Genomic DNA, 230686 nt, shown 5'->3' with positions numbered 1-230686 from the left:
GGGTCCCCGGACGGCAAGACCACCGTCGCCGGCCTGTCCGTCTACGGGGACACCGCCGGGATGACCGCCAAGGTGGCGCCCGGCCGGGCCGTCGTCCAGGGCAACGTCAACGCGGGCACCTATCCGGTCGCCCTCTCCGAGCCCGCGACCGTCACCCTCGGCGACGGAGACCCGGCCAATCCGCGCATCGACCTCGTCGTACTGCGCGTCTACGACGCCGAGATGGACACCTCGAACCGGACCGACGCCGTGGTGGAGGTCGTCCCGGGCACCCCGGCGGCCGCCCCGGCGGCACCGCCCGTCCCGACGGCTGCCGTCCCGTTGGCCCAGATACGCGTCCGCGCCGGTGCTTCGGCGGGCAACGGCGGCATCGACTGGAAGACGGACGTGACCGACCGCCGTCCCGTCACCGTGGCGGTCGGCGGCATCCTGCCAGCGGATGTCACCGCTCCCGCCGCCGGCGCCTACCCCGGACAGTACCGCGACAACGGTGGGTCCCTGGAGCGCTGGAACGGCACGGCCTGGACGGCGTACCCGCCCGCGCCGCCCGTCTGGCAGTCGTTCACCCCGCTGTGGGGGGCCGAGAACGGCGACCAGCCCAAGCTCAACAACGGTGTGGCGCAGGGTCGCTACATCAAGGACGGCCTCATCGTGCACTTCCGCGCGAAGCTCACCGTCGGCTCCACCTCGACCTGGGCCGCGGGCAACGGCAACTGGTACCTGACCCTGCCCGTCCGCCCGGCCGAACCCACGCCCGCGCACTTCTGGGCCCGCCTGGGCGCCAAGCCGGTCCACTTCTTCGGCGGGTGCGAGGTGTCGACCATCGCACGCGACAACCAGCCCGTGCCCGCCGCCCACGGCTGGTCCACCACGGACGTCAACGGCATCCCCGCCAGCGACTGGGCCGACGCGAGCTTCCCCGTCGCCCCGGTGGCCGGCAACTGGTACGTCTTCTGGGGCACCTACGAGGCCGCCGCATGACCCCCGCACTGCCCGACGGCGACACCACCTACCGCGCTCTCTTCTGTGAACTGCGCACCGACCAGGTCGTCGACGTCCTCCCCCTCACGGGGACCGAGTTCGACGACTACATCGGCAAACCCGGCCAGCTCCGGGCCACCGTGCCGCTCCCCGACGAGGAGCTCGCCCGGCGCGCCCGGGCGGCCCTGCGCCCCGGCCGCACCGCCGTCTGGCTGGAGCGCGGCCCCGACATCTGGTGGGGCGGCATCCTGTGGACCTGTACGCCCAGCGGGGACGAACGCGGGCGGCTCCAGGTCGAGTTCCAGGCGGGCACCTTCGACTCGTACCTCGACCACCGGTTCCTCTCCTCCAGCCAGCAGTTCAAGGCCGAGGACCAACTGGAGATCGCCCGCAAGCTGGTGCAGCACGTCCAGGCGCAGCCGGGCGGCGGCATCGGCATCACCTACGGCACCGAGTCGTCCGCCGTCCGCTGGGACCGGACGTACGCGTACACCGACCTGGCCCGCGTCCGCGAGCTGATCGACCAGTTGGCGGGGCTCCAGAACGGGTTCGAGTGGCGGATCCAGTGCTACCGCGACCCGGTGACCGGGCGGCGCACCAAGCGGCTCCAGCTCGGCCACCCGGTCATCCGCGGCGGCGCGGCCGACATCGTCCTGGACCGCCCGGGGCAGATCCTCACGTACAGCCTGCCGGCCGACTCGGCGGTGCAGGCGAACGTGTGGGTCGCCCGCGGTGACACCACGGGCGGCGACCAGGCGGCCGGATCGCTGCCGCAGATGTCCGACGTCGCCGTCTCGCAGCCGGACCTGGACGACGGCTGGCCGCGCCTGGAGGGATCGTCGGACCACAGCGGCGTCACCGACAAGCGGATCCTGAACAGCGCGGCGGCCGGGGAGCTCGCCCGGGCGCGCAGCCCCCAGGTGATCCCCGAACTGACCGTCCGGGTGGCCGGCGCGGTCACGCCCGCGCTGATCGGCTCCACCGTCCGCGTCCGCATCCGGGACGGCTGGCACAACGGCGAGCCGGACCGCCGCTACCGCGTCGTCGGCCTCTCCGTGACACCCCCGGACCGGGGCAAGAGCGAGACGGCCAAACTGTTCCTGGAAGAGGTGCGCTGACATGGCCGCCATCCCGCTCGACCTCCTCGACCGGATCCGCACCCTGGAGAAGCAGGTCCGGGCCGTCATGGGCAGCGCCAACACCCGCCCGGCGGCCACCCCGGCCACGGCCGCCCCCGGCTTCCGGCCGGCCCCGGGCACGGGGTCCGTCCCCTGGCCCCTGCCCCTGCCGCAACCCGCCGACGGCTGGCGACCGGCCGAAGGCCCCGAATGGACCGTCCTGTTCACCGGCCGGGCCCTGGTGCACCATCCGCGCGTCCGCTGCCTGGTGGACGTGATCACCGAGGCGGAGGCGGACGGCACGCCGCCGCGGGCGGAGATCCGCCTCCTCGTGGACGGCGTACCCGCGGTGTCCGCCCCGGCCGTCACCGGCACCGTGGACCTCGACGCGCCCGTGGGAGTCCCGCCCGGCGCGCCGGCCGCCTTCGCCCTCCAGGGCCGCCTGACCGGCGGCTCCGGCCGCCTGCTGTGCGTACCGCGGGCCTTTTACGGCACCACCGGCCCATGACAACTCCCCGCTTCCCTCCCCGCCCGTCGCCCCGCACCGGCCGCCCGGCGCGGGGCTTCGCCGGTACGTCCTGGAGCACCGCATGGCATACCCGCTTACCGCGGACGAGTTGCTCACCGCCCTCCGCGCCGAGGGCGTCACCGCCGTCGAGGTAGGCGACTGGCGCACCCACAACCGCAATCACAAAGGCGCCTGGGGCCCGGTCAACGGCATCGTCATCCACCACACCGCCACGACCGGCACCCGCGACTCCGTCGACCTCTGCCGCGACGGCGACGACGAGCTGCCCGGCCCGCTCTGCCACGGCGTGATCGACAAGGAGGGCACCGTCCACCTCGTCGGCAACGGCCGCACCAACCACGCCGGCCTCGGCGACGGGGACGTGCTGAACGCCGTCGTCCGCGAGTCCGCGCTCCCCCGCCCGACGGCGATGGACACCGACGGCAACGCCCGCTTCTACGGCTTCGAATGCGTCAACGAGGGCGACGGCAAGGACCCCTGGCCGGCCGCCCAACTGGACGCCATCGAGCGCGTGTCGGCCGCCATCTGCCGGGCGCACGGCTGGACCACGGCCTCGGTCATCGGCCACAAGGAGTGGACGAACCAGAAGATCGACCCGCTCGGCTTCGCCATGGACGACCTGCGCGCCCGGATCGCGCGGCGGCTCGCCGGCGCGCCCACCGCGACGAGCCGGTTCGCCCCCTTCCCCGGCGCGGACTTCTTCCGTGCCACGCCCGACTCGCCCCTGGTCACGGCCATGGGCCGCCGCCTCGTCGAGGAGGGCTGCGCGGCGTACGCGGAGGGCCCCGGCCCGCGCTGGACCGACGCGGACCGCGCGTCGTACGCCCGCTGGCAGCGCAAGCTCGGCTACACCGGCGACGACGCCGACGGCTGGCCAGGCCGGACCAGTTGGGACGCCCTCAAGGTACCGCGCACCTCCTGAAAGGCCGAAAGACCGAAAGGCACCCTCATGAGCAACATCAAAGGCATCGACATCTCGTCCTACCAGTCCTCCGCCTACTCCACCTCCGGCCTCGACTTCGTCCTGATCAAGGCCACCGAGGGCCGCTCCTACGTCAACCCGCGCATGCGCGACCAGGCCGCCCGCGCCCGCCGGGCCGGGCTCGTCGTCGGCTTCTACCACTTCCTCCGCCCGGGGAACCTGGACGAGCAGGCCGCGTACTTCGTCGAGCGCTGCGACTCCGTCGAGGGCGACATCCTCGCCGTCGACTGGGAGACGACCGACGGCGGCGTCGCGACCTGCGCCGAGAAGGACGCCTTCCTCCGCAAGGTGAAGGAACTGCGCCCCGGCCACCGGGTGATCCTCTACTGCAACCGCGACTTCTGGCTCAACCGCGATACCAGCGGGTACGCCGCGGACGGACTGTGGATCGCCGCCTATGGGACGGCGGCCGGTACGCCCGGGATACGGGCGGACTGGCTGATCCACCAGTTCACCGACGATCCGGTGGACACGAACGTGGCGCGCTTCGCGTCCCGGGACGAGATGCGCGCCTGGGCGCGGGGCGGCAGCGCACCGGCGCCCACCCGGCAGCCGGCCTACGCACCGTTCCCCGGCGCGGACTTCTTCCGCGCCGGCCCGAACTCACCCCTGATCACCGCCATGGGCCGCCGCCTCGTCGACGAGGACTGCTCGGCGTACGCGGACGGCCCCGGCCCCCGCTGGACGGAGGCCGACCGCCGCTCGTACGCCCGCTGGCAGCGCAAGCTCGGGTACTCCGGTGAGGACGCCGATGGCTGGCCGGGGAAGGCGAGTTGGGACGCGCTGGAGGTGCCGCGCGCATGACCGACTCCACGAAGCGCACCCTGCGCACCGTCCTCCAGACCACCGTGGCCTTCGCCGTCGCCCTCCCCGCGATCGTCGACGCGTCCGGGGTCCCGTCCACCCTCCCCTGGGTCGCCGGCGCGCTCGCCGTGGCCGGCGGCCTGGCCCGGGTCATGGCCCTCCCCGCCGTCCAGGGCCTCCTCCCCCGCTGGCTCCGCACGGACGACCGGGGCGGCTCGTGAACCCACCCACTCCACACACGGACGTCGCCCTGGAGCTCGAACGCCTCCGCGGCACGATGGAAGCCGGCTTCGCCCGGCTCGACGGGGCGCTCGCGCTCGTCGTCCAGCGGAACGACCAGACGGATCGGCTGCTCGCCGATCACGAGGCGCGGCTTGATGCGCTGGAACGTGGACGGTGGCCGCTGGCGAGTGTGACGGTGCTGGTGGCACTGGCGGGTGTGGCGGTGGCGGTGGTGGAGGCGCTGGCGCGGTGAGATGCCCCAGCCCCACCCCTTCGCCGATTCCTGGGGGCAAGCCCCCAGGCCCCCTTGTCCTCAAACTCCCCCAGAGGGGGTACCCCCTCTGGGGGAGTTTGAGGACAGCGCCCGCAGGGCGCTTCGGGGGTGCGGGGGCGCAGCCCCGCAAGAAACGGTGAAATGGGGGTGCCCCCTCTGGGGGAGGGACCGGGGCACCCCCAAACGCCGCGAGGCGGCCACCCAAAGGGTGACCGCCTCGCGAACCACAGACCACTTACTGGTTGTACGGCCCGTAGTCGTAGTCCTCCAGCGGAACCGCCTGACCCGACCCCGTCCCGAAGGGCGAGTAGTCGATGTCGTCGTACCCGACGGCCGAGTACATGGCGGCCTTCGCCTCCTCGGTCGGCTCGACCCGGATGTTCCGGTAGCGGGACAGACCCGTACCGGCCGGGATGAGCTTACCGATGATCACGTTCTCCTTGAGGCCGATGAGCGAGTCGGACTTGGCGTTGATCGCCGCGTCCGTCAGCACTCGGGTCGTCTCCTGGAAGGAGGCGGCCGACAGCCAGGACTCCGTGGCCAGCGAGGCCTTGGTGATACCCATCAGCTGCGGACGGCCGGAGGCCGGGTGGCCGCCTTCCTGGACCACGCGACGGTTCTCCGCCTCGAAGCGCGAGCGCTCCACGAGCTCGCCCGGCAGCAGCTCCGCGTCGCCGGACTCGATGATCGTCACGCGGCGCAGCATCTGCCGGATGATGATCTCGATGTGCTTGTCGTGGATCGACACACCCTGCGAGTTGTAGACCTTCTGGACCTCGCCGACCAGGTGGACCTGGACGGCACGCTGGCCCAGAATGCGCAGCACGTCGTGCGGGTTGGTGGCACCCACGGTGAGCTTCTGGCCCACCTCGACGTGGTCGCCCTCGCCGACCAGCAGACGGGCACGCTTCGAGATCGCGTAGGCGGTCTCGTCGGAGCCGTCATCCGGGGTGACGACGATCTTCTTGGTCTTCTCGGTCTCCTCGATCCGGACGCGGCCGGCGGCCTCGGAGATCGGGGCGACACCCTTCGGCGTACGGGCTTCGAAGAGCTCGACGACACGGGGCAGACCCTGGGTGATGTCGTCACCGGCCACACCACCGGTGTGGAAGGTACGCATCGTCAGCTGGGTACCGGGCTCACCGATCGACTGGGCGGCGATGATGCCCGCCGCCTCGCCGATGTCCACCAGCTTGCCGGTCGCCAGCGAGCGGCCGTAGCAGTAGGCACAGGTGCCGACCGCGGACTCACAGGTGAGGACCGAGCGGGTCTTGACCGTCTCGACGCCGTGGGCGACGAGCTGGTCGATGAGCACGTCACCGAGGTCGACGTTGGCCGGCGCGATGACCTTGCCGTCGACGACGACGTCCTCGGCCAGCATGCGGGCGTACACCGAGGTCTCGACGTCGTCGGCCTTGCGCAGCACGCCGTTGGCGTCCTTGGTCGCGATCGTCAGCTTGAGGCCGCGGTCGGTGCCGCAGTCCTCCTCGCGGATGATCACGTCCTGGGAGACGTCCACGAGACGACGGGTCAGGTAACCCGAGTCGGCGGTACGGAGGGCGGTGTCCGCGAGACCCTTACGGGCACCGTGGGTGGAGATGAAGTACTCCAGCACGGAAAGACCCTCACGGAACGACGCCTTAATGGGTCGCGGAATGGTCTCGTTCTTCGCGTTCGACACCAGACCACGCATACCGGCGATCTGCCGCATCTGCATCATGTTTCCTCGGGCACCCGAGTCAACCATCATGAAGATGGGGTTCGTCTTGGGGAAGTTCGCGTTCATCGCCTCGGCGACCTCGTTGGTCGCCTTGGTCCAGATCGCGATGAGCTCCTGCGTGCGCTCGTCCTTGGTGATCAGACCGCGCTCGTACTGCTTCTGGACCTTCTCGTCCTGGGCCTCGTAGCCCGCGACGATCTCCTTCTTCGCCTCAGGCACGACGACGTCGGAGATGGCCACGGTGACGCCGGAACGGGTCGCCCAGTGGAAGCCGGCCGCCTTCAGGTTGTCGAGCGTCGCCGCCACGATGACCTTGGGGTAGCGCTCGGCCAGGTCGTTGACGATCTCGGAGAGCTGCTTCTTGCCCACCGAGTAGTCGACGAACGGGTAGTCCTCGGGCAGCAGCTCGTTGAAGAGCGCGCGGCCCAGGGTGGTGCGCAGGCGGAACGAGTCGCCCGTCTGCCACTCCGGCTCGCCCTCTTCCGCCACCGGCGGGGTCCAGCCACGCGGCGGGACCGTGCCGATCGGGAAGCGGATGTCGACCTTCGCCTGGAGCGAGAGCTCCCGGGCGTCGAACGCCATGATCGCCTCGGCGACGGACGCGAACGAGCGGCCCTCGCCGATGACCTCGCGCTCCTCCTCGTCGGTGGTGAGGAAGAACAGACCGAGCACCATGTCCTGCGTCGGCATGGTGACCGGACGGCCGTCGGCCGGCTTGAGGATGTTGTTCGAGGACAGCATCAGGATGCGGGCCTCGGCCTGCGCCTCCGCGGAGAGCGGCAGGTGGACGGCCATCTGGTCACCGTCGAAGTCCGCGTTGAACGCGGTGCAGACGAGCGGGTGGATCTGGATGGCCTTGCCCTCGACCAGCTGCGGCTCGAAGGCCTGGATGCCGAGGCGGTGCAGGGTGGGCGCACGGTTCAGCAGAACCGGGTGCTCGGCGATGACCTCTTCGAGGACGTCGTACACGACCGTGCGGCCGCGCTCGACCATGCGCTTCGCGCTCTTGATGTTCTGCGCGTGGTTCAGGTCGACCAGGCGCTTCATCACGAACGGCTTGAAGAGCTCCAGCGCCATGGCCTTGGGCAGACCACACTGGTGCAGCTTCAGCTGCGGGCCGACAACGATCACGGAACGCGCCGAGTAGTCGACTCGCTTGCCGAGCAGGTTCTGACGGAAGCGGCCCTGCTTGCCCTTGAGCATGTCGGACAGCGACTTCAGCGGACGGTTGCCGGGGCCCGTGACCGGGCGACCACGACGGCCGTTGTCGAAGAGCGCGTCGACGGCCTCCTGAAGCATGCGCTTCTCGTTGTTCACGATGATCTCGGGGGCACCGAGGTCAAGGAGACGCTTGAGGCGGTTGTTGCGGTTGATGACGCGGCGGTACAGGTCGTTCAGGTCGGAGGTCGCGAAGCGGCCACCGTCCAGCTGCACCATCGGACGCAGGTCCGGCGGGATCACCGGGATGCAGTCCAGCACCATGCCGCTGGGGCTGTTGCGGGTCTGCAGGAAGGCGGAGACGACCTTGAGGCGCTTGAGCGCACGGGTCTTCTTCTGGCCCTTGCCGGTACGGATGATCTCGCGGAGGCGCTCGGCCTCCTCGTCGAGGTCGAAGGACTCCAGGCGCTTCTGCAGCGCGGCGGCGCCCATCGCACCCGAGAAGTAGGTGCCGAAGCGGTCGCGCAGCTCGCGGTAGAGCAGCTCGTCGCCCTCAAGGTCCTGGACCTTGAGGTTCTTGAAGCGGTTCCAGACCTCGTCGAGACGGTCGATCTCACGCTGCGCACGGTCGCGCAGCTGCTTCATCTCACGCTCGGCACCCTCGCGCACCTTGCGGCGCACGTCGGCCTTGGCACCCTCGGCCTCGAGCTCGGCCAGGTCGGACTCGAGCTTCTTGGCACGGGCCTCCAGGTCGGCGTCGCGGCGCTGCTCGATCTGCTGGCGCTCGACGGAGACGTGGGCCTCCAGCGAGGGCAGGTCGCGCGTCCGGCGCTCCTCGTCCACCCACGTGATCATGTAGGCGGCGAAGTAGATGACCTTCTCGAGGTCCTTCGGGGCGAGGTCGAGCAGGTAGCCCAGCCGCGACGGAACGCCCTTGAAGTACCAGATGTGGGTGACGGGGGCGGCGAGCTCGATGTGGCCCATCCGCTCACGGCGCACCTTGGCGCGGGTGACCTCGACGCCACAGCGCTCACAGATGATGCCCTTGAAGCGGACACGCTTGTACTTGCCGCAGTAGCACTCCCAGTCCCGGGTGGGGCCGAAGATCTTCTCGCAGAAGAGCCCGTCCTTTTCCGGCTTCAGGGTGCGGTAGTTGATGGTCTCCGGCTTCTTGACCTCGCCGTGGGACCAGGTTCGGATGTCGTCCGCGGTCGCCAGGCCGATCCGCAGCTCGTCGAAGAAGTTGACGTCGAGCACTTTGTCGTCAATCCCTCTTTCAGGGTTCGTGCCCTCTCGCGCTAGCGAGGTGTGGGCTCTACATCAGTGGTCTGGGGGTCCGGGGACGACCGGGGCCTCACAGGGAGGCCCCGGTCAGACCCGTCAGACCTCTTCGACGCTGCTCGGCTCGCGCCGGGACAGGTCGATACCGAGCTCCTCCGCCGCGCGGAAGACGTCCTCGTCGGTGTCCCGCATCTCGATGGACATACCGTCCGAGGACAGCACCTCCACGTTGAGGCAGAGGGACTGCATCTCCTTGATGAGCACCTTGAAGGACTCGGGGATGCCGGGCTCGGGGATGTTCTCGCCCTTGACGATCGCCTCGTAGACCTTCACTCGGCCGGTGACGTCGTCGGACTTGATGGTCAGCAGCTCCTGGAGGGCGTACGCGGCGCCGTAAGCCTCCAGCGCCCACACCTCCATCTCACCGAAGCGCTGGCCACCGAACTGAGCCTTACCACCCAGCGGCTGCTGGGTGATCATGGAGTACGGACCGGTCGAACGGGCGTGCAGCTTGTCGTCGACCAGGTGGTGGAGCTTGAGGATGTACATGTACCCGACCGAGATCGGGTCCGGGAACGGCTCGCCGGAGCGGCCGTCGAACAGCCGGGCCTTGCCGGACGGGAGCACCATGCGCTCGCCGTCGCGGTTGGGCACGGTGTGCTCGAACAGGCCGGCCAGCTCGTCCTCGCGGGCACCGTCGAAGACCGGGGTCGCGACGTTGGTGCCCGGGGCGACCTCGGCGGCGCCGATGGCCTTGAGGCGCTCCATCCACTCCTCGCTGCCCTCGACGTTCCAGCCCTGGCTGGCGAGCCAGCCGAGGTGGATCTCGAGGACCTGTCCCGGGTTCATTCGGGACGGGACACCCAGCGGGTTGAGGATGATGTCGACCGGGGTGCCGTCCTCCAGGAACGGCATGTCCTCGACCGGCAGGATCTTGGAGATGACGCCCTTGTTGCCGTGACGGCCGGCGAGCTTGTCACCGTCGGTGATCTTGCGCTTCTGGGCGACGTAGACGCGGACCAGCTGGTTCACGCCAGGCGGAAGCTCGTCGCCCTCCTCGCGGTCGAAGACGCGGACGCCGATGACCTTGCCGATCTCGCCGTGCGGGACCTTCAGCGAGGTGTCACGGACCTCGCGCGCCTTCTCACCGAAGATCGCGCGGAGCAGCCGCTCCTCGGGGGTCAGCTCGGTCTCACCCTTCGGGGTGACCTTGCCGACGAGGATGTCGCCGCCGATGACCTCGGCACCGATCCGGATGATGCCGCGCTCGTCGAGGTCGGAGAGGACCTCCTCGGAGACGTTCGGGATGTCCCGGGTGATCTCCTCCGGACCGAGCTTGGTGTCACGGGCGTCGACCTCGTGCTCCTCGATGTGGATCGAGGAGAGGACGTCGTCCTGCACGAGGCGCTGCGACAGGATGATCGCGTCCTCGTAGTTGTGACCCTCCCACGGCATGAACGCCACGAGCAGGTTCTTGCCGAGCGCCATCTCACCGTTCTCGGTGGACGGGCCGTCGGCGAGCACCTGGCCGGCGACGACGCGGGCGCCCTCGTCGACGACGACCTTCTGGTTGAAGGACGTGCCCTGGTTCGAGCGGGAGAACTTCGCGACGCGGTACGTGTTGTACGTGCCGTCGTCGTTGGCGACCGTGACGTAGTCCGCGGAGATCTCCTGGACCACGCCGTCCTTCTCGGCCTTGATGACGTCACCGGCGTCGACCGCACAGCGGTACTCCATGCCGGTGCCGACCAGCGGGGCCTCCGCCTTGATCAGCGGAACGGCCTGGCGCATCATGTTCGATCCCATGAGCGCGCGGTTGGCGTCGTCGTGCTCGAGGAACGGGATCATCGCGGTCGCGACCGACACCATCTGGCGCGGGGAGACGTCCATGTAGTCGACGTCGTCGCCGGCGATGTAGTCGATCTCGCCACCACGGCGGCGGACCAGCACGCGGGCCTCGGCGTAGCGCATGTCCTCGGTGAGGGGCGCGTTCGCCTGGGCGATGACGAAGCGGTCTTCCTCGTCGGCCGTCAGGTAGTCGACCTCGTCGGTGACGACGCCGTTGACGACCTTGCGGTACGGGGTCTCGACGAAACCGAACGCGTTGACGCGGCCGTAGGACGCGAGCGAGCCGATCAGACCGATGTTCGGGCCTTCGGGGGTCTCGATCGGGCACATGCGGCCGTAGTGCGACGGGTGGACGTCTCGGACCTCGAAGCCGGCCCGCTCACGGGAGAGACCGCCCGGACCCAGCGCCGACAGACGACGCTTGTGGGTCAGACCCGACAGCGGGTTGGTCTGGTCCATGAACTGGGACAGCTGGCTGGTGCCGAAGAACTCCTTGATGGAGGCGACGACCGGCCGGATGTTGATCAGGGTCTGCGGCGTGATCGCCTCGACGTCCTGGGTGGTCATCCGCTCGCGGACGACACGCTCCATACGAGCCAGACCCGTGCGGACCTGGTTCTGAATGAGCTCACCGACGTTGCGCAGACGACGGTTGCCGAAGTGGTCGATGTCGTCGGTCTCGACGACGATCGAGGTGCCGTTCTCGCCGATCGTCTCCTGCTCGCCGGCGTGCAGCTTCACCAGGTACTTGATCGTCGCGATGACGTCGTCGACGGTGAGCACACCCGCGTCGAGCGGGGCGTCGGCGCCCAGCTTCTTGTTGACCTTGTAGCGGCCGACCTTCGCCAGGTCGTAGCGCTTCGGGTTGAAGTAGAGGTTCTCGAGCAGCGTCTGCGCGGCCTCACGCGTGGGCGGCTCGCCCGGACGCAGCTTGCGGTAGATGTCGAGCAGCGCGTCGTCCTGGCCCTGGGTGTGGTCCTTCTCCAGGGTGGCGCGCATGGACTCGTACTCGCCGAACTCCTCGAGGATCTGCTCGGTCGTCCAGCCGAGAGCCTTGAGCAGCACGGTGACGGACTGCTTGCGCTTGCGGTCGATGCGGACGCCGACCATGTCGCGCTTGTCGACCTCCATCTCCAGCCAGGCACCCCGGGACGGGATGATCTTGGCCGTGAAGATGTCCTTGTCGGACGTCTTGTCGATGGCGGAGTCGAAGTAGACACCGGGAGAACGGACGAGCTGCGAGACGACGACACGCTCGGTGCCGTTGATGCAGAAGGTGCCCTTGGGCGTCATGAGCGGGAAGTCGCCCATGAAGACCGTCTGGGACTTGATCTCACCGGTCTCGTTGTTGGTGAACTCGGCGGTGACGAAGAGCGGGGCCGCGTACGTGAAGTCGCGCTCCTTGCACTCGTCGATCGAGTTCTTCGGGGGCTCGAAGCGGTGGTCACGGAACGTCAGCGACATCGACCCGGAGAAGTCCTCGATCGGGGAGATCTCCTCGAAGATCTCCTCCAGACCGGACTTGGTGGGGACGTCCTGACCAGACTCCAGCGCAGCCTCGACGCGAGCCTTCCAGGCGGCGTTGCCGAGCAGCCAGTCGAAGCTCTCGGTCTGCAGCGCAAGGAGGTTCGGAACCTCGAGAGGCTCCTTGATCTTCGCAAATGAGATGCGCAGCGGGGCAGTGCTGGCGCCGTTGTTCGTATTGGCGGTCGAGGCGTTGCGCGAGGCGGCCAAGAGGGGGTCCTTCCGAGGGCTCGGACTCACTACGCGCGTACCGGTCCCACCCCGTGCTTCGACAGAGAATCCCAGGTCAGAGGGGATTCATCGAGGATGCTCGGCAGTGGGCATGCCCCTGGTGACGGGCAGGGAGCAGCTAACAGGCAGCGCAAAGGGTCAGTGTAGCCACTTGGCCCACTGATGTCCAGAGCGGATGTCGCGAGACCGGTGCGATACCAATCTCTCCCTCCGGGATCCTGTTGTCCTTGCCCGTCTGCGCTGCGCTTGCCAGGGCCCGCCTGAGCCCTGCCCGGCGCACCCGGTGCGCCGGGGGCTCCGCCCGCCGGCCGCGCCCGGAAGCGCAGGACGATACTTCCCTCTCCGCCGGCGTTCCATGCCTCGGACGGTGCCTCGAATGGAACTTCGGTCCGAACCGGCCCCAAGCGGCCGCCGGACCGGCGGAGTTCCGAAAGTCACCGCGTCCCGAGAATTGCGCGCGGCGTCCCGTTCGTCAAGGCCCTCCGGCTGCCGAGCGGCCCCTGACCGGGCCCGGACCGGCCCGGAACGACCATGGCCGGACCACTGCCGCGGGGCAACAAAGATCACCATACTCGTCTCCGGGACGCGGCGCTGCAGCCCTCCCGGGTACGCCGAAGGGCGACCACCCGCATGGGTGATCGCCCTTGGCGTCGAGAGGTACGTCAGACGTACATCAGAAGGGAGTCCAGAGGACCCCGTGAGGTCACTTGACCTCGACGGAGGCGCCGGCGCCCTTGAGGGCCTCGGCGGCCTTCTCGGCGGCGTCCTTGGCGACCTTCTCGAGGACGGGCTTCGGGGTGCCGTCGACGAGGTCCTTGGCCTCCTTCAGGCCGAGGGAGGTCAGCTCACGCACGACCTTGATGACCTGGATCTTCTTGTCACCGGCGCCGGTGAGGATGACGTCGAACTCGTCCTTCTCCTCGACGGCCTCGGCGGCGGCGCCACCAGCGGCACCGGCGACCATGACCGGCGCGGCGGCGGCGGCGGTGACGTCGAACTTCTCCTCGAACGCGGCAACGAAGCCGGCGAGCTCGATGAGGGTCATCTCCTCGAACTGCGCGAGCAGCTCGTCCTGGGACAGCTTCGCCATGATGGCGGTCCTTCCACTAAATCGGCAGGTGCCGGGATGTACATGTCGGCGGGCGTACGGCCCGCTGCGACCGGTGCCGGGTGGCGCCGGTCAATGCGCGAGCCGAATTACTCGGCACCGCCCTGCTCGGCGAGCTTGGCGCGCAGCGCGTCCGCGGTGCGGACGAACTTCGTCGGCAGCGCCTGGAAGAGCGAGGCAGCCTGCGACTGCTTGCCCTTCATGGCACCGGCCAGCTTGCTGAGCAGAACCTCGCGGGACTCGAGGTCCGCAAGCTTCTTGATCTCATCGGCGGACAGCGCCTTGCCGTCAAGGACACCGCCCTTGATGATGAGATTCGGGTTGTCCTTGGCGAAGTCACGCAGACCCTTCGCCGACGCCACCGGGTCACCGGTGATGAAGGCGACGGCCGTCGGGCCAGCGAAGAGCTGGTCCTCCAGCGTGATCCCGGCCTCACCAGCCGCGATCTTGGTCAGCGTGTTCTTCACCACGGCGTACTGCGCGTTCTCACCGAGCGAACGGCGCAGCGTCTTGAGCTGCGCCACGGTGAGACCGCGGTACTCGGTCAGCACGGCGGCGTTGGAGCTGCGGAACTTGTCCGTCAGCTCGGCAACCGCGGCGGACTTGTCGGGCCTCGCCATGAGCCTCGGCCTCCTTCCGGGTGAATAGGACCGCATAGACGCGAGAAGGGACCTGGGCAAAACGAAACGCCCCGGCGCGGGCGCTCGGGGCGTGACTCGACCGAATGAACGAGACGTCCACACGGGAGTTCAACCACAGTCACCTGCGCAGGTCGCCCGCAGCTAGCGGATCCTTCGGCCACCACACCTCCGGATGGAGGCGCAGCAACGACCAGCGGTCTTTGGCTTCTGGTTGAGACTACGTGACCGGGCCGCCGTCAAGCAAATCGCTCCCGCGGCGGCCCCGGACCGACCGGTCCTAGGAGTCCTTCCCGGCCTCCGCCATCGGGTCCATGACGTCACCGGCCGGGGGCGCCTTGATCTCGACCGGCTTGTTGTAGTCGAGGAACTTGATGGTCAGGTCCAGCGGGCCCTTCTGCGTGGCGGACCGCATGCGGAACCGCTTCGTGTGGTCCTGGCCGTCGATCCACATGTCCATCGCGAACTTGTCGACGCCGAGCTTCTCGAAGCCCTTGAGCTTGGCCTCCTGGCGCTCCCGGGTGGCGGGGTCCTTCTTCGCCAGCTTCTCGCGCATCTGGGCCATGGTGACGGTGCCCTTGTAGTGGGTCGTCTTCACGCCGTCCACGGTCTCCTCGCCGACCTTCTCCAGGTCCTTCGAGGCGCTCATGGAGGCGGAGTCGTCCATGGGGTTCTGCTCGGCCTGGGTGCGCGTGCCGAACGGGTTGTCCGCGCCGCCGGGACCCTTTCCGGCGCCCACGTTGGGCATCTTGATCCAGGACTTGCCGCCCTCGGTCTTCTGCCCCTTGGCGCTGAGATACACGGCGCCGTCGACGAGACGGACCTCCATTTCCCCGCTCTCATCCGCGGAGGAGCCCTTGACCTTCATCTTCATCTGCATGGCCAGGGGCTTCACGTTCATCGACGCCGCGGTCTCGACGTGCCCGTTCTCGGGCATTTCACCGCTCATCGAGTACCGCAGCGACGTGATCGTCTCGTTCTTCTTCGCGGCCCGTTCCACGGCCGCCGCGAAGGTGGCGTCCACCGGCTTCTGGGTGGACTTCCCGGCCGCCTTGGAGTCGTTCTTCTTCTCGGCGTCCGAGGAATCCGAGGAGCAGGCGGCCGTACCGCACAGCAGGGCGCCCGCGAGCAGGGCCCCGGCGGCCTTGCGGTGCATGTTCTTCATGATCTCTTCCCAGTGGGCATGACGATTTCTTTCGCAAAACTTTGCGAACTCCGGTGACAATACCCTCCGGTAGCCCAAGGGCGGTACACAATTAACGACCCCCGCTCCCCGGACAGGGAACAGGGGCCGTCAAATACGCCCTTGGTGAGAATCACCCGGATTTACGCACCGGCGCCCGAACCGGCGGCGGAGCCGTCCTTCAGGCCCTTCATCATCTCCATGAGGTCGAGGGTCTCACCGGCGGGCGGCGCCTGGACGTCGGCCTTGGCGCCGTAGTCCTTGTAGTCCGCGGCGATCTTGATCTTCCCCTGCGCGCTGTCCATGCCGACGGTCATCTTGACCGGCAGGTCCTCGTTGTTGAGCCAGAACTCCATGTCGTAGCTCTTGATGCCGGCCTTCTTGACGTTCTCCAGCAGCTGCTCACGGTCCTTGGGGTCCATGAGCTTGGTGGACTCGTTGCCCTTGATCATCTCTTCGACGGTCAGGGTGCCCTTGTAGTGCTGGGCGTCGACGCCGTTCACCTTTTCCGCACCGAGGTGCTTCAGGTTCGGCGAGTCGAGCAGGACGGCCATCTGCTTGGCCGGGTCCTGGTTCATGTCGTTCATGTTCCCCGTCAGCTGCTTCTGCAGGGCGGGGTTGCCCGACTCCTTGGCGGCCGCGGCGACATCGATCTTCATCCACTTCTTGCCGCGCATTTCGGCGGGCGCGGATTCCATGGCCTTGGCCGGCATCTGCATGTACATCACGTTGTTCAGCATGATCATGCGAGTGGCGCCGGGGCCGTCCTTGCCGGCCAGGGCCGCGCCGCTGACCGCCATGTCCACGACGGTGGGGTTCCAGCCCTGAACGCCGTCCATCACCATCGGTCCGGAAGGCGCGCCCGGCGTCGCGCCGGCCGGCATTTCCATGGTCATGTGAACCTTGGCCGACTTCGCCGCGCTGGTCTTCTTGAACGCCGCCTGCAGGGCCTGGACGGGGCTCCGGCCGTCGTTCTTCGGCTCGCTCTTCGACTGGCTCTGCGGCGCGCTCTTGTCGTCCTTCTTGTCGTCGGAGTCACACGCGACGGCACCGACGAGAATCGCGGCGGCGGAAAGCGAGATACCGACGCGACGGATCGTGGACTTGGACATATCCCCCACCTTTTTGGAGACCTCTTGCACGTTCGTTCGCTCGACGATAACGCAGCGGTCGGACAGCAGGACGAGGGGGAACGGAAAGAGGCCGGCCCCCGCATCCGGGAGGGATGCGGGGGCCGGCCCCTGAACACACGCGGTCACACGCGGTGCGAGAACGTCTCTCAGACGGTCTCGTCCTCGACGAGGAGGTTGCGGGTGCGGTTCGGGTCCAGCGGGATGCCGGGGCCCATGGTGGTCGACAGGGTCGCCTTCTTGACGTAGCGGCCCTTGGCGGCGGACGGCTTGAGGCGGAGGATCTCCTCGAGCGCGGCGCTGTAGTTCTCGATCAGCGACTTCTCGTCGAACGACGTCTTGCCGATGATGAAGTGCAGGTTCGCGTGCTTGTCGACACGGAACTCGATCTTGCCGCCCTTGATCTCGGTCACGGCCTTGGCCGTGTCCGGGGTGACCGTGCCGGTCTTCGGGTTCGGCATCAGACCACGGGGACCGAGCACGCGGCCGAGGCGGCCGACCTTGCCCATGAGGTCCGGGGTGGCGACGACGGCGTCGAAGTCCAGACGGCCCTTGGCGACCTCGTCGATGAGCTCGTCGGCGCCGACGATGTCGGCGCCCGCGGCACGCGCGGCCTCGGCACGGTCGCCGGTCGCGAAGACCAGGACCCGGGCGGTCTTACCGGTGCCGTGCGGAAGGTTCACGGTGCCACGGACCATCTGGTCCGCCTTGCGCGGGTCGACGCCCAGACGCAGGGCGACCTCGACGGTGCCGTCGAACTTGGTGCCGGAGGTGTCCTTCGCCAGACGGACGGCCTCGAGCGGGGCGTACAGGCGCTCCCGGTCGATCTTCGCGTCCGCGTTGCGAAGAGTCTTGCTGCGCTTCACTGAAACTCCTCAGTGGTGAATGGAGTCGTGGTGCGGGCCAGCGCTGGCCCTTCCACGGGGTGCCTAAGGGGCGGGAACGATCAGCCCTCGACCGTGATGCCCATGGAACGGGCGGTGCCGGCGATGATCTTCTCGGCGGCGTCCAGGTCGTTGGCGTTCAGGTCGGGCATCTTGGTGGTGGCGATGTCACGGACCTGGTCACGCGTGATCTTGGCGACCTTGGTCTTGTGCGGCTCGCCGGAGCCCTTGTCCACGCCCGCGGCCTTGAGGATCAGCTTCGCGGCCGGCGGAGTCTTGGTGACGAAGGTGAAGGAACGGTCCTCGTAGACCGTGATCTCCACCGGCACGACCATGCCACGCTGCGACTCGGTCGCGGCGTTGTAGGCCTTGCAGAACTCCATGATGTTGACGCCGTGCTGACCCAGCGCCGGGCCGACCGGCGGAGCCGGGTTGGCGGCACCGGCCTGGATCTGGAGCTTGATAAGCCCCGTGACCTTCTTCTTCTTGGGAGGCATTGCTCTCTCCGGGTCCTAGTGAGAGTTTTCTGCCCACGACACACTGCGCGCAGGCATACCGCACCACGATAACGGGTAACGTGGCCGGCCCAAAAACCGAGAGGTCAGGCCGCCCCTCGCGGGGCGACCCGACCTGTTCGGAAGCGTACGGCCAGAAGATCAGTTCTTCTGGATCTGGTCGAAGCTCAGCTCGACCGGGGTCTCGCGGCCGAAGATCTCGACGAGGCCCTTGACCTTCTTCGAGTCGGCGTTGATCTCGTTGATCGTCGCCTGGAGCGTCGCGAACGGGCCGTCGGTGACGGTGACCGAGTCGCCGACCTCGAAGTCCAGCACCTGGACCTCGACCTTGCGGCTGGGGGCCGGACGGCCCTCGGCCTCGGCGGCCTCCTTGGCGGCCTTCTCCTCGGCCTCCGGGGCGAGCATCTTGACGATCTCGTCCAGGGTCAGCGGGTACGGGTCGTAGGCGTTGCCCACGAAGCCGGTGACGCCCGGGGTGTTCCGGACGACGCCCCACGACTCGTTCGTCAGGTCCATGCGCACCAGCACGTAGCCGGGGAGCTTGTTCTGGCGCACGGTGCGGCGGTCGCCGTTCTTGATCTGGACGACCTCTTCCTGCGGCACCTCGGCCTGGAAGATGTAGTCCTCGACGTTCAGCGAGACGGCGCGCTGCTCGAGGTTGGTCTTCACGCGGTTCTCGTAACCGGCGTAGGTGTGGATGACGTACCACTCGCCGGGCAGCCCGCGCAGCTCCTCGCGGAGCGCGGCGACGGGGTCCACCGGGGCGGCCTCCTCGGCGGGCTCGGCCTCCTCGGCCTCGTCCGCGTCGGCCTCCGGCTCCTCGGCCACGGCGGTCTCATCGGCCTCGTCGGCCTCTTCGACACCCTCGGCGTCGGCGGCGGGCTCGCGCCCGGTGTCGTCAGCGGTCGCAGCGTCGCCCTCGACCTCGGCCGAGACAGCCGCGTCCACGTCGGCCTCTGCCGCCTCGACGGGCTCGACGGCGTCGTTCAGGTTCGGGTCAGACACGTGGCTGCTTCTTCCTGGCTTCAAGGGGTGGAACGTGCGAAAAGGCGGCTCTCCGGAACCCTCCCGGAGGCGACCGCCTTGGCGCGCGGGCGGGCTCAGCCGAAGACGTACTTGACGGCGTTGCTGAACCCATAGTCAATCACGGTCACGAGACCAATGACGATGACGACGAAGACGATCACCACGGAGGTGTACGTCGAGAGCTGGCCACGCGTGGGCCAGACGACCTTGCGGAGCTCCGCGACGACCTGGCGGTAGAACAGCGCCATCCGCCCGAGCGGGCCCTTCTTGCCGCGCTTGCCGCCGCGGCGCTTCTTGACGGCGACCTCGTCCTCGGGACGACCGCTCTCAGGCGTCGCGGTGGAGCCAAGGGCTTCCGTCACTACGTCCTCACCTGAATCCGGGTCGTGGCCGTGCCGCGCCCGGTGGAGCCGCACGGCGGTGCATCAGTGCGTACGCACGCACCTCGGTGACGATGCGTGTAGCAGGGCCGAAGGGACTTGAACCCCCAACCGCTGGTTTTGGAGACCAGTGCTCTACCAATTGAGCTACGACCCTTTGTGGTTCCCCCAACGTACCGCATCCGCTCGACCGCACGATGTGTCCGGTACGGATTCGCCTGTGAGGGGCCAACGACGCATGAGTGTACGTGGTTCGGGGGCCGCCGTCGAACAGATACCGCCGCCGTCGTGGGAAAAGCTCCGGAATCCGGGATTCCATCCGACTTCCGGGCAGGTGCTCGGCCGCCCCGTGGACCGCCCGTTCCGTTCCCTGGAACCGCCACCCCCGGTCCCCGCCGGTTCTGCGACGATGCCTGTATGACCGATGCCACCGCTCCCTTCCCCGCCGCTCAGGCACCCACCGACCGCCGGGTCTCCACCCGCATCGGGTCGATCTCCGAGTCCGCGACGCTCGCCGTGGACGCCAAGGCCAAGGCCCTCAAGGCGGCCGGGCGCCCGGTGATCGGCTTCGGCGCGGGCGAGCCGGACTTCCCCACCCCGGACTACATCGTCGAGGCCGCCGTCGAGGCGTGCCGCGACCCGAAGAACCACCGCTACACCCCGGCCGGCGGCCTCCCCGAGCTGAAGGCCGCCATCGCCGCCAAGACGCTGCGCGACTCGGGCTACGAGGTCGAGGCGTCCCAGGTGCTCGTCACCAACGGCGGCAAGCAGGCCATCTACGAGGCGTTCGCGGCGATCCTCGACCCGGGTGACGAGGTGATCGTCCCGGCGCCGTACTGGACCACGTACCCCGAGTCCATCCGCCTCGCCGGCGGTGTCCCGGTGGACGTCGTGGCCGACGAGACGACCGGCTACCGGGTCTCCGTCGAGCAGCTGGAGGCGGCCCGCACCGAGCGCACCAAGGTGCTGCTGTTCGTCTCCCCCTCCAACCCGACCGGCGCGGTCTACTCGCGCGCCCAGGTCGAGGAGATCGGCCGCTGGGCGGCGGAGCACGGCCTGTGGGTGCTGACGGACGAGATCTACGAGCACCTCGTCTACGGCGACGCCGAGTTCTGCTCCCTGCCGGTGGTGGTGCCGGAGCTGCGCGACAAGTGCATCGTCGTCAACGGCGTCGCCAAGACGTACGCCATGACGGGCTGGCGCGTGGGGTGGATCGTCGGCCCGCAGGACGTGGTGAAGGCCGCGACCAACCTCCAGTCGCACGCCACCTCCAACGTGAGCAACGTCGCGCAGCGCGCCGCGCTGGCCGCCATCGCCGGCGACCTGACGGCCGTCGAGGAGATGAAGGTCGCCTTCGACCGCCGCCGCCGCACGATCGTGCGCATGCTCAATGAGATCGACGGCGTCGTCTGCCCGGAGCCGGAGGGCGCGTTCTACGCGTACCCGTCGGTCAAGGCGCTGCTCGGCAAGGAGATCCGCGGCAAGCGGCCGGCCACCTCGGTGGAGCTGGCGGCGCTGATCCTGGAGGAGGCCGAGGTCGCGGTCGTCCCGGGCGAGGCGTTCGGCACGCCGGGCTACCTGCGGCTCTCGTACGCGCTGGGCGACGAGGACCTGGCGGAGGGCGTCTCGCGGATCCAGAAGCTGCTGGCCGAGGCGCGCGACTGACGCGACGGACGGACGCGACGGCCCGGTCGATCTCGCTTTCGGGCGCTTCCCCCTTCAGGGAAACGCCCTTCCGGTCGACCGGGTCGATGCGGCAGGATCCCTGAATGGAGAACGTTCGCGACGTCCGTCTGCTGCCGAAGGCCCACCTGCACCTGCACTTCACCGGCTCGATGCGTCCCTCGACGCTGCTGGAGCTGGCCGACAAGTACGGCGTGCACCTGCCGGAGGCGCTGAGCGGCGGCGAGCCCCCGAGACTGCGGGCGACGGACGAGCGCGGCTGGTTCCGGTTCCAGCGGCTGTACGACATCGCGCGCTCCTGCCTGCGCTCCCCCGACGACATCCGGCGGCTGGTGCGCGAGGCCGCCGAGGAGGACGTCCGGGACGGCTCCGGGTGGCTGGAGATCCAGGTCGACCCCACCTCGTACGCGCCCCGGCTGGGCGGGCTGATCCCCGCGCTGGAGATCATCCTGGACGCCGTGGAGACCGCGTCCCGTGACACCGGCCTCGGGATACGGGTCCTGGTGGCCGCGAACCGGATGAAGCACCCCCTGGACGCCCGCACCCTGGCCCGGCTCGCGGTGCGCTACGCCGACAAGGGCGTGGTCGGCTTCGGCCTCTCCAACGACGAGCGGCGCGGCTTCGCCCGGGACTTCGACCGCGCCTTCGAGATCGCCCGCGAAGGCGGCCTGCTGGCCGCGCCGCACGGCGGCGAGCTGTCGGGCCCGGCGAGCGTCCGCGACTGCCTGGACGACCTGCGCGCGGGCCGGGTGGGCCACGGGGTACGGGCGGCCGAGGACCCGCGGCTGCTGCGCAAGCTGGCGGAACGCGGCGTGACGTGCGAGGTCTGCCCGTCGTCGAACGTGGCCCTCGGCGTCTACGAGAAGCCCGCGGACGTCCCGCTGCGCACCCTCTTCGAGGCCGGCGTCCCCATGGCCCTCGGCGCCGACGACCCCCTCCTCTTCGGATCGCGCATCGCCGCCCAGTACCAGCTCGCCCGCGAACACCACGGCTTCACGGACGAGGAACTGGCGGAACTGGCCCGCCAGTCGATCCGGGGGTCGGTGGCGCCGGCGGATGTGAAGGGGCGGCTGCTGGCGGGCGTGGAGGCGTGGCTGGCAGGCCCGACGGCCTGAATCCAGCCCGTCCGGCGTTTGAGGACAGCACGCGAAGCGTGCTTCGGGGGTGTGGGGGCGCAGCCCCCGCGAGAAACGGGAAGGGGCGGGACCGGGGCAACCCCTCCCGCCCCAAGCCCCTACGGGGTTAAAGGCTGACGCCCACCGTCACCGGCTCGTTCACCAGGGTCACCCCAAAAGCCTCCCGGACCCCGTCCCGCACCTCCCGGGCGAGCGCCAGCAGATCCTCCGTCGTGGCCGATCCCCGGTTCGTCAGGGCCAGCGTGTGCTTGGTCGAGATCCGCGCGGGCCCGGACCCGTACCCCTTCCCGAACCCCGCCTTGTCGATCAGCCAGGCGGCAGACGTCTTCACCAGCCCGTCTCCCGCCGGGTAGGCCGGCGGGACGACGTCCGCCCCGAGCCGCTCCGCCGCCCGGGCCAGGAAGGCCGCGTGCTGCTCGGCCGTGAGCACGGGGTTGGTGAAGAACGACCCGGCGGACCAGGTGTCGTGGTCCTCGGGGTCGAGCACCATGCCCTTGCCGGCGCGCAGCCGCAGCACGGTCTCGCGGGCGGTGGCGGCGGGGACGCGGTCCCCGGCCTCGACGCCGAGGGTGCGGGCGGTCTCGGGGTACTTGATGGGCGCGGAGAGGCCGCCCGCGTCCTCCAGGGCGAAGCGGACGCGCAGGACGACGTAGCGGGAGGGGTCCTCCTTGAAGCGGCTGTGCCGGTAGGAGAAGCCGCACTCGGCGTTCGGCAGGACGACGGTCTCGCCGGTCCGGCGGTCGTAGGCGACGACCTCGGTGATGACGGAGGAGACCTCCTGGCCGTAGGCGCCCACGTTCTGGATCGGGGTGGCGCCGGCCGAGCCGGGGATGCCGGCCATGCACTCGATGCCGGCGAGCCCGGCCTCGACGGTGCGGGCGACGGCGTCGGACCAGTTCTCGCCGGCGGCGAGCTCCAGGCCGGTGCCCCGGAGCGAGAATCCGGCGGTGGCGATGCGCAGGGCGACGCCGTCGAAGCCCTTGTCTGAGATCACGAGGTTGCTGCCGCCGCCGATGATCAGCAGCGGCGTCCCGGAGGCTTCGGCCTCGCGCACGGTCGCGATCACTTCCTCGTCGGTGACGGCCGTGACCAGACGGGTCGCGGGGCCACCGAGACGGAAGGTGGTCAGGGGGGCGAGGGGGGTGTCGTGGAGTTCCTGCACGGCGACAAGGGTACGGGGACGTGGCGTGGCGGCCCGGTCCGGCCTCGCTCGGCCCGGGCCGGCCCGGCGTCGGCGCCCTCCCGTGGGGGCCGGCCCTGAGCGCGCCCCGAGGGGCCGGGAGGCCGGCGTCCGCGCGGTGGGCGGCCCGGCCGACGGGTGACACCGGTCGGGGGCGCCCCCGGCGGCGTCAGGAAGACGCCGGTGCCCGCCGGCGAGGGCGCGGCGTCGGTTCCCGCGCCGTGGGCATCCCGGGCACACGGGCGGGACGGCCGTCGGCGGTGTCCGCCGCGACGCGCGGCGCCCGGGCCGCCCGGAACGGCGGCCCGGGCGGCTCGCGGCCCGAGGAGGCGCTACCGGCCGGCCGGCGCCGCCTCGCGCCCGTCCACCGTTTCCGTCGCCCGCGCCGTGCCCGCCCCCACGGCCGCGGGCCGTCCGCGCCGCGGGATGAGGGCCGCGGCCAGCGCCGCGAGGGCGACGCCCGCGGCGCCGATCCACAGCGCCGGCGTGGTGCCGTCCACGACCGCCTGGGGCGATCCGAACCCGCCGTTCGCGGAGAAGACCGAGCCGAGGACGGCGACCCCGAACGCCCCGCCGACCTCGCGCAGCGCACTGTTCGTCCCGGAGACGATGCCCTGCTCGGCGGGGCCCACCGAGGACATGGCGAGCGCGGAGGAGGGGGCGAAGAAGAGGGCCATGCCGACGCCGTTGAGGATCAGGGCGGGCAGCTGGGCCGGGTAGGAGAGGTCGGTGGCGAGGACCAGGGCGTAGTAGGCGAGTCCGGTCGCCTGGCAGATGAGGCCCCAGACGACCACGATGCGCCCGCCGACCCGGTCGGCGAGCCGGCCCGCGAGCGGGGCGACGATCAGTGAGGCCCCGGTCCAGGGCAGCATGCGCAGGCCCGCCTCGGTGGGCGAGTAGCCGCCGACGCCCTGCAGGAACTGGCTGAGCAGGAAGATCGAGCCGAACATGCCGAAGAACATCAGCAGCCCGGCCGCGTTGACGCCACTGAAGGCCCGGTTGCGGAAGAGGCGCATGGGCAGCATGGGCTTGTGGTGGGTGATGCCGTGCCGGACGAAGGCGGCGAGCAGCAGGGCTCCCACGACGAGTCCGGTGAGCACCCGGCCGCTCGTCCAGCCGTACGTGTTGACGTTGACGACGGCGAAGACGACGCCGAAGAGGCCGCCGCTGACGAGGACCGTGCCGAGGATGTCGAGCCGGGCGTCCGGCGTGCGGGACTCGGCGACGCGGAACCGGACGATCGGGAGGAGGAGCAGCCCGATCGGGACGTTGAGCCAGAAGATCCAGTGCCAGGAGATGTGCTCGGTGAGTCCGCCGCCGATGAGCGGGCCGGTGGCGACGGCGAGGCCGTTGATGGCGCCCCAGATGCCGAAGGCCGTGCCGCGCCGTTCGGGCGGGGTGGCGGCGGTCAGCAGGGTGAGGCTCAGCGGCGTCATGATCGCGGCGCCGACGCCCTGGACGGCCCGGAAGGCGATGAGCGTGTCGATGCCGGACGACAGCGCGGCGGCCGCGGAGGCGGCGGTGAACAGCGCGATGCCGATGCCGAAGAACCTGCGGCGGCCGAACCGGTCGCCGAGCGCGGCGCCGAACATCAGCAGGACCGCGTAGGTGAGCGTGTAGGCGCTGACCGTCCATTCGAGGTCTTCGAGCGAACCGCCGAGGTCCCGGCGGAGGGTCGGCAGCGCGGTGGTGACGACGAGGTTGTCGAGCGCGGCCATGAAGCCGGCCGCGCCCGAGGCGACGAGGGCCCAGACGGCGCGTCGTGAGGCTTGTTGTTCCACTTCTCCCCCTGCTTATTTATCGGTCACTAACTTTCGGCGGCGGAAGAAAACCGGCCTGGAGGGCCGGTGAATCCGGTGGCGTGCCGGGTCAGCCGCGCCGGGAGGGCGGCAGCCCGTCCCACACCCGGTGCTCGGGCGGGAAGCCCAGCGAGACCAGCGAGTTGATGAGCATCCCGTGGGCCATAAACCGGGCCGTCTGCTCCGGGTCGCCCCCCAGCGCCAGGCGGACCTGATCGGTGAGCCGCTCCCAGCCCGCCCGGATCGGGCGGCCGAACTCCATGTCGCCCGCCGCCTCGGCGGAGGCGACGGCGACGCACATCTGCATGAGCATCAGCAGCGTCTCCTTGTCGCGGGCGATGAGGGCTTCGTAGGCCAGGCCCATCGCCTTCACGACCCCCTCCGGCGGCACGCCGTCGGCGGCCTCCTCGAAGGTGCGGATGATCTTCTCCTGGCACGCGTCGACCGCGGCGAGGAAGATCGCCTGCTTGCCCGGGAAGAGGCGGAAGAGGTACGGCTGCGACACGCCCACCCGGCGGGCGATCGTCTCCGTCGAGGTGCCGTGGTAGCCGCCGCGGGCGAACTCGGCGACCGCCGCCCGGACGACGCTCTCGCGCCGCTCCTCCGCACTCATCCTGACCATGAGGGGAAGATTAGTGGTCGATAACTAACTTCGCAACCCCAAGACCGGGGCGGCCCCAGGACGGCGGACGCCGCCCCCTGGGCCGCCCCGAGGACCTCAGGCCAGCCGCACGACGGCCCGCGGCATGCCGAGCACCCGCTGCCCCGCGCTGCGCACCAGCAGGTCCACGCGCACGGTCCGCGCCTCGTCGTCCAGCTTGGCCGCGACCTTGCCGCTGACCTCGATGACCGCGCCCTCGTCGTCGTCCGGGACGACGACCGGCTTGGTGAAGCGCACCCCGTACTCGGCCACCGCGCCCGGGTCGCCGGCCCAGTCGGTGATCACGCGGACCGCCTCGGCCATGGTGAACATGCCGTGCGCGATCACGTCCGGGAGCCCGACCTCCTTGGCGAACCGCTCGTTCCAGTGGATCGGGTTGAAGTCGCCGGAGGCGCCCGCGTAGCGCACCAGCGTGGCGCGGTTCACAGGGAACTCGCGCACCGGCAGCTCCGTGCCGACCTCGACGTCGTCGTAGGAGACCTTGGCGGTCATCACGCCTCCCCTTCCCCGGCGGCCTCGGGGCCACGGGCCACCAGCATCGTGTGGGCGGTCACCACGTGCTCGCCGTGCTCGTCGTGGACGTCGCCCCGGATGGTCAGCAGATCGTTGCCCGCCATCGACTTGATCGCCTCGATGGTGGAGGTGACCGTCAGCCGGTCACCCGCGCGGACCGGGCGGGTGTAGGTGAACTTCTGATCGCCGTGGACGACGCGGCTGTAGTCCAGCCCCAGCTGCGGGTCCTCGATCACCTGGCCGGCGGCCCGGTAAGTGATGGCGAACACAAAGGTCGGCGGGGCGATCACATCCGGGTGGCCGAGCGCCTTGGCGGCCTCGGCGTCGGTGTACGCCGGGTTCTCGTCGCCGATGGCCTCGGCGAATTCACGGATCTTCTCGCGGCCGACCTCATAAGGGGCGGTGGCCGGATAGGTCCGTCCGACGAAGGACTGGTCGAGCGCCATCGGCTCGGCACCTCCTGGGTGGGGATACGCCATGAGGCCGCCCCCAGAAATCGGGGACGGCCTCATGAACGACTGTGCGCTATCGCGTTTCGCGGTGCGCGGTGTGCGCGTTGCAACGCGGGCAGTGCTTCTTCATCTCAAGACGGTCCGGGTCGTTGCGCCGGTTCTTCTTGGTGATGTAGTTCCGCTCCTTGCACTCCACGCAGGCCAGCGTGATCTTCGGGCGGACGTCGGTGGCAGCCACGTGAGTGCTCCTTGACGGATGGACGGATTAACGCAGACAAGAGTAGCCGATCGGAGGACCGACCCCGCAATCGGCTACTGTGGGTAGCGGCGACCGGACTTGAACCGGTGACACAGCGATTATGAGCCGCTTGCTCTACCGACTGAGCTACGCCGCTTTGATGCGGGGGGTGTCCCCCCGTCCGAAGACGGGGAGACCCCTCACACCAGAGCCCCAAAACGGAATCGAACCGTTGACCTTCTCCTTACCATGGAGACGCTCTGCCGACTGAGCTATTGGGGCGAGCGAGGAAGACATTACACGCTCTGCGGCCGAAGGTGAAATCCGTACCGGAGCACCCCCGGGCGGAGGCCCGGGACGGCGTCCGGAGCCCGGCCCGGAGCCGCGCCACAGCCGCCCACCAGCACCGCACCGGCCGCACCCCGCCCCCGTAGGACCACACCGGGGCGCCTCCGCCGGTACGACTATTCGCAGCGCGCCGCCGCCTGCTCGAACCCGCTCCCCCCGCGGCCTAGGCTCGGGATCACGCTGCGCGAATGCCCCGGACCGTAGGGAGCGCGATGCCCGACAACCAGCAGCCGCAGCCCGCGAGGAACCCCGACGGCGACGCGAGCTCCCCGCCCGGCTCCCCGGGCGGCGGCGGTCCCGGCGAGAAGCCCCTGGTCCTCTGCGGCGCCCACCTCGCCGACGGCCGCGTGGTGGACGTCCGGCTGAGCGGCGGGCGCGTCGAGGCCGTCGGCACGGCGGGCAGCCTCGCCCCCGGCGTCCGCTGCGACCTCCACGGCTACCTGCTGCTGCCGGCCCCGGCCGAACCGCACGCGCACGGCGACACCGCGCTCACCGCCGACCTCGCGGGCCCGGTCCCGGACGGCGTCGAGGACGTCCAGCGGCGCGCCACCGAGGCGGCGCTGCTCCAGCTCGGCCACGGCGCCACCGCCGTCCGCTCGCACGTCCGCGTCGGCGACGTGCACGGCCTGCGGGCGCTGGAGGGCGTCCTGGCCGCCCGCCGCGTCCTGCGCGACCTCACCGACCTCACGGCCGTCGCCGTCCCCGGGCTGCTCACCGGCCTCGCCGGGGCCGACGGTCTCGCCATGCTCCGGGACGCGGTCAAGATGGGCGCCACCGCCGTCGGCGGCTGCCCCGACCTGGACCCGGACCCGACCGGCTACGTGGAGGCCGTCCTGCGGATCGCCGCCGAGCACGGCTGCGCGGTGGACCTGCACACCGACGCCGACGACCCGCCCCGGCTGGCCCGGATCGCCGCGATGGCCGGCGGCCTGCGCCCGGCCGTCACCCTCGGCCCGTGCGGCGGCCTGGCCCGGCTCCCCCGGGAGACCGCCGTCCGGGCCGCCGAGCAGCTGGCCGCCGCCGGTGTGACGGTGGTGTGCCTGCCGCAGGGCGACTGCGGGGCCACCGCCCGCAGCCGCTACCGCGTCTCGCACGCCGCGCCCGTACGGCTGCTGCGCGCCGCCGGTGTGCGGGTCGCGGCCGGCAGCGGGGCGGTCCGGGACGCCGCCAACCCGGTCGGCCGCGGCGACCCGCTGGAGGCCGCGTTCCTGCTCGCCTCGCGCGGCGAACTGCCCCCCGACCAGGCGTACGAGGCGGTGAGCGGGCGGGCACGGGAGGCGATGGGGCTGCCGGAGGTCCGGGTGGAGGCCGGGTTCCCGGCCGAACTGCTGGCGATCCGCGGGGGCGGAGTGGCCGGGGTGCTCTCGCTGGGCTACAGCCGGCTGGTGGTGCACCGGGGACGGGTGGTGTCACGGACGAGCGCCGTCCGCGAGTACCGGCACTCGGCGGGGGCACCCGCCCTGGAGCTGCCCCGGCAGGCGCCGCGCGGGGGCGAACCCTCCTCCTGAGGCCCGTGACCACCGGGGCGTACGGTCGGATCATGCGCATTGTCATCGCTGGTGGACATGGACAGATCGCGCTGCGGCTGGAGCGGCTGCTCGCCCGGCGCGGAGACGAGGTGGCCGGCGTGATCCGCCGGCCGGAACAGGCGGGCGACCTGCTCGCCGCCGGGGCCGAACCGGTCGTCTGCGACCTGGAGTCGGCGTCCGTCGCGGACATCGCCCGGCACCTGGAGGGCGCCGACGCCGCCGTCTTCGCGGCCGGCGCGGGCCCCGGCAGCGGCATCGAGCGCAAGGACAGCGTGGACCGCGGCGCGGCCACCCTCTTCGCCGACGCGGCGGAGGCGGCCGGGGTACGGCGCTTCGTCGTCGTCTCCAGCATGGGCGCCGACGGGCAGCCCCCCGAGGGCACCGACCCGGTCTTCGCGGCCTACCTGCGCGCCAAGGGCGCCGCGGACGCGGACGTCCGCTCCCGCGCGGGCCTGGACTGGACGATCCTCCGCCCCGGCCGGCTCACGGACGACCCGGGCACCGGCCTGGTCACGCTGGACGAGTCGACGGGCCGCGGCGAGGTCACCCGGGACGACGTGGCGGCCGTCCTGCTGGGACTGCTGGACGCCCCGGGGACCGCGGGCCGGACGCTGGAGCTGATCGGCGGGCGGACGCCGGTGGAGGAGGCGGTACGGGCCGTGGCGGGATGAGCGGGGTGGCGGGGCGGGCAGGGGGGCGCGGAGGCGGTCCGGTCCGAGGGGCCGGCGCCCCGGCTTCCTGCCCCGGGCGCCCAGAAAAACCCGCCCGAACGCGGTTGAACGCACCCGGTCCCACCTGAACGCGGGCGGGCGCACCTGCCCGGCGGCGAGCGGACCGGAGCGCCCCACCGAGCACGCTGAGCACTGCGAGCACACCAAAGAGGCCCCTGCTCTCGGAAGAGCAGGGGCCTCACTCGGTGGCGGCGCCAGGATTCGAACCTGGGTAGGCTAAGCCGACGGATTTACAGTCCGCTCCCATTGGCCACTCGGGCACACCGCCATGGGTGCCGCCTCGGACTCCCTTTCGAGATCTCCTCGGCAACGACGTAAACCATACCCGATGACCGGGGGTGCTCCGCCACTCGATTCGGAGCCAGCCGAACGCCGCCCGGATGACTAGGCTTGCGGGGCGGCCGTCCTCCGGGCCCGTCCGGCCCCCGCCGGGCGCCCGCCACCGAGGACGCCCCCACGCCGCGCCCCTGACGGAATCTACGCACGAGGAGCCAACTCAATATGGCCGACTCCAGTTTCGACATCGTCTCGAAGGTCGAGCGGCAGGAGGTCGACAACGCCCTCAACCAGACTGCCAAGGAGATCTCGCAGCGCTACGACTTCAAGAACGTCGGCGCCTCGATCGCCTGGTCCGGCGAGAAGATCGAGATGCGGGCCAACTCCGAGGAGCGGGTGAAGGCGATTCTCGACGTCTTCCAGTCGAAGCTCATCAAGCGCGGCATCTCCCTGAAGGCCCTGGACGCGGGCGAGCCGCAGCTTTCGGGCAAGGAGTACCGGATCTCCGCGTCGCTCGAAGAGGGCATCTCCCAGGAGAACGCCAAGAAGGTCGCCAAGATCATCCGCGATGAGGGTCCCAAGGGCGTCAAGGCCCAGGTCCAGGGCGACGAACTGCGGGTCTCCTCCAAGAGCCGCGACGACCTCCAGGCCGTGATCGCCCTGCTGAAGGGCAAGGAGCTGGACTTCGCCCTCCAGTTCGTCAACTACCGGTGACCCGACGGGCGTACCGGTGAGGTGACCGACGCCCGGGACGACCGGCGTCCGAGGCGACCGGCGTCCGAGGCGACCGGCGTCCGGACGAGGGCGCGCCGGGGAAGGTCCACGATCTTCCGCGGCGCGCCCTCGTCCCGTTCCACGAGCGGTCAGAAGTCCACGCTCGCGGCCTCGTCCGCGCGCATCACCGACTCCTGATGGAACTGCTTCTTGTACGCGGCGCGGATCTCCTGGATGCCCGCGTCCTTCGCGCGGGCCTCGGACTTCGGGTAGTAGAGGGTCAGTTCGTAGGAGCGCTCGCGGATGACGACGCCCTTGGCGTCGCGCCACTGTCCGCGCGCGTCCTCGATGGTCAGGCCGGCGGGGAACTTCGGCGTGACGCGGCGGGTCACGAAGTCCCTGAACTGACGGTCCGTCACATCCGGGTGCCCGTCGGCGCGGGCGGTGCCGAAGTAGAGGTGCGTGCCGACGTACGGGGTGCCGCGCACGGCCGTCGAACGGTCGGCGGCCGCCGGTTCGCTGCCGGCGTCCAGGGCGGCGTACGCCGTGGGGGCGCCCACGGCCAGGACGGTCGCGGCGGCCAGGGCGGCGGTGCGCAGGCGGGAGGTGCGCTGGGGCACGGGTGGGGTCCTTTCGGCCGGGGCCGGCCCGGCGGGCGGGCCGGTGCGCTGCTGCGCCCGGGGCGCCGCCGCGCGTCGGAGCGCTGCTGCGCGTCGAGGCGCCGTCGCACATCGGGGCGCGGCAGCGCGTCGGAGCGCGCGACCACTCTCCCGGCCCCGCCGGCGGCGCGCGGCCGATCGACGCGTCCTGACCGAAAAGTGGTGCCAGGCGGGCGGGATGCGTTCTCCCGTGTCGTCGGGGTGTCAGCGGAAGTACGACTCGAGGCTGCCGCGGCGCCTGACGTCGAGCGTGGCGCAGTGGAACGAGCCGCCGAACGGCGCGTAGTGCAGGAAGTCGCAGGGGATCGGCTCGAACCCCCACCTCTTGAGCGCGTTCACCATCCCGGTGTGGTGCCGCTCCACGATCACCCGCTTCTCGTCGATCATCAGCACGTTCATGCTCAGCCACTTGCCGCACAGCGACGTCAGCCTGAGCAGGCGGTCGTCCATCGGGTCGGGCTCGGGGGCCACGAGGATGTCCCACGACCGCAGGATGTCGGGCAGGCCGTCGACGTCGACGTACTCCGGGTTGATCAGCACCTTGCCGGGGGCGAGCGGCATGAACGTCGTGTCGATGTGCATGGGCGTCCGGCAGCGGCTCGCGATCTCGTGGACCCGGTAGCCGGGGCCGAGGTGGCGGCGGAGCCAGTCGACGCCCATGCGGTTGGTGACGTTGCCGCGCGTGACGAAGAGGTCCCGGCCCACGCGGACGAAGTCCGCCGCGTCGAAGACCGGCTCGAACTCGGTGACGATGTGGCGCACCGGCTCGTCGGCCCGGGGCCTCCGGTGGCCCGGCACGAACAGCTCGTCGGTGAGCTGCGGCCGCGGCGCGGCCGTCCAGCGGGCGCCGCGCCGGAAGTAGTCCTTGAGGAGCGTGCGGTAGGAGTGCGTCTCGAAATACCGGCTCGGCCACGCCATCGGGGTCTCGATGATCTCGTCGCCGACCACCAGCAGGCAGTCCCGCGGGCAGGCGTTGCAGAAGCCGCGCGACGACCAGTTCGGGGTGCGGAAGCGCCGTCCGTGGTCGACCGGGTCGGGGCGGGTGACCGTGACGCCGAGGGAGCACAGGAGGTCCACGAACCCGTCGAGTTCGCGCTGCGCCCGCTCCACCAGGAACTTCGGATACCGGCGGCCGGCGGTGAGCCCCTGCAGCCGGGCCGCCCACGGCGGGAGGTTGCAGGACACGACCGGGTGGCGGGAGGGGACGACGGCGCCGTCGAGGCGGCCGACGACGACCTCCTCCAACAGGTCCCATTCGTTGTGCGAGTTGACCGGCGGGGCGGGCTGCCGGGCGGGGGCGCCGGGGCCGGCCGAGGGCTCCGTCACCACGCACCGGCCCCGGCCGCCGATGTGTCGGTTCCTTGTCGCAGCGCTGCGTTCATGCGCGGCAAACGGCGTGGGCGGCCCGGAGGTTGCGGTACGCGGGGCGTCCTCGCCCGGGCGGCGGTCACCTCGTCGTGGGGCCCGTGTCCGGTCGTCGTGGGGCCCGTGCCCGGTCGGCGTGGGGCCCGTGCCCGGAAGCGGTCCGGGCCCCTCGTCCCGTGTCGGGCTCGCGCGCGCCTACCGGGTGGCGAACGGACGGTCCGTCGGGACGATCTCACGGCCGAGCGGCATCAGGGAGACCGGGATCAGCTTGAAGTTCGCGATGCCCAGCGGGATGCCGATGATCGTGCAGCACAGCGCGATGCCGGTGAAGATGTGGCCCAGCGCGAGCCACCAGCCGGCGAAGACGATCCAGATGATGTTGCCGAGCAGCGAGCCGGCGCCCGCGTCCCGGCGTTCGACGGTCGTCCGGCCGAAAGGCCAGAGGGCGTAGGAGGCGATGCGGAAGGAGGCGATGCCGAACGGGATCGTCACGATGAGCACGCAACAGATGATGCCCGCGACCACATAGCCGAGCGCCATCCAGAGCCCGCAGAGGACCAGCCAGACGATATTCAGGATGAACCTCATGTGCATAGCCTTTCACGCGACTGGTTCCCTGGCCACTCACTGTGACGCCGGGAAGCGGCGGCGCGGTTGCCCCCGCGCGGGCGGGAAGGGTGTGCGACCGGGCCGTCACGCGGGGTCGGTGGCGGTTTCCGTCGCGTAGCGGCTCATCGTGTCGCGGTGTGCGCGGGGGCTCGGGGTGCGGCCGTCGGCCGTCATGTCCCGCAGGTCGCGGAAGTACTGCACGTACAGGTCCGGCGTGAAGACGCTCAGCATGACGGCCGGCCGGCCGGTCGTGTTGGCGAAGGTGTGCGGGGTTCCGGGCGGGACGAGCACGAAGGTGCCCGCGGTCGCGTCGTACTCCCGGTCCCCGACCGTGAACCGCACGGTGCCGGAGAGGACGTAGAAGCCCTCGTCGTGCCGGGCGTGGCGGTGCTGCGGCGGTCCGGGGGTGTGCGGCGCGAGGACGGACTCGGTGACCCCGAGGCGGTGGCCGGTGTTGGCTCCGTCTTCGAGGACGCGCATGCGCGTGGGGCCCAGGAGGATCGTCTCCCCCTCGCCCGGGGCGACCACCGAGGCGGTGGGGGTGGTGGGGGCGGTAGGGGCGGTAGGGGCGGTGGACGGTCGGTCGGTGTCGGTCTGTGATTCGTCGGTCTGCGGTTCGTCGGTCATGGCCCCATCTGACGGCCGGGGCCCGGCAGTTGTCCAAGACCTGTCCGGGGCGGCCGATACCGTACGGGTATCGTCCCCGCATGGAGCTGCGCACTCTGCGGTACTTCGTGGCGGTCGCCGAGGAACTCCACTTCGGCCGGGCCGCCGCCCGGCTGCACATGAGCCAGCCGCCGCTGAGCCGGGCGATCAGGCGGCTGGAGGCCGACGTCGGCGCGGCGCTGTTCGACCGGTCGCCCGCCGGTGTCGCGCTCACCCCGGCGGGAGCCGTCCTGCTCGACGAGGCGCGCGCCCTGCTCGACCGGGCCGACCGGGCCCGCGACCGCGTCGCCGCGGCGGCCGGGGGCGCCGGGAGCGTCACCCTCACCGTCGGCATCCTGGGGGAGGGCGGCGGTCCCGACGCGGCGCGGCTGGCCCGCGCCTTCCGCCGGCGGCACCCGCACGCCGAGGTCCGCGTCCGTGACACGGACCTGACCGACCCGACCTGCGGGCTGCACGCCGGAACGGTCGACGTCGCCCTGACCCGCGGGCCGTTCGACGGCACCGAGCTGACCGTGCGCGAGCTGCGGGCCGACCCGGTGGGCGCCCTGCTGCGCGCCGACGATCCGCTGGCCCGGCGCGACCGGCTGCGGCCGGCCGATCTGGCGGACCGCCGCTGGTTCCGCTTCCCGGCGGGCACCGACCCGCTCTGGCAGGCGTACTGGCACGCCGGGCGGCCCCGCGAGGGCCCGGTGGTCCGCGCGGTCCGGGAGTGCCGGCAGGCCGTGCTCTGGAACGGCACGGTCGGCGTGACGGTCCTGGGGCACGAGCCGGGCGAGGGGCTCGCCGTGGTGCCGCTGGACGGCGTGGCGCCGAGCCCGGTCGTGGTGGCGTGGCGGGCGGGTGAGGCGAACCCGCTGGTCGGGACGTTCGTGCGGATCGCGGTCGGGGTCTACGGCCGTTGAGCTCCTCCTCGGGGCGGGATGCGAGACGGTGGGACATTTTTCGGAGACGGAAGGCCATTCAGACGCTCGTTCCGGGTTCGTACGGTGAAGGAGTCGAAACGGACGAACGAGCAGGGAGTGACCCCATGCGTGCTGTGGTGCAGAAGACCTTCGGCGGCCCCGAGGTGCTGGAGCTGGTGGAGACCGAGCGGCCGGTGCCGCTCGGGGGCGAGGTGCTGATACGGGTGCGGGCGAGCGCGGTGAACCCGGTGGACGTCGCCGTCCGGTCGGGGGCGCTCCCGCTGCTGGGCGAGCCGCCGTTCGGGGTCGGCTGGGACGTCTCCGGGGTCGTCGAGGAGGCCGGCGCCGGCGCCCGCTTCAAGGTCGGCGACGAGGTGTACGGGATGCCCTTCTTCCCGCGCGCCGCCAACGCCTACGCCGAGTACGTGGCCGTGCCCTCCCGCCAGGTCGCCCGGAAGCCCGCCTCCCTCGACCACGTGCACGCCGCCGCGCTGCCGCTCGCGGCGCTCACCGCCTGGCAGGGGCTGGTGGACGCGGCCGGCGTGGCGGAGGGCGACCGGGTGCTGATCCACCGGGCGGCTGGCGGGGTCGGGCACCTGGCGGTGCAGATCGCCAAGGTCCGGGGCGCCGAGGTGATCGCGCTGGCGAGCGCGGGCAAGCACGAGTTCGTCCGCGGGCTGGGCGCCGACGAGGTGATCGACTACCAGGCGGTCGACTTCACGGAGGCCGTGAAGGACGTCGACGTGGTCTTCGACTCCACGGCCCAGGGCGCCCGTTCGACGAAGGTCCTCCGGCCCGGCGGCACGCTCGTCAGCATCCTGGAGCACGGCGACCGGGAGCTCGCGGCCGCGGTGGAGGCCGACGGCTTCCGCTTCGCCGGAGTCATGGTGGAGCCGGACTACGCGGCCCTGGAAGCGATCGCCGAGCTGGTGGACGCGGGCCGGATCCGGCCGCACGTCGGGGCCACCTTCCCGCTCGCCGAGGCGGGCACGGCGCATGAACTGGTGGGGGCGGGGCGGGCGCTGGGGAAGGTCGTATTGACGGTGGGCTGACGGTGGGCTGAGGCGGCGGGTACCGGGTGTCCGGCGTGCGCCCGGACGGACAGGCCGGCGTGCGGGCGGAGCGGCCGGACAGGCGGGTGGAACCACGAGCGGATGGGCGGAGCGGCGAGCGGGCGGTCAGAGCGACGGTGGCGGCGGCGGGCCGGGCGGTGACCACGGGCGGGATGACGGCCGGCTTCGCGGACGCGGCTTCGCGGACGCGGCTTCGCGGACGCGGCTTCGCGGACGCGGCTTCGCGGACGCGGCTTCGCCGCGGATCCGGAGGGCGCGGCGGAGGTGGAACTCGCCGCGGGTGCGGCCTGGATGGCGGGCAGGCGGCCCGGGGCCAGACCTCGGGATCCGGTGCGCCGGAACGCGGGGACGGGCGCCGGACCCCGGGGGGACGGACGCGTCCGCTGAGGCAAGCGAGACTGGTGGAGCAGACCAATCGGGCGGAGGAGATCGCGTGGACATCCTGACCGAGGCGCTGGCCTCGATGCGGACCGGGAGTCCGGCCTCCGTGCGCACCGACGGGCGGGCGCCCTGGGGGCTGCGGCTGCCGCCCGTCGCGGGGGCCGGGTTCCATGTGGTGCTGCACGGCGCGTGCTGGGCGCTGCCGCTGGAGGACGGGTCCGTGGACACGTACCAGGAGCCGATCCGGCTGGAGGAAGGTGACGTGATCTTCCTGCGGGACGGGCGCGGGCACATCCTCGCCGACCACCCGGACACCCCGGCGCAGCCCGAGGACACGGCTGATTTCTGTGCGGGCACCCCGATCGGAACGGTCTCGGTGGGCGGTGACGGCGCCCGTACCAGTCTGCTGTGCGGCAATTACCACCTGGACCAGGGCCGGCCGCACCCGCTCGTCGGCCGGCTGCCCGCCGTGATCCACCTGCCGGCGCGGGACGGCCGGCACCCCGAACTGAGCGCCGCCGTGCGGTTGCTGGGCGCCGAGGTGGAGAACCCCCGGCCCGGCTCGGCCGGCATCGTGCCCTCGCTGATCGACTCTTTGCTGCTGTACATCCTGCGGGCCTGGCTGGCGGAGCGGCCCGCCGGGGACGGCGACGGCGCGGGGTGGGCCGCCGCGCTGGCCGACCCCGTGGTCGCGCCCGCGCTCGCGGCGATCCACGAGGAGCCCTCGGCGCAGTGGACGGTCGAGTCGCTGGCCGGGCGTTCCGGGCTGTCCCGGGCGGCGTTCGCCCGGCGCTTCACGACGCTCGTTGGGGAGCCGCCCGTCGCGTACCTGACGCGGTGGCGGATGACGACGGCGGCCCGGCTGCTGCGGGAGTCCGACGTGCCGCTGGCGGCGGTGGCGGCGCGGGCCGGGTACGGGTCGGAGTTCGCGTTCGCGAAGGCATTCAAGCGGGAGTTCGGGCAGGCACCCGGTGGGTATCGGCGGGCGGCTCGGGTGGAGCGGGCCGTGGCGTGAGCGGTGCTTCCCGGCGCGGGCGGGGCGGGGTGCCCCGGTCCCTCCCCCAGAGGGGGCACCCCCATTCACCGTTTCTTGTGGGGGTGGCGAGCCCCACACCCCCCGAAACCGCGCTCGGCGAGCCCGGATGTCCCTCCAACGGCCCAACGCAGCGCGCCGCCGGACGTTTCCCGTGGCCATGGTGGGCGTGCCGCCATTCGGCGGACGAACCGTCCGGGAGGAACCATGCGCAGAGCGATCCTGGCGGCGGCCCTGGCCGCCGTGAGCGTCATCGGCGTCACCAGCGCCCAGGCCGAGCCCGTGGCCCCGGCCGACATCGACGTCTTCACCTGTCTCGACGGCGGTGGCGTCCCGGACTACGGCGACTCCAACCCGGGCGACCTGACGGTCGAGATCACGGCCGTCTGCAAGGGTGGTACGCACGACGGCGAGACGGTCTCCTGAGGCACCTCAGCCGCGGCCGCCGCCCGCCATCCGCTCCAGGCGGCTGATCCGTTCGGCCATCGGGGGGTGGGTGGAGAAGAGCTTGGACATCCCCTCGCCCTGCCGGAACGGGTTGGCGATCATCATGTGGCTCGCCGTCTCCAGGCGCGGCTCCGGCGGGAGCGGGAGCCGCGCGGTGCCCGTCTCCAGTTTGCGGAGGGCCGAGGCCAGGGCCAGCGGGTCGCCGGTGAGGCGGGCGCCGGACGCGTCGGCCTCGTACTCCCGGGAGCGGCTGACGGCAAGCTGGATCAGGGACGCCGCGATGGGCCCCAGCAGCATGATCATGATCATGCCGACGATCCCTGGGCCCTCGTCGTCGTCGGACCTGCCGATCGGGATCAGCCAGGCGAAGTTCACCAGGAACATCACCACCGAGGCGAGCGCCCCCGCGACCGACGAGATGAGGATGTCGCGGTTGTAGACGTGGCTGAGCTCGTGGCCGATCACGCCGCGCAGCTCGCGCTCGTCGAGGAGGCGCAGGATGCCGTCGGTGCAGCAGACCGCGGCGTTGCGCGGGTTGCGGCCGGTGGCGAAGGCGTTGGGGGCCTCGGTGGGCGAGATGTACAGCCGGGGCATGGGCTGGCGGGCGGCGGTGGAGAGCTCGCGCACCATGCGGTAGAGGTGCGGCGCCTCGAACTCGCTGACCGGGCGGGCGCGCATCGCCCGCAGGGCGAGCTTGTCGCTGTTCCAGTACGCGTAGGCGTTGGTGCCCAGCGCCACCAGGACGGCGACGATCAGACCCGTCCTGCCGAAGGCGCTGCCGATGACGATGATGAGCGCGGACAGCCCGCCGAGGAGTACGGCGGTCCTGAGCCCGTTGTGCCGGCGGTGCACGGTACGCCCTCCAGGTGGTGCGGCAGGGGAACCCTTGAACCAGTGGAACCTTTCGTACTGGTCAACGCGAGGCGGAGGCCGCTAGTTCCCTTGTGCACGGGGTGGGGTGTACGCCGGCCGGGTGAGGCGCGCGCCGGGGCGTCCCTCTACAGCAGCGCCCCCGACGCGTACCGCAGCACCAGCTGCGGCGCGCCCGACAGCACGATGCCTGCGGCCGCCGCCAGCCCGATCGCCGCTCCCAGGGAGCGGGGCACGCGCGCCTTCGCGACGTCCGCGGCCCCGGCCGTCGTCTCCGCCTCGCCCGCCGGCCGGAAGAGGAAGGCCGTCCACTGGAGGTAGTAGTACAGCGCGATGACGACGTTGACGGCCATGACCGCCGCCAGCCAGCCCAGCCCCGCGTCGACCGCCGCCGAGAAGACCGTGACCTTGGCGAACAGCCCGATGACGCCCGGCGGCAGACCGGCCAGGCAGAGCAGGAAGAACGCGAGGGCGAGCGCCGCGAGGGGGTTCCGGGCGTACAGCCCGCGGTAGTCGTCGACCCGGTGGCGGGGCGCGGCGCGGCCGACGAGGACGGCGACGGCGAACGCGCCGAGGTTCACCGCCGCGTACATCAGGGCGTACGCGACGGTGGAGCCGATGGCGCGCCCCGGTTCGTCCGCGTACCCGGCGGCGGCCAGCGGCACCAGCAGGTAGCCCGCCTGGCCGACCGAGGACCAGGCGAGCAGCCGGACGGCGCTGAGCTTCCGGTCCGGGCGCTGGCGCAGCGCGGCGACGTTGCCGACGGTCATGGTGAGGGCGGCGAGGACGGCCAGGGCCGGCCCCCAGACGTCGGAGTACGACGGGAACGCGACGACCGTCACGAGGGCGATGCCCGTGAAGCCGACGGCCTTGCCGACGACGGAGAGGTAGCCGGCGACGGGCAGCGGCGCGCCGGCGTACGCGTCCGGCACCCAGAAGTGGAAGGGCACGGCGGCCGTCTTGAAGGCGAAGCCGACGAGGGTCAGGACGACGCCGGTGCGGGCGAGGACGGCGAGCCGCGGGTCGACGGCGGCGAGGCTGTGGGCGACGTCGGTGAGGTGCAGGGTGCCGGTGGCCGCGTAGACGAAGCTGACGCCGAGCAGGGTGACCGCCGTGGCGGTGACCGAGGAGAGGAAGAACTTCAGCGCCGCCTCGGAGGAGCGCCGGTCGCCGCGGCGCAGGCCGACGAGGGCGAACGCGGGCAGCGAGGCGACCTCCAGGGCGACGACGAGGGTGGCGAGGTCGCGGGAGGCGGGCAGCAGGGCGGCGCCGGCGGCGGAGGAGAGCAGCAGGAACCAGTACTCGCCGGCGGGGAGTTCCTGTTCGCGCACGGTGGTGGCGGAGAGCAGGGCGGTCAGCAGCGCGCCGCCGAGGACCAGGAACTGGAGGATCAGCGTGAAGTGGTCGGCCTCGTAACTGCAGGTGTGACTGCCGCCGGTGAGGCAGAAGGTGCTGCGGGTGCCGGCCCGCAGCGGGATCAGTGCCAGCCCGGCCAGCAGCAGGCCGCCGACGGTGATGCCGCCGAGGACGTGCTTCCGTTCGGCGGGCAGGAAGAGGTCGGCGACGAGGACGGCGAGCGCGGCCACGGCGGCGATCAGGGGCGGTGCGACGGCGAGCCAGTCGACGGACTGGACCAGGGAGACGGCCGCGGAGTCGGCGAGGAGAACCATCAGTTGCCTCCTCCGAGGAGCTGCTGGACGGCCGGGTCGGTGAGGCCCAGGAGGGCCGCGGGCCAGAGGCCGGCGAGGACGGTGAGGACGACGAGCGGCGTCCAGGCGGCGAACTCGTACGGGCGGACGTCCGCGAGCGCCGGGCCGGTCTCCGTCGCCGGCGGATGCTGTTCGCCGTTGCCGCCCATGCAGACGCGGCGGACGACGACCAGCAGGTAGGCGGCGGTCAGCAGGGTGCCGAGGCCGGCCAGCGCCATGAAGGTGAGGTAGGCGGGGCGGCTGAGGCCGTCGGCGGGCCGGAAGGAGGCGAACATCGCGAGCATCTCGCCCCAGAATCCGGCCAGTCCGGGCAGCCCGAGGGAGGCGACGGCGCCGAAGGCGAGGAGGCCGCCGAGGCGTGGCGCCCGGCCGTAGAGCGCGGCGCCGGTGGGGCCGGAGAGCCGGTCGAGGTCGGTGGTGCCGTAGCGGTCCTTGATGCCGCCGACCAGGAAGAAGAGGAGGCCGGTGATGAGGCCGTGGGCGATGTTGGCGAAGAGGGCCGCGTTGACGCCGGTGGGCGTGAGGGTGGAGATGCCCAGGAGGACGAAGCCCATGTGGCCGACGGAGCTGTAGGCGATCAGCCGCTTGAGGTCGCCGCCGGAGCCGCGGCGGGCCAGCGCCAGGCAGACCAGCGAGCCGTAGACGATGCCGACGGCGGCGAACGCGGCGAGGTACGGCGCGAACGTGTGGGCGCCGTCGGGGGCCATGGGAAGGACGATGCGGACGATGCCGTAGGTGCCCATCTTCAGCAGCACGCCCGCGAGGAGCACCGAGCCGACGGTCGGCGCGGCGGTGTGCGCGTCGGGCAGCCAGCTGTGCAGCGGGAACATCGGGGCCTTCACCGCGAGCCCCGCGCCGATCGCCAACACCGCGATGACCTGCGTGGAATGGCTCAGACCCGAGCCGTTGTCAGTGGCGAGTGCCACCATGTCGAAGGTGCCGCCCTTGATGCCGACGAGGAGGAGGCCGAGCAGCATGACCACGGACCCGAGCAGGGTGTAGAGGACGAAGCGCCAGGCGCCGCGCTCGCGTCCCTCGCCACCCCAGCGGGCGATGAGGAAGTACATCGGGACGAGCACCGTCTCGAACGCGAGGAAGAACAGCACGAGGTCGAGGACGGCGAACGAGGCGAGGGTGCCGGCCTCCAGGAGCAGCAGCAACGCCACGAAAGCCTTCGGTGACGGGCCGTCGGGCACGCGGAAGTAGCTGTACAGCGCGCAGAGGAAGGTGAGGAGCGAGGTCAGGACGAGGAGGGGGAGCGAGACGCCGTCCACGCCGAGGTGGAACCGGATGCCGAGGGCCGGGATCCAGCTCACGTCGGTGGTGGCCTGCATCCGGGCCGGCCGGTCGTGGTCGAAGCCGGCGGCCAGGACGACGGTGAGCGCGAGCACGGCGCCTGTGACGGTGACGCCGTGCCGCATGACGGCCTGGTCGGGGCTCCGGCCCTTGAGTCCGGGCGGTGCCGGGAGGAGGGCGGCGACGGCTCCGGCGAGGGGCAGGCCGACGATCGCGAGGAGGAGGATCTGCAGAACGGTATGGCTCACGGTCAGGCTCCGGAGGCGACGAGGACGGCGGCGACGGCCAGGACGACGGAGCCCGCGAACAGGACGCTCAGGTAGGTCTGGGTGTTGCCGGTCTGGGCCCGGCGGACGGCCGCGCCCAGCAGGCCGGGGGCGGACGCCGCGCCGCGCACGTAGGTCTCGACGACCTCGCGGTCGAGGAAGCGGGCGAGGCGGGCGGCACCGCGCGCCGGGCGGACGGCGACGGCGTGGACGACGGCGTCCAGGTGGAAGCCGGCGGCGGCGTGCCGGTGCAGCGGACCGAGGAGGAGCCGGCCCGGGTCGGCGGGGTCCTGGGCGCCGGCGACGCTGCCGTACACGGCCTCGTGGGTGGCGATGGCCTCCTCCTCGGAGACGGCCGGGGCCTCCGCCGGGTCCGCGGCCACCGCGCCGAGGGGGGTACGGGCGGCGAGGGCCGCGGTGCGCCGCCACGCGGCGACGACGACGAGCACGCCGGCGAGGGCGCAGCCGGTGGACAGGAGGGAGGTGGTGAGCGTGGGGGCCAGGGAGCCGCCGTCGAACCAGTCGGGGAGCTTCCAGGCGGCGAGGCCGAGGGCGACGGTGGGGACGAGCAGCACCCACAGGACGCTCGTCATGGCGGCGGGCTGCCGGCCGTGGTCGGCGGCCTCGGGACCGCTGCCGCGGAAGGCGAGCAGCCACAGGCGGGTGGCGTAGGCGGCGGTGAGGACGGCGGTGAGCAGGCCGGCGACCAGCACCGTCCAGCCGACCGCGCCCGGGATGCCGTCCGCCTCGCCCTGGGCCGCGTGCTCGGCGGCGCCCAGCACGGCCTCCTTGGAGAAGAAGCCGCTGAAGGGCGGGATCGCGGCGAGCGCGAGGAGGGCGACGGTCATCGTCCAGAACGCGTCCGGGACGCGCTTGGCGAGGCCGCCCATGCGGGCCGTGGCGGCCAGCGAGTTGGTGCCGGCGGCGTGGATGACCACGCCCGCCCCGAGGAAGAGGAGGGCCTTGAACGCACCGTGCGAGACGAGGTGGAAGACGGCGGCCCCGCGGTCGCCGACGGCCAGGGCACCGGTCATGTAGCCGAGCTGGCCGACGGTCGAGTAGGCGAGGACACGCTTGATGTCGTCCTGCGCGAGCGCGGCGACGGCCGAGCCGACCATGGTGACCGCCGCCATCACGGCGAGCACCGCCAGGGCCGCGGTGGAGGCGGCGAAGACGGGGAGGAGCCGGGCGACGAGGTAGACGCCGGCCGCGACCATCGTCGCGGCGTGGATCAGCGCGGACACCGGCGTGGGGCCGGCCATCGCGTCGGGCAGCCATGTGTGCAGCGGGAACTGGGCCGACTTGCCCGCCACGCCGGCGAGCAGCAGCAGCGCCGTGAGCGTGGGGTGGGCGAGGTCGCCGGAGGCGGCCGCGCGCACGATGCCGTCGATGCGGAACGTCCCGGCGTCGTCGGCGAGCGCGAACACCCCGATCAGGAAGGGGACGTCGCCGAGCTTGGTGACCAGGAACGCCTTGAGGGAGGCGGCGCGGGCGGCCTCGGTCTCCCAGTAGTGGCCGACGAGGAAGTACGAGCAGATGCCCATGACCTCCCAGCCGACCAGCAGCACCATCAGGTCGCCCGAGTAGACGACGAGGAGCATCGCGGAGGTGAACAGGGAGACCAGCGCGGCGTAGGACGGGTAGCGCGGGTCGTCGCGCAGGTAGGCCGTCGAGTACAGCTGGACGCAGGTGGCCACGACCCCGACGAGCACGGCGACGAGGACGGCGAAGCCGTCCAGGTGCAGGGCGAGGTCGATCGGGACGGAGCCGGTCGGGGTGAGCCGGGTCGACGCGTCGAGCGGCCGGCCGCCGCCCTGCCGGCAGGCCACGACGATGGCGAGCACGGCGGCGACGGCGGTCGGCAGGAGGGCCAGCGGCCGGACGAGTCCGGGCGCGCGGCGGCCGGCCAGGATGCCGCCGACGGCACCCAGGAAGGGCAGCAGCGGGACGAGGACGGCGGTGGTCGTGGTCGTCACGAGGCGGCCTCGGCCTTCTGCTCGCGGTCGGGGTCGTCCGCTGTTCGGGGATCGGTGGCGTCCGCGGCCTGGGGATCGGCGGCGTCCTCGTGGAGGTCGCGGAGCCGGTCGAGGTCGGCGGTGCCGCGGTTGCGGTGGACGAGCAGGACGATGGCCAGGCCGATGCCGATCTCGGCCGCGGCGATGGCGATGGTGAACAGGGTGAGCGCCTGCCCGGCGTGCAGCTCGTCGCGCAGCCAGACGTCGAAGGCGACGAGATTGAGGTTGACGGCGTTGAGCATCAGCTCGACCGACATCAGCACCAGGATCGCGTTGCGCCGGGCGAGGACGCCGTAGAGGCCGGTGCAGAAGAGGAGGGCGGCGAGGATCGCGGGGTAGACGAGGTGCATCAGCGGGCCTCTTCCTTCCGCGGCTTCTCCGCGGGGCCGCTCTCCTTGCCGCGCCGGGACAGCACGATCGCGCCGACGAGCGCGGCGAGCAGGAGGACGGAGAGCGCTTCGAAGGGCAGCACCCAGTAGCGGAAGAGCATCTCGCCGGACACCTTGGTCGAGCCCTGGACCGGCCCGCGGAGGTCGATCCACGTCCTCCGGAAGGCGTCCACGACGACCCAGACCAGCGCGACGGCGGCGGCGCCGGCGACCGCGATCGCCACGGGCCGGTTGCCGGAGTCGGCGTCCGGCGAGCGGCCGATGGGCGCCTTGGTCAGCATCAGCCCGAACAGCAGGAGGACGACCACCGAGCCGACGTAGATCAGCACCTGCACCCAGGCCACGAACTCGGCCGTCAGCAGCAGGTACTCCACGGCCAGCCCGCCGAGCGCCACGACCAGCCACAGGGCGGCGTGCACCAGCTGCCGGGTGGTGACGGTCAGCACGGCGGCCCCGAGGGTGACCAGGCCGACGAGGAGGAAGGCGACCTCGACGCCGGTGGGCGACAGGAAGCCGTGCGCGCCCGAGGCGAGTGCGACGCCGTGGGGGCTCATGCTCCGTCCTCCTTCGCTTGCTTCTCCTGTGTGGCCTGCGCGGCCGCCATCTTCTCGGCCGTCTTGCGGGCCGCCGCGATCTCCTTCGGCTCCTCCGCCGCCGGGTCGAGCGCGGGCGGCTCGGGCACGGTCCACATCCACTCGCGGAGCCGGTCGCGTTCGTGGGTGAGGTCGAGGATGTCCGTCTCGGCGTACTCGAACTCCGGCGACCAGAAGAGGGCGTCGAACGGACACACCTCGATACAGATGCCGCAGTACATGCACAGCGCGAAGTCGATCGCGAACCGGTCGAGGACGTTGCGGCTGCGCTCGCGCCCGCCCGGCGCGGCCGGGGGGACGGTCTCCTTGTGCGAGTCGATGTAGATGCACCAGTCGGGGCACTCGCGGGCGCACAGCATGCAGACCGTGCAGTTCTCCTCGAACAGGCCGATCACCCCGCGGGTGCGGGGCGCCAGTTCTGGCTGCGCGTCGGGGTACTGGACCGTCTGCGTCCGCCGGGTGAGCGTCCGCAGGGTGACGGCCAGGCCCTTGGCCAGGCCGCTGCCGGGGATGTTCATGAGATCGCCACCTTGACGACGCCGGTCAGCGCGATCTGCGCGAGGGCGAGCGGGATGAGCACGGTCCAGGCGAGCTTCTGCAGCTGGTCCTCGCGCAGCCGCGGGTAGCTCACCCGCAGCCAGATCACGACGAACGCGAGCACCGCCGTCTTGAGCAGCGTCCACACCCAGCCGAGCCCGTCGGCCCCGAACGGGCCGTGCCAGCCGCCGAGGAACAGCACGGTCGTCAGCCCGCAGAGGACGACGATGCCCGCGTACTCGGACAGCAGGAACATCGCGAACCGCAGGCCCGTGTACTCGGTGTACGCGCCGAAGATGATCTCGGAGTCGGCCACCGGCATGTCGAACGGCGGCCGTTGCAGCTCGGCCAGGCCGGCGGTGAAGAACACCAGCCCGCCGACGATCTGCCAGGGCACCCACCACCAGTGGAACGCGTCCACGATCCCGGGCAGCGAGACCGTCCCCGCCGCCATCGCCACGGAGGCGGCGGCGAGCAGCATCGGCAGCTCGTACGCCATCAGCTGCGCGGCCGTCCGCAGACCGCCGAGCAGGGAGAACTTGTTCGCCGACGCCCAGCCGGCCATCAGCGAGCCCAGCACGCCCACGCCCATCACGGCGAGGACGAAGAACACGCCCGCGTCGATGTACCAGCCGACCGCCGCGCCCGGGCCGATCGGGATCGCGACGAGGACGAGCAGGTAGGGCAGCAGCGCGACGGCCGGCGCGAGCTGGAAGACCCGCCGGTCGGCGTCGGCCGGGACGATGTCCTCCTTCTGCGCGAACTTCACCCCGTCCGCGACAAGCTGCGCCCACCCGTGGAACCCGCCCGCGTACATCGGCCCGAGCCGGCCCTGCATATGGGCCATCACCTTGTGCTCCATCTGCCCCACGAGCAGCGGGAAGACGAGGAAGACGCCGAACAGGGCCAGGAGGCGCAGCACCACGTCGAGGGCGTCGCTGCTGCTCATGCTCGGTCGCCTCCGGCGGGGTCAGGATCGTTCTCGGGGGCGCCGCCGTCGGGGGCGGCGGGTCGCTTCCCGCCGGGGGCGGGGGGCGCTCCGGCGGGGGCGGCGGGGTGGTCGGCGGGCTCGTCGCCGGATCGGTCGGCGGGGGCAGCGCCGGGTTCCTCGTCGGGCGCTCCGGCGGGCTTGTCACCGGGCTCGTCGCCACGTGCGGCGGGCGTGGCGCCGGGCCGGTCGGCGGGCGCGGCACCGGGTTCCTCGGCGGACGCCCCGGCAGGCTTGTCACCGGGCCGGTCGGCGGGCTGCTCGCCGGACGCGGCGGGCCTCGCGGCCGGCGCGCCCTGCGGGGCGGAGGTGCCCGTCCCGGGCTCCGCCGCTTCGCGCGCGCCGGGCTTCGCAGCCTCCGCCGCCTCGGCCGTCTTCGCCGCTTCAGCCGTCTCCGGCACTGCGGGCTCCGCAGCGGGCGGGGCTGTGGGGTCGGTGGGGCGATCCGACGCGTTCGGCTTCTCGGCCTGCGGCTCGTCGAAGGCGGGGCGGGCGTGGTGCCACGGGGCGTCGGACGAGCGCGGGGCCGGGCGGCGGGTGGCCGGGGTGGCTTCCGGGACGCCCGTCGGCGTGGTCGCGGGGGCCGGGCCCGTACCCGCGTCCGTACCGGACTGGCTCACCGAGCCGTCGCTCGCGCTGCGCGCACGGCGGGGCGTCGCGCCGGCGGTCCCCTGCCGGCTCGTCGGGCCCTCGGAGGCGCTGCCCGTCGGTCGGGGAGCGGCAGCGCCGGGCTGGGTCTGATCCTGGCTCGCCGAGCCGTCCGACGCGCTCCGGTTCCGCCGGGGAGCGGCGGCGCCGGCCTCGCTCTGGCCGGCGGGGTCCTCGGACGCGCCGCTCGTCCGGCGCGGCGCCGGAGCGGAGTCCTCCGGGGCCGTCGGCACCGACTGGCTCGCCGAGCCGTCCGACGCGCTGCGCGTACGCCGGGGAGCGGCGGCGCCCGCCTCGCCCTGGCTCGCCGACCCCTCCGACGCACTGCGCGTACGCCGCGGAACGGCCGCACCCGCCTCACCCTGGCTCGCCGACCCCTCCGACGCGCTCCTCGCGCGGCGCACCGGGGCCGTCGTTTCCTGGCTCGCCGAGCCGTCGCCCGCGGTGCGGGTGCGGCGGGCCGGGCGGTCGCCTGCCGCGGCCGGGCCCGTCGCGCGGGCGGCGCGGGCCGGGCGGGCCGGGGCGGGGGGGAGCTGGCCCTTGAGGGGGCCCCACTCGTTGGGGTCGGGGACGCCGGGCGGGAGCATCTGCCGCCGCTTGGGGCCGCCGTGGTCGGACTCTCCCGGCTCCTTCGCGCCCGGCCACGCCTTGACGACCCGCGCCGCCAGGACGAAGTCCTTGCGCAGCGGGTGGCCTTCGAAGCCGTCGGGGAGGAGCAGCGGTGCCAGGTTCGGGTGGCCGGTGAAGTCGACGCCGAACATCTCGTGCGTCTCGCGCTCGTGCCAGCCCGCGCCGGCGTACACCCCGACCGCGGTCGGGAGGGCGGGCGCGTCGTGCGGCACGGTGGTGCGGACGACGAGGCGGCGGACGGACGCGTCGGCGGCGGTCGGCAGGGCGACGAGGTGGGCGCAGACGAGGAAGCCGGTGCCGGGTTCGTCGACGGCGCTCAGCCAGTCGAAGAAAGTGCAGCCGAGCACGTCGCGGGCGGCGGTGAGGGCGGTGGTCCAGGACGCGGCGGGGACGTCGACGGTGAGCAGGCCGTACGCCTCCTCGGCGGTGGCGTCCGCGCCGAAGAGGTCGGTGACGGGTGCGGGCAGCCAGCCGGTCATCGGCCGTCCTCCCCGGGGCCGTTGGCCGAACCCTGCGCCGGGCCGTTCCCGGAGCCGTCGGCCGGGCCGTTCCCGGCGTCGGCCTCGGGGGCGCCCCCCGAGTCCTTCCCGGACCCGGCCGTCGTCGCCCCGGCCGTCGTCGTAGCCCCCGCCCCCGGCGCCGTCACCGGCGCGCTGCGCAGCTCCGCGACCGACGCGGTCGGCACGCCGGCGGACGGCGCCGTACCCACCGGCGCCGTACCCACCGGCGCCGAGGCGCCGTACCGCTCCGCCGTCGACTCCGCCGCGATCTTCTCCTGCAGCTTGAGGATGCCCTGGAGCAGCGCCTCCGGCCGGGGCGGGCAGCCGGGGACGTAGACGTCCACCGGGATGATCTGGTCGACGCCCTTGGTGACGGAGTACGAGTCCCAGTAGGGGCCGCCGCAGTTGGAGCAGGCGCCGAACGAGATGACGTACTTCGGCTCGGGCATCTGCTCGTACAGCCGCTTCACGGCGGGCGCCATCTTGTCCGTCACCGTGCCGGAAACGATCATCAGGTCGGCCTGCCGGGGGCCGGGCGCGAACGGGATCACGCCGAGGCGGATGAAGTCGTGCCGGGCCATGGACGCGGCGATGAACTCGATGGCACAGCAGGCGAGGCCGAAGTTGAACACCCAGAGGCTGTAGCGGCGGCCCCAGTTGAGGACCACCTTCATGGGCTCGGGGGCCAGCCGGGCCAGCGCGCCCAGGCGGCGGGGCTCGGGCAGGCCGACCGGCTCGGCGCGTGTCACGTCCACTCCAGGACGCCCTTCTTCCATGCGTACAACAGGCCAACGGCGAGGAAGCCGAGGAAGACGAACATCTCGACCAGGGTGGCGGCACCGTAACCGGGCGCGGCGAAGACCGTCGCCCAGGGGAACAGGAACACCGAGTCCACCGCGAAGATCACGTACAGGAAGGCGTAGACGTAGTAGCGCACCTGGGTGTGGGCCCAGCCCTCGCCGACGGGGTCGACGCCGCACTCGTACGTCAGCAGCTTCTCCGGCGTCGGCACGACGGGCCGCAGCAGCCGTCCGGCGCCAAACGCCACGGCGACGAAGAGCGCGCCGAGGACGCCGAGCAGGGCGACCAGGCCGTAGCCGTGGAAGTAGGCGGCGGATTCCGCCGCGAGCCGGGTGTCGGCCGTCGCGATGCGCGCGGTTGCCTCCGGCACGTCCGGCCCCTCACTCCCTGTGTGCGGCTGTTCGTCCGCATTCGACGATCTGTACGCACAGGAGTCTAGGCGCTACGGGCCGGGGACCGGGCAGCGCTGCCCGGCCGGGGGTGGGGTTCTCCCCACCGGGGTGCTCCCGGGGCCCCCATGGCGGGGAGGCCGGAGCGCCGGGCAGGCTGGGAGCGTGACCGCCCGTACCCCCGCCCCGACACCCACCCGACCCCGTCCCCGGGTCCCCGGCCCCCATGAGGCCGGGCCGGAGGACGAGCGGCTGCCGCCCGCCCGGTTCGCCTTCGACGCGTGGACCTGGAAAGAGGTCCTTTATCTGCTGAGCAACCTGCTGACGGCGCTCCTCGGGTTCGTGTACGTGTCGCTGTGGCTGTTCGCGGGCGTGCTGCTGTCGTTCACCGTCATCGGTCTGCCGCTGCTGGCGGCGGGCCTGATGGGCGTGCGGTTCGTGGGGCGGATGGAGCGGGGCCGGGCGCGGGCGCTGCTGGGGGTCCGGGTCGACGAACCGAGCCCGCTGCCGCGCGGCGGATCCCGCGGGGGGGCCGTCGGCTGGGTCTGGAGGACCCTCAAGGACACGGTGGCCTGGCGCACCACGCTGTACACGCTGGTCCGGCTGCCGTGGGGGGTGCTCACCTTCGGCGTGACGATCTGCGCCCTCTTCGTCGCCTGGCCGGTGCTCGGGCACCTCGCCCGGGCCATGGCCTCGGTCGACCGGGCGATGGCGCGCGGGCTGCTGAGCCCGTCCGACGAGCTGGAACGGCGCGTGGCGGAGCTGGAGCAGGACCGGGGCGTCGTGGTGGACACGGCCGCCGCCGACCTGCGGCGCATCGAACGCGACCTGCACGACGGCGCCCAGGCCCGGCTCGTCGCCCTCGCCATGGGGCTGGGGCTGGCGAAGGAGAAGGTCCTGGAGGACCCGGAGGCCGCGGCGCGGATGGTGGACGAGGCACACGGCGAGGTGAAGCTCGCGCTCCAGGAGCTGCGGGACCTCGCCCGCGGCATCCATCCGGCGGTGCTGACGGACCGCGGCCTGGACGCCGCCCTGTCCTCGGTGGCCGGCCGCTGCACCGTCCCCGTAGCCGTCCACGTGGATCTCGACAGCCGTCCGGCGCCCGCGATCGAGGGCATCGCGTACTTCACCGTCTCGGAGCTGCTCCAGAACGTCAGCAAGCACAGCCGGGCCCGGACCGCCGAGGTCGAGGTGTGGCGGAGGGGCGACCGGCTGCTGCTCCAGGTGCGGGACGACGGGCAGGGCGGCGCGTCCACCACCGGCGGCAGCGGGCTGGCCGGGCTGGCGGAGCGGCTGGGCTCGGTGGACGGCCTGTTCGAGGTGGACTCGCCGGCCGGCGGCCCGACGGTGATCACGGCCGAGCTGCCGTGGCGGTCCCGGAACTGACGGTGCGGGGACGTTCCGCTTCCCCGCCGCCCTAAGGGCAGGGCTCCTGAAAACCCTTGAGGCCCCTCGGGGCCTCCCGGGGCCTCCCGGGGTAGGGAGAACCCCACCCCGAGAACACCCACCCACCGCATGGTCCGGCCCTCTCCCCCCGGGAGAACCTGGAGTCATCCCGCACTTCCGGCGGACGCGACGGACGCAGACGGACGCAGAGGACAGAGGAACCCTGGAGATGGCCATCGACTACGGAGACCACGGATACCCGGCCGCCCCGGCGGAGCGGCAGCACCGGCTGCCGCTCGCGCTGCGGGCCCCCCTGTCGGGACGCACCTGGCGCGCGTTCCTCTACCTCCAGCTGAGTCTGCCGATCTCGATCGCCGGCTTCACCTGGGCCGTCACCACGGTCTCGCTGGGGCTCGGCCTCCTGGTCACCTTCATCGGCCTGCCGGTGCTGGCCCTCGGCCTCGCCGGGGCGCGGGTGCTGGGCGCGGTGGAGCGGACCCGGGCCCGGCTGCTGCTGGGCGCGGACGTCGAGGGGCCGCTCCCCGTCCAGGCGGAGAACCGGAACGGCGGGTTCATGGGCTGGGTGTGGGCGCTGCTGAAGAGCGGCGCGTCCTGGCGGCACATGGTCTACGCGGTGGTGCAGATGCCGTGGGCCATCTGCACGTTCACGGCGTCGCTGATCCTCCAGATCCTGGGCTGGTCCCTGCTCCTCTACCCGGCCTACCAGTGGATGTACCCGGCGTGGTGGGGGCAGCCGGGCCTGCAGGTCTTCAGCGACCGGACCCACGAGGTCTACCTCGACAACCCCTTCGAGGTCGCCGCCGCCTCCGCCGTGGGCCTGGTGATCGTCCTGGCCACCCCGTGGCTGATCCACGGCATGGCCACCATGGACCGGATGCTGGTGAAGTCCCTGCTCGGCCCGTCGAAGCTGGCCGTCCGGGTCGCCCGGCTGGAGCAGGACCGGGGCGTCGTGGTGGACACGGCCGCCGCCGACCTGCGGCGCATCGAACGCGACCTGCACGACGGCGCCCAGGCCAGGCTCGTCGCCCTCGCCATGGACCTCGGCCTGGCGAAGGAGAAGCTGCTGGAGGACCCGGAGGCCGCCGCGAAGATGGTCGACGAGGCGCACGGCGAAGTGAAGATCGCCCTCCAGGAGCTGCGCGACCTCGCCCGCGGCATCCATCCGGCGGTGCTGACGGACCGCGGCCTGGACGCGGCCCTGTCCTCGGTGGCCGGCCGCTGCACCGTCCCCGTCGAGGTGCACGTGGACCTCGACAGCCGCCCGGCGCCCGCGATCGAGGGCATCGCGTACTTCACCGTCTCGGAACTCCTCCAGAACATCAGCAAGCACAGCAGGGCCCGGAGCGCGCGGGTGGAGGTATGGCGCTCGGGCAACCGCGTGATGCTCCAGGTGTGGGACGACGGGCGGGGCGGCGCGTCCACCGCCGACGGCAGCGGCCTGGCCGGGCTCGCCGAGCGGCTCGGCTCGGTCGACGGCCTGCTGGTGGTCGACTCCCCCGCCGGCGGCCCCACCACCGTCACGGCGGAGCTGCCCTGGCGCGACCGCTGACCGCCGACGCGCCCGATCGCCCGTCCGCCTGATCGCACCACGGCCCCGGACCGTCCGTCCGTCCCGGGGCCGTTTTGCTGCGATGCTGTGGGACGTCGCAGTCGTAGCGCGGGCCGGAGCGTCCGCCGGGAAGCCAGGGGGCCGGACGCGTGGTCGAGAACGCCGCGGACAGGGTGCGGGTGGTCATCGCCGAGGACTCGGTGCTGCTCAGGGAGGGCCTGACCCGGCTGCTCACCGACCGCGGCCACGAGGTCGTGGCCGGGGTGGGGGACGCCGAGGCACTGCTGAAGGCGGTGCGGGTGCTGGCCGACGAGGGGGCGCTGCCGGACGTGGTGGTGGCGGACGTCCGCATGCCCCCGACCCACACGGACGAGGGCGTCCGCGCCTCCGTCCGCCTCCGCCGGGACCATCCGGACCTGGGCGTCCTGGTCCTTTCGCAGTATGTCGAGGAGCAGTACGCGACCGAGCTGCTCGCCGGCAGCAGCCGCGGGGTCGGCTACCTGCTCAAGGACCGGGTGGCCGAGGTGCGGGAGTTCGTGGACGCCGTGGTCCGGGTGGCCCGGGGCGGCACCGCGCTGGACCCCGAGGTCGTCGCCCAGCTGCTGGGCCGCAGCCGCAAGCAGGACGTGCTGGCCGGGCTCACCCCGCGCGAGCGGGAGGTCCTGGGGCTGATGGCCGAGGGCAGGACGAACGGTGCCATCGCCCGGCAGCTGGTGGTGAGCGACGGGGCCGTGGAGAAGCACGTCAGCAACATCTTCATGAAACTCGGGTTGTCGCCGAGTGACGGCGATCACCGGCGGGTGCTGGCGGTCCTCACCTATCTGCGGTCGTGAGGCCCCGTCCGCGGCCGTGAGGCGCGCCCCGGTCTTCGTTTCCCCGCCGGTTCCGGGGGCCGGGCCCCCGGACCTCCGTGGAACGCGCCGTCCCTAGGCGCCGGACGGGCCGGAGCGTGCGCCGGGACGCGCTTGAACACCTTCCCGGCGGTTCCGCTTCCGCCCGCCTGACGCCCCGTCAGCCCGACGGGTGCCGGGACCGGACGCCCGGCCTCCTCCTCCGGTCCTGGTCCCCGGGGCGGAGGGCGTGCGCCGGAGCACCGGCGGGATCGAGGATGGCTGGAAGCGGGCATGCCAGGATGGGGGTGCTGCGGGGCCTCCCCATCCCGTGATCCGTCCCGGATGGCCGTGCCCCGCCCACGTACGATGGCGATGGGAACGCCGGTCGGCACCTCGTGTGCGGGACCGCCGTCACGAGGGAGGTCCGAAGCAGTGACCAGCCAGGTCAGCAGCCCGGCCGAACAGGCCGAACCAGCCGAACAGCAGCCCGGCTTCTCCCCGCCCGGGGCCGGGGACGAGCCGTCGCGCCTCACCGGGCAGCGCGCCTCCGCCGCGGAAGCGGGCGCGGGCGGCAAGGAGGTCCGCCGCCTGGACCGGGTGATCATCCGGTTCGCGGGTGACTCGGGCGACGGCATGCAGCTCACGGGTGACCGTTTCACCTCCGAGACGGCCTCGTTCGGCAACGACCTGTCGACCCTGCCGAACTTCCCCGCCGAGATCCGGGCGCCCGCCGGGACGCTGCCGGGTGTCTCCTCGTTCCAGCTGCACTTCGCCGACCATGACATCCTCACCCCCGGTGACGCCCCGAACGTCCTGGTCGCCATGAACCCGGCCGCCCTCAAGGCCAACATCGCGGACGTCCCGCGCGGCGCGGAGATCATCGTCAACACCGACGAGTTCACCAAGCGCCCGATGGCCAAGGTCGGCTACGCGACGAACCCGCTGGAGGACGGCTCGCTGGACGCCTACAACGTCCACCCCGTCCCCCTGACCACGCTGACGATCGAGGCGCTCAAGGAGTTCGGGCTCTCCCGCAAGGAGGCCGAGCGCAGCAAGAACATGTTCGCGCTGGGGCTGTTGTCGTGGATGTACCACCGGCCGACGGAGAACACCGAACGGTTCCTGCGGAAGAAGTTCGCGAAGAAGCCGCAGATCGCCGAGGCGAACGTGGCGGCGTTCCGGGCGGGCTGGAACTTCGGTGAGACGACGGAGGACTTCGCGGTCTCCTACGAGGTCGCCCCGGCGGCCTCCGCTTTCCCGGCCGGTACGTACCGCAACATCTCCGGGAACCTGGCCCTGTCGTATGGGCTGATCGCCGCTTCCCGGCAGGCGGATCTGCCGCTGTACCTGGGCTCGTACCCGATCACTCCGGCCTCCGACATCCTCCACGAGCTGTCGAAGCACAAGAACTTCGGCGTGCGCACCTTCCAGGCGGAGGACGAGATCGCCGGTATCGGCGCGGCGCTCGGGGCGGCGTTCGGCGGTTCGCTCGCGGTGACGACGACGTCGGGGCCGGGCGTGGCGTTGAAGTCGGAGACGATCGGGCTCGCGGTCTCCCTCGAACTGCCGCTGCTGATCGTGGACATCCAGCGCGGTGGCCCCTCGACCGGTCTGCCGACCAAGACCGAGCAGGCCGACCTGTTGCAGGCGATGTACGGGCGCAACGGTGAGGCGCCGGTGCCGGTGGTGGCGCCGAAGACGCCGGCCGACTGCTTCGACGCCGCTCTCGACGCGGCGCGGATCGCGCTGACGTACCGGACGCCGGTGTTCCTGCTGTCGGACGGGTATCTGGCCAACGGCTCGGAGCCGTGGCGGATCCCGGAGCCCGACGAACTGCCCGATCTGCGGGTGCAGTTCGCGGCCACGCCCAACCACGAGCTGGCCGACGGCACCGAGGTGTTCTGGCCCTACAAGCGCGACTCCGAGACGCTGGCCCGCCCCTGGGCGGTGCCGGGGACGCCGGGGCTGGAGCACCGGATCGGCGGGATCGAGAAGCAGGACGGCACGGGCAACATCTCCTACGACCCGGCCAACCACGACTTCATGGTCCGCACCCGCCAGGCGAAGATCGACGGGATCACCGTCCCCGACATCGAGGTGGACGACCCCGCGGGCCAGGCCCGCACGCTGGTGCTGGGCTGGGGTTCGACCTACGGCCCGGTCACCGCGGCCGTGCGTCGCGTCCGCGCCGCCGGCGCCCACGTCGCCCAGGCACACCTGCGTCACCTCAACCCCTTCCCGCGCAACCTGGGCGAGGTCCTGGGGCGCTACGAGAAGGTCGTGGTGCCGGAGATGAACCTCGGCCAGCTCGCGATGTTGCTGCGCGCCCGCTACTTGGTGGACGTGCGCTCCCACACCCAGGTCAGCGGCATGCCGTTCAAGGCCGAGCAGCTCGCCACCGTGCTCAAGGAGGCCATCGATGTCTGAGGCGCTGAAGCTGGTGCCCAAGGCGGAAGCCAAGCAGTCCATGAAGGACTTCAAGTCCGACCAGGAAGTGCGCTGGTGCCCGGGCTGCGGCGACTACGCCATCCTCGCCGCCGTGCAGGGGTTCATGCCCGAACTGGGCGTCGCCCGGGAGAACATCGTCTTCGTCTCCGGCATCGGCTGCTCCTCCCGCTTCCCGTACTACCTCAACACCTACGGGATGCACTCCATCCACGGCCGCGCCCCCGCCATCGCCACCGGCCTCGCCACCTCCCGCCGCGACCTGTCGGTGTGGGTGGTCACCGGTGACGGCGACGCGCTCTCCATCGGCGGCAACCACCTCATCCACGCCCTGCGCCGCAACGTCAACCTCAAGATCCTGCTGTTCAACAACCGGATCTACGGGCTGACCAAGGGCCAGTACAGCCCCACCTCCGAGGTCGGCAAGATCACCAAGTCCACGCCGATGGGATCGCTGGACGCGCCCTTCAACCCGGTGTCGCTGGCGATCGGCGCGGAGGCGTCGTTCGTCGCCCGGACCATCGACTCCGACCGCAAGCACCTGACCGAGGTGCTGCGGCAGGCCGCCGACCACCCGGGCACGGCGCTGGTGGAGATCTACCAGAACTGCAACATCTTCAACGACAACGCCTTCGAGGCGCTCAAGGACAAGGAGCAGGCGCAGGAGGCGGTGATCCGGCTGGAGCACGGGCAGCCGATCCGCTTCGGCGCGGACCTGTCCAAGGGCGTCGTCCGCAACCCGGCCACCGGAGACCTGGAAGTCGTCGAGGTCACGCCCGAAAACGAGGCCCGGGTACTCGTGCACGACGCGCACTCCCCGTCCCCGACCACGGCGTTCGCCCTGTCGCGGCTCGCCGACCCCGACACACTGCACCACACACCCATCGGCGTGCTGCGCAGTGTCCAGCGACCGGTCTACGACACGCTGATGGCCGACCAGTTGGAGACGGCCGTGGAACAGCGCGGCAAGGGAGACCTCGCCGGGCTGCTCGCGGGGGGCGACACCTGGACGGTGGTCGGGTAGGGGTCCCCAACCCCGCCCCTTCACCGTTTCTTCCAGGGCTGCGCCCCGGACCCCGGCATCGCGGCTTCGCCGCGAGGTCCTCAAACGCCGGACGGGCTGATTCCAGCCCGTCCGGCCGTTTGAGGACAACCGCGCGGAGCGCGGTTTCGGACGGGGCACCACCAAACGAGTGCCCCCGCCGCGTCGCCCCGCCCATCCCCATGAGCCACCCGCTCTCATAGGGGACATGGCCGACGCCGACGTCCCCCTCCCAGCCGACCGCCTCCGCTACCGCGTGAAACGCGCCCTCCTCGGCCCACCCCTGGTGACGGAGCGCCTCGCGCGGGAGAAGCTGTCGAACCCGATGGCCCTCGGCGTCCTCGCCTCCGACTGCATCTCGTCCACCGCGTACGGCTCGGAGGAGATGCTCCGCATCCTCGTCCCGGTGGCCGGAGTCGCCGCGTTCACCCTGCTCCTCCCGGTGACCGGGGCGATCCTCCTCGTCCTGCTGCTGGTGACGCTGGCCTACCGCGACGTCGTGTCCGTCTACACGCGGGCCGGCGGCTCGTACGTCGTCGCCCGGGAGAACCTGGGGCCGCGTGTCGCGCAGATCGCGGCCGTGGCGCTGCTGGTGGACTACACGGTCACGGTCGCCGTGCAGACCGCCGCCGGCACGGACGCGCTGATCTCGCTCGCCCATCTGGTCGGCCACGGCTACCACGGCATCGACCATCTCAAACTGCCGCTCACGGTCGCCGTCGTGGTGCTGCTGATGTACGGGAATCTGCGGGGGCTCCGTGAGGCGGGCCGGGCGTTCGCGCTGCCGGCGTACCTGTTCATGCTGGCGGTGGCGCTGCTGCTGACCGTCGGGCTGGTCCGGGGGCTGGTCGGCGGCGGGCTGCCGCACGCCGACACGGCGGCGCGCGGTGCCGTGCCGCTGGGCACGCCCGGGCACGGCTGGCTGTACGGCGCGTCGCTGTTCATCGTGTTGCGCGCGTTCGCGAACGGCGGTTCGTCGCTCACCGGCCTGGAGGCAATCTCCAACGGCGTGTCCGCGTTCCGGCCCCCGCAGGGCCGCAACGCGCGCCGCACGCTCACCGTGATGAGCGTGATCCTCGGGATCATGGTGTTCGGCGTCTCGGCGCTGGCCCACTTCACGCACGCGATCCCGTACGAGGCCGGCAACCCGACCGTCCTCGCCCAGGAGGCGCACCTGGTCTTCGGCGACGGCCGGGCGGGGACGGCGGGCCTGGTGTTCGTGCAGCTCGCCACCGCGCTGATCCTCTACACCGGTGCCAACACACCGTTCACCGGCTTTCCCTTCCTCGCCAGCTTCGTCGCCGAGGACCGCTTCCTGCCCCGCCAGCTCACCCGGCGCGGCCACCGCCTCGCCTTCTCCAACGGCATCATCTGCCTCACCGTCGTCTCGCTCGCGCTGCTGCTCCTCACCGGCGGCAACGTCGACAAACTGGTCGCGCTGTACGCGATCGGCGTCTTCACCGGCTTCACCATGGCCGCCGCCGGGATGACCGCGCACCACCTGCGCTCGTCCGTTCCCGGGCCGGGCCGGCGGGCGAAAGTGGCCGTGAACCTGGCCGCCGCCGTGGTCTCCGCGCTGGTCGTGGTGATCTTCGCGATCACCAAGTTCACGGAGGGCGCGTGGCTGGTGGTCGTGATCTTCCCGCTCGGGGTCTGGGCGCTGATCCGCATCAACCGCCACTACCGGACGGAGGCGGCGGTGCTGGAGAACGTCCCCGCCTTCACCACCAGCGGACCGCACTGGCGGCGGCACCTGGTGTACGTCCTGGTGGACAGCCTCGACCTGGCCGCCGTCAAGGCGCTGCGGTACGCGCACGAGCTGCGGCCGGACGAGGTCCGCGCCCTGCACTTCGTCATCGACGAGGCGCGGGCGCGGCGGCTGGCCGCCCGCTGGGAGGCGACGCCCGGCACGAACGTCCCGCTGGAACTGGTCGACTGCCCGGACCGGCGGCTCCGGCACGCCGTCATCGGACTCGCGGCCCGGACGACGGCCGACGGGTCGACCGCGCTGACCCTGCTCGTCCCCCGGCGGATGTACTCGACGCCGCTCGGCCGGCTGCTGCACCGCAACACGGGCGAGCAGATGGCGCGGGCGCTGGAGCAGTTGCCGGACGTGGCCGTCACGATCCTGCCGTTCGACGTCTCGCGGGCGGTGGAACGGCTGCGGGGGGCGCTACGGGCGGAGTGATCCGGTCCGTAGCCGTCCGGTCCGTAGCCGTCCGCCGTCATGGCCGTCATGGCCGTCATGCCGTCATGACCGTCATTCGGTACGGACATGACAGGCACCCCCGGACGGCGTTACCTTCGCGAGGTCGTCGTCGAAACCGCCGGGAGGGATCCGTGAAGCCGGACACGCAGCAGAACGAGACGCGCACGGGGTTCCTGTGCGGTCTCGCCGCCTACGCGATCTGGGGGCTGTTCCCCCTGTACTGGCCGCTCCTGGAGCCGGCCGGGGCGTTCGAGATCTTGGCGCACCGGATGGTGTGGTCCCTGGTGACGGTGGTGGCCGCGCTCGCCCTCACCCGGCGCTGGGCCTGGATACGCCCGCTGCTGCGGCAGCCGAAGCGGCTCGGGATGATCGCGCTGAGCGCGGCGACGATCTCGGTGAACTGGGGCATCTACATCTGGGCCGTCAACGCGGGCCATGTGGTCGAGACGTCGCTCGGCTACTTCATCAACCCCCTCGTCGTCATCGCCCTCGGCGTCGTCGTCCTGCGCGAACGGCTGCGGCCGGCGCAGTGGGCCGCCGTCGGCGTCGGCGCGGCGGCGGTGATCGTGCTGGCGGTGGGCTACGGCAAACTGCCGTGGATCGCGCTGGGCATCTCGGCGTCGTTCGGCACCTACAGCCTCTTCAAGAAGCAGGTGGGGCTGGGCGGGCTGGAGTCGATGGCCGCCGAGACGGCCGTCCAGTTCCTGCCCGCGCTGGGCTTCCTGATCTTCCTCGGCGCGGACGGCAAGAGCACGTTCGCGAGCGAGGGCGCGGGGCACTTGCTGCTGCTCCTCGCCTCCGGCGCGATCACCGCCCTGCCCCTGGTCTCCTTCGGCATGGCGGCGGTCCGCCTCCCCCTGTCCGTCCTGGGCATGCTCCAGTACCTGGCCCCGATCTTCCAGTTCGCCCTCGGCCTCGCCGTCTTCCACGAGTCGATGCCGCCGGAGCGGTGGGCGGGCTTCGCGCTGGTGTGGCTGGCGCTGGCCATGCTGACCTGGGAGGCGATGCGCTCGGCGCGGACGACGCGGGTGGAACTGGCGGCGGCCCGCGAGCGGGTGGCGGCGGAGACGCCGGGGTCCGACGGGCCGGGTGTGGCGGCGGGCGCCACGGCCCCGGCGGAGGCGGCGCGGCCGGAGGCCGCCGTGGAGGCGGCGGCGGGTGTCGTGAGCGAGCCGGACTCGGCGGCGGGGCGTGGCGGGGCGTGAACGGGTGGGCGCGGGTCGGCGCTTGGCTTTACGATCTGGGGCCTGAGAACGCTGCCCGTGCGCTCAACGCAAAGCCCTGGAGGCCGGTTTGCTATGAAACAGTCCGAATGCCGGAGTCTGCGAAAGTGAGTAAAAACCGGCCTGCCGCTAGTTAAACGCGCAGGTCACGCCCTGTGGTCCCCGCGCACGCGGGGGTGGTCCCAGGCCCCGGTTGGCCGCCGTGTCCCTTGCGTCGTGGTCCCCGCGCACGCGGGGGTGGTCCCGCTGTTGGTCGTTGCCGGGACCTTGCCAGAATGTGGTCCCCGCGCACGCGGGGGTGGTCCCTACACCTACACGCGCGAGATGACCATCGAGGTGTGGTCCCCGCGCACGCGGGGGTGGTCCCCGCGCTGGCAAGAACAAGGGCGAGAGCTGGGAGTGGTCCCCGCGCACGCGGGGGTGGTCCCAAGCGCCTACGGAACGCGGCCTCCAACGCCTTGTGGTCCCCGCGCACGCGGGGGTGGTCCCGACGACCTCCTCGACGCCCTGTACGACGAGCGGTGGTCCCCGCGCACGCGGGGGTGGTCCCTCCGGACCGTCCACGTCGCCAATTTCGGCACAGTGGTCCCCGCGCACGCGGGGGTGGGTAGTCGATCGGTCGGGCCCGATGGTCCCCGCGCACGCGGGGGTGGTCCCGGCGCCCCCAGCCCGGTCCTGCTCAGCTCCAGGTGGTCCCCGCGCACGCGGGGGTGGTCCCGTCTTGGGGGAGACGCCGCTGAGCGCGCGGATGTGGTCCCCGCGCGCGCGGGGGTGGTCCCATCCAATGTCGGGTAACAGACCCAGCCCACCAGCGACCCCGCGCACGTGGGGGGCCCGAGTACAGGGCGGCGTCCTCGATCGCGACGCCGCGGTCCCCGCACGCGGGGGCACCCCCGCCCGATATCCGGATAGCGAACCCCCCTGTCCGAATTCCGCCCTTGACGGATCTCCGAAAACCCCTTGAACATCATGGGCACGTCAAAAGGACGGGAGCCCCCCATGCTTGATGTCCAAGGTCCCACCCTGCCCACCAGCCCCCGAAGACGCCGCCGTTCCGCCACCCTCCTGGCGTGCACCGCGGCCGCGGCCGCGACGCTCATCGGCGCGTCTCCGGCCCTCGCGGGGCCGGGCACGGCAACAGTGGCCACAGCGACAAGAACAACCACAACCGCCGACGCACCCGAGATACCCGCCGCCAACGTCAAGGCGCACCTCACCCAGCTCCAGTCGATAGCCAACGCCAACGGCGGCAACCGGGCCCACGGCCGGACTGGCTACAAAGCGTCGCTCGACTACGTCAAGTCGAAGCTGGACGCGGCCGGTTACAAGACGACCGTGCAGCAGTTCACCACCAGCGGCGCGACCGGTTACAACCTGGTCGCCGACTGGCCCGGCGGGGACGCGAACCACGTCGTGTTCGCCGGGGCGCACCTCGACTCGGTCAGTGCGGGGCCGGGGATCAACGACAACGGGTCCGGGTCCGCCGGGATCCTCGAAGTGGCGCTCACCGTGGCCAAGTCCGGCTACAAGCCGGACAAGCACCTGCGGTTCGGCTGGTGGGGTGCGGAGGAGCTGGGGATGCGCGGCTCCTCGTACTACGTCAACCAACTGCCGTCCACCGAGCGGTCGAAGATCGACGCGTATCTCAACTTCGACATGATCGGCTCGCCCAACCCCGGCTACTTCGTCTACGGCTACGACGCCTCGCTGAAGAGCCTCTTCGAGGACTGGTTCGCCGCGCGGAAGATCGCCACCGAGGTCGACACCGAGGGCGACGGGCGTTCGGACCACGCGCCGTTCCAGCAGGCGGGCATCCGCGTGGGCGGTCTGTTCAGCGGTGCGGACTACATCAAGACCGCCGAGGAGGCCCGTAACTGGGGCGGGACGGCCGGCAAGGCGTTCGACAGCTGCTACCACCGCTCCTGCGACACGATCGCGAACATCGACGACAAGGCGCTCGGCACCAACAGCACCGCCATCGCGGGCGCCGTCTGGAAGCTCAGCGGCGGCGGGTCCACCAACCCGCCCACCGGCACCACTTTCGAGAGCAAGACGCCGGTCGCCATTCCCGACAACGGCCCGGCCGTCGAGTCCCCGATCGCCGTCAGCGGCCTCACCGGCAACGCCCCGGCCGCGCTCAAGGTGTCCGTGGACATCACGCACACCTACCGCGGCGACCTCACCGTGGACCTCGTCGGACCGAGCGGGCGGACGTACCGGCTGAAGTCCTCCAGCGCCAACGACTCGGCGTCCGACGTCGTCGCCACCTACACGGTCGACGCCTCGTCCGAGACGGCCAACGGCACCTGGAAGCTCCGCGTCCAGGACGTCGCCGCCCAGGACAGCGGCACCGTCAACGGCTGGAAGCTCACCTTCTGAGCCCGAGCGGTGCGGGGCGGGTCACCAACGGGCCCGCCCCGCACCGTCACGCCGTCACGTCCTTCGCCGTGAAGCGGGCCCACGCCGCCGACCCGAACACCGCCGCGTACAGCGCCTGGAGGCCCAGGTTCCGTCCGATCTGGTCCCAATACACCGGGTCCCGGAGCAGGTCGGAGAAGCTCAGCCAGTAGTGCGGGAAGAGGTACGGCTGGATCGCGTGCAGCTGTGGGAACTGGTCCAGGATCTGCACCGTGATCAGCAGCCCCACCGTCGTCGCCATCGCCGCGATGCCGCTGCCGGTGAGGGTCGAGACGAACAGGCCCAGCGCCGCGACGCCGATCAGCGACGCGGCCACCACTCCGGCGATGGCCACGCCGCGCAGCAGTCCGTCGCCGAAGGACACCGTCGTCCCGCTGATCAGCGTGACGTCGCCCAGCGGGAAGAGGAGCGCGCCCACCAGCAGCGCCGAACAGGCGACGACGAGGGTGGCGGCGAGGCAGAAGACGACCGTGGTCGTGAACTTCGCGAGCAGCAGCCGGGTGCGGCCGGCCGGCGCGACCAGCAGGTAGCGCAGGGTGCCGCTGCCCGCCTCGCCGGCGATCGAGTCGCCGGCGATCACGCCGATCGCCATCGGCAGGAAGAAGGGGAGCGTCGCGGCGAGCGAGGCGAAGACGAGGAAGAGGCCGTTGTTGGTGACCTGGCTGACGAAGGCGGGCCCTTCGCCGCCGCTGCCACCGCCGAACGAGCCGTCCCCGTCGCTCGTCTCGATCTTGACCGCGATGCCGACCAGCACCGGCACGGCCGCGAGCACCCCGAGCAGCGCCAGCGTGCGCCAGCGCCGGAAGACGGTGGTGATCTCGTTGCGGAACAGCGACAGCCGCCACACCGCGCGCGGCGGACGGACGGTGACGGGCGCGGGGGCCGCCCCGGGCTCAGCCCGCGACATCGAAGCCCTCCCCGGTGAGCGCGACGAACGCGTCCTCCAGCGAGACCCGTTCGGTGCCGAAGGAGCGCACCCGGACGTCCGCCCGGACCAGGGCGGCGTTGAGGTCCGCGAGGTCGGGCGGCGGGGTGCCGGTGGGCAGTTCGCCGGTGACGCGGTCGTCGGCGACCGCCAGATCGTTCACGCCGTGCTCCTTGAGGACGCGGACCGCGTCCGCCGTGTCGGGGGTGGTGACGGCCAGCCGGCCGCGGGTGGACGAGGCCAGGTCGGCGACCGTGCCCTGGGTGAGCAGCCGGCCGCGCGCCATCACCGCGGCGTGCGAGCAGACCTGCTCGATCTCGTCGAGGAGGTGGGAGGAGAGGAAGACGGTGGTGCCCTCGGCGGCCAGCCCCCGCACCAGGGACCGGATCTCCCGCATGCCCTGCGGGTCGAGGCCGTTGGTCGGCTCGTCCAGGACCAGCAGCTCGCGCGGCTGGAGCAGGGCGGCGGCCAGGCCGAGCCGCTGCTTCATGCCGAGCGAGTAGGCCCGGGCCTTCTTCCCGGCCGCCCCCGCCAGCCCCACCCGGTCCAGGGCGTCCGCCACCCGGGCGGCGCGGGTGCGGGGGTCGGCGGTGGGGTCGGCGGCGTCGTACCGGACGAGGTTGTCACGGCCGGAGAGGAACCCGTACAGGGCCGGGCCCTCGATGAGGGCCCCCACCCGCGGCAGCACCCGGCCGCCGGCCCGGGGCATCGGCTCGCCGAGCACCCGGGCCTGCCCCGACGTGGGCTCGATCAGCCCCATGAGCATCCGGATCGTCGTCGTCTTGCCCGATCCGTTGGGGCCGAGGAAGCCGAAGACGCTGCCGCGCGGCACGACGAGGTCGAGGCCGTCCACCGCGAGCTGCCCGCCGCGGTAGCGCTTGGTCAGCCCCCGCGTCTCGATGACCGGCTCGGGGCCGGGGGCAGGCTCGGGGCCGGGGGCAGGCTCGGGGCTGGGGGCAGGCTCAGGGCTGGGGGCAGGCGTCGGCGCAGGCTTCGGCCCCGGGCCGGGCTCCGGCTCGGGGCCGGGCTCCGGCTCGGGGCCGGGCTCGCGCTCCGGCCCGGGCTCCCGCTCCGAGTTCGGCTCCCGCGCAGGCTTCGGCCCCGCTCCCGACCCCGTCTCCGGTTCCGTCACAGGCCCCTCTCCCCTCCCCCGTACCGCCCGCGCGCCCTACCGCGGCCACTGCGGCCACCGGTTCCTACCGGTTGGCGTCCGCGGCCTTGAGCAGCGCTTCCTTGGTCACCGCGCCCGCGTACACCTTGCCGTCGTCCGTCAGCAGCACGTTCACCAGGCGGGTGCTGACGATCCTGCCGGAACCGAACGAGCCCGTCACCTTGCCGCCGAAGCTGTCGAGCAGCTTCTCCGCGTCCTTGGCGTGAGCGCCGCCCGCGTGGGCACCGCCCTTCGGGCCGACGCCCTTGCCGGACCCCATGGCACCCGCACCCGCGCCCACACCCGCGCCCTTGCCGGTGCCGAACTCGGCGACGGTCGCCCAGCCGGTGCCCGTCGTCTTCGGGGCGGACGCGGCGTCCGTGCCGGGGGCGGCCGGGAGCCGGCCCTTGCCGTGATCGTCCGTACCGTGGCCGGCACCCTTGCCCCGCGTCCCCTCGGTCACCTTCGCCCCCTTGGGCGGGGTGAACGAGAAGGTGGACGCGCTCGGCCGGTCGAAGGAGACCTTGGTGAAGGCCACGTCGACGGCCGCCTTGCCGCCGCCCTTCGGGGTGACCGTGAACTTGAGCGGGACGCCGTTCTTCGCGTCCACGGCTATCCGCACCGATCCGATCGTCGACTCGCTCTGCTTGGGCGTGAGGGTCAGCCGGTAGGCGTCCCGGCCGGCCACCTTGGCCGTGCCGTCAACGGCCACGTCCGTGGTCCCCTGCGCCGCGGCGAGGGCCTTCTTCGCCAGCTCCTGCGGGGAGGCGTCGGCGAGCCCGTCGGGGAGCTTGCGCTCCTTGGCCGCGCCGGCCGCCTCCTTGGGCGCCGTCGCGTGGTACGCCGTGTTGCTGCCGCTGTCGTACGCCCAGACCTGCTGCCCATTGCGGACGACGCTGTACTCCGCGGCGCGTTCGACGATCGACACCCGCTGCTTGTCCGGGCCGTCCGCCGCGACGCGCAGCGTGTGCGAGCCGGAGGCCAGTTCCGTCAGCTTGCCCGCGGGGTCGGCGTCGCCCTTGCCCCCGCCGCTCCCCTTGCCCATCGCCCCGCCGAGCGAGACGCCCGAGGGGAGGGAGGGCAGGCCGAGGTCGGTGGTGACGCGGACGGAGCCGGAGAGCTGCTGCACGTCCGAGGCGGCGACCTTGGCCAGCAGGTCCTGCGTGCTGATCTTCGGCAGGTCGGGGTCGCCCGAGGTGGCGAGGGCCGAGCCGATGCCGATGGTGGCGGCGGCGACCCCGGCCACCGCGACGGGGACCGCGTAACGGACGGCCTTGCGGCGGCCGGCCCCCGAGGGCCCGGTGGCCCCGGCCGGCTCGTGGCCGTCGGCGCCGGGTGTCGGTTGGTTCCGTGCCATGTGCTCTACCTCCGTCGTCTGCGGCGGTCTCTCGCGTCGTGCACTCGCCCATCCCCTGGCTCATGTGGCCCGACCGCTCGGTGGGGGCGCCGGAGTCGGGAGGACTGCCCTCCCGCACGACTCCGTCCATTCCACCAACGCGCGGTGCTCCGGTCATCAGCCGCCGGACTCAACTCACGGTACCTCTCGGGTATGACAAGCCCTAGGGGACGAACCACCGGGAGGATGAGCGGGGTTCTCCCCGGCGACCGGCCGCGGACCGGCCTGGAACCGACGGCGAACCGGCCACGAACCGGCCGTGAACGGACCGGAGGGCCGCCCGGTCCGCAACACCGTGCTCAGCACTGTCATTTGAGCACGCCCGTCTCGACTCGAACGAGGCGTGGTACGTACGGACCGGTGATCACCGGTCCCACCCGTCACCCGGGGTGGCCGGTTCGCGTCGTCCGTCTCGTGCGGCCGGTTCCCATCGGTCCCGGAGACCGCTCAGGGCAACCGCTCAGGACAACCCCTGCGTACGACCACGACCGCCCCGGCCCGTCAGCCCGCGCGGTGCACGACCGCGTCGCAGAGCTCCTCCAGCGCGGCCCTGGCCGGGCACTCGGGCAGCGGCGCGAGCGTGGCGCGCGCCTCCTCGGCGTACCGGACGGTGTCGCGGCGGGCCTGCTCCAGGGCCGGGTGGACGCGCAGCCGGCGGAGCACCTCGGCGAGCCGGGCGTCGTCGGCGAGGTCGCCGTCGAGCAGGGCGCAGAGCTCCAGGTCGTCCGGGTCGCCGGTGGCCTCGGCGCGGGCGCGCAGGTGCAGGACGGGGAGGGTGGGGATGCCCTCGCGCAGGTCGGTGCCGGGGGTCTTGCCGGACTCGTGGGAGTCGCTGGCGATGTCGAGGACGTCGTCGGCGAGCTGGAAGGCGGCGCCGAGCCGCTCGCCGTAGTGGGTCAGGATCTCCACGACGCGCTCGTCCGCGCCGGACATCATGGCGCCGTAGCGGCCGGAGACGGCGATCAGGGAGCCGGTCTTGCCGCCGATGACGTCGAGGTAGTGCTCGATCGGGTCGCGCCCGTCGAGCGGGCCCGCGGTCTCCAGGATCTGGCCCGTCACCAGGCGTTCGAACGCCTCGGCCTGGATCCGGACGGCCTCGGGGCCGAGGTCGGCGAGGATCCAGGACGCGCGGGAGAAGAGGAAGTCGCCGGTGAGGACGGCCAGGGAGTTGCCCCAGCGGGCGTTGGCGCTGGGCGCCCCGCGGCGCATGTCCGCCTCGTCCATGACGTCGTCGTGGTAGAGGGTGGCGAGGTGGGTGAGCTCGACGACGACGGCCGAGGGCACGACGCCGGGCGCGTACGGGTCGCCGAACTGGGCGGCGAGCATCACCAGCAGCGGCCGGAAGCGCTTGCCGCCCGCCCGGACGAGGTGCTGCGCGGCTTCGGTGATGAAGGGCACACCGCTCTTGGTGGCCTCCAGGAGGCCCTCCTCGACAGCGGCCAACCCGGCCTGGACATCGGCTTCAAGAGCCTGGTCCCGCACGCTCAGCCCGAAGGGCCCGACGACGGTCACGAGGGGTACTCCTGTCTGCCTGCGATCACGGGGATTGTCGATGTGTCGCTGTCTTCACCAAAAGTCAGCGTATCCGGTCGGTTGTGGATCACCGTGGGCGGCTGCCCGAACAGTGGCCCGCCACCGACCCTCCCCGGGGCGATTTGTCCCCTTCTTCGCGGCTTCCCCTCGGCTGCTTCCCGGCCGTTTTCGCGGCCCCTCCCCCGGCCCTCCGGGCCGCCCTCGGCCCATACCGGCGGCCCCCGCCCGTCGAAAAGGGGCCGGACGGGCCGGAATCAGCCCGTCCGGCGGGTGGACGGAGGGGGGCGGGGGCCAGCCGGGAGCGGGCGGGCGCACACCGGCGGCGACCAGAAACGGAATTGTCGACTCCGACTCCGATACCGACGCCGTTTCCGGTTCCGGTGTCGGCGCCGGCGTCGCTTCCCGCGCCGGACCCCACCTCCGTGGAATCGGTGCGACGAGAAGTGCCCCCTGTGGGGGACACGACCCGGCGGTCACGGTCCGTCAGAGCGCCGCCACCGCTCGTGCCAGCCGCGGCGACGCGTATGCCGTCCCGCAGACGAACCGCATCACCGGGCCGTAGCTCGCCGCCGCCGGCAGGCCGGTGAAGAAGAGACCGGGAACGGACGAGTGGTAGCCCGCGCCGAGGCGGGGGCCGCCGGCGCTCGCCGCCAGCCGGGCCCGGACGCTGTCCCCCAGGAAGTCCAGGGCGCCCAGGTCGACCCGGTAGCCCGTGGCAGCGATCACATGGTCGGCGGTGAGCTCGCTCTCCGGCCCGTCGGCGGACTCCGCGAGCGTCAGCACCGGCCGGCCCTCCGCCAGCCGGGCCCGGACGACCCGCTTCCCCTCGGTCACCTGGACCCGGCCCACGAAGCGCTCGCGCAGCCACCAGGCGCCGAGCGGTCCCAGCACCCGGCGGACCAGGTACGCGCGGGTCCGCGGGGGCAGCCGGCGGAAGCCGTCCGCGTGGTACGAGAACGCGTACAGCGACCAGGCCCGTCCGAACGGCGTGTCCGGTTTCAGCGGCGACTGCCCGTCCGGCGCCGCCCCGAACCGGACCGCCCCGCGCCGCCTGGCCACGACCCGTACCGAGGCGGCGCCCGCCTCCGCCAGCAGCACGGCGGTCTCCAGGGCCGACTGCCCGGCGCCGATCACGGCGACGTGCCGGCCCGCGAAGCCGGACAGGTCGCGGTGGTGCGAGCTGTGCGAGAACGGGACGCCCTCGGCCGGCCCGCCGGGCACCGCCGCGGCCAGCTCGCCGGGGACCCGGGCCAGCCCGCTCAGCCCGGTGGCCACCACGACCGCGCGGGCGGCGAACTGCTCGCCGGAGTCCAGCGTGAGCTCGAACCCGGGGCCGCCCTGGCGCCGCTCCACGGACTTCACCCGCACCTGCTCCAGCCCCGGCACCAGCCGCCGCTGGAACCACTGCCCGTACGCGGCGAAGGTCTCGACGGGGATGACGTCCCAGTCCGACTCGTAGCGCCGCTCCCCCACGTCCAGGCAGTAGTCGAGCAGGGTGTGGCCGGGCTGCGGGGCGTCGATGTCCGAGGCCGCGGGGGTGGATTTCAGCAGCATCCCGGCGGGCATCTGCTCCCGCCAGCTCACCATCGGCGAGCCGAAGACGCGCGTCGGAACGCCGCGCGCCTTCAGGTGGGCTGCGGTCGAGAGGCCGTACGGGCCGGCCCCGATGACTGCTACCGGAAGTGTCACGTGTGCCCTCCCAGGGCGTCTCCCGGCCCGCGAGGCGCTCGCGGGGCCGGTCTGCTGCGTCACTTCCGCGCACGCGGTGCGTACGCGGGCGTTGCGGGGCGGGTGTGACCGCTGGGGGTGCGGGAGCCCGGCGGGGCGGGTACGGGCGCCGGGGGCGCGTACGGGCCCCCGTGCGCCCTGGGCTCCTCGGCGCTCCTTCCCCGGGCACCCGAAGGCGCCCGACACCCCGTCGCTTCCCGTCGCCTCCCGTCGACCTCCGCCGTCACTCCGTCCGCTCGGCCACCGCGGCCGGGGCGGCGGGCACCGCCCGGGCGGCGGCCGCGTGGGCCCGGCGCCGGGAGCGCCACAGCTGCCACAGGTGTCTCGTCCCGGGCCGGACGAGCCGGGCGAGCATGGTCAGGAACGGTTTCATGTCGTCCCGCGCCGCCCAGGCGAGCTCCGTCCCGTTGGCGCGGGCGGGAGCGTGCGGGGTGGTGTAGCCGCTGCGCCGGTAGGCGGCGAGGGCGGGCAGGTCGATGTTCTCGACGACGAACCGCCGGCCGGTGAGCTGCTCGCCCTCGGGGACCGGCCGCCCGGTGAGGTCGAGGTGCTGGGCACGGACGACATCTATGCCCGCCTCGCTCTCGAAGAGGCGGAACTGGGCGCCCATCCGGGGGTTGAAGTCCAGCAGCTTGTACCGGCCGTCGCGGCGGTCGAACCGCCAGTCGAGGTCGACGATGCCGCAGAAGCCGATCTGCTTGATGAACTGGGCGGTCATGGCCGCCAGTTCGGGGTTGTCGACGACGTAGGCGTTGGCGGTCATGCCCGCGTGCGGCGGCCAGGAACGCACCTTGACGCCGGTGAACAGGGCACGCGGCACGCTGTCGGCGTCGAAGTAGGCGTGGACGATCCAGTCCTCGGCCTCCTCGCGCGGCAGGTACTCCTGGAGGATCACCCCCGGCTGGGGCCCCCAGTCGCGGGCCAGCTCCAGCAGCCGGCGGGCGTCGGCGATCCGCGTCGTCCCGGCCACGGCCGGCCTGCGGCGGCGTTCGAACGCCTCGCGGTTCTTGGCCACCAGCGGGAAGACGGCGGTGGCGGCGTACTTCTCGATCTCCTCGTAGGTGGCGGGGAACAGTGTCGTCGGGGCCGGCACCCCGTGTTCCACGCACAGCTCGTACAGCCCCTGCTTGCTGGCCAGCCGCCGCGGCAACTCCCGTTCCACCGGCGGGAAGAGGAACGGACCGGCCAGCACGTCCGCGTGCTCGGCGATGAGCACGGCCGCCTCCTCGTCGGTGGGCAGCAGCACGGTGGGACGGCCGATCCGCTCGGCTATCCGGAGCAGGCCCGCCACCAGCTCCCCGGCCCCTTCGGTGCCGGTCGTCGGCCAGACGAATCCGGCGCTCAGATAACGCGAGACGGCCGCCGGGGTCCACCGGTCCTCGGTGATGGCGTACATCGGCACGCCGAGTCTTCCGAGACTGCGGATCGCACCGACGCCGCCGTGGTGCAGGGGATAGTCACCGAACTTCACGATCAACCCGGGCACTGACCCGTCCGCCGATACGGACGCGCTCCTGCTCGCCACCAGCTCCCCCCTCGGCCACCCCGCCCTCAGCGGCCCCCCACTGTGTGTGACCCGACTTAGGACGCTACTTCGGAATCATCGCCTCCAGCAAGGAGTTACCGGACATTGCCCTACCTTTTCCCCGGATTGGAACACCGTTTCCCGAAGCGGGAACACCCCTCGAACAGCTCTTGCCCGTCGGCCGTCAACCCGTAATGTGAGGCTCCCGTGCATCCGACGTGCACTCCGAGTGGAGAAGGCGAGGCCGCGAGACCCATGCCCCAGCACAGCCCCCACGAACTGCCCGAAGGCGACCCCTTCGGCGCGGACGCACTCCCCTATGGCGTCTTCACCACCCCGGGCGCTCCCGAGCACCCGCGGATCGGCGTGCGCTACGGCGCGTACGTCCTCGACGCGGCGACCGCCGCCGCCGAACGCGGGTCGGCGTACGCCGATCTGCTCGACCAGCCCGTGCTCAACCCGCTGATGGCCGCCGGACGCCCGGTCTGGCAGGCGGTACGCGCCGAGATCCGCGGCATGCTCGACGACGGCACCCTGCCCGGCGGGTACGCCCACCCGCTGGACGAGGTCACCCTGCACCTGCCGTTCGAGGTCGCGGACTACGTCGACTTCTACGCGAGCGAGCACCACGCGACCAACGCGGGCCGCATCTTCCGCCCCAACGGCCAGGCGCTGCCCCCGAACTGGAAGCACCTGCCCATCGGTTACCACGGCCGCGCGGGCACGGTCGTCGTCTCCGGCACGGACGTCGTCCGCCCTCAGGGGCAGCGCAAGGCGCCCGACGAGGAACTCCCCTCGTTCGGCCCGTCCCGCCGGCTCGACATCGAGGCCGAGGTCGGCTTCGTCGTCGGCACCCCGGCACCCGCACGGACGCCCGTGCCGCTGGACGCCTTCCGCGACCACGTCTTCGGCGTCTGCCTCGTCAACGACTGGTCCGCGCGCGACATCCAGTCCTGGGAGTACGTGCCCCTCGGCCCCTTCCTCGGCAAGTCCTTCGCCACGTCGGTCTCCGCCTGGATCACCCCCCTGGAAGCCTTCGACGCCGCCCGTGTCGCACCACCGGCCCGCGACTTCCCGCTCCTCCCGTACCTCGACGACTCCTCGGCGGCCGAGCCCGGCGGCATCGACATCCGCCTGGAGGTCCGCATCAACGGCGAGGTCGTCTCCCGGCCGCCCTTCTCCGCCATGTACTGGACGGCGGCCCAGCAGCTCGCCCACATGACCGTGAACGGGGCGTCGCTGCGGACCGGCGACTTCTACGCGTCCGGGACGGTGAGCGGGCCGGAGTCGGATCAGCTCGGCTGCCTCCTCGAAATCACGGCGGGGAAGGGGCCGTTCCTCGCGGACGGGGACGAGGTCGTGATCACGGCTTGGGCGCCGGGGCGCGACGGGGCGCGCATCGGACTGGGGGAGGTCGCGGGGCGCGTACTTCCGGCCGAGGGCCGGTAGAGGGTCCCCAGCCCCGCCCTTTCTCCCCCAGCTACCGCTGGGAGGTGCCCCCAGTTTCTTGCGGGGGCTGCGCCCCCGCACCCCCGAAACCGCGCTCCGCGCGGTTGTCCTCAAACTCCCCCAGAGGGGGTGCCCCCAGACGGGCTGAATCATGCGCCCGGGCGCGATATCCAGCCCGTTGGGGGTCCCCCCCTCTGGGGGAGTTTGAGCACGAGCGGCGGAGCCGCGAAAAGCGGGGTCTGGGGGCGCAGCCCCCAGGAAACGGCGAAGTGGGGGTCCCCCCTCTAAGGAAGGGTCCGGGGCACCCTCACCGAACGAACACCCCCGCATCCCCCGCCAGTTCCAGGAAATACTGCGGCGCCACCCCCAACACCAAGGTCACCACGACCCCCACCCCGATCGCCACCGTCGTCAAAGCGCTCGGCACGGCGACCGTAGGCCCGTCCGCCCGAGGCTCGTTGAAGAACATCAGCACGATCACGCGGATGTAGAAGAACGCGGCGATCGCCGACGACACCACACCCACGATCACCAGCGGAGCGCCCCCGCTCTCGGCCGCCGCCTTGAAGACCGCGAACTTCCCGGCGAAGCCGCTGGTGAGCGGGATGCCGGCGAAGGCGAGCAGGAAGACCGCGAAGACGGCGGCGACGAGCGGCGAACGGCGCCCGAGGCCCGCCCACTTGGACAGTTGCGTCGCCTCACCGCCGGCGTCCCGTACCAGCGTCACGACGGCGAACGCGCCCAGCGTGACGAAGGAGTAGGCGGCCAGGTAGAAGAGGACGGAGGAGACGCCGTCGGGGCTGATGGCGATGACGCCGGCGAGGATGAAGCCGGCGTGGGCGATGGAGGAGTAGGCGAGGAGCCGCTTGACGTCGGTCTGGGTGACGGCGACGATCGCGCCGACCAGCATCGTCAGGATGGCGACGCCCCACATGACCGGTCGCCAGTCCCAGCGCAGGCCGGGCAGGACGACGTAGAGCAGCCGCAGCAGGGCACCGAAGGCGGCGACCTTGGTGGCCGCGGCCATGAAGCCGGTGACGGGCGTGGGGGCGCCCTGGTAGACGTCGGGGGTCCACATGTGGAAGGGCGCGGCGCCGACCTTGAAGAGGAGGCCCATGAGGACCATCGCGCCGCCGATGAGCAGCAGCGCGTCGTTGCCGGTGGAGGAGGCGAGAGCCGGGGAGACGGTGCGGACGGTGCCGTTGACGACGTCGGCGATGCCGGAGTAGGTGACGGTGCCGGCGTAGCCGTAGAGCAGGGCGACGCCGAACAGCAGGATCGCCGAGGAGAAGGCGCCGAGGAGGAAGTACTTGACCGCCGCCTCCTGCGAGAGCAGCCGCTTGCGGCGGGCCAGCGCGCACAGGACGTACAGCGGGAGGGAGAAGACCTCCAGCGCGACGAAGAGGGTCAGCAGGTCGTCGGCGGCGGGGAACACCAGCATGCCGGCGACCGCGAACAGCAGCAGCGGGAAGACCTCGCTGGTCGTCCAGCCGGCCCTGACCGCCTCCTGTTCGGCGTCGCCGCCGGGGACGGCGGCGGCCTGGGCGGCGAAGGAGTCGACGGGGCGGCCGTGCGCGGCGGGGGTCGAGCCGGCGTTCGGCGAAGCCGAGGGCGGCGACCAGGGCGACGAGGAGGATCGTGCCCTGGAGGAAGAGGGCCGGGCCGTCGACGGCGACCGCGCCCATCGCCGCCACGTGCGCCTTGTTGGTGGCGTAGCCCTTGGCGGCGAGCGCGACGACGGCGGCGAACGCGGCGGCGAGCCCGACGACGGTGACGGCCACCTGGGCGAGGTGGCGGGACCGGCGGGGCAGGAACGCCTCCGCGAGGACGGCCACCACGGCGGCGCCGAGGACGATCAGCACCGGGGAGAGCTGGGCGTACTCGATGTGCGGTGCGGGGATCTTCCTGGGGGCGTCGGCGAGGACCGCCGACGCGGACGAGTCCGTCCACAGGCTGTGGACGGCGGCTGCTCGGCTCACTTCGCGCCCTCCGCGGTGCTCACCCGGACATCGGGCCGGGGGTCGGTCTTGTGGACCTGGGACATGGTGTGTTCGACGGCGGGATCGAGGATCCGCGTCACCGGCTTCGGGTAGACGCCCAGGAAAAGGAGCAGGGCGATCAGCGGGGTGACGACCACGAGTTCACGGACCCGGAGGTCGGGCATGCCGCGCACCGGCTCCTTCACCGGCCCGGTCATGGTGCGCTGGTACAGCACCAGGACGTAGAGGGCGGCGAGGACGATGCCGACGGTCGCGACGGCGCCCGCCACCGGGTAGCGGCTGAACGTGCCGACCAGGACGAGGAATTCGGAGACGAACGGCGCGAGCCCCGGTAGCGACAGCGTGGCCAGGCCGCCGATGAGGAAGGTGCCCGCGAGGACCGGCGCGACCTTCTGCACCCCGCCGTAGTCGGCGATGAGCCGGGAGCCGCGGCGGCTGATCAGGAAGCCGGCGACCAGCATCAGCGCGGCCGTGGAGATCCCGTGGTTGACCATGTAGAGCGTGGCGCCGCCCTGGCCCTGGGTGGTCATCGCGAAGACGCCCAGGATGATGAAGCCGAAGTGGGAGAGCGAGGCATACGCGATCAGACGCTTGATGTCCCGCTGGGCGACGGCGAGCAGGGCGCCGTAGAGGATGCTGATCAGCGCCAGCACGATGATCACCGGGGTGGCCCACTTGGACGCCCCGGGGAAGAGCTGGAGGCAGAACCGCAGCATCGCGAAGGTACCGACTTTGTCGACCACGGCGGTGATCAGGACGGCGACGGGCGCGGTGGCCTCGCCCATGGCGCCGGGCAGCCAGGTGTGCAGCGGCCAGAGCGGCGCCTTGACGGCGAAGGCGAAGAAGAAGCCCAGGAACAGGGCGCGTTCGGTGACGGTGGCGAACTCCAGTCTGCCGGCGGCCCGGGCCTGGACGATCTCCTGGAGCGAGAACGTGCCGGTGCCGAGCTGGTCGGCGGTGACCGCGTACAGCCCGACCACCGCGGCCAGCATGACGAGCCCGCCGGCGAGGTTGTACAGCAGGAACTTCACGGCCGCGCGGGAGCGGCGGGCCGCCGCCTCGCCCGCGTCGGCCGGCTCCCCGGTCCGGTCCCCGAAGCCGCCGATGAGGAAGTACATCGGGATGAGCATGGCTTCGAAGAAGACGTAGAAGAGGAAGACGTCGGTGGCCTCGAAGGAGATCACCACCATCGCCTCGACCATGAGGATCAGGGCGAACAGGCCCTGGGTGGGCCGCCAGCGGCGGTCGGCCGCCGCGGCCTCCAGCGGCTCCGCGTCGTGCCAGCCGGCCAGCAGGACGAACGGGACGAGCAGCGCCGTCAGGGCGACGAGGACCACACCGATCCCGTCGACGCCCAGGTCGTAGCGGACACCGAAGTCCGCGATCCAGGCGTGGGATTCGGTGAGCTGGAACGCGTCCCCGTCCGGGTCGAAGCGGACGAGCTGGATCGCGGCCAGGACCAGAGTCCCCAAGGCGAAGAGGAGCGCGAGCCATTTGGCCGCCTCGCGGCGCGCGGCCGGGACCGCGGCGGTGAGGACCGCGCCCACGGCGGGGACCGCGGCCGTCGCGGTAAGCAGGGGAAATGACATGATCAAACCGCCCTCATCAGCAGGGTCGCGGCGATCAGTACCGCCGCGCCGCCGAACATCGAGACCGCGTACGACCGCGCGTAGCCGTTCTGCAGCCTGCGCATCCGGCCGGAGAGCCCGCCGACGGTGACGGCGGTCCCGTTGACGGCGCCGTCCACCACCGTGCGGTCGATCGCCACCAGGCCGCGGGTGAGCTGCTCCCCGCCGCGTACGAGGACGATGTGGTTGAAGTCGTCCTGGAGGAGGTCGCGGCGGGCCGCCCGGGTGAGCAGCGAGCCGCGCGGCGGGGTGACGGGGACGGGCTTGCGGCCGTACTGGAACCAGGCGAGCGCGACGCCGACGACGAGGACGGCCATGGTCGCCCCGGTGACGGTGAGCGCGCTGACCGGGGAGTCGCCCTCCTCGTGCCCGGTGACGGGCTCCAGCCACTTCAGGAAGGTGTCGTTGAGGGTGAACAGGCCGCCCGCGAAGACCGATCCGACGGCGAGCAGGATCATCGGGATCGTCATCGACTTCGGCGACTCGTGCGGGTGCGGGAGCTCCCCGGCGCCGTGCGTCCCGTCGCCGTGCGTCCCGTCGCCGTGCTTCTCGGCGGCGGGCTCCGCGCTGGGCGCGTCCGGCGAGGGGGCCGGGGCCCACCGCTTCTCACCGAAGAACGTCATGATCATCACGCGGGTCATGTAGTACGCGGTGATGGCCGCGCCGAGCAGGGCCGTGCCGCCGAGGATCCAGCCCTCGGTGCCGCCCTTGGCGAAGGCCGCCTCGATGATCTTGTCCTTGGAGAAGAACCCGGAGAGCCCGGGGAACCCGATGATGGCGAGGTAGCCGAGCCCGAAGGTGACGAAGGTGACCGGCATATAGCGCCACAGGCCGCCGTAACGGCGCATGTCCACCTCGTCGTTCATGCCGTGCATGACCGACCCGGCGCCGAGGAAGAGCCCCGCCTTGAAGAAGCCGTGGGTCACCAGGTGCATGATCGCGAAGACGTAGCCGATCGGGCCGAGGCCGGCGGCCAGCACCATGTAGCCGATCTGCGACATCGTCGAACCGGCCAGCGCCTTCTTGATGTCGTCCTTCGCGCAACCGACGATCGCACCGAAGAGGAGGGTGACCGCCCCGACCGTGACCACGGCCAGCTGGGCGTCCGGCGCCCCCTCGAAGATCGCGCCGGAGCGGGTGACCAGGTAGACGCCGGCGGTCACCATGGTGGCCGCGTGGATCAGGGCGGAGACCGGGGTCGGGCCCTCCATGGCGTCCCCGAGCCAGCTCTGCAGCGGCACCTGGGCCGACTTGCCGCAGGCGGCGAGCAGCAGCATCAGGCCGATGGCGGTGAGCTTGCCCTCGCCCGCCCGGTCCGCGTCACCGAGCACCGGGTCGAAGGCGAAGGTGCCGAACGTGGTGAACATCAGCATGATCGCGATGGACAGTCCGACGTCGCCGACGCGGTTGACGAGGAACGCCTTCTTGGCGGCGGTCGCGGCGCTCGGCTTGTGCTGCCAGAAGCCGATCAGCAGGTAGGACGCCAGGCCGACGCCCTCCCATCCGACGTACAGCAGCAGGTAGTTGTCGGCCACGACGAGCAGCAGCATCGCGGCGAGGAAGAGGTTCAGGTAGCCGAAGAAGCGGCGGCGCCGCTCGTCGTGCTCCATGTACCCCACGGAGTAGAGGTGGATCAGCGTGCCCACGCCCGTGATCAGCAGGACGAAGGTCATGGACAGCTGGTCGAGGTGGAAGCCGACGTCGGCGCGGAAGCCGCCGACCGGCACCCACTGGAAGACGGTGACGTCCAGCGCGCGGTCCTCGGCGTCGCGGCCCAGCATGTCGGCGAAGAGCACCGCGCCGAGGGCGAAGGAGACGGCCGCGAGCAGGGTGCCCAGCCAGTGCCCGGCGCGGTCCAGGGCCCTTCCGCCGCAGAGCAGGATCCCCGCCCCCAGCAGGGGCGCGAGGACGAGCAGTCCGATGAGGTTCTCCATTGGCGGCGTCCCCTTACAGCTTCAGCAGACTGGCGTCGTCGACCGAGGCCGAGTGGCGGGCGCGGTAGACCGAGACGATGATCGCGAGCCCGATGACGACCTCGGCCGCGGCGACGACCATCGTGAAGAAGGCGATGATCTGGCCGTCGAGGTTGCCGTGCATCCGGGAGAAGGTGACGAACGCCAGGTTGCAGGCGTTCAGCATCAGCTCGACGCACATGAAGACGACGATCGCGTTCCGCCGGACGAGCACCCCGACGCCCCCGATGGTGAACAGCAGGGCGGACAGGTAGAGATAGCTGACCGGGTTCACTTGACGGCTCCCTTCCGGTCCTCGTCGCCGTCGCGCTCCAGCCACTCGCGCGACCGCTGCTCCAGCGCCGCGAGGTCCGCGAGCGCCTCGCCGGAGACGTCCCGCACCTGGCCGCGGGCGCGCAGCGTGGGGCTGACGCTGAGCTCGGACGGGGTGCCGTCCGGCAGCAGGGCGGGGATGTCGTTGGCGTTGTGCCGGGCGTAGGTGCCGGGGGCGGGCAGCGGCGCGAGGTGGCCGCCCTCGCGCACCCGCTGCCGGGACAGCTCCTTCTGGGTGGCGGCCCGGCGGATGCGCTCGCGGTGGGTGAGCACCATGGCGCCGACCGCGGCGGTGATCAGCAGGGCGCCGGTGATCTCGAAGGCGAAGACGTACTTGGTGAAGACCAGGGCGGCGAGCCCCTCGACGTTCCCGCCGGAGTTGGCCTGGCCGAGCCCGTCGAAGTGGTGCAGCGAGGCGTTGGCGATGCCGGCGATCAGCAGGACGCCGAAGCCCAGTCCGCACAGGGCGGCCAGCCATCGCTGGCCCCGGATGGTCTCGCGGAGCGAGTCGGCGGCGGTGACGCCGACGAGCATGACGACGAAGAGGAACAGCATCATGATCGCGCCGGTGTAGACGACGATCTGCACGATGCCGAGGAAGTAGGCGCCGTTGGCGAGGTAGAACACCGCCAGCACGATCATCGTCCCGGCGAGGGAGAGGGCGCTGTGCACCGCCTTCCTCATCAGCACCGTGGCCAGCGCGCCGCCCGTGGCGACGACCGCGAGGATCCAGAACTGGACGGCCTCGCCGGTGGAGGTCATGGAGTCCGCGGCGAGGTTCACGCCTCCACCCCCTCGGACGCGGGCTTCTCGCCCTTGGTGACGGCCACTTGGCGCTCGGTGCCGGGCGCCGCCTCGGTCACCAGCCCCCGGTAGTAGTCCTGTTCGGTCATACCGGGGAAGATCGCGTGCGGGGAGTCGACCATGCCGTCCTCCAGGCCGGCGAGCAGCTCCTCCTTGGTGTAGATGAGCGATTCCCGGCTCTTGTCGGCGAGTTCGTACTCGTTCGTCATGGTGAGCGCCCGGGTCGGGCACGCCTCGACGCACAGCCCGCACAGGATGCAGCGCAGGTAGTTGATCTGGTAGACGCGCCCGTACCGCTCGCCCGGCGAGTAGCGCTCCTCGTCCGTGTTGTCCGCGCCCTCGACGTAGATGGCGTCGGCCGGGCAGGCCCAGGCGCACAGCTCGCAGCCGATGCACTTCTCCAGGCCGTCCGGATGGCGGTTGAGCTGGTGCCGGCCGTGGAAGCGCGGCGCGGTGGGTTTCTTGTACTCCGGATACTGCTCGGTCAGCCGCTTCTTGAAGACGTCCTTGAACGTCACCCCGAAACCGGCCACGGGGTTCTTGCGGGGACGCGGGGCGTCCTCGCGGGCAGACTCAGGCACCGCCGGCCTCCTTTCCGTCACGAGATCCGGCACGCGACCCCTCACGGGATTCGTCACTCAGAGTATGCACCCCACCACTGACAGCGGCCTCGCTCAGCTCCCGCTCCCGCCGTGACCTGCGGCGCGGCACCGGCGGCAGCGTCTGCCCGGGCAGCGGCGGTACGGGGTAGCCGCCCGCCAGGGGATCGAACTCGCCGTCGCCGTCGGCCGCTTCGCCCTCTTCGCGGGACCGTCCCCGGAAGAGGTCGGCGACGAAGGAGACCAGCAGGATCGCGACGACCGCGCCCGCGACGTAGAGGACGATCGACTGGAAGTCGTAGTCCTCGTTCCGCAGCGCCCGTACCGTCGCCACGAGCATCAGCCAGACCATCGAGACCGGGATGAGGATCTTCCAGCCCAGCTTCATGAACTGGTCGTAGCGCAGCCGTGGCAGGGTCGCGCGCAGCCAGATGAAGAAGAAGAGGAGCAGCTGGAGCTTGATGACGAACCAGAGCATCGGCCACCAGCCGTGGTTCGCGCCCTCCCAGAACGCCGAGACCGGGTACGGCGCCCGCCAGCCGCCGAGGAACAGCGTCACCGCGACCGACGAGACCGTCACCATGTTGACGTACTCGGCGAGCATGAACATCGCGAACTTGATGGACGAGTACTCGGTGTTGAAGCCGCCGACCAGGTCGCCCTCGGACTCCGGCAGGTCGAACGGCGCCCGGTTCGTCTCCCCGACCATCGCGACGATGTAGACGATGAAGGAGACCGGCAGCAGCAGCACGTACCAGCGGTTGTGCTGCGCGTCCACGATCGCCGAGGTGGACATCGAGCCGGAGTAGAGGAAGACCGCGGCGAACGACAGGCCCATGGCGATCTCGTAGGAGATCATCTGGGCGCAGGAGCGGAGGCCGCCGAGCAGCGGGTAGGTGGAGCCGGAGGACCACCCGCCGAGCACGATCCCGTAGATGCCGACGGAGGCCGTGGCCAGGATGTAGAGGACGCCGATGGGCAGGTCGGTGAGCTGCATCGTGGTCCGGGTGCCGAAGATCGACACCTCGTCGCCGGCCGGTCCGAACGGGATCACCGCGATCGCCATGAAGGCCGGCACGGCCGCGACGATCGGCGCCAGGATGTACACCGCCTTGTCGGCGCGCTTGACGACAATGTCTTCCTTCAGCATCAGCTTCACACCGTCGGCCAGGGATTGCAGCATCCCCCAGGGGCCGTGCCGGTTGGGGCCGATGCGGAGCTGCATCCACCCGATCAGCTTGCGTTCCATGACGATCGAGATCAGCACCGTCACCATCACGAACGCGAAGCAGAAGACGGCCTTGACGACCACGAGCCACCAGGGGTCGTGGCCGAACACCGACAGGTTCTCGACGGCCAGTCCGCCCAGGGAGCCGGGCTCCCCCGGCCGGACCGCGTCCACGGCGGGGATCACGACAGCACCTCCGGTCCCTCGACGTCCCCGCCGGGTGCGATGCGCACGGCCTCCCCGGGGCGCGCCCCGATGTCGGAGGCGACGCCGCCGCCGGCGGAGTTCAGCGGGAGCCAGACCACCCGGTCCGGCATGGGCGTGATCAGCAGCGGCAGCCGGACGGTGCCGGACGGTCCGGTGACGGCCAGCGGCTCGCCGTCCGCGACGCCCGTCTCGGCCGCGGTGGCCGGGGAGAGCCGGGCGACGGCCGGGTGCCGGGTGGCGGCCAGGGCGTCGTCGCCGTCCTGGAGCCGGCCCTGGTCGAGCAGCAGCCGGTGGCCGGCGAGGACTGCCTCGCCCGGTCCTGCGGCGGGCGCCGGACGGGCGGGCTCGGCGGGGTCGGCGGCGCGGGCGCCGGTCCAGCGGCCCAGCCGGGCCATTTCGGCGCGCGCCGCCCGGACGTCGGGCAGCCGCAGCGGTACGGGCCCGTGTGGACCGGCGGCCTCCGCGGCCATCGCGTCGGCGAGCATGTGCAGGACGCGCAGGTCCGGCACGACGTGCCGGCGGACCATCTGGTCGGGCTTGAGCGCGGCCTCGAACGGCCGGGCCCGCCCCTCCCAGTCGACGAAGGTGCCGGACCGCTCGACGACGGCCGAGACGGGGAAGACCACGTCCGCCCGGTCCGTCACCTCGCTCGGCCGCTGCTCCAGCGAGACCAGGAAGCCGACCGCGTCCAGCGCCTCCCGCGCCCGCGCCGGGTCCGGCAGGTCGGCGGGCTCCACCCCGGCGACGAGCAGAGCGCCCAACTCGCCGGTGGCGGCGGCCTCGACGATCTGCCCGGTGTCCCGGCCCGTCGCGCGCGGCAGCTCGGGAAGGCCCCAGACGGCGGCCGTCTCCTCCCGGGCGCGCGGGTCGGTGGCGAGCCGGCCGCCGGGCAGCAGCCCGGGCAGGGCGCCCGCCTCGACCGCGCCGCGCTCCCCGGCCCGGCGCGGGATCCACACCAGTGCCGCGCCGGTCGCGGCGGCCGTCGCCACGGCGGCGGTGAGCAGGCCCGGCACCCCGGCCGCCCGCTCCCCGACGACGATCACGGCGCCCTCCGCGCGCAGCGCCTCGGCCGCCGCACGGGCATCCTGGGCGGTGCCGTCGGCCAGCGCGCGCAGCCACTCCGGCTCCGTGCCGGGGGCGGCGGGCAGCAGCGTGCCGCCCGCCTTCTCCAGCCCGCGCGTGGCGAACGGCGCGACGGAGAAGACGCGTTGGCCGTGTTTGCGCCACGCCTTGCGCAGCCGCAGGAAGACGCTCGGCGCCTCCTCCTCTGCCTCGAAACCGACGAGCAGCACGGCCGGCGCGCGCTCCAGCGAGCGGTACGTGACCCCCTCGCCGTCGAGGTCCCGGCCGCGTCCGGCGACCCGGGCGGCCAGGAAGTCGGCCTCCTCGCCGCTGTGCACGCGGGCGCGGAAGTCGACGTCGTGCGTGCCGAGGGCGACGCGCGCGAACTTGGCGTACGCGTAGGCGTCCTCCAGCGTCAGCCGGCCGCCGGTCAGCACCCCGGCCCGGCCGTGCGCGGCGGTCAGTCCGCGGGCCGCCGCCTCCAGCGCCTCGGGCCAGCTCGCCGGCTCCAGGACGCCCTCGGCGTTGCGGACGAGTGGCGTCTCCAGCCGCTCGGGCCGCTGCGCGTAGCGGAACGCGAACCGCCCCTTGTCGCACAGCCACTCCTCGTTGACCTCGGGGTCCTCCTGCGCGAGCCGGCGCATCACCTTGCCGCGCCGGTGGTCGGTACGGGTCGCGCAGCCGCCCGCGCAGTGCTCGCAGACCGTCGGCGACGAGACGAGGTCGAACGGCCGGGCGCGGAACCGGTACGCCACCGAGGTCAGCGCGCCCACCGGGCAGATCTGGATGGTGTTGCCCGAGTGGTAGGAGAGGAAGGGGTCGCCCTCGCCGGTGCCGACCTGCTCCAGCGCGCCGCGCTCCAGCAGCTCGATCATCGGGTCGCCGGCGATCTCGTTGGAGAACCGGGTGCAGCGGGCGCAGAGCACGCACCGCTCGCGGTCCAGCAGGATCTGCGGCGAGACGGGCACCGGCTTCTCGTAGGTGCGCTTGCGGCCCTCGAACCGGGTGTCGGCCTGCCCGGCGGTCATCGCCTGGTTCTGCAGCGGGCACTCGCCGCCCTTGTCGCAGACCGGGCAGTCCAGCGGGTGGTTGATGAGCAGCAGCTCCATCACCCCGCGCTGCGCCTTCCCGGCGACCGGGGAGGTGAGCTGGGTCCTCACCACCATCCCGTCGGTGCAGGTGATGGTGCAGGACGCCATGGGCTTGCGCTGGCCCTCGACCTCCACGATGCACTGCCGGCAGGCGCCCACCGGGTCGAGCAGCGGGTGGTCGCAGAACCGGGGGATCTCGATGCCCACCAGCTCGGCGGCCCGGATGACGAGGGTGCCCTTGGGGACGGAGACCGGGACGCCGTCGATGGTGACGGACACCAGGTCGTCGGGGGGTACGGCCGCGTTCCCCCCGCCGGAGGGCGCGGACGTGGTGACGGTCATACGTGCACCTCCGGGTGCGACTGGTCGGCCCACACCGTGGACTTCGCCGGGTCGAAGGGGCAGCCACGGCCCTTGACGTGCTGTTCGTACTCGGCCCGGAAGTACTTCAGCGAGGAGAAGATCGGGCTCGCCGCGCCGTCGCCGAGGGCGCAGAACGACTTGCCGTTGATGTTGTCGGCGATGTCCTCGATCTTGTCGAGGTCGGTGAGCCGGCCGCGGCCCGCCTCGATGTCGCGCAGCAACTGGACGAGCCAGTACGTCCCTTCGCGGCAGGGCGTGCACTTGCCGCAGGACTCGTGCGCGTAGAACTCGGTCCACCGGGTGACCGCCCGGACGACGCAGGTCGTCTCGTCGAAGCACTGGAGGGCCTTGGTGCCCAGCATCGAGCCGGCGGCGCCCACCGCCTCGTAGTCCAGCGGCACGTCCAGGTGCTCGTCGGTGAGCAGCGGAGTCGAAGAACCGCCGGGCGTCCAGAACTTGAGCCGGTGACCCGGGCGCATCCCGCCGCTCATGTCGAGCAGCTGGCGCAGCGTGATGCCGAGCGGCGCCTCGTACTGGCCGGGACGGACGACGTGGCCGCTCAGCGAGTACAGCGTGAAGCCCGGGGACTTCTCGCTGCCCATCGAACGGAACCATTCCTTGCCCCGGTTGAGGATCGAGGGAACCGACGCGATGGATTCGACGTTGTTCACCACAGTGGGGCAGGCGTAGAGGCCCGCCACCGCGGGGAAGGGGGGTCGGAGCCGGGGCTGGCCGCGGCGGCCTTCGAGCGAGTCGAGGAGGGCCGTCTCCTCGCCGCAGATGTAGGCGCCCGCGCCCGCGTGCACGGTGATGTCCAGGTCGGTGCCGCTGCCGAGGATGTTCCGGCCGAGGTAGCCGGCGGCGTACGCCTCGCGGACGGCCTCGTGCAGCCGGCGGAGGACGGGGACGGTCTCGCCGCGGAGGTAGATGAACGCCCGGGTGGAGCGGATCGCGTAGCAGGCGATGATCATTCCCTCGACGAGGGAGTGCGGGTTGGCGAAGAGGAGGGGGATGTCCTTGCAGGTGCCCGGCTCGGACTCGTCCGCGTTGACGACGAGGTAGTGCGGCTTGCCGTCGTTCTGCGGGATGAACTGCCACTTCATCCCGGTGGGGAAGCCCGCGCCGCCGCGGCCGCGGAGGCCGGAGTCCTTCACATAGGCGATCACGTCGTCCGGTGACATCGCCAGGGCCTTGCGCAGCCCCTGGTAGCCGTCGTGCCGGAGGTAGGTCTCCAGCGTCCAGGAGCGGGGGTCGTCCCAGAAGGCGCTGAGCACGGGTGCGAGCAGCTTCTCGGGTCCGTCTCCTCCGCCGGCCTCCGGCCGCGGGGTCCCGCCGTAGTCGGTGGACACGGTCATTCCTCCCCCTCCTCGGTGGTCCCGGAGACCGGTCCTGTCCCGGTGGCCGGCCCGCTCCCGGTGGCCGGCCCGCTGCCCGTGACCGGTCCGCTGGGATGGGCGGGGTCCGAGGCGGACGTGGGCCGGGGCGCGTCGTGGGAGCTCGGGTGCTCCGGGGGGCGCTCGCCCAACGGCGGTGCGCCGCGCGGTGGTCCGACGCGCGCCGGGCCGGTCTCGCCCCTGGCCAGCCGCAGCCCGGCCAGCGAGGCGTGCCCGGCACCGCCGCCCGCCTCCACCGCGCCCGGCCGCTCGTCCGGGAAGCCGGCCAGGATGCGGGAGGTCTCGCGGTACGTGCAGAGGGGCGCCCCGCGCGTGGGCTCGACCGTGCGCCCGGCGCGCAGGTCGTCCACCAGGCGCTTGGCGCTCTCGACGGTCTGGTTGTCGAAGAACTCCCAGTTGACCATCAGCACGGGCGCGAAGTCGCAGGCCGCGTTGCACTCGATGTGCTCCAGGGTGACCTTGCCGTCGCCGGTGGTCTCCCCGTTCTCCACGCCCAGGTGCGTCTTGAGCGCGTCGAAGATGGCGTCGCCACCGAGCACCGCGCAGAGCGTGTTGGTGCACACCCCCACCTGGTAGTCGCCGCTCGGCTTGCGGCGGTACATGGTGTAGAACGTCGCGACCGCCGTCACCTCGGCCGTCGTCAGGCCGAGTTGCTCGGCGCAGAAGCGGACGCCGGTGCGGGTGACGTACCCCTCCTCGGCCTGCACCAGGTGCAGCAGCGGCAGCAGCGCGCTGCGGCTGTCGGGATACCGGCCGATCACCTCCCGCGCGTCGGCCTCCAGCCGGGCGCGCACCTCGGCGGGGTAGTCGGGGGCGGGGAGCTGGGGCATCCCCAGGTCTGTTCCTGTGCTCACCGGTCGACGCCTCCCATCACAGGATCGATGGACGCCACCGCGACGATGACGTCGGCGACCTGGCCGCCCTCGCACATCGCCGCCATGGACTGGAGGTTGTGGAAGGAGGGGTCGCGGAAGTGGACCCGGTACGGGCGGGTGCCGCCGTCGCTGACGACATGGGCGCCCAGCTCGCCGCGCGGCGACTCCAGGGCCGCGTACGCCTGTCCCGGTGGCACCCGGAACCCCTCCGTCACCAGCTTGAAGTGGTGGATCAGGGCCTCCATCGAGGTGCCCATGATCTTCTTGATGTGGTCGAGGGAGTTGCCGAGCCCGTCCGGCCCCAGGGCCAGCTGCGCGGGCCAGGCGATCTTCTTGTCCGCGACCATGACCGGTCCCGGCTCCAGCCGGTCCAGGCACTGCTCGATGATCCGCAGCGACTCCCGCATCTCCTCCAGCCGGAGGAGGAGGCGCCCGTACGCGTCGCAGGTGTCCACCGTCGGCACCTCGAAGTCGTACGTCTCGTAGCCGCAGTACGGGTCGGACTTGCGCAGGTCGTGCGGGAGGCCGGCGGCGCGCAGCACCGGGCCGGTGACGCCGAGGGCCATGCAGCCGGTGAGGTCGAGGTAACCGACGTTCTGCAGGCGGGCCTTGTAGGCGGGGCTGCCGACCACGAGCTTGTCGTACTCGGTCAGGTTCTTGCGCATCTTCTTCACGAACTCGCGCACCTGGTCCACCGCGCCGGGCGGCAGGTCCTGGGCGAGGCCGCCGGGGCGGACGTACGCGTGGTTCATCCGCAGGCCGGTGATCAGCTCGAAGATGTCGAGGATCATCTCGCGGTCCCGGAAGCCGAAGATGGCGACCGTGGTGGCGCCGAGCTCCATGCCGCCGGTGGCGATGAACACCAGGTGCGAGGAGATGCGGTTGAGCTCCATGAGCAGCACGCGCAGCGTCGTGGCCCGCTCGGGGATCTGGTCCTCGATGCCGAGCAGCCGCTCCACGCCCAGGCAGTACACCGTCTCGTTGAAGAGCGGCATGAGGTAGTCCATGCGCGTGACGAAGGTGGTGGCCTGCGTCCAGTTGCGGAATTCGAGGTTCTTCTCGATGCCGGTGTGCAGATAGCCGATGCCCGCGCGGGCCTCGGTGACGGTCTCGCCGTCGATCTCCAGGATCAGGCGGAGCACACCGTGGGTGGAGGGATGCTGAGGGCCCATGTTGACGACGATGTGCTCGTCGTCGGTCTTCCGGGCCGCGGTGACGACCTCGTCCCAGTCCCCGCCGGTGACGGTGTAGACGGGTCCCTCGGTGGTCTCGCGCGGGCCCGGGGTGCTCCGGGGGGCCGCCTGGCCGTTCGCGGAACCGTGCGGGCTCGTGGGGGATTCGCTGGTGGACATCAGCTGTACGACCTCCGCTGGTCCGGAGACGGGATCTGAGCGCCCTTGTACTCGACGGGGATGCCGCCGAGCGGGTAGTCCTTGCGCTGCGGGAAGCCCTGCCAGTCGTCCGGCATCATGATCCGGGTGAGCGCCGGGTGGCCGTCGAAGACCAGGCCGAAGAAGTCGTAGACCTCGCGCTCGTGCCAGTTGTTGGCCGGGTAGACGTCGACGACGGACGGCACGTGCGGATCGGCGTCGGGGGCGGTGACCTCCAGCCGGATCAGCCGCGCGTGCGTCACCGAGCGCAGGTGGTAGACGGCGTGCAGCTCGCGGCCCTTGTCCCCCGGGTAGTGGACGCCGCTGACGCCGACGCAGAGTTCGAAGCGGAGCGCCGGATCGTCCCGGAGCGTCCGGGCGACGCGCGGCAGGTGCTCGCGCGCGATGTGGAAGGTGATCTGGCCGCGGTCGACGACGGTCTTCTCGATGGCGTTCGACGGGACGACACCCTGCTCCTCCAGCGCGCCCTCCAGCTCGTCGGCCACCTCGTCGAACCAGCCCCCGTAGGGCCGGGCGGTCTCACCGGGCAGCCGGACGGTCCGGACCAGACGGCCGTAGCCGGTGGTGTCGCCGCCGTTGTTCGCGCCGAACATGCCCCGGCGGACGCCGATGACCTCGCCGGTCTCACCGCGCTGGACGGGGACCCGGTCGTCCGGACGGTCCCGCTCGTCCTGCTCGCTCACGGCAGCAGCCCCTTCATCTCGATGAGGGGCAGGGACTTCAGCGCCGCCCGCTCGGCCTCGCGGTCGGCCTCGGCCCGGTGCGGGCCGAGCTTCTCGCCCTGGATCTTCTTGTGGAGCTTGAGGATCGAGTCCATGAGCATCTCGGGGCGCGGCGGACAGCCGGGCAGGTAGATGTCGACGGGGACGATGTGGTCGACGCCCTGGACGATCGCGTAGTTGTTGAACATGCCGCCGCTGGAGGCGCAGACGCCCATGGCGATGACCCACTTGGGGTTGGGCATCTGGTCGTAGACCTGGCGCAGCACCGGCGCCATCTTCTGGCTGACCCGGCCGGCGACGATCATCAGATCGGCCTGGCGGGGGGAGCCGCGGAAGACCTCCATGCCGAAGCGGGCCAGGTCGTAGCGGCCGGCGCCGGTGGTCATCATCTCGATGGCGCAGCAGGCGAGGCCGAAGGTGGCGGGGAAGACCGACGCCTTGCGGACCCAGCCGGCGGCCTGTTCGACGGTGGTCAGCAGAAAGCCGCTGGGCAGCTTCTCCTCAAGACCCATGTGCGGTGGCCCCCTAGTCCCATTCCAGGCCGCCGCGCCGCCAGACGTAGGCGTAGGCGACGAAGACGGTGAGTACGAAGAGCAGCATTTCGACGAGGCCGAACAGCCCGAGGGAGTCGAAGGCGACGGCCCAGGGGTAGAGGAAGACGATCTCGATGTCGAAGACGATGAAGAGCATCGCCGTCAGGTAGTACTTGATCGGGAAGCGGCCGCCGCCGGAGGGCTGCGGCGTCGGCTCGATGCCGCATTCGTAGGCTTCGAGCTTGGCGCGGTTGTACCTCTTCGGCCCGATGAGCGATGCCATGACCACGGAGAAGATCGCGAAGCCGGCACCGAGGGCTCCCAGTACGAGGATGGGCGCGTAGGCGTTCACCGCTCCTCGCTCCTTCCAGTCGACGCTGACTGCTGGCTGACCGGACCTCCGCGGACCGCTCACCGGCGAACACCGCGAAGGGTTCTGCGAAGATCGCGAATATGTGAGGCAGTTCACAAGCCCGGGTCGAGGGCATCTTATGCCCGGCGGTCTGTGATCTGCGACACGGCGAACAGCACGGCGTTTGTGATCTCCACCACCTGACGAACGATCATCAAGTCGGATGATCGGTGATCTTCTCACCCGAAGCATCCGAGTGATCGCCAGTGGTCACATTCCGGCGGTTTTCCGCTGGTCGAGGCGGCCTCCGAGAGCTGAGGCGTTATCAAGCCACCCGGGCTGCTGGCAAATTGGCACCTGCCACCGTCAACTGATATAGGAGCACCGCCCGCTGAAGGGCCGTGACCGACCGTCGACTCGTGCGCGGATTCACCATCCGCCGGGCGGCGGTCAGGTGCTCGTCAGGCGGCCGCGCGACGACCGCGGCCCGGCCGTCGGCAAGAGCGCGCGCACGTGAAGTCCGCCACGTAGCCGTTCGATCGGTGTCCGATTTGCCCGGCGATCTTCGACGGCCGAGACCGGAACGTGATATGCCGCGCCGCCGATCGTCCTCCGCGCCCAAATGCCATGCTTAACCGCATGATCACGATTGGGGGAACGGGCAGCGGAAAGCCCGCTTCCGGTGCGCCTGCCCCGAATTCCTGGCACTCGAACGCCGATTGTGGTCCACGTCACTTATATTGAACTCCACCTACGGCGCCTGGTAAGCCCTTGTCCCATGTCCCCCAACGCGCACATAACCAGCCACCGGAAGCCCCGTCGCCCCGCGACGCAGTCGTGGGCCATCCGCTCGGGTGTTGCCGGTGGCGTCCTCAGCACCCTGGCCGTCACGGGCGCCGCGCAGGCGACCGCCGCCGAGAAGCCGGCCGAGGCCACGATCGAGATGCCGGCCATCAACGCCGCGCTCTCCGCCTCGGTCGCCGAAAGCGCCGCGGCCACGCAGCAGACCGCGAACGACTACCAGGTCCGTGCGCAGGTGGACAAGGCGGTCGACCACGCCCGCGTCGCCGCCAAGAAGGCCAAGCAGGAGGCCGACCGCAAGGCCGAGGCCGAGCGCAAGGCCGCCGAGGCCAAGGAGAAGCGCGAGGCCGAGCAGGCCCGCGCCTCCCGCGACGCCCAGCGCACCGCCCTCGGCACCAAGGCCACCGCCTCCGCCGACAGCGACGACGAGGGCACCGGCAGCGGCGCCCAGGGCTCCGGCTCCGGCACGAGCACCTCGACGACGTCCACGAAGAGCACGGGCGCGACGGGCAACGCCGCCACCCTCATCTCCTTCCTCCGGGCGCAGGTCGGCAAGGCCTACGTGATGGGCTCCACCGGCCCGTCCTCCTACGACTGCTCCGGCCTGGTCATGGCCGCCTACCAGCAGATCGGCATCAGCCTCCCCCGCGTCTCCCAGGACCAGTCGACCGCCGGCACCCAGGTCTCCCTCTCCAACCTGCAGCCGGGCGACATCGTCTACTGGGGCGCCGCGGGCAGCGCCTACCACGTCGGCGTCTACATCGGCGGCGGCAAGTTCATCGGCGCCCAGAACCCCAGCACGGGCATCGTCGAGCGCGACATGAGCTACTCCCCGCCCACCGGCGCGGTCCGCGTCATGTGACGCACCCACGGCAACGGCGAAGGGCCGCCACCCCACACGGGAGGCGGCCCTTCGCCGTACCCGGGCCGCCAACGTCCGCGAACGCCTGCGCCACCGACACGCCGTCACTACGATCGGCTCATGCCCGAGTCGGAGACGACCTTCCGGTCCCTGGACGGCACCACCCTCGCCGGAACGCTGACCGCACCGGACGGACCGGATCGCGGTCTGGTGGTCCTGGTCCACGGAGCCGGGGTGACCCGCGAGGAGGGCGGCTTCTTCACCCGCCTCGCCTCCGGCCTGGCCGCCGCCGGCTTCCGTTGTCTCCGCTTCGACCTCCGCGGCCACGGAGCGAGCGCCGGCCGGGCGGAGGACGTGACCATCGCCGGTGTCGCCAACGACATCCGCGCGGCCTGCGATCATCTACGAGCGGGGCACGGGCCGGGCCGCGCGGTGGACGTCGTCGCCGCGTCGTTCTCGGGTGGCGCGGCGGCGCTCCACTCCGCCCACCGGCCCCGGGACGTCCACCGCCTGGTCCTGCTCAACCCGCGCCTGGACTACCACGACCGGTACGCGACCAGCCGGCCGTACGTCACCGACGACTACCTCACGCCGGAAGCGGCCGAGGCCCTCGACGGCCGGGGCTTCACCGAACACAGCCCGTTCGCCCTCGGCCGGGCCCTCCTGAACGAGGTCCACCACCTCGACCCCGCGAGCTTCCTCCGGGACGTCCAGGCCCCCGCCCTTCTGGTCCACGGGACGAACGACACCTTCGTCCCCGTCGAGTCCTCCCGCCACCATCTGGGATTTTTCGGCGGCCCGGCGGAGCTGCTGGAACTCGACGGAGCACAACACGGCTTCGCCGTGCACGACGATCCCGCGTATCTGCACCCGCGGTCACAGGCGTGGCAGGCCGAAGTCATCGAACGCGTCACCGCCTTCCTCACCCGCTAGACCGGCAGACCGGCGAGGGCGAGGCGCAGGTCGCGCACGGCGGGCCGCCGGCCGTACGGGCGCAGCAGGCCGACGGAACGCCGCGGTTCACGGAGCGCCTGGCCGAAACGCGGTGCGGCGGCGAGGCGCAACACGGACATCCCGGTCGCCGCCGCCTCGTCGGGATGGCCCGCCGGCTGGCGGCGGACAGGGACCGGCCGGGGTTTCAGCCGTTCCTGACCTTCAAAGCGCCGCTGGACGTCGTCAGGTTCAGGTGGTGGGGGGCCGAGGGGGACTGGGGGACGGATATGTTCTTGGAGCCGCTGTCGGTGTCGGCGGTGACGCGGTAGGGGCCGGCGGGGGCGGTGATGGTGAGGGAGCCGCTGGAAGTCTCGGCATCGACGTCCTGAGGGGACGCGAGGGTGAGGTCGAGGGCGCCGCTGGTGGCCTTCGCCTTGATGGGACCGGACTTGAGGTCGTGCGCCTTCACCGCGCCGCTGGTGGACTCGACGTCGACCGGGCCCGCGACGTCGGTCAGTTCGATGGCGCCCGACGACGACTTCACGTGCGTCGCGCCCACGCCCTCCAGGTCGAGGGAGCCGCTGGACGTCCCGCCGCTGACGGGGATCCCGGCGGGGACGGTCACCTCGTAGTCGACCGAGCAGTCCTCGCCGCAGCCGCCGAGGACGAGGACGCCGTTCTCGACGCGGTGGGTGGGGCCGTCCGGGAGGTCGTCGCGGTAGTGGACGGTCCGGTGGAGCTCGGCGCCCGTGGTGCCGGGCTTGCCGTGGAGGGTGATGGCGCCTGAGTCGCCGTCGACGCGGATCGCGCTGATCTTCCGGGACACCGTGGCGTCGTCCTCGGACTTCTTCATCGGGCCCAGGTCGCACGCGCTCAGCGCGCCGACGGCGGCCGCGGCTGTCAGAAGGGCGGCGGCGATCGGACGGAGGCGGGAACGCATGGGACTTCACCGTTTCTCAGGGATCGGGGATGGCGGCGTGGCCTGGCTTGTGTGACGAGGTTATGGCCGTCCCACGACCGGTCGGTATGGGGGAAACCCCCGGTTCTTCCCTGACTCCTTCGCCACCCCGTCTCAGGGTCGGCCGACCGGCCGGGCCCGTGCCCCGGGTGGCTCCGGGCCCGGCTCCGCGTTCCAGGCAGCCGTTCCAGGGGAACGGCGTTTCCGCAGGTCACATGGCATGCGACCAGTTCAATGTCCCCTCTTTCATACGACTCGTTGCGGGTTCGGCCCAGGCCCCGCGAAGCTTCTTCCCGTCGACGGCGGCGCCCTTCTCCGCGCTGTTCCCGACCTATCCGGTAAGACCAGTGAGACCACTACGGGGGACCACCCATGCGCAAGAACCTCATCCGCTCGGCCACCCTGGCCGCCACGGCGCTGGCCGGCGTGCTGTCGCTGAGCGCCTGCGACAAGGGTGATTCCGGGAACGAGGCTTCCGCTCCGGCCGCCCCGTCCTCGTCCACCGGCGCGGCACACCCCGCCGGGCAGGCGTCGCCGAGCCAGGCCGCCCCGGCGCCCGCCCCCGGCGGTGGCAAGGGCTCGGGGTCGCACGGCACGTCGGCGGAGAAGGGAGCCGGGAGGCCGGCCCACAGTGGCAAGGCGCCCGCCCCCGGCGGCAAGGACGGCGCGGACGGGAGCGGTGACAAGAAGGGCTACGGGCAGGTCTGCGGCACCAACGACCTGGCCTGGGCCGCCGCCTCCAAGTCCCAGGCCGGCGGCTATATCGAGATATCCGTGCGGGCCAAGCCGGGCATCACCTGTTGGCTCCCCGGCGTGTACCCGGTGGTGGCGATCGGCTCCGACGGCACCGAGGCGCAGCCGGCCGAGCAGGCCGTCGGCAAGCAGATCAAGCTGAGCGGCGGCACCACCGCGTACGCCGGGCTGAACCCCAAGAGCACCAACGACCACTCCGGCAAGGAACTGGCCGACATCACCGTCACGGTGAGCCGGGACTCCGCCGGTGACCCGGTCGGCCTCAAGGTCGGCAGCACGCTGTTCGACCGGCCGGAGGTCACCAACTGGCACTCGTCGCCGCAGGCGGCCGTCCCCGGCATCGGCGGCCAGTAGCCCGGTCCCTTAGGGGATCCGGCCCAGCGCCCGGTCCACCAGCTCCCCCGCGCTCCCCGTGTACCGCGCCGGATCGCACAGTTCGGCGCACTCCTCCGCCGTGAGGACGCCGGCGAGCCGGGGGTCGGCGGCGAGCACCTCGGCCAGGGGGCGGCCCGTACGGGCCGCCTCCCCGGTGAGTTCGGTCAGCAGCCGCTTCGCCGCCGCCTTCCCCAGCCGGGGGGCGAGGACGGCGGAGACCCGCTCCGAGACCATCTGGCCGCCCGTCAACGCCAGGTTGGCGGCCATCCGCTCCGGGCGGACCTCCAGACCCTCCGCGAGCTCGACCGCCGTGTGCGCCGCGCCGCCCGCCAGCCGCAGGCACTCGCGCAACGGCAGCCACTCCGCATGCCAGGTGCCTCCCGAGCGCTCGTCCTCCGCGAGGAGCTGCTGGGTGAGGACGGTCGCGAGCGCGGGCACCTGGAGGGCGGCCGTGCGGATCATCGTGGCCAGGACCGGGTTGCGCTTGTGCGGCATCGCCGACGACGCGCCGCGCCCGGCCACCGTCGGCTCGGCGACCTCGCCGACCTCCGTGCGGGTCAGGTTCTGCACATCCACGGCGAACTTGCCCAGTGCCCCCGCGGTCAGCGCGAGGACCGCCCCGAGGTCGGCCATCGGCGTGCGCAGCGCGTGCCACGGCAGCGCGGGGCGGCCCAGCCCAGTCTCCTCGGCGAACAGCGCGCCGAGCCGGCCGGCGTACGAGTCGAGGTCGGGCTCCCCCGCCAGGCGCGCGTATTCGAGGTAGCCCGCCAGCGTCCCCGCCGCGCCGCCCAGCGCGACGGGCAGCCCGCCGTCCAGCAGCCGTTCGATCCGCCCGGCGGCTTCCAGCACCAACTGCCGCCAGCCGGCCGCGCGCAGGCCGAAGGTGGTGGGGACGGCCTGGAGGGCGAGGGTACGGGCGGCGGCCGGTGTGTCGCGGTGCGCGGCGGCCAGCCGGCCGAGCGCGCCGGCGGTCCGCAGCAGGTCCGCGTGGATCAGCCGCAGCGCCCGCGCGGCGACCAGCAGGGCGCCCGTGTCGAAGACGTCCTGGCTGGTCGAGCCCCGGTGCACGTACTCGGCCGCCGCCGGGTCCCGTTCCGCGACCACCGCGGTGAACGCGGTGACCAGCCCCACCACCGGGTTGGCCGTCTCGCGCGCCGCGAGCGCCAGCGCGCGGACGTCCAGGCGCGCCGCGCCGGCCGCCTCGCTGATGGTCAGGGCGGCTTCCGGCGGCACGGTGCCGAGCCGGGACTGTGCCCGGGCCAGCGCCGCCTCCGCGTCGAGCATGGCCCGCACCCAGGCGGCGTCGCCGGTGGCCTCCTCCACAGGGGTGCCGGCCCGTACGGAGGAGAGCAGGCCGGTGTCGTGGAGGGCGTCCCGGTCGTGGGCGGTCATCGAGTCTCCTCGCGGGTGGGTGGTGGTGCGCGACGCATCAGGCAGTGCGCGACGCATCAGGCGGTGCGCGACGCATCAGGCGGTGCGCGACGCATCAGGCGGTGCGCGACGCATCAGGTGGTGCGCGACGCATCAGGCGGTGGGCGACGCATCAGGCGGATCAGGCGGTGGTGCGTGCCACATCAGATGAAATCGCTGACGGATCAGGGATGTTCCCGATCCGGACAGCCCAGCGGCGGAGGTCACCGGCCCCCGTCGGAGCCGGGCCGGTGACCTCCGCCGCGCAACCCACCCGTCAGACGGGTACCCCCGCGAACGCCGCCGACGCCTCCGGCGCCGCGAGCGCCGGTGTGAGCCCGAGCACGGTGCGGGCGATGGCGTCCGCGTCGGCGAGCGTCACCGAGTCGACGCCGGGCCGGGTGCCGGCGGCCGTGACCCAGTGGACGGCCTCCGTCGGGACCCCGTAGGCGAAGCGGCGCGGGTGCGCGGTGCCGTCGGCGGCGACGACGCGGTACGGGCGTTCGGTGACGGCGAGGCCGCCCGTCTCGTACGCCGGCCCGTCCGCCGTCGGGATCCGGTACGGCGCACACTGCCCGGTGTCGAGCAGGTGCCGGAGCAGCGGGTCCTCGGTGCGCCGCAGGTCGGGTTCGGGGAGCCGGGCCTCGATCAGCACCCGGGCCCGTACGGGCTCCCCGGGCACCAGCGGCGACGAGGCGGTGAACGTGCCGGCCGCCGGGTCGAGGCGTACGTCGGTGCCGGGCCCGGTCACCTCCAGCAGGCCGGCCTCGACGAGCGCGGCCATCTCCTCGATGCGGGAGGCGGGCGGGCCGATGGAGAGGAAGGCGTTGAGCGGCGTGTACCAGCGTTCCAGCTCGTCGCGGTGGGAGGCGCCGTCGAGCCCGGCGTGGTCGACGGCGAGCCGGATCTCGTTGCGGAGGTCGCGCAGCACGTCCAGGGCCGCCTTGAGCGGGCCGTCCACGTTCCCCTCGCGGGCCGCGCGCGCGTCGGCCCGCAGCCGGTCGAGCAGCCAGCGGCGGAACTCCGCGCGGTCGGCGAAGTCCCGGCCCTTGTGCGGGGCGGCGAGCCGCTCCCAGTCCCAGCGGTGGCGCGGGGCGATGCCGTGGGCGTCGAGGAGTTCCTGGCGCTCCCCGGCCGCTTGGGCCCCGGCCCCGGCCCCCTGAGTCCCGGCGGCCAGGTACCGCTCGGTGAACTCCGCGCGTTCCGCGTCCCGCCCCAGGGCCGTCAGCAGGGTGCCGTAGTAGACGCTCTCCACCTCGGCTGCGATCAGCGGCCAGAGGTCGGCGGTGAAACGGACCGGCTCACCGCTCCGCGCGCGGGCGCGCAGCGCGTCGATGCGCTCCGGGGTGAGCAACCGGGGCAAGTACCGCCCGGAGACGCCCTTCTGGTTCTCGCCGCGCGCGTGGTAGGGCACGCCGCGCCGCGAGAACGCGTACAGCCGCGGTTCACGCCCGGACGGCCGGTACACCACAGCCCCGCCCTCCGCCCGGACGTACGCGCCCCCGCGCCCGGCCGTGAACAGGGCCATGTAGTCGAAGAAGTTGAGCCCCAGGCCGCGCAGCAGGACGGGTTCGCCTGGCTCGACGCCGTCCAGGTCGGCGTCGGCCGGGTTGACCGGCGGCAGGTAGGTGAGCCCGTGCAGCCGGGCGAGGTGGGCGGCGCGCGCCTCGGGGACGGTGGGCCGGGCGGGGACGTGCCCCTGGGCGAGGACGACGGCGTCGAGCCCGTCGAGCCGCGTGCCGTCGGCGAGCAGCAGGCTCTGCGGCCCGCCCGCCGCGCCGAGCGCGTCCGCCAGCGCGACGGCGCGCGAGCGGTGCGTCCGCACGGTGAGGTGCGCGGGGGCGCCCGACAGCACGCGCCGGTAGCAGTCGTGCAGGTAGCGGCCGTAGAACGCGCGGGTGGGGTACGCGTCGGGGCCGAGCGCCCGCGCCTCGCGCAGCACCCAGTCGTCCTCGCCGGCGCACTCCGCCAGGGACACCACGTCCCGGGCCCACTCGTGGAGCGTCGGCCCGGGCTCCACGGGCCCGTCGATCCGCGAACTGCCGTCCGTGAACAGGGTGATCTGCGAGGCGACGGTGTTCATCAGCAGGTGCCGCGACTGGTCCGGGCGCCAGACGGCGCCCGCTCCGGGCAGCGCCGGGTCGACGAGGTGGACGGTCACCGCGCCGTGCGAGGGTGCGGCCCGCTCGTTGGCGCAGAGCCGCTCCAGTACGGAAAGGCCGCGTGGTCCCGCGCCCACCACGCATATCTCGAAGGTGTCGGTCTGCGCACCAGGCGCTCGGGCTGCCACGGAACGCGCTCCATTCGGTACGCCCGCGCGGGCCGGTCGGACCCGCGGGGCAGGGGGGTGAGGGGTAGGAGGGCCGGGGGTGCCCGGCCCCGGATCAGACGGCCGACGTGTCCCCCGCGGCAGTGGCGGGCGCGGCGGACTCACCGTCCTTGGAACCGGCCGGCGCACCGGCCTCCGTACCGGCGTCGGCCGCCGCCGCGCCGCGCAGCCACACCAGCGCGACGACGGCGGAGAGCAGGCCGATCCCGGCGGTCAGCCACATGGTGGTCTGCAGGGCGTCGAGGAACGCGTCCGCCGCCCGGTCGAGGATGGTCCGGGCCGACCGGACGGCGGGCAGCAGCTCCTTGAGCTCCGCCTGTGACGCGGCGTCCCGGGCGCCCTGGAGCTCTCTCGCCCGCTCGGTCACCTCGTGCAGCGCGCCCGCCGTGCTGCCGAGGGAGTCCCCGGCCTGGTCGCGGACGGAGGCGGGCAGCGGGTCGGTGGTGTCGCCGAGCTTGTGGCGGTACACCGCGCCGAGGACCGCGCCGAGCACGGCGATGCCCAGGGCGCTGCCGACGTGCCGCGCGGTGTTGGCGAGGGCGCTGCCGGCGCCCGCCTTCTCCTCCGGGACCATGGCGACGGTCGCCGCCATCGCCGCGGAGAACGCCAGGCCGAAGCCGAGGCCGCCGACGAACTGGGCCGCGCCGAACCGCCAGATGGGCGTGGACGCGCCGAGCAGGCCGATCAGCCCCAGCCCGGCGGACATCAGCACCGCGCCCACCGCGATGGCGGAGGCCGCGCCGAACCGCTTCACCAGTCCGTCGCTCACCCCGGCGCTGATCATCGAGCCGACGGCGAGCGGCAGCATCAGCAGCCCGGAGTCCAACGGGCTGTAGCCGCGCAGGATCTGGAGGTAGAAGACGACGACGAAGCTGGCGCCCATCGCGGTGAAGAAGATGATCGCGAGGGCTCCGGAGCCCGCCGCGAACCGCGGCCTGCGCAGCAGCCCGAGGTCGACGGCCGGGTTGGCGGCCCGCCGCTCCACCTTCGCCAGGACGGCGTAGAGGAGGACGCTCGCGACCAGCGGCACCCAGACGATCGCATCGGCGAGGGTGGAGCGTTCGCCGCCCTCGATGATGCCGAACACCAGGGCGCCGGTGGCCGCGGTGGAGAGCAGGACGCCGGGGAGGTCGATCCGGGCGGTGCTGTTGCCGCCGCGGTTCTCCGGCACGCAGAAGACGATCAGGCCGATCGCCACCAGCACGAACGGCACGTTCACCAGCAGGGCGGAGCCCCACCAGAAGTGCTCCAGCAGGGCGCCGCCGATGATCGGGCCGGCGGCGATGCCGACGCCGGCCGCGGCGGACCAGAGGCCGATGGCCTTGGCCCGCTCGTGCCGCGGCACGGCGGTGGTGATCACGGCCATGGTGCAGCCGGGCACCACCGCCGCGCCGACGCCCATCGCGGCGCGCCAGCCGATGAGTTGGCCCGCGCTCCCGGACCACGCGCCGGCGGCGGAGACCAGGGCGAAGAACACCAGCCCGGCCACCAGCACCCTGCGCCGCCCGTAGCGGTCGCCGAGCAGTCCGGCGGTGAGCAGCAGGGCCGCGAAGGTGAGCGTGTAGGCGTCCATCGACCACTGGAGCGAGGCGTTGGAGGCGTCCAGGTCCTTCTGGATGGAGGCCAGGGCCACGGTCAGGACGGTGTTGTCCATGACGGCGATGAACATGCACAGCGACATCGCGCCGACGATCAGCCACCTGCGGGGGTGGCCGGCCTCCAGCGCCCCTGGTGCCGTACCGCCGCTCTCGGTCTGGGTTGTCATGTTTCCTCTCAGCGGGTCGGCCGGCCGGACGGCACGGCGCGCGGGCGTGCCCGCGAGCGGGGTCCGCGCGCCGCGCCCTCGCGGCCGGTTGACGTGACCGCTACGTCCAGGTGCCGTATCCGATGCCGTCGGCGTCCTCGAGCAGCTGCTCGCGGAGCATGACGCGGCGCACCTTCCACGTGGCGGTTCGGGGGAACTCCTCCCACCGGATGTGGATGGGCTCGGCCATCTCCGGCAGATCGGCGGTGGCCGCGCGCCACTGCGCCTCGGTCACGGGCTGGTCGAACTGGGAGCTGTAGACGGGCTGCGGCTTCCCGCCCGCGACGGCGAGGACGATGACCTCGGTGGTCCGCGGCAGCCGGTCCAGCAGCACGTCCTCGATCTCCAGGGCGCTGGCGCCGGGGATCCGGTCGACCTCGCGGTCGATGAGCCGGACGGCGCCGAGGCGGTTGATGACCGCCATGTCGCCGAGGTTCCACCAGTGGCCCTCGCGCTTGAGGTCGTGCCGCTCCTTCTCGCCGACGTAGGTGAGGCAGCGGCCCGGCGCGGAGAACTGGATCAGGCCGACCTCGCCCCGGCGCACCGGCACGCCCGTGTCCGGGTCGACGGCGCGGAGCCTGCCGAAGCCCGGGACGGGCCAGCCGAGGACCTGGGTGGGCGGCGGCCGGTGGCCGCGCCGCTTGACCGAGCCGCGCGTGTACGGGCGGATGGCCACCGCGCCGGCCTCGGTCTGGCTCCAGGACTGCACCCAGACCGGCAGCTTCCGCTCGGTCGCGGCGAGGAAGGTGCGCACGGTGCGGGTGTGGATGGCGTCGAAGGAGTTGACGAAGACGCGGACGTTCGCGAACGGCTTCGCCGGGTCCTGCGCCAGCTCCTCCCAGGCGAGGAAGGCGTTGGGCAGCGTCTCGACGAACGTCGGCTTGTGCTCGACGAGCAGCTCGCGGACGACCGGCGCGAGCGGGTCCGACATCATGACGAGCTTGGGCGCGACGGTCGCCAGCGGCAGCAGCCCGGTGATGATGCGCTGGTGCGAGTACGGCTCGCAGAACGCGACGGTGTCGTCGTCCCGCAGCCGGAAGAACGGCCACCGCTCGGCCTCGACCAGGCCCAGCGAGTACAGCGACTCGGCCGAGTGCAGTACGAGCTTGGGGACGCCGGTGGTGCCCGAGGTGTGGGTGATGACCATCGGCTCCTCCCAGGCGCGAAGCCGGGGTTCGACGACCGGTCCGCCGCGCAGCCCGTCGAAGGAGACGACGTCGGGCCGGTCCTCCGGGACGTCGTCGACGCAGGCCGTCTTCTCGGTGAGCTCGGCGACGGCCTCCTTGTCGAGACCCATGCGCTCCAGCGCCTGCCGGTCCGTGATCAGGAACGGCTTCTCCAGCCGGCCGAGCATCACCGCGAGGGTGCGCGCGTCGTGGTGGTCGGTGATCAGCGCGGGCACGGCGCCGATCCGCGCGGCGGCGGAGGCGAGCAGGGCGACGTCGAGGTGGTTCCGCTTCACGACGGCGACCCGGTCCCACTCCTGCACGCCCAGCGCGTGCAGCCGGGACGCGAGGTCGTCGACGAGCGCGGCCCACTGCAGGTAGCTGCGCTCCAGCGGGCCCTCGCGGTCGACGTCGGGGGCGCGGTCGACGATGACGGGGTTGCGGGGGTGGCGCTGGGCGGCGAGGTGCCAGACCTCGCCGATGCGGCCGGTGATGGGGACTCGGGAGAGGGGGGTGAGGCGTTTGCGGTAGCGGGTGGGGGTGTAGTCGGTGAGGAACGCTGGGCGCTTGGCCTTTGTTGTTTCTGCGGTCACTGGGTCCACCTGTGGTCGTGAGTGAACGTTGCTGTGGGCGAGGTGGTTGTAGGTGCCCCTGTCCCGCCCTTTCACCGTTTCTTGCGGGAGGGCCCGCGCCCCGGCATCGCGGCTTCGCCGCGAGGTCCTCAAACGCCGGACGGGCTGGAGTGTGCGCCCAGGCGCGATATTCAGCCCGTTGGGGGTCCCCCCTCTGGGGGAGTTTGAGGACGAGCGGCGAAGCCGCGACAAGGGGGTCTGGGGCGCAGCCCCAGGAAACGGCGAAGGTGGGGGTACCCCCTCTGGGGGGAGGGACTGGGGCGAACCCCCCGGCTATCCGGCGCGCACCGCCGCCCCCTCCGCGATGTACCGGGCCATCCCCTCCAGCGACCCGATCACCGCTTCCTCCACATCGTCGTCCCAGATCAGATCGAACTCGTCCTCGACCGCGACCAGGAACTCCATCAGCCGCACCGACGTCAGTCCCAGCGCCCGCAGCGAGTCCGGGCCCGTCTCGGTGACCGGCCGGCCGTCCAGCTCGACGGCGGCGACCCGCTCCAGCAGGGCGACCAGCCGCTTCAGGATGTCGTCCGTCATACCAGTGCTCCAACCGCCCGCGGCACGAACGTCTCCGGGAACCCGCCGCCCTCGGCGGACGCCACGAACCGGGCGATCGCGTCCTGGAACTCGTCCGGACGCTCGAAGTACGGCAGGTGTCCGCACTCCTCGATGATCTCGACGGCGGCACTCTTCAGCAGCCCCGCGACGTTCCGCAGCGTGGACTCCGTCGTCGAGAAGTCGTCGTCGCCGCTGAGCAGCAGCGTCGGCGCGGGGATCCGCTCCAGCAGCTCGGCCTTGTCGTCCGCCTCCAGCGCCTCGCGCAGGTTGGCGGCGAGCTGGGCGGTGGAGTTCATGGCGAGGAAGCGCTCGCGGAGGGCGAGGTAGGCGCCGGAGCCGCCCTCGGCGATGGCCTTCTCGCCGAAGACCAGCGGGTAGATGAGGTCGAACAGGGCTCGCGGCCCGCCCGTCTCCAGGGCGTTCAGCCAGGACTTGGCGATGCGGCGGCGGCGCGACGAGCCCTTCGGGCTGAGCGGCGGGCCGACGAGCACCAGGCCGGCCACCCGGTCGGGGTGGGCGACGGCGAAGTCGCGGCAGATCAGGGTGGAGATGGAGGTGCCGACCAGGTACGTCTTCTCGATCCCCAGTCCGTCGAGCAGCGACCGCAGGTCGTCGGCGTGCCGGGCGAAATCCGCCGGCTTGCTCTCCGACGCGCCCTGGTTGCGCAGGTCGTAGGTGAGCAGCCGGTGGCCGTCCACCAGGGAGCCGGTGAAGTTCCGCCAGGCGGTGCTGACCACGTAGATGGTGGAGACGAAGGTGACCACCGGGCCGCTCTCGCCGCGCATCTCGTAGTACAGCTTGCAGCCGTCCTCCGTCTCGTGGAGGTCCTGCTTGCCGTCGTAGGCGAGATCCCAGGACTCGATGCCTTCGCGCTTCACGCGTTCTTTCCCTTCCGTGCGCGGTGGTGCTCCAGGTACCAGCCGATGAACTCGGCGAGCCGCTCGCGCGGCAGGGCGTGGCTGAGGACGTCGTCGCCGAGCAGCTTCTGCACGTTGGCGACGTCGAAGTCCTTGGTGCCGTTGACGTACGATCGGTAGAACTCAACGCGCTCGTCGACCCGTTCGTCAATAAGCGTGAACTCGTCGGTGCTGTCGACGTAGTGCGGGTGCTTGATCGCGAGCTGGTCGCACAGCTCCGCGAGGGTGTCGCCGACGGTCGGCTGCTCGGTGTTGGCCAGGTGGTAGACGTCGGTGGGGCCGTCCGCCAGGGCCACGCCGACGGCCGCCGAGACGACGTGGTCGACGGGGATGAAGTTGACCAGCGCGTCCTCGGTGGCGCGGAGCCGCAGCGGGCGGAAGACGAGCATGTCGCCGAGGGTGGCGCGGACCTCCGAGCGGGCCTTCTGGAGGCCCTTCACAAAGCCGTAGAGGCCGGTGAAGCTGGTCGCCGCGAAGGTGCGGCTGTGGCCGATGACGATGCTGGGGCGGAAGATGCGGGTGCGCTCGAACCCGGCCGCGTAGACGGCCCGTTCGGCCTGGATCTTGCTGTGCTCGTAGGCGTTGTTGCTGACCACGCCCTCGCCGACCCGCTCGGCCGGGATGAAGCCGGTGCGGTCGCCGGCCACGTAGGCCGTCGAAACGTAGTTGAACGTGGGCGACTTCAGCGCCCGGGCCAGCTCCAGGACGTGCCGCGTGCCGCCGAGGTTGTCGCGGAGGATCTCCTCCCGGCGGTGCTCCTCGTAGGCGAGCGAGGCGGCGACGTGCCAGACCTGCTCGACCTCGGGCAGCGCGGCCGCGTCGACGCCGCACGCCTCGGCGGTGAGGTCGCCCTCGACGGGGTGGCAGCGGGTGGCGATGGCCTCGTCGAGGTCCGTGATGCCGTACGAGGCGGCGGCCGTGGTCAGCGCGGAGCGCAGCCGCTCCTCGGCGGAGAGGTCCTTGCGCGGCCGGACGACGCAGTGGATCTCGGCGTCGGTGCGGGCGAGGAGTTCGAGGACGAGGGCGCCGCCGACGAAACCGGTGGCGCCGGTGACCAGGTGGTGGGGGACGTGCGTCATGCCGGGCTCCCGGGGGTGGGCAGGGCCGCGGCGAGCGCGGGCCAGTCGTTCAGGTCGTCGCCGTGGGCGTTGATCAGGGCGAGTGCGATGCGCTCCAGGCCGAAGGCGGCGCAGGCGCTGTGCGCGGTGCCGCCGCCGGGCAGCCGGACGGCGAACCGGGCGCCCAGGTGGTCCTTGTGGCAGTTGGCGGAGGCGATGGCCGTGCCGGGGTCCTCGGGGGACACCTTGGCCACGAACTCGTACTTCAGGTCCTGCTCCAGCTGGCTGGCGCGCATCAGGCGCCCGCCGGGGCCGAAGAACGGGTCGGTGGCCGACTTCACCTCGACGGCCACGCCGAGCTCGGCGAAGAGCTTCTCGCCGCGCTCGATCCAGGCGTTCCGCCAGGCGGTCACCGGCTCCTCGGCGCCGACGGTGACGAACTCGCGCATCCGGAACGTCCGGAACCGGCCGAGCTCGCTGGTGGCCTCGTGGCGGTAGCAGTAGCCGGCCACGTCGAAGTGGGCCTGCTCCCCGACCGTGCCGTCCGCGAGCCCGGGGTAGACCGGGTAGCAGGCGGCGGGGGCGAGCACCACGCCGTCCGCGTCCTCGTCCATGGCGTTCACCGAGCCCAGCAGGTGCGGGAACGACTCCGCGTACTCGGCGCGGTCGATCAGGGACCGGGAGAGCACCGGCGGGTGCCAGACCGGCCCCTCGGTGCCGCCCAGGGCGGTCAGCCGGGCCTGGAGGCCGGCGATCACCGCCTCGAACTTGGGAGTGAAGCGGTGGGTCCCCACCGCGCCGGCGGGCAGCGCCCAGCCCCCGGCCGTCAGGTCGTCGGCGGCGCGGGCCGCCCGGGTGTCGATGCCGGTCATTCCTGTATCAGGTCCCCCGTGAGAAGCAGCAGTTCGGAATTGGCCAGCTCAAGGCGGCCGTTGGCGATCATCAGGCGGGCCGAGTAGAGGTCCCGCAGGTGGCGGGCGACGGAGTACGGGCCGGACTCGCTGTAGCCGGCCATCCCGCAGATCTCCAGCGCCTGCTCCACCACCCGTACCGCGTCCACCGACACGCCGGTCTTCAGCGCGTTGGCCCGGACGGTCATGGCGGTGGTGTCCGCGTCCTGGGCGGCGTCCCACACGGCGTAGTCGTCGGCGAACCGCGCCACCGTGTCCTGGAGCACCCTCAGGTCGGCGTAGGCCCGGCCGAGGCGCGGGTCGTCCTGCGTGCGCCCGGCCTTGAGCTGGGCGCGCATCCGGATCTTCGAGTACGCCACCGCGCGGCGCACCGCGTCCGCGGCGACGCCCGTCCAGACGCCCGACCACAGCAGGTGCGAGAGCGGCACCATGCAGCGGGTGGCGGTCTCCCCGAACGGCTCGGGCACCACCATGCCTGCGGGCACGGTCGCGCTCATCGTGAACGGCGGGCTGCACGTGCCGCGCATGCCCAGCGGGTTCCAGTCGCCGGTCCGCTCCAGCTCCGCGTGCTCGGCCATGACGAGCACCGCGACCTGGTCGGTCGGGGCCGCGTCGGGGCCCGAGCGGGCGGTGACGAGGAAGCCGTCGGCGTGCTCGCCGTACGAGACGGTGGTGGCCTTCTTCGTCAGCCGGACCATGCTGTCGCCGGCCGGCTCCACGGCGGCGACGCTGCGCCGCATGTCGCCGCCGACGCCCACCTCGGAGGTGATGGAGGCGATCAGCAGCTGCCGCTCGGCGATGTCCGCCAGGGCCGCCGCGATCTCCGGCGAGGCCGCGGCGCCGCGGGCCAGGCAGGCCACCTGGAGCTGGTGCATCGCCCAGATCATGGCGGTGGCGGCGCAGCCGCCGGCCAGCCGGGCGCCGATCCGGGTCAGGGTGCGCGGGTCGAGACCGTGGCCGCCGTACTCCTTGGGGACGGCGGCGGACAGCAGGCCGTGCTCGCGGAGGGCGGCGACGCCGACGGCCGGGAAGGCCGCGTCCCGGTCGGTGGCGGCGGCGTGCTCGGCCGCCGCCTTCGCCACCGCGGCGGCCGCGTCGCGCGCCTGACGCTCCGTCAAGACGAAGCGTTCGGCGGCGGGTGCGGTCATCGGCCGGCCCCCACGGCCTCGTCACGGTCACCGGTCAACTCGTCGAGGACCCCGGTGAGATGGGCGATCGAGCCGAAGAGGGCGCGGCCGATGCGCTCCTCGGGGATCTCGACCGAGAGCCGCTCCTCCAGGGCGAGCATCACCCGCACGGAGGCCAGCGAGGTGAGCCCGGCGGCGTAGAGGTCGCCGTCGGCGGGCAGCTCGTGCGCGGCGGCACCGAGGTCCGAGTGCTGGGCGAGCGCCTCACGGACGGCGTGCTCGCAGGGTGTTGCGCTTTCGGGCACGGGAAGTACTCCTAGCCTTACAGAGAGTGCTGATGCGCGAGTGCGCGAAGCAAAGGGTGGGAGAGTGGAAACGTTTTCCCCCGGCGGGCAGCCCTAGGGAACCGCCCTTACGGGGTGGGCGACTTCGGGACTACGCGCCCAGGGCGGCGACGGCTTCGTCGACGTGGGCCGCCAGCCGTTCCTCGCGCCCCTGGAGGTCGCGCAGCATGCGGACCAGGCGCCGCCGCCCCTCCGGCGATCCGCCGGACTCGCGGGACAGCGTGTGCACCAGGTACCAGCGCCGGGTGAGGGACGCGGCCTCGACGGCCACGGGCTCCAACTGCGGCAGCTCGTCCGCGAGATGGCGGAGGAGTCTGCCGAGGAAGTGCCGCTCGGCGGCGGCGCCGCTCACGTCGAGGGTGCCGGCCTCGGCCGCGTCGCACGCCTCGATGTACGCCGCGAGGGCCGCGGTGTCCCGCTCGTGGTGCGTGCGCCGGTCCTCGCTCACGGCCCGCGCCAGGTCATGGGCGGACGGCTTGCGGGTGGGCCCGCCGGACAGCAGGAAGGTGCGGAAGCCGTCGGCCGCGTCCGCCGAGCGCAGGGTCCGCCAGCGCTCCTCGGGGTACCGGACGGGCTCCGGGCGGTTCATGGGGTCGACGATGGTGACCCCGTCCGCGTCCCGGCCGGTGAGCAGGACGCAGTGGGCGAGGTGTTCGACGCCCTCGTACTCCGAGGGCAGCCAGTAGGCGTCGACGGCCGCGGCTAGCGGGCGCCCGGCGGCCAGTTCGGCCTTCTCCAGGGCGCGGAGCTCCTCGTAGGAGCCGAACCGCCTTTCCCGGAGCGGGAGTCCGTAGAGGCGGGCGGCCGCCGTCACCCAGCGGTCGCCGTCCCGCAGGACACTTCCGCCGTCCCAGCCGAAGCCCCAGGTGGTGACGAGGACGTCCTCGGCGTCGGGCAGTCCGTACCACGCGGCGAGGTTCGCCACACACTGCTGGTAGCAGGTGCCGAACGGCGTGGTGCCGGTATGGGCGGGTATGAGGTCGATGTCCAAGCGGTGGGTGTGATCGGTATGCGGCACTGTGCTGTCTCCCCCGTTCCGCCCGGTCCGTCCCGGGCGGCGGCGCACCGGCGGCGGTCCGCCGGCTCTGGTCGATGTGGAGCACGTTCCGTTGGTCGGTGGGCCGTGGCGCGACGCGGCGCGGCGGGCCCGGCGGTCAGTCCGGTACCGCGAGGAGCTGGACCCAGCTCTGGGTGTAATGCAACCTGCCGTCGAGAGTGACGGGGCGCATTCCGGACACCGGGCCGCCGGCCAATTCCTCGGCCAATTCGCTTTCGATGCGCGCCGCGGTCTCCGCCGGCGTGCGCGCCTGTTCCAGCCATGGCGTCAACGGCCGCTGGACGTCGATGACTTCGGTATCGCGGACGTCACCGCCGGCGGCGGTGAACAGCTCGGTGATCCGGTCGACGGTGAGCATCGTGCCGTGCGAGGGATCGCGCAGCCGCTCGATGCGGTCGGGGTCGCCGCCCAGCTCGGGGCGGCGGACCATGTCGGCGACGACGATGCGCCCGCCGGGCCGGCAGACCCGCACCAGCTCCCGGACGACGGCCTCCGGGGAGGCCACGTGATGAAGCGAGAAACGGGTGACGACCAGGGAGAACGAGGCGTCCAGGAACGGCAGCCGGGCGGCGTCGCCCTGCTGGTAGACGACCTGGGACAACCCCTCGGCGTCGGCCTCCCGCTTGCCCGTGGCGAGCATCTCGGGGGTGGCGTCCAGCGCCGTCACATGCCGGACGTGACCGGCGAGCGCCCGGGACACGAGCCCCGTGCCGCAGGCGACCTCCAGACAGACGTCCTCGGGCCGGGGGGCGGCGAACTCGACCAGTTCCCGCAACCGCATGGTGAACGCGGTGTTCAGCCGCGCGTCCTCGAACGTACTCGCCTGACGCGCGAACTCCTGCTGGTTACGCGCTAACTGGTCCTCGCCACCACTCCGGAGCGACATGAAGTCGAGCCTTTCCCTGTACGGAGAGTCACAACTGTTTCACCAAGCACGCATGACCCTACTCGTCCGTAGCGAGTAATTGTCAATACCTGTTGTGAAATAGCTGTATCGAACGGGTTAATACCAACGGAGCGCGACGTTCCGGACCCTGACATGTAAAGAATCAGGGCCGGAACACCGCGCTCCGGAAGGGTGGTTGGGGCTCGCCGCGTCGCCCCCGGCCGGTCAGGCCTTGGGGGCGATCCTGCTCAGGCCGTTGATGACACGGTCCATGGCATCACCATGCGTCGGATCCGTGAGATTCGCCAGCAGCTTCAGTGTGAACTTCATCAACATCGGGTGGGTCAGGCCGCGTTCGGTGGCCAGCTTCATGATCTTCGGGTTGCCGATGAGCTTCACGAAGGCGCGCCCGAGCGTGTAGTAGCCGCCGTAGGTGTCCTTGAGCACCTTCGGGTAGCGGCGCAGGGCAAGTTCACGCTGCTCGGGGGTGGCCCGGCCGAGGGCCTGGACGATGACCTCGGCGGCGATCTGGCCGGATTCCATCGCATAGGCGATGCCCTCGCCGTTGAACGGGTTCACCAGCCCGCCCGCGTCCCCCACCAGCAACAGGCCGCGCGTGTAGTGCGGCTGGCGGTTGAACGCCATCGGCAGCGCGGCGCCGCGGATCGGGCCGGTCATGTTCTCCGGCGTGTAGCCCCACTCCTCCGGCATGGAGGCGCACCACGCCTTCAGCACCTCGCGCCAGTCCAGCTCCTTGAAGGACGCGGAGGTGTTGAGGACGCCGAGACCGACGTTGCTGGTGCCGTCGCCCATGCCGAAGACCCAGCCGTAGCCGGGCAGCAGCCGGTCCTCGGCGCCGCGCCGGTCCCACAGCTCCAGCCACGACTCCAGGTAGTCGTCGTCGTGGCGCGGGGAGGTGAAGTACGTACGGACGGCCACGCCCATCGGACGGTCGTCACGGCGGTGCAGGCCGAGGGCGACGGAGAGCCGCGTCGAGTTGCCGTCGGCGGCGACGACGAGCGGGGCGTGGAAGGTGACCGGCGCCTTCTCCTCGCCCAGCTTCGCCTCCACGCCGGTGACCCGGCCGGTGCGCTCGTCGAGGACCGGCGCGCCGACGTTGCACCGCTCGTACAGCCGGGCGCCCGCCTTGACGGCCTGCCGGGCGAGCTGCTCGTCGAAGTCGTCGCGCTTGCGGACCAGCCCGTAGTCGGGGAACGAGGCGAGATCCGGCCAGTCGAGCTGGAGCCGGTTGCCGCCCGCGATGATGCGCAGGCCCTTGTTGCGCAGCCAGCCGGCCTCTTCCGAGATGTCGATGCCCATGGCGATGAGCTGCTTGGTGGCGCGCGGGGTGAGGCCGTCGCCGCAGACCTTCTCGCGCGGGAACGCCGTCTTCTCCAGAAGGAGCACGTCAAGGCCGGTCCTGGCCAGGTGGTACGCGGTGGCGGAGCCGGCGGGGCCGGCCCCGACCACGATCACATCGGCGGTGTGTTCGGCAGGGACGTCGGTCACGTCGGCTCTCCCGTTCGGGTGCGTGGAGGGGACTGCTCGGTCTCCGACGAGTCTAGGAGCCGGACGCGGCGGGGTGGCCGGTGGGCCGACGCTCGGGTGGGCGGTGCCGCGGTATGGACTCGGCGGACGCGGCGGGACCGGACGCGCGCCGGGGCGTGGGGACGTCCGCCGTCCACACGCCCCGGGATGTCCCTTACGGGTCCGGCCGGTCCTCGGCTCAGTCCTTCCCGGCCGTCCAGTGGTCGAGCGCGGTGTCGAACGTCCGGTGCCAGCCGTCCGCGCTGCCCATGTCCTCGCGGCCCTGGTAGAGGATGGCGTACTCGGTCCCGGAGGCGTCCACGTACGCCTGGTTGACGGCGTGCATGGTGCGGCCGTGGTCGTTCCAGGTCCACTCCCACAGGGCGCCGGGACGGTCCTTGAAGGTGTTGCGGGTCAACTGGAGCCGACGGTAGCCGTCCTCCTTGGCGACGGTCCGCTCCAGCTCGCCGAAGTGCTCGTAGGCCGACTGGTCGGCCTTCTTCACGATGCCGACGCGCAGGTGCTCCGGACCGGTGGGGCCGTGCCAGTCGATCTGGCCGCTGCCCTTGTCCTCACGGCGCCAGCCCTCGGGGACGGCGAGCGCGAAACCCTCCGGGGCGGCGGTCAGCTCGTAGTACTTCGGCGCGTCCCGCGTCGGGTCCGTCACGTGCTCGTGCGCGTCGGGGGCGGCGGTCCTGGTACCGGCGGGGACGTCCGGGGTGCTCGACGGCGTCCCGGTGCCGGCCGGGCCGCCCGGGGCGGACTCCGACGGGGCCGCCGGTCCGGCGGACGGGGAGTCCGACGGCGCGGGGGACGCGGAGGCGGCGGCGCCGCCGGTTCCCCCGGCGGGGCGCTGGTCGCGGCTCGTGGCCTGCCGGGACGCGCGGTCCTCCTTGCCATCGTCCTTGCCACCGTCCTTGTTCACCAGCAGCACACCGGCCGCGGCGACGCCGCCGACCACGAACGCCGCCACACCGACGGCCGCCCACCGCAGGACCCGGCCGCGGGCGGGGGCGGGTTCGGGCGCGGGCGCGGGCGCGGCGACCGACGCGGTGGGATCGACGGCGGTGACGGGCTCCGCGGCCGCTGCCCCGGCGGAGCTCGCCGACGGGCCGGTCCCGCCGGCGGGCGGCCTGACGACGGTGGGCGACTCGGCGGCCGTGCGCGGCTCGACGGCGGTGGACTGCTCGACGGCGGTGGGCGGTTCGGCGGGCGTCGGGCCGGCCGCCGACGGCGCGCCCGCGGGCGGGGTGGTCCCGGCCACGGCGCCGGCGCCCGCGCTCCCCGCCGGGGACACGGGCGGCCCGGCGGGCGGGGCGGCCGGGGGCGGCGTGCCGGGAGGCGCGGCCGGGGGCACGGGAGGCATCCCGGGAGTGGGGGCGGCGCCGGGGGCGCCCATCGGGGGAGCGTACGGCGCGTGGAACGGCGCGGGGGGCCCGGGCGGGGGCCCATACGGACCCGCGTACGTCCCGCCCGTCCCGCGCCCGCTGCTGACGAGCACCGCGAGCAGCACCGCGCCGGCCGTCCACAGCATCCCGAAGAGGAACAGCTCACCGCCGTTGACGCCGAGTTCGGTGTTGGCGAAGGAGCCGATCAGGTCCCCGCCGGAACGCCCCTTCCACTCGGAGGAGATCCCCGCGGCGAGCCCCAGCAGCCACACCGCCGCCAGGAAGAACACCCCTGACAGCACCTGCTCCTTGCGGCCCTCACGCGAGCGGCGCACCAGCATCAGGGTCAGCGACAGGGCACAGAGCACGCCCATCGCCACGATGCCGGCCTGGGCCCAGCTCCCCCACACGTCACCGGCTTCGGAGAGGCCGAAGTCGTGGTTGCGGCCGAAACCGGAGGAGGACCCGAAGGACCCGGAACCGGACGAGCGCCCGTACCCGAAGCCCCCGTCGTCGTAACCGCCTCCGTAGCCACCGCCGTTCGCGCCCAGCCTGGCGCTGAGGTCGGCGCCCCAGGAGCCGCCGACGCACACGAGCGCCGCGTTGACCAGGAAGACCAGGATGCCCACCAGTGCCCAGCCGTTGAGGTCGCCTTCCTTGTCGAGCTGGTAGAGGACGATGACGAGGAGCGCGACGGACCAGAGGCCCACGGCCAGGGCGAGGGCGCGCAGAGCCGTGCCGAGCGCCCGCAGGACCATCCGCGCGCCGGGGCCGAGCCGGGGGAGGACGGTGTCCCGCGCGAGCACGGCACCGCTGAGCACCGTGGTGAGCGCGAAGGTGAACAGCGCCGCGAGCACCGGTGTGGTCGACAGCTCGACGCCGCTCTCCTCCGGCTGCCCGTACAGCCCCAGCGCCAGCACCACCACGCCGGCCAGCAGCCCGACGCGCGGCGCGGCGTCGATGCCGGCGCCGGCCGGCCGGGCCCGGCGGAGCCACCGGGCACCGAGGACCACGGCGGCGATCCACAGGACCGTCAGGGTGAGCAGCCAGAAGGATATGGACCCGCTGACCCGCGACGGACCGAACGGCGACCCTCCCCCCGAGACCTCGGCGGTGCCGCCGAGCCCCTGGAGCATCAGCGCGATCACCATCTGGAACCGCCCCGACCAGGACAGGTCGTCCTCGTCCGACCCCCAGGAGGGCGACGAGAAGCAGATCGCGAGGAGCAGCAGCAGACCCACGGGCCACAGGGCCGCCAGGACCGAGCCCGCCCAGTCGCCGGTGAACACCCGGCGCAGGAAGACGGCCACGGGTCCCGGCGCGGCCGGCATGCCCGGAACGCCCGGAGGAGCGGCGGGCGGCGGCCCGTACGCGCCGGCGTGCGGGGCCTGCGGGACGTACGTGCCCTGCGTGGCATACGGCGACGGGGTCTGCGGCGGCGCGGCCGGCGGCGGAGCGAACGGCGGGGGCGTCGCGCCGAGCGGAGGCGCCCCACCCGGCCGGGGCGGCGCGACAGGCGGCGGGGGCGGCGCGCCGGCCGCCTCCGCCACGGGCCGCTCCTTGCCGCACGCCATGCAGAAGCGGGCATCAGCCACGAAGGCAGCCCCACAAGACGGGCAGAACGACGTCATACAAGCTCCGGTGACTCGGTGTCTCCCGGCCCTGAACAGGGAAGCCGGGGCCGGAACCTTACCGAACGTCAGCCCGCGGGAGTGGCCGCTTTCCGACCCCGGTGCAGGGCGACGATCCCGCCCGCGAGGTTGCGCCACGCCACGTCCGTCCAGCCGGCCTGCTGGAGCCGTCCCGCGAGCGCCGGCTGGTCCGGCCAGGCGGGGATGGACTCGGCGAGGTAGACGTACGCGTCCGGGCTGCTGCTCACCGCGCGCGCGACCGTGGGCAGCGCCCGCATCAGGTACTCGGAGTAGACGGTCCGGAACGGCTTCCAGGTGGGGTGGCTGAACTCGCAGATCACCACCCGGCCGCCGGGCTTGGTGACGCGCAGCATCTCGCGCAGCGCGGCGTCGGTGTCCTGCACGTTGCGGAGCCCGTAGGAGATGGTGACGGCGTCGAACACCTCGTCCGCGAACGGCAGCCGGGTCGCGTCACCGGCGGTCAGCGGCAGCCACTCGTGCCGCTTCTTCCCCTCGCGCAGCATGCCCAGCGAGAAGTCGCAGGGGACGACGTACGCGCCGTCCGCGCTGAACGGGATGGACGAGGTCCCCGTGCCGGCCGCGAGGTCCAGCACCCGCTCCCCCGGCCGCCCCGCGACGGCCGCCGCCACGTGCTTGCGCCACCGCCGGGCCTGGCCCAGCGAGATCACATCGTTGGTCAGGTCGTACTTGGCCGCCACGTCGTCGAACATCGCGGCGACTTCGTGCGGCTGCTTGTCCAGGGAGGCTCGGGTCACGCCCCCCATTCTTCACCTCCGCCCCCCGCCCCCGGACACAGGGGCCTCTGGACGGCCCGGCCGCTCCGCGACGACGTCGCTCCCGCGGCACGGTGAGCGCCCCTCCTGCGAGCCCCCGCGCCCCCAGGCCCACCGGCACGTCCCCCGGAACCGGCACCCCGCCCGTCGACGGCCGCCGTCCCGCACCGATGGCACACGCTCTTCCGGCCCGCCGTCGGACGGCCGGGCCCTCCACTCCGCACCGCGGACGACCGGAGCGGCCGGCCCGCGTCGATCACTCTGCCGAAGAAAGCGGAGGGGATGGTTCTCCTTGACGGACTGCTGACGCTTCCGCCGCCGCCCGCTACGCATCCTTGACGGCAGCGCCGCCCTCAGAGCTCGACCAGGCTCGCCAGGTCGATGACGACGGGGAACGGCCGGTCGGTCTCCAGCTTGCCGGTGTGCACCGGCCGGTCGGGGGCCGAGACGTACTGCCCGGTCTCCTTGTGCAGCCAGAACTCGTGCACCTCCGGCAGCCCGTCCTCGACGCGCTCGACGCGCCAGTAGTTCTTCACCCCGGCGGAGGCGTATAGGGCAGGCTTGCGGACGCGGTCGTCCTGGCGCGTTCCCGGTGAGACCACCTCGATCATGAGAATGGATTCCCGGGCCCTGATGTCCTCGTCTCCCAGGACATCGAACCCGGTGGCATCGAAGACGACGATGTCGGGCACAGCGACATTCGTCTCGTCGACCACTGTCCACTGGCCGGAGAGCACCTTGTACGGTCGGGGAGCCGCATCCGCCAGGTGACCGTAGATCCCTTGTCGGATGTGGTTGTGCCAGAGGTCCGTGCACCGCCGGGCCGCGACGTTCCCGTCCACCAGCTCCCAGTCGAAGGAAAGCTCCAGGTCGGCCACCTGCTCCACCGTCCAGCCCTCCCAGGGCGGGAACATCCAAGTGTCGGGCGTGGCCTTGGCCGCGTCACCCACCCAGTACGGCCTTCAGATCGATCTCGACCGGGAACGGCATATCGGTGATCAGCGTCCCCCGGTGCACCGGATGCAGGGGAGCGGGTACATATGCCTCCTCACCGACGGGCAGCCAGAACTCGTGTACCGCGAGGCTCCGGTCCTCGGCCTCCAACTCGACACGCCAGTAGAACGGCACCCCCGCGTGCGCGAACTGTGCCGGCTTGCGGAACCGGTCGTCGCTGCGCGAACCCGGTGAGACGACCTCGACCGCAAGCCTCACCTTGTCGACGGCTGTGCACTCGACATCGAGGAAGTCGAGTTCCTTCCTGTCGCAGACCACGACGTCGGGCTTGACGACGGTCCTGTCCTCAAGCATCACGCAGCGCTCGACATTGACGCGGTACTCCTCGGGGCAAGCCTGACGGAGATGGAAGCGCAACTCGTCGCGCACGGTGTCATGCCACAGCCTGGTCTGCCCCCGAACCACGATCACTCCGTCCACCAGCTCCCAGTCGAAGGGCAGGTCGAGCTCCCTGACCTGGGCGTACGTCCAGCCGTCCGCAGGCGGGAACATCCAGTTCTCCGGAGTGGCCTTCGCCGGCCGGTCTGCGGTCATCACTGCTCCCATGGGCCAGAGTGTGGACGCCAGGACGGTTCGCGGTCCTGTGTACGACGGTACTGCCACCCGTTGTGGTGATCCCGTGGCGGAACACTGACGGCGTGGCAGCGTCAGTGCCCCCGGTAGACCAGCCGTCCGGCCAGCACCGTCGCCACACACGTACCCGCCCCCGCCGCCACCAGACCCGCCTCGTCCGGGACGTCGAACGCGGCCAGGTCGGCGCGGCCGCCGACGGTCAGGGGGGCGGGGATCACATCGGCCAGGGCGGAGGCGGTGCGGAACGGGTCGAGGTCCGGCGGCGCGGCCGTGATGCCGGGGGCGAGGGTCGACGGGACCTCCCGCAGGCCGGAGCGGGACACGGCCGTGCGGACCACCGTGTCGCGGAAGGGGCCGCCGACCGCCGTCGTGCCGTAGCGCAGCATGCGCTGGAGGCCCCGCCGGACACTGCCCGACCTGCGGGTCTCCGGCATGTCCAGGGCCGTGAGGCGGTCGCCCGTCAGCGGGCGGTCGCCGAGTTCGTCGTACTCGCGCGGGTCCGGGTGGTAGGCGCGGGTCAGCAGCCACAGGCCGTGCCACTGCCGGAGGCCGGGCGTCAGGACGCCCGGCCAGCGGCGTACGCGCGCGCCCGGGTACGCCGCCGTCACCTCGTCGAGCGGGCCGAGGGCCGCGACGGCCCCGCCGTCGACGAGGACCGCGCCGCCGGGCACGGGCTCCGCCGCCGGGTCGCCGGTGAGCAGCAGCCCGGCCGCGTGGATCGTCAGCACCGGAAGGTCCCGCCTCAGTCGGCGGCGACGAGCTTGAGCTCCGGGTGGGCCGTGCCGCCCTCGATCGCCGTGGAGGAGAGGTGCGAGACGACGCGGTCGTCGACCGGGTCGTCCGCCGGGTCGTCGTGGACCACGATGTGCTCGTACGTCGTCGTCCGCTGCGCCGGGACGCGGCCCGCCTTGCGGATCAGGTCGATGATCTCCTGGCGGTTCGAGCGGTGCTTGGCGCCCGCCGAGGAGACGACGTTCTCCTCCAGCATGATCGAGCCCAGGTCGTCCGCGCCGTAGTGCAGCGACAGCTGGCCGACCTCCTTGCCCGTGGTCAGCCAGGAACCCTGGATGTGGGCGACGTTGTCGAGGAACAGCCGCGCGATGGCGATCATGCGCAGGTACTCGAAGATCGTCGCCTGCGTCCGGCCCTTCAGGTGGTTGTTCTCGGGCTGGTAGGTGTACGGGATGAACGCGCGGAAGCCGCCCGTGCGGTCCTGCACGTCGCGGATCATCCGCAGGTGCTCGATCCGCTCGGCGTTGGTCTCGCCCGTGCCCATCAGCATGGTGGAGGTCGACTCGACGCCCAGCTTGTGGGCGATCTCCATGATCTCCAGCCAGCGCTCGCCCGACTCCTTCAGCGGCGCGATGGCCTTGCGCGGCCGCTCGGGCAGCAGCTCGGCGCCGGCGCCCGCGAACGAGTCCAGGCCCGCCGCGTGGATCCGGCGGATCGCCTCCTCGGCGCTCACGCCCGAGATCCGCGCCATGTGGTCGACCTCGGAGGCGCCCAGCGAGTGGATGACGAGCTGCGGGAACGCCTTCTTGATGGCGGAGAAGTGCTCCTCGTAGTACTCCACGCCGTAGTCCGGGTGGTGCCCGCCCTGGAACATGATCTGCGTGCCGCCCAGCTCCACGGTCTCCGCGCAGCGGCGCAGGATGTCGTCGAGGGGCCGGGTCCAGACCTTGTCGCTCTTCGGCGGGGCGTAGAACGCGCAGAACTTGCACGCCGTGACGCACGAGTTCGTGTAGTTGATGTTGCGCTCGATGATGTACGTCGCGATGTGCTCCGTACCCGCGTAGCGGCGGCGGCGCACGGCGTCCGCGGCCGCGCCCAGCGCGTGCAGCGGGGCGGACCGGTAGAGGACGAGCGCCTCCTCCGGGGTGATCCGCCCGCCGGCGGCGGCGCGGTCGAGGACGGCTGCGATCTCAGAGGGCGAGAGGTCGGCGTGCTCTGTCACCGTGCGTCCCTTCGGAGGGGGTTCGTGAAGTCCGAACCAGCCTACGCCAGGGGTCCGACAGCGCCGGGGGCGGCCGGGGTCAGCCACCGGAGCGGGTGAGGGTGGCCGTGGGGGAGCCTCCCTGGGCGTCGTCGGAGGCGAAGGAGAGCGTGCCGTCGGGACCGAGGGTGTAGACGAGCGTCGCCTCGCTGCCGGTGCAGCCGGCCGCCCTCGGCCCGTCGGTCACCTCGCGGAGCGTGATCTTCGTGGCAGTGGCCGACCGCAGCGCCGCCTTGGCGCGGCACTGGAAGACGCCGAGGACGTCGTAGCTGTTGCGGACGACGTACTCGCCCTTCCGCCCCTGGCCGATGACGGAGGTCACCGATCCGTTGGGGGTGCCGTCGCGCTGCTTGACCGCTCCGGTCCACGTCCCGACGAACCCGCGCGGGACGTCCCCCGGAGACGCGGACCCGGCGGACGCCTCCGCCTTGCCGTGGTGCCCGCCGCCCCTCTCGAACGGCCACACCCCCAGCCCCAGGAGCACGGCGAGGACGACCACCACCGCGCCGGCCGCCGCCGCACCGGCCAGAACGGCCCGGCGGCGCGCCCCGTTCCGGCCGGGACCGGCCCGCTGGGGACCGCCTCGTCCGGGACCGCCGTGCCCGGGAGCGGCCGGTGCCGGCCCGCGGTCCCCGTACGGGCCGCGGTCGCTGTACGGTCCCGCGCCCGGCCCGCCGTAGGTCTTCGCGCCGGAGGCACCGGAGGCACCGAAGGCGTCGTACGCGTCCCCGCCGAGCCCGTACGCCGCGCCCGGCCCACTGCCGTCCCGTGCGGGGAGCGCGCCGCCGGGCCACTCCGCGTAGGAGCCCGGCGGGGGCGCGGGGAGCGCCGAGGGAGGCGCCCCGAAGGCACCGCCCGCCCCCGCCGGTCCCCGTGCGCCCGCCGGACCGCCGTTCCCGCCATTCCCGCCGCTCGGGCCATCCGTGCCGTCCGTGCCGTGCCCGCCGCCGCTGCCGTCGCCCGCCGGCGGCGGCCCGCCGTTCCCCTCCGTCGGCACATAGCCCGTCGCCGGGCCGAAGGCACCGCCGGGCGAACCGTAGGGAACGCCCCCGCCCTCCAGCCCCAGCAGTTCCACCGCCTGCCGGCTCACCTGTTCCACCAGCGGCGCCGGCAGCCAGCCGGGCCCCACGAGGTCACCCGCCGGACGGCCGCCGGTGAGCCGGCGGAGGAGGTCCTCGGGGGCCGGGCGGTCGGCCGGGTCCTTGGCGAGGCAGGCCGTGACCAGCTCGCGGAGTTCACCGTCCAGGCCCGGCCCGAGCTCCGGATCGCCGTGGACCACGCGGTAGTTGATCGACGCGTGGTGCTCGCCGGGGAACGGCGCCGCGCCCGCGGCGGCGAAGGCGAGGACGGCGCCGAGCGAGAAGACGTCCGCCGCCCCGGTCAGCGGGCGCCCCAGCACCTGCTCGGGCGCCATGTACCCGGACGAGCCGATCACCACGCCGGTGGCGGTGAGCGAGGTCGTGCCGTCCATGGCCCGGGCGATGCCGAAGTCGATCAGCCGCGGGCCGTCGAGCGGCAGCAGCACGTTGGAGGGTTTGACGTCCCGGTGGACGAGGCCCAGCGCGTGCACGGCGGCCAGCGCCTCGGCCAGCCCGGCGCCCACCGCGCGGACGGCCGGCTCGGGCAGCGGCCCGACGTCGGCGACCGCCCGGTCCAGGGAGGGCCCGGCCACGTACCCCGTGACCACCCAGGGCACCGGCGCGTCCGGGTCCGCGTCCAGGACCGGCGCGGTCCAGGCGCCGCCGACCCGCCGCGCGGTCTCCACCTCGCGGCGGAAGCGCGAGCGGAACTCCTCGTCGAGGGCGAGCCGCGGGTGGACGACCTTCACCGCCACCGTTCGGCCGCCGGGGTTGCGGCCCACGTAGACCCGGCCCATGCCGCCCGCGCCGAGCACCCCCAGCAGCCGGTACGGGCCGACGGTGCGCGGATCTTCCTCCAGCAACGGCCGCATCGGGACCTTCGCCTCCCCCCAGGAGGGGCCGTACGCCCCCTGTCGGCCCCTGATTTTCAGCCTATGACTCAATTCATGGGCTGTCCCAGGAACCCGCCTCCCCGGTTTGCCCATCCACTAGGGAGGAACAAACCGTCATGTCCTTCGGGGCAGCAGAATCGTCCGGAGCGACGCGATGACGCACTCGAGCGGGACCTACCGGTCTCAGGGCCGCCGGCGATCCGGCCGGAAACGCTGGATCATAGTGGTGGCCTCCATAGCCGTCCTCGGCCTGATAACCACCGGTGTCATGAAGTACATGGAGATCGGCCCCTTCTCCCGGAAGGGCGAGCCGGTCAGCTTCGGCCAGGACATTCCGGCGGGCGGCGGTCAGGCCGGGGGGAACGACGGCGGAAAGGGCGCCCAGCAGGCGTCCGACTCCAAGGTCGCGATGCCGACGGGTCCGGCGGCCCCGTTCAAGAACGCCAACACCCTGAGCGACGGCACCGAGATCGGCGTGGTGACGTACCACGGCAAGAAGTCCGGCTTCACCGGCAAGGTCTGGGTCTGGGCCCCGAAGCAGTACAAGGACCCGAAGTACAAGCACAGCGGTTTCCCGGTGCTGATCGCCCTTCCCGGCGGTCCCGGCTTCCCCATGAACTACTGGATGGGCACCGACCTCGGCCTGGAGTCGAGCGTCGCCAAGTGGTCCGAGGAGGGCACGGGCAAGCCCTTCATCATCGCGATGCCCGTCCTCAACCCGCAGAACGCCGACCCGCTGTACTGGGACGGCAGTGACATCCCGGGCCAGCCGAAGATGGGCACCTGGCTGACCGAGGACGTTCCGCAGCTCGTCAAGGAGAACTTCCGGACGATCAAGTCCCGTGACGGCTGGGCGTTCATGGGCTCCTCCACCGGCGGCTTCGCGGGCCTGAAGGCCGTGCTGAAGCACCCGGACAAGTTCAAGGCCGTCATCGCGTCCGGCCCGGACATCGTCCCCGACTCCCGGCTGTGGCAGGGCCACCAGAAGGAGATGGACGCGAACAACCCCGAGCTGCTCTCCAAGAAGCTGATCGCCAAGGGCGGCCCGGACGTCTACCTCGCCTTCCAGTACGGCACCCTTGAAGGGACCGTGAAGGGGAAGGTGGACAAGTACATCGCCACCTACGGCAACAAGGGCCCCATCCACACCCGTCTCCAGGTCATCCAGGGCGGTTCGCACAACGCGAAGTCCTATGTGAAGGGGATGGGCGAGGGCAGCATGAAGTGGATCAGTGAGCACCTCTCGGGGCCGGTGGACCCCTCCTGATCACCGCCGTGGGGCCCTCCGGGGGCCCCACGGCAGCACCGCGCCCGGCCCGCGCGGCGACGGCCGCGCCCCCGCGGCGATGACAGCGCCCATACGGAAACGACCGCCATGTCCTTCGGGACAGCAGAAACGTCCAGAGGGATCTGAGGGACAGGATGAGCAACTCAGCCAACGGCGCCTACCAGTCGCGGGGCCACCGCAGGGCCAAGCGGGCGAAGCGCTGGTTCCTGGTCGCGGTGTGCATAGCCGTGCTCGGGGCCGTCGCCTATCCGGTGCTGAACTACTTCGACGTCTTCTCCGACAAGGGTGACCCGATCTCCTTCGACGACGGGTCCGGCGGCAAGAACGGCGGCGGGAAGCCCGGCGCGAAGGCGCTGATGCCGACCGGCCCCAAGGCCGACTTCAAGATCTCCGGCACGGTGCAGGACGGCAGCAAGATCGCCGTCACCACGTACCAGGGGAAGAAGTCCGGCTTCACGGGCAAGGTGTGGGTCTGGGCGCCCGAGGAGTACAAGGACCCGAAGTACAAGGACAGCGGCTTCCCGGTGCTGATCGCGCTGCCGGGCGGCGCGGGGTTCCCCAACAACTACTGGATGGGGTCCAACCTCAAGCTGGAGGACTCCATCCAGAAGTGGGCGAAGGAAGGCAAGAGCCTCCCGTTCATCATCGCCATGCCGGTCCTCAACCCGGAGAACCACGACGGGAAGGGCGACCCGACCCCCGGCCGCTACTGGGACGGCAGTGACATCCCCGGCCAGCCCAAGATGGGCACCTGGCTGACCGAGGACGTCCCGCAGCTGATCAAGGAGAACTTCCGGACGATCAAGTCCCGTGACGGCTGGGCCTTCATGGGCTCCTCCACCGGCGGCTCCGCCGGCCTGAAGTCGGTGCTCCAGAAGCCGGACAAGTTCAAGGCCGTCATCGCCTCCGGCCCGGACATCGTCCCCGACTCCCTCCTGTGGAAGGGCCACGAGAAGGAGCGGGCGGACAACAACTCCAAGGTCCTCGCCCAGCGGCTGATCGCCAAGGGCGGCCCGGACGTCTACCTGGGGCTCCAGGTCGGCGGCACCGAACCGGTCAAACCGCCGATCGACGCCTTCGTCGCCAAGTACGGCAACAAGGGCCCGGTGAAGACGAAGTACCACGTCATCCAGGGCGGCGAGCACAACGCGGCCACCTATGTGCCCGCCATGGAGAACGGCGGCCTGATCCAGTGGATCAGCGAGCACATGCAGGGGCCCGTCGCCTGAGGCGTCCGGCCCGGCCCCCCGAAAGCGCGACCGGGCCGGCGCGGGCCCAAGAACCTTGACCCTGAGAGCCCTGGGCCCCGCGCGCCCCAGCCCCCATGAGCATGGAGCCCTGCCCCCTCCCCCAAGGGGTCAGGGCTCCAGCAGTTCCACCCGGACGTCGGCGGGGAAGCCGGTCGTCGGTCCGGTCAGCCGGGCGAACTCCGTGACGCCCTCCAGCTGGCGGGGGCCGAAGCGGAAGTCCAGCGTGGTGAAGTAGCGCTCCAGCAGCTCCGCGTCGAACGCCTCCCAGCGCGCCGCCTGCTCCGCGACCTTCCCGACCTCCTCCAGGGACAGGTCCCGCGAGGCCAGGAACGCCTGGTGCACCTTGCGGACGGTCTCCGGCTCACGGGCCAGGTAGTCGCGGCGCACGGCCCACACGGCGAAGACGAACGGCAGCCCCGTCCACTCCTTCCACATCCGCCCCAGGTCGTGGACCTCCAGGCCGAGCTTGGGCGCGTAGTGCAGCGAGGCCCGCAGCGCGGCGTCGCCGATGAGCACGGCGGCGTCCGCCTCGCGCATCATCAGGCTCAGGTCGGGCGGGCAGGTGAAGTACTCCGGCCGCACCCCGATCTGCTCGGCGAGCAGAAGCTGCGCCAGGCGCACGGAGGTGCGGGAGGTGGAACCGAGGGCGACGCGCGCCCCGTCGAGCTCCTTCAGCGGCACCTGCGAGACGATCATGCACGACATCACCGGGCCGTCGCAGCCGACCGCGATGTCCGGCAGCGCGACCAGCTCGTCCGCGTGGCGCAGGTACTCGACGAGCGTCACCGGGCCGATGTCCAGGTCCCCCCGGATGAGGGCCTCGCTGAGCCGCTCCGGGGTGTCCTTGGACAGGTCCAGGTCGAGCAGGGCCCCGGTCCGGGCGAGCCCCCAGTACAGCGGCAGGCAGTTCAGGAACTGGATGTGCCCGACCCGGGGGCGGCTGCGCCGCCTGGGGTGGGCGCCGTGCGCCGGTGCGGGGGAGACTGGGGCGTCAGGGACGGGTGCGTCGGATGCTGAATTGTCCACATCCGGAGGCTAGCCCCGCGGCGGCCGGGCCACCCGTCCGGGGGTCGGCCGGGGGGCGGGCAGGGGGTCGGCCGGGGGCCGCGTCCGACGGACGAGCTTTTCCTGCTTTGGCGGGCCGAAAACCCACCTTGAGCGTGATCTTCGACTCTTCCACCGCGAGAAGGCTCCGTGCTACGCTCGCCGCAAGTTGCAGTTTGGTTTCCCTTGCAGTACAGAGCCTGCGGAGCATGTAACCCGCAGGCTTTCGTCGTTTTAGGACTTCTCGCAGGTTCTGGAGCAGGGCAACCCTTTGGGCCCAAGGAGGGCTTTATGGCTACCGGAACCGTGAAGTGGTTCAACGCTGAAAAGGGCTTTGGCTTCATCGCCCAGGACGGCGGGGGCCCCGATGTCTTCGTCCACTACTCCGCGATCAACGCGTCCGGCTTCCGTTCCCTTGAGGAGAACCAGGCCGTGACCTTCGACGTCACCCAGGGTCCGAAGGGCCCGCAGGCCGAGAACGTCACCCCCGCGTAACACGGGGCCGGCCTCCGGGCCGGCAAGCGGTGACCGGCCGATCGCGGTCGATACACAGCACCACCAAGGAGCCCTGCCCCGCCGTTCCGACGGCGGGGTGGGGCTCCTGCCTTTGCCGGGGGCGACACCGGTCCCGGCCCCGGCGTCGCCCCCGCCTCGCCCCCCGGCCCGCCGGCCGATCAGGGATTTCGGATTTTCCCCGCCCCAGGCGCCCCTCCCGCCGCCTCCTCCCCTCGCCAAAACCCCCAAGACGTTCTGTTTAATAAATTCTTAACCCCACACATCCATACGCTGTTCGTACAGTGCGTCGATTTCCCCCGCATGCCGTTCGAGGATTACCGAACGGCGCAGTTTGAGGGTGGGCGTCAGCTCGCCGCTCTCCACCCCGAAATCGCCCGGCAGGATCGCGAACGCCCGGATCCTGGCCGGCCCGGCCGAGCGGGCGTTCACCGCGTCCACGGCCTCCTGGCACAGCCGCCGTACGGCAGGGTGCCGCTCCGGCCCGCCGGGCCCCAGGTCGACGCCCTCGCGGGCCGCCCAGGCCGCGATCTCGGCCGCGTCGAGGGTGAGCAGCGCGACCGGGTACGGGCGGCGGTCGCCAGCCAGCACCGCGTGGGAGATCCAGCGGGACTCCCGGAGGGCGGCCTCGGGCAGGGCCGGGGTGATGTTCTTGCCGTTCGACGTGATGACGAGGTCCTTCTTGCGGCCGGTCACCGTGAGGAACCCGTCGGCGTCCAGCGTGCCGAGGTCCCCGGTCCGCAGCCAGCCGTCCGCGTCCAGCACGGCGGCGGTGGCGGCCGGGTCGCCGTGGTAACCGGGGAAGATCCCGGGCCCCCGGGCGAGGATCTCGCCGTCGGCCGCGATGCGCACCTCGCAGCCGGGCACCGGCCGGCCGACCGTGCCCGGCCGGAACGCCCCCGGCCGGTTGAGCGAGATCACTCCGGCCGTCTCCGTCATCCCGTACCCCTCGTGCACCAGGACGCCGCAGGCGCGCAGGAAGTCCAGGGTGGCCGGTGCGATGGGCGCGGCGCCGGTGAGGGCCCAGCGCAGCCGTCCGCCGAAGACCTCCCGCACCGGGGCGAACACCCGCTCCTCGGCGGCCTCCCAGGCGGCGCGCAGCGGCCCGTCGGGCGCCTCCCCGCGTTCGCGCAGGGCGGCGGCCTCGACCCCCGCCCGTACGGCCGCCGCCAGCCGCGCCCGCCCGTCCGGTCCCTCGGCGTCGGCGAGGGCCAGCGCCATGCCGTGCACCTTCTCGAACAGGCGGGGCACCGACGGCAGATGGGTCGGCCGGGTGGCGGCCAGGCCGGCGACGATGTCCTCGTTCCGGCCGCCGTGGTAGCAGAGCGTCGCGCCGCGCAGCAGGGCGCCGAACTGCACGAGCTGCGCAAGGAGATGGGCGAGCGGGAGGTAGAGGTACGTGCTGTCGCCGGGCGCGTACGTGATGATTCCGGCCGTCGCGTCGTGGGCGGCGGCGAGGTTGCCGTGGGTGAGCCCGCAGCCCTTGGGGAGGCCGGTGGTGCCGGAGGTGTAGATGATGCCGCAGAGGTCGGAGGGGGTGACGCGGTCGGCCCGGTCGAGGAGTTGGGAGAGGGAGGCGGTGACGTCGATCCGCGTCAGGGACGTACCCCTCCGCGGCGCCCTCCATGACGACGACGTGCCGGAGTGCGGGCAGCCGGGCACGGAGGGCGCCGATCCGGGCCGCCTGGGCCGCGTCCTCGGCGACGGCGACGCTCGCGCCCGAGTCGGAGAGCACCCAGCCGAGTTCCTCGTCCCCGGCCGTCGGGTAGACGGGCACCACGACGGCGCCGGCGGCGAGCGCCGCGAGCTGGACGTACGTCCACTCGGGCCGGGTGCGGGCGAGGACGGCGACCCGGTCGCCGGGCCGCACCCCGAGGGTGAGCAGGGCGCGGCCGACGGTCCGTACGGTGTCGCGCAGCTCGTCGTAGCGGACGTCCGTCCACCCGCCGCCGTCCGGCCGGCGGAAGCGGAGGGCCGGGCGGCCGGCGTACCGGTCGGCCGTCCACTCGGCGAACAGGGCCAGGGTGCGGGGTCGGTCGGGCATGGCGCCTCCGGCGGTCGGGATGGTGCGGCCCGTCGGGGAGCGGCCACCGGGCCCTCCGGACCGCGCTCCGGCACCCTACGCACGCCGCCGCGCCGCCGGGATTGACCGGAACGCTCGGCACCCCCGTCCGTACCGCTCGGCGCACGATGCCACCATGCCTCAACCCACTTCCCGCATCCCTCCGTTGACGGCGGACGAGCCGACGATCGGCGCGCACTTCGTCCGGGCGGCCCTGGCGGGCGCGGTCCGCCTCGGCCACGACCCCGTCCCCCTGCTCCAGACCGCCCGCATCCCGCCGCTGCTGCCGGGCGACGACCGGGCGCGGGTGACGCCCGAGCAGTTCACGAGGCTGGTCCGGGCGGTGCGCCGGACGACGCGGGACGAGTTCCTGGCCCTGGGGACGGCACCCAGCAGGCCGGGCACGTTCGCGATGATGTGCCACGCGTGCGTCGGCTGCCCGGACCTCGGCACGGCCGTCGACCGGGCGGCCCGCTTCTATGGCCTCTTCCCGGGCGGCCCCGCCCTGGCGCTGGAACTCGGCGCGGAGGAGACGGTGTTCGCCTTGCGCAACGACCTCCACCGCCTGCCGGAAGGACGCTTTCTCGCCGAATGCGCGCTGGTGGTCTGGCACCGGCTGGCGAGCTGGCTCATCGGCCGGCGAATCGCCCTGAGCTGGGCGGAGTTCGCGTATCCGGCGCCGCCGTACGCGGCGGAGTACGGCCGGATGTTCGGCTGTCCGGTACGGTTCGGCGCCCGCCGGACGGGGGTCGGGCTGGCCCGGCACTGGCTGTCCGCGCCGCTCCTCCGGGACGAGGCGGGCCTGACCGACCTCCTCCGCCGCGCCCCCGCCGATCTGCTGCTGCGCCGCGACTACGGCACGACCGTCACCGAACAGGTCCGCAGGGCCCTGGCCGGGGCCCTGCGCGAGGACCGCCGCCCGGTCCGCCTCCCGGAGGCCACGGAGACGGCGGCCCGCCTGGCGGTGAGCCCGGCCACCCTCCGCCGCCGGCTGGCCGCCGAGGGCACGTCCTACCGCCGCGTCAAAGACCAGGTCCGCCGCGACGCGGCCCTGGCCTCCCTGGCCGCGGGCCGCGAACCGACCACGGAACTGGCGGCCCGCCTGGGCTTCTCGGAGCCGACGGCCTTCCACCGCGCCTTCCACCGCTGGACGGGCACGACGCCGGGCGCATACAGACGAACGCTTCCCCCCACGTGAACCCCCACCAGCCCGTCCGGCGCTTGAGGACAGCGCGCACAACGCCAGCCCACCCCCGTCCGCCCCCACCAGCCCGTCCGGCGTTTGAGGACAGCGCGCGCAGCGGGGGGGGTGCGGGGGCACAGCCCCCGCAAGAAACTGGGGGCACCTCCCAGCGGTAGCTGGGGGAGAAAGGGCGGGACAGGGGCACCCCCCCCCAAAAGACGAGCCCCCCAGCCAACAAAGGCGAGCACTCCAGACAACCCCATACTTACCAGTCGGTCACTACGGTGCGCCCAACAACAGCCGAACCCCGACCAGTTGGGAGCGCTCATGCGCCTTCGCACCGCGGCAGCCACACTGACGGCGACACTCGCCCTCACCGCATTGCCGGCCACGGCGGTCACGACAGCCACGCTGGCAACGGCAGCGCCGACAGCCGCCGAAACCACCCCCCAACCCCCCACCCCAGGAGACATCCTCACCACCACCCCCACCACCTTCCACCCCCTCCCCGCCCAACCCACCCCCACCCGCGCCTGGCACATCACCTACCGCTCGACCACCGCCAAAAACACCCCCAACACCGTCTCGGGCACAGTGATCGTCCCGAGGGACGGCAGACCCGACCGCACCCGCCCCCTGATCACCTACGCGGTGGGCACCGTCGGCCTCGCCGACAAGTGCGCGCCGTCCGCCGGCTTCCCCCGAGGGACGACGGTCGAGGCCAACCTCATCCAGCTCCTCACCGCACGCGGCTGGGCCGTCGCCGTGACCGACTACGAGGGCCTGGGCACCCCGGGCGACCACACCTACGTCGTCGGCCGCTCGGCGGGCCACGCCGTCCTCGACGCGGCCCGCGCCGCCCTGCGGCTCCCCGAGGCGGGCCTGTCGCCGGACGCGCCCGTCGGCATCATGGGCTACTCCCAGGGCGGCCAGGCCACCTCCTGGGCGGCGGAGCTGCACGACAGCTACGCCCCCGAGCTGAACGTGAAGGGCACGGCCACCGGCGGCGTCCCGGCCGACCTCCTCAGGACCGCCGACTTCAACAACGGCGGCATCGGCGCCGGCCTGATCCTCATGGCGGCGTCCGGCCAGAACGCCGCGTACCCCGAACTCCGCCTGGACGACTACCTCAACGACCGCGGCCGCGGCTACCTCCGCTTCCTCCGCGAGAACTGCGTCGCCGCCAACGTGGCCGCCGGCCTCTTCAAGAAAATATCGGACGTCACCGTCCGCAACCCCCTCTACGAAGCGGACTGGCAGCGCGTCCTGCGCTCCTCGAACCTGGGCACGCACGCCCCCGACCACCCCGTGTACCTCTACCACGGGACGGCCGACGAGCTGATCCCTTACGACCTGGGCCGGCGTCTGCGCGCGGACTGGTGCGGACGAGGGGCGGACGTCCGCTGGACGGCACTGCCGCTCACGGAGCACGTGGGCGGCGCGGTGGTCCAGGCGATACCGGCGGCGAACTGGCTGGCGGAACGTTTCGCCGACCGCCCGGACCAGGGCAACTGCACCTGACGCGCCGGTAAGGCATCAGTCGGGCGACACCACCCCGGCCTCGGAACTCCCCTCCCACCGCCGCCCGCTCACCAGATTCTGCAGCCCCACCCAGGCCACATTCATCAGCGTCTCCGCCGTCTCCTTGGCCGAGGGGACGGCGCCGGCGGGCCCGTTCGCCCACCCGGCGAGCGACTCGGCCGCGCCGACGAGGGCGTGGGCGAGCCCGGTGACCTCCCGCGCGTCGAGCGGCACCCGCCCGGCGGCCGCCGCCCCGACGGCGTCCTCGGCGGCCTCCTCGATCAACCGCACGACGACCTCCACGATCTCCTCGCGCAGTTCGGCCACCACTCGGTCGAACGGTTCCCCATGCGTACGGGCCCGGCAGCTGAGCACCGCCCACCCCTCCGGATGCGCCGCGGTGTGCGCGAAGAACGCGCGCAGCCCGTCCCAGAGCCGGCGGTCGGCCGGGGCGTGCGGCTCGACGGCGGACCGCACGGCACCGAGCAGCGCCTCCGCTTCCCGCCGGATGCAGGTTCCGAACAGGTCCTCCTTCGAGTTGAGGTACAGGTAGATCAGCGGCTTGGACGCCCCGGCGAGCTCCGCGATCTCGTCCATCGAGGCGGCGCTGTAGCCGCAGCGGGCGAACACCCGCACGGCCGCGTCGATCATCTGCCGCTCCCGCACCTCCCGGGGCATCCGCCGCACCCTGGGCTTCGGCACCCCGCCCGGCACGGACGCCTTGACACCGGCCCGGCCCCTGACAGCGTCGGTCTGTGCAGTGGTCACAACAAGCATCCCTCCGCCCCCGCTACAGTACCGGCAGGTAACATCACGCGGGGAGCCACCGTCAAGGGCGGCCATCAGGCCGCGCGGAACCCTTGTCTCCGCATGCTGGGCCCCTCGCTCCCCACACCTCTCGGGCGGGCAACTCACCGAAGTACAACGGAGGCTGCCGATACGAGCGCGCCTCCAGCACCACCAACTGCCGCACAACACCCCACGGCAGCCGATGCACCCGCCCGTCCAGCACCCGGAACAACCCCCGGTGCGTGACATGCCGCCACCACCACTCCTCGACGCGGAACAGCCCGGCGGCCAGGGCCTCCCTCACCACCGCACCCTCCGCACGACGTCGACGGCACCCCCGGCATGCACCCGCAGCTCCGCACCACCCCGGAACCCCACCACCACCTCGGCCCGGCCGCCCTCCCGATCCTCCCGAACGTCCACGACTTCCCGCTCCCACCCCTCCCCCACCACCCGATCCCCGACGAGAACCCGCCGCGCCCAGACCCGGATCCGCACGCCGTCACCGCCATCGCCCCCACCCTGATCCGGCACCTCCACCAAGGCCCACACGGACTTACCGACCCCGTCACGCGGACTCACACCCCAGCGCTGCGCCAACGCGTCCACGAGAAGCAGCCCATGACCGCCCTGGCCGTCCTGCGGACGAGGAAACCGCCACCCCCCATCAGCGTCATCCACCTGGATGCGGACCCCCCTCCCCGTGGGGAGGAACCGCGTCTCGATCTGCCGGCCGGGAGGGACACGTGCGTGCACGACAGCGTTCGTGAGCAACTCCGAGAGCACCAACACCGCGGCGTCCTCGACCTCCAGCAGCCCCCAAAGGGCCAGCGACCTGCGCAATTCCTCCCGGGCTCGGCCCACGCAGGCAGCGCGCGGCTCCCAACGACGCACGACTGGCGGCTCATTTCCCGAGGCGGCGATCCGTTCCATGCGCGGCATCGTCGTGCCCGGCGGAGCACAGCGGTAAGGCCCGCTGGGGTACCCAGGGTGAGTAGCATCACCCCGGCACATCCCAGCGCCCATGACACGCCGACACGGCCAGGACGGCGGAGACGGAGCCCCACGTGTCCCCATCGCCTCAGCACGGTTTCCCCGACAGGCTGCTCTCCGACGAGGCGATGATCGTGGCCTGTCGGCAACGCGACTTCGCGCAGGTCTTCCGGCTGGCCAGACGTGCCGGGATCCACAACGCCGCCATCGCTCGACGCGTCGGGCTGACGGTCAGCCGCGTCGGCGAGGTCATGTCCGGTTCCCGCACGCTCAGAGACATGAGCGTCATCGAGCGGGTGGCGGACGGTCTGCGCATCCCGGGCCACATGCTCGGGTTGGCGCCCAGGAGCTGGGAGTCGGGCGGGCTGGGCCGGGCGGACGGTTCCGCTCCTCCGGCACACCACCCGCGACTCCCTGTGCCGAGCACGGATGTGGACGGCGTCCTTTCGGCGGCCTTCGGCCAGCGGTGTGGACGGTCCACGGTCCATGCCCTGCGGTCCTGCATCCAGGACTACTGGCGACGCGACGAGGAACACGGCGGCGCGGTGCTCCGTCCCGCGATGCTCGGACACCTCCGGTACGCCACGCAGCTGATCGCCGACGACGCCGGACCGTACCGCCCCGACCTGCACGAAATCGCCGCCGAACTCGCCGTCCTGATCGGGTGGACCCACTTCGACGACCGGCAGTACCACCAGGCGCGCACCTATTTCACCGAGGCCGCACACCTGGCCCGCTCGGCGGGCGACCGGCTGCTCCTGGCCGACGTGTTGTCGTGCATGAGCCTCCAGGCCACCTACGAAGACCGCCCCCGGGACGCCGTGGCATTCGCGACCGCGGCCCGGGACTGCGCACGGTCCCACGGCGCCACACCACGCGTCACGTCGATCCTGGCCCTACGCGAGGCATACGCCCATGCCTGCCTGGGCGACCGAACGGCCACGCACGCACAACTCTCGCAGGCCCAGAAGCGGTTCTCGGATATCAGGACGACCGACGACGACCCGACCTGGGCCGCCTACTTCGACGAGTCCAAGCTGATCGCCGACACCGGGATCGCCTTGGGCCGACTGGGCGAAGCGGCCACGGCAGAACCGCTGGTGGCGGAGGCCGTACGACGAGCCGCTCCGGGGAACCACCGGACCCTCGCCTTCCACTCGTTCTGGCTCGCCAGGCTCCAACTCCGGCGCGGCAACCTCGACGAGGCGTGCCGGACCGCAACCGCCGCTCTGGGTCCGGCGGGCGCCATCGGCTCCGAGCGGCTCGTCGGCCATTTCCAAGAGCTCAGGAAGGACCTCGCGCCCCACCGGAAGGAGCCGGCGGTGACGGCCTTCGCATCGGCCCTACAGGCCGCGTTCCGTTGAGCCGTCAACGCGTCGCTTCGTCCAGCAGCACATAGAGCAGACCGACGAGTGATCCGCTGCTCACCACCTCTCGCCGGTCGATCATTCCTCTCACCCGGTCAAGGGGCACCCACTCGATGCGGTCCGACTCGTTCATCTCCGTCGGCGGGCCGATGTGCGTCGCGCCGTCGGCCCGGAACACGTGGTGCTGGGAGTCCGTGATCCCGTTCGCGGGCTCCGCGTAGATCAACGGCTTCATCGCCCCGGGCCGCCAGCCGGTCTCCTCCTCCACCTCTCGGGCCGCTGCCGCTTCGGGTGTCTCTCCGTCCTCCACCAGCCCCATGGGGAGTTCCCAGGCCCAGGAGTCGGTGATGAAACGGTGGCGCCACATCATCAGGATTTCCCGCCGCTGGTTGACCACGGCCGCCACCGCCAGGTGACGCAACCGGACGACGTGGTGCTCCCACCGCCGACCGTCCGGCTGTTCGACGTCCACCAGGCACAGGTTCACCCATGGGTTCGAGTAGATCCGCCGCTCACCGTGGGTCTTCCACTGCATTGAGGTACCCCTCTCGCCGTCGGCACCAGGATCGCAGAGGGCCGAGGGACCGCACCCCGGCGTTCTGCGCCCGACCACGACGAGGGAGCGGCACCGACCGGAAAGGCCACGAAAACGCCTCTCGACAGGACACGCCCACTCCCCACGCGACATGCTGACCGCATGGACGAGTTGATCACCCAGGCCACCACCGCAGACGCCCGCGCACACGGCCCCGCAGTGGCCGCTCTCCCCGTCGGCAGCTTCGAACAGCACGGTGCTCACCTGCCATTGGCCACCGACACCGTCATAGCCTGTCTGATCGCCCGCAAACTAGCCGACGATCACGGGCTGTTCCTGCTGCCGCCGATCACGATCTCCTGCTCTCACGAGCACGCGCACATGGCGGGCACGGTCAGCATCAGCGCCGGAACGCTGTACGCCATGGTGCACGACATCTGGCGGTCACTCGCCGCCTCCGGCGTTCCCGGCCTCGTGATCGTCAACGGACACGGCGGCAACTATGTGCTCCAGAACGCCGTTCAGGAGATCAACGTCGGCACCCCTCCTCGCGTCGCGCTCTTCCCGGTCCACGAGGACCGTTCCCGAGCCCGTGCCGACGCCGGACTGGAGAGCAGCGGCTCGGAGGACATGCACGCCGGAGAGTTCGAGGTCTCCCTGTTGCTGCACGGTGCACCGCACCTCGTCCAGGAGGGCATCGAGTCCGACGATCACTCGGCACCCAGCCGTCCGCACCTGCTCACTCTCGGCATGGCGGGCTACACGCCCAACGGTGTGATCGGACGGCCGTCCCTCGCCTCCGCCGCCAAGGGCAAGGCGCTGCTGGACAGCCTCTCGCGTTCGGCACGGGCGCACCTGGACGTGATCACGGGAGCGCAGCGGTGACCAACGCCACGGGCGATCCGGTCAGCGAGCACGAGAAGCGCATGGCGCGCCCCCGGATGGCCGCGGGAGCGCTCTTCTTCGACGAGGACGGCCGGGTGCTGCTGGTCCGCCCCTCCTACAAGCCCGGGTGGGAGATCCCCGGCGGCTACGTCGAGAACGGCGAGTCGCCGCTCGCCGCCTGCCGGCGCGAAGTGGCCGAGGAACTGGGCATCGAACCGCCCATCGGCCCCCTCCTCGTCGTGGACTGGGCCCCCAGTCCGGCCGAGGGCGACAAGGTGCTGTTCCTCTTCGACGGCGGCCTGCTGGACGACCGGCGGCACGGGGCGATCCGGCCCGCCGCCGGTGAACTGCTGGAGGCCCGCTTCCACCCGTGTGACGCCCTCGACGACCTGCTCGTCCCCCGGCTGGCCCGGCGCGTCCGCCAAGCGGTGGCCGCGCGTGACACGGCCGGCTTCCGCTATCTGGAGCACGGCGCGCCCGCCGGGCCCTGACAGACCGGGCGGCCGGCCCCGCAGCGGACCTCAGAGACCCTCCGGCGGAGCGTGACGCGGTCAACTCGTCGCGGCGGCAAGGGCGTCGCGCGGGTGAACGGACGGGTCGGCGTGAAGCGCCCTCACCCTTTGGGCAGTTCGGTCAAGCGCTCCCGGACTGGTTCACCCGGCCCCGCCGCCGCGGTCGGGTTTGACCGGGCCGCGTGTGGCGCGTCGGCGTCCGGACAACACCGTTGGTTCCGGACTGGTCAAGGCACTGCTCGAAGCCCTGGTCTACGCACCGGGCGGGGCCGCCGGCGGGCACGGGCGGCCCGGCACGCCCGGCCGGGGCGGCGACGGCGGCACCAACGGCGAGACGGGTTCCGGCGCGCGGGGCCGGGGCGCTCCCGCCGCCCGGCCCGGTACGGGCGGGACGGCCGGAGCCGGCGGCTCCGCTGACCGGGCGGTGTGCGCGGGCCTCCCCCTGACCGACATGGCGGGCGCGGCCGGCCACGGTGGCGGCGTCGGCCGGGAAGGCCGCTGGGGCGGCTCGGGCCGCGACGAGGGGCCGGCCGGGCGCCGACGGCGCCGTCCTCTTCGAGTGGTGACCCCGCGGCGCACCGGAGCATGAGAACGGCGGGAGCCCCCGGCCCCGTCATCCTGGACGAAGGCCGGGGGCTCCCCCCGTCGGGAACGCGAGCGCGTCACGCCGCGCTCAGCACCGGCTCCTGCTCGCGGGCGCGCTCCCGCTCCGGCTCGCCGTCCAGCTTGGAGCCGTCGGCCGTGGCGTACGCCTCGCGGTCGAGGATGCCCTCGCGGGAGGCGACGATGATCGGGACGACGGACTGGCCGGCGACGTTGGTGGCGGTGCGCATCATGTCGACGATCGGGTCGATCGCGAGCAGCAGGCCCACGCCGGCCATCGGCAGGCCCAGCGTCGAGAGGGTCAGGGTGAGCATCACGGTGGCGCCGGTCAGGCCGGCGGTCGCGGCGGAGCCGATGACCGAGACGAACGCGATCAGCAGGTAGTCGCGGAGCTCCAGCGGCACGTCGAAGACCTGGGCGACGAAGATCGCGGCGATGGCCGGGTAGATGGAGGCGCAGCCGTCCATCTTGGTCGTCGAGCCGAACGGCACGGCGAACGACGTGTACTCCTTCGGCACGCCCAGCCGCTCGGTGACCCGCTGGGTCAGCGGCATGGTGCCCACGGAGGAGCGGGAGACGAACGCGAGCTGGATCGCGGGCCAGGCGCCCTTGAAGAACCGCAGCGGGCTGACCTTGGCGACCGTCGCGAGCAGCAGCGGGTAGACGCCGAAGAGGACGATGGCGCAGCCGACGTAGATGTCCGCGGTGAAGGTCGCGTACTTGCCGATCAGGTCCCAGCCGTACTTGTAGATGGCCTTGCCGACGAGGCCGAGGCTGCCCAGCGGGGCGAGCCGGATGACCCACCACAGCACCTTCTGGAGGAGCTCCAGGACGGACTCGCTGAGGGTGAGCAGCGGGCGGGCCTTCTCGCCGACCTGGAGGACGGCGACACCGGCGACGGCGGCCATGAAGACGATCTGCAGGACGTTCAGCTGGGTGAACGGCGTGACGACGTCGGTCGGGACGATGCCGGTGAGGAAGTCGAGCCAGGAGCCCTTCTTCTTGGGGTCGGAGCCGTCGGCCGCGGTGAGGCCGGTGCCGGAGCCGGGGTCCGTGAGCAGGCCGATCGCCAGGCCGATGGAGACGGCGATCAGCGACGTGATCATGAACCAGAGGAGGGTCCGGGAGGCCAGCCGCGCGGCGTTCGAGACGTTCCGCAGGTTGGTGATCGAGACCAGGATGGCGAAGAAGACCAGCGGGGCCACCACGACCATCAGCAGCTGGACGAAGATCTCACCGATCTTGTCGAGCGTGGTCTGCAGCCAGGCGATGTCGCCGCTGCGGGCCGCCCAGCCGAGCAGGGCGCCGAGGACGAGGCCGAGCAGGATCTGGGCCCAGAAGGGCACCTTGGGTATCCGGCCGCGGACGGCGGAAGCGGACGAAGAAGGCGTCGATGACAACGGAAACTCCGGGGACAGACGGGGGTGGAGAAGGGGCGCGAGGCGCCAGGAGGTCCGTGCGTACGGGATCTCCGGCCGCGTCGGGGTGATCGGCGTGGAGCGATCAGCGGCGGCGACAGGCCGCGGACAGACAGCGGCAAAGATCGACGTGCAGGCGCGCCACGAGGCCGGGGCCCGTGGGGATTCGGTGCGCTGCTGCTGTCTTCATGTCGACACGTTAACACCGGAGCTTTGAGGAACCCAAAGAGATTCTTTGAGCTGCGCCCCCATCAGGGGCGCCCCGAGGATGTCCCAGGGCATGCGAAAGCGCCGCGCGCCCCACCGCCGGGCGGTTGCCCGGCGGCGAGACGGCGGCGCGCGATGTGACGAAAACTACCCTTGGCGTGAGTTGTCCGGCCGTGCCCGGTTACGCCCGGTCCTCCTGGCCCGCGTTCGCCTGCAGCCGCTCCCGCGTCCGCTCGACGCGCTCCGCCACCTGCCTCGCCATGGCGTCCCGCTGCTTGCGCAGCAGCACCCAGCTCAGCGGCGCCGAGATGATCAGGGCCAGCAGGATCATCCAGACGAGGTTGGAGCCGTTCCTCCCGAGCGGGATGGCGCGGAGGTAGCAGAGCACCCACACGACGGCGAAAGAGGCGACGAGCAGGCCGAACCGCAGAGCGGTGTATCGGAGCGAGGCGTACTTCTGGCTACTCACGGGACGGACCTTCTTCTCAACGGCAGCCGAAAGGGTCCCTACCAGTCAAGCACGAGCGCGAGTGGATCTCTCCAGAGGGAGCCGTGTCAGCGTCTGAGGGGACCCTCAGTCCAGCGCCAGCCACATCAGGATGTCGTCGCGGTAGTCGTCGGCGGACAGCCGCAGCCCGCCCGGCACCCGGCCGACCTCCTTGAACCCGAGCCGCCCGTAGAAGCCCTCCAGGCCCATCCCGCCGCGCACCTCCAGTCGCAGCGCCTCCAGGCCGGCGTCGCGGGCCATGTCGATCGTCTCCCGCATCAGCCGAAGCCCGTGGCCGCCGCGCTGCAGGCCGGGGTCGATCATGACCCCGAGGACCATGGACCAGTGCCGCATCTTGAAGTCGGTGTGGAGCCGCAGGAACGTGGTGCCGGAAAGCCGCCCCCGGGCGTCGTACGCGCCGAGCATCCGGTACTCGCCGCTCGTCACCCGCCCGAGCTGCCTCTCGGTCGCCGCGCGTACCTCCTCCTCGGTCACCGAGGGCACGAATCCGACCGAGCCGCCGGCCCGCGAGACGTCGTACCAAAGCCGGGCGAGTTCCTCGTGAAGCTCGGGGGTCACCTGCGGGTCGCGCACAAAGGTAAGAGACATGGAAGCGATGCAACCATTACCGGAACGTCCGTGCAAGAGAGAAAGCCCCGGCGAGGCAGGCGCCTCACCAGGGCTTTCGAAACTCTCGGAGGGAGAGTGGGGATCAGACCCGCATCGCCTGCGGCACCTCGCGCCGCGCCGGGTCCGGACCGTCGTACTCCCGGATGACCTCGTACCGCGTGTTCCGCTCCGCCGGGCGGAAGCCCGCGTCGCGGATCAGCTCCAGCAGGTCGTCACGGGTCAGCTTGTTCGGCGTGCCGTAGTTGTCCGCGTCGTGCGTGATCTTGTACTCGACGACCGAGCCGTCCATGTCGTCGGCGCCGTGCTGGAGGGCGAGCTGCGCGGTCTGAAGGCCGTGCATCACCCAGAAGACCTTGACGTGCGGGACGTTGTCGAAGAGCAGCCGGGAGACCGCGAACGTCTTCAGCGCCTCGGCGCCGGTGGCCATGGAGGTCCGCGCCTGGAGCCGGTTGCGGATCTTGCCGTCCTTCATGTCCACGAAGTCGTGCTGGTAGCGCAGCGGGATGAAGACCTGGAAACCGCCGGTCTCGTCCTGGAGCTCGCGCAGCCGCAGCACGTGGTCCACGCGGTGGCGCGGCTCCTCGATGTGCCCGTAGAGCATCGTGCTCGGGCCCTTGAGGCCCTTCTCGTGCGCGAGGCGGTGGATGCGCGACCAGTCCTCCCAGTGGGTCTCGTGGTCGACGATGTGCTGCCGGACCTCCCAGTCGAAGATCTCCGCGCCGCCGCCGGTCAGCGACTCCAGACCGGCGTCGATCAGCTCGTCGAGGATCTCGGAGGCCGGCATGCCGGAGATCTTCTCGAAGTGGTGGATCTCGGTGGCGGTGAACGCCTTCAGGGAGACCTGCGGCAGCGCCTCCTTGAGCGCCTTCAGCGACCGCGGGTAGTACCGCCACGGCAGGGTGGGGTGCAGCCCGTTGACGATGTGCAGCTCGGTGAGGTGGTCGTTCTCCATCGCCTTGGCGAGACGGACGGCCTCCTCGATGCGCATGGTGTACGCGTCCCTCTCGCCCGGCTTGCGCTGGAACGAGCAGTAGGCGCACGAGGCCGTGCACACGTTCGTCATGTTGAGGTGGCGGTTGACGTTGAAGAGGACCGTGTCGCCGTTCTTCCGCGTCCGCACCTCGTGGGCCAGACCGCCGAGCCAGGCGAGGTCGTCGGACTCGTAGAGGGCGATGCCGTCCTCGCGGGTCAGCCGCTCACCGGCGCGCACCTTCTGCTCCAGCTCGCGCTTGAGTCCCGCGTCCATGCGATCGCCTCTCTGGTATGTCCGGAGTACGTCCGGTTTCCTCCGCCTGGCCCGGTCGAGCCTACTCCCCCGCGGGAGACGGCCGTCAGACGCCCTCGGGGCTCGGCCGCCACCCGTCAGATGTCCTCGGGCAGCTCGCCCACCCGGTTCTCCCACTTGGTGGAGAGCACGATCGTGGTGCGGGTGCGGCTCACGCCCTTGGTCCCGGACAGCCGGCGGATGGTGCGCTCCAGGCCGTCGACGTCGCCGACGCGCACCTTGAGCATGTACGAGTCGTCGCCGGCGATGAACCAGCAGTCCTCGATCTCCTCCAGGTCGCGCAGCCGCTGCGCCACGTCCTCGTGGTCGGCGGCGTCCGAGAGCTGGATGCCGATCAGCGCCGTGACGCCCAGGCCCAGGGAGGCGGCGTTGACGGTCGCGCGGTAGCCGGTGATGACGCCGGCCGCCTCCAGGCGGTTGATCCGGTCCGTGACGCTCGGGCCGGACAGCCCGACGAGCCGGCCCAGTTCCGCGTACGAGGCCCGCCCGTTCTCCCGGAGGGCCTGGATGAGCTGCCTGTCCACCGCGTCCATGGCTGGAACCTTTCAATAATCAGCGAACTTGCCGTCTTGCATGTAGAATCTAAGGCATTGAAGGGCTGACGCCCCGAAAATCTTTCACCGAACGCTCACGGCACCAACGATCCTTCAGGAGTGAACCCCGTGTACACGATCGAGATGGCCTACGCCCGCATGCGCGAGCTGCAGGACCTGGCCAACCGCTCGCGTGCCCACCAGTCCGTCACCGCCGCCCGTCGCGCCGAGGCCGCAGGGGCCCGCGCCGCGCGCGCCGCCAAGAAGCGCTAACTCCCCTCCGGGGCCCGGCCACCGCCGAGCTCCCCCTTCCACCTGCGGTAGTACCGGTGCGGCACCCCCGCCGCGTCCAGTACCCGCCCGGCGACGAAGTCCACGAGATCCTGGATGTGCGTCGCCCCCGCGTAGAACGCCGGAGAGGCGGGCAGCACGATCGCGCCCGCCTCGTCGAGCGCCACCAGCTGGCGCAGCGTCTGACCGCTCAGCGGCGTCTCGCGCACCGCGACCACCAGCGGCCGCCGCTCCTTGAGCGTCACGCTCGCGGCCCGCTGCAGCAGGTCCTTCGACAGCCCCAGCGCCACACCCGCCACACAGGCCGTGCTCGCCGGGACGATCAGCATCCCCTTCACCGGGTACGAACCCGACGACGGCCCCGCCGCCAGATCACCGGCGGCCCAGTAGCGCACCCTGGCCAGCTCCGCGTCACCCACGTCGAACGCCTGCGGCTTCCCGTCCGCCCCCAGCGACAGCCACTGCCGCAGGTCGTCCCGCCAGTGCGCGTCCCGGAACGAGACCCCGGTCTCGTCCAGCAGCGTCAGCCGCGAGGCCCGGCTGACCACCAGGTCCACGCCCTCCCCCGCGGCCAGCAGCCCGCGCACCACGGCCGCCGCGTACGGCGTCCCGGACGCACCGGAAACACCGACCACCCAGGGCCGGCGCTCGGATCGTTGCGTTGCGTGTTCGTACGGCTCCACGCCCCCGAGCCTAGTCGGCCGGGGGGCGGGAGCTCCGTCGGGCGGGGTCAGCGGGCCGGATCGACCGGGAGCTCAGAGGTGTCGAACTTCAGGAAGCCGACGGCCGAGTCGACGGTCACGGTCTTCCCGTAAGGGATGGTGTCCCGGCCGAGATAGCCGTCCGGACCGGGGTTCCAGTGGGTGACACAGTGGCCTTGGTACGGGTCGAAGATGAGGTAGTCGGCGATACCCCTGGAGGCGTACCAGCGGTTCTTGGTCTCGTAGTCGTTCCGGGCGCTGCTCGGCGAGACCACTTCGATCGCCAATTCGACCAGGTCCGGGGAGTACTGGCTCAGGTTCTTGGCTGCTTCGGCCTGCGGGATGACCGCCAGGTCGGGACAGAACTCGTAGTCATCATCGAACGGAACAGTGACGTCGCTGATCGATCGCCAATCCGCCGACAGCTGCCCTCTCAGGCTGCTCCACAAGAGCAGCATCGTCTCATTGTGAAACGGTCGCACCGGACTCATCACGAGGGCCCCCCCGACGATCTCCACCTTGCAGCCGTCGAACCTGCCCTCGAAACGGCTCAGACGCGAGCGCATCCGGTCGACCTCCAGCGTGGCCATCGCGGTCCCCCTATGCACTCGATACTAAGCCCCGACCGCACTCACACCCCCAGCCCCCGCACCCCCAGATCCAGCAGCGCGCACACGAACAGGGCAATCCCGATGAAGCCGTTGACCGTGAAGAAGGCGCGGTTCAGGCGGGACAGGTCGTGCGGGCGGACGATCGAGTGCTCGTAGAGGAACGCCGCGGCGACGATCAGCAGGCCGGTCCAGAAGAAGGCGCCCGCGTGGGTGGCGACCCCGTACCAGGCCAGCAGGGCGGTGGTGATCACGTGGCAGACGCGGGAGCCGTACAGCGCGGCCGGGATGCCGAAGCGGGCGGGGGTCGATTTCACGCCATGCGCGCGGTCGGCGGCGACGTCCTGGCAGGCGAAGATCAGGTCGAAACCGCCGATCCAGACGCCCACCGCGAGCCCCAGGATCACCGCGTCCCAGGACCAGGAACCGGTCACCGCCAGCCAGGCGCCGACCGGGCCCATGGCCTGCGCCAGGCCCAGGATCGCGTGCGGGAAGTTGGTGAACCGTTTCCCGTACGGATAGACCACCATCGGGATCACCGCGATCGGGGCCAGCGCCAGGCACAGCGGGTTCAGCAGGCCCGCGGCGCCCAGGAACAGGACGACGGCCACCAGCGCGCCCGTCCACGCCGAGCGGACGGAGACGGCGCCGGTGACGAGTTCGCGGTTGGCGGTGCGCGGGTTCCGGGCGTCGATCTCGCGGTCGATGATCCGGTTGCAGGCCATCGCGAAGGTACGCAGCCCGACCATCGCCACGGTGACGAGGAAGAGCTTCCACCAGTGGATGCGCCCGTCCTCCTGGTACATCGCCGTGAACGAGGCGATGTACGCGAAGGGCAGCGCGAACACCGAGTGCTCTATCAGCACCAGGCGCAGGAACGCCCGGGTCCGCCCCGGCTGCGGGACGGCGGCGGCGGAGGCGCTCACAGCCCGTACTCCTTCCAGCGCTTCGTGACCCGGTCGGCGGTCTCGGGGTCCGACTCCACCATCGACGGCCAGCCGCCGTCCCGCGTGTAGCCCTCCTCGGGCCACTTCGCGGTGGCGTCGATGCCCGCCTTGCCACCCCAGAACTGCTGGTACGACGCGTGGTCGAGGTGGTCGACCGGGCCCTCGACGACGGTGAGGTCGCGCGCGTAGTCGACGTTGCCGAAGGCGCGCCAGGACACCTCGTGCAGGTCGTGGACGTCGCAGTCCTTGTCCACGACCACGATCAGCTTGGTCAGCGACATCATGTGCGCGCCCCAGACCGCGTGCATGACCTTCTGCGCGTGCTTCGGGTACTTCTTGTCGATCGAGACGATCGCGCAGTTGTGGAAGCCGCCGGACTCCGGCAGGTGGTAGTCGACGATGTCCGGGATGATGATCTTGAGCAGGGGCAGGAAGAACCGCTCCGTCGCCCGCCCCAGCGGCCCGTCCTCGGTCGGCGGCCGGCCGACGACGATCGACTGGAGCAGCGGGCGCCGCCGCATGGTGACGCAGTCGATGGTCAGCGCGGGGAACGGTTCCTGCGGCGTGTAGAAGCCGGTGTGGTCGCCGAACGGACCCTCCGGAAGCATCTTCCCCGGCTCCAGCCAGCCCTCCAGCACCACCTCGGCCGCGGCCGGCACCTGGAGCGGGACGGTCTTGCAGTCGACCATGTCGATCCGCTTGCCCTGCACGAAGCCGGCGAACAGGTACTCGTCGATGTCCGCCGGCAGCGGCGCGGTGGACGCGTACGTCACGGCGGGCGGGCAGCCGAAGGCGATGGCCACCGGCAGCCGCTCGCCGCGCCGGGCGGCGACCTGGTAGTGGTTCCGGCTGTCCTTGTGGATCTGCCAGTGCATCCCGATGGTGCGCTTGTCGTGGCGCTGGAGCCGGTAGAGGCCGAGGTTGCGGACGCCGGTCTCGGGGTCCTTGGTGTGGGTGAGCCCCAGGTTGAAGAAGGAGCCGCCGTCCTCGGGCCAGGTGAAGAGCGCCGGGAGCGCGTCCAGGTCGACGTCGTCCCCGGTGAGCACCACTTCCTGGACGGGCGCGTCGCCGGGCTTCACCTTGCGCGGCGGCACGTGCGCCATCGCGCCCAGCTTGCCGAACGCCTCCCGGATCCCGACGAAGCCCTGCGGCAGCTCGGGCTTGAGCAGCCCGCCGATCTTCTCGCCGATCTCGTCGTAGGACTTCAGGCCGAGCGACTTGAGCAGCCGCCGGTCGGTGCCGAAGACGTTCATCGCCAGGGGCATCGCCGAGCCCTTGACGTTCTCGAAGAGGAGCGCCGGGCCGCCGGCCTTGTTCACCCGGTCGACGATCTCCCCGACTTCCAGGTGGGGGTCGACTTCGGCCTTGACGCGCTTGAGGTCGCCGTCGCGTTCGAGCGCTCTGAGGAACGAGCGGAGATCGTCATAAGCCATGCGTTCCAGTATCGAGCACGGACTACCCTGGGCTTGTCACGGGGCCGCGGGACGGCCCCACCGCCACGTCCCGGGGGGCCTTCGGCCAATGCTCAGGTATCTGCCGTTCCTGCTGGTCCTGGCGCTGTGGATCTACGCGTTCATCGACTGTCTGAACACGCCCGAGGAAGAGGTCCGCAAGCTGCCGAAGACCGCGTGGGTGATCATCATCCTGCTCTTCGGCGAGGTGCTGCTGGGGCCGGTCGCCTGGCTGGCCGTGGGCCGTCCGCGCGCGGCGGGCCGGTCCGGCCGGCGCGGCGCCGCGGGAGCCGGCGGGGACGGCGGTGGCGGTCGCGGTCGCGGCTGGGTGGCCCCGGACGACAACCCCGAGTTCCTGCGCTCGCTGGACAAGGACCGCCGGCCGCGCGGGGAGGGCGAGGACCGGGGCTGAGCGACGCGGCGGTGCCGGGGCGGCAGGCCCCCGGCGCTCGGCCGGCAGACCCCCCTGGCGCCCGATCCCCTGGCCGCCAGACCCCCTGACCGCCCGATCCCCTGGCCGCCAGACCCCCTGACCGCCCGATCCCCCGGTCGCCCGCCCGCCCGTTCGGCGGGCCCCGCGTCCGCCCATCGGCCCAGCCCCCGATCCCCCGATCGGGTAATACGATCACCATCCCATCCTCCCCGCCGCCCCCAACACCCCCTCCTTTACGGCCAATTGCCGAGCATTTCACCCGCACTCCCCTATCCCCCCGCACTCCCGGGCCGGGAGAGTCGCAAGGGCCACACTGTGGCCTGACGCGACCTCAGGGAGGGTGCAATGCCCGGGATCATGAGCAGACGAAGACTCCTCGGCTCGGCCGCGGCCGGTGCCGGCGCCGCCACGCTCTCGCTGCTGCCGCCCAGCGTCCAGCGCGCGGTGGCGGCCGGACCACCGCGGCGCGGCTCGCTGGCGGACGTCGAACACGTGGTCATGCTGATGCAGGAGAACCGCTCGTTCGACCACTACTTCGGCACCCTCAAGGGCGTCCGCGGCTTCGCCGACCCCAAGGCCCTGCGGCTCTCCACCGGCCGCAGCGTCTTCCACCAGCCGGACGCCGAGAACCCCAAGGGCTACCTGCTCCCCTTCCACCTCGACACCCGGAAGACGAGCGCCCAGGCCATCCCGTCCACCAGCCACGCCTGGTCCGTCCAGCACGAGGCGTGGAACGGCGGGAAGATGGACAAGTGGCTGCCCGCGCACCGCAAGGCGGACGGGAAGAACGGCCCGTACGTGATGGGGTACCACACCCGCGAGGACATCCCGTTCCAGTTCGCCCTCGCCGAGACGTTCACCATCTGCGACAACTACTTCTGCTCGGTCTTCGGCCCCACCTGGCCCAACCGCCTCTACTGGATGACGGGCACCATCGACCCCGGCGGCACCAAGGGCGGCCCGGTCATCAGCAACACCATGCCGTCCCCCTACCGCTGGACCACCTACGCCGAGCGCCTCCAGGCGGCGGGCGTCAGCTGGCGGGTCTACCAGCAGTCGGACAACTACGGCTGCAACATGCTGGAGTGGTTCCAGCGGTTCCGCGACGCGAAGCCCGGCGATCCGCTGTACGAGCGCGGGATGCGCCGGCAGCCGGAGGGGGCGTTCGAGGACGACGCCCGCAACGACCGCCTGCCGGCCGTCTCCTGGATCATCCCGACGGGACCGCAGTCCGAGCACCCGAACTTCATGCCGGCCGCCGGGGCGGACTTCGTCGCCAAGAAGATCGAGGCAATCGCGGACAACCCCAAGGTCTGGGCGAAGACCGTCTTCATCCTCAACTACGACGAGAACGACGGCCTGTTCGACCACGTCCCGCCGCCGGTGCCGCCGAAGGGGACGAAGGACGAGTTCGTCAAGGGACTGCCGATCGGGGGCGGCTTCCGGGTCCCCTGTCTGATCGTCTCGCCGTGGACGGTGGGCGGCTGGGCGGCGGGCGAGGCGTTCGACCACACGTCGGCGCTGCGCTTCCTGGAGCGCTTCACCGGCGTCCGGGAGCCCAACATCAGCGCCTGGCGCCGGCGCACCTTCGGCGACCTCACCTCGGCCTTCGGCTTCGACGCACCGGCCCCCCGGGCGCCGCGGCTGCCGCGCGACACCGAGAAGGAGCTGGAGGAAGCGGAGTGGGAGGTCGCCCACCTGCCGAAACCGACGCTGCCGGGGGCGACGCAGCAGGTCCCGGTGCAGGAGAAGGGCACCAGGCCCCGCCGGTGACGAAAGGGAGACTCCCCTGGGCGCCCCCTAGGGGAGCTCCCGCTTCCCCTTCCCGTACTCCTCCCGGAGCTCCCGCCACCGGTCGAGCCGCCAGGCCGCCCAGTCGGCGGGGTGCCCGGCCAGCGCCTGCAGCAGGTACTCGAAGTGGTGGTGCCACCCGGCCAGGCAGTCCAGCCGCTGGTCGTCCGTGCCGGGCATCTCGTTGGTGAAGTGCAGCAGCGTCCCGCCGACGCTCGCCGGGGCCTTCTCCAGCTCGAACCGGATGCGCCCGTGGATCTCGACGGTGTACTCGGCGAGGCTCTCCGGCTCCCAGGCGGTCACCCGGCCCGGCGCGACGGTGGTGTTGCCCTCCGGGTCGGTGTTCAGCCACCGCAACGTGATCGCCCCGCCCTCCCGCCGCTCGAACGGCTCGGCGGCGGCCAGCCAGGTCGGCAGCCCTTCCTGCGTCGCGACGGCCTCCCACACCCGCTCCCGGGGGTACGGGAGCGACAGCTCGTAGCAGAGCGTGTGAACGTCGCCGTGGGTCTCCGAGGCCCCGTAGGGGGACGGCATCTCCATGCCTCCAGCACACCACAGCCCCACGCGTCCCGCGCGTCAGTCGCGAGGCCAGGAGGTGCTGTCGATCACGATGCCGGAACCGGGGAGGGCGAACTTCTCACCGAAGGTGTGGCTCGTCTCGTCCGTGTACACACCGTCGCGCGGCGCGTGGAAGACATGCGCCACCCCCGTCTTCGGGTCGGCGATGAGGTACGTCGGGATGCCGGCGGCGGCGTAGACCTTCAGCTTGGCGTCGTAGTCGTCGCGGCGGCTGCCCTCGGAGACGACTTCGGCGACGAACTCGACGTCGTGGTAGTCGCAACGCCCGTGCTCGTCCTCCTCCGCGCCGTCTTTCAGCAGGGCGACGTCGGGGGCGTAGCCGTTGAGGCCACCGGGAAAGTCGACACGGACGTCCCAGAGGACGTCGGCACCGAGTCCGAGCCACGGCGTCAGGTCTCCGACCAGCCTCCTGATGATCGTGGAGTGCACCTTGCGATGCGGATTCAGGACGATCTGCCCACCGATGATCTCCACGCGGTAGCCCGGGGGTACGTTCATGGCCTCGATGAGCGCGAACATCTCATCCAGTCCGGCCGAATCCGCCACGCCTGCCATCGGAACCTCCTCGTCCGACGAGCCTAGGAACCCGGGTCACCCTCAGTGCGCACAAAGGCCCGCTCCCCCCGAAAGAGGGAGCAGGCCCATGTGGGTGACGCGTGACGGGTGCCCGTCAGACGCCCGAGTAGGAGTGCTTGCCGCCGAAGAGGAAGTTCACCCCGTAGTAGTTGAAGATGTAGCAGGCGAACGCGGCCAGGCCCAGGTAGGCGGCCTTGCGGCCCTTCCAGCCGGCCGTGGCGCGGGCGTGCAGGTAGGCGGCGTAGGCGACCCAGGTGATGAAGGTCCAGACCTCCTTGGGGTCCCAGCCCCAGTAGCGGCCCCAGGCGGCCTCGGCCCAGATCGCGCCCGCGATGATCGTGAAGGTCCACAGCGGGAAGACGGTGGCGTTGATCCGGTAGCCGAACTTGTCGAGCGTCGCGGCGGACGGCATGCGGCTCAGCATGTTGTCCCAGGCCATGTGGAGGCGGACGCCCAGCCGGATGCCCAGGCCGGCGTCCTTCGACAGGCCCTTGAGCTTCTTCTCCAGGACGCCCGGACCCGTCTTGCCCGCCGCCAGCCGGACCTCGTAGCCGTCGCGGAAACGGTAGAAGAGGGTGGAGACGGCGCCGACGTACAGCGAGGCGCCGGAGATGATCGCGCAGGAGACGTGGATCCACAGCCAGGGCGAGCGCAGCGCGGGCACCAGCTGGTCGCTGGAGGTGTAGAGCACGCTGATGGCCATGCCCAGGTCGAGCAGGATGGTGGTGACCAGCGGCAGGCCCAGCCAGCGGATGTTCTTCTTGGCGGCGAGCAGCCCCAGGTAGACGGCGACGGCGACCATGCCGAAGGTCGTGGAGAACTCGTACATGTTGCCCCACGGCGCCCGCCGCACCGACAGGGCGCGGGTGAGCACCCCGCCCGCGTGCAGCGCGAACGCCAGCACCGTCAGCGAGATCGCGATGCGGCCGTACAGGTCGCCCTTCTCGCTGGTGCCGGCCGCGCCCGGGCCGTCGGGCACGTCCTCGCGGGTGCCGGGGGCCGACCGGGTGACGACCTTGGGCCGCTCCAGCACCGCCGTGCCGCCCGCCTTGCGGACGGTCACCGCCACGGCCGGGCGGGCCTCGGCCGTGATCGCGGCGGCGGTACGGCCGACGGCGCTGCGGCTGCCGAAGACCCACTCGGTGATGTGTGCGAGGAAGGCGAGGGTGTAGACGGCCATCGCCGAGTAGATCAGCACATTGCTGGTATGGGCCATGTTCTCGTTGGCCGCGGCAGCGATGTTCACGCGCGCGCTCCTTCGGAGGAATCTGTGGGTTCAGCGGGTCGGGTGGGGTCTTTGGCGGTCGCGTCGGCGTGCGCTCCGGCGGGCTTCTCCACGGCCCGTTCCTCGGCTGTCTCCACGGCCTTCTCTTCTTCGCTCTTTGCGGAACTCTGTCCGGAGCCCTCGCGGGAGCTCTTGCCGGAGCCCTCGCCGGAACTCTCGTCCAAGCCCTTGCCAGAGCCCTCGCCGGAACTCTCGTCCAAGCCCTTGCCAGAGCCCTCGCCGGAACTCTCGTCCAAGCCCTTGCCAGAGCCCTCGCCGGAACTCTCGTCGGAGCTCTCACCCGAGGGGTCCGCTCCCTCGGGGTCCTCCTCCGCCACCGCCGGCGCCTCGCTCTGCAGCGCGACCGCCAGCTCGTACAGCTCCTCCGGCACCTTGGCCGACTCGCTGCGTCCGAGACCGGCCAGCTCGACGACAGTACGCCCGTCCGCCCCGCGTACGGCGCGCACCCACACCCGGCGGCGCTGGATGAACAGCGACCCGGCCACACCGATCAGCGCCGCGACGGCACCGGCCAGCGCCGGCATGTCGCCGGGCTTGTGGGAGATCTGGAAGGTCGCCCAGGTGCTGATGCCGTCGAACTTCAGCGAGCCCGCGCCGTCGGGCAGCGTCATGGTCTCGCCGGGCCGCAGCGCCCGCGCGAACTTCCGGTCGCCCTCCATGAACTGCTTCATGTTCTTGTCGACGAGCTTGTAGACGCTCTGCGGCACGCCCGAGTTGATGCCCAGGTCGCCCTTGTAGGCGGTGAGGATCAGCACGGGGTTGTCCAGCGCCGGGAACACCGACGCCATCCGGCCGGTGCGCAGGTCGAGCGTGGGGACGAAGTTGCCCCGGAAGCCGAGCTGGCTCGGCTTGCCGTTCTTGTCCCAGTAGTCGGGGACCTTGATGACGGTGGTCTCGGTGATGTTGTTGTCCAGCGGCAGCGAGGCCACCGCGCCGTGGTAGACCACGGTGCCCTGGCCGTCGCGGACGGTGACCCGGGGCGCGTAGCCGTGGCCCTGGAGGTACACCTTCGAGCCGCCGACCTCCAGCGGTTCGTTCACCTTGATCGTGGTGTCGTGCGGTGTGCCGTCCGCGCCCTCCCAGTAGCGGATGTGGGCCCGGTAGTCGCGCGGGGTGCCCTTCTGCGGGCCGGTGCGTTCGTACGTTCCGGTGAAGCCCTTGAGCTCGAAGCCGAACGGGGGCAGGTCGTCGGCGTTGAACAGCGAGCCCGACTTGAAGTCGTCGTACTGCGTGAGCGTGTTCGAGAACTTGTCGCCCTCGACGACGAGCTTGCCGCCCTCGTACTTCCACAGCTGCGCGGACGCGAACGCCACCAGCATCACGATCAGCGAGACGTGGAAGAGGAGGTTGCCCGCCTCGCGCAGATAGCCCTTCTCCGAGGCGACCGAGTCGTCCGCCGCGACCGTGCGGAAGCGCTTGCGGCGCAGCGTCCGCCGGGCCGCCGCCAGTACCTCGTCCGGATCGGCGTCGGTGCGCCAGGTGGCGTAGGCGGGCAGCCGGTCGAGGTGGCGCGGCGCCTTCGGCGGCCGGCCGCGGAGCTGACCGACGAACTGCCAGGTGCGCGGGACGATGCAGCCGATCAGCGAGACGAACAGCAGGATGTAGATCGCGGAGAACCACACCGAGCTGTAGACGTGGAAGAGCTGAAGCTTCTCGTAGATCGGCGTCAGCGTCTTGTGCGCTTCCTTCCACGTGTCGGCCTTCACCGAGTCCACGCTGGTCTGCGGGATCAGCGAGCCGGGGATGGTCGCGAGGGAGAGCAGGAGCAGCAGGATCAGCGCGACCCGCATCGAGGTCAGCTGCCGCCAGAACCAGCGCAGCCAGCCGAGAATCTCCCGCCCGGTCCAGGCGAGCGCGCCCAGCGCGCCCGGGCGCCGGACACCGCCGAACGAGCCCGGGACCGCCTGACCCTGGTCCTCGGCCGGGGCCGTGGACAGCCGGGCGCCCGCGGCGTCGTCCTCCTGCGCCTCGGTGGTGGGCGTGCTATCGGTCTTGGCCATGGTTCAGATCCCGGGTTGGTACTTGTTCGACCACGTCTGCAGGTCCTGGATGAGGTAGTCCCACGCTCCCGTCACCAGCAGGAGGCCGACCAGGACGAGCATGCCGCCGCCGATCCGCATGACCCATGCGTAGTGCTTCTTGACCCAGCCGAAGGCGCCGAGCGCCCGGCGGAAGGCGAGGGCGGTGAGTATGAACGGCAGGCCGAGCCCGGCGCAGTAGGCGAGGGTCAGCAGGGTGCCCCGGCCCGGGCTGGCCTCCTTGAACGACAGTGCCTGGACGGCGGCCAGCGTGGGCCCGATGCACGGCGTCCAGCCGACGCCGAAGCCGATGCCCAGCAGCGGCGCCCCGAGCAGCCCCATCGTCGGTTTCACGTGGAACCTGAACTCGCGCTGACCGAATCGGTTCAGCAGGCCCGTGAAGAGGAGTCCGAGGACGATCATGACGGCGCCGAGGACCGTGGAGATCGTCCCCTGGTACCGCTGGAGGGTGGTGCCGAAGTATCCGAAGGCCGCGCCCATGGAGACGAGGACGGCGCTGAAGCCCAGGACGAACAGGGAGGAGCCGGCCAGCATCCGGCCCCGGCGGGTCTCCGCGAGGTCCGCGCCGCCCACCCCCGTCACATACGAGAGGTAGCCCGGTACCAGCGGCAGCACGCACGGCGAGAAGAACGACACCAGCCCGCCGAGCACCGCCACGGGCAGGGCCAGCAGCAGTGCTCCGGAGAGGATGGTGTGGTTCAGACCGTCACCGGAGGCGGCGAGGACGAGCGGCGCGGCGTTCACGGCGTCACTTCTCCGCGACCAGTTGGTCGAGGGTCTTGGTCAGCTCGTCCTCGGTCAGCGGCTTGAGCGCCCGGCCGGCGATCTTCCCGTTCCGGTCGATAAAGACGGTGGAGGGGATGGCCTGCGGGTTGAGGTTGCCCTTGGGGAAGCGCAGGATCAGCTTCCCGCCGGAGTCGTGGATGCTCGGGTACGGGACCTCGAAGGTCTTCTCGAAGGCGACGGAGTTCGCCTTGTCGGGGTCGCGGACGTTGAGGCCCACGAACTCGACGCCCTTGCTCTTGAAGTCCCGGGCGGCCTTCACCAGGTTCTTCGCCTCGGCCCGGCAGGGAGCGCACCACGAGCCCCAGACGTTAAAGACAATGATCTTGCCCTTGAACTTCTCGGTGGCATTGAGCTCCTCGCCCTGGAGGGTCGTGCCGGACAGCTCCGGCGCGTCCTTCCGGGCGCTCGCGTTCTTGACCACGGAGACCCCGCCGGCGCCCTGCACGAACTGCGTCTCACCGCCCCCGCCGGAGGTCCCTCCGGACCCGCAGGCACTCAGCGTCAGCGCCACGAGGACGGCGCCGACGGCCGGCACGGTGGTACGACGGCGGAACGGGCGGAACCGGGTGCGTCGATCGGCGCGGCAGGCACTCATGTGAAAAGTTTCGCATGGCGATTTACGGGATCTTCCGCGCCCCCCTTGCCCCACCCGACCCTGGTGCTCAGCGGCCCGGAGTCCACTTCTCCCCGGTCCGCAGCCGGCGCAGCCGTTCCAGCACCGCCGGGTCCTGGGCGTCCAGCCAGTCGCAGAGCTGCCGGAAGGAGACCGGGCGGACGTCCCGGTTCCGTTCGTCGGCGATGCGTTTGAGCGCCTCCTCCACGGCGTCCATGTAGATTCCGCCGTTCCAGCGCTCGAAGTGGTTGCCGATGAAGAACGGCGCCCGGTTGGTCTCGTACGCGCGCCGGAACCCGGCGAGGTACGCCTCCGTGGCCTGCCGCCGCCAGCCCGGGTAGTGGGCGGGCGGGGCCTTGGTGGAGTTGCGGGACTGGTTGGCGAGCAGGTTGTAGTCCATGGAAAGCAGCTCGAAAGAGTGACCCGGAAAGGGGATCAACTGCAACGGAAAGTCCCAAATCCCCTGCCGCTTCACCGGCCACACCTGGCGTCCGCCCGGCGAGCTCGCGTCGTACCGCCAGCCCAGCTTCGCCGCCGTGGGCAGCAGGTTCCCCCGGCCCAGCAGACAGGGCGTCCGGCCGCCGACGAGCTCCTCGCGGTAGTCGAAGGGCAGCGGCTCGACGTCGGTGAAGCCGGTGTTCGTCCGCCACGACATGACGAACGAGACGGCCTGTTCGATCTCCGACTCCCACTGCGCCGGTGTCCAGCGGGCCACCGAGCCGGGCCCGGAGCAGAAGTGCCCGTTGAAGTGCGTGCCGATCTCGTGGCCCTCCAGCCACGCCGCGCGCAGGTTCCGCAGGGTCTCCTTGATGTGCTCGTCGGAGAGGTAGCCGATGGCCGAGGCGCCGGGCCGGTTGTTCGGCGGCCGGTAGAGCGACTTGCGGGACTCGGGCAGGCAGTAGAGGCCGGTGAGGAAGAAGGTCATGCGGACGCCGTGGTCCCGGGCGAGCTCGCGGAAGCGCGGGAAGAGGCCGTCGCCGACCTCGCCGGCGCCGTCCCAGGAGAAGACGACGAACTGCGGCGGCCGCTGCCCCGGTTCCAGCCGCTCCGGCGGCGGGAGCCGGCCCGGCTGCCGGCCCGTGTCCGCCGTCGAGCCGTCGCCGATCGGCCGTACGTGGGCGAGCCCCCGGGCCGGGGCCACCACCGGGCCCGCGGCCCGGTCCGGGGCGGACGAGCAGCCCGCGGCGGCCGACGCGACGGCCGCGCCCGCGACCGCGCCCAGGAACCCTCGCCGGGCCATGTCGCCGGTGTTCGGCACGCGCGGCCTCCGCTCGTCGTCGACGCGCCCCCGCCCTCCTGTCGTCCATATAAGACGACAACTCGGACGGGGGCGCGTCGGCGTACGGCGGCCGCGTTACTCCGGGAGCCGCGCGGTCAGGCCCCGAACGCCTTGGCGCCGCCCTTGACCGGCTTGGCGCCCGCCCGCAGATGCGCCGGGACGAGGTCCCGGGCCGGCTCGCTGTAGCCCACCGAAACGATTTTGTCGCCGCGGTAGGTGAACGTCGTCAGGCTGGCCAGCGTGCACTGCCGCTTCCGCGGGTCGTGCCACAGCCGGCGCCGCTCCACGAAGCTGCGCACGATCCAGATCGGCAGCTGGTGGCTGACGCACACCGCCTCGTGCCCGCGGGCCGCGTCCCGCGCCGCGTTCAGCGCGCCCATCATCCGGACGACCTGCTCCACGTAGGGCTCGCCCCACGACGGCCGGAACGGGTTCGTCAGGTGCTTCCAGTTGGCCGGCTTGCGCAGCGCGCCGTCGCCGACGCCGAAGGTCTTGCCCTCGAAGACGTTCTCCGCCTCGATCAGCCGCCCGTCCGTCGCCAGGTCCAGACCGTGCGCCTTGGCGATCGGCGTCGCCGTCTCCTGCGCCCGCTCCAGCGGCGAGGCCACCACATGCGTGATGTCCCGCCCGGACAGGTGCTCGGCCACCCGGTCCGCCATCTCCCGGCCCAGGTCCGACAGGTGGTAGCCCGGTCTGCGGCCGTACAGCACGCCCTCCGGGTTGTGCACCTCGCCGTGCCGCATCAGGTGCACGACGGTGATGTCGTTGCCCTCGCCACTCACTTCTGCTCCTCCGTCGCCTCGGCCGCCGCCCGCGCCGCCGCGGGCAGGGCCGCCGCGATCCGCTCGATCGCCGCGCTGTCGTGGGCCGTCGACACGAACCAGGACTCGAACGCCGACGGCGGCAGGTAGACGCCCTGCGCCAGCATCGAGTGGAAGAAGGCGGTGTACCGGAACGACTGCTGCCGCTTGGCCAGCTCGTAGTCCGTGACCTCCCGGTCCGTGAAGAAGACCGAGAACATGTTGCCCGCCGTCTGCAGCCGGTGCGCCACGCCCTCCTTCGTCAGCGCCGCCGTCACCAGCCCGCTGACCTCGGCCGACACCGCGTCCACCCGCTCGTACGCCGCGTCGTCCAGCAGCCGCAGCTGCGCCAGGCCCGCCGCCGTCGCCACCGGGTTCCCGGACAGCGTGCCCGCCTGGTAGACCGGGCCCGCCGGGGCCAGGTGCGCCATCACGTCGGCCCGGCCGCCGAACGCCGCCGCCGGGAAGCCGCCGCCCATCACCTTGCCGAACGTCATCAGGTCCGGCTTCACGCCGTCGACGCCGTACCAGCCGGCCTTCGAGACCCGGAAGCCCGTCATGACCTCGTCGGAGATGAACAGCGCGCCGTTCTTCGCACACGCCTGCTTCAGGCCCTCGTTGAAGCCCGGACGCGGCGGCACCACGCCCATGTTTCCCGGCGACGCCTCGGTGATCACACAGGCGATCTCGCCCGGGTGGGCGTGGAACGCCTCGTGCACGGCCTCCAGGTCGTTGTACGGCAGCACGATCGTGTCGCCCGCCTGGGCGCCCGTGACGCCCGGCGTGTCCGGCAGCCCGAACGTCGCCACACCCGAGCCCGCCGCCGCCAGCAGCGCGTCCACGTGGCCGTGGTAGCAGCCCGCGAACTTGATCACCTTCGCCCGGCCGGTGAACCCGCGCGCCAGCCGGATCGCCGACATCGTCGCCTCGGTCCCCGACGAGACCAGGCGCACCTGCTCCACCGGCTCCACCCGCGCCACGATCTCCTCGGCGAGGGCCACCTCGCCCTCACCGGGCGTACCGAACGACGTACCGCGGGCCACCGCGGCCTGCACCGACGCGATCACCTCGGGGTGCGCGTGGCCGAGAATCATCGGCCCCCACGAGCAGACCAGATCCACGTACTCCCGGCCGTCCGCGTCGGTGAGATACGGACCGGTCGCGGACACCATGAACCGGGGCGTACCGCCCACGGCACGGAACGCCCGCACCGGAGAGTTCACGCCACCGGGCGTCACGACCGCCGCGCGCTCGAAGAGCGTCTGGGACACTGGGGCTTCATATGAATAAGGCACTCTGTTCCTGCCTGCGGAGACGTAGGGAGGGACGGCGACGGCCGCCGCACGCCCCGGCTTGTGGGCCCTGCTGGGGTTCACTCGGGTTCGCTGGTCTTTCTCCCGCTTCCGACCGGGTGTCAGCCCCCGCGCATCTGGGACACTGGGGCCGAAGAGGGGTAGCTCACGCTAGCCATGGTCTCAGAGCCCCGTGGGCACGTGTGTCCGGGCGTTTCACACGCTCTCGACGGGGGAGGTGTCTGAGACGATGATCGGGTTGCGCGGCGGGGGCTGTGCTGCGTAAAAAAGCGATCGGGTGGAGATATGCATCGCGGTGGCGGACTGGGCGAGGGCACCGACGACCTGGGGCCCGAGCGAGCCCGGCCGCCCCGCAGGGGCCGGCACCGGCGGGACGACCACCTCAGGGCCGGCGGCGCGGACGGCGTGGGCGGACCCGGCGGGACGGGCAGGGCCGACAGGACCGACGACAACGACAGGGTCGACGGGGGACACAGCGCGATCAGGAGTGGCCGAGTGGGGGTGACCTACAAGTACTTCGGCGCGCCCAACGGGGCCACCGCGGCACGCGTACCCATTTCCATGCGCCCCGAGGAGCTCGGCGGTGACGAGCTGGGCATGGGCGGCATGTTCACCAGGATCAAGCCGGAGACCGTCGCCGCCATGGTGCTCACCGGCATCCAGGGCATACCCCTGCACAAGGTGCCCCCGCTCGAACTGGTCGTGCTCCACCCCGACTACGCCGTCGTCAAGCTCCCCATGACGGTCGTCGACCCCCTGCGCGGCATCGGCGAGGAATCCGTCGGCGCCGCCGCCTTCATCTGGTCCACCGTCCCCGACCGGGGCGGCCCCCGCGACGCCTTCACGGTCTACCGGCTGCTCCACGAGTGGCAGGACTTCAGCCACCGGCTGCACGAGGCCGGCCACCAGCCGTACTGCCTGGTCTGGCCCTGACCGCCGCGCACCCCGGACCCGGACCGAACACCCGTCATATCCTCGGCACCAGCCACGCCCGTCCGTGACGCCACCGCCGCCCGAGGAGGCCCCATGACCACCCCCACCGCCGTGATCACCGGAGCGAGCAGCGGGATCGGCGCCGCCACCGCCCGCGCCCTGGCCGCCGCCGGCTACCGCGTCGTCCTCACCGCCCGCCGCAAGGACCGCATCGACGCCCTCGCCGCCGAACTCACCGAGGCCGGCCACCAGGCCGTCGCCTACGAGCTCGACGTCACCGACCGCGACGCCGTCACCGTCTTCTCCGTCTTCCTCGACGACTACGCCCCGGTCGAGGTCCTGGTCAACAACGCCGGCGGCGCCATCGGCACCGAGACCGTCGCCACCGCCGACCCCGCCGACTGGCGCACCATGTACGAGGTCAACGTCCTCGGCACCCTCCAGACCACCCAGGCCCTCCTCCCCCTGTGGAAGGACTCCCCCGGCACCGTCGTCATCGTCTCCTCCACCGCCGGCCTCGCCACCTACGAGGGCGGCGGCGGCTACGTCGCCGCCAAGCACGGCGCCCACGTCATCGCCGAGACCCTGCGCCTGGAGCTCAACGGCCTGCCCGTCCGCGTCATCGAGATCGCCCCCGGCATGGTCCGCACCGAGGAGTTCGCCCTCAACCGCTTCCGCGGCGACGAGGGCAAGGCCGACAGCGTCTACACGGGCGTCAGCGAACCGTTGACAGCCGAGGACGTGGCGGAGACGATCACCTGGGCGGTCACCCGGCCGCACCACGTGAACGTCGACCTGCTCGTGCTGCGCCCCCGCGCCCAGGCGTCCAACTACAAGGTGCACCGCGAGCCCCAGGAGAACTGACCCATGCGCGTCACCGGCTTCGATCACCTCGTCCTCAACGTCACCGACGTCGAGCGCTCCCTGGCCTTCTACACCGGCCCGCTCGGTCTGGAGCCGGTGCGCGTCGACGAGTGGCGCGCCGGCAAGGTCCCGTTCCCCTCGGTCCGCGTCTCCACCGGCACCATCATCGACCTCTTCCAGCGCGACCGCGGCGAGACCAACGTCGACCACTTCTGCCTGGTCGTCGAGCCCCTCGACTGGCAGCAGGTCATCGACGCCGGCACCTTCGACGTCGTCAGCGGCCCCTCGAACAACTTCGGCGCCCGCGGCCAGGCGGAGTCCCTCTACGTCCGCGACCCGGACGGCAACACGATCGAGCTCCGCTGGTACCCGCAGGACGCGTGACGCGCGGGGGGCGCGCCGGGGCTCACCCGACGGGCCGCAGGTCCACGTACCCGGCCCCGACCCCCCGCGCGCCCTGCCCGGCGGCACGGGAACCGCCTCGGTCCGCTCGGGCGACGGAGCCGAATCCGCCGCGCCGCAGCCCGGGACGAGCAGCAGGGCGCAGAGGGCACCCGCGGTGAGGGACCTGCGACGCCCCTTACGCCCGGGGCCACCCGACGGCCGGGGGCGCACCGGAAGGGAAGCGCGCTCACCGGTTCGGGTGGCCGAGAGGCGTTCGAGCCCACGGGGATGGTCATGCGTTCGACGATCGCGGCATGACCTTCATGGACCTCGAAGACCCGCGGTACGCGTACATGCTCGGCTTCCTGCAAGCCGACGGACACCTGCACGCGGGCCCCGGCCGCAAAGGGCGCCTCAGCGTCGAGGTCAGTCACCGGGACATCGACATCCTGCAGGCCTTCCAGGCGCTCTGCCCGTACCCCAGCACGATCAGGGAACGCACCAGGACCACAAACTTCGCCGAGAACCACAGGACCGCGATCTGGACGCTGTGTACGGAGGAAGCCAGGACCTGTATCAACGAGGCCGGCCTGCCGTACGGGAAGAAATCGCACACGATCAGGCCACCCCGAGCGTCCTTCTCCCGACGTGACTACCTTCGCGGCATCATCGACGCCGACGGCGCGATCGGCTTCACGAGCGACAAGCTGCCGTTCGTCAGCCTGGTCACGGCGAGCACCGCCGTGGCGACGTACCTGTGCCGGTACACCAAACTCCAGCTCGGCCTCCACAAGCTGACCAGCCGCAACTCCCGCGATCAGGTGTACAACATCATGTACATGCGCGAAGCCGGAGCGGCCGTTGCCGCGCACCTGTACTACCCGGGTTGCCTGGCCCTGCAGCGGAAACGCTCCGCCGCTGCCGAGGTCGCGGCGTGGGAACGCCCGTCCCACATGTGCCCGCCCCGACAGCGGCGCACCTGGGCACCATGGGAAGACCAGGTGCTCCTGACGACCCCGACCCTCGACGAAGCCGCCGAACAACTCGGCCGGTCGAAGAAGTCCTGCCAGGTCCGCCGGTGGCGGCTGCGCAACCGGTGAACGGACTCAGCCCTTGACACAGATGATCTGCTTGAGCTTGGCGACGACCTCGACGAGATCCCGCTGCTGGTCCATGACCTGCTCGATCGGCTTGTAGGCCGCCGGGATCTCGTCCACCACGCCGCGGTCCTTGCGGCATTCCACGCCCCGGGTCTGTTCCGCCAGGTCCCGCTCGGTGAACCGCTTCTTCGCCTGGTTGCGGCTCATCCGGCGGCCGGCGCCGTGCGAGGCCGAGTTGAAGGAGGCCGCGTTGCCCAGGCCGCGCACGATGTACGAGCCCGTGCCCATCGAGCCGGGGATGATGCCGTACTCGCCGCCACCCGCGCGGATCGCGCCCTTGCGGGTGACGAGCAGGTCCATGCCCTCGTAGGTCTCCTCCGCCACGTAGTTGTGGTGGCAGGAGATCACGGGCTCGAAGGTCACCTTCGCCTTCCGGAACTCCCGGCGGATCACGTCCAGCGACAGCGCCATCATGATCTCGCGGTTGTGCCGCGCGTACTCCTGCGCCCAGAACAGATCGTTCCGGTAGGCCGCCATCTGAGGCGTGTCGGCCACGAAGACAGCGAGGTCCCGGTCGACCAGCCCCTGGTTGTGCGGCAGCTTCCGGGCCTGCTCGATGTGGTATTCGGCCAGTTCCTTGCCGATGTTCCGGGACCCCGAGTGCAGCATCACCCACACCGAATTGTCCGAATCGAGGCAAAGTTCCCAAAAATGATTTCCGGAGCCAAGCGATCCCATCTGCTTAAGCGCCCGATCCCGACGGAACTTGACCGCCTCCGCGATCCCGTCGAACCGCCGCCAGAAGTCGTCCCACGACGCCGTCGGGAACCCGTGCAGCCGCCGCGGGTCCACCGCCTCGTCGTGCATCGCGAAGCCCACCGGGATCGCCCGCTCGATGCGGGAGCGCAGGTGGGAGAGGTCGCCGGGGAGGTCGTTCGCCGTCAGGGAGGTCTTCACGGCGGACATGCCGCAGCCGATGTCCACGCCCACGGCGGCCGGGCAGACCGCGCCGCGCATGGCGATCACCGAGCCGACGGTCGCGCCCTTGCCGTAGTGCACGTCCGGCATCACGGCCAGGCCCTCGATCCACGGGAGGGTGGCGACGTTCCGCAGCTGCTGCATGGCGCCGTCCTCGACCGTCGCCGGGTCCGCCCACATGCGGATCGGCACCCGGGCGCCGGGCAGCTCGGTGTACGGCATGATTTCCTCATTCCCCCATAAAAGGCAGATAACGCAAAAGCCGGATCAATCCGTGGATTCACGACAGCGGACCAGCGGTGCGGCGGCGCGTGCGGTAGACATTGTGTCCAGCGGCCCCCCGGCCGCGACAACCGGTTTTCGGCCCCCGGACGGGCCGGAGGCCCGTGGACGAGCGGGCGAAGGGAGCCACGGACAGTGCAGCGAAAGGCACACCGGCTGGTAGCCGCACCGGTGGCCGGGCTGGCCGCCGCCGTGCTCGCGGCGGGGCTGGCCGGGTGCGGCGGCGGCTCGGGAGGGGCGGGCGGGGACGACGACCCGAAGCCCGGCCTGGGCGAGTCCGCGGCGCCCGCGGCCGAGCCGGGCAAGTACCACAGCCTCCCCGAGCCGTGCGGCTACGTCAGCCGCGACACGCTCCGCCGGATGCTCCCCGGCGGCGGCGATGACGGCGACCCGGACGCCGAGAAGCTCTACCGGGGGCAGCCCACCATCACCTACGACGCGGACCGCCGCGTCGGCTGCCGGTGGAACCAGGAGACCCCGGACGGCACCCGCCGGCTGTCGGTCGACTTCGAGCGGGTGGTGTCCTACCAGGCCGGGGTCAGCGACGAGGAGCGGGCGCGGCAGCTGTACGACAAGCTGGCCGACGCCGCGCACATCCCCGAGGCGTCGTCGGGTTCCTCGCCGTCCGCCCCGGCGAAGGCCCCCTCCTCGCCCCCGCCGTCGGGCAAGGGCACCCCGAAGAGCGCCAAGGACGCCAAGTCCAAGGACGGGAAGAACGAGCCGAGGACCACCGACGCCTCGTCCCGCCCCGCCGGCACGGCCCCCCCGACTGCCCCGCCCGCCACCGCCCCCGCCCCGGCGGCCCACGACGAGCCGGAGCTCGGTTCGCGGCCGCTGGACGACGTGGGCGACGACGCGTTCGTCAGCGACCGGCTGACGTCCGGCGGCGCCGATGTGCACCGGGACGTGACGGTGGTCTTCCGCGCCGCGAACATCCTGGTGACGATCGTCTACCACCAGCAGCCCACCGACCGGACGCGCGTCCCGGGCAGCCAGGACCTCCAGGGCAAGGCGCACAGCCTGGCCCGCGAGATCGAGGCCGGGCACTTCAGCAATTGACCCGGCGAGTACCACCCTTTTCAGGCCGCCGCCGCGGCCGGGCCGCGTACCGTGCCAGTAGCCCTGTCCGGCCCCGCACCGATTGAGCGAAGGACCCATGCACCGACCAACAGCTCCGCGACTCGCCCGACTCCTCGCCTGCGCCGCAGTACCGGTGATGCTCGTCGCCGGCTGCTCGGACTCGGACGGCGGGAAGAAGAGCTCCTCGAACTCCGCCACGCCCTCGGCCTCCGCCCCGGCCAAGTCCAGCGCCACGCCGCCGGCCACCGCCGGCAAGTACGCCAAGGTCCCCGACCTGTGCAAGGCCCTGTCGGCCAAGACGGTCGAGAACCTGGTGCCGAAGGTGAAGGACAAGAAGGGCGAGCTGCTGACCGGCAGCTGCTTCTGGAACGGCCTGGACAGCGAGGACACCGACAACCAGCAGTTCCGGTCGGTGAACCTGCACATCATGGCCCTGAGCGGCGACCCGAACATGGGCTCCGCGGACAAGCGCGCCCAGACGTACGCGGACGGCCAGGTCAAGAAGGCCACCACCGAGGACGACCCCAAGGACGTCAAGACCGCCAAGACCGCCGGCATCGGCGACTGGGCGTCGACGGTGACCACGACGACGAAGAAGAAGGACGTCGAGTTCTCCAACGTCACGGTGGTCACCCGGACGGCCAACGTGGTGGTCGCCCTGAAGTACAGCGGCGCGGGGTACGAGGGCGCGAAGAGCCCGAGCGCGGCCGACCTCACGAAGGACGCACAGGCCGCGGCGAAGGAGGCGGTGGCCTCGGTGGCCGCCGCCAACAAGAAGTAGCGGACGTACCAAGAAGCAGCGGAAGGGCCCGCTTCCCCTCGGGGAGGCTGGCCCTTCCGCGTGCGTGCGTCAGACGGCGAGCAGCTTGCGCACCCGGTCCGCGCCGACGGCGAGGAGCAGGGTGGGCAGGCGCGGGCCGGTGTCCCGGCCGACGAGCAGCTGGTAGAGCAGCGCGAAGAAGGAGCGCTGGGCGACCTTGAGCTCGGGGGTGGGCTTGGCGTCCGGCTCCAGGCCCGCCTGGATCTTGGGCACGCCGTAGACCAGAGTGGTGAGCCCGTCGAGCGACCAGTGCTCGTCGAGCCCGGCGAGGAGCAGCCGCAGCGACTCGCGGCCCTGCTCGTCGAGGGCGGCGAGGGTCTCGGTGTCGGGCTCGTCGCGGACGATGGTCCGCTGGTCGGCCGGGACCTGGGTGTTGATCCAGTACTCGGCGCGGTCGAGCCGGGGCCGGGTCTCGTCGAGCGAGGTGACCGGGTTCTCCGGGTCGAGGTCGCCGAGGATGCGCAGCGTCTGCTCGTCGTGGCCTGCGGTGATGTCGACGACCGAGGCGAGCGTGCGGTACGGCAGCGGGCGCGGGGTGCGGGGCAGCTCGCCGGCGGCGGTGCGGGCGGCGCGGCTGTACGCGGCGGCGTCGGCGGGCAGCACGGAGCCGTCGGCGACCTTGGCCTCCAGCTTGTCCCACTCGTCGTAGAGCCGCTGGATCTCCTGGTCGAAGGCGATCTTGAAGGACTGGTTGGGCTTGCGGCGGGCGTAGAGCCAGCGCAGCAGCGGCGCTTCCATGATCTTCAGCGCGTCGCCCGGGGTCGGGACCCCGCCCTTCGACGACGACATCTTGGCCATGCCGCTGATGCCGACGAAGGCGTACATCGGGCCGATCGGCTGCTCGCCGCCGAAGATCTTGCGGACGATCTGGCCGCCGACGACGAAGGAGGAGCCGGGCGAGGAGTGGTCGACGCCGGAGGGCTCGAAGATCACGCCTTCGTAGGCCCAGCGCATCGGCCAGTCGACCTTCCAGACCAGCTTGCCGCGGTTGAACTCGCTGAGCAGGACGGTCTCGGAGTGGCCGCAGACGCAGGTGTACGAGAGCTCGGTGCTCGCGTCGTCGTACGCGGTGACCGTGGTGAGGTCGCGCTCGCAGGCGCCGCAGTACGGCTTGTACGGGAAGTAGCCCGCGCCGCCGCCGCTGCCGTCGTCCTCGCTCGCCGCGCCGGAGCCCTCGGCGGCCTCCAGCTCGGCCTCCTCGACCTTCTTCTGCTGCTGCTTCGGCTTGCCGGTCGCCTTGTCCTTCGTCCGGTACTGGTCGAGGATCGCGTCGATGTCGGCGCGGTGCCTCATCGCGTGCAGGATCTGCTCGCGGTAGACGCCGGAGGTGTACTGCTCAGTCTGGCTGATCGGGTCGTACTCGACGCCCAGCTCGGCCAGGGCCTCGACCATGGCGGCCTTGAAGTGCTCGGCCCAGTTCGGGTACGCCGAGCCGGCGGGGGCCGGGACCGAGGTCAGCGGCTTGCCGATGTGCTCGGCCCAGGACTCGTCGATGCCGGGGACGCCTGCCGGGACCTTGCGGTAGCGGTCGTAGTCGTCCCAGGACAGCACGTGGCGGACCTGGTGGCCGCGGCGCCGGATCTCGTCGGCGACCAGGTGCGGGGTCATGACCTCGCGCAGGTTGCCCAGGTGGATCGGGCCGGAGGGGCTGAGGCCGGACGCGACGACGATGGGTTTGCCGGGCGCGCGGCGCTCGCCTTCGGCGATGACCTCGTCGGCGAAACGGGAGACCCAGTCGGCCTCGGTGCTCTGAGCCTGAGCCACGGCACTTCCTTCCTTACGGTCTGGCATGACCATTGTCCCAGACGGCGGCGGGGGTCCGCCGGTTGCCCGGGGAGCCGGGAAAAAGCGCGCGGGGCCTGTGATATCGGCATGGGATACTCGGTGCGACGGCGCCGTTCTGCCTGCACACGCCGCCCTCAGCACGCACGCCCCCTACAAGGAATGGGCCCGCTTCCCATGGCTTTGGTTCCCTCCCTCGCTTCCACGCTCGACCGGCGCATCGCGGACGCGCTCTCGGCGGCCCTGCCGGAGGCCGGCGCCGCCGACCCGCTGCTGCGACGGAGCGACCGCGCGGACTTCCAGGCCAACGGGATGCTGGCGCTGGCGAAGAAGCTGAAGGGGAACCCGCGCGAGCTGGCCGGCAAGGTCGTGGCGAACCTGCCGGCGGACGAGCTGATCGCGGACGTCGAGGTGTCCGGCCCCGGCTTCCTCAACGTCACCCTCACCGACGGCGCGATCCTGCGGACCCTGGCCGCGCGGCACGCGGACGACCGCCTTGGCGTGCCCTTCAAGGAGCAGGCCGGCACCACGGTCATCGACTGGGCGCAGCCGAACGTGGCCAAGGAGATGCACGTCGGCCACCTGCGGAACTCGGTGATTGGTAACTCGGTCGTCCGGATCCTGGAGTTCGTCGGCGAGAAGGTGGTCAGCCGCCACCACATCGGCGACTGGGGTACCCAGTTCGGCATGCTCATCCAGTACCTGATCGAGCACCCGCACGAGCTGGACCACGAGGGCGAGATCTCCGGCGAGGAGGCGATGTCCAACCTCAACCGGCTCTACAAGGCGTCCCGCGCCCTCTTCGACTCCGACGACGCGTTCAAGTCCCGCGCCCGGCGCCGGGTGGTGGACCTCCAGGCGGGCGACGAGGAGACCCTCGCGCTCTGGCAGCGGTTCGTCGACGAGTCGAAGATCTACTTCTACTCGGTCTTCGACAAGCTGGACGTGGAGATCCGCGACGAGGACATCGTCGGCGAGTCGGGCTACAACGACATGCTCGCGGAGACCTGCCGCCTCCTGGAGGAGTCCGGCGTCGCGGTCCGTTCGGAGGGCGCGCTGTGCGTCTTCTTCGACGACGTGAAGGGCCCGGAGGGCAAGCCGGTCCCGCTGATCGTCCAGAAGTCCGACGGCGGTTACGGCTACGCGGCGACGGACCTGTCGGCGGTCCGCGACCGGGTGTTCAACCTCAAGGCCGACACCCTGCTGTACGTGGTGGACAGCCGCCAGTCGCTGCACTTCAAGATGGTCTTCGAGACCGCGCGCCGGGCGGGCTGGCTGACCGACGACACCAAGGCCGTGATGCTCGGCTTCGGCACGGTCCTCGGCAAGGACGGCAAGCCGTTCAAGACCCGTGAGGGCGAGACCGTCCGGCTGGTGGACCTGCTGGACGAGGCGATCGACCGGGCCACCGCCGTGGTGCGCGACAAGGCCGAGAAGGTGGGCCTGAGCGAGCAGGAGATCGTGGAGAACGGCCGGCACGTGGGCATCGGCGCGGTGAAGTACGCCGACCTGTCCACCTCGGTCTCCCGCGACTACAAGTTCGACCTGGACCAGATGGTGTCGCTGAACGGCGACACGTCGGTGTACCTCCAGTACGCCTACGCGCGGATCCGCTCGATCCTCCGCAAGGCGGGCGAGGTCGCGCCGGCCGCCCACCCGGAGCTGCCGCTGGCCCCGGCCGAGCGGGCGCTGGGCCTGCACCTGGACCAGTTCGGCGAGGTCGTCACCGAGGTCGCCACGTCGTACGAGCCGCACAAGCTGGCCGGTTACCTGTACCAGCTGGCCTCGCACCTGACGACGTTCTACGACCAGTGCCAGGTGATCAGCGACGAGAACGCGCCGGAGGTCGTGGAGAACCGCCTGTTCCTCGTCGACCTGACCGCCCGGACGCTGCGGCAGGGCATGGCGCTGCTGGGCATCCACACGCCCGAGCGCCTCTGACGCCTCAGCCGGCGCCTCTCAGCCGGCCGGGGCCGTCGGCGCTCCCAGCTCGAACCAGATCAACTTCCCCACCAGCCCCTGGGGTTGATCCCGGAGCGCGAACCCGCCCCAGCTGTCGGCACACCGCCGCACGAGGCCGAGCCCCCGCCCCTGCTCGGCCTCGTCGGCGACCGGCCCCGCGTCCAGCGCCGGCATCCGCGGATTGGTGTCCCAGACGGCGACCCTGACCCGGTCCCCGTCCCGCCGCACCCGCACGGACGCGGGCCCGTCCGAGTACCGGTACGCGTTGGTCACCAGCTCGGACGTCAGCAGCTCGGCGGTATCGGCGAGTTCGAGAAACCCGTGCTCCTCGAAGATCGTGCGGAGCGTGCGCCGGGCGATGCACGGTGCCATGGGGTCGGACGGGACCTGGAGCGTGTATTCCCAGTCGTCGGCGAGATCCGGCTCATGACTCATGCACGCCTCCACAGAGTGAGCGATCTGACACGCAGAGTAGTCATGTTCGGTTTTCCGGTGCCAGGGGTGCCCGGTTTCGGGGAGAGACGACCTATGTGGGTGACACGGGGGGTTTGAAAGGGTGGGGTGCCCCGGTCCCTCCCCCAGAGGGGGCACCCCCACTTCGCCGTTTCCTGGGGCTGCCGCCCCAGACCCCGCTGATCGCGGCTTCGCCGCTCGTCCTCAAACGCCGGACGGGCTGGATAGTGCGGCCTTGGGCGCGCACTATCCAGCCCGTCCGGCGTTTGAGGACAACCGCGCGGAGCGCGGTTTCAGGGGGTCTGGGGGCTTGGCCCCCAGGAATCGGCGAAGGGGCGGGACCGGGGCACCCCAAGGCGTCAGCCCAGCCGCCGAGCGACCTCCGTCGCCCAGTACGTCAGGATCATGTTGGCACCCGCCCGCTTGATCCCCGTAAGCGTCTCCAGAATGGCCCGATCCCGATCGATCCAGCCGTTGGCAGCCGCCGCCTCGACCATCGCGTACTCACCGGAGATCTGGTAAGCCGCGACGGGAACGTCTACGGCCTCCGCGACCTTGGCGAGGACGTCGAGGTAGGGCAGAGCGGGCTTGACCATGACCATGTCGGCGCCCTCGGCAAGGTCGAGCGCGAGCTCGCGCATCGATTCCCGCGAATTGGCCGCATCCTGCTGGTACGTCTTCCGGTCCCCCTGCAACGACGACCCGACAGCCTCCCGGAACGGCCCGTAGAACGCGGACGCGTACTTCACCGCGTAGGCGAGGATCGACACATCCTCATGCCCGGTCTGGTCCAGGGCGTCCCGGATGACCCCGACCTGACCGTCCATCATCCCGCTGGGCCCCACCACGTGCACACCCGCATCGGCCTGCACCTGAGCCATCTCCGCATACCGCTCAAGAGTGGCGTCGTTGTCGACCCGCCCCTCCGCGTCCAGCACACCGCAGTGCCCGTGATCCGTGAACTCGTCCAGACACAGGTCGGACATGATGACGAGCTCGTCGCCGACCTCGGCCTTCACATCGCGGATGGCGACCTGGAGGATGCCGTCCGGATCCGTGCCCGCCGTACCGAGAGCGTCCTTCTTCGCCTCCTCGGGCACTCCGAAGAGCATGATCCCGGAGACGCCCGCCTCGACCGCCTCGACGGCGGCCTTCCGCAGCGTGTCACGGCTGTGCTGCACGACCCCGGGCATGGCCGAGATCGGCACCGGCTCGCTGACACCTTCCCGCACGAAGGCGGGAAGGATCAGGTCGGACGGGTGCAGCCGGTACTCCGCGACCATCCGGCGCATGGCCGGGGTGGTGCGGAGCCGGCGGGGCCGGGCCCCCGGGAACGTGCCGTACGTGGTGCTCAACTCCGTGCCCTTCTACGCGATCCGGGCCGCCGCTCGCTCGGGCGCGTGACCGGGTCACCGGCCTCGATCGCGGCGTCGCGCCGCGCGGCCCCGAACTCCGCGAGCGCCTCGGCGAGCTTGTGCACCGAGGGCTCGGGCGACAGCACGTCCACCCGCAGGCCGTGTTCCTCCGCGGTCTTCGCGGTGGCCGGGCCGATACAGGCGATGACGGTGACGTTGTGCGGCTTGCCGGCGATGCCGACGAGGTTCCGCACGGTGGACGAGGACGTGAAGAGCACGGCGTCGAAGCCGCCGCCCTTGATCGCCTCGCGGGTCTCGGCCGGCGGCGGCGAGGCGCGCACCGTCCGGTAGGCGGTGACGTCGTCCACCTCCCAGCCGAGCTCGATCAGGCCCGCCACCAGGGTCTCGGTGGCGATGTCGGCGCGCGGCAGGAAGACGCGGTCGATCGGGTCGAAGACCGGGTCGTAGGGCGGCCAGTCCTCCAGCAGCCCGGCGGCCGACTGCTCGCCGCTCGGCACCAGGTCGGGCTTGACGCCGAACTCGATCAGCGACTTGGCGGTCTGCTCGCCGACGGCGGCGACCTTGATGCCAGCGAAGGCGCGCGCGTCGAGCCCGTACTCCTCGAACTTCTCGCGCACCGCCTTGACGGCGTTCACGGAGGTGAAGGCGATCCACTCGTAGCGGCCGGTGACCAGGCCCTTGACCGCGCGCTCCATCTGCTGCGGGGTGCGCGGCGGTTCGACGGCAATGGTCGGGACCTCGTGCGGCACGGCGCCGTACGAGCGGAGCTGGTCGGAGAGCGACGCGGCCTGTTCCTTGGTGCGCGGCACCAGGACGTTCCAGCCGAACAGCGGCTTGGACTCGAACCAGGACAGCGGCTCGCGGTGGTCGGCCGCGCTGCGCTCGCCGACCACGGCTATCACGGGCTGCCCGCCGTCGGGCGACGGCAGCACCTTCGCGGCCTTGAGCACCTGGGCGATCGTGCCCAGGGTGGCCGTCCAGGTGCGCTGGCGGGTGGTGGTGCCGGCGACGGTGACGCTCAGCGGGGTGTCCGGCTTGCGGCCGGCCGCGACCAGTTCGCCGGCGGCGGCGGTGACGGTGTCCAGGGTGGTCGTCACCACGACCGTGGCCTGGCTCGCGCCCACCTCGGACCAGCAGGTGTCGGAGGCGGTCCGGGCGTCGACGAACCGCACGTCGCCGCCCTTCGGGTCGCGCAGCGGCACGCCCGCGTAGGCGGGTACGCCGACGGCGGTGGCGATGCCGGGGACCACCTCGAAGGTGATGCCCTCGGCGGCGCAGGCGAGCATCTCGTCGGCGGCGTTCCCGTCGAGGCCGGGGTCGCCGAGGACGGCACGGACGACCCGCTTGCCGCCGCGCGCGGCCGTCATGACAAGATTGGCCGTGTCCCTGAGGACAGGGATGTCGGCGGCCTTTGACGTCTCGTCAGGGACGGGCCGCGCCGGCATGTCCACATGTGCGCGCGCATGCGCGCGCACCACCTCCAGCACCTGTGGGTCGGCGATCAGGACGTCCGCGGACGCCAGCGCCTCGACGGCGCGGAGCGTCAGCAGTCCCGGATCGCCTGGGCCCGCACCGAGGAAGGTGACGTGCCCGTGCGCGGGGTGGTTCGGGGCGGTGGGGTTCAATGTGCTCGCTCCCCCATAAGACCGGCCGCACCCTTGTCCAGCATCTCGGCCGCGAGTTCGCGTCCGAGGGCCAGGGCGTCGTGGTGCGACGCGGGAACGGGACCGGTGGTGGACAGCTGCACCAGCGTCGAGCCGTCGGTCGTGCCGACGACGCCGCGCAGGCGCATTTCGGGTACGTCCTGCTCGTCTCCCAGGAAGTCGGCCAGCGCACCCACGGGTGCGGAGCAGCCGGCCTCCAGGGCGGCGAGCAGGGAACGCTCGGCGGTCACGGCGGCCCGGGTGTACGGGTCGTCGAGCTCGGCGAGCACGGCGGCGAGCGGCGCGGCGGTGGCGGCGCACTCGATCGCCAGGGCCCCCTGGCCGGGGGCGGGCAAAACGGTGTCGGGCGACAGGAACTCGGTCGCCACGTCGATCCGGCCGAGGCGGGTCAGCCCGGCGGCGGCCAGCACGACCGCGTCCAGCTCCCCGTCGGTGACGAAGCCGAGCCGGGTGTCGACGTTGCCGCGGACCGGCACGGTCTCGATCTCCTTGCCGAGCGCCCGGGCCCAGGCGTTGAGCTGGGCCATGCGGCGCGGCGAGCCGGTGCCGATCCGGGCGCCGGCCGGCAGCTCCTCGAAGGTCAGGCCGTCGCGGGCGATCAGCACGTCGCGCGGGTCCTCGCGGCGCGGGACGGCGGCCAGGACGAGGTCGTCGGGCTGCGCGGTCGGCAGGTCCTTGAGCGAGTGCACGGCGAAGTCGACGTCGCCGGCGAGCAGCGCGTCGCGCAGCGCGGAGACGAACACCCCGGTGCCGCCGATCTGCGCCAGGTGCTCGCGCGAGACGTCGCCGTAGGTGGTGATCTCCACCAGCTCGACCGGGCGCCCGGTCAGCCGGCTCACCGCCTCGGCGACCTGCCCCGACTGGGCCATGGCCAGCTTGCTGCGCCGGGTGCCCAGGCGCAGCGGGGTTGTGCCGTTCATGCCGACTCCCGTGCGTTGTTCTTGGTGTCGTGCCGCGCGTCGGCCCGGCTGACGGCGGCGACCGCCTGCGGGTCGAGGTCGAAGAGCTCCCGCAGGGCGTCGGCGTAGCCGGCGCCGCCGGGGGTCGAGGCGAGCTCCTTGACGCGCACGGTGGGTGCGTGGAGCAGCTTGTCGACGACGCGGCGGACGGTCTGGGTGATCTCGGCGCGCTGCTTGTCGTCCAGTCCGGGCAGCCGCCCGTCGAGCCGGGCGATCTCGCCGGCGACCACGTCCGCGGCCATGGTGCGCAGGGCGACCACGGTGGGCGTGATGTGGGCGGCGCGCTGGGCGGCACCGAAGGCGGCGACCTCGTCGGAGACGATGGTCCGCACCCGGTCGACGTCGGCGGCCATCGGCGCGTCGGCCGAGGCCTCGGCGAGCGCCTCGATGTCGACGAACCGCACGCCGTCGATGCCGTGCGCGGCGGCGTCGATGTCGCGCGGCATGGCGAGGTCGAGCAGGGCGAGACGGGCGCCGCGGGCGCAGTCGGCGTCGACGGCGCAGCCGGGCCGGCCGGCGAGCGCGGTGGTGACCGCGTCGGCGGTGAGGACGAGTCCGGTGGCGCCGGTGCAGGAGACGACGATGTCGGCGAGCGCGAGCTCGTCCGGCAGGGCGGTCATCTCGACGGCGCTCGCGGTGACGCGTGCGGCGCCGGGCTCGGTGAGGATCTCCACCAGGCGCCGGGCGCGCTCCAGGGTCCGGTTGGCGACGGCCACATGGGCGACGCCGGCGCGGGCGAGGGTGGCGGCGGCGAGGGAGGACATCGAGCCGGCGCCGATGACCAGGGCGCGCTTGCCCGCGACCCACTCCTCGACGGAGGGGCCGTCGCGGAGCTGCTCCAGGCCGAAGGTGACCAGCGACTGCCCGGCCCGGTCGATGCCGGTCTCGCTGTGGGCGCGCTTGCCGACCCGCAGGGCCTGCTGGAACAGGTCGTTGAGCAGCCGTCCGGCGCTGTGCAGCTCCTGGCCGAGGGCGAGGGCGTCCTTGATCTGGCCGAGGATCTGGCCCTCGCCGACGACCATCGAGTCCAGGCCGCAGGCCACCGAGAACAGGTGGTGGACGGCCCGGTCCTCGTAGTGGACGTAGAGGTGCGGGGTGAGCTCGTCCAGCGGGACGCCCGTGTGGCGGGCGAGCAGCGTGGACAGCTCGGCGACACCGGCGTGGAACTTGTCCACGTCGGCGTAGAGCTCGATCCGGTTGCAGGTGGCGAGCACGGCCGCCTCGGTGGCCGGCTCGGCCGCGAGGGTGTCGTGCACCAGCGCGGCCTTGGCCTCGGGGGTCAAGGAGGCCCGCTCCAGCACGCTCACCGGTGAGCTGCGGTGGCTGAGACCCACGACGAGCAGGCTCATGCCGGCATCACGGCGGGGACGTCCCCGTCCGGACCCTTCCTGCCGTCACGGGCCGCGGCGGCGGCCGGACGGGCGCTTCCCGATCGCGAAGCCGTGGTCCGCGCGCCCTGCCCCGGCTCTTCCCCGGCCTTGCGCTGCTCGTGGAAGGCCAGGATCTGGAGCTCGATGGAGAGGTCGACCTTGCGGACGTCGACGCCGTCCGGCACCGCGAGCACGGTCGGCGCGAAGTTGAGGATCGAGGTGACCCCGGCGGCCACCAGGCGGTCGCAGACCTGCTGGGCGGCGCCGGCCGGGGTGGCGATGACGCCGATGGAGACGCCGTTGTCGCTGATGATCGACTCGAGTTCGTCGGTGTGCCGGACGGGCAGCCCGGCCACCGGCTTGCCCGCCATCGCGGGGTCGGCGTCGATCAGGGCCGCGACGCGGAAGCCGCGGGAGGCGAAGCCGCCGTAGTTGGCGAGCGCCGCGCCGAGGTTGCCGATGCCGACGATGACGACCGGCCAGTCCTGGGTCAGGCCGAGCTCGCGGGAGATCTGGTAGACGAGGTACTCCACGTCGTAGCCCACGCCGCGGGTGCCGTACGAGCCGAGGTAGCTGAAGTCCTTGCGCAGCTTGGCGGAGTTGACCCCCGCCGCCGTCGCGAGCTCCTCCGAGGAGACCGTGGGGACCGAGCGCTCGGAGAGCGCGGTCAACGCGCGCAGATACAGCGGAAGCCGGGCGACGGTGGCCTCGGGAATCCCTCGGCTTCGGGTCGCCGGTCGGTGAGTTCGGCCAGTTGCCACGGTGCTCCTGCGGGTAGAGCGGGGCTGCGGGCGGCGCCCTGTCCCAGGACCGCCCCGTCGTATGCAGGCTATGTCTTTGTGAACGCGTGCACAAAGATGGTGTCCGCTTTGTCCGTGCAAAGTGACAGGCGTCACGCGGTCTTTCGGCCCGTTCGGGGAACCATCGGCCGGGTCGCGCCTACAACCACGCACGTCACGCCCGCACCAGGGGTCGGTCGACGGGGACACGGGCGCTCACTCCTCACCGCTATACCCCCGGACACCTACAAATCGCCCATGATGGTAGTCGACTCAGGCACCTATTCGCCCCGCGCGAGCGGCCGCCCCGCCCCGCGGCCAGGGCCCGTCCGGCCCTCACCGCACCCTCCCGGCCCCGGCACAATGGCGGCATGAGTCTGCTGCGCCGCCGCAAGAACCCCGCGGATCACCTGGTCACCCTGGTCGGCAAGCCCGGCTGCCACCTCTGCGACGCCGCCGAGGCCGTGATCGCCGAGGTCTGCGGCGGCCTGGGCACCCGCTGGGAGAAGAAGGACATCACCCAGGACGAGGAGCTGCACCGCAAGTACTGGGAGCAGATCCCGGTCGTCCTGATCGACGGCGAGCAGCACGACTTCTGGCGCGTGGACCCGGCCCGGCTCCGCAAGGCCCTCGGCGGCTGACCCGCCCGCGCGGGCAGCGCCCGGAGGCCCTCGGAGGTTACCGACACGTATCGTTCATGTCAGGGCTCCTTCACCGCCCTGATCACTCCGAACAAACTGGCTATGCTCGCGGCATGGCCGCCCACCCGTCGCCCGACCGCCGTCCCGGCAGGAGCCCCTTCGCGGGGCGCCTCGAATTCCGCTGGCTGTCCTGGCTCACGTGGCTCTCGCCGCGCCGCTACGCCACCGCGCGCAGTGTCCGGGCGGGCGAGGCGGCGGCCGAGGCGGCCCGCAAGACGGTCCAGGAGCAGGAGGCCCGGGAGGCCGCACCGGCCGCCGTCGAGGAGACCCCCGCCCCGACCGGCAAGAAGGGCGCGCGGGCCGCGGAACCGGAGTTCCCCGTCGCGGGCGACACCAAGGCCGCGGCCTTCTTCGACCTCGACAACACCGTGATGCAGGGCGCCGCCCTCTTCCACTTCGGCCGGGGCCTGTACAAGCGGCACTTCTTCCGCAAGCGCGAACTCGCCCGGTTCGCCTGGCAGCAGGCGTGGTTCCGGCTGGCCGGCAACGAGGACCCGGCGCACATCCAGGACGCGCGCGACAGCGCCCTGTCCATCGTCAAGGGCCACCGGGTCTCCGAGCTGATGTCCGTCGGCGAGGAGATCTACGACGAGTACATGGCCGAGCGCATCTGGCCCGGCACCCGCGCCCTCGCCCAGGCCCACCTGGACGCGGGACAGAAGGTCTGGCTGGTCACCGCGGCCCCCATCGAGACGGCGACGATCATCGCCCGCCGGCTCGGCCTGACCGGCGCCCTGGGCACCGTCGCCGAGTCCGTCGGCGGCGTCTACACCGGCAAGCTCGTCGGCGAGATGCTGCACGGCCCGGCCAAGGCCGAGGCCGTCCGCGCGCTGGTCGCGGCCGAGGGCCTGGAGCTCTCCCGGTGCGCCGCGTACAGCGACTCCGCCAACGACATCCCGATGCTGTCGCTGGTCGGCCACCCCTGCGCGGTCAACCCCGACGCGCGGCTGCGACGCCACGCCCGGGAGCACGGCTGGAAGCTGCGCGACTACCGCACCGGCCGCAAGGCGGCCCGGATCGGCATCCCGGCCGCCGTCGGCCTGGGCGCCCTGGCGGGCGGCGCCGCCGCGGCCGTCGCCCTGCACCGCCGCCGCCGCTGACGCCGGGCGCCGCTGAGGCGACGCCCTTCGACGCCGGAGCCCTTCCACATCGGCACTCTCCGACGCCGGCGCCCTCCGAGTGAGACCGCGCCCGGAAGACGAGCCGCGCACGAGCCGCGCCCCGAAGCCGCGAAGACCCGAAGCCCCGAGGACCCGAGGACCCGAAGCCTCGAAGATCCGAAGGAAAAGGCCGCGCCCGGGCCCGTCCACCCGCCGTCACCGGATCGGGCGATCACCCAGGCGAGCCGCAGACGCCCCATGGGCCACTCTGCGTAACCGGCGTTCCCCCACAGGCAATCCGGTTGTCATACCCCCACTCACCCCCCGGCAGTCCTGCCATGTCCGGATTGCCACAACACGCTGCCCAATCGGCCACACCCACAGCAAATACGGTCAACTTCCGCCGGGAGTTCGATATTTGAACGTGCAGCAATAGGTGGGAGTGCGAACGGAAACGGTGATTTGAGCAACTCGGTGTAGCGCTGCCTGTACGAAGGGTTATTCTCCTCAAACGCAATCCGGTACCTCGCTTGTCCCTACGTCGAGTGAACGCACCGGCACTGCACGTGATGGAAGCTCTGCCTCTGGGAGTCCCGTGTACCCACACGTCGGGGTTGACGCCTCGGGCCTGGCTACGCTGCGCGCAGCGGTCGTCGACCGCCTGCGCGGCTTCGTCCCCACCGCGTACGCCGTCCCCGCCTTCGCCACACCCGTCCCCGCGGTAGCCGTTGGCGCTGCCGGGCAAAGGAGCCCCTGCTACGCCCTCGCCGAGGCCGGCGCCGCCGTCGGCAGACGCGCCCGCCGCGGCACCGCGGCCACCGCGGCCTCCGGGCCCACCACCCCCACGCGCCGTCCCAGCGCCGACAGCGACAGCGCCCGCATGCTGGACCTCGTCGAACGCGCCCAGGCCGGCGAGGCCGAGGCGTTCGGCCGTCTCTACGACCAGTACGCCGACACCGTCTACCGCTACATCTACTACCGCGTCGGCGGCCGGGCCACGGCCGAGGACCTGACCAGCGAGACGTTCCTGCGCGCCCTGCGCCGCATCGGCACCTTCACCTGGCAGGGCCGGGACTTCGGCGCCTGGCTGGTCACCATCGCCCGCAATCTCGTCGCGGACCACTTCAAGTCCTCCCGGTTCCGCCTGGAGGTCACCACCGGCGAGATGCTCGACGCCAACGAGGTCGAGCGCAGCCCCGAGGACTCCGTCCTCGAATCCCTGTCCAACGCCGCCCTGTTGGAGGCGGTGCGCAAGCTCAACCCCCAGCAGCAGGAGTGCGTCACCCTGCGCTTCCTCCAGGGTCTGTCGGTCGCCGAGACCGCCCGGGTCATGGGGAAGAACGAAGGCGCGATCAAGACCCTCCAGTACCGGGCCGTCCGCACCCTCGCCCGGCTCCTCCCCGACGACGCCCGCTGAGACGCCGCCGACCCCCGGTGAGACGCCGCCGGGACCCGCCGGCCGGCCGCCCGACGGCCCGCCCGCGACGGCGGCGCGTAACCCGACTGCCACGCCGCTCGTTGTGCGGGATGCAGACTTCCCGCTGTCGCGCCATGCCCGCACACACTCACTCGATCGAGTGGATGCACTCAAGGCGTGCAACCTCCAGGTGTCCGGGGGAGTCGATCGTCATGACGAGAGGAGGTGCCGCCTGTGATCGCGAACGTTTCGGCGCACCGGCGGGCGAACGCCTTCGCCCAAGCCCTGGAGGAGCAGGAACTCCAGGGCGAGGCGGCCGTACGGACCGGCGCACCGGCGGACGAGACCGAACGGGGGCGGCTGCTGAGCCTCGCCGCGCTGCCCGCCCCGGAGCTCGATCCCGAGGTGCGGACCGTGCAGCGGGCGCAGCTGATCGCCGCCATGGAAGCCCAGTTCGCCGGTGGCACCGCCACGGTCCCGGAGCCCCGCAGGGCCGCCTCCGGGTCGGCCGGGGCCGCCGGATCCCCGGGCCGGGGGGCCCACCGGGCCGGCCCGCTCGGCCGGCTCAAGCCGCGCTCCCGTTGGTCCAAGGGGCTGGCAGCCGGCGGCCTCACGGTGGGCGTGGCGGCCGGAGCCCTCGGCGGAGTCGCCGCCGCCAGCTCCAACGCCCTTCCGGGAGACACCCTTTACGGGCTCAAGCGCGGCATGGAGGACCTCAAGCTCGGCATGGCCGACAGCGACTCCGAGCGCGGCGACATCCTCCTCGACCAGGCGTCCACCCGCCTCCAGGAGGCCCGCCGGCTGATGGAGCGGGGCCGCTCCGGCCACCTCGACCACGAGTCGCTGAGCGAGATCCGCAAGACCCTCACCGGCATGCGCCAGGACGTCTCGGAGGGCCACCGCCTGCTGCGGGCCGCGTACCACCAGGACGGCTCGCTGGGCCCGCTGCGGCGGCTCTCGTCGTTCACCGCCTCGCACCGCGAGGGCTGGAGCCAGCTCCGCGACCGGCTGCCGCTCCAGCTCACCGACGTCCGGGACGACGTGAGTTCGGTCTTCAGGGCCATAGACGACGAGATCGAGCCGCTGCAGTCGCTGATCCACGACAAGGATCGGCACGAGAGCCACGGCCGGCACGCCGCCACCCCTCCGCGCACCGACCACCGGGGCACCCCGGGCCACAGCGCCCCCGCGCCCCACACGTCGGCGAGCGGCGGCGACAAGCACGCGTCCCGCCGTCCGGAAGCGCCCTCCCAGAGCGCCCAGGAGGAGCAGGAAGGGCTGCTCGGTGGTACGGGCCTGCTCCGCCCGGCCCCGACCGCGGAGAGCTCCGGCCCGGCCGGCACCGCGCCGCACGGCAAGGACGGCAAGCCGTCCAAGCAGCCGGACGTCACGCTCCCGCCGCTGCTCCCGGACATCATCCCGGGGCTCGGCATCCACGGCGAGGAGCAGAAGTAGACGAGGAGCAGAAGTAGCGGTCCGACGCGGCGGTGGCCGGCGTTCCCCGTGGGAACGCCGGCCACCGCTTTCCGTGTACCGAAAGGGCTCCGGGCTCAGAAGAACACCGACCGCCGCTGCACCAGCAGCTTGTAGAGCGTGTGCTGGATGGTCTCCCGCACCTGGTCGGTCAGGTTGAACATCAGCATCGGGTCGTCCGCCGCCTCCGGCGGGTACCCCTCGGTGGGCACCGGCTCCCCGAACTGGATCGTCCACTTCGTCGGCAGCGGTACCGCGCCCAGCGGCCCGAGCCACGGGAACGTCGGCGTCACCGGGAAGTACGGCAGCCCGAACAGCCGCGCCAGCGTCTTGGAGTTGCCGATCATCGGGTAGATCTCCTCGGCCCCGACGATCGAGCACGGCACGATCGGCGCCCCGGCCCGCAGCGCCGTCGAGACGAAGCCGCCCCGGCCGAAGCGCTGCAGCCGGTACCGCTCCGAGAACGGCTTCCCGATCCCCTTGAAGCCCTCCGGCATCACCCCCACCACCTCGCCGCGCTCCAGGAGCCGCTGCGCGTCCTCCGCGCAGGCGAGGGTGTGGCCGAGCTTGCGGGAGATCTCGTTGACGACGGGCAGCTTGAAGACCAGGTCGGCGGCGAGCATCCGGACATGCCGCGCCGCCGGGTGGTGGTCGTGCACGGCGACCTGGAGCATCAGCCCGTCGATCGGGAGCGTTCCGGAGTGGTTGGCGACGACCAGCGCCGCGCCCTTCTCCGGGATGTTCTCGATGCCCCGCACCTCCACCCGGAAGTACTTCTCGGCGAACGGGCGCAGGGCGGAGAGCACGACCTGGTCGGTGAGCTCCTTGTCGAAGCCGAACTCGTCCACCTCGTAGTCGCCGGTGATCCGGCGGCGCAGGAAGTTCAGCCCGTGGGCGACCTTCCGCTCCCAGCCGTCGGCGGCCTCCCGGGCGGCGTCGGGAGCCACAGGGGCTCCGTTCGTAGCGTCCGTCACGTCCGTCGCGTCGTCCGCCGCGGCCGGCTCGTCGCGCGGCGGCGGGACGGGCGCGAGGGGCGCCGCGGCGGCCCGCGGGGTACGGCCGGCCGGGGCGCCGCGCCGCGACCGCCGCCGGGAGCGCGGCTCCTCGCCGAACGGGATGACCTTCGCGTCCGCCATGGTGCGTGCGCTCCTCACTTCAGGCCGCGGCCGGCAGGCACCGCGGCGGCGATCCGGTCGACGGTACGGGCGAGGGTGTGGGGCGGCAGCAGGCCGGTGCCACGGCTCCGGGTGAAGTCGGCGAAGGCCCCCGCCGAGGTGTACCGGGGGTGGAAGCCGAGCGTCTCCCGCATCTGGGTGGTGTCCACGACGCGGCCGTGGGTGAGGAGCCGGATCTGCTCCGGGGAGAAGTCCAGCATGCCCAGGGCGCGCAGCGCGGAGCCGGCCCAGGTGACGCTGGGGAGGAAGAACGGCAGGGTGGGGCGCCCGAGGCGCCTGGCGGCCTGGGAGAGCAGGACGACGCCGTCGCCCGCGATGTTGAACGTCCCGCTGTTGAGCGTGCCCCTGGCGGGCTCCGAGGCGGCGATCCGCAGCACCTCGACGGCGTCGTCCTCGTGCACGAACTGCAGCCGGGGGTCGAAGCCGAGGACCGTGGGCAGTACGGGCAGCGAGAAGTACTCGGCGAGCGGCGAGTCGGCGTGAGGGCCGAGCAGGTTGGCGAAGCGCAGCACGCACACCGCGACGTCGGGCCGCCGGCGGGCGAACCCCCGGACGTAGCCCTCGACCTCCACGGCGTCCTTCGCGAAGCCGCCGCCGGGCAGCGATTTGGGCGGCGTCGTCTCGGTGAAGACCGCGGGGTCGCGGGGCGCCGAGCCGTAGACGCTCGTGGTGGACTTCACGACCAGCCGCCGCACGGAGGGGGTCTTCTGGCAGGCGCCCAGCAGCTGCATGGTGCCGATGACGTTGGTCTCCTTGACCGCGCTCCGGCTCCCCCGGCCGCTGCCGCGCGCGCCGAGCGGGGTGCCGGTGACGTCCATGTGGACCACGGTGTCGACCGCGTACTCGGTCAGCACCCGGGCGATGGCGGGCTGCCGGATGTCGGCCCGGACGAACTCGGCCCCGCCCAGGCCGTGCTCGGGCGGCACCGCGTCCACGCCCACGACCCGTTCGACGCCGGGCACCCGCAGGATCCGGCGGACGAACCGGCCGCCCAGCCGGCGTGCGACTCCGGTGACGAGCACCACCCTGCCCAAAGTCAGCGCCTTCCCTTCCGTGAGGACGTTCCCGAGGAGGATCCCGAGGGCGCCCCGGAGGACATTCCCGGGGGCGTCCCCCACCCGGTTCCGGGTGCCCTGTGGCGGCCACCGTAGCGGGTCGCCGTCGCGCTGTGAGGTGCGCTCGTCGCGGGGAGCCACATTTCCGGCCGCGGGGACGGCCGTACGCGGCCTGGGGCGCCCGAGGCGTCCCGACGGGCCCCGCGAGCCCCTGGAAGCCCCGTACGCCCCACACAGGGCCCGGCGCCTCCCGCGCCTCCTGAGCGGCCCGGACCCGGACGCACCGCAGCCCTCCCACCGCCGAGGCGATGAGAGGGCTGCGGGACGAACACAGCGACGCTGCTTACTTCTTGTTGCGGCGCTGAACGCGAGTGCGCTTGAGCAGCTTGCGGTGCTTCTTCTTGGCCATCCGCTTGCGCCGCTTCTTGATAACAGAGCCCACGACTACCCTCGCTTACATCGATTCACTCGGTGCGGGGCGTCCGAGCCCACACGACCTACATCGGGCCAGCCTACCCGGCACCGGGCGAACAGCGTAATCCGAGGTCCTCGTCAGGCGGTTTCCACCCCCACAAATGACTCACGGAGGTACTCGTGCACCGCCTGCTCTGGGACCCGGAAGGACCTTCCCACCCGGATCGCCGGCAGATGACCACTGTGCACCAAGCGGTACACGGTCATCTTGGACACGCGCATCACCGCGGCGACTTCCGCCACGGTCAGGAACACGACCTCGTTGAGAGGCCTTTCGCCAGCAGCCATGACACACCTGAACCTTCCGCACATGACGCGCACCGGCTTCCCCTCCGGTGACTCCTCGTCGCTGCGCGCTCACTCCCCAGATTAGGGGCGGGTGATGCGAGTGGGGAAGAGGAGCAGCCATCGGCCGCCTACCGTGACAGACACGCTCGATTGAGTACATAGCGAGTAAGCGGTCGGTAGTAATCAGACCGCACAGTGTCATCAAGCGGAACGGCCACGGACACCCTCCCATCGGCCTCTCCGACGAAGACCGCCGGGTCGTCGGAGTCCGCCAGTCCGATGGCCTCAAAGCCCAGTTGACCTGCCCCGCAGACCCACCCGTGGTCCCCGATGACCAGGGCCGGGAGAGGACCGCCGGCATCCGCCGCGGCCGCCAGCGCGGCACGAAGCGGGAGGGGTGAATGCGTGTGTGCGCCCGGCTCGTTCGCGGTGGCGTGCGCGCCGGGTTCGCGCACCATCGCGACTCCCCGGACGTAGTCAAGGTTGTATGTGCGTACGCCAAACCGGGTCGTTATGTCGATACTTCGACCCTGCGCCGGGGTGAGGACAGCACATCCCGCCGACGACAGACCTGCGGCCAACCCGGCGTAGAAACCCAGGAGCCGGTGGGGGTGACCGGTACCGATCAGCACCGGAGCGCCCTTCGCGGCGACCGTGGCGACGCGTTCCGCGAAGGCTCCCAGCGCCGCCAGCGTTCGATCGGGATCGATCACATCATGCCCGGAAGTCTGTTCAGGATCGGCTGAAACTCCACACCTTTGGCCCATCAGCCGTAACAAATCCTCGTAGTGCCAGTCACTTTCCGGCTCCAGCCCCATCAGCACCCGAGGGTCCCCGGCCACGAACCGCCGATAGCGGTCAAGACTCCGCTCGCGGGTGGTGGCCACGGCCCCGGCGAGGCCGGCGGCGAGCAGATGCGCGCGCAAGCGTTCCACGCACGGGTAACGGGGGTGGGCGGGGGCGGGGTACGGGGCCGGTTCGCAGACGTGTCTTACGGCCGTGCCTTACGGCCTTGGGCTGCGGCTCCGGAGCGCCGGGACCCGGCGGCTCGGGAACTCGGGCGGCTCGGGGAGGCTCAGGGCAGCAGGCCGTGGGACGGGAAGACGGCCCGGCGGGTCGCCAGGATCGCCTGGTCCAGGCGGTCCGCGGGGTCGTAGCCGGACGTCGCGAAGTCCCGCCATTCGGGCTGAAGTCCGTCGGTCATCCGCTGCGGGCCCCATTGGCGGGTGCGCCGGTAGACCTCGTGCCGCCAGTCCTCCGGCACGGCCGTGCCGGGCTCCACGGACCGGCCGGCGGCGATGGCGCACAAGTGCGTCCAGGACCGCGGCACGACGTCGACGACCGCGTACCCGCCGCCGCCCAGGGCCACCCAGCGCCCGTCGGCGTGCTCGTGGGCGAGGGCGTGACAGGACTCGGCGACGAGCCGCTGGGCGTCCAGGGAGACCGTCAGGTGCGCGAGGGGGTCCTCGAAGTGGGTGTCGGCCCCGTGCTGGGTCACCAGCACCTGCGGGCGGAAGGCGGCCAGCAGCTCGGGGACGACGGCGTGGAACGCCCGCAGCCATCCGGCGTCCCCCGTCCCGGCCGGCAGCGCCACGTTGACGGCGCCGCCCTCGGCAGACGGAGCACCGGTCTCCTCGGGCCATCCGGTCCCCGGGAAGAGGGTGCGGGGGTGTTCGTGCAGCGAGATGGTGAGGACGCGGGGGTCCTCCCAGAACGCGGCCTGGACGCCGTCCCCGTGGTGGACGTCCACGTCGACGTAGGCCACACGCTCGGCACCCAGTTCGAGGAGCCGGGCGACGGCGAGGGCGGCGTCGTTGTAGACACAGAAGCCGGCCGCCGAGCCGGGCATCGCGTGGTGCAGCCCGCCGGCGAAGTTGACGGCGTGCGCGGCCTCGCCACGCCACACGGCCTCGACGGCGGCGACGGACTGGCCGGCGATCAGCGCGGACGCGTCATGCATACCCGCGAAGGCGGGGTCGTCGGGGGTCCCGAGTCCATAGGCGGGGTCGGCGGCACGCGGGTCGGCCGAAGCCGCCCGGACGGCCTCGATGTAGTCCTGACGGTGCACCAGCCGCAGTGTCGACTCCCCGGCCGGCCTGGCCGCGACGACGTCCACCGCCTTGTCCAGGCCGAACGCCTCGACGAGCCGCATGGTGAGGGCGAGGCGTACCGGATCCATGGGGTGTCCCGGACCGAAGTCGTAACCGGTGACCGCTTCATCCCACATCAGTTGTGCACGACCGCTCATGACGGCCACGCTATCGGGAAACGCAAAAAAGCCGTAGGCCCCGGATCGATTTGTCATCGATCCGGGGCCTACGGCTTTATCAAATTTAGTTCGGCGGCGTCCTACTCTCCCACACGGTCCCCCATGCAGTACCATCGGCGCTGAAAGGCTTAGCTTCCGGGTTCGGAATGTAACCGGGCGTTTCCCTAACGCTATGACCACCGAAACACTATGAAACAATCAACAACCGGCACTTTGGTTGTTCGTGGTTTCAGAACCAACACAGTGGACGCGAGCAACTGAGGACAAGCCCTCGGCCTATTAGTACCAGTCAGCTCCAACCGTTACCGGTCTTCCACACCTGGCCTATCAACCCAGTCGTCTACTGGGAGCCTTACCCCATCAAGTGGGTGGGAGTCCTCATCTCGAAGCAGGCTTCCCGCTTAGATGCTTTCAGCGGTTATCCCTCCCGAACGTAGCCAACCAGCCATGCCCTTGGCAGAACAACTGGCACACCAGAGGTTCGTCCGTCCCGGTCCTCTCGTACTAGGGACAGCCCTTCTCAAGACTCCTACGCGCACAGCGGATAGGGACCGAACTGTCTCACGACGTTCTAAACCCAGCTCGCGTACCGCTTTAATGGGCGAACAGCCCAACCCTTGGGACCGACTCCAGCCCCAGGATGCGACGAGCCGACATCGAGGTGCCAAACCATCCCGTCGATATGGACTCTTGGGGAAGATCAGCCTGTTATCCCCGGGGTACCTTTTATCCGTTGAGCGACGGCGCTTCCACAAGCCACCGCCGGATCACTAGTCCCGACTTTCGTCCCTGCTCGACCCGTCGGTCTCACAGTCAAGCTCCCTTGTGCACTTACACTCAACACCTGATTGCCAACCAGGCTGAGGGAACCTTTGGGCGCCTCCGTTACCCTTTAGGAGGCAACCGCCCCAGTTAAACTACCCACCAGACACTGTCCCTGATCCGGATCACGGACCCAGGTTAGACATCCAGCACGACCAGAGTGGTATTTCAACGACGACTCCACACACACTGGCGTGCATGCTTCACAGTCTCCCACCTATCCTACACAAGCCGAACCGAACACCAATATCAAGCTATAGTAAAGGTCCCGGGGTCTTTCCGTCCTGCTGCGCGAAACGAGCATCTTTACTCGTAGTGCAATTTCACCGGGCCTATGGTTGAGACAGTCGAGAAGTCGTTACGCCATTCGTGCAGGTCGGAACTTACCCGACAAGGAATTTCGCTACCTTAGGATGGTTATAGTTACCACCGCCGTTTACTGGCGCTTAAGTTCTCAGCTTCGCCCCACCGAAATGGAGCTAACCGGTCCCCTTAACGTTCCAGCACCGGGCAGGCGTCAGTCCGTATACATCGCCTTACGGCTTCGCACGGACCTGTGTTTTTAGTAAACAGTCGCTTCTCGCTGGTCTCTGCGGCCACACCCAGCTCAGAGTGCAAGACTCATCACCGGACATGGCCCCCCTTCTCCCGAAGTTACGGGGGCATTTTGCCGAGTTCCTTAACCATAGTTCACCCGAACGCCTCGGTATTCTCTACCTGACCACCTGAGTCGGTTTAGGGTACGGGCCGCCATGAAACTCGCTAGAGGCTTTTCTCGACAGCATAGGATCATCCACTTCACCACAATCGGCTCGGCATCAGGTCTCAGCCTTAACGTGTGACGGATTTACCTACCACACGGCCTACACCCTTACCCCGGGACAACCACCGCCCGGGCTGGACTACCTTCCTGCGTCACCCCATCGCTTACCTACTACAAGTCTGGATCGTCGGCTCCACCACTTTCCATTCCCCGAAGGGTCCGGAACGGCTTCACGGACTTAGCATCGCCTGATTCGATATTGGGCGTTTCAAAGCGGGTACCGGAATATCAACCGGTTGTCCATCGACTACGCCTGTCGGCCTCGCCTTAGGTCCCGACTTACCCTGGGCAGATCAGCTTGACCCAGGAACCCTTAGTCAATCGGCGCACACGTTTCCCACGTGTGTATCGCTACTCATGCCTGCATTCTCACTCGTGAACCGTCCACAACTCGCTTCCGCGGCTGCTTCACCCGGCACACGACGCTCCCCTACCCATCACAGCGGGCGTTGGCCCTCATGCTGCAATGACACGACTTCGGCGGTACGCTTGAGCCCCGCTACATTGTCGGCGCGGAATCACTTGACCAGTGAGCTATTACGCACTCTTTCAAGGGTGGCTGCTTCTAAGCCAACCTCCTGGTTGTCTCTGCGACTCCACATCCTTTCCCACTTAGCGTACGCTTAGGGGCCTTAGTCGATGCTCTGGGCTGTTTCCCTCTCGACCATGGAGCTTATCCCCCACAGTCTCACTGCCGCGCTCTCACTTACCGGCATTCGGAGTTTGGCTAAGGTCAGTAACCCGGTAGGGCCCATCGCCTATCCAGTGCTCTACCTCCGGCAAGAAACACACGACGCTGCACCTAAATGCATTTCGGGGAGAACCAGCTATCACGGAGTTTGATTGGCCTTTCACCCCTAACCACAGGTCATCCCCCAGGTTTTCAACCCTGGTGGGTTCGGTCCTCCACGAAGTCTTACCTCCGCTTCAACCTGCCCATGGCTAGATCACTCCGCTTCGGGTCTTGGGCGCGCTACTCAATCGCCCTATTCGGACTCGCTTTCGCTACGGCTTCCCCACACGGGTTAACCTCGCAACACACCGCAAACTCGCAGGCTCATTCTTCAAAAGGCACGCAGTCACGACACAAGAAGCAAGCTCCCTGTGCGACGCTCCCACGGCTTGTAGGCACACGGTTTCAGGTACTATTTCACTCCGCTCCCGCGGTACTTTTCACCATTCCCTCACGGTACTATCCGCTATCGGTCACCAGGGAATATTTAGGCTTAGCGGGTGGTCCCGCCAGATTCACACGGGATTTCTCGGGCCCCGTGCTACTTGGGTGTCTCTCAAACGAGCCGCAATGATTTCAGCTACGGGGGTCTTACCCTCTACGCCGGACCTTTCGCATGTCCTTCGCCTATCACTACGGTTTCTGACTCGTCTCACAGCCGGCAGACTATGAAAGAGAGATCCCACAACCCCGCCTGCGCAACCCCTGCCGGGTATCACACACAAACGGTTTGGCCTCATCCGGTTTCGCTCGCCACTACTCCCGGAATCACGGTTGTTTTCTCTTCCTGCGGGTACTGAGATGTTTCACTTCCCCGCGTTCCCTCCACACTGCCTATGTGTTCAGCAGCGGGTGACAGCCCATGACGACTGCCGGGTTTCCCCATTCGGACACCCCCGGATCACAGCTTGGTTGACAGCTCCCCGGGGCCTATCGTGGCCTCCCACGTCCTTCATCGGTTCCTGGTGCCAAGGCATCCACCGTGCGCCCTTAAAAACTTGGCCACAGATGCTCGCGTCCACTGTGCAGTTCTCAAACAACGACCAGCCACCCACCACCCCGACACCGAAGCATCGAGTTCACTGGGGCCGGACCGAAGATACAGACCAAAGCCCGTACCCTCAGACACCCAACAGCGTGCCCGACCCAGCCTCTCCAGACCCTGTGTTCCACGCCGAAGCAGTACTAACAAGTCCCTCAAGACTGTGCCGAATAGTCAACGTTCCACCCATGAGCAACCGTACGAGTCATTCGCTCGTAGTCGGCTATATGCTCCTTAGAAAGGAGGTGATCCAGCCGCACCTTCCGGTACGGCTACCTTGTTACGACTTCGTCCCAATCGCCAGTCCCACCTTCGACAGCTCCCTCCACAAGGGTTGGGCCACCGGCTTCGGGTGTTACCGACTTTCGTGACGTGACGGGCGGTGTGTACAAGGCCCGGGAACGTATTCACCGCAGCAATGCTGATCTGCGATTACTAGCAACTCCAACTTCATGGGGTCGAGTTGCAGACCCCAATCCGAACTGAGACCGGCTTTTTGAGATTCGCTCCACCTCACGGTATCGCAGCTCATTGTACCGGCCATTGTAGCACGTGTGCAGCCCAAGACATAAGGGGCATGATGACTTGACGTCGTCCCCACCTTCCTCCGAGTTGACCCCGGCAGTCTCCTGTGAGTCCCCATCACCCCGAAAGGCATGCTGGCAACACAGAACAAGGGTTGCGCTCGTTGCGGGACTTAACCCAACATCTCACGACACGAGCTGACGACAGCCATGCACCACCTGTACACCGACCACAAGGGGGGCACTATCTCTAGCGCTTTCCAGTGTATGTCAAGCCTTGGTAAGGTTCTTCGCGTTGCGTCGAATTAAGCCACATGCTCCGCTGCTTGTGCGGGCCCCCGTCAATTCCTTTGAGTTTTAGCCTTGCGGCCGTACTCCCCAGGCGGGGAACTTAATGCGTTAGCTGCGGCACGGACGACGTGGAATGTCGCCCACACCTAGTTCCCAACGTTTACGGCGTGGACTACCAGGGTATCTAATCCTGTTCGCTCCCCACGCTTTCGCTCCTCAGCGTCAGTATCGGCCCAGAGATCCGCCTTCGCCACCGGTGTTCCTCCTGATATCTGCGCATTTCACCGCTACACCAGGAATTCCGATCTCCCCTACCGAACTCTAGCCTGCCCGTATCGAATGCAGACCCGGGGTTAAGCCCCGGGCTTTCACATCCGACGCGACAAGCCGCCTACGAGCTCTTTACGCCCAATAATTCCGGACAACGCTTGCGCCCTACGTATTACCGCGGCTGCTGGCACGTAGTTAGCCGGCGCTTCTTCTGCAGGTACCGTCACTCTCGCTTCTTCCCTGCTGAAAGAGGTTTACAACCCGAAGGCCGTCATCCCTCACGCGGCGTCGCTGCATCAGGCTTTCGCCCATTGTGCAATATTCCCCACTGCTGCCTCCCGTAGGAGTCTGGGCCGTGTCTCAGTCCCAGTGTGGCCGGTCGCCCTCTCAGGCCGGCTACCCGTCGTCGCCTTGGTAGGCCATCACCCCACCAACAAGCTGATAGGCCGCGGGCTCATCCTGCACCGCCGGAGCTTTCCACCACCAACCATGCGGTCAGTAGTCGTATCCGGTATTAGACCCCGTTTCCAGGGCTTGTCCCAGAGTGCAGGGCAGATTGCCCACGTGTTACTCACCCGTTCGCCACTAATCCCCTCCCGAAAGAGGTTCATCGTTCGACTTGCATGTGTTAAGCACGCCGCCAGCGTTCGTCCTGAGCCAGGATCAAACTCTCCGTGAATGTTTACCGGTCATCCGGTTCAACACTCGCGTTGAGCGGAACGACCAAGCGGAATAAGCCCGGTCGTTCACAGCGTCCTCGCTGTGTTTTTCAAAGGAACCTCATCCAGGACCACAAGGATCCATGGACGGGGTTGTTTTATAGTCTGGCGTTGACTTTTGGCACGCTGTTGAGTTCTCAAGGAACGGACGCTTCCTTTGTACTCACCCGAGAGACTCTCTCAGGCTTTCCTCCGGGCGCTTCCCTTCGGTGTTTCCAACCTTACCAGATCCGTTTTCCGTTCCGTTTCCGGCCCGGATTCGAAATCCGATCCCCGTTGGAGGGGGTTTTTCGCCGTGGAGCGGCTATTTGTTACTGCCGCGCCCTTCGGCGTGATCACTACTTTAGCGGATTTCCCCGGCGGCGCCTAATCGGCGCCTGGGGCTCAAACCGAACCGAATTCCGGCATGCCGAAATCAATCCCGTTCAAGGGCCGTGCAGTAGTGGATCCCGCCGAGCTGGCGTGAAGTGCCGCCCCGGTTCCCTCTCGGGCCCCGCTGGCAACTCGAAGAACCTTACACGAGGGCTTGGTACGGATCAAACCCGTGGCGCAAGCGGTTTCCGGGCGGTACGGTCGCGGCATGACCCTGCATGCCCGTAACGGCCAGTGGTGGCCCGCCTGACGGCGGCCACTCCCTGCGCGTACCCACGCATGCACCTCACGGCCGCCGCCTCGGCGGCCGTTTTTGCTGTCTGTGGCGGTGGTCCCCGTTCCCGACGAGAGGGACCCATGACCCCCGCGACCTCCGCGACCCCCGCACCCCCCACGACCCGCATCTTCAGCGGTGTGAAGCCCACCGGCCACCTGACCCTCGGTAACTACCTGGGCGCCGTCCGGCAGTGGGTCGAGTCGGACCAGCACCGCGCCGACGCCCTCTTCTGCGTGGTCGACCTGCACGCGCTGACCGTGGAGCACGACCCGGCCCGTGTCCGGCGGCTGAGCCGGCAGGCCGCGACCCTGCTCCTGGCGGCCGGCCTGGACCCCGCCCTCTGCACGGTGTTCGTGCAGAGCCACGTCGACGAGCACACCCGGCTGTCCTATCTCCTGGAATGCACCGCCGCGGACGGCGAGATGCGCCGGATGATCCAGTACAAGGAGAAGTCGGCACGAGAACGGGCGGCCGGCGGGAGCGTCCGCCTCTCCCTCCTCACCTATCCCGTGCTGATGGCCGCCGACATCCTCGCGTACCGCGCCGACGAGGTCCCCGTCGGCGACGACCAGGCGCAGCACGTCGAGCTGACCCGCGATCTCGCCGTGCGCTTCAACCAGCGGTACGGGCAGACGTTCACCGTCCCCCGCGCCGTCCTCCCGCCGGTCGCGGCCCGGGTCATGGACCTCCAGGACCCCACGTCGAAGATGGGGAAGTCGCACGCGGAGACCTCCGGCATCGTCTATCTCCTCGACGAGCCGGGCGTGGTGCGCAAGAAGGTGATGCGCGCGGTCACGGACAGCGCGACGGACGTCGTCTACGACCGCGCCGAACGCCCCGGCGTCGCCAACCTCCTGGAACTGCTCGCCGCCTGTACCGGCACCGCGCCGGGCGCGCTGGCCGCGGGCTACGGCTCGTACGGCGCGCTGAAGCGGGACACCGCGGACGCGGTGGTGGAACTGTTGCGCCCGGTACGTGAGAGGCACGCCGAACTCTGCGCCGACCCGGCGTACGTCGACGGCGTCCTCCGCGACGGGGCCCGCCGGGCGCGGGAGCTGGCACGGCCGACGGTCGACGCCGCGTACCGGGCCATCGGCCTGCTCCCGGCCGCCTGACCACAGGCCGTCCACCGCCCGAAGCCCTTCGGAGCCGGCGGTCCGTTTCGTCAGCCCGTTCCGGAGGCCAGCTCGCGGCTGCGGTCGCGGGCCGCCTCCAGGGCGGCGATGAGCGCGTGCCGGACGCCGTGCTTCTCCAGCTCTCGGATGGCGTTGATCGTCGTGCCGGCCGGCGAGGTCACGGCCTCGCGCAGCTTGACGGGGTGTTCCCCGCTGTCGCGGAGCATCACGGCCGCGCCGATGGCAGCCTGGACGATCAGGTCGTGGGCTTTGTCCCTGGGCAGGCCGAGGAGGATGCCGGCGTCCGTCATCGCCTCGACGAGGAAGTAGAAGTACGCCGGGCCGGAGCCGGAGAGCGCGGTCGCGGCGTCCTGCTGCGTCTCGGGGACGCGCAGCGTCTTGCCGACCGGCTTGAAGATCGCCTCGGTGCGCAGCAGATGGTCCTCGGTGGCGTGCGTGCCCCCGGAGATGACCGACATGCCCTCGTCCACCAGGACCGGCGTGTTGGGCATGACGCGCACCACGGGCGTCCCGGCCGGGAGCCGTTCCTCGAAGAACGCGGTGGGGACGCCGGCCGCCGCGCTGATGACGAGCCGGTCGGCCGGCAGGTGCGGGGCGAGTTCGTCCAGGAGCGTCGCCATGTCCTGCGGCTTGACGGCCAGGATGAGCGTGTCGGCGGCCTTCGCCGCGTCGGTGTTGCCTACGGCCTCGACGCCGTAGCGCTCGCGCAGGGCCTCGGCCCGTTCCGGACGGCGTGCGGTGCAGAGCAGCTGCGCGGGGTCCCAGCCGGCCCGGATCATGCCACTGAGCAGCGCTTCACCGATCTTTCCTGTCCCGAGGACGGCGACTGTCTGGGTCACGGTGTTCACCTTTTCCGCTTTCGCTGTGCCGTGCTGTTGCCGCACTGGCTGTCATCTTCGCACCCGGTCCCGGACGGTGGTGGGCGGTAGGGGCGGACGCGGGCGCGGGGGAGAGAAGCCACGGCGCGCGCTGAGGCGCGTGGGTCGCGGTGTCCGCCGGAGTGAACGGACGGAGCTCTTCCGTGTGCTCGATTCCGTGTTTACAACGCGGTAACGCACCGGTCGGTCCAGGGGCACAGGGCTTGGTCACACTGGGGGCGGGTGTTCACGGCGCACTGCCGGAGGAGGCGAGGACGCGTCCGTACGGGCACCGCGCCCGGAGCTGTCCCGCGTCCGCCGCCGGATCCCGCCCTTCTCCCCTTTCTCCCCTTTCTCTCCTTCCTCCTTTCTTCACCCGCAGAAGCTGCCCGGCCCGTATGCCCGTACTCGTCGTCCACCGCAGGTTCTCGGTCCCCGGCCGCCTCAGCGCGCCCGGGGGCGCTGGAGGCAATCCTCATGGAGCACAACGACCTCGTCACCTCCCGCTTCCTCACCTCCCGCTTCGGCACCTCCCGCCTCGCCACCGACTCCCTCCTCCGGCTCCTCCGCCTTCCTCGGTTCCTCCGAGCCGACGTCCACGCGTCCCTGGTCGTCTTCCTCATAACCGTGCCGCTCTCCGCCGGTGTGGCCGTGGCCTCCGGGGTTCCGGTGGAGCTGGGCCTCGTCACCGGGATCGTCGGGGGGCTGCTGACCGGGCTGCTGCCGGGCAGCAGCATCCAGGTGAGCGGGCCGGCCGCGGGTCTCGCCGCGCTCGTGTACGAGGCCGTGCGCACGTACGGGCTCGGCGCCCTGGGCGTACTGGTCCTCGCCACCGGCCTGTTGCAGGTGGTGCTGGGCCTGCTGCGGATCGGCCGCTGGTTCCGGAAGGTGCCCATCGCCGTGATGCAGGGGATGCTGGCGGGAACCGGACTCGTCCTGATCACAGGCCAGTTGTACGAACTCGCCGACGCGGACGCACCCGGCGGCGGCCTGGAACGGCTCGGCGGGCTCGTCCTCCTGGTCACCGGGACCCTGGAGTCCCCGACGGCGCTGACCGCCGGCGCGGTGGGCATCGGCACGATGGCGCTGATGGCGCTGTGGCAGCGCTGGCCGCGCGGTGTACGCCTGGTCCCGGCGCCCCTGGTCGCGGTGCTCGTGGCGACGGTCGTGACCTCGGCGCTGCGCCTGCCGGTGGACCGGCTGCGGATCGGCGATCTGATGACGGCCGTCCAGCCGCCGGACGGCCCGGACTTCGTACGGCTCGGGCAGGTCGGCGTCCTGGGTACGGTCCTGGCCTTCACGCTCGTCGCCTCGGCCGGCAGCCTGCTCGGCGCGACGGCGGTCGACCGGCTGCACGAGGGTCCGCGCACCGACTACGACAAGGAGCTCATCGCGCAGGGCGCCGGCAACACGGTGTGCGGCATGCTCGGTGCCCTTCCACTGACCACCGTCATCGTGCGCAGTACCGCCAACGCCCGGGCGGGCGCGCGGACTCGGGCCTCCCGAGTGCTGCAGGGAGTGTGGCTGGCCGTGTTCGCCGCTTTGTTGCCCTGGGCTCTGGGAGCGGTGCCGGTCGCGGCGCTCGCCGGTGTGCTGGTGGTCCTGGGCCGGCAGCTGCTTCCCGTACGGGAGTTGGGGCGGTTGTGGGACGGGCACCGGGGCGAGGTCGCGGTTCTCCTCGCCACGGCCGGCGCGATCGTGGTGACCGACCCCTTCGAGGGCGCCGTCGTCGGACTGCTCCTGGCCGGCGTCAAGGCCGGCTGGGAGGCGACTCGGTTCCGGGCCGACCGCGGACGAGGTGGGCAAGGGCGGGCGGACGACGGCCGTATGCCCGTGATCAGCAAGAAATGACGGGTGCTGCGGACGGAATACGACGCCTGAAACGCAGAAAAGCCCCGGGCCGGATTGCTTTCACAATCCGAGCCCGGGGCTCTCCATCAAATTTAGTTCGGCGGCGTCCTACTCTCCCACACGGTCCCCCATGCAGTACCATCGGCGCTGAAAGGCTTAGCTTCCGGGTTCGGAATGTAACCGGGCGTTTCCCTAACGCTATGACCACCGAAACACTATGAAACAATTTCAAACAACCGGCACTTTGGTTGTTCGTGGTTTCAGAACCAACACAGTGGACGCGAGCAACTGAGGACAAGCCCTCGGCCTATTAGTACCAGTCAGCTCCAACCGTTACCGGTCTTCCACACCTGGCCTATCAACCCAGTCGTCTACTGGGAGCCTTACCCCATCAAGTGGGTGGGAGTCCTCATCTCGAAGCAGGCTTCCCGCTTAGATGCTTTCAGCGGTTATCCCTCCCGAACGTAGCCAACCAGCCATGCCCTTGGCAGAACAACTGGCACACCAGAGGTTCGTCCGTCCCGGTCCTCTCGTACTAGGGACAGCCCTTCTCAAGACTCCTACGCGCACAGCGGATAGGGACCGAACTGTCTCACGACGTTCTAAACCCAGCTCGCGTACCGCTTTAATGGGCGAACAGCCCAACCCTTGGGACCGACTCCAGCCCCAGGATGCGACGAGCCGACATCGAGGTGCCAAACCATCCCGTCGATATGGACTCTTGGGGAAGATCAGCCTGTTATCCCCGGGGTACCTTTTATCCGTTGAGCGACGGCGCTTCCACAAGCCACCGCCGGATCACTAGTCCCGACTTTCGTCCCTGCTCGACCCGTCGGTCTCACAGTCAAGCTCCCTTGTGCACTTACACTCAACACCTGATTGCCAACCAGGCTGAGGGAACCTTTGGGCGCCTCCGTTACCCTTTAGGAGGCAACCGCCCCAGTTAAACTACCCACCAGACACTGTCCCTGATCCGGATCACGGACCCAGGTTAGACATCCAGCACGACCAGAGTGGTATTTCAACGACGACTCCACACACACTGGCGTGCATGCTTCACAGTCTCCCACCTATCCTACACAAGCCGAACCGAACACCAATATCAAGCTATAGTAAAGGTCCCGGGGTCTTTCCGTCCTGCTGCGCGAAACGAGCATCTTTACTCGTAGTGCAATTTCACCGGGCCTATGGTTGAGACAGTCGAGAAGTCGTTACGCCATTCGTGCAGGTCGGAACTTACCCGACAAGGAATTTCGCTACCTTAGGATGGTTATAGTTACCACCGCCGTTTACTGGCGCTTAAGTTCTCAGCTTCGCCCTGTCGAAACAGAGCTAACCGGTCCCCTTAACGTTCCAGCACCGGGCAGGCGTCAGTCCGTATACATCGCCTTACGGCTTCGCACGGACCTGTGTTTTTAGTAAACAGTCGCTTCTCGCTGGTCTCTGCGGCCACACCCAGCTCAGAGTGCAAGACCCATCACCGGACATGGCCCCCCTTCTCCCGAAGTTACGGGGGCATTTTGCCGAGTTCCTTAACCATAGTTCACCCGAACGCCTCGGTATTCTCTACCTGACCACCTGAGTCGGTTTAGGGTACGGGCCGCCATGAAACTCGCTAGAGGCTTTTCTCGACAGCATAGGATCATCCACTTCACCACAATCGGCTCGGCATCAGGTCTCAGCCTTAACGTGTGACGGATTTACCTACCACACGGCCTACACCCTTACCCCGGGACAACCACCGCCCGGGCTGGACTACCTTCCTGCGTCACCCCATCGCTTACCTACTACAAGTCTGGATCGTCGGCTCCACCACTTTCCATTCCCCGAAGGGTCCGGAACGGCTTCACGGACTTAGCATCGCCTGATTCGATATTGGGCGTTTCAAAGCGGGTACCGGAATATCAACCGGTTGTCCATCGACTACGCCTGTCGGCCTCGCCTTAGGTCCCGACTTACCCTGGGCAGATCAGCTTGACCCAGGAACCCTTAGTCAATCGGCGCACACGTTTCCCACGTGTGTATCGCTACTCATGCCTGCATTCTCACTCGTGAACCGTCCACAACTCGCTTCCGCGGCTGCTTCACCCGGCACACGACGCTCCCCTACCCATCACAGCGGGCGTTGGCCCTCATGCTGCAATGACACGACTTCGGCGGTACGCTTGAGCCCCGCTACATTGTCGGCGCGGAATCACTTGACCAGTGAGCTATTACGCACTCTTTCAAGGGTGGCTGCTTCTAAGCCAACCTCCTGGTTGTCTCTGCGACTCCACATCCTTTCCCACTTAGCGTACGCTTAGGGGCCTTAGTCGATGCTCTGGGCTGTTTCCCTCTCGACCATGGAGCTTATCCCCCACAGTCTCACTGCCGCGCTCTCACTTACCGGCATTCGGAGTTTGGCTAAGGTCAGTAACCCGGTAGGGCCCATCGCCTATCCAGTGCTCTACCTCCGGCAAGAAACACACGACGCTGCACCTAAATGCATTTCGGGGAGAACCAGCTATCACGGAGTTTGATTGGCCTTTCACCCCTAACCACAGGTCATCCCCCAGGTTTTCAACCCTGGTGGGTTCGGTCCTCCACGAAGTCTTACCTCCGCTTCAACCTGCCCATGGCTAGATCACTCCGCTTCGGGTCTTGGGCGCGCTACTCAATCGCCCTATTCGGACTCGCTTTCGCTACGGCTTCCCCACACGGGTTAACCTCGCAACACACCGCAAACTCGCAGGCTCATTCTTCAAAAGGCACGCAGTCACGACACAAGAAGCAAGCTCCTTGTGCGACGCTCCCACGGCTTGTAGGCACACGGTTTCAGGTACTATTTCACTCCGCTCCCGCGGTACTTTTCACCATTCCCTCACGGTACTATCCGCTATCGGTCACCAGGGAATATTTAGGCTTAGCGGGTGGTCCCGCCAGATTCACACGGGATTTCTCGGGCCCCGTGCTACTTGGGTGTCTCTCAAACGAGCCGCAATGATTTCAGCTACGGGGGTCTTACCCTCTACGCCGGACCTTTCGCATGTCCTTCGCCTATCACTACGGTTTCTGACTCGTCTCACAGCCGGCAGACTATGAAAGAGAGATCCCACAACCCCGCCTGCGCAACCCCTGCCGGGTATCACACACAAACGGTTTGGCCTCATCCGGTTTCGCTCGCCACTACTCCCGGAATCACGGTTGTTTTCTCTTCCTGCGGGTACTGAGATGTTTCACTTCCCCGCGTTCCCTCCACACTGCCTATGTGTTCAGCAGCGGGTGACAGCCCATGACGACTGCCGGGTTTCCCCATTCGGACACCCCCGGATCACAGCTTGGTTGACAGCTCCCCGGGGCCTATCGTGGCCTCCCACGTCCTTCATCGGTTCCTGGTGCCAAGGCATCCACCGTGCGCCCTTAAAAACTTGGCCACAGATGCTCGCGTCCACTGTGCAGTTCTCAAACAACGACCAGCCACCCGTCACAACCCGCCGAAGCAAGCCTTTACCGGGGCCGGACCGAAGGCAACAAGCTCACGCTCGTACCCTCAGACACCCAACAGCGTGCCCGACCCAGCCTCTCCAGACCCTGTGTTCCACGCCGAAGCAGTACTAACAAGTCCCTCAAGACTGTGCCGAATAGTCAACGTTCCACCCATGAGCAACCGTACGAGTCATTCGCTCGTAGTCGGCTATGTGCTCCTTAGAAAGGAGGTGATCCAGCCGCACCTTCCGGTACGGCTACCTTGTTACGACTTCGTCCCAATCGCCAGTCCCACCTTCGACAGCTCCCTCCACAAGGGTTGGGCCACCGGCTTCGGGTGTTACCGACTTTCGTGACGTGACGGGCGGTGTGTACAAGGCCCGGGAACGTATTCACCGCAGCAATGCTGATCTGCGATTACTAGCAACTCCAACTTCATGGGGTCGAGTTGCAGACCCCAATCCGAACTGAGACCGGCTTTTTGAGATTCGCTCCACCTCACGGTATCGCAGCTCATTGTACCGGCCATTGTAGCACGTGTGCAGCCCAAGACATAAGGGGCATGATGACTTGACGTCGTCCCCACCTTCCTCCGAGTTGACCCCGGCAGTCTCCTGTGAGTCCCCATCACCCCGAAAGGCATGCTGGCAACACAGAACAAGGGTTGCGCTCGTTGCGGGACTTAACCCAACATCTCACGACACGAGCTGACGACAGCCATGCACCACCTGTACACCGACCACAAGGGGGGCACTATCTCTAGCGCTTTCCGGTGTATGTCAAGCCTTGGTAAGGTTCTTCGCGTTGCGTCGAATTAAGCCACATGCTCCGCTGCTTGTGCGGGCCCCCGTCAATTCCTTTGAGTTTTAGCCTTGCGGCCGTACTCCCCAGGCGGGGAACTTAATGCGTTAGCTGCGGCACGGACGACGTGGAATGTCGCCCACACCTAGTTCCCAACGTTTACGGCGTGGACTACCAGGGTATCTAATCCTGTTCGCTCCCCACGCTTTCGCTCCTCAGCGTCAGTATCGGCCCAGAGATCCGCCTTCGCCACCGGTGTTCCTCCTGATATCTGCGCATTTCACCGCTACACCAGGAATTCCGATCTCCCCTACCGAACTCTAGCCTGCCCGTATCGAATGCAGACCCGGGGTTAAGCCCCGGGCTTTCACATCCGACGCGACAAGCCGCCTACGAGCTCTTTACGCCCAATAATTCCGGACAACGCTTGCGCCCTACGTATTACCGCGGCTGCTGGCACGTAGTTAGCCGGCGCTTCTTCTGCAGGTACCGTCACTCTCGCTTCTTCCCTGCTGAAAGAGGTTTACAACCCGAAGGCCGTCATCCCTCACGCGGCGTCGCTGCATCAGGCTTTCGCCCATTGTGCAATATTCCCCACTGCTGCCTCCCGTAGGAGTCTGGGCCGTGTCTCAGTCCCAGTGTGGCCGGTCGCCCTCTCAGGCCGGCTACCCGTCGTCGCCTTGGTAGGCCATCACCCCACCAACAAGCTGATAGGCCGCGGGCTCATCCTGCACCGCCGGAGCTTTCCACCACCAACCATGCGGTCAGTAGTCGTATCCGGTATTAGACCCCGTTTCCAGGGCTTGTCCCAGAGTGCAGGGCAGATTGCCCACGTGTTACTCACCCGTTCGCCACTAATCCCCTCCCGAAAGAGGTTCATCGTTCGACTTGCATGTGTTAAGCACGCCGCCAGCGTTCGTCCTGAGCCAGGATCAAACTCTCCGTGAATGTTTACCGGTCATCCGGTTCAACACTCGCGTTGAGCGGAACGACCAAGCGGAATAAGCCCGGTCGTTCACAGCGTCCTCGCTGTGTTTTTCAAAGGAACCTCATCCAGGACCACAAGGATCCATGGACGGGGTTGTTTTATAGTCTGGCGTTGACTTTTGGCACGCTGTTGAGTTCTCAAGGAACGGACGCTTCCTTTGTACTCACCCGAGAGACTCTTCGGCGGGCGCTTCCCTTCGGTGTTTCCAACCTTACCAGATCCGTTTTCCGTTCCGTTTCCGGCCCGGATTCGAAATCCGATCCCCGTTGGAGGGGGTTTTTCGCCGTGGAGCGGCTATTTGTTACTGCCGCGCCCTTCGGCGTGATCACTACTTTAGCGGATTTCCCCGGCGGCGCCTAATCGGCGCCTGGGGCTCAAACCGAACCGAATTCCGGCATGCCGAAATCAATCCCGTTCAAGGGCCGTGCAGTAGTGGATCCCGCCGAGCTGGCGTGAAGTGCCGCCGTGAAAAGCCCTTCGGCTTCGCGGCAGCTCGGAGTACATTACGGATCCGCCGACCCCGTGTCAACCCTCGTGCTGCCCTGCGCCACGGACGGGTCAGTCGAGGTCCCTGAGGCGCCCGCCGGCGTCCGGCTGGGCCGTTTCGACGCGGCGGAGGAGGCGGATCAGGAGTTCGCCGAGCTTGCCGCGGTCCTCGCAGGAGAGGTCCTGGAGGAGCTCCTCCTCGAAGACGGAGGCGAGCCGCATGGCCTCCAGCCACTTCTCCCGGCCGTCCTCCGTGATGCCGACGATGACGCGGACCCGGTTGCTGCCGTCGCGCTCCCGGGTGACGAGGCCCTCCGCGACCATGCGGTCGATGCGGTGGGTCATGGCCGCCGGGGTCAGGCCCAGCCGCTTCGCCAGGTCGCCCGGCCCCAGGCGGTAGGGGTGGCCGGCGAGGACCAGTGCCTTGAGGACCTCCCACTCCGCGTTGCTGATGCCCAGCTCGGCGGTCTGCCGCCCGTAGGCGACGTTCATGCGCCGGTTCAGCCGGCTGAGGGCCGAGACGACCTTCTCCACCTGGGGATCGAGGTCCTGGAACTCGCGCTGGTAAGCGGCGATCTGCTCTTCGAGGCTCGGCTCGGCGGAGCCGGGGGTGTCGGCCATGAGCCGCAGTATGACAGACCCCTTGCCGCTAAAGCCCTTTGATGTGTACTCTTTAGCTTCGAAGTTTAGCTCTGAAGTCTTCAGGTCTGGACTGTTGCCGTACGCGGCATGGTCCGGACCGTTTTCGTGATCAAGGCAAAGGAAGGTGAGTGTGACCACGGCGATGGGCGCGGCACTGCGCCGGATCCAGCTGGGCAACGCGCTGAGTGCGTTCGGCAACGGCTTTACGGTTCCGTTCCTGTTCATCTACGTGTCGCAGGTGCGGAACCTCGGGGCGAGTACGGCCGGAGTCGTGCTCGCGACGTTCGCCGTGGCCGCGTTGTTCGTGCTGCCCTTCGTCGGGCGCGTGATCGACCGGCGGGGCCCGCTGCCCGTCGCCGTCGCGGGTACGGTGTCGGCCGCCGTCGGCTCCATGGGCCTCGGCCTGGCCGACAGCGAGTTCCTCGTGGTCGCGGCCGCCGCCGCGCTCGGTGCCGGTATCGCGGTCATCCAGCCCTCGCTCGCCACGATGATCGTCTGGTGCTCGACGACGACCACCCGGTCGCGGGCGTTCGCCACCCAGTTCTTCCTCAACAACCTCGGTCTCGGCGTCGGCGGCCTGCTGGGCGGCCAGCTGGTGGACACGTCGGACCCGTCGAGCTTCGTCCGGCTGTTCGCGATCGAGGCCGTGATGTTCCTGGTGCTGGGCGCCACCATCGCGACCGTACGGCTGCCGAAGGCGCCGCGGGTCGAGGACGCCGTCCCGACGGACGGCTCCGCGCGGAACGGGTGGCGGGCGCTGCTCGCCGACCGGGCCATGGTGCGGCTGTGTGTGCTGGGCTTCGTGATGTTCTTCGCCTGCTACGGGCAGTTCGAGTCGGGCCTGTCCGCGTTCGCCGTGGAGGTCACGCGGATCTCGCCCGCGACGCTCGGCATGGCTCTCGCCGCGAACACGATGGCGATCGTGCTGACGCAGTTCGTGGTGCTGCGGCTGGTCGAGCGGCGGCGTCGGAGCCGGGTCATCGCCCTGGTCGGTCTCATATGGACGGTGGCCTGGGTGGCGGCCGGGGTCTCCGGACTCGTACCGGGGGCGCACGCGGTCGCGACCACGCTGCTGATCTCGACGTACGCCCTCTTCGGCATCGGTGAGTCGATGCTGGCGCCGACGATGGCCCCGCTGGTCGCGGATCTGGCCACGCCGGGGCTCGTGGGGCAGTACAACTCGGCCTTCGCCCTGGTGAAGCAGCTGGCGCTGGCCGCTGGGCCGGCCGCCGGCGGGCTGATGGCCGGGTCGGGTCTCTACGCGCCGTACATCGTGCTGCTGGTCGCCTGCTCGCTGGGCATCTCCGTGCTGGCCCTGCGGTTGGGACGCCGGCTCACGCCCGCGCAGGAGAACCCGCTGCGGGCCCAGGAGCAGCGCACGGTGGCCGCGCGCGTCGTCCCGCAGGAGGAGCGGGCCACGGTCGGCGCCTGACGGCCGACCGCGGTACGAACGGCGGAGTACGGACGGCGGAGTGGTGCGGCGGAGCGGTGGGCTCCGGCCGTACCGCTCCGCCGTTTGTCGTTGTCCCGGCCGGCTCGTGTGCGGCGTCCCGGTGGGCCGTCGGCGGCCGGCGCGGTCAGACGTGCGCGTGCTTCGTGGGCAGGGCGAATTCGCACCAGACCGCCTTGCCGCCGCCGGGGGTGCGGCGCGAGCCCCAGGACGAGGCGATGGTGGCGATGATCGAGATGCCGCGGCCGGCCTCGTCGGCGGGTTCGGCGCGGCGGCGGCGCGGGAGGTGGTCGTCGCCGTCGGTGACCTCGATGATCAGGCGGCGGTCGGTGCGGCGCAGGCGCAGCTTCATCGGGGGCGTGCCGTGCTGGAGGGAGTTGGCGACGAGCTCGCTGGCGGCGAGGACGCCCAGGTCGCGCAGGTCCGGCGGGAAGCGCCAGCTGGCGAGGACGCCGGAGGCGAAGGCGCGGGCGCGGGGCGCGGCCTCGACGCCGCCGAGCAGTTCGAGCGCCGCGTTGTGGAACAGCTCGGCGTCGTGGCCGGTGCGGGCGGGGTGCTGGAGGACGAGGACGGCGACGTCGTCGTCGTGCTCCTCGGTGATGCCGAGGGAGCGGATGAGGCGGTCGCACATGACCTGGGGGGTGCCCGTGGCGCCGGCGAAGGCGCGTTCGAGGGCGGCGACGCCGTCGTCGATGTCCTCGTCACGGCGTTCGACCAGGCCGTCGGTGTAGAGGACGGCGCTGCAGCCGGGGCCGAGGGGGACGCTGCCCGAGGTGTGCAGCCAGCCGCCGGTGCCGAGGGGCGGGCCGGTGGGTTCGGCGGCGCGGTGGACGGTGCCCTCGGGGTCGCGGACGAGGATGGGCAGGTGGCCGGCGGAGGCGTAGACCAGGCGGCCCTCGTTGGGGTCGTGGACGGCGTAGACGCAGGTCGCGATCTGGGTGGCGTCGATCTCGGCGGCCAGGCCGTCGAGGAGCTGGAGGACCTCGTGGGGCGGCAGGTCGAGGCGGGCGTAGGCGCGGACGGCGGTGCGGAGCTGGCCCATGACGGCCGCGGCGCGCACCCCGCGGCCCATGACGTCGCCGATGACCAGGGCGGTGCGGCCGGCGCCGAGGGTGATGACGTCGTACCAGTCCCCGCCGACGGCGGTGTCCTGGCCGCCCGGCTGGTAGGTGGCGGCGACCCGGAGGTCGTCGGGTTGTTCGAGCTCCTGGGGGAGCAGGCTGCGCTGGAGGGTGACGGCGGCCTCGCGCTGGCGGCGTTCGCTGGTGCGCAGCCGTTCGGCGGCCTCGACCTGGTCGGTGACGTCGGCGGCGAAGATCAGGACGCCGGGCTGCGGCGGGCCGTCGCCGGGGATGCCGACGCGCAGTGGGGTGCAGGTGAAGGTGTAGTAGCCGTGCCGGGGGCGGGTGGTGGTGCCGTCCGGGCCGGCGGGAGTGTCGGGACCGCCGGGGCCGTCGGGGGTGGTGCTGACGCGGCGGGATTTGACGGTGCGGGGTTTGCCGCTGCGCAGTACCTGGTCCATGAGGGCGAGGAGGCCGAGCTCTTCCAGCTCGGTGAGGGCCTCGCGGGCGGGGGCGCCGGGGGTGCGGGGGCCGAAGAGGGCGGCGTAGGCGTCGTTGACGTAGGCGATGCGGTGGTCGGGGCCGTAGACGACGGCGACGAGGGCCGGGACCTGGCCGAGGACGTCGTGGACGGACAGCCCGTCGAGGGTGGCGACGGGGCCGTCGGGTGCGGGGAGCGGGCCGGAGCCGGCGCGGGCGGCGGGGACGGATCCCGTGGCGGGCGTCGCCGCGGTGGGGGCGGCCGGGGCGTTGCGGTCGGCGCGCGTCGCGGCCCGGCGCTGTGTGCCGGGGAGCCGGGCGCTCCAGCGGGTGAAGTTCACTGAGGATTACCTCGCGGAGTCGGTCCGGATCAGCTCGGCGACGCGTGGCGGCCGAGCCGCGCGCCCGGCGCGGGGGCGCGGTGGTCGGTGCGGGGGCCGGCCCCCGGGGGAATGCGGCAAACGTCTGAATCCTTCGAATCCTCGCGATCGTCCGAATCCTCGCGATCGTCACTCTTCGGAAGTGCGGACCCACCCATGGTCACACGTCCAGTGTGGCCGACCGGACTGACATCCGTGAGACGTCGGAGCCGTCGGCGGGAGTTCCCCGCTCCGGTCCGGCGTGGCGCGTGCGTCACCCGGCCTCCGGATGGCGGCCGGTGCCGGCGGCGAGTTCGAACTCGGCCCGGGGGTTCTCCAGCGAGCCGAGCGAGACGATCTCCCGCTTGAAGAGGCCGGCGAGGGTCCATTCGGCGAGGACGCGGGCCTTGCGGTTGAAGGTGGGGATGCGGCTGAGGTGGTAGGCGCGGTGCATGAACCAGGCGGGGTAGCCCTTGAGCTTCTGTCCGTAGACGTGGGCGACGCCCTTGTGCAGGCCGAGGGAGGCCACCGAGCCGACGTACTTGTGCCGGTAGTCCGTGAGGGAGTGGCCGCGGAGGGAGCACAGGACGTTGCCGGCGAGGACCTTCGCCTGGCGGACGGCGTGTTGCGCGTTGGGGGCGCATTCGACGCCGGGTTCGTGCGCCGTCAGGTCGGGGACGGCTGCGGCGTCACCGGCGGCCCAGGCGTGGTCGACCCCTTCGACACGCAGGTCGGGACGGCACCTCAGACGGCCGCGCGCGTTCAGCGGCAGGTCGGTGGCGGCGAGGAGGGGGTGCGGTTTGACGCCCGCGGTCCAGACGAGGGTGCGGGCGGGGTGGCGGGATCCGTCGCTGAGCACCACGACGCGGTTCTCGCAGGAGTCGAGGCGGGTGTCGAGGCGGACGTCGATGTTCCGGCCGCGCAGCTCACGGATGGCGTACCGGCCCATCTCCTCGCCGACCTCAGGGAGGATGCGGCCGGTGGCCTCGACGAGGAGGAAGCGCAGGTCCTCCTGGTCGATGTTGTGGTAGTACCGGGCGGCGTAGCGGGCCATGTCCTCCAGTTCGGCCAGGGCCTCCACGCCGGCGTAGCCGCCGCCGACGAAGACGAAGGTGAGGGCGGCGTCGCGGACCTCCGGGTCGCGGGTGGAGGAGGCGATGTCCAGTTGCTCCAGGACGTGGTTCCGCAGGCCGATGGCCTCCTCGACGGTCTTGAAGCCGATGCCGTGCTCGGCGAGGCCGGGGATCGGGAGGGTGCGGGAGACCGAGCCCGGGGCGATGACCAGCTCGTCGTAGTGGACGGTGAGGGCACCCTCGCCGGACTCCTCGGTGGCGGCCGTCCGGACGGTGGCGGTCCGCGCCGCGTGGTCGAGGGCGGACACCTCGCCGACGAGGAGTTGGCAGCCCTTGAGGACGCTGCGGAGCGGGACGACGACGTGCCGGGGCGAGATGGAGCCGGCCGCGGCCTCGGGCAGGAAAGGCTGGTAGGTCATGTAGGGGTCGGGGCTGACGACCAGGATCTCGGCCTCGCCCTTCCGCAGCTTGCGCTGGAGGTGCAGTGCGGCGTACATGCCCACGTAGCCGCCCCCGACGACCAGAATGCGCGTCGCTTCCTTCACCGCCGGTTCTTTGGCCAAGGCTGTCCCTTCACATCCGCGCGGTCACACGGCTCCCTTCCATGACGCACCGGGTACCGGTGTTTGTCCACAGGGCCGGGCGAAACGTATGACCGGAGGCGTAGCCGGAGGGCGGAGCCTCCGCTTGCCCCACCCGGGACAAGGTATGCAGGTCAGCGCGGATCCGCCGGGGTGGTGAGGTGGTGCGGAATCAACCGCGGACCGGCGCGTACGCCTATTGGGGGCAGGCTGTGCGGAACTACCCTCTTCTTTCTTGACCTGGGCTCAACTATGTTCGTACTTCGTCGGGGTTCAGGCAGCGGCCTGCTCCGGCAGTCAGGGCGGGGAGTCTCCGGGGGGAGACGTCATAACCGGGGGAACGTATGCACATTCAGGGCTCTCATTGGTCTACCGCTGTCGCGCCCTCCGACGGGAACGGCGGCCGTAGTACGCCGCTGCGCGTGGACGCGCAGCGCAATCTCGAACATGTGCTGCGGGCGGCTCGCGAGGTCTTCGGCGAGCTGGGGTACGGAGCGCCGATGGAGGACGTGGCGCGCCGGGCCCGGGTCGGCGTGGGAACGGTCTACCGGCGGTTCCCGAGCAAGGACGTCCTGGTCAGGCGGATAGCCGAGGAAGAGACGGCACGGCTGACCGAGCAGGCGCGGACGGCGCTGGGCCAGGAGGAGGAGCCGTGGTCGGCGCTCTCCCGGTTCCTGCGCACCTCGGTGGCCTCGGGCGCCGGACGGCTGCTGCCGCCGCAGGTGCTGCGGGTCGGCGTCGAGGGCGAGTCCGCCCCGGAGCCGGTGGCGCCGGTGGCGCCGCCGCAGGCCCGGGTGCCGCAGCAGCGGCAGCCGGGGGCGGCCGGGGGCCAGCTCCACGAGCTGCGCCTCGTCGAGCAGCGGCCGGTGCCGGTGCCCGACGGGCAGCGGGACGGTTCGGGCGCGGCAGCGCTGCTGGAGGTCGTCGGGCGCCTGGTGGACCGGGCGCGGGCGGCGGGCGAGCTGCGGCCGGACGTGACCGTCGCGGACGTGCTGCTGGTCATCGCCACGGCGGCGCCTTCGCTGCCGGACGCGGCGCAGCAGGCGGCGGCGTCCTCGCGGCTGCTCGACATCCTGCTGGAGGGGCTGCGGTCGCGGCCGGCGGCTTGACCTGGCTGACGGCCTGACGGGTTGGCGAGCTGATGGCCTGACGGCTTGATGGCTTGATGGCCGGGCGCGCGGTGGCCGGCTGACGGCGGTCTTCCGTCGCCGGTCTTCCGGTGGCGGTCGGCTGACGGTGGTTGTCCGACGGCAGCCGGCCGGTAGCGGCCTTCCTGTAGTTGGCGTCCGACGGTGGACCGGCGGAATCGGGTGGGGCGTGCTTCGCCTGGTTCCGGGTCCTCTCGGCGCTTCAGCTCGTTCCGGCTCGTTCCGGTTGTGCCAGCCGGACGGGCCGGGGCCGATCGCGGTGTGCCGGTCCGGTCCTTGCCGGACGTGGTGGGTCGTGCGGTGCGGGCGCATCCGTCAGGCATCCGGAAGTGACGCCAGAAGCGGCGCCCGAAAGCCGCACCCGAAAGGAGGGCGGGCCTTCGGAAGGTTGTTCCCGTTCGGGTGACGCCGAGTCACCCTGAGAGCGGTGGGAAACCGGTTAGGGCGTGGGTTTTCCCACGCTCCGGTGTGCGAACGTTCCTCGGACGAGTGGTTGCCGTTCGCGCGTCTGCCATCGCGGTGTGCGTCTGTGCCACGCTGACCCCTGTTTTGTTCGGTGTCCGGCGTGCACGGGAGCTTCCGCTATGGGTCGTGACGGGCGGGAAGAGCCGTACGGGAACGAGGAGGCGGGTGCCTCGGCGTCGCACCGGACGCCGTCCGGGGTGCCCGGGCAGGGCGGTCCCCACGGCCGTGGCCGAGGGCGGCGCGGAGGGTCCCGGGCGAGCGTTCCCCAGCAGCGCGGCAGCGCGTGGGGCGGCGCGTTCGACGCGGCCATCGCCCACCCGACCGCCGGCAGGCCGCTCCCGCGGCCGTCGGCTCCGGCGGCGCTGCCCGGGCCCACTCGTGACGACGCCGGCGGACCTGACGCTCCCGGCCGTCCTGACGTTTCCGGCCGTCCTGACGGCGCGTCCGATGTGGACGGCGTACCCGACGACACATCCGGTGCGCCCTCCGCGCCGGATGCGGTGGAAGCCATCCCGGACGGTGCCGGAAGCGGGCTCCGGGCCGGAACCGATGACAACCGCGTAGCTGACGGAGATGTCGGCGGTGCCCGGGACGCGGGGGGCGCCGAGGGCGGTTCGGCGCTCTCGGACACGGAGTTGGTGGCCCGGCTGCGGGACGGCGAGGACGTGAGCGGGGAGGCGTACGCCCTGCTCTACCGGCGGCACGCCGCCGCGGTCCGCGGCTACGCCCGGACCTGCTGCCGCGACGTCCACACCGCGGAGGACCTCACCAACGAGGTGTTCGCCGCCACGCTGCAGGCGGTGCGCCGGGGCGGGGGGCCCGACACGGCCGTGCGCGCCTACCTGCTCACCACCGTGCGGCGGGTCGCCGCCGCCTGGACGCGAACGGCCCGGCGGGAACGGCTCGTCGAGGACTTCGCGGTGTTCGCCGTGTCCGCGGCCGGGGCCTCCATGGATCCGGAGGACACGCCAGTCGACCCGGGCGCGGACGTGCGCGCGATGCGGCAGGCCGAGACGTCCCTCGCCGTGCAGGCGTTCCGCAGCCTGCCCGAGCGGTGGCAGATGGTGCTCTGGCACACCACCGTCGAGGAGGAGTCGCCCAGCCAGGTGGCGCCGCTGCTGGGGCTGAGCCCCAACGCCACCGCCGTGCTCGCGCACCGGGCCCGCGAGGGGCTGCGGCAGGCGTATCTGCAGGCGCACGTCAGCGCGTCGTTGACGTCCGCGGGGAGTTGCGCGCAGTACGCCGACCGGCTCGGGGCCTACGCGCGCGGCGGGCTGCGGACGCGGGCCGAACGGGGGCTGCGCAAGCACCTGTCGGAGTGCGCCCGGTGCCGTACCGCGGCGCTGGAGCTCGCGGACGTCAACACGCGGCTGCGGGCGGTGCTGCCGGTGGCGCTCGTCGGGTGGTTCACCGCCGGCGCCTCGGTCAAGGCCGTCGCCGGGCTTGCGGCTGGGGCGGGAGCGGGAGCCGCCGCGGGCACGGGAGCCGCGGTGAGCGGCGGGGCGGCGGGCAGTGGTGCGGCGAGCAGTGGTGCGGCGAGCGGCGGGGCCGCTTCGGCGGCCGGCGGTTCGGCCGGTTCCGGTGGCGGCGCCGCGGTGGGCGAGGGTTTGGGGGCGCCCGCGAAGGTGGCGCTCGGGGTGGGGGCGGCCGTCGTCGCGGCGGGTGTGGCCCTCGCCTGCGTCCTGGCAGGCGGTTCCGGCGAGTCGCCCGGAAAGCCGCGGGCCCTGCGGTCGGCCCCGCCACCCGTCGTACCGTCCCACACGCCCCGGCCGTCCCCTACGGCCCACTCCGCGCCGCCCGTGGTGAAGGCGCGGCAGGCCGTCGCCTCCCCGTCGCGTACGTCGGCGAAGCCCACGCCCGGCCCCTCGCCCTCGCCCTCGCCTGCCCACCGGACGACGCCCGCTCCCCCGTCCCGGCCCGCGCCACCGTCCGCGTCCCCGCCGCCGAAGCCGTCGCCCGTCCCACCGCCGCCCCCGCCCGCCCGTGCCGTCTACCGACTCGACGACCTGGACTTCGACGTGTTCGGCGACGGCCACGAGCCGCAGGTGCGGATCGACGAGGGCAGTCTGGTGTGGCAGCGGGACGGCCTGCGGATCGGGGGCGTCGCCTACCGCCACGGGGTGAGCGTCGGGTCGACGTCGTCCGTCGCCATCGACCTGAACCGTTCCTGTACCGCCTTCGACGCCGTGGTGGGCGTCGACGATCTGTCGCTCGGGCGCCCGTCGCTGCGGTTCTCGGTGCTCGCGGACGGGGAGTCCGTGTGGCGGTCCGGCGTCGTCCGCGGGGACGGTCCGGCCGTGCCCGTCCACGCGGCGCTGACCGGCCGGCGGACGCTGCGGCTGGTGGTACGGACGGTGGCGCCGACGGAGGACGTGGTGCCGGCGCCGGTGCCGGAGGGCACGGCTGAGGCCGTCGGTGACGGGCCGGGCCGGTGGTGGAACCGGTGGCCGAGCGGGCGGCCGGGCGGCGCGGGCGTGGCGTTGACGGCACGGAGGGCGGCGCTCGCGCCGGTCACCGAACCGGCGCTCGCGGACTGGGCGGCGGCCCGGATCACCTGCTCGTAGCGTCGGATACCGGCCGGGCGGGAGCCGGAGGCCGGACGTGGTGTCCGCGTGCCTGTCCTGCCGGCCGTCGGGCCGGGGCGCATGCCGCATCGGCCACCGGGCCGGCACCCGCCGTCCGCCCGTCGTCCGCCCGCCGACCGGGCGACGCCCTGCGGCACCGGCTTCCCAGACCGCTTCTTCCAGCCGAGGACCGGTTCCGGCACCGCTCGCGACGCGGAGTGTGCCGGGCACTCCATCCGGCGGCAGGCTGGCAGGCCAGCGGGCCGCGGAAAGCAACCCCTATCGGCCGCCGCCAGACCGGCACTGCCCTGCCGCTCGCGGGCCATGGCACCGCTCCCGGCACCAGCTTCCGGCTTCCGGCTTCCGGCTTCCGGCTGACAAGCGAGTGCCAGCGCGCGCCACACCGCGGGACCGGCCGACGGGACGGCAGGAGGCACATCCAGCGGTCGTCACCCCGGCGTTCGCCCACCGGGCGACAGCCCGTGCCACCGGCTTCGCACGCACGGCGGCGTCCGCCGCGCGCGGCCGGTGAGCCGCCGTTCTCGGCGCATGTCCCGGCCCCAGGCCGTCCGTCGCACCCGGCCAAGCCGTCCTCCGCCTGTCACGCGGCGACTCACCCGCCCGCCGTCTCGCCGTTCCGCAACGGCCGGTGGGCCGGTCGGCCGGTCGTACCCATGGCCCGGCCGGTGATCGGCCCCGCCCTGAGCGTCCGGCCGGTCAAAGGCTCGGCCGCGGCACCACTCCCCCCGCCACCGCCCGCATGCGCGGCGCCGCCGGGCCCGTCCAGCAGGTGCCGCGGCGGGACAGCAGACGGCGGAGCCAGAGCTCCGTGGCGACCAGTTCGGCGAGGCCGTCCAGGGGCAGGGGCGCCCCGTCGGCCGCCGAGCGGAGGGCGTCTCGGACGACGCCGGCCTCGATCAGTCCCGCGTCCGCGAGCAGGGGCGCGTCGAAGAGGCGGAGGAGGAGGGCCGTGTACGCGCGCAGGCCGGCCCGGGACGCCGCCGCGTGGGCCGCGTGGGTGGGTGCGCCCCAGCCGGGCGGCAGTTCGCGGATGCCCGCCCCCGCGAGGACGGAGCGCAGGACGGTGGCGCGCGCCCCGGGTTGCACGCGGAGCGCTTGGGGCAGCGCGCGGCAGGCCCGTACGACCTGGTTGTCGAGGAAGGGGGCGTGCAGGCGCTGGCCGCGGATCTCCGCGGCCTGTTCGAGGACGCGGTGGTCCGCCGCGTGCCGGGCGAGGGCGGCGGCGGCCCGGCGTTCTCCGGGGCGCTGTGCCGCGCCAGTCGGCCGGACGGCGGCGGCCTGGAGCCGGACCGACACCTCCGCGAGGGCCGCTCCGGTGAGCCAGCGGGCGGCGGGTCCGGGGCGGCACCAGGTGAGGGCGGCGAGGGAGGCGTCCACGGCCCCGGCCGCGCCGGTGAGGTGTTCGGCCGTGGCGAAGTCCGGCGCCAGGAAGCGGGCCGCGGCGCCCTCCAGCCCCTCCCGGTAGGAGGTGCGGGCCAGTCGGCGCGCCGCGCGGTAGACGGTGAAGGGGACGGACGCCGAGAACCCGGCGAGCGCCGTCGGACCCGGGCCGTCCGCGCGGGCCAGGGCGGAGACCGGGCGGAGGAGGTGGCGGCGCCGGCGGCCCAGCAGGAGGTCGGCGAGGCGCGCCGGGTGGGCGTCGAGGACTTGGCGGGCGCCGTGCCCGGTGAAGTGGTCGGCGCTGCCTGCCGCGAGCCGGTGGCGGTGGCGGGCGGCGGTGACGAGGGCGGGGGACGGTTCGTCGGTGAGCGGGCCGTCGAGCAGGTCGGCGTAGGGCAGGGCTTCCTCGGCCGCGGCGACGACGACGTGGTGGAGTCGGGGGTCGGCGGCGAGCGCGCGGGCGCGTTCGAGTTCGGCCTCGCGGGCTCCGCCGTGGTCGGCCACCAGGTCGTTGAAGGTGACGACGAGGAGCCGTTCGCCCGCGCCGGTGCCGTGGCCGAGGGGGGTGCCGGGTGCGCCGGGGAGGCCCGCGGCGAGCAGGGCCAGGGTGGCGGAGGCGCTGCCTCCGGAGAGGTCGGCGCCGATGCCGGGGACGGGCCCGCCGCGGGCGGCGCGGCGGAACGCGGGGCCCATGCCGGGTACGGGTCCGGGGTCGGGCGCGGGGGTGCGGGGGAAGCCGTTCGGGGCGTGGCGGGGGGCGGCGAAGCGGGTGCGGACCGCCTCGACCAGGGCGTCGCGGACGCCGTCGACGGCCTGGGCCGCGTCGGGTTCGGGGGCGGCGACGACGAGGGAGGCCGACGGTTCGTAGCTGGTGACGTCGCGTGCGCCGTCGCGCACCACCAGCGCGTGCCCGGGCGGTACGCGCCGTACGCCGGTGTAGGGGGTGCTGTCGCCCAGCGCTTCCGCGGAGTCGGGGCAGGCGAGGAGGGCGGCGAGGTGGCCGATGTCGAGCTCGGCCTCGACGAGGTCGGCGAGGGGCAGGGCGGCGGTGGCGTAGGCGGTGCCGCCGGCCCACGCGGCGTGGAAGACGGGGCGGGCGCCGGCCAGGTCGCCGGTGACCGTGACGCGGCGGCCGATCTGGGCGACGGCGGTGTAGCTGCCGGGCCAGGCGGTCAGCGGGCGGAGGGCGCCGCCGCGGGTGGCGAGGAGGCCGGTGCGCAGCTGGTGGTCGTCGGCTCCGCAGCGGCCGAGGACGGCGAGGCGGGCGACGGGCGGCGCGGTGGTGCGGCCGGTGGCGTCGGGGTGGGGCCCGGCGGGGCGAGTACCGCCGGAGCGGGTGCCGTTGGGGTGCGGTCCGGCGTGGACGACGCGTACCTCGTCGGGCCGCCAGTCGCCGACCGCCCACAGCGGATCGGGGTCCTCCCACAGGAGCCGGGCGCCCACGGGCTGGACCGCGGGCGCGGCGGGGACGCCGGGCCGGGAGCCGGCGCGGCTCCACCCCACCAACCAGCGCATCGCCGCCTCCACAGGCTGTGGACAACCATCGGGTAGCAGTCATCATGCACAGCGGGACGGGCGGCACGACATCGATCGGGCCACTCGGGCCGGCCGGAGGGCGGCCCAACTGGCGGGAAACCGGGACGGAATGGCGGCCGACGACGTCACACCGTGGCGCATGCGCACCCCATGCTGCCACGGACACACCGGACTTGGCCGTTCCGGGCCGCTGTCCGGCCATGCGGCTCCGTCTGCGTACGGCGGGTTTCGGCCGTTTCCCGCACGCCCCGCGCGCGGCACGGGCGGCGCGCTCCCACCGCGCGTTTCCGCTCGCGAACACCCCTGGGGCCTGCCCTCGGGGGCTACCCTCCGTACCGTGAACGCCGCACCGCAGGAAGGCCGTTCACTCTCCTGCGGGCCCTCACCACCGGGGCGCGCCGTGGAGTACGCGCAGCCCGGGAGGCACGAGCCGCACCCCCCGGGCCGGTCCGCCGCCCGCGGGGAATGGGGCGACGGCTTCCCCCAGCCCACTGGATCCAGTACAGCGGGCCAACCCACGCAGAACCATGGAACCGCCCCGGCGATGGCGTATACAAGGCGCACAGTAGGCGCACGGCCACACTCTGCCGGAGCACGCGCCCCTCCGTGCACGCGCATGCGGACCAGAATCCCGCCATCCGGGACAACGCCCCTTAACGGTCGGGATGTGGGGAACTACGCTGGGTTTACGAATGCCCCGCGCCTATGCCGGGGCGGGCATCGTTGTTGCCGAGGGGTGCGCATGTCCAGGGAGCCACGCGGACCGAACGAGAAGCTGGGCACGGTCCTCGCTCTCGCGGGGATCAGCAACGCCGGTCTGGCGCGGAGGGTCAACGACCTTGGTGCGCAGCGGGGATTGACGCTTCGGTACGACAAGACGTCGGTCGCCCGGTGGGTCAGCAAGGGCATGGTGCCGCAGGGCGCCGCGCCCCATCTGATCGCCGCCGCGATAGCGGGCAAGCTGGGCCGGCCGGTGCCGCTGCACGAGATCGGCCTCGCCGAGTCGGATCCGGCGCCGGAGGTGGGCCTCGCGTTCCCGCGCGATGTCGGCCAGGCGGTCCGGTCGGCGACGGAGCTGTACCGGCTGGATTCCGCCGGTCGCCGCGGGGGCGGCGGCATCTGGCAGAGTCTCGCGGGTTCGTTTTCCGTCAGCGCGTACTCCACGCCCGCCTCGCGCTGGCTGATCACACCCGCCGACAGTTCGGTGGCGCGCGAACCGCAGCAGGCGGCCCGGGAACGCGACGCCGGCGCGGTGCCCGACTGCGGTTTACCGCAACGTGTCGGCCACAGCGACGTGGCCAAACTGCGCGAGGCGGCGGAGGACGCGCGCCGCTGGGACTCCAAGTACGGCGGCGGGGACTGGCGTTCGTCCATGGTGCCGGAGTGCCTGCGCGTCGACGCGGCGCCGCTGCTGCTGGGGGCGTACAGCGACGACGTGGGGCGCGCGCTGTTCGGCGCGACCGCCGAACTCACCCGCCTCGCCGGATGGATGGCCTTCGACACCGGGCAGCAGGAGGCGGCGCAGCGCTACTACATCCAGGCGCTGCGGCTGGCCCGCGCGGCGGCCGACGTGCCACTGGGCGGTTACGTACTGGCCTCGATGAGCCTCCAGGCCACCTACCGCGGCTACGCGGACGAGGGCGTGGACCTCGCCCAGGCCGCGCTGGAGCGCAACCGCGGCCTGGCCACCGCGCGGACGATGAGCTTCTTCCGGCTCGTCGAGGCGCGGGCGCAGGCGAAGGCCGGCGACCAGCCGGCCTGCGGGGCGGCGCTCAAGGCGGCCGAGGGCTGGCTGGAGCGGGCCCGGCCGGGCGACCCGGACCCGTCCTGGCTGGACTTCTACACGCAGGAGCGGTTCGCCGCCGACGCCGCCGAGTGCTACCGCGACCTGGGCATGCCGCGGCAGGTCCAGCGCTTCACCGAGCAGGCGCTGTCCCGGCCCACCGAGGAGTTCGTGCGCTCGCACGGGCTGCGGCTCGTCGTGTCGGCGGTCGCGGAGCTGGAGTCCGGCAACCTGGACGCGGCGTGCGCGGCCGGGGTGCGGGCGGTGGAGGTGGCGGGGCGGATCTCGTCGGCGCGGACGACGGAGTACGTACGCGACCTGCTGCACCGGCTGGAGCCGTACGGGAACGAGCCGCGCGTGGTGGAGCTGCGGGAGCGGGCGCGGCCGTTACTGGTGGCCACGACGGCGTGAGACGGGCGGGGCGGCGATCGGCCCGGGGCCGTCTCGGAGCCATCCTTGGGCCACCCCGGGGCCGCCCCCTCCCGTTCGCCGGACGTTGCGGCGGTGTTCGTCCGGGGGCGGTGGCGGCTGCCCCCGCGCCGCTCACGTCGCGCCGCCAGCTCCACCCGGAAAGATCCTTTCCGCCTTTCCCCTGGTCCGACGATGTTTCGGCCCGTTGTCAGTGGCGCACGTCATGATAGGAGCCGTTGAGTCGGCCGCAGCGGAGACGGCCGGTGGGTGCGGGAGGGCGGGGAGGTGAGCCCATGGGGGCGTACGACTGCGACGTGCTGGTGATCGGCGGCGGCATCGTGGGCCTGTCGACGGCCTACGCGGTCACGCGCGCCGCGCCGGGTACGAGCGTGGTCGTGCTGGAGAAGGAGCCCGGCCCCGCGCGGCACCAGACGGGGCACAACAGCGGGGTGATCCACAGCGGGATCTACTACCGGCCGGGCTCGTTGAAGGCCGGGTTCGCGGTGCGGGGCGCGGCGGAGATGGTGAAGTTCTGCACGGAGCACGGCCTGCCGCACGAGGTCACGGGGAAGCTGATCGTGGCGACGGAACGGGCCGAACTGCCGCGGCTGCACGCCCTGGTGCAGCGTGGGCGGCAGCACGGCATTCCCGTTCGCGAACTGGGCCCGGCCCAGATAGCCGAGTTCGAGCCGGACGTACGGGGAGTGGGCGCGATCCACGTCGGCACCACGGGCGTCTGCGACTTCGGCGCGGTCGCCGCGCACCTGGCCCGGCTCGCCGAGGACGCGGGGGCCTCGGTGCGGTACGGCGCGGAGGTACGGGTCGTGGGGCGGCGTGGCGCGGTGGTCGCCGTGCGGACGGCGGACGGCACGGTGGTACGGGCCCGGGCCCTGGTCAACTGCGCGGGCCTGCACAGCGATCGGGTGGCCCGGCTCGCGGGCGACGACCCCGGGGTGCGGATCGTCCCGTTCCGCGGGGAGTACTACGCGCTGGCGCCGACCGCGGCGGCGCGGGTGCGCGGCCTGGTCTACCCGGTGCCGGATCCCGCCTTCCCGTTCCTGGGCGTCCACCTCACGCGGGGCGTCGACGGCGGGGTGCACGTGGGGCCGAACGCGGTGCCCGCCCTGGCGCGGGAAGGATACGCGTGGCGGACCGTACGGCCGGCGGAGCTCGCCGCCACCGTGGCGTTCCCCGGCACGTGGCGGCTGGCGCGCCGGCACTGGCGGTACGGGGCGGCCGAGGCGCGGCGCTCGTTGTCGAAGGCGGCCTTCACCGCGGCCGTCCGCCGGCTCCTGCCGGGCGTCACGGAGGACGATCTGATACCCGCGCCGTCCGGGGTGCGCGCCCAGGCGGTGCTGCGGGACGGCACGCTGGCGGACGACTTCCTGTTCGCCGGCTCACCGCGGATGGTGCACGTCCTGAACGCGCCGTCGCCGGCGGCGACGGCCTCGCTGCCGATCGGGCGGGAGGTGGCGCGGAGGGTGCTGGCGGAGCTGCGGTGAGGCGGCCCTTCCGCGCCGGGGCTTGACTGACATGTACGGAACCAGCCGGTGCGGGCCTCGCCCGTACTATGGAAGAACTGTGTCCGAGAAGTCCGTGAACCCCGCCCGCCACGCCGTCTCCGCCGCGCCCGCGGCCGAGAACGCCCTGGCCGCCGCCCCGGCCGATGCCTCTGTCGACGCCTCCGCCGCCGAGCCGACGTGCGCGTCGACCGTCGAAGCCGCCACCGTCCCGGCTCCGGCTCCGGCTCCGGCTCCGGCTCCGGCTCCGGCCGGTGACGGTACGCGCGCCCGTGCCCGCCGGGAGCCGATGTTCCCCGACGGCCCCGCCCCGGACCCGGCCGGTTCGCACCACGAGCGGCGCATCCGCTCGTTCCAGCCGCGCCGCAGCCGGGTCACGACCGGACAGGGCGAGGCGCTGCGCCGGCTCTGGCCGGTGTGGGGTCTCGACATCGACGGCCTGCGCCGGATCGACCTGGGCGAGCTCTTCGGTGACCCGGCACTGCCGGTGGTCCTGGAGATCGGCTTCGGCATGGGCGAGGCCACGGCGGAGATGGCCGCGGCGGACCCCGGCACGGGCATCCTCGCCTGCGACGTCCACACCCCGGGCCAGGGCAACCTGCTCGCGCTCGCGGAGCGGAAGGGCCTGAAGAACGTCCGGGTCGCCAACGGTGACGCGATCATCCTGCTCCGCGAGATGCTGGCGCCCGACGCGCTGGCCGGCATGCGCGTGTACTTCCCGGACCCGTGGCCCAAGAAGCGGCACCACAAGCGCCGGCTGATCCAGCCCGAGTTCCTGGCCCTGGCGGCGACGCGGCTGGCGCCGGGCGCGCTGCTGCACTGCGCGACGGACTGGGAGCCGTACGCGGAGCAGATGCTGGAGGTGCTGACCGCGAGCCCGGACTTCGAGAACACCCAGGCGGACGGCGGCTTCGCCCCGCGCCCGGACTTCCGTCCGCTGACCCGCTTCGAGGGCCAGGGTCTGGAGAAGGGGCACGCGGTGCGCGACCTCCTCTTCCGCCGCCGCGGCTAGCGAGGAGCGCGGCGGGGGAACGAGAAGCGGGGGCCCGGGGCCGTCGGGAGGCCGCGGCCCCGGAGGCAAATCACTCCGCCCGCGCCGCCGCCTTGGCTAGGGTCGTCCAGTGCATGAGTCCCAGCCTCGCCCGCCCCAGCCCGCCGATCCGGGCCCGATACCCGCGCCCGGGGCCCCCGGGGCGCCCGGGATCCCGTCGGCCTTCGGCGCCCTGCCCGCTCCGGCGCGCTGGCACTACCGGCCGCGTCGTGCCCTCTGGGACAACAAGGCGGTCCGCGCGGGCGCGGTCGTCCTCCTCCTGGCCCTCTGCGGCCTGCTGATCCTCGCCCTCGTCCGGGAGCAGACCGGCACCCGGGGCTTCCTGGTGGGGCTGGGCCTGGCGGTGCTGCCGGTACCGCTGCTCATCGCCGCGTTCCGGTGGATGGACCGCGTCGAGCCGAAGCCCTGGAAGAACCTGGTCTTCGCGTTCGCGTGGGGCGCCTGCGCGGCCACCCTGGTGGCGCTCATCGCCAACAGTTACGCCACCGAGTGGATCATGAACAGTGTCGACACGGCCCATCGCGAGGACGCCGGCACGTTCGGTGCCACGTTCGTCGCGCCCGTGGTCGAGGAGAGCGCGAAGGGCGCGGCCCTGCTGCTCCTCTTCCTCTTCCGGCGCCGGGACTTCAACGGCATCGTGGACGGCGTCGTCGTCGCCGGCATCACCGCCACCGGCTTCGCGTTCACCGAGAACATCCTCTACCTGGGCAACGCGTACGCCTCCGACCAGAGCTTCGGCGCCTCGGGCTTCTCGACGACGGCGGCCACGTTCTTCGTCCGCGTCCTGATGTCCCCGTTCGCCCACCCCCTCTTCACCTCTATGACGGGCCTGGGCTTCGGCATAGCCGCCGGCCTCCCCACCCGCCGCCGCGTCCTGCGCGCCCTGGTCCCCGTCGCGGGCCTGCTCACGGCGATGGTCCTGCACGGCGTCTGGAACGGCTCGGCCTCCCTCCCGGGGCTGGGCTTCCTGGCGGTCTACTCGCTCTTCATGCTCCCGGTCTTCGGCACCCTCACCTGGCTGACCATCTGGTCCCGCCAGACCGAACTCCGCACCGTCCGCACCCACCTCCCCGAGTACCAGGCGGCCGGCTGGCTCACCCCGCCGGAACCCCTGGCCCTCTCCTCCATGCGCGCCCGCGGCATCGCCCGCGCCGTGGCCAAACGCACCGCCGGCCGCCCCGCCGCCCGCACGGTCGCCGAGTACATCTCCTTCGCGACGTCCCTGGCCTTCCTCCGCCAACGCGCCTACGCGGGCCGCCTCACCCCGGACTTCACGGCCCGCGAACAGGAACTCCTCCACCACCTGTGGCAGCGCAGGGAAGTGGCCCAGCCGGCACTGGAACGGGCGTCGTTGTCGGTGGCACGGCCGGTGATGACGCAGGCTCCGCACGGAACTCCGAGCCAATACATGCTGCCCGCACCCCCGCCGGGGCCGAGCTGGCAAGGACGTGCTTACTACGGTCCAGGGGGCGGAAAACGCCGGTGACACCGTACTGATTCCCTGTGTACCTAGGCGTGCGGAAGGCAAGTACCAGAGGGTCGTCAGGCTCCAGACCTTCGTTCCTCGACTACAGCCCCGACTTCCTCAGCGGCCAACTCCAGATCCTCGTGCTCCCAGAATCGGAGCACGACCCACCCCTGGTCCTTGAGAGCGAGCGTGGTGGCCGCGTCGCGGTCCCTGTTGTCCTTGATCTTCTGATTCCATTGCTCGCCGCTCTTCTTCGCTGGGCGGTAGTGGTCCGGGCAGCCATGCCAGAAGCAGCCGTCGACGAAGACCGCCACCTTGGCCTTGGGGAAGACGACGTCCGCCGTGCGTCGCAACTCGGGAAGTGGACGAATGCCTACCCGGTAACGCAGCCCCCTGCGGTGCAGGGCAGCGCGCAGCATCAGCTCCGGTTTGGTGTCCTTGCCCTTGTTCGCGGTCATAACCGCGCGGACGGAGAGCGACGACGCTCTCGAAGTCGGCGGGAGCGGCTCGTCGACCACCTTGCCCGCTTCCCGTGCCTTCGTCCACGCGAGAGCGAGGTTCGCCTTGCGGGTCGCTTCGTGGACCTCGCAAACGTACTTCTCCCTCGTTTCCCCGTTCTCCGACCAGCGGAGGTACGCGCGGATACGACGAGTGCTCCGGTACAGCCGGAGCTGGATCGACGCACGCGCGTAGGAACCATCGCCGAGCGGCACAGCGCGGCGGTGTCGACCTCCGGCTGCCTTGTCCTGCTCGGCGCTCCGCTTGTCACGGGACAGACCAGGACGCGCCCTGTACGCCTTCCCGGGCGGCAGTCCATCGTTCCAACCTTGCTGTGCTCCGGCTACCTCCCGTGTCACTGCTTCCCGCCGGACTTCTCCAGAGCGCCGACCGAGTCCAGGGCAGCGGCGACCGCGTCGGCGAACACCTTGCCCAGCTTTACTGGTACGGCGTTCCCGAGCTGCCGCATCTTCTCGCCCCGCGGGCCAGCGAGCGTCCATTCGTCGGGGAAGGTCATGACCCGCGCGGTCTCGCGAACCGTCATATACCGGTAGCCGCTCCCATCAAACGTTGGGTCATCCATCATCATCACGGACTCGCCGCCAGGAACGCCGTGCACGCCGGCCTTGACCGTCTTGGCGGGACGGTCAAGGAGGTTCGGAGTGTGCCCCGTGTAGACCCGGGCGCCCGGCCATCCGAAGTGGTCGGAGATCTCCCCGACCTGTTCCTTCCCGTTGACCGCCTTCTCGTTGACGAACGGCAGGGGGCGCCCCGCGAACTCGTCAACCCCCTGGATCGCGTCCCGGAGTGTCCGCCAGGGCTGAAGGTTCAACTTCTCCTTGGTCTTCGGGCAGTCGTAGTTGAGCTCCCGCCGGTTTGCGATGGCCCGGGCCTTCGCCTCCTCCGGGACCCCCCGATGACGGTCCCAGTATTCCCCGCCCTCACGCATGGAGTGGATCAGTGACTCATCCGAGTGCGTCGCCTTCGGCGCGAAGTTCTCCCAGTCTTTCATCCCGAGATCCGCTCGGAAGGCCACGATCACGACCCGCTGCCGGATCTGCGGGACACCGAAGTCAGCGGCGTTCACGGGGTGGTACTGCACAATGTAGCGCTCGGAGGCAGGCACCGAGTCGTTCGCGAGCAGCTTCTTCAGATCCTCGTTGTGGGCCTCCCACGACGCGCCCTCCATGCGCTTGACGAAGGGAAGTCTCATCTCGTTGAGGATGTACTGGAAGTACGGGTCGAAGGACTTCCGGAGTAGGCCCCGGACGTTCTCACAGATGACAGCCTTCGGTCGCATCTCCTCGATGGCGCGGAACATCTGCGGGAACATGTTCCGCTCGTCCTCCGTACCCTTGGCGACACCGCCCAGGCTGAACGGCTGGCAGGGCGGTCCGCCGGCGAGAACGTCGACCTGGCCTTCAAGCTTCTTGAAATCGTCCAGCAGGTCGCGGACATCGCCGGGCTTCAGCGGCCACCTCCCGCCACCAGGCATCTCGTTCATCTGGAGGGTCTCGATGGCCCGCTTGGCGTACTCGTTCACCAGCAACGGTCGGAAGCCGGCGTTGTGGACGCCCATGGCGAGGCCACCACCACCGGCGAACAGCTCGACACAGGTTCCCAACTCGGGACGCTTCGTTCGCAGCTCAGGCATGGGAAAACCATACCGCGGAATAGTTGATCACGTGAGTCCCATGTGGAAACCTGGCGCCATGTGCCCCAACTTCACCGGATAGAGTGATGACAATCACTCGTCGCTTACACAGGGGGGCCTGGGTCGTGTCGCTGGAGAACCACGCCGAGTTCAAACTGAGCATCACCAAGGCACTCGGTGATCAGCTCGCGGACGCGCTGAAGGAGCTAACGCCGGCACCTCTCACCGTGGAGAAGATCCGGTCTCTCCGGCCGCTCCCCGGCGTTTACCAGCTCTATAAAGACGATGACCTCGTCTACGTGGGCAAGGCGGATCGTAGCCTCCCGCAGCGAATCGAGAAGCACTACCGGAAGATCTCCGGCCGCACAAACATTTCCCTAGACCAGATGGCGTTCACCTGCCTCTACGTGGATGAGGACTTCGGCGCGGTCGCTCCCGAGCGCCTGCTGATCAACCGGCACAGGGGTCAGGGGGAGGTTCCGTGGAATTACAACGGATTCGGCAACAACGACCCTGGCAAGCGTCGTGACACGACTGAGGTAGAGGAAGGGCACTTCGATCATGAGCACCCGATCAATCTTGAGTACCAGCTGACGGGACTGCTGGCTGAACGCACCATGACAGAGGAGACAGTACCCCTCTCTACCTTGCTCCAGGAGGCGAAGGCGCAGCTCCCGTATGTTTTTCGTTACCAGGCTTCGAAGGAGTTCGACGACATCGACGTGGAACTCCCTAACACGTACGCGACAGCGGATGAGACGCTCAAGGCAATCGCCGCGCGACTCCCGGACAAGTGGCAGATCACCGCTCTCCCGGGCTATCTGATCATGTACCCGAAGGCCGAGGACTACCCGAGCGCCCGGCGGTACTACCGCAATACCGGCGTTGTGGACGTCTGGCAGCAGTGAGAACAGCAATTGAGTAATCTGTACGAGCCGGAGGGCCACAAGGTGTCGGCTTCACCCAATCCGTCGAGCGGGAGCTTTCCCCCACCGCAAAAGCCGCCTCGGAAGCCACGGAAGTCGAAAGCATGGCGTAAGACGGCGGAAAGTCATCATTCCACCCCGTACAATCCCCTGGATCTAGAAAACCTAGGGCGCAGCGTAGAAGCCGAACTCTTGAAGCGGGAACCTGAGCCGCTGGACGAGGTCAATCCTGTCTACGGCAGCGGCATCTACGCCCTGTACTACTGTGGCTCGAATCCCCTGTACACGGAGATCAGCTCGCCCGACTGCCTCATCCCTCTCTACGTGGGACAGGCGCGGCCCACAGGTGTACGGAAGGGCACAGCTGAGGAAAAGCCCGATGCCACCACGCTGTGGGATCGGATCTACGAACACAAGCAGTCGATCCACCAGGTCCACGATCTGGAGATTTCGGACTTCCGGGTTCGATACCTGGTCGCGATCGAGGCATTCGTGAGCATCGCCGAGCGGGTGATCATCCGGCACTATCGGCCGGTCTGGAACAGCATCGTCGACGGCTTTGGAAACCACGACCCCGGAGCCAATCGGCGAAAGGACAGTTACCGTCCCGCCTGGGACGAACTGCATCCGGGCCGCTGGTGGTCCCATCCGGACAACATGCCAACGCCAAGTAAGACACCGGCGGACGTGTCCCGTTCACGAATCCGAGACCTTCTCACCGGCAAACTGTCTGAAGAAGCTGTTCTCGCTATCGAGGCGGAGCAGACGGAAGAGGAAGAGCACGACTGATCTAAGGCTCCTGTCGCCGGTTCGATAGCCGGTGACAGGGGCCTCGCCGTTTCACAGGTACAGAGAAGGAAGTTCCGTCGGGGACTATCTCCCACCGGGCGTAGCTCTTCGTCAGGCGGGCGACGCACCGTCTGCTCGAGGCTTCCTCCTTGGCGCGCTTGCACTCGTAGTAGGCCCGTGATGCGCGAAACGACCGCAGAGTCGAGGCAACGCCGGCGACATTGCCTCCAGCGCAACCTAACGAGCCACGATGGGAAAATCGGGGCATAGCCGAGGAATTGGCCAGGAGACCGATCGGCCAGTTCTTCGCCGTGTTTCGCCCGGTCATCGGGCCGGGGTACGACTGCGTTTCGACAAGAGGAGAGAAGCCGGATGGCAGCATGGTTGATGCTCGCTGTGGCCGAACACAAGCGCGCGGGCGATCGCTACGACGATGACCCCTCCACCCACTACAGCTGGGACGATCGCGTCCCCAACCACGCCGCCGTCCAAGTCGGCGACGCAATCGTGCTGCGCGACCGCGACACCCTACTCGGCGCGTCGATCATCGAATCCATCGAGATAGGCATCGGGCGTAAGGAGATTCGCTCATGCCCGTTCTGCGGCAAGGCCGGTGCCGCGCCACGCAAGCGGGAATTGCCGAAATACAAATGCTGGAAGTGCAAGGCAGTTTTCCCTGAGCCCAGAACTGAGGCCGTGGATGTGACGACATACCGCAGCCAGCACGCAACCGGTTGGGTCGACCTTCATGGAATGATGACCGTGCGCGAAATGAACGGACTGTGCGAAAAGCCTAAATCACAGCTGAGCTTGCGTCGTCTGCGCTGGGATTACTTCCGCGCCGCGATCGAAAACGGCCAGAACCCCATCCCCCTACGCGTCCTCACTAACACGAGGGAACTTCTCGCCGGCGGCCACCGTACAGCCACGATACGAGCCAGAATCGGCCAACCAGTTTTCCGTAAGATTCTCTTGGAGACCTTTGGTGAAACCTGCGCCTTTACTGGCCCCGCCCCCGCCCAAGCTTTGGAAGCCGCACACCTCTATAGCTATGCCGCCAACGGCGAACACCACAAGGGCGGAGGCCTCCTCCTTCGCCGGGATTTGCACCGCCTCTTTGACCTCGGCCTTATCGCCGTCAACCCAAGAACAAAGACCCTGGACATATCCGCTGAACTAGCCCCGTATCCAGACTACGTCCAACTACACGGCGCACTCTTGGCCGTCACTATAGCGGCAGACCACGAAAAATGGCTTAGCAAGCACTGGAACATGCACCGCTCCGCAGTGCAGCCCGTCTCTGTGGGTGGCACGCTTGATGAAGACGGGTAAGTCGAGTGTCGTGATCAAGGAACGAATCCACTCACCTTTACTCGCACGATCATCGCACCCCGACTAGCGCAACTCCTAGTAAGAATGGTGTCCTGCCCTTCACGCTCGCAACCCACAAGGGCACCATCCGAACTCATTTAGTTATTCCGCCGCACTCGACTCCAGTGCTTAACGACGGTTTATGCCACGTTCCATTTTGGAGCTCAAGGCATCCTCTGCTGCACCCCGCACCTGTCTCCAGCCGCTGAGCTGGACGAGGGCGGGCGGGGCCACTGCTCGTCAAGGAGCTCTCCGCTGCCTGTGGACTCCATCTGGCGTGGGACGGGTTGGCGGGTGGGGGAAGTGCCTGTGGTTCGAACTTCGTAGCCGAAAGGCGCGCTACGCGGAGGCCAGTTCCGTGTTCTCCCCGATGCCCTGTGCGGCGGGCTCCTGGGGCGGCGTCCGCCGGCCGATCGCGGAGGACAGGGACAGGATGGTGAGGGCCGCGGCCGTGCCGGCGATGGCGCTGAACCACCAGATGGTGGCCGGGCCCGTGGTGGCGTAGAGGGTGGTGCCGAGGGAGAGAGCGGTGAAGCGGGCGGTGCCCCAGGTCCACTGGTAGGCGCCCTGGTAGCGGCCTCGGGCGTGGTCGGGGGCGAGGGCGGCGACGATGGAGCCGGCGACGCCGCCGATGGTGGCTTCGCCGAGGGACCAGAGGACGACGGTGGCGGCGTAGGCCCAGGGGGTGTGGGCGACGCCGGTGAGGGCGACGCCGAGGGCGATGAGGATGCTGCCGGCCACGTAGACGGGGATCTGGCGGAAGCGGGCCAGGACGGTGATGGCGAGCGGCTGGAGGGCGACGACCAGGGCGGCGTTGAGGGTGGACATCAGGCCGAGGGTGGTCGTGGAGAGGCCGTCGTCGCGGATGGCGAGGGGGAGGGCGACCTCGGTCAACGTGTAGATGACGAGGGCGACGTAGAAGAGGGGGAGCAGGGCGCGCATCAGGGGGTCGCGGAGGACGACTCCGTAGCCGGTGCCGCCGGTCGCGTCGCGGGGGGCGCGCTCGGGGCGGCCCGCCGGGAGGAAGGACGCGGCGATCACCGCGTAGGTGAGGGTGCTCACGACGTCGACGGTGAAGAGGAGCCAGTAGCCCCGGGCCGCCAGGAAGCCGCCCAGCATGCCGGCGACCGCGGTGCCGATGTTGACGGCCCAGTGGAACAGGGAGAACGCCGCCCGGCGGCGGTCGGCGGTGACCTGGTCCGCGAGGAGGGCGCTCGCGGCCGGGCCGACCATGCTGCCGGCGCCGCTGAGCAGGATGGCGGCGAGGGCGAGGGTGACGGTGTCGGGGGCGGTGAAGAGGAGGCCCTGGCCCGCCGCGGTGCCGACGAGGCCGGCGATCATCGTGGAGCGGCGGCCCACCCGGTCGGCCAGCAGGCCGCCGAGGGCCGGGCCGATCAGGTTGCCGGCGCCCAGGGCACCGAGCACGTAGGGGATCTGCCCGGTGGGGATGCCACGGGAGCCGAGGAAGAAGACGAGGAACGGGGTGACGAGGTAGCCGAGTCTGTTGACGACCGTGCCGGTGAAGACGATCCAGGCGGCGCGGGGAAGACCGCTGAAGGTGGAGAGCATGCCCCGACCTTCGCCCGGTGCCGGCCCGGCCTCCATTGATTAAGCTCAGGCCGAATGCAACCGGACGACGGGGGTGTCCGTGCTCTCTGAACTCGCCTTTTCCGCCGACGATCTGGCGCTCACCCGCTTCGCGGTCTCACCGATGTGGGAGGTGGTCGCCGGCTTCCGGCTGCTCGTGTCGCGGGCCGCCCACCCCGTCCACCGCCCCTGGATCGACCAGGTCCGGAGGCGGGTGGACGACGCCGGGCTGACGGCCGGGTGGCTGGCCGAACTCGTCCCGCCGCAGAACTACCTCTGCGACTTCCTCACCCCGTTCCCGGCCGAGTCGGCGCCGTCCCTCGACGCCGAACTGGCCGCTATCCGGGCCACACCCGCCGCGCACGTCCGCCACGATGTCGGCAAGCTCCGCCGGGACTCCGCACGGATCCGGGCACTGCGCACCGATCCGGAACAGTGGCTGCCGCAGATCACGGAGGAGATCGAGACCTTCTGGGAGCTCGCACTCGCCCCCTACTGGGCGAAGATCCGCGCGGTTCTGGACGCGGAGGTCTTCCACCGCGCCCGCCAGGTCGCCGAATACGGGACCGCGCGCCTCTTCAACGACCTTCACGCGACGGTGAGCTGGGACGACAGCACCCTCCGGCTGGTCCGCCGGTGCTGTGTCCTGTCCCGGCAGACCGCGGGCCCGGGGCTGCTGCTCGTCCCGTCCGTGTTCGCCGCCGGCGTCCTGACCTGGATGCGGCTCCCCGACCCGCCGCAGCTCGCCTACCCCGCCCGCGGCACCGGCACCCTGTGGGAACGGCGGCCGCCGGCCCGGGCCGAGGCCATCGCCGCGGTCCTCGGCCGCTCCCGGACCCGGCTGCTGACCGAGCTCGCGGCCCCCGCCTCCACCACCGAACTCGCCGGCCGCACCGGCATCTCCGCCGCCGGCGTCTCCCAGCACCTGGCGGCGCTGCGCGGGGCGGGCATGGTCAGCGCGCACCGCGCCGGACGGTCCGTCCTCTACGCCCGGACGGCCGTCGCCGAGACGCTGCTCACGGCGGCGGGTTGAGGCCGTGCCCCGGCGGTCGCGCAGGGTGGGGAGGGCAGGGCGCGGAACGGTGGCTTCCGGCCTCTCGCCGGTGGGGCGCGCACACCGGCGGGTTAGTGTCGGGAGAGACGTGCGCGCGTCTCCAGATGTCTTTGATGCAGGTTGACGCAGTTCAGTGCGGATCGATGCGGAGGTTGCCGGCATGGCAGCGATGAGTGCAGTGACACGGGTTCCGGCGTCCGTGGTAGCCGCGGCCGGGCTCGTCGGCGGGTACAGCGTGGCCCGGCTGACCAAGAAGCGGCCCCTCGGCGGAATCGCCCTCGGCGCGGCCGGCGTGGTGGCGGCCCGCCGGTGGGCCGCCACGGTGGGGTCCGGCAAGGCCGCCGCTCTGACCGGGCTGTACGTGTCCGCGTTCGCCGGCTCCCACCCGCTGGCCAAGAAGGTCGGCGCCTGGCCGTCCGTCCTGGGCGTGGCCGGCACCGTCGCGCTCGCCTCCTGGGGCGTGGAGCGCATGGCGTCGCGCGAGGGCTGACAGCGCGCGGGAGCGGAGGCGGGGGCAGGCTCGGGGCGCGGACGAGCGCGCCCGCCCCTGAGCGCGCCCCTGCCGCGCCCCGCACCCCGTCCGCTACGCCGACGCCTCCGTCAGCCGCGCCAGCTCCTCCTCCGTCAGCCGCAGATCCGCCAGTGCCAGCAGCGGCGGCAGCTGCTCGACGGTCCGGGCGCTCGCCAGCGGCGTCGCGACCGTCGGCCGGCTCGCCAGCCAGGCCAGGGCCACCGTGGCGACCTCCGCGTCGTGTGCGGCGGCGATCTCGTCGAGGGCGGCCAGCACCCGCAGGCCGCGTTCCGTCTTCAGGTGCCTGGCGGCGCCCTCCGCGCGGGCACTGTCGACGGCCGCGTCCGGCCGATACTTGCCGGTCAGGAAGCCGGAGGCCAGGGCGTAGTACGGGACGGCGGCAAGGCCGTGCCGGGCGGCGACCTCGGCGAGCGGGCCCTCGTAGCTGTCGCGCGCGACGAGGTTGTACTCGGGCTGGATCGCGACGTACTTGGCGAGCCCGGCGGAGTCGCTGAACTCCAGGGCGCGGGCCAGCCGTTCGGGAGTGACGTTGGAGGCCGCGATCTCGCGGACCTTGCCCTCCTTCACCAGCCCGTCGAGCGTGGCGATGTAGTCCTCGACCGGCAGCGACGGGTCGTCGTAGTGCGTGTAGTACAGGTCGATGTAGTCGGTGCGCAGCCGGCGCAGGGAGGCCTCGACGCCCTCCTTGATGACGGCCGCGGAGAGGCCCGGCCGTTCCGGGTAGCCCGCGCCGACCTTGGTGGCCACCACGATGTCGTCGCGGTTGCGGCGGGAGGCCAGCCAGTCGCCGATGATGGTCTCGGACTCGCCCCCGGAGTTGCCGGGGACCCAGGCCGAGTAGGCGTCCGCGGTGTCAATGAAGTTGCCGCCGGCCGCGGTGTAGGCGTCCAGGACGGCGAACGACCGGTCCTTGTCGGCCGTCCAGCCGAAGACGTTGCCGCCGAGGGCGAGCGGGTGGACGGAGAGACTGCCGATCTTCCGGGTGTGCTGACGGTGCTTGTCGGTCATGTCCTGTTCCAGCGTGGCGTGTCCGGAGCGTATTCCTCCGCTGACTTGTGCGTGCGTGGCTCCCGTACCCACGCGTGACTCCCGTACGCGCCCGCCCCCGCTACTCCTCCGACACCGGCGCCGGTGCCGGCTCCCCGCCCGTCCCGGCCCTGAGGGTGCTGCTCCAGCGCGCCGATGAAGACGGCGAAGACGACGAAGGCGACGCAGACGGTGAAGACGGTGAAGAGGGTGAAGACGAAGTCTGCGAGGGCGGCAGCGGTTCGGGCTGGACGGAGAGCGGGGTGGCGATGTCCTCCAGGGAGCGGCCCTCGGCGCGTACCGCCAGGAAGGCGGCGGTCACCCCGGCCAGGCACATCAAGGTCGCGCCGATCTGGAAGGCCAGCACCGCGTCGCTCACCACACCCGTGGTCGTCAGCTGGGCGAAGAGCAGGGGGCCGCTGATGCCGCCGGCCGCCGTGCCCACCGCGTAGAAGAAGGCGATGGCCATGGCCCGTGTCTCCGTCGGGAACACCTCCGAGACCGTGAGGTAGGCGCTGCTCGCGCCGGCGGAGGCGAAGAAGAGGACGACGCACCAGCAGGCGGTCAGGGTGTTCGCGGTCAGGTGGCCGGCGTCGAAGAGCCAGGCGGTGACGAAGAGCAGCGCTCCGGACAGCAGGAACGTGGACGAGATCATCACGCGCCGGCCGATGGTGTCGAACAGTTTGCCGAGGAAAAGCGGGCCGAGGAAATTGCCCAGCGCCATGACCGCGAAGAAGTATCCGGTCCGCGCGGTGGCGACGCCGAAGAACTTGGTGAGGATCTCCCCGAATCCGAAGGTGATGGCATTGTAGAGGAACGCCTGCCCGATGAAGAGGACGAGGCCGAGAACGGCGCGCCGCCGGTAGTCCGTGAAGACCGTCCGGGCGATGGCCCGGAATCCCGTGCGCTTGCGCTGGCGAATGGTGATCCGCCCGGCGGCCGGGGCGAGCTTGATGCCCTTGTCCGCCTCGATGCGCCGCTCGATGGCGTCGACCAGCCGTTCGGCCTCCTCCGCCTTTCCGTGAATGAACAGCCAGCGGGGGCTTTCCGGAACCTGACGGCGGACGAGCAGGATGACGAGGCCGAGCACCACACCCAGCCCGAACGTCAGCCGCCAGCCGATGTCCTTGGGGAAGATCCGGGTGTCCAGGAGGACGATCGACAGCAGCGATCCGGCGATGGCGCCCAGCCAGAAGCTGCCGTTGATGACGAGGTCGACGCGGCCCCGGTAGCGGGCCGGGATCAGCTCGTCGACGGCCGAGTTGATGGCCGCGTACTCGCCGCCGATGCCGAATCCGGTGAGGAAGCGGAAGGCGAAGAACCACCAGGACGAGTACGAGAACGCCGTCAGGGCCGTCGCCCCCAGGTAGACCGCGAGGGTCACCATGAACAGCCTTTTACGGCCGAACCGGTCGGTCAGCCGGCCGAAGAACAGCGCCCCCAGGCAGGCGCCCGTCACATAGAGCGCGGCGGCCACACCGGTCACCTGGGCCCCGGTGATGGGCAGTCCGCTCCCGTGCTCGGAGAGGCGTCCCGCGATGTTGCCGACGACCGTGACCTCCAGGCCGTCGAGGATCCAGACCGTGCCCAGCCCGATCACCACAGTCCAGTGCCACCGGGACCAGGGCAGCCGGTCCAGGCGCGCGGGCACAGAAGTGCTGATGGTCGCGGTCGTCACACAATCTGAGTTCCCGATCGCACTCGGAACATTCGCGGCAAATTTCCGGATCGGGGTGCGGGAGGACGATAACGGCGCACGGCCGGCCCTTCGAGCCCCGGGCCCGCGCGGGCGGCGCCCGCCACCACCGCGGGCCCGGCGTCCGGTGTGCGCGGCCTACGGGCGCAGGCCCTTCGACCGCAGCCAGTGCAGCGGATCGACGGGGTGCCCACCGTGCGGCCGGACCTCCAGGTGCAGGTGCGCCCCGGTGACGTTGCCCGTCGCCCCGACCCGGCCGATGACCTGCCCGGCGGCGACCTTGCCCTTCGTCCTGACCATCGACGACAGGTGGCAGAACCACACCTCCGTCCCGTCGTCGAGGCGCAGCACGATGCGGTAGCCGTACGAGCCGGCCCAGCCGGCGTGGGTGATCGTGCCCCCGTGCACCGCCTTGACCGGAGTGCCTGTGGGGGCGGCGAAGTCCGTGCCGGTGTGCCGGTGGGACCACATGCCGCCGGCCTGGCCGAAGCGGGCGGTGATCCGGTACGAGGAGACCGGCAGGACGTAGGTGCGCTTGGCCCGCGCGGCGGTGATCCGCTCGGCGGCGCGCCGCGCCTCGGCCTGGGCCTGGCCGGTCGCCTTGACCACCGACGACTGGGCCGCGGCCGTGGACTCCGCCCGGGCCTTCGGCGCGTTCCCCGCGGCGTGCGGCCGGCCGGCGTGCGCCGCGCTCTCGGCACGCTGCGACGCCGTGGGGTGCGCGGTGGCGGCACGGGCGGTCGCGGCGTGCGCCGCCTGCGCCGCGCCGCGGGCCTTCCGGTCCGCCGTGGCCTTCGCCGCCGCCATCCGCTGGGCGTCCGCGGCGGCCCGCTCCTCCGCCTCCTGCGTCGCCTGCGCCTTGGGCGTCGCCTGCGTCTCATGCACCTGCTGCGCCTGCTGCGCCTCGTGCGTCGCCTCGGCGCCGGCGGACTGCCGCTGGTGATCGGCCTGCTGGAGGATGCGGGCGCGCAGCGCCTCACCGGCGTCGGACGCGTCGGAAGCGTCGGACGTGGTGGAGGTGGGGGACGCAGCGGAAGCGGCAGGAGCATCGGCGAGACCCGACTGATGCGCACCAGTCGGCTGCGCGTCGGACTCGACGTGCGCCGGGGCGACGGCCTCCGGGGCGCCGCCCTCGTCGTCGTCCCCGTCGTCGATCAGGTACGGGCCCGCGCCCGGCAGGTGGGAGACGTCCGGCACGGATATGGCCGCCGGGCGCTCCTGCGCGCTGGCCATGCCGCCGGCGCCGACCGCGGCGATCACGCCGACGCCGAGCACCGCGCCGCTGCGGGCCATGGAGCCGCCGCGCTGCTTGGGGACCCGGTGCCGGCCGCGGACCGGAGGCTCGTACTCCGTACCGGACCCGGGCCCGGACCCGGCCGGAGTCACGGATTCCGCGTCCATACCGCCGTCCGTCGCACTCGCCCCGGCCTCTCCCTGCGGGGCAATGCCGTCGTAGGAGCCGGCAGTACCGAATACGTCGTAGGCGTCGTAAGCGTCGTAGGCGTCGTAGGCGTCATGGGGAGCGGAAGAGCCGGGCGCATCGAAAGAGTCGTACGAGCCATACGAGTCATACGAGCCGTACGAGCCCTGAGCTTCGAACGGGCCGTCGACGCCGCCGGGAGGGGGCGGGACGGGGGAGGAGCCGGGTTCGTCCCCGTAGGGGGACTCCGCCCAGGAGCCGTGCGAACCGTCTCCGCCTGCGGACCTGTTGGACGCCACGGGGGCGCTCTCCTTTCCTTCCCTCTCGCCTGCCGCGTCAGCGGTGGAAGTCCCCGGGACGTTCGGGCACCGGGAGGGTGCGGAGCAGGCCGGAGAAGGACGTCCCCTACGGGCCGGGCACGGCCCGGTGCGATCCCGAGGGCTGGTGGTTCCCCGGTTCCCTCTCGTGCCCACGGGCCCGTACCCACGGGATTCGGCGAAAGCGCGCGGTGCCGCTTTGTGCGGCGGTATGAGGAACGCGCTGCGTTATCGAACGTTAATAGACAGGACTGGTTGTTTCCAAGCCGAAAGCGTGAATCCACGGGCCCGTTGGCAAGATCTGCCGGCGATATCCACTGATGGTGTGTCACTCGTTATGCAGCGTGGCGGCGGTGCGGCGCGGTACGGGCGGGTGGTGGTGCTCGGTGCGCCGGACGGCCAGCAGGGCCATGTCGTCGTCACCGTGCCCGCCTGTGTGCCGGTCGACGTCGGCCACGAGGTGGTCGAGCAGGGCGTCCGGGCTCCGGAACCGCCGTCCCGCGAGCCGCCGCAGGGGGTCGTAGAAGGCGCCCGCCGCGTCCCGCGCCTCCGTCACCCCGTCGGTGAACAGCAGCAGCGTCGCCCCCGGCGGGAACGGGCGCTCCTCCACCCGGTCCGGCCCCTCCCCCGGATCCCCCAACTCCCCCATGCCCAGCGGCAGTGCGTGCGCGCCCGGCGGGACCTCGGTCACCGTGCCGTCCGGATGCGCCAGCAGCGGGGGCGGGTGGCCGCGGTTCACCAGCCGGACGACCGGGGCGTCGCCGTGCGGCACCTCCGCCAGGACGGCGGTGGTGAAGCCCTCGAACTGGTCGATGCCGGCCCGCCGGCCGCCCTCCCGCCGCAGCGCGCGCTCCAGCCGCAGCGCGACCCCGTCCAGTGTCGGCTCCCCCTCCGCCGCCTCGCGGAACGCGCCGATCAGCACGGCCACGGCCTCCACGGCGCCCAGTCCCTTGCCGCGCACATCGCCGACGATCAGCCGGATGCCGTGCGGGGTGTCCTGGACGGCGTACAGGTCTCCGCCGATCCGGGCGTCGGCCTGCGCCGCCACGTACCGGGCCGCGACGCGCAGCCCGTCGAGCCGGGCCGGCGGGGCGGGCAGGACGGCCCGCTGCGCGGCCTCGGCGATGCCGCGGGCGGAGCGGAGCCGGCTGTCGCTGCGGCGCACCACGCGGTTGATGCCCAGGGCGAGGAGCGAGACGGTCAGCACGGTGACGTTCTCGGTGACCGATTCGCCGGTGCTCGGGGAGCCGCGGTGGACGGTGATGTCCACGGACGCCACCACGGCGATCGCCGCCGTCACGGCGGTGGCCCGGGCGGAGAGCAGCGAGGCGGCGACGAGCGGGGCCGCGGAGAAGAAGGGGGCGGAGTTGTAGTTGGGAGGGGTGAGGAAGGCGAAGACCTCACCCGCGACGAGCAGCACGGCGGGCAGCCAGCAGGCGGCCCGCCACAGCACGTTCGGGGCCGCGTCCGCCGGATGCTCCGCGCGCTCCGGCCTCTCTCGCTTCCCCACCGTGCGCTCCCTGACCCGGCCGGCACCCGACCCGGCCGGCCTCCGCTGCTCCCTCCCAGCGTCGGGGCCGGGAGGGGTGGCGTCCATCGGAGGGGGGGCCGTGCGGGGGGGGCGGCTTACGGCGGGAGGGTCGGTGCGGGGAGGGCGGCGTACGGCGGGTGGGCCCCGCCGGTCCTCAGCCCGCCGACGGCCACTCGACGGCCGCTCGACGGCCGCTCGACGGCCGCTCGACGGCCGCTCAGCCCGCCGACGGCCGCCGCGTACGGCCTCCGCCGCGGGGCGCCGGGGCGGCGCCGTCCGGGCGGGGGCGCCGGCGGGGGCCGCGCGCGCCGGTGGTGCTCTGCTCGGTGCCCGCCTCCGGGCCCGCGCCGGAGCGGCCACGGCCGCGCCCGCGTCCGCGCCCCGAGCGCGAAGAGGACGAGGGAGACGAGGAACCGGACGAGGACGAACCCGAGGACGCCTTGCGGGCCGGGGCCGGCGGGGGCGGCGGCGGAGCGATCACCACGGGCACCCCGCTGGGCTCACGCGCCCCGGTGATCCGGCTGACCTCGGCGTCCGCGGGCTGCACCCGGGACACCTGCGGCGAGATCTTGGCGTTCGCCATCATGCGGGTCATCTCGCGGCGCTGCTCGGGCAGCACCAGGGTGACCACCGTGCCGGACTCCCCCGCGCGGGCCGTGCGGCCGCCGCGGTGCAGGTAATCCTTGTGGTCCACGGGCGGATCGATGTTGACGACCAGGTCCAGGCCGTCGATGTGGATGCCGCGGGCCGCGACGTTGGTCGCGATCAGCGCGGTGACCTGGTCGGTGCGGAACTGCTCCAGGGTCCGGTTGCGCTGCGGCTGGCTCTTGCCGCCGTGCAGCGCCGCCGCGCGGACGCCCTGCGACAGCAGCCGCTTGGTCAGCCGGTCGGCACCGCGCTTGGTGTCCACGAACATGATCACGCGCCCCTCACGGGCGGCGATCCGGGTCACCGTGTCCTTCTTCGTGGTCTCGTCCGCGAGGTGGAACAGGTGGTGCTCCATCGTCACCACCGCGCCCGCCGAGGGGTCCACCGAGTGGGTGACGGGGTCGGTGAGGAAGCGGCGGACGAGCCGGTCGACGTTGCGGTCGAGCGTCGCGGAGAACAGCATCCGCTGGCCGCCCGGCGCGACCTGCTCCAGCAGCCGGGTGACCTGGGGCAGGAAGCCCATGTCGGCCATCTGGTCGGCCTCGTCCAGGACGGTGATCGCCACGTCGGCCAGGGAGCAGTCGCCGCGCTGGATCAGGTCGGCGAGCCGGCCCGGCGTGGCCACGAGCACCTCGGCGCCGCGCGCGAGCTGGTTGGCCTGGCGGCCGATGGACATGCCGCCGACCACGGTGGCCGTCCGCAGGTTCACGGCGGTGGCGTATGGGGCGAGCGAGTCGGTGACCTGCTGGGCCAGCTCACGGGTGGGCACGAGGACGAGCGCGAGCGGCCGGCGGGACTCGGCGCGGCGGCCGGCGGTACGGGCCAGCAGGGCCAGGCCGAAGGCCAGCGTCTTGCCGGAGCCGGTACGGCCACGGCCGAGGACGTCGCGGCCCGCGAGCGAGTTGGGGAGGGTGGCGGCCTGGATCGGGAAGGGCGCGGTGACGCCCTCGCGGGTCAGGGTCGACAGCAGCCCGACGGGCAGGCCGAGGTCCTCGAAGGACTCCACCGGCGGCAGCGCGGGCGTCGTGCTGACCGGAGTCTCGAACTCCGCCGGGGCGGCGGCCGGCGCCGGCTTGCGGCGGGACGGCTGCTGGCCGCCGCGGGGGCGCGGCTGGCGGGCGGGACGGGCGGAGCGGGTCATGCGGGGAACC

Annotated in this window: 187 protein-coding genes, 4 tRNA genes, 6 rRNA genes, 2 pseudogenes and 1 CRISPR repeat array (1 of these 200 only partly in view); of the genes and pseudogenes, 65 read left to right on the top strand and 134 right to left on the bottom strand. The window is 71.3% G+C overall.

Annotation, left to right across the window (positions count from 1 at the left end; genetic code table 11):
• The 7 genes from K7I03_RS18420 to K7I03_RS18390 form a co-directional block, all read left to right on the top strand.
• Positions 1–981 carry the 3' portion of a hypothetical protein gene (locus tag K7I03_RS18420; protein ID WP_185943940.1) on the top strand. It extends 135 nt beyond the left edge of the window, so 981 of the gene's 1116 nt are visible here — the last part of the coding sequence; its start codon lies off the left edge, out of view; it ends in the stop codon at positions 979–981.
• A complete protein-coding gene (locus tag K7I03_RS18415; RefSeq protein WP_185943939.1) occupies positions 978–2099 on the top strand; it encodes a hypothetical protein in 1122 nt (373 codons plus the stop codon). Before K7I03_RS18420 ends, K7I03_RS18415 begins: the two co-directional genes overlap by 4 nt.
• A 1-nt stretch (position 2100) precedes the next feature.
• A complete protein-coding gene (locus K7I03_RS18410) occupies positions 2101–2607 on the top strand; it encodes a hypothetical protein (RefSeq protein ID WP_185943989.1) in 507 nt (168 codons plus the stop codon).
• A gap of 82 nt (positions 2608–2689) precedes the next feature.
• Positions 2690–3550, top strand: a complete 861-nt coding sequence (locus tag K7I03_RS18405; RefSeq protein ID WP_185943938.1) for a peptidoglycan-binding protein — start codon at positions 2690–2692, stop codon at positions 3548–3550.
• A 27-nt stretch (positions 3551–3577) separates the two neighbouring features.
• Entirely contained in the window at positions 3578–4414 is an 837-nt protein-coding gene (locus K7I03_RS18400) for a GH25 family lysozyme (protein WP_185943937.1), read from the top strand.
• Positions 4411–4635 (top strand): hypothetical protein, encoded by a 225-nt coding sequence (locus K7I03_RS18395; RefSeq protein WP_185943936.1) that lies wholly within the window; start codon positions 4411–4413, stop codon positions 4633–4635. The genes K7I03_RS18400 and K7I03_RS18395 overlap by 4 nt, the downstream gene beginning before the upstream one ends.
• 56 nt (positions 4636–4691) lie before the next feature.
• Positions 4692–4889, top strand: a complete 198-nt coding sequence (locus K7I03_RS18390) for a hypothetical protein (RefSeq protein WP_224347446.1) — start codon at positions 4692–4694, stop codon at positions 4887–4889.
• A gap of 256 nt (positions 4890–5145) precedes the next feature.
• Here the strand turns inward: K7I03_RS18390 and K7I03_RS18385 are convergent, their stop codons facing one another.
• The 11 genes from K7I03_RS18385 to K7I03_RS18335 all read right to left on the bottom strand — a co-directional run bounded on the left by K7I03_RS18385 (position 5146) and on the right by K7I03_RS18335 (position 19693).
• A complete protein-coding gene (locus K7I03_RS18385) occupies positions 5146–9045 on the bottom strand; it encodes a DNA-directed RNA polymerase subunit beta' (RefSeq protein WP_185943934.1) in 3900 nt (1299 codons plus the stop codon).
• Positions 9046–9168: 123 nt separating this feature from the next.
• Positions 9169–12651 (bottom strand): DNA-directed RNA polymerase subunit beta, encoded by a 3483-nt coding sequence (gene rpoB, locus K7I03_RS18380; protein ID WP_185943933.1) that lies wholly within the window; start codon positions 12649–12651, stop codon positions 9169–9171.
• Between the two features lie 724 nt (positions 12652–13375).
• Positions 13376–13762: a 50S ribosomal protein L7/L12 gene (rplL, locus tag K7I03_RS18375; RefSeq protein WP_185943932.1), complete on the bottom strand. Its 387-nt coding sequence runs from the start codon at positions 13760–13762 to the stop codon at positions 13376–13378.
• A 107-nt stretch (positions 13763–13869) separates the two neighbouring features.
• Positions 13870–14400, bottom strand: coding sequence for a 50S ribosomal protein L10 (gene rplJ / locus K7I03_RS18370; protein WP_185943931.1), 531 nt, complete (start codon positions 14398–14400; stop codon positions 13870–13872).
• Positions 14401–14698: 298 nt separating this feature from the next.
• The gene (locus tag K7I03_RS18365) at positions 14699–15583 is read right to left on the bottom strand and encodes a LolA-like protein (protein WP_185943930.1); all 885 of its coding nucleotides are present in this window, start codon (positions 15581–15583) and stop codon (positions 14699–14701) included.
• A gap of 161 nt (positions 15584–15744) precedes the next feature.
• The gene (locus K7I03_RS18360) at positions 15745–16713 is read right to left on the bottom strand and encodes a hypothetical protein (RefSeq protein ID WP_185943929.1); all 969 of its coding nucleotides are present in this window, start codon (positions 16711–16713) and stop codon (positions 15745–15747) included.
• A 167-nt stretch (positions 16714–16880) separates the two neighbouring features.
• Positions 16881–17597, bottom strand: coding sequence for a 50S ribosomal protein L1 (gene rplA, locus K7I03_RS18355; protein ID WP_171167545.1), 717 nt, complete (start codon positions 17595–17597; stop codon positions 16881–16883).
• 80 nt (positions 17598–17677) lie between these two features.
• Positions 17678–18112 carry a 50S ribosomal protein L11 gene (rplK, locus tag K7I03_RS18350; RefSeq protein ID WP_004941595.1) on the bottom strand — a complete coding sequence of 145 codons (435 nt, stop codon included), beginning with the start codon at positions 18110–18112 and terminating at the stop codon, positions 17678–17680.
• Positions 18113–18271: 159 nt separating this feature from the next.
• Positions 18272–19135 (bottom strand): transcription termination/antitermination protein NusG, encoded by an 864-nt coding sequence (gene nusG / locus K7I03_RS18345; protein ID WP_185943928.1) that lies wholly within the window; start codon positions 19133–19135, stop codon positions 18272–18274.
• Positions 19136–19230: 95 nt separating this feature from the next.
• Positions 19231–19518: a preprotein translocase subunit SecE gene (secE, locus tag K7I03_RS18340; protein ID WP_004941601.1), complete on the bottom strand. Its 288-nt coding sequence runs from the start codon at positions 19516–19518 to the stop codon at positions 19231–19233.
• Between the two features lie 102 nt (positions 19519–19620).
• Positions 19621–19693, bottom strand: a tRNA-Trp gene (locus K7I03_RS18335).
• Between the two features lie 260 nt (positions 19694–19953).
• Here K7I03_RS18335 and K7I03_RS18330 point away from each other — a divergent pair.
• Positions 19954–21201, top strand: coding sequence for a pyridoxal phosphate-dependent aminotransferase (locus K7I03_RS18330; RefSeq protein WP_185943927.1), 1248 nt, complete (start codon positions 19954–19956; stop codon positions 21199–21201).
• 104 nt (positions 21202–21305) lie between these two features.
• Positions 21306–22334, top strand: coding sequence for an adenosine deaminase (locus K7I03_RS18325; RefSeq protein WP_185943926.1), 1029 nt, complete (start codon positions 21306–21308; stop codon positions 22332–22334).
• Positions 22335–22461: 127 nt separating this feature from the next.
• Here K7I03_RS18325 and K7I03_RS18320 read toward each other — a convergent pair whose 3' ends face one another.
• The 8 genes from K7I03_RS18320 to K7I03_RS18285 form a co-directional block, all read right to left on the bottom strand.
• Positions 22462–23517, bottom strand: a complete 1056-nt coding sequence (locus K7I03_RS18320; RefSeq protein ID WP_185943925.1) for a UDP-N-acetylmuramate dehydrogenase — start codon at positions 23515–23517, stop codon at positions 22462–22464.
• A 350-nt stretch (positions 23518–23867) separates the two neighbouring features.
• Positions 23868–25316: an MFS transporter gene (locus tag K7I03_RS18315; RefSeq protein ID WP_185943924.1), complete on the bottom strand. Its 1449-nt coding sequence runs from the start codon at positions 25314–25316 to the stop codon at positions 23868–23870.
• A gap of 88 nt (positions 25317–25404) precedes the next feature.
• Positions 25405–25956 carry a TetR/AcrR family transcriptional regulator gene (locus tag K7I03_RS18310; protein ID WP_185943923.1) on the bottom strand — a complete coding sequence of 184 codons (552 nt, stop codon included), beginning with the start codon at positions 25954–25956 and terminating at the stop codon, positions 25405–25407.
• 96 nt (positions 25957–26052) lie between these two features.
• Positions 26053–26487 (bottom strand): MaoC family dehydratase, encoded by a 435-nt coding sequence (locus K7I03_RS18305; RefSeq protein WP_185943922.1) that lies wholly within the window; start codon positions 26485–26487, stop codon positions 26053–26055.
• Positions 26487–26954 (bottom strand): MaoC family dehydratase N-terminal domain-containing protein, encoded by a 468-nt coding sequence (locus K7I03_RS18300; protein ID WP_185943921.1) that lies wholly within the window; start codon positions 26952–26954, stop codon positions 26487–26489. The genes K7I03_RS18305 and K7I03_RS18300 overlap by 1 nt, the downstream gene beginning before the upstream one ends.
• Before the next feature lie 79 nt (positions 26955–27033).
• Positions 27034–27198, bottom strand: a complete 165-nt coding sequence (gene rpmG, locus K7I03_RS18295; protein ID WP_004571794.1) for a 50S ribosomal protein L33 — start codon at positions 27196–27198, stop codon at positions 27034–27036.
• Positions 27199–27282: 84 nt separating this feature from the next.
• Positions 27283–27355, bottom strand: a tRNA-Met gene (locus K7I03_RS18290).
• A 52-nt stretch (positions 27356–27407) separates the two neighbouring features.
• Positions 27408–27480: transfer RNA gene (locus K7I03_RS18285), tRNA-Thr, on the bottom strand.
• A 278-nt stretch (positions 27481–27758) separates the two neighbouring features.
• Here K7I03_RS18285 and K7I03_RS18280 point away from each other — a divergent pair.
• Positions 27759–29054: an amidohydrolase family protein gene (locus K7I03_RS18280; protein WP_185943987.1), complete on the top strand. Its 1296-nt coding sequence runs from the start codon at positions 27759–27761 to the stop codon at positions 29052–29054.
• A gap of 32 nt (positions 29055–29086) precedes the next feature.
• Positions 29087–29746, top strand: a complete 660-nt coding sequence (locus K7I03_RS18275) for an NAD(P)H-binding protein (RefSeq protein ID WP_185943920.1) — start codon at positions 29087–29089, stop codon at positions 29744–29746.
• Between the two features lie 246 nt (positions 29747–29992).
• Here the strand turns inward: K7I03_RS18275 and K7I03_RS18270 are convergent.
• Positions 29993–30074, bottom strand: a tRNA-Tyr gene (locus tag K7I03_RS18270).
• Positions 30075–30307: 233 nt separating this feature from the next.
• On the opposite strand from K7I03_RS18270, the gene K7I03_RS18265 reads away from it, so the two are divergent.
• Positions 30308–30796 carry a YajQ family cyclic di-GMP-binding protein gene (locus K7I03_RS18265; protein WP_185943919.1) on the top strand — a complete coding sequence of 163 codons (489 nt, stop codon included), beginning with the start codon at positions 30308–30310 and terminating at the stop codon, positions 30794–30796.
• A gap of 149 nt (positions 30797–30945) precedes the next feature.
• Here K7I03_RS18265 and K7I03_RS18260 read toward each other — a convergent pair whose 3' ends face one another.
• From K7I03_RS18260 to K7I03_RS18245, 4 genes are all read right to left on the bottom strand, one after another.
• Positions 30946–31416: a DUF3574 domain-containing protein gene (locus K7I03_RS18260; protein ID WP_185943918.1), complete on the bottom strand. Its 471-nt coding sequence runs from the start codon at positions 31414–31416 to the stop codon at positions 30946–30948.
• 243 nt (positions 31417–31659) lie between these two features.
• The gene (locus K7I03_RS18255) at positions 31660–32784 is read right to left on the bottom strand and encodes an amidinotransferase (RefSeq protein ID WP_185943917.1); all 1125 of its coding nucleotides are present in this window, start codon (positions 32782–32784) and stop codon (positions 31660–31662) included.
• Between the two features lie 231 nt (positions 32785–33015).
• Positions 33016–33408 (bottom strand): YccF domain-containing protein, encoded by a 393-nt coding sequence (locus K7I03_RS18250; RefSeq protein ID WP_185943916.1) that lies wholly within the window; start codon positions 33406–33408, stop codon positions 33016–33018.
• A gap of 105 nt (positions 33409–33513) precedes the next feature.
• A complete protein-coding gene (locus K7I03_RS18245; protein WP_224347107.1) occupies positions 33514–34056 on the bottom strand; it encodes a cupin domain-containing protein in 543 nt (180 codons plus the stop codon).
• Positions 34057–34136: 80 nt separating this feature from the next.
• Here K7I03_RS18245 and K7I03_RS18240 point away from each other — a divergent pair, with 80 nt between their 5' ends.
• From K7I03_RS18240 to K7I03_RS18225, 4 genes are all read left to right on the top strand, one after another.
• On the top strand, positions 34137–34997 hold the full coding sequence (locus K7I03_RS18240) for a LysR family transcriptional regulator (RefSeq protein ID WP_185943915.1): 861 nt from the start codon (positions 34137–34139) through the stop codon (positions 34995–34997).
• A gap of 125 nt (positions 34998–35122) precedes the next feature.
• Positions 35123–36049, top strand: a complete 927-nt coding sequence (locus K7I03_RS18235; RefSeq protein WP_185943914.1) for an NADP-dependent oxidoreductase — start codon at positions 35123–35125, stop codon at positions 36047–36049.
• 454 nt (positions 36050–36503) lie between these two features.
• Complete coding sequence (locus tag K7I03_RS18230; protein WP_185943913.1) at positions 36504–37466, top strand: AraC family transcriptional regulator; 963 nt, start codon at positions 36504–36506, stop codon at positions 37464–37466.
• Positions 37467–37691: 225 nt separating this feature from the next.
• The gene (locus tag K7I03_RS18225; RefSeq protein ID WP_185943912.1) at positions 37692–37910 is read left to right on the top strand and encodes a hypothetical protein; all 219 of its coding nucleotides are present in this window, start codon (positions 37692–37694) and stop codon (positions 37908–37910) included.
• 6 nt (positions 37911–37916) lie between these two features.
• Here the strand turns inward: K7I03_RS18225 and htpX are convergent, their stop codons facing one another.
• The 11 genes from htpX to K7I03_RS18170 form a co-directional block, all read right to left on the bottom strand.
• The gene (htpX, locus tag K7I03_RS18220; RefSeq protein WP_185943911.1) at positions 37917–38783 is read right to left on the bottom strand and encodes a zinc metalloprotease HtpX; all 867 of its coding nucleotides are present in this window, start codon (positions 38781–38783) and stop codon (positions 37917–37919) included.
• A gap of 146 nt (positions 38784–38929) precedes the next feature.
• A complete protein-coding gene (locus tag K7I03_RS18215; protein WP_185943910.1) occupies positions 38930–40471 on the bottom strand; it encodes an NADH-quinone oxidoreductase subunit N in 1542 nt (513 codons plus the stop codon).
• Positions 40471–42054 carry a complex I subunit 4 family protein gene (locus K7I03_RS18210; RefSeq protein ID WP_185943909.1) on the bottom strand — a complete coding sequence of 528 codons (1584 nt, stop codon included), beginning with the start codon at positions 42052–42054 and terminating at the stop codon, positions 40471–40473. The genes K7I03_RS18215 and K7I03_RS18210 overlap by 1 nt, the downstream gene beginning before the upstream one ends.
• Before the next feature lie 2 nt (positions 42055–42056).
• Positions 42057–44048, bottom strand: coding sequence for an NADH-quinone oxidoreductase subunit 5 family protein (locus tag K7I03_RS18205; protein ID WP_185943908.1), 1992 nt, complete (start codon positions 44046–44048; stop codon positions 42057–42059).
• Complete coding sequence (gene nuoK, locus K7I03_RS18200) at positions 44045–44437, bottom strand: NADH-quinone oxidoreductase subunit NuoK (protein WP_185943907.1); 393 nt, start codon at positions 44435–44437, stop codon at positions 44045–44047. Before nuoK (K7I03_RS18200) ends, K7I03_RS18205 begins: the two co-directional genes overlap by 4 nt.
• Complete coding sequence (locus K7I03_RS18195) at positions 44437–45030, bottom strand: NADH-quinone oxidoreductase subunit J family protein (protein ID WP_185943906.1); 594 nt, start codon at positions 45028–45030, stop codon at positions 44437–44439. Before K7I03_RS18195 ends, nuoK (K7I03_RS18200) begins: the two co-directional genes overlap by 1 nt.
• Positions 45027–45587, bottom strand: a complete 561-nt coding sequence (locus K7I03_RS18190; RefSeq protein WP_185943905.1) for a NuoI/complex I 23 kDa subunit family protein — start codon at positions 45585–45587, stop codon at positions 45027–45029. The genes K7I03_RS18195 and K7I03_RS18190 overlap by 4 nt, the downstream gene beginning before the upstream one ends.
• Positions 45584–46555 (bottom strand): complex I subunit 1/NuoH family protein, encoded by a 972-nt coding sequence (locus K7I03_RS18185; protein WP_185943904.1) that lies wholly within the window; start codon positions 46553–46555, stop codon positions 45584–45586. Before K7I03_RS18185 ends, K7I03_RS18190 begins: the two co-directional genes overlap by 4 nt.
• Entirely contained in the window at positions 46552–48351 is a 1800-nt protein-coding gene (locus K7I03_RS18180) for an NADH-quinone oxidoreductase subunit C (protein WP_185943903.1), read from the bottom strand. Before K7I03_RS18180 ends, K7I03_RS18185 begins: the two co-directional genes overlap by 4 nt.
• Positions 48348–49148, bottom strand: coding sequence for an NADH-quinone oxidoreductase subunit B (locus K7I03_RS18175; RefSeq protein WP_185943902.1), 801 nt, complete (start codon positions 49146–49148; stop codon positions 48348–48350). The genes K7I03_RS18180 and K7I03_RS18175 overlap by 4 nt, the downstream gene beginning before the upstream one ends.
• A complete protein-coding gene (locus K7I03_RS18170; protein ID WP_185943901.1) occupies positions 49118–49543 on the bottom strand; it encodes an NADH-quinone oxidoreductase subunit A in 426 nt (141 codons plus the stop codon). Before K7I03_RS18170 ends, K7I03_RS18175 begins: the two co-directional genes overlap by 31 nt.
• 184 nt (positions 49544–49727) lie before the next feature.
• On the opposite strand from K7I03_RS18170, the gene K7I03_RS18165 reads away from it, so the two are divergent.
• The 8 genes from K7I03_RS18165 to K7I03_RS18130 all read left to right on the top strand — a co-directional run bounded on the left by K7I03_RS18165 (position 49728) and on the right by K7I03_RS18130 (position 62649).
• Positions 49728–50948, top strand: a complete 1221-nt coding sequence (locus K7I03_RS18165; RefSeq protein ID WP_398857451.1) for a sensor histidine kinase — start codon at positions 49728–49730, stop codon at positions 50946–50948.
• 229 nt (positions 50949–51177) lie between these two features.
• The gene (locus K7I03_RS18160; RefSeq protein ID WP_185943900.1) at positions 51178–52518 is read left to right on the top strand and encodes a sensor histidine kinase; all 1341 of its coding nucleotides are present in this window, start codon (positions 51178–51180) and stop codon (positions 52516–52518) included.
• A gap of 173 nt (positions 52519–52691) precedes the next feature.
• Entirely contained in the window at positions 52692–53351 is a 660-nt protein-coding gene (locus K7I03_RS18155) for a response regulator transcription factor (RefSeq protein WP_185943984.1), read from the top strand.
• 432 nt (positions 53352–53783) lie between these two features.
• Complete coding sequence (locus tag K7I03_RS18150; protein WP_185943899.1) at positions 53784–55778, top strand: 2-oxoacid:acceptor oxidoreductase subunit alpha; 1995 nt, start codon at positions 53784–53786, stop codon at positions 55776–55778.
• Positions 55771–56820 carry a 2-oxoacid:ferredoxin oxidoreductase subunit beta gene (locus tag K7I03_RS18145; protein WP_185943898.1) on the top strand — a complete coding sequence of 350 codons (1050 nt, stop codon included), beginning with the start codon at positions 55771–55773 and terminating at the stop codon, positions 56818–56820. The genes K7I03_RS18150 and K7I03_RS18145 overlap by 8 nt, the downstream gene beginning before the upstream one ends.
• Before the next feature lie 226 nt (positions 56821–57046).
• A complete protein-coding gene (locus tag K7I03_RS18140) occupies positions 57047–59026 on the top strand; it encodes an APC family permease (RefSeq protein WP_185943897.1) in 1980 nt (659 codons plus the stop codon).
• A gap of 152 nt (positions 59027–59178) precedes the next feature.
• Positions 59179–60252: an EamA family transporter RarD gene (gene rarD, locus K7I03_RS18135; RefSeq protein WP_185943896.1), complete on the top strand. Its 1074-nt coding sequence runs from the start codon at positions 59179–59181 to the stop codon at positions 60250–60252.
• Positions 60253–60425: 173 nt separating this feature from the next.
• Positions 60426–60820: a CRISPR direct-repeat array (repeat unit 29 nt; unit sequence GTGGTCCCCGCGCACGCGGGGGTGGTCCC).
• Between the two features lie 449 nt (positions 60821–61269).
• Positions 61270–62649: a M20/M25/M40 family metallo-hydrolase gene (locus K7I03_RS18130; RefSeq protein WP_185943895.1), complete on the top strand. Its 1380-nt coding sequence runs from the start codon at positions 61270–61272 to the stop codon at positions 62647–62649.
• 46 nt (positions 62650–62695) lie between these two features.
• Here the strand turns inward: K7I03_RS18130 and K7I03_RS18125 are convergent, their stop codons facing one another.
• The 6 genes from K7I03_RS18125 to K7I03_RS18100 all read right to left on the bottom strand — a co-directional run bounded on the left by K7I03_RS18125 (position 62696) and on the right by K7I03_RS18100 (position 70906).
• The gene (locus K7I03_RS18125; RefSeq protein ID WP_185943894.1) at positions 62696–63595 is read right to left on the bottom strand and encodes an ABC transporter permease; all 900 of its coding nucleotides are present in this window, start codon (positions 63593–63595) and stop codon (positions 62696–62698) included.
• Complete coding sequence (locus tag K7I03_RS18120) at positions 63582–64514, bottom strand: ABC transporter ATP-binding protein (protein ID WP_185943983.1); 933 nt, start codon at positions 64512–64514, stop codon at positions 63582–63584. The genes K7I03_RS18125 and K7I03_RS18120 overlap by 14 nt, the downstream gene beginning before the upstream one ends.
• Positions 64515–64809: 295 nt before the next feature.
• Positions 64810–66120 carry a LolA family protein gene (locus tag K7I03_RS18115; protein WP_185943893.1) on the bottom strand — a complete coding sequence of 437 codons (1311 nt, stop codon included), beginning with the start codon at positions 66118–66120 and terminating at the stop codon, positions 64810–64812.
• 540 nt (positions 66121–66660) lie between these two features.
• Positions 66661–67671 (bottom strand): polyprenyl synthetase family protein, encoded by a 1011-nt coding sequence (locus tag K7I03_RS18110; RefSeq protein ID WP_185943892.1) that lies wholly within the window; start codon positions 67669–67671, stop codon positions 66661–66663.
• Positions 67672–68175: 504 nt separating this feature from the next.
• Positions 68176–69381, bottom strand: coding sequence for an FAD-dependent oxidoreductase (locus tag K7I03_RS18105; protein WP_185943891.1), 1206 nt, complete (start codon positions 69379–69381; stop codon positions 68176–68178).
• Positions 69382–69643: 262 nt separating this feature from the next.
• Positions 69644–70906, bottom strand: a complete 1263-nt coding sequence (locus K7I03_RS18100) for a carboxylate--amine ligase (RefSeq protein ID WP_224347106.1) — start codon at positions 70904–70906, stop codon at positions 69644–69646.
• 294 nt (positions 70907–71200) lie between these two features.
• On the opposite strand from K7I03_RS18100, the gene fahA reads away from it, so the two are divergent.
• Positions 71201–72394, top strand: a complete 1194-nt coding sequence (gene fahA, locus K7I03_RS18095; RefSeq protein ID WP_185943889.1) for a fumarylacetoacetase — start codon at positions 71201–71203, stop codon at positions 72392–72394.
• A gap of 307 nt (positions 72395–72701) precedes the next feature.
• On the opposite strand, the pseudogene nuoN reads toward fahA, so the two are convergent.
• The 14 genes and pseudogenes from nuoN to K7I03_RS18025 all read right to left on the bottom strand — a co-directional run bounded on the left by nuoN (position 72702) and on the right by K7I03_RS18025 (position 88928).
• Positions 72702–74373, bottom strand: a pseudogene (gene nuoN, locus K7I03_RS18090) (NADH-quinone oxidoreductase subunit NuoN).
• Positions 74370–75983: an NADH-quinone oxidoreductase subunit M gene (locus K7I03_RS18085; protein WP_185943887.1), complete on the bottom strand. Its 1614-nt coding sequence runs from the start codon at positions 75981–75983 to the stop codon at positions 74370–74372. The pseudogene nuoN and the gene K7I03_RS18085 overlap by 4 nt, the downstream one beginning before the upstream one ends.
• 2 nt (positions 75984–75985) lie before the next feature.
• Positions 75986–77956, bottom strand: a complete 1971-nt coding sequence (gene nuoL, locus K7I03_RS18080) for an NADH-quinone oxidoreductase subunit L (protein WP_185943886.1) — start codon at positions 77954–77956, stop codon at positions 75986–75988.
• A 13-nt stretch (positions 77957–77969) separates the two neighbouring features.
• A complete protein-coding gene (nuoK, locus tag K7I03_RS18075; protein WP_004941739.1) occupies positions 77970–78269 on the bottom strand; it encodes an NADH-quinone oxidoreductase subunit NuoK in 300 nt (99 codons plus the stop codon).
• Positions 78266–79090 carry an NADH-quinone oxidoreductase subunit J gene (locus tag K7I03_RS18070; RefSeq protein ID WP_185943885.1) on the bottom strand — a complete coding sequence of 275 codons (825 nt, stop codon included), beginning with the start codon at positions 79088–79090 and terminating at the stop codon, positions 78266–78268. Before K7I03_RS18070 ends, nuoK (K7I03_RS18075) begins: the two co-directional genes overlap by 4 nt.
• Positions 79087–79692, bottom strand: coding sequence for an NADH-quinone oxidoreductase subunit NuoI (gene nuoI, locus K7I03_RS18065; protein WP_185943884.1), 606 nt, complete (start codon positions 79690–79692; stop codon positions 79087–79089). The genes K7I03_RS18070 and nuoI overlap by 4 nt, the downstream gene beginning before the upstream one ends.
• On the bottom strand, positions 79685–81124 hold the full coding sequence (nuoH, locus tag K7I03_RS18060; protein ID WP_185943883.1) for an NADH-quinone oxidoreductase subunit NuoH: 1440 nt from the start codon (positions 81122–81124) through the stop codon (positions 79685–79687). The genes nuoI and nuoH overlap by 8 nt, the downstream gene beginning before the upstream one ends.
• Complete coding sequence (locus tag K7I03_RS18055) at positions 81121–83640, bottom strand: NADH-quinone oxidoreductase subunit G (RefSeq protein WP_185943882.1); 2520 nt, start codon at positions 83638–83640, stop codon at positions 81121–81123. The genes nuoH and K7I03_RS18055 overlap by 4 nt, the downstream gene beginning before the upstream one ends.
• On the bottom strand, positions 83637–85016 hold the full coding sequence (nuoF, locus tag K7I03_RS18050; RefSeq protein WP_185943881.1) for an NADH-quinone oxidoreductase subunit NuoF: 1380 nt from the start codon (positions 85014–85016) through the stop codon (positions 83637–83639). The genes K7I03_RS18055 and nuoF overlap by 4 nt, the downstream gene beginning before the upstream one ends.
• A complete protein-coding gene (nuoE, locus tag K7I03_RS18045) occupies positions 85013–85885 on the bottom strand; it encodes an NADH-quinone oxidoreductase subunit NuoE (protein ID WP_224347444.1) in 873 nt (290 codons plus the stop codon). Before nuoE ends, nuoF begins: the two co-directional genes overlap by 4 nt.
• A 20-nt stretch (positions 85886–85905) precedes the next feature.
• Entirely contained in the window at positions 85906–87282 is a 1377-nt protein-coding gene (locus K7I03_RS18040) for an NADH-quinone oxidoreductase subunit D (protein WP_185943880.1), read from the bottom strand.
• Positions 87282–88004 (bottom strand): NADH-quinone oxidoreductase subunit C, encoded by a 723-nt coding sequence (locus K7I03_RS18035; protein WP_185943879.1) that lies wholly within the window; start codon positions 88002–88004, stop codon positions 87282–87284. The genes K7I03_RS18040 and K7I03_RS18035 overlap by 1 nt, the downstream gene beginning before the upstream one ends.
• On the bottom strand, positions 88001–88555 hold the full coding sequence (locus K7I03_RS18030; protein ID WP_185943878.1) for a NuoB/complex I 20 kDa subunit family protein: 555 nt from the start codon (positions 88553–88555) through the stop codon (positions 88001–88003). Before K7I03_RS18030 ends, K7I03_RS18035 begins: the two co-directional genes overlap by 4 nt.
• 13 nt (positions 88556–88568) lie before the next feature.
• On the bottom strand, positions 88569–88928 hold the full coding sequence (locus K7I03_RS18025; protein WP_004941767.1) for an NADH-quinone oxidoreductase subunit A: 360 nt from the start codon (positions 88926–88928) through the stop codon (positions 88569–88571).
• 778 nt (positions 88929–89706) lie between these two features.
• Between K7I03_RS18025 and K7I03_RS18020 the strand changes: the two genes are divergently transcribed.
• Both K7I03_RS18020 and K7I03_RS18015 read left to right on the top strand, forming a co-directional pair.
• Positions 89707–90591 carry a C40 family peptidase gene (locus K7I03_RS18020; protein WP_185943877.1) on the top strand — a complete coding sequence of 295 codons (885 nt, stop codon included), beginning with the start codon at positions 89707–89709 and terminating at the stop codon, positions 90589–90591.
• A gap of 120 nt (positions 90592–90711) precedes the next feature.
• A complete protein-coding gene (locus K7I03_RS18015; protein WP_185943876.1) occupies positions 90712–91524 on the top strand; it encodes an alpha/beta hydrolase in 813 nt (270 codons plus the stop codon).
• On the opposite strand, the gene K7I03_RS18010 is transcribed toward K7I03_RS18015, so the two are convergent.
• The gene (locus tag K7I03_RS18010; protein WP_185943875.1) at positions 91521–91664 is read right to left on the bottom strand and encodes a hypothetical protein; all 144 of its coding nucleotides are present in this window, start codon (positions 91662–91664) and stop codon (positions 91521–91523) included. The two genes, K7I03_RS18015 and K7I03_RS18010, sit on opposite strands and share 4 nt — an antisense overlap.
• 65 nt (positions 91665–91729) lie before the next feature.
• On the bottom strand, positions 91730–92464 hold the full coding sequence (locus K7I03_RS18005) for a DUF4097 family beta strand repeat-containing protein (RefSeq protein WP_185943874.1): 735 nt from the start codon (positions 92462–92464) through the stop codon (positions 91730–91732).
• A 390-nt stretch (positions 92465–92854) separates the two neighbouring features.
• Between K7I03_RS18005 and K7I03_RS18000 the strand changes: the two genes are divergently transcribed.
• Positions 92855–93589, top strand: a complete 735-nt coding sequence (locus tag K7I03_RS18000; protein ID WP_185943873.1) for a DUF4232 domain-containing protein — start codon at positions 92855–92857, stop codon at positions 93587–93589.
• Between the two features lie 9 nt (positions 93590–93598).
• Here K7I03_RS18000 and K7I03_RS17995 read toward each other — a convergent pair whose 3' ends face one another.
• From K7I03_RS17995 to K7I03_RS17900, 20 genes are all read right to left on the bottom strand, one after another.
• The gene (locus K7I03_RS17995) at positions 93599–95002 is read right to left on the bottom strand and encodes a class-II fumarase/aspartase family protein (RefSeq protein ID WP_185943872.1); all 1404 of its coding nucleotides are present in this window, start codon (positions 95000–95002) and stop codon (positions 93599–93601) included.
• 295 nt (positions 95003–95297) lie between these two features.
• The gene (locus tag K7I03_RS17990) at positions 95298–97310 is read right to left on the bottom strand and encodes an FAD/NAD(P)-binding protein (protein ID WP_224347105.1); all 2013 of its coding nucleotides are present in this window, start codon (positions 97308–97310) and stop codon (positions 95298–95300) included.
• 94 nt (positions 97311–97404) lie between these two features.
• Complete coding sequence (locus K7I03_RS17985; protein ID WP_185943871.1) at positions 97405–99114, bottom strand: MFS transporter; 1710 nt, start codon at positions 99112–99114, stop codon at positions 97405–97407.
• Between the two features lie 100 nt (positions 99115–99214).
• Positions 99215–100912, bottom strand: a complete 1698-nt coding sequence (locus K7I03_RS17980) for a class I adenylate-forming enzyme family protein (protein ID WP_185943870.1) — start codon at positions 100910–100912, stop codon at positions 99215–99217.
• A 312-nt stretch (positions 100913–101224) separates the two neighbouring features.
• Positions 101225–101488, bottom strand: coding sequence for a phosphopantetheine-binding protein (locus K7I03_RS17975; protein WP_185943869.1), 264 nt, complete (start codon positions 101486–101488; stop codon positions 101225–101227).
• Positions 101485–102387: an alpha/beta fold hydrolase gene (locus K7I03_RS17970; RefSeq protein WP_185943868.1), complete on the bottom strand. Its 903-nt coding sequence runs from the start codon at positions 102385–102387 to the stop codon at positions 101485–101487. Before K7I03_RS17970 ends, K7I03_RS17975 begins: the two co-directional genes overlap by 4 nt.
• Positions 102384–103505 carry an SDR family oxidoreductase gene (locus tag K7I03_RS17965; RefSeq protein WP_185943867.1) on the bottom strand — a complete coding sequence of 374 codons (1122 nt, stop codon included), beginning with the start codon at positions 103503–103505 and terminating at the stop codon, positions 102384–102386. Before K7I03_RS17965 ends, K7I03_RS17970 begins: the two co-directional genes overlap by 4 nt.
• On the bottom strand, positions 103502–104356 hold the full coding sequence (locus K7I03_RS17960; RefSeq protein ID WP_185943866.1) for a class-II aminoacyl-tRNA synthetase family protein: 855 nt from the start codon (positions 104354–104356) through the stop codon (positions 103502–103504). Before K7I03_RS17960 ends, K7I03_RS17965 begins: the two co-directional genes overlap by 4 nt.
• Positions 104353–105543, bottom strand: a complete 1191-nt coding sequence (locus tag K7I03_RS17955; protein WP_185943865.1) for an acyl-CoA dehydrogenase family protein — start codon at positions 105541–105543, stop codon at positions 104353–104355. Before K7I03_RS17955 ends, K7I03_RS17960 begins: the two co-directional genes overlap by 4 nt.
• A complete protein-coding gene (locus K7I03_RS17950; protein ID WP_185943864.1) occupies positions 105540–105827 on the bottom strand; it encodes an acyl carrier protein in 288 nt (95 codons plus the stop codon). The genes K7I03_RS17955 and K7I03_RS17950 overlap by 4 nt, the downstream gene beginning before the upstream one ends.
• Positions 105828–105957: 130 nt before the next feature.
• The gene (locus K7I03_RS17945; protein ID WP_185943863.1) at positions 105958–106884 is read right to left on the bottom strand and encodes a BtrH N-terminal domain-containing protein; all 927 of its coding nucleotides are present in this window, start codon (positions 106882–106884) and stop codon (positions 105958–105960) included.
• Positions 106885–107020: 136 nt separating this feature from the next.
• A complete protein-coding gene (locus tag K7I03_RS17940) occupies positions 107021–107809 on the bottom strand; it encodes a class I SAM-dependent methyltransferase (protein ID WP_185943862.1) in 789 nt (262 codons plus the stop codon).
• Between the two features lie 225 nt (positions 107810–108034).
• The gene (locus tag K7I03_RS17935; RefSeq protein ID WP_185943861.1) at positions 108035–109318 is read right to left on the bottom strand and encodes a geranylgeranyl reductase family protein; all 1284 of its coding nucleotides are present in this window, start codon (positions 109316–109318) and stop codon (positions 108035–108037) included.
• Between the two features lie 217 nt (positions 109319–109535).
• The gene (locus K7I03_RS17930; protein WP_185943860.1) at positions 109536–112319 is read right to left on the bottom strand and encodes a hypothetical protein; all 2784 of its coding nucleotides are present in this window, start codon (positions 112317–112319) and stop codon (positions 109536–109538) included.
• Positions 112320–112423: 104 nt separating this feature from the next.
• Positions 112424–113131, bottom strand: coding sequence for a demethylmenaquinone methyltransferase (locus K7I03_RS17925; RefSeq protein WP_185943859.1), 708 nt, complete (start codon positions 113129–113131; stop codon positions 112424–112426).
• A 371-nt stretch (positions 113132–113502) separates the two neighbouring features.
• Positions 113503–114099, bottom strand: coding sequence for a Uma2 family endonuclease (locus tag K7I03_RS17920; protein WP_224347104.1), 597 nt, complete (start codon positions 114097–114099; stop codon positions 113503–113505).
• Complete coding sequence (locus tag K7I03_RS17915) at positions 114092–114709, bottom strand: Uma2 family endonuclease (protein ID WP_224347103.1); 618 nt, start codon at positions 114707–114709, stop codon at positions 114092–114094. Before K7I03_RS17915 ends, K7I03_RS17920 begins: the two co-directional genes overlap by 8 nt.
• Before the next feature lie 101 nt (positions 114710–114810).
• Positions 114811–115464 (bottom strand): amidohydrolase family protein, encoded by a 654-nt coding sequence (locus K7I03_RS17910; protein WP_185943858.1) that lies wholly within the window; start codon positions 115462–115464, stop codon positions 114811–114813.
• A gap of 14 nt (positions 115465–115478) precedes the next feature.
• Positions 115479–116690 carry a cyclic dehypoxanthinyl futalosine synthase gene (mqnC, locus tag K7I03_RS17905; RefSeq protein ID WP_185943857.1) on the bottom strand — a complete coding sequence of 404 codons (1212 nt, stop codon included), beginning with the start codon at positions 116688–116690 and terminating at the stop codon, positions 115479–115481.
• A 79-nt stretch (positions 116691–116769) separates the two neighbouring features.
• Complete coding sequence (locus K7I03_RS17900) at positions 116770–118680, bottom strand: serine/threonine-protein kinase (protein ID WP_185943856.1); 1911 nt, start codon at positions 118678–118680, stop codon at positions 116770–116772.
• A gap of 298 nt (positions 118681–118978) precedes the next feature.
• On the opposite strand from K7I03_RS17900, the gene K7I03_RS17895 reads away from it, so the two are divergent.
• On the top strand, positions 118979–119968 hold the full coding sequence (locus K7I03_RS17895; RefSeq protein WP_185943979.1) for an alpha/beta hydrolase: 990 nt from the start codon (positions 118979–118981) through the stop codon (positions 119966–119968).
• Between the two features lie 155 nt (positions 119969–120123).
• Positions 120124–121218, top strand: a complete 1095-nt coding sequence (locus K7I03_RS17890) for an alpha/beta hydrolase (RefSeq protein ID WP_185943855.1) — start codon at positions 120124–120126, stop codon at positions 121216–121218.
• A 129-nt stretch (positions 121219–121347) separates the two neighbouring features.
• On the opposite strand, the gene K7I03_RS17885 is transcribed toward K7I03_RS17890, so the two are convergent.
• Positions 121348–122265 (bottom strand): menaquinone biosynthetic enzyme MqnA/MqnD family protein, encoded by a 918-nt coding sequence (locus K7I03_RS17885; protein WP_185943854.1) that lies wholly within the window; start codon positions 122263–122265, stop codon positions 121348–121350.
• 309 nt (positions 122266–122574) lie between these two features.
• Between K7I03_RS17885 and K7I03_RS17880 the strand changes: the two genes are divergently transcribed.
• A complete protein-coding gene (locus K7I03_RS17880; RefSeq protein WP_004943697.1) occupies positions 122575–122778 on the top strand; it encodes a cold-shock protein in 204 nt (67 codons plus the stop codon).
• A gap of 270 nt (positions 122779–123048) precedes the next feature.
• Here K7I03_RS17880 and K7I03_RS17875 read toward each other — a convergent pair whose 3' ends face one another.
• Positions 123049–124458, bottom strand: coding sequence for an AMP-dependent synthetase/ligase (locus K7I03_RS17875; RefSeq protein ID WP_263457559.1), 1410 nt, complete (start codon positions 124456–124458; stop codon positions 123049–123051).
• Positions 124459–124468: 10 nt separating this feature from the next.
• A pseudogene (locus K7I03_RS33830) lies at positions 124469–124840 on the bottom strand (AMP-binding protein); the annotation flags it as partial.
• A 154-nt stretch (positions 124841–124994) separates the two neighbouring features.
• Between K7I03_RS33830 and K7I03_RS17870 the strand changes: the two are divergent.
• Both K7I03_RS17870 and K7I03_RS17865 read left to right on the top strand, forming a co-directional pair.
• Positions 124995–126056 carry an AraC family transcriptional regulator gene (locus K7I03_RS17870; RefSeq protein WP_185943853.1) on the top strand — a complete coding sequence of 354 codons (1062 nt, stop codon included), beginning with the start codon at positions 124995–124997 and terminating at the stop codon, positions 126054–126056.
• 312 nt (positions 126057–126368) lie between these two features.
• On the top strand, positions 126369–127562 hold the full coding sequence (locus K7I03_RS17865; RefSeq protein WP_185943852.1) for a lipase family protein: 1194 nt from the start codon (positions 126369–126371) through the stop codon (positions 127560–127562).
• 15 nt (positions 127563–127577) lie between these two features.
• Here K7I03_RS17865 and K7I03_RS17860 read toward each other — a convergent pair whose 3' ends face one another.
• Positions 127578–128240 (bottom strand): TetR/AcrR family transcriptional regulator, encoded by a 663-nt coding sequence (locus K7I03_RS17860; protein ID WP_185943978.1) that lies wholly within the window; start codon positions 128238–128240, stop codon positions 127578–127580.
• A gap of 411 nt (positions 128241–128651) precedes the next feature.
• Positions 128652–129284: an ATP-binding protein gene (locus tag K7I03_RS17855; protein ID WP_224347102.1), complete on the bottom strand. Its 633-nt coding sequence runs from the start codon at positions 129282–129284 to the stop codon at positions 128652–128654.
• A 134-nt stretch (positions 129285–129418) separates the two neighbouring features.
• Between K7I03_RS17855 and K7I03_RS17850 the strand changes: the two genes are divergently transcribed.
• Positions 129419–130708 carry a hypothetical protein gene (locus K7I03_RS17850; RefSeq protein WP_185943851.1) on the top strand — a complete coding sequence of 430 codons (1290 nt, stop codon included), beginning with the start codon at positions 129419–129421 and terminating at the stop codon, positions 130706–130708.
• A 4-nt stretch (positions 130709–130712) separates the two neighbouring features.
• On the opposite strand, the gene K7I03_RS17845 is transcribed toward K7I03_RS17850, so the two are convergent.
• Positions 130713–131246 carry an NUDIX domain-containing protein gene (locus K7I03_RS17845; protein WP_185943850.1) on the bottom strand — a complete coding sequence of 178 codons (534 nt, stop codon included), beginning with the start codon at positions 131244–131246 and terminating at the stop codon, positions 130713–130715.
• Positions 131247–131408: 162 nt separating this feature from the next.
• Here K7I03_RS17845 and K7I03_RS17840 point away from each other — a divergent pair, with 162 nt between their 5' ends.
• The 3 genes from K7I03_RS17840 to K7I03_RS17830 all read left to right on the top strand — a co-directional run bounded on the left by K7I03_RS17840 (position 131409) and on the right by K7I03_RS17830 (position 133232).
• Positions 131409–132131 (top strand): creatininase family protein, encoded by a 723-nt coding sequence (locus tag K7I03_RS17840; protein WP_185943849.1) that lies wholly within the window; start codon positions 131409–131411, stop codon positions 132129–132131.
• Positions 132132–132172: 41 nt separating this feature from the next.
• A complete protein-coding gene (locus K7I03_RS17835) occupies positions 132173–132622 on the top strand; it encodes an NUDIX domain-containing protein (protein ID WP_185943977.1) in 450 nt (149 codons plus the stop codon).
• A gap of 205 nt (positions 132623–132827) precedes the next feature.
• Positions 132828–133232, top strand: coding sequence for a hypothetical protein (locus tag K7I03_RS17830; RefSeq protein WP_185943848.1), 405 nt, complete (start codon positions 132828–132830; stop codon positions 133230–133232).
• A gap of 73 nt (positions 133233–133305) precedes the next feature.
• Here the strand turns inward: K7I03_RS17830 and K7I03_RS17825 are convergent, their stop codons facing one another.
• The 5 genes from K7I03_RS17825 to K7I03_RS17805 form a co-directional block, all read right to left on the bottom strand.
• Entirely contained in the window at positions 133306–134646 is a 1341-nt protein-coding gene (locus K7I03_RS17825) for a dicarboxylate/amino acid:cation symporter (RefSeq protein ID WP_185943847.1), read from the bottom strand.
• A 406-nt stretch (positions 134647–135052) separates the two neighbouring features.
• Positions 135053–135340, bottom strand: coding sequence for a DUF4229 domain-containing protein (locus K7I03_RS17820; protein WP_185943846.1), 288 nt, complete (start codon positions 135338–135340; stop codon positions 135053–135055).
• A gap of 105 nt (positions 135341–135445) precedes the next feature.
• Positions 135446–135967 carry a GNAT family N-acetyltransferase gene (locus K7I03_RS17815; RefSeq protein WP_185943845.1) on the bottom strand — a complete coding sequence of 174 codons (522 nt, stop codon included), beginning with the start codon at positions 135965–135967 and terminating at the stop codon, positions 135446–135448.
• A gap of 103 nt (positions 135968–136070) precedes the next feature.
• Positions 136071–137234, bottom strand: a complete 1164-nt coding sequence (gene mqnE / locus K7I03_RS17810; protein ID WP_185943844.1) for an aminofutalosine synthase MqnE — start codon at positions 137232–137234, stop codon at positions 136071–136073.
• Between the two features lie 116 nt (positions 137235–137350).
• The gene (locus tag K7I03_RS17805) at positions 137351–137806 is read right to left on the bottom strand and encodes an Lrp/AsnC family transcriptional regulator (RefSeq protein WP_004943663.1); all 456 of its coding nucleotides are present in this window, start codon (positions 137804–137806) and stop codon (positions 137351–137353) included.
• 129 nt (positions 137807–137935) lie between these two features.
• On the opposite strand from K7I03_RS17805, the gene K7I03_RS17800 reads away from it, so the two are divergent.
• Positions 137936–138079, top strand: a complete 144-nt coding sequence (locus K7I03_RS17800; RefSeq protein WP_004943659.1) for a hypothetical protein — start codon at positions 137936–137938, stop codon at positions 138077–138079.
• Here the strand turns inward: K7I03_RS17800 and K7I03_RS17795 are convergent.
• Genes K7I03_RS17795 through K7I03_RS17780 form a run of 4 tightly spaced genes read right to left on the bottom strand, consistent with a single transcriptional unit; the run spans position 138076 to position 141786 of the window.
• A complete protein-coding gene (locus tag K7I03_RS17795; protein ID WP_224347101.1) occupies positions 138076–138780 on the bottom strand; it encodes a UbiX family flavin prenyltransferase in 705 nt (234 codons plus the stop codon). The genes K7I03_RS17800 and K7I03_RS17795 overlap by 4 nt on opposite strands.
• A gap of 47 nt (positions 138781–138827) precedes the next feature.
• The gene (locus tag K7I03_RS17790) at positions 138828–139388 is read right to left on the bottom strand and encodes a Uma2 family endonuclease (RefSeq protein WP_185943842.1); all 561 of its coding nucleotides are present in this window, start codon (positions 139386–139388) and stop codon (positions 138828–138830) included.
• Positions 139389–139429: 41 nt separating this feature from the next.
• On the bottom strand, positions 139430–140332 hold the full coding sequence (gene mqnP, locus K7I03_RS17785) for a menaquinone biosynthesis prenyltransferase MqnP (RefSeq protein ID WP_185943841.1): 903 nt from the start codon (positions 140330–140332) through the stop codon (positions 139430–139432).
• On the bottom strand, positions 140329–141786 hold the full coding sequence (locus K7I03_RS17780) for a menaquinone biosynthesis decarboxylase (protein ID WP_185943840.1): 1458 nt from the start codon (positions 141784–141786) through the stop codon (positions 140329–140331). Before K7I03_RS17780 ends, mqnP begins: the two co-directional genes overlap by 4 nt.
• Positions 141787–141874: 88 nt before the next feature.
• On the opposite strand from K7I03_RS17780, the gene K7I03_RS17775 reads away from it, so the two are divergent.
• Both K7I03_RS17775 and K7I03_RS17770 read left to right on the top strand, forming a co-directional pair.
• On the top strand, positions 141875–142216 hold the full coding sequence (locus tag K7I03_RS17775) for a PLD nuclease N-terminal domain-containing protein (protein ID WP_185943839.1): 342 nt from the start codon (positions 141875–141877) through the stop codon (positions 142214–142216).
• A gap of 378 nt (positions 142217–142594) precedes the next feature.
• Positions 142595–144010, top strand: a complete 1416-nt coding sequence (locus K7I03_RS17770; protein WP_185943838.1) for a phosphocholine-specific phospholipase C — start codon at positions 142595–142597, stop codon at positions 144008–144010.
• A gap of 27 nt (positions 144011–144037) precedes the next feature.
• Here K7I03_RS17770 and K7I03_RS17765 read toward each other — a convergent pair whose 3' ends face one another.
• The 9 genes from K7I03_RS17765 to hemL all read right to left on the bottom strand — a co-directional run bounded on the left by K7I03_RS17765 (position 144038) and on the right by hemL (position 153256).
• Complete coding sequence (locus K7I03_RS17765; protein WP_185943837.1) at positions 144038–144568, bottom strand: SRPBCC domain-containing protein; 531 nt, start codon at positions 144566–144568, stop codon at positions 144038–144040.
• Between the two features lie 36 nt (positions 144569–144604).
• Positions 144605–145162, bottom strand: coding sequence for a Uma2 family endonuclease (locus tag K7I03_RS17760; RefSeq protein ID WP_185943836.1), 558 nt, complete (start codon positions 145160–145162; stop codon positions 144605–144607).
• A 115-nt stretch (positions 145163–145277) separates the two neighbouring features.
• Positions 145278–146429: a c-type cytochrome biogenesis protein CcsB gene (gene ccsB / locus K7I03_RS17755; RefSeq protein ID WP_185943835.1), complete on the bottom strand. Its 1152-nt coding sequence runs from the start codon at positions 146427–146429 to the stop codon at positions 145278–145280.
• Positions 146426–148468: a cytochrome c biogenesis protein ResB gene (resB, locus tag K7I03_RS17750; RefSeq protein ID WP_224347100.1), complete on the bottom strand. Its 2043-nt coding sequence runs from the start codon at positions 148466–148468 to the stop codon at positions 146426–146428. The genes ccsB and resB overlap by 4 nt, the downstream gene beginning before the upstream one ends.
• Before the next feature lie 3 nt (positions 148469–148471).
• Entirely contained in the window at positions 148472–149251 is a 780-nt protein-coding gene (locus K7I03_RS17745) for a cytochrome c biogenesis CcdA family protein (RefSeq protein WP_185943833.1), read from the bottom strand.
• A gap of 4 nt (positions 149252–149255) precedes the next feature.
• The gene (locus K7I03_RS17740) at positions 149256–149888 is read right to left on the bottom strand and encodes a TlpA family protein disulfide reductase (protein ID WP_185943832.1); all 633 of its coding nucleotides are present in this window, start codon (positions 149886–149888) and stop codon (positions 149256–149258) included.
• A 67-nt stretch (positions 149889–149955) separates the two neighbouring features.
• Positions 149956–151146, bottom strand: coding sequence for a polysaccharide deacetylase family protein (locus tag K7I03_RS17735; protein ID WP_185943975.1), 1191 nt, complete (start codon positions 151144–151146; stop codon positions 149956–149958).
• A gap of 134 nt (positions 151147–151280) precedes the next feature.
• A complete protein-coding gene (locus tag K7I03_RS17730) occupies positions 151281–151928 on the bottom strand; it encodes a histidine phosphatase family protein (protein WP_185943974.1) in 648 nt (215 codons plus the stop codon).
• A 35-nt stretch (positions 151929–151963) separates the two neighbouring features.
• Positions 151964–153256 (bottom strand): glutamate-1-semialdehyde 2,1-aminomutase, encoded by a 1293-nt coding sequence (gene hemL / locus K7I03_RS17725; RefSeq protein WP_224347099.1) that lies wholly within the window; start codon positions 153254–153256, stop codon positions 151964–151966.
• Positions 153257–153583: 327 nt separating this feature from the next.
• On the opposite strand from hemL, the gene K7I03_RS17720 reads away from it, so the two are divergent.
• The 4 genes from K7I03_RS17720 to K7I03_RS17705 all read left to right on the top strand — a co-directional run bounded on the left by K7I03_RS17720 (position 153584) and on the right by K7I03_RS17705 (position 156579).
• Entirely contained in the window at positions 153584–154231 is a 648-nt protein-coding gene (locus tag K7I03_RS17720; RefSeq protein ID WP_185943830.1) for a hypothetical protein, read from the top strand.
• Positions 154232–154324: 93 nt separating this feature from the next.
• Positions 154325–155095, top strand: a complete 771-nt coding sequence (locus K7I03_RS17715) for an SDR family oxidoreductase (RefSeq protein WP_185943829.1) — start codon at positions 154325–154327, stop codon at positions 155093–155095.
• 3 nt (positions 155096–155098) lie between these two features.
• A complete protein-coding gene (locus K7I03_RS17710; protein WP_185943828.1) occupies positions 155099–155479 on the top strand; it encodes a VOC family protein in 381 nt (126 codons plus the stop codon).
• Positions 155480–155793: 314 nt separating this feature from the next.
• The gene (locus K7I03_RS17705) at positions 155794–156579 is read left to right on the top strand and encodes a hypothetical protein (RefSeq protein ID WP_185943827.1); all 786 of its coding nucleotides are present in this window, start codon (positions 155794–155796) and stop codon (positions 156577–156579) included.
• A 6-nt stretch (positions 156580–156585) separates the two neighbouring features.
• On the opposite strand, the gene K7I03_RS17700 is transcribed toward K7I03_RS17705, so the two are convergent.
• Positions 156586–157779 (bottom strand): RtcB family protein, encoded by a 1194-nt coding sequence (locus tag K7I03_RS17700; protein ID WP_185943826.1) that lies wholly within the window; start codon positions 157777–157779, stop codon positions 156586–156588.
• A gap of 195 nt (positions 157780–157974) precedes the next feature.
• Between K7I03_RS17700 and K7I03_RS17695 the strand changes: the two genes are divergently transcribed.
• Together K7I03_RS17695 and K7I03_RS17690 are read left to right on the top strand one after the other, a co-directional pair.
• Positions 157975–158898 (top strand): hypothetical protein, encoded by a 924-nt coding sequence (locus K7I03_RS17695; RefSeq protein WP_224347098.1) that lies wholly within the window; start codon positions 157975–157977, stop codon positions 158896–158898.
• A gap of 97 nt (positions 158899–158995) precedes the next feature.
• Positions 158996–159700: a hypothetical protein gene (locus K7I03_RS17690; RefSeq protein WP_185943825.1), complete on the top strand. Its 705-nt coding sequence runs from the start codon at positions 158996–158998 to the stop codon at positions 159698–159700.
• 69 nt (positions 159701–159769) lie between these two features.
• Here the strand turns inward: K7I03_RS17690 and lysS are convergent, their stop codons facing one another.
• A complete protein-coding gene (gene lysS / locus K7I03_RS17685; RefSeq protein ID WP_185943824.1) occupies positions 159770–161530 on the bottom strand; it encodes a lysine--tRNA ligase in 1761 nt (586 codons plus the stop codon).
• A 168-nt stretch (positions 161531–161698) separates the two neighbouring features.
• Between lysS and argS the strand changes: the two genes are divergently transcribed.
• The gene (argS, locus tag K7I03_RS17680) at positions 161699–163462 is read left to right on the top strand and encodes an arginine--tRNA ligase (RefSeq protein ID WP_185943823.1); all 1764 of its coding nucleotides are present in this window, start codon (positions 161699–161701) and stop codon (positions 163460–163462) included.
• Between the two features lie 18 nt (positions 163463–163480).
• On the opposite strand, the gene K7I03_RS17675 is transcribed toward argS, so the two are convergent.
• The 6 genes from K7I03_RS17675 to K7I03_RS17650 form a co-directional block, all read right to left on the bottom strand.
• Entirely contained in the window at positions 163481–163918 is a 438-nt protein-coding gene (locus K7I03_RS17675) for an ATP-binding protein (RefSeq protein WP_185943822.1), read from the bottom strand.
• 377 nt (positions 163919–164295) lie between these two features.
• Positions 164296–165291 carry a porphobilinogen synthase gene (gene hemB / locus K7I03_RS17670; RefSeq protein WP_185943821.1) on the bottom strand — a complete coding sequence of 332 codons (996 nt, stop codon included), beginning with the start codon at positions 165289–165291 and terminating at the stop codon, positions 164296–164298.
• Positions 165288–166937: a bifunctional uroporphyrinogen-III C-methyltransferase/uroporphyrinogen-III synthase gene (locus K7I03_RS17665; protein WP_185943820.1), complete on the bottom strand. Its 1650-nt coding sequence runs from the start codon at positions 166935–166937 to the stop codon at positions 165288–165290. Before K7I03_RS17665 ends, hemB begins: the two co-directional genes overlap by 4 nt.
• Positions 166934–167896: a hydroxymethylbilane synthase gene (gene hemC, locus K7I03_RS17660; RefSeq protein WP_185943819.1), complete on the bottom strand. Its 963-nt coding sequence runs from the start codon at positions 167894–167896 to the stop codon at positions 166934–166936. The genes K7I03_RS17665 and hemC overlap by 4 nt, the downstream gene beginning before the upstream one ends.
• The gene (locus K7I03_RS17655) at positions 167893–169284 is read right to left on the bottom strand and encodes a glutamyl-tRNA reductase (RefSeq protein WP_185943818.1); all 1392 of its coding nucleotides are present in this window, start codon (positions 169282–169284) and stop codon (positions 167893–167895) included. The genes hemC and K7I03_RS17655 overlap by 4 nt, the downstream gene beginning before the upstream one ends.
• Complete coding sequence (locus K7I03_RS17650) at positions 169281–170066, bottom strand: redox-sensing transcriptional repressor Rex (protein WP_004943564.1); 786 nt, start codon at positions 170064–170066, stop codon at positions 169281–169283. Before K7I03_RS17650 ends, K7I03_RS17655 begins: the two co-directional genes overlap by 4 nt.
• A gap of 389 nt (positions 170067–170455) precedes the next feature.
• Between K7I03_RS17650 and K7I03_RS17645 the strand changes: the two genes are divergently transcribed.
• The 4 genes from K7I03_RS17645 to K7I03_RS17630 all read left to right on the top strand — a co-directional run bounded on the left by K7I03_RS17645 (position 170456) and on the right by K7I03_RS17630 (position 174757).
• The gene (locus K7I03_RS17645) at positions 170456–170725 is read left to right on the top strand and encodes a glutaredoxin family protein (protein WP_185943817.1); all 270 of its coding nucleotides are present in this window, start codon (positions 170456–170458) and stop codon (positions 170723–170725) included.
• A gap of 185 nt (positions 170726–170910) precedes the next feature.
• Positions 170911–171885: an HAD family hydrolase gene (locus tag K7I03_RS17640; RefSeq protein WP_185943972.1), complete on the top strand. Its 975-nt coding sequence runs from the start codon at positions 170911–170913 to the stop codon at positions 171883–171885.
• Positions 171886–172480: 595 nt separating this feature from the next.
• The gene (locus K7I03_RS17635) at positions 172481–173302 is read left to right on the top strand and encodes an ECF subfamily RNA polymerase sigma factor, BldN family (RefSeq protein ID WP_185943816.1); all 822 of its coding nucleotides are present in this window, start codon (positions 172481–172483) and stop codon (positions 173300–173302) included.
• Positions 173303–173536: 234 nt separating this feature from the next.
• A complete protein-coding gene (locus K7I03_RS17630) occupies positions 173537–174757 on the top strand; it encodes a DUF5667 domain-containing protein (protein ID WP_224347097.1) in 1221 nt (406 codons plus the stop codon).
• A gap of 95 nt (positions 174758–174852) precedes the next feature.
• On the opposite strand, the gene K7I03_RS17625 is transcribed toward K7I03_RS17630, so the two are convergent.
• The 9 genes from K7I03_RS17625 to K7I03_RS17585 all read right to left on the bottom strand — a co-directional run bounded on the left by K7I03_RS17625 (position 174853) and on the right by K7I03_RS17585 (position 185220).
• Positions 174853–175911, bottom strand: coding sequence for a lysophospholipid acyltransferase family protein (locus tag K7I03_RS17625; RefSeq protein WP_185943814.1), 1059 nt, complete (start codon positions 175909–175911; stop codon positions 174853–174855).
• A gap of 14 nt (positions 175912–175925) precedes the next feature.
• Entirely contained in the window at positions 175926–176984 is a 1059-nt protein-coding gene (locus K7I03_RS17620) for an NAD-dependent epimerase/dehydratase family protein (RefSeq protein ID WP_185943813.1), read from the bottom strand.
• A 364-nt stretch (positions 176985–177348) separates the two neighbouring features.
• The gene (locus K7I03_RS17615) at positions 177349–177447 is read right to left on the bottom strand and encodes a 30S ribosomal protein bS22 (RefSeq protein WP_003948845.1); all 99 of its coding nucleotides are present in this window, start codon (positions 177445–177447) and stop codon (positions 177349–177351) included.
• Between the two features lie 110 nt (positions 177448–177557).
• Complete coding sequence (locus K7I03_RS17610) at positions 177558–177767, bottom strand: helix-turn-helix domain-containing protein (RefSeq protein WP_154080489.1); 210 nt, start codon at positions 177765–177767, stop codon at positions 177558–177560.
• Between the two features lie 128 nt (positions 177768–177895).
• The gene (locus tag K7I03_RS17605) at positions 177896–178693 is read right to left on the bottom strand and encodes a phosphatase (RefSeq protein ID WP_185943812.1); all 798 of its coding nucleotides are present in this window, start codon (positions 178691–178693) and stop codon (positions 177896–177898) included.
• Positions 178694–178842: 149 nt separating this feature from the next.
• Complete coding sequence (locus tag K7I03_RS17600) at positions 178843–180015, bottom strand: acetoin utilization protein AcuC (protein WP_185943811.1); 1173 nt, start codon at positions 180013–180015, stop codon at positions 178843–178845.
• 88 nt (positions 180016–180103) lie between these two features.
• Positions 180104–180220, bottom strand: a 5S ribosomal RNA gene (rrf, locus tag K7I03_RS17595).
• A gap of 75 nt (positions 180221–180295) precedes the next feature.
• Positions 180296–183418 (bottom strand): 23S ribosomal RNA (locus tag K7I03_RS17590).
• Between the two features lie 276 nt (positions 183419–183694).
• A 16S ribosomal RNA gene (locus K7I03_RS17585) occupies positions 183695–185220 on the bottom strand.
• Together the 16S, 23S and 5S rRNA genes form the textbook arrangement of a ribosomal RNA operon.
• 769 nt (positions 185221–185989) lie before the next feature.
• Here K7I03_RS17585 and trpS point away from each other — a divergent pair.
• Complete coding sequence (trpS, locus tag K7I03_RS17580) at positions 185990–187024, top strand: tryptophan--tRNA ligase (RefSeq protein WP_185946274.1); 1035 nt, start codon at positions 185990–185992, stop codon at positions 187022–187024.
• A gap of 50 nt (positions 187025–187074) precedes the next feature.
• On the opposite strand, the gene proC is transcribed toward trpS, so the two are convergent.
• On the bottom strand, positions 187075–187884 hold the full coding sequence (proC, locus tag K7I03_RS17575; protein ID WP_185946273.1) for a pyrroline-5-carboxylate reductase: 810 nt from the start codon (positions 187882–187884) through the stop codon (positions 187075–187077).
• Between the two features lie 495 nt (positions 187885–188379).
• Here proC and K7I03_RS17570 point away from each other — a divergent pair, with 495 nt between their 5' ends.
• Positions 188380–189753: a SulP family inorganic anion transporter gene (locus K7I03_RS17570; RefSeq protein WP_185946272.1), complete on the top strand. Its 1374-nt coding sequence runs from the start codon at positions 188380–188382 to the stop codon at positions 189751–189753.
• Between the two features lie 95 nt (positions 189754–189848).
• Here the strand turns inward: K7I03_RS17570 and rrf (K7I03_RS17565) are convergent.
• The 4 genes from rrf (K7I03_RS17565) to K7I03_RS17550 all read right to left on the bottom strand — a co-directional run bounded on the left by rrf (K7I03_RS17565) (position 189849) and on the right by K7I03_RS17550 (position 196114).
• Positions 189849–189965 (bottom strand): 5S ribosomal RNA (rrf, locus tag K7I03_RS17565).
• A 78-nt stretch (positions 189966–190043) separates the two neighbouring features.
• Positions 190044–193166 (bottom strand): 23S ribosomal RNA (locus K7I03_RS17560).
• Between the two features lie 275 nt (positions 193167–193441).
• A 16S ribosomal RNA gene (locus tag K7I03_RS17555) occupies positions 193442–194967 on the bottom strand.
• Between the two features lie 598 nt (positions 194968–195565).
• Positions 195566–196114 (bottom strand): MarR family winged helix-turn-helix transcriptional regulator, encoded by a 549-nt coding sequence (locus tag K7I03_RS17550; protein ID WP_185944422.1) that lies wholly within the window; start codon positions 196112–196114, stop codon positions 195566–195568.
• A gap of 151 nt (positions 196115–196265) precedes the next feature.
• Between K7I03_RS17550 and K7I03_RS17545 the strand changes: the two genes are divergently transcribed.
• Positions 196266–197567: an MFS transporter gene (locus K7I03_RS17545; protein ID WP_185944421.1), complete on the top strand. Its 1302-nt coding sequence runs from the start codon at positions 196266–196268 to the stop codon at positions 197565–197567.
• 145 nt (positions 197568–197712) lie between these two features.
• On the opposite strand, the gene K7I03_RS17540 is transcribed toward K7I03_RS17545, so the two are convergent.
• Together K7I03_RS17540 and K7I03_RS17535 are read right to left on the bottom strand one after the other, a co-directional pair.
• Complete coding sequence (locus K7I03_RS17540; protein ID WP_185944420.1) at positions 197713–199467, bottom strand: ATP-binding SpoIIE family protein phosphatase; 1755 nt, start codon at positions 199465–199467, stop codon at positions 197713–197715.
• Between the two features lie 292 nt (positions 199468–199759).
• Entirely contained in the window at positions 199760–201103 is a 1344-nt protein-coding gene (locus K7I03_RS17535; protein WP_185944419.1) for an NAD(P)/FAD-dependent oxidoreductase, read from the bottom strand.
• Positions 201104–201483: 380 nt separating this feature from the next.
• Here K7I03_RS17535 and K7I03_RS17530 point away from each other — a divergent pair, with 380 nt between their 5' ends.
• Positions 201484–202248: a TetR/AcrR family transcriptional regulator gene (locus tag K7I03_RS17530; RefSeq protein WP_224347096.1), complete on the top strand. Its 765-nt coding sequence runs from the start codon at positions 201484–201486 to the stop codon at positions 202246–202248.
• Between the two features lie 953 nt (positions 202249–203201).
• The gene (locus tag K7I03_RS17525; RefSeq protein ID WP_398857402.1) at positions 203202–205316 is read left to right on the top strand and encodes a sigma-70 family RNA polymerase sigma factor; all 2115 of its coding nucleotides are present in this window, start codon (positions 203202–203204) and stop codon (positions 205314–205316) included.
• Positions 205317–206033: 717 nt separating this feature from the next.
• On the opposite strand, the gene K7I03_RS17520 is transcribed toward K7I03_RS17525, so the two are convergent.
• Positions 206034–208232 (bottom strand): asparagine synthase-related protein, encoded by a 2199-nt coding sequence (locus K7I03_RS17520; protein WP_185944416.1) that lies wholly within the window; start codon positions 208230–208232, stop codon positions 206034–206036.
• A gap of 763 nt (positions 208233–208995) precedes the next feature.
• Here K7I03_RS17520 and K7I03_RS17515 point away from each other — a divergent pair.
• The 4 genes from K7I03_RS17515 to K7I03_RS17500 all read left to right on the top strand — a co-directional run bounded on the left by K7I03_RS17515 (position 208996) and on the right by K7I03_RS17500 (position 214504).
• Complete coding sequence (locus K7I03_RS17515) at positions 208996–210447, top strand: MFS transporter (protein WP_185944415.1); 1452 nt, start codon at positions 208996–208998, stop codon at positions 210445–210447.
• A gap of 293 nt (positions 210448–210740) precedes the next feature.
• Positions 210741–211949, top strand: coding sequence for an L-2-hydroxyglutarate oxidase (gene lhgO, locus K7I03_RS17510; RefSeq protein ID WP_185944414.1), 1209 nt, complete (start codon positions 210741–210743; stop codon positions 211947–211949).
• 307 nt (positions 211950–212256) lie between these two features.
• Positions 212257–212979: a tRNA (guanosine(46)-N7)-methyltransferase TrmB gene (gene trmB / locus K7I03_RS17505; RefSeq protein ID WP_224347442.1), complete on the top strand. Its 723-nt coding sequence runs from the start codon at positions 212257–212259 to the stop codon at positions 212977–212979.
• A gap of 109 nt (positions 212980–213088) precedes the next feature.
• Positions 213089–214504, top strand: a complete 1416-nt coding sequence (locus K7I03_RS17500; protein WP_398857398.1) for a PrsW family intramembrane metalloprotease — start codon at positions 213089–213091, stop codon at positions 214502–214504.
• A gap of 56 nt (positions 214505–214560) precedes the next feature.
• On the opposite strand, the gene K7I03_RS17495 is transcribed toward K7I03_RS17500, so the two are convergent.
• Both K7I03_RS17495 and K7I03_RS17490 read right to left on the bottom strand, forming a co-directional pair.
• Entirely contained in the window at positions 214561–215199 is a 639-nt protein-coding gene (locus K7I03_RS17495) for a very short patch repair endonuclease (protein WP_185944439.1), read from the bottom strand.
• Positions 215200–215339: 140 nt separating this feature from the next.
• Positions 215340–216638, bottom strand: a complete 1299-nt coding sequence (locus K7I03_RS17490) for a DNA cytosine methyltransferase (RefSeq protein ID WP_185944412.1) — start codon at positions 216636–216638, stop codon at positions 215340–215342.
• Positions 216639–216763: 125 nt separating this feature from the next.
• Here K7I03_RS17490 and K7I03_RS17485 point away from each other — a divergent pair, with 125 nt between their 5' ends.
• From K7I03_RS17485 to K7I03_RS17475, 3 genes are all read left to right on the top strand, one after another.
• Positions 216764–217546, top strand: a complete 783-nt coding sequence (locus tag K7I03_RS17485; protein WP_185944411.1) for an Eco29kI family restriction endonuclease — start codon at positions 216764–216766, stop codon at positions 217544–217546.
• Positions 217547–217555: 9 nt separating this feature from the next.
• Positions 217556–218353, top strand: a complete 798-nt coding sequence (locus K7I03_RS17480) for an Eco29kI family restriction endonuclease (protein ID WP_224347095.1) — start codon at positions 217556–217558, stop codon at positions 218351–218353.
• Between the two features lie 372 nt (positions 218354–218725).
• Positions 218726–219685 carry an HNH endonuclease gene (locus tag K7I03_RS17475; RefSeq protein ID WP_224347094.1) on the top strand — a complete coding sequence of 320 codons (960 nt, stop codon included), beginning with the start codon at positions 218726–218728 and terminating at the stop codon, positions 219683–219685.
• 378 nt (positions 219686–220063) lie between these two features.
• Here the strand turns inward: K7I03_RS17475 and K7I03_RS17470 are convergent, their stop codons facing one another.
• Positions 220064–221293, bottom strand: coding sequence for an MFS transporter (locus K7I03_RS17470; RefSeq protein WP_185944410.1), 1230 nt, complete (start codon positions 221291–221293; stop codon positions 220064–220066).
• 73 nt (positions 221294–221366) lie between these two features.
• On the opposite strand from K7I03_RS17470, the gene K7I03_RS17465 reads away from it, so the two are divergent.
• Together K7I03_RS17465 and K7I03_RS17460 are read left to right on the top strand one after the other, a co-directional pair.
• Positions 221367–222344, top strand: a complete 978-nt coding sequence (locus K7I03_RS17465; RefSeq protein WP_185944409.1) for an ArsR/SmtB family transcription factor — start codon at positions 221367–221369, stop codon at positions 222342–222344.
• Between the two features lie 199 nt (positions 222345–222543).
• Positions 222544–222855, top strand: coding sequence for a hypothetical protein (locus K7I03_RS17460; protein ID WP_185944436.1), 312 nt, complete (start codon positions 222544–222546; stop codon positions 222853–222855).
• A 93-nt stretch (positions 222856–222948) separates the two neighbouring features.
• Here K7I03_RS17460 and K7I03_RS17455 read toward each other — a convergent pair whose 3' ends face one another.
• From K7I03_RS17455 to K7I03_RS17435, 5 genes are all read right to left on the bottom strand, one after another.
• Entirely contained in the window at positions 222949–223905 is a 957-nt protein-coding gene (locus K7I03_RS17455) for an aldo/keto reductase (RefSeq protein WP_185944408.1), read from the bottom strand.
• A gap of 100 nt (positions 223906–224005) precedes the next feature.
• Positions 224006–225601: an MFS transporter gene (locus tag K7I03_RS17450; protein ID WP_224347093.1), complete on the bottom strand. Its 1596-nt coding sequence runs from the start codon at positions 225599–225601 to the stop codon at positions 224006–224008.
• A 156-nt stretch (positions 225602–225757) separates the two neighbouring features.
• Entirely contained in the window at positions 225758–227338 is a 1581-nt protein-coding gene (locus K7I03_RS17445; RefSeq protein ID WP_224347092.1) for a peptidoglycan DD-metalloendopeptidase family protein, read from the bottom strand.
• Between the two features lie 346 nt (positions 227339–227684).
• Positions 227685–228866, bottom strand: a complete 1182-nt coding sequence (locus tag K7I03_RS17440; RefSeq protein WP_185944407.1) for a PP2C family protein-serine/threonine phosphatase — start codon at positions 228864–228866, stop codon at positions 227685–227687.
• A gap of 238 nt (positions 228867–229104) precedes the next feature.
• On the bottom strand, positions 229105–230676 hold the full coding sequence (locus K7I03_RS17435) for a DEAD/DEAH box helicase (protein WP_185944406.1): 1572 nt from the start codon (positions 230674–230676) through the stop codon (positions 229105–229107).
• Between the last annotated feature and the right edge of the window lie 10 nt (positions 230677–230686).

This window comes from Streptomyces mobaraensis, assembly GCF_020099395.1.
GTDB lineage: Bacteria > Actinomycetota > Actinomycetes > Streptomycetales > Streptomycetaceae > Streptomyces.
Note: the sequence above shows the minus strand (reverse complement) of the source record. Positions and strands in the feature narration are given on the sequence as shown.

Excerpts from the sequence above, each read along its gene's own strand:
- K7I03_RS18415 (WP_185943939.1), top strand. The coding sequence starts at position 978 with ATGACCCCCGCACTGCCCGACGGCGACACCACCTACCGCGCTCTCTTC.
- K7I03_RS18410 (WP_185943989.1), top strand. The coding sequence starts at position 2,101 with ATGGCCGCCATCCCGCTCGACCTCCTCGACCGGATCCGCACCCTGGAG.
- K7I03_RS18405 (WP_185943938.1), top strand. The coding sequence starts at position 2,690 with ATGGCATACCCGCTTACCGCGGACGAGTTGCTCACCGCCCTCCGCGCC.
- K7I03_RS18400 (WP_185943937.1), top strand. The coding sequence starts at position 3,578 with ATGAGCAACATCAAAGGCATCGACATCTCGTCCTACCAGTCCTCCGCC.
- K7I03_RS18395 (WP_185943936.1), top strand. The coding sequence starts at position 4,411 with ATGACCGACTCCACGAAGCGCACCCTGCGCACCGTCCTCCAGACCACC.
- K7I03_RS18390 (WP_224347446.1), top strand. The coding sequence starts at position 4,692 with ATGGAAGCCGGCTTCGCCCGGCTCGACGGGGCGCTCGCGCTCGTCGTC.
- rplL (WP_185943932.1), bottom strand. The coding sequence starts at position 13,762 with ATGGCGAAGCTGTCCCAGGACGAGCTGCTCGCGCAGTTCGAGGAGATG.
- rplJ (WP_185943931.1), bottom strand. The coding sequence starts at position 14,400 with ATGGCGAGGCCCGACAAGTCCGCCGCGGTTGCCGAGCTGACGGACAAG.
- K7I03_RS18365 (WP_185943930.1), bottom strand. The coding sequence starts at position 15,583 with ATGAAGAACATGCACCGCAAGGCCGCCGGGGCCCTGCTCGCGGGCGCC.
- K7I03_RS18360 (WP_185943929.1), bottom strand. The coding sequence starts at position 16,713 with ATGTCCAAGTCCACGATCCGTCGCGTCGGTATCTCGCTTTCCGCCGCC.
- rplK (WP_004941595.1), bottom strand. The coding sequence starts at position 18,112 with ATGCCTCCCAAGAAGAAGAAGGTCACGGGGCTTATCAAGCTCCAGATC.
- K7I03_RS18330 (WP_185943927.1), top strand. The coding sequence starts at position 19,954 with ATGACCGATGCCACCGCTCCCTTCCCCGCCGCTCAGGCACCCACCGAC.
- K7I03_RS18325 (WP_185943926.1), top strand. The coding sequence starts at position 21,306 with ATGGAGAACGTTCGCGACGTCCGTCTGCTGCCGAAGGCCCACCTGCAC.
- K7I03_RS18310 (WP_185943923.1), bottom strand. The coding sequence starts at position 25,956 with ATGGTCAGGATGAGTGCGGAGGAGCGGCGCGAGAGCGTCGTCCGGGCG.
- K7I03_RS18305 (WP_185943922.1), bottom strand. The coding sequence starts at position 26,487 with ATGACCGCCAAGGTCTCCTACGACGACGTCGAGGTCGGCACGGAGCTG.
- K7I03_RS18300 (WP_185943921.1), bottom strand. The coding sequence starts at position 26,954 with ATGGCGCTCGACCAGTCCTTCGTCGGACGGACCTATCCGGCCACCGCC.
- K7I03_RS18280 (WP_185943987.1), top strand. The coding sequence starts at position 27,759 with ATGCCCGACAACCAGCAGCCGCAGCCCGCGAGGAACCCCGACGGCGAC.
- K7I03_RS18275 (WP_185943920.1), top strand. The coding sequence starts at position 29,087 with ATGCGCATTGTCATCGCTGGTGGACATGGACAGATCGCGCTGCGGCTG.
- K7I03_RS18265 (WP_185943919.1), top strand. The coding sequence starts at position 30,308 with ATGGCCGACTCCAGTTTCGACATCGTCTCGAAGGTCGAGCGGCAGGAG.
- K7I03_RS18250 (WP_185943916.1), bottom strand. The coding sequence starts at position 33,408 with ATGAGGTTCATCCTGAATATCGTCTGGCTGGTCCTCTGCGGGCTCTGG.
- K7I03_RS18245 (WP_224347107.1), bottom strand. The coding sequence starts at position 34,056 with ATGACCGACGAACCGCAGACCGACGAATCACAGACCGACACCGACCGA.
- K7I03_RS18240 (WP_185943915.1), top strand. The coding sequence starts at position 34,137 with ATGGAGCTGCGCACTCTGCGGTACTTCGTGGCGGTCGCCGAGGAACTC.
- K7I03_RS18235 (WP_185943914.1), top strand. The coding sequence starts at position 35,123 with ATGCGTGCTGTGGTGCAGAAGACCTTCGGCGGCCCCGAGGTGCTGGAG.
- K7I03_RS18225 (WP_185943912.1), top strand. The coding sequence starts at position 37,692 with ATGCGCAGAGCGATCCTGGCGGCGGCCCTGGCCGCCGTGAGCGTCATC.
- K7I03_RS18215 (WP_185943910.1), bottom strand. The coding sequence starts at position 40,471 with ATGGTTCTCCTCGCCGACTCCGCGGCCGTCTCCCTGGTCCAGTCCGTC.
- nuoK (WP_185943907.1), bottom strand. The coding sequence starts at position 44,437 with ATGCACCTCGTCTACCCCGCGATCCTCGCCGCCCTCCTCTTCTGCACC.
- K7I03_RS18195 (WP_185943906.1), bottom strand. The coding sequence starts at position 45,030 with ATGAGCCCCCACGGCGTCGCACTCGCCTCGGGCGCGCACGGCTTCCTG.
- K7I03_RS18190 (WP_185943905.1), bottom strand. The coding sequence starts at position 45,587 with ATGAACATCCCCGGCAGCGGCCTGGCCAAGGGCCTGGCCGTCACCCTG.
- K7I03_RS18185 (WP_185943904.1), bottom strand. The coding sequence starts at position 46,555 with ATGAGCAGCAGCGACGCCCTCGACGTGGTGCTGCGCCTCCTGGCCCTG.
- K7I03_RS18180 (WP_185943903.1), bottom strand. The coding sequence starts at position 48,351 with ATGACCGGCTGGCTGCCCGCACCCGTCACCGACCTCTTCGGCGCGGAC.
- K7I03_RS18175 (WP_185943902.1), bottom strand. The coding sequence starts at position 49,148 with ATGGAAGAAGGGCGTCCTGGAGTGGACGTGACACGCGCCGAGCCGGTC.
- K7I03_RS18160 (WP_185943900.1), top strand. The coding sequence starts at position 51,178 with ATGGCCATCGACTACGGAGACCACGGATACCCGGCCGCCCCGGCGGAG.
- K7I03_RS18145 (WP_185943898.1), top strand. The coding sequence starts at position 55,771 with ATGTCTGAGGCGCTGAAGCTGGTGCCCAAGGCGGAAGCCAAGCAGTCC.
- K7I03_RS18140 (WP_185943897.1), top strand. The coding sequence starts at position 57,047 with ATGGCCGACGCCGACGTCCCCCTCCCAGCCGACCGCCTCCGCTACCGC.
- K7I03_RS18130 (WP_185943895.1), top strand. The coding sequence starts at position 61,270 with ATGCTTGATGTCCAAGGTCCCACCCTGCCCACCAGCCCCCGAAGACGC.
- K7I03_RS18125 (WP_185943894.1), bottom strand. The coding sequence starts at position 63,595 with ATGTCGCGGGCTGAGCCCGGGGCGGCCCCCGCGCCCGTCACCGTCCGT.
- K7I03_RS18115 (WP_185943893.1), bottom strand. The coding sequence starts at position 66,120 with ATGGCACGGAACCAACCGACACCCGGCGCCGACGGCCACGAGCCGGCC.
- fahA (WP_185943889.1), top strand. The coding sequence starts at position 71,201 with ATGCCCCAGCACAGCCCCCACGAACTGCCCGAAGGCGACCCCTTCGGC.
- K7I03_RS18085 (WP_185943887.1), bottom strand. The coding sequence starts at position 75,983 with ATGTCATTTCCCCTGCTTACCGCGACGGCCGCGGTCCCCGCCGTGGGC.
- nuoL (WP_185943886.1), bottom strand. The coding sequence starts at position 77,956 with ATGGAGAACCTCATCGGACTGCTCGTCCTCGCGCCCCTGCTGGGGGCG.
- K7I03_RS18055 (WP_185943882.1), bottom strand. The coding sequence starts at position 83,640 with ATGACCGTCACCACGTCCGCGCCCTCCGGCGGGGGGAACGCGGCCGTA.
- nuoF (WP_185943881.1), bottom strand. The coding sequence starts at position 85,016 with ATGACCGTGTCCACCGACTACGGCGGGACCCCGCGGCCGGAGGCCGGC.
- nuoE (WP_224347444.1), bottom strand. The coding sequence starts at position 85,885 with ATGCCCCAGCTCCCCGCCCCCGACTACCCCGCCGAGGTGCGCGCCCGG.
- K7I03_RS18040 (WP_185943880.1), bottom strand. The coding sequence starts at position 87,282 with ATGTCCACCAGCGAATCCCCCACGAGCCCGCACGGTTCCGCGAACGGC.
- K7I03_RS18030 (WP_185943878.1), bottom strand. The coding sequence starts at position 88,555 with ATGGGTCTTGAGGAGAAGCTGCCCAGCGGCTTTCTGCTGACCACCGTC.
- K7I03_RS18020 (WP_185943877.1), top strand. The coding sequence starts at position 89,707 with ATGTCCCCCAACGCGCACATAACCAGCCACCGGAAGCCCCGTCGCCCC.
- K7I03_RS18015 (WP_185943876.1), top strand. The coding sequence starts at position 90,712 with ATGCCCGAGTCGGAGACGACCTTCCGGTCCCTGGACGGCACCACCCTC.
- K7I03_RS18010 (WP_185943875.1), bottom strand. The coding sequence starts at position 91,664 with ATGTCCGTGTTGCGCCTCGCCGCCGCACCGCGTTTCGGCCAGGCGCTC.
- K7I03_RS18005 (WP_185943874.1), bottom strand. The coding sequence starts at position 92,464 with ATGCGTTCCCGCCTCCGTCCGATCGCCGCCGCCCTTCTGACAGCCGCG.
- K7I03_RS18000 (WP_185943873.1), top strand. The coding sequence starts at position 92,855 with ATGCGCAAGAACCTCATCCGCTCGGCCACCCTGGCCGCCACGGCGCTG.
- K7I03_RS17995 (WP_185943872.1), bottom strand. The coding sequence starts at position 95,002 with ATGACCGCCCACGACCGGGACGCCCTCCACGACACCGGCCTGCTCTCC.
- K7I03_RS17985 (WP_185943871.1), bottom strand. The coding sequence starts at position 99,114 with ATGACAACCCAGACCGAGAGCGGCGGTACGGCACCAGGGGCGCTGGAG.
- K7I03_RS17975 (WP_185943869.1), bottom strand. The coding sequence starts at position 101,488 with ATGACGGACGACATCCTGAAGCGGCTGGTCGCCCTGCTGGAGCGGGTC.
- K7I03_RS17965 (WP_185943867.1), bottom strand. The coding sequence starts at position 103,505 with ATGACGCACGTCCCCCACCACCTGGTCACCGGCGCCACCGGTTTCGTC.
- K7I03_RS17960 (WP_185943866.1), bottom strand. The coding sequence starts at position 104,356 with ATGACCGGCATCGACACCCGGGCGGCCCGCGCCGCCGACGACCTGACG.
- K7I03_RS17955 (WP_185943865.1), bottom strand. The coding sequence starts at position 105,543 with ATGACCGCACCCGCCGCCGAACGCTTCGTCTTGACGGAGCGTCAGGCG.
- K7I03_RS17940 (WP_185943862.1), bottom strand. The coding sequence starts at position 107,809 with ATGTCGCTCCGGAGTGGTGGCGAGGACCAGTTAGCGCGTAACCAGCAG.
- K7I03_RS17915 (WP_224347103.1), bottom strand. The coding sequence starts at position 114,709 with ATGGGAGCAGTGATGACCGCAGACCGGCCGGCGAAGGCCACTCCGGAG.
- K7I03_RS17900 (WP_185943856.1), bottom strand. The coding sequence starts at position 118,680 with ATGCGGCCGTTGCTGGAGGAAGATCCGCGCACCGTCGGCCCGTACCGG.
- K7I03_RS17895 (WP_185943979.1), top strand. The coding sequence starts at position 118,979 with ATGGAGATCGGCCCCTTCTCCCGGAAGGGCGAGCCGGTCAGCTTCGGC.
- K7I03_RS17890 (WP_185943855.1), top strand. The coding sequence starts at position 120,124 with ATGAGCAACTCAGCCAACGGCGCCTACCAGTCGCGGGGCCACCGCAGG.
- K7I03_RS17880 (WP_004943697.1), top strand. The coding sequence starts at position 122,575 with ATGGCTACCGGAACCGTGAAGTGGTTCAACGCTGAAAAGGGCTTTGGC.
- K7I03_RS17870 (WP_185943853.1), top strand. The coding sequence starts at position 124,995 with ATGCCTCAACCCACTTCCCGCATCCCTCCGTTGACGGCGGACGAGCCG.
- K7I03_RS17865 (WP_185943852.1), top strand. The coding sequence starts at position 126,369 with ATGCGCCTTCGCACCGCGGCAGCCACACTGACGGCGACACTCGCCCTC.
- K7I03_RS17860 (WP_185943978.1), bottom strand. The coding sequence starts at position 128,240 with ATGCCCCGGGAGGTGCGGGAGCGGCAGATGATCGACGCGGCCGTGCGG.
- K7I03_RS17855 (WP_224347102.1), bottom strand. The coding sequence starts at position 129,284 with ATGGAACGGATCGCCGCCTCGGGAAATGAGCCGCCAGTCGTGCGTCGT.
- K7I03_RS17845 (WP_185943850.1), bottom strand. The coding sequence starts at position 131,246 with ATGCAGTGGAAGACCCACGGTGAGCGGCGGATCTACTCGAACCCATGG.
- K7I03_RS17840 (WP_185943849.1), top strand. The coding sequence starts at position 131,409 with ATGGACGAGTTGATCACCCAGGCCACCACCGCAGACGCCCGCGCACAC.
- K7I03_RS17835 (WP_185943977.1), top strand. The coding sequence starts at position 132,173 with ATGGCGCGCCCCCGGATGGCCGCGGGAGCGCTCTTCTTCGACGAGGAC.
- K7I03_RS17815 (WP_185943845.1), bottom strand. The coding sequence starts at position 135,967 with ATGTCTCTTACCTTTGTGCGCGACCCGCAGGTGACCCCCGAGCTTCAC.
- mqnE (WP_185943844.1), bottom strand. The coding sequence starts at position 137,234 with ATGGACGCGGGACTCAAGCGCGAGCTGGAGCAGAAGGTGCGCGCCGGT.
- K7I03_RS17805 (WP_004943663.1), bottom strand. The coding sequence starts at position 137,806 with ATGGACGCGGTGGACAGGCAGCTCATCCAGGCCCTCCGGGAGAACGGG.
- K7I03_RS17790 (WP_185943842.1), bottom strand. The coding sequence starts at position 139,388 with ATGGCCACGCTGGAGGTCGACCGGATGCGCTCGCGTCTGAGCCGTTTC.
- K7I03_RS17780 (WP_185943840.1), bottom strand. The coding sequence starts at position 141,786 with ATGGCTTATGACGATCTCCGCTCGTTCCTCAGAGCGCTCGAACGCGAC.
- K7I03_RS17775 (WP_185943839.1), top strand. The coding sequence starts at position 141,875 with ATGCTCAGGTATCTGCCGTTCCTGCTGGTCCTGGCGCTGTGGATCTAC.
- K7I03_RS17770 (WP_185943838.1), top strand. The coding sequence starts at position 142,595 with ATGAGCAGACGAAGACTCCTCGGCTCGGCCGCGGCCGGTGCCGGCGCC.
- K7I03_RS17765 (WP_185943837.1), bottom strand. The coding sequence starts at position 144,568 with ATGGAGATGCCGTCCCCCTACGGGGCCTCGGAGACCCACGGCGACGTT.
- K7I03_RS17760 (WP_185943836.1), bottom strand. The coding sequence starts at position 145,162 with ATGGCAGGCGTGGCGGATTCGGCCGGACTGGATGAGATGTTCGCGCTC.
- resB (WP_224347100.1), bottom strand. The coding sequence starts at position 148,468 with ATGGCCAAGACCGATAGCACGCCCACCACCGAGGCGCAGGAGGACGAC.
- K7I03_RS17740 (WP_185943832.1), bottom strand. The coding sequence starts at position 149,888 with ATGAGTGCCTGCCGCGCCGATCGACGCACCCGGTTCCGCCCGTTCCGC.
- K7I03_RS17735 (WP_185943975.1), bottom strand. The coding sequence starts at position 151,146 with ATGGCCCGGCGAGGGTTCCTGGGCGCGGTCGCGGGCGCGGCCGTCGCG.
- K7I03_RS17730 (WP_185943974.1), bottom strand. The coding sequence starts at position 151,928 with ATGCGGCACGGCGAGGTGCACAACCCGGAGGGCGTGCTGTACGGCCGC.
- K7I03_RS17720 (WP_185943830.1), top strand. The coding sequence starts at position 153,584 with ATGCATCGCGGTGGCGGACTGGGCGAGGGCACCGACGACCTGGGGCCC.
- K7I03_RS17715 (WP_185943829.1), top strand. The coding sequence starts at position 154,325 with ATGACCACCCCCACCGCCGTGATCACCGGAGCGAGCAGCGGGATCGGC.
- K7I03_RS17710 (WP_185943828.1), top strand. The coding sequence starts at position 155,099 with ATGCGCGTCACCGGCTTCGATCACCTCGTCCTCAACGTCACCGACGTC.
- K7I03_RS17705 (WP_185943827.1), top strand. The coding sequence starts at position 155,794 with ATGACCTTCATGGACCTCGAAGACCCGCGGTACGCGTACATGCTCGGC.
- K7I03_RS17700 (WP_185943826.1), bottom strand. The coding sequence starts at position 157,779 with ATGCCGTACACCGAGCTGCCCGGCGCCCGGGTGCCGATCCGCATGTGG.
- K7I03_RS17690 (WP_185943825.1), top strand. The coding sequence starts at position 158,996 with ATGCACCGACCAACAGCTCCGCGACTCGCCCGACTCCTCGCCTGCGCC.
- lysS (WP_185943824.1), bottom strand. The coding sequence starts at position 161,530 with ATGCCAGACCGTAAGGAAGGAAGTGCCGTGGCTCAGGCTCAGAGCACC.
- argS (WP_185943823.1), top strand. The coding sequence starts at position 161,699 with ATGGCTTTGGTTCCCTCCCTCGCTTCCACGCTCGACCGGCGCATCGCG.
- K7I03_RS17675 (WP_185943822.1), bottom strand. The coding sequence starts at position 163,918 with ATGAGTCATGAGCCGGATCTCGCCGACGACTGGGAATACACGCTCCAG.
- hemC (WP_185943819.1), bottom strand. The coding sequence starts at position 167,896 with ATGAACGGCACAACCCCGCTGCGCCTGGGCACCCGGCGCAGCAAGCTG.
- K7I03_RS17655 (WP_185943818.1), bottom strand. The coding sequence starts at position 169,284 with ATGAGCCTGCTCGTCGTGGGTCTCAGCCACCGCAGCTCACCGGTGAGC.
- K7I03_RS17645 (WP_185943817.1), top strand. The coding sequence starts at position 170,456 with ATGAGTCTGCTGCGCCGCCGCAAGAACCCCGCGGATCACCTGGTCACC.
- K7I03_RS17625 (WP_185943814.1), bottom strand. The coding sequence starts at position 175,911 with ATGGCGGACGCGAAGGTCATCCCGTTCGGCGAGGAGCCGCGCTCCCGG.
- K7I03_RS17610 (WP_154080489.1), bottom strand. The coding sequence starts at position 177,767 with ATGGCTGCTGGCGAAAGGCCTCTCAACGAGGTCGTGTTCCTGACCGTG.
- K7I03_RS17600 (WP_185943811.1), bottom strand. The coding sequence starts at position 180,015 with ATGAGCGGTCGTGCACAACTGATGTGGGATGAAGCGGTCACCGGTTAC.
- trpS (WP_185946274.1), top strand. The coding sequence starts at position 185,990 with ATGACCCCCGCGACCTCCGCGACCCCCGCACCCCCCACGACCCGCATC.
- K7I03_RS17570 (WP_185946272.1), top strand. The coding sequence starts at position 188,380 with ATGGAGCACAACGACCTCGTCACCTCCCGCTTCCTCACCTCCCGCTTC.
- K7I03_RS17550 (WP_185944422.1), bottom strand. The coding sequence starts at position 196,114 with ATGGCCGACACCCCCGGCTCCGCCGAGCCGAGCCTCGAAGAGCAGATC.
- K7I03_RS17530 (WP_224347096.1), top strand. The coding sequence starts at position 201,484 with ATGCACATTCAGGGCTCTCATTGGTCTACCGCTGTCGCGCCCTCCGAC.
- K7I03_RS17520 (WP_185944416.1), bottom strand. The coding sequence starts at position 208,232 with ATGCGCTGGTTGGTGGGGTGGAGCCGCGCCGGCTCCCGGCCCGGCGTC.
- K7I03_RS17515 (WP_185944415.1), top strand. The coding sequence starts at position 208,996 with ATGTCCAGGGAGCCACGCGGACCGAACGAGAAGCTGGGCACGGTCCTC.
- lhgO (WP_185944414.1), top strand. The coding sequence starts at position 210,741 with ATGGGGGCGTACGACTGCGACGTGCTGGTGATCGGCGGCGGCATCGTG.
- trmB (WP_224347442.1), top strand. The coding sequence starts at position 212,257 with ATGTTCCCCGACGGCCCCGCCCCGGACCCGGCCGGTTCGCACCACGAG.
- K7I03_RS17490 (WP_185944412.1), bottom strand. The coding sequence starts at position 216,638 with ATGCCTGAGCTGCGAACGAAGCGTCCCGAGTTGGGAACCTGTGTCGAG.
- K7I03_RS17475 (WP_224347094.1), top strand. The coding sequence starts at position 218,726 with ATGGCAGCATGGTTGATGCTCGCTGTGGCCGAACACAAGCGCGCGGGC.
- K7I03_RS17470 (WP_185944410.1), bottom strand. The coding sequence starts at position 221,293 with ATGCTCTCCACCTTCAGCGGTCTTCCCCGCGCCGCCTGGATCGTCTTC.
- K7I03_RS17455 (WP_185944408.1), bottom strand. The coding sequence starts at position 223,905 with ATGACCGACAAGCACCGTCAGCACACCCGGAAGATCGGCAGTCTCTCC.
- K7I03_RS17435 (WP_185944406.1), bottom strand. The coding sequence starts at position 230,676 with ATGACCCGCTCCGCCCGTCCCGCCCGCCAGCCGCGCCCCCGCGGCGGC.